Origin of the sequence: Acidovorax sp. FHTAMBA, assembly GCF_038958875.1 — a bacterium.
Taxonomy (GTDB): Bacteria; Pseudomonadota; Gammaproteobacteria; order Burkholderiales; family Burkholderiaceae_C; genus Acidovorax.
Genome location: NZ_CP152407.1, coordinates 4,455,878 through 4,680,807 on the forward strand (window position 1 = coordinate 4,455,878; position 224,930 = coordinate 4,680,807).

A 224,930-nucleotide genomic window follows, 5' to 3' on the forward strand; every position below is an offset into this window, starting at 1 on the left:
GCGCTCGGTGCGGGGGCTGCCGCAGTGCGGGCACTCCAGGGCCGGTGCAGCGGCAGCGCGGGGCATGAAGCGCAGGGGCACCTCGGTGCCCGGCGCCACGGCACCCGGCGGCACGATGCCGTAAGCGCGCAGGCGCTCGCGGCCCTGGGGGGTGATCCAGTCGGTGGTCCACGCCGGGGCTCGCTGCAGGGTGACCCGTGCCGGGCCGAGCCCCGCGGCGTGGATGGCGGCCAGCACGTCGGCCTCGATGACTTCGGTAGCGGGGCAGCCCGAGTAGGTGGGTGTAAGCACCACGTCGAGCAGGTCGCCGTGCAGGCGCACGTCGCGCACGATGCCCAGGTCCCGCACCGACACGGCGGGCACTTCGGGGTCGAGCACACCGTCCAGCACACGCCAGGCCTCCTGCACGCGCGCGGACTGCGCCCCCACATCCGCAGCTAAGGATGCAGGGGATGCGGGTGCGGCAGGGCGCGGTGCTGCTTCCACCATCACCACACACCTCCGGGGTAGCTGCGCTGCAGGTGCTGCATCTCGGCCAGGATGTAGCCCATGTGTTCGCTGTGCACGCCCTGTCGCCCGGTGCTGCGGAAGGCGGACTCCTGCGGCACCGCCAGGTCGGCCGCGGCCAGGATCTGCGCCATCTCGGCCATCCAGGCCTCGCGCAGGTCGGCCCAGCGCGGGCCCAGGCCTGCCGCGTGCGCCGCCTCGTCCACCGCGTCGGGCACGAACAGCTCGGGCATGTAGCGCCACAGGGTGGCCAGCGCGGCCTGCGTGCGGCGGCGCGATTCCTCAGTGCCGTCACCCAGGCGGGCCACCCAGTCGGCGGCGTGCTGCTGGTGGTAGCGCGCTTCCTTCACGGCCTTGCCGGCAATGGCGGCCAGCTCCGCGTCGCTGGAGGTGGCCAGGCGCTCCCACACCAGCTTGAGCAGGGTGGCCACCATGGCGCTCCTCACCATGGTGAAGGCGAAGTCGCCACGGGGCAGCTCCACCAGGGTGGGGTTGAAGTAGTCCCGCTCCTCGCGCAGGAAGGCCAGCTGGTCTTCGTCGTGGCCCTGGCCGTCGGCCTGGCCTGCGCGCGTGAGCAGCGCGCGGGCCTGTCCCACCAGGTCGAGCGCCATGTTGGTGAGCGCAATGTCCTCCTCCAGAACGGGCCCGTGCCCACACCATTCGGCCAGGCGCTGGCCCTGGATCAGGCAGGTGTCGCCCAGGCGCAGCAGGTACTGCACGGCGGGGTCGCGGCTAATCGCGATGCTGGCTTGTTGTGGCATGGCCGGCCCCTCACATGTGGTCCACGGCTGCGGGCAGCACGTAGAAGGTGGGGTGGCGGTAGACCTTGTCCTCGGCGGGGTCGAAATACATGTCCTTTTCGCCGGGGTCGCTGGCCACGATCTGGTCGGAGCGCACCACCCACACGCTGGTGCCCTCCTGCCGGCGGGTGTACACGTCGCGTGCCATCTGGATGGCCATCTTCGGGTCGGCGGCGTGCAGGCTGCCGCAGTGCTTGTGGTCCAGGCCAGCCTTGCTGCGCACGAAGACTTCCCACAGGGGCCATTCGTGGGCGGTGGCAGCCGCGTTGGGGGTAGGGGCGGAGGTGTTCATGGAATGTCCAGACAATCAGGCAGGAGACAGTTGCTTCAATATTGATAGCTGTTGGCGCAATAGGGATAAGCGCTGAAGGCCAGTTTCATTCAAATTAGTTCAGCGTCATCACCCGATCAGGCTGCGGCGCGCTGCGCACCGGGAGCGTGCTTGGCGGCATGGGCCAGGGCGGCTTCACGCACCCAGGCGCCGTCTTCCCAGGCCTTGACGCGGGCGTTCAGGCGCTCTTCGTTGCAGGGGCCGTCGCCCGCAATCACGCGCCAGAACTCGCTCCAGTCGATGGCGCCAAAGTCGTAGTGCTGGCGCTCCTCGTTCCACTTCAGGTCGGGGTCGGGCAGGGTCACGCCCAGCACCTTGGCCTGCTCCACCGTGGCGTCGATGAACTTCTGGCGCAGGGTGTCGTTGGAGACCCGCTTGATGCCCCAGCGCATCGACTGCGCGGAGTTGGGCGACTGGTCGTCCGGCGGGCCGAACATCATGATCGACGGCCACCACCAGCGGTTGACGGCGTCCTGCACCATGGCGCGCTGCGCGTCGGTGCCCTGCTGCATCATCACCAGCAGGCTGTCATAGCCCTGGCGCTGGTGAAAGCTCTCCTCGCGGCAGATGCGCACCATGGCCCGCGCGTACGGCGCGTACGAGCAGCGGCAGATCGGCACCTGGTTCATGATGGCCGCGCCATCCACCAGCCAGCCGATGGTGCCCATGTCGGCCCAGGTGAGCGTGGGATAGTTGAAGATGGAGCTGTACTTGGCCTTGCCCGTGTGCAGCGCGTGCAGCATCTCGTCGCGCGAGGAGCCCAGCGTTTCCGCCGCCGCATACAGGTACAGGCCGTGGCCCCCCTCGTCCTGCACCTTGGCCAGCAGGATGGACTTGCGCTTGAGCGTGGGCGCGCGCGTGATCCAGTTGCCCTCGGGCAGCATGCCGACGATCTCCGAGTGCGCGTGCTGGCTGATCTGGCGCAGCAGCGTCTTGCGGTAGTGCTCGGGCATCCAGTCCTTGGCCTCGATGAACTCTCCGGCGTCAATGCGCGCGTCAAACTGCGCCTGCCGCTGCAGTTCGTCCGAGCTTTGCAGCGCGGGCCGGGTGTCGGCGCCATCCTTGCCCAACACGTCCATGGCTTGTGTATACATGACGGAGTCCTTTCGTACGGGGTGTTGCAACGCGCCTGCGGGTTCTCAGGGGCGCGGGCGCTGGTCGATCACGCGGCGGGCCTTGCCCACCAGCGTGCGTTCGATGGAATCGGGGTTCAGCACATCGATGTCGCAGGAAATGCCCACCAGGGTCTTGATGCGGTGGCGCACCCAGCCGGTGATGTCGGTGCGTTCGGCGGTGGACACACCGGGCTGCAGTTCGCACCGCACTGTCACCTTGTCCAGGCTGCCTTCGCGCGCCACCAGAATCTGGTACTGGCCCGAGAGCTTTCCGTGCGCCAGCACGATCTCCTCGATCTGTGTGGGGAACACGTTCACGCCGCGGATGATGAGCATGTCGTCCGAGCGGCCGACGATCTTGCCCATGCGCCGGAACGCGCGCGAGGTGGGCGGCAGCAGCCGCGTGAGGTCGCGCGTGCGGTAGCGGATCATCGGCAGCGCCTCCTTGGACAGCGAGGTGAAGACGAGTTCGCCCTCTTCGCCGTCGGGCAGCACCTCACCGGTGTCCGGGTCGATGATCTCGGGGTAGAAATGGTCTTCCCAGATCACCGGGCCGTCCTTGCTCTCCACGCACTCGCTGGCCACGCCCGGGCCCATGACCTCCGAAAGACCATAGATGTCCACAGCGTCGATGCCGGACTTCGTTTCGATCTCGCGGCGCATGGCTTCGGTCCAGGGCTCGGCGCCGAAGATGCCCACCTTGAGCGAACTCTCGCGCGGGTCCACGCCCTGGCGGATGAACTCCTCGTTGATGACCTGCATGTACGAGGGCGTGACCATGATGATGCTGGGCTGAAAGTCGCGGATCAGCTGCACCTGCTTTTCAGTCTGCCCGCCCGACATGGGGATGACTGTGCAGCCCAGCCGCTCGGCGCCGTAGTGCGCGCCCAGGCCGCCGGTGAACAGGCCATAGCCGTAGGCGATGTGCACCATGTCCCCGGCGCGCCCCCCCGCGGCGCGGATGGAGCGCGCCACCAGGTCGGCCCAGTTGTCGATGTCCTTGCGGGTGTAGCCCACCACCGTGGGCTTGCCGGTGGTGCCGGACGATGCGTGTACACGCAACACCTGTTCCCGTGGCACGGCAAACATGCCGAAGGGATAGTTGTCGCGCAGGTCCTTCTTCACCGTGAACGGAAACTTCGACAGGTCGGACAGCTGCTTGAGGTCGTTGGGGTGCACGCCCTTGGCATCGAAGGCCCGCTGGTAGTGCGGCACGTTGTCGTAAGCGTGCTGCAGCGTCCAGCGCAGGCGCTGCAGCTGCAGGGCCTGCACCTCGTCGCGGCTGGCGGTTTCAATGGCTTCCAGATCGCCGGGGGCGGGTTGGCGCACTGGCATGGGCTTGTCTCCTGAGGGGTCTGTTGTTGTGGGGGCAGGTGGTGGCGCTCAGTGCGCCTCAGGCGCCGTGGCGCCGCAGGCCGCCGGCAGCGCCACGGTGGGGCGGCCCTTGATCGCATACGAGCGCCCGCGGAACACTGCCACGGACTCACCGCGCTGGTTGGTCACCACCACGTCGTACACGCCCGTGCGGCCCGCCAGCGACACCTCGACCGCGCGCGCCGTCAGCACGTCACCCTCGCGCCCCGGCGCCAGAAAGTCCACCGACAGGCCGGAGGCCACCGTCATGGTGTTGCGCGAGTTGCAGGCGAACGCAAAGGCCGAATCGGCCAGCGTGGTGATGTAGCCGCCGTGGCAGGTGTCAAAACCGTTGAGCATGTCGGCGCGCACGGCCATGGTGATGGTGGCGTGGCCCGGCTCCATGCTGGTGATCTCCATGCCGAGCGCACGGGTGGCGCGGTCGTGGGCCAGCATGCCGAGGCGCACATGGTCGGCCAGGGCCTGGGGGGTCATCGGGGTGGTTGCGGAATCCATGGGTCGGTGGCCTCAGCGGTCGGTGAAACGGGGCGCGCGCTTGGCCGTGAAGGCCTCCACCCCTTCGCGGTAGTCGGCCGCAGCCCCCAGGGTGCGCTGCACCGCGGCTTCGTGCGCCAGCGCCTGGCCGTAGTCCATGAGCGCCGCAGCATCGAGCGCCTGGCGCGTGGCGACCAGCGCCTTGGTGGGCATGCCAGCCAGACGCTGGGCGAGGGCCTGGACCTCGTCCTGCAGTGCGTCGTCTTCCACACAGCGCCAGATCAGGCCCAGGCGCTCGGCCTCGGGCGCGGGCAACTTGTCGCCCAGCAGCGCCAGGCCCAGGGCCTGCGCACGGCCCACCAGGCGCGGCAGCAGCCAGGTGCCGCCGGTGTCGGGCACCAGGCCAATCTTGGTGAAGGCCTGGATGAAGCTGGCCGACCGCGCGGCCAGCACCAGATCGCAGCCAAGCGCCAGATTGGCGCCCGCGCCGGCCGCAACGCCATTGACCGCCGCCACCACCGGCACGGGCATGCTGCGGATGCGCTGGCACAGCGGGCCATACAAGGTGTCGATCACCGTGCCCAGATCCTTGGGTGCGGCGCCGGGCGTGAGGTCCGGCGCCACCGCGGGATCGGCCAGGTCCTGCCCCGCACAGAAAGCCCGCCCCGTGCCGGTCAGCACCACGCAGCGCACTGCGGGGTTGGCCGCAGCCGCCTCCAGCGCCGCCAGCAGCTCGGCATGCAGGGGCCCCGTGAAGCTGTTGAGCGCACCGGGCCGATTCAGCGCAAGCGTTTGCACGTCGCCCGATTGGGTGACTACAACCAGCGGTTCAGACATGGGCAACTCCTGCCTAGCAAAGTGAGGGAAAAGGGGTTTTGACCGGCGACAAACATTGTTGACCGACCGTTCGGTAGAGAATAAACTTTCCCTCTCCCTGATGCAAGTCAAACCCATCAGGGCAAACCCTTGATGGAGACAAATTCATGCCCTTGTTCGATACCCACCGCGCCCTGCTGGACGGTGCACTGGATGCCCTGACCACCCGTGGCCACTGGACGCCCTTCCCCGAATCGCCCTCGCCCAAGGTCTATGGCGAAACCGGTCAGGCCGACGGCCAGGCGGCGGTGACGGCCCTGCTGGGCAAGGACTTCCCGCTGCAGCAGCCCGGCGAGCGGGGCCGCGTGGCCACCGAGCGGTCGCCCTACGGCGTGGCGCTGGATGTGCGCTACCCCGATTGCGACGTGCAGGCGCTGGTGGCAGCGGCACAGGCCGCCGAACCCGCCTGGCAGGCACTGGGCGCGCGGGGCCGCGTGGGCGTGCTGCTGGAGGCACTGGTGCGCATCCACCGCCGCAGCCACGAGATCGCGCACGCAGTGATGCTCACCACCGGCCAGGGCCCGATGATGGCCTTCCAGGCCGGCGGCCCGCATGCGCAGGACCGCGCGCTCGAAGCCATTGCCTACGCCTGGAAAGCCATGGCCGACGTGCCCGGCCAGGCGCTGTGGGACAAGCCCCAGGGCAAGAACCCGCCGCTGGTGATGCAAAAGCACTACGAGATCGTGGGCCGGGGCGTGGCGCTGGTGATTGGCTGCGCCACCTTCCCCACGTGGAACACCTACCCCGGCCTGTTTGCCGCGCTGGCCACGGGCAACCCGGTGATCGTCAAGCCCCACCCCAACGCCGTGCTGCCCGCCGCGATCTCGGTGGGCATCCTGCGCGATGTGCTCGCCGAACAGGGGCTGGACCCCGACACCGTGACGCTGGCCCTGACCCCGCGCGCCGAGGACACCCAGGCCCTGGCCACGCACAGCGCGGTGGCCAGCATCGACTTCACCGGCAGCAACCAGTTCGGCCGCTGGCTCATCGACAACGCGCGCCAGGCGCGTGTGTATGCCGAGATGGCGGGCGTGAACACCGTCATCATCGAATCCACCGACCAGTACGCCGCCCTGCTGCGCAACCTGGCGTTCACGCTGTCGCTCTACAGCGGCCAGATGTGCACCACCACGCAGAACATCCTGATCCCGCGCGGCGGCATCGCCACCGACCAAGGGCACAAGAGCTTCGAGCAGGTGGGCGCCGACCTGGCCGCCGCCGTGGATGAACTGGCCTCCAACCCGCGCGTGGCCACGGCGGTGCTGGGCGCCGTGTGCTCGCCCGACACCGTGGATCGCATCCGCAAGGCGGCAGGTCAGGGGCGGGTGGTGCTCGCATCACGCACGCTGCCGCACCCCGAGTACGCCACCGCGCAGGTGCACACGCCGCAGATCATTGCGCTCGACCAGGCGGACAGCGCGATCTATGGGCTGGAATGCTTCGGCCCGGTGTCGTACCTGGTGGCCACCGACTCCGGCGCGGCCAGTCTGCAGGTGGCCGAGGCCACGCTGCGCGCGCACGGCGCGCTCACGCTGGGCGTTTATTCGACCGACCGCGCCTACATCGACCAGGCCGTGGCCCTGGGCCGGCGCACGCGCGTGGCGCTGTCCATCAACCTCACGCAGGGGGTGTTCGTGAACCAGTCTGCGGCGTTTTCGGACTACCACGCCACCGGCGGCAACCCCGCAGCCAACGCCAGCTACACCAGCCTCGCCTTTGTGGCAGACCGGTTTGTCGTGGTGCAGCGCCGCGAGCATGTGGCGCCACCGGCACCGGCGCAAGCCACCCCCGCTGCCCGGTAGCCTGCCCGGCGCCACGGCCTGCTTTTTACTACTGTTTTGATAGCTGTTAGCGCAATACCATTAAGCGCTGCAGCCCAAAAACACTCAAAATTCATCGCCACACCGGCCGCCCGGCGGGCGGGCGGGCGGGGAGGTGAACGCTCAGCCCTTGGGCGGTGCGGCGTGTGCGCTCTCGCCCGAGGCGCGCAGCGACAGCACGATGGAGCCCGCAATCAGCGTGGCCGTCACGAGCAGCGCGTAGCCGATCGGGATCTTCACCAGGTCGATCAGCAGCATCTTGCTGCCAATGAACACCAGCACCAGCGCCAGGCCATAGGCCAGCAGGTGGAAGCGGTTGGCCAGATCGGCCAGCAGGAAGTACAGCGCACGCAGGCCCAGGATGGCGAATATGTTGGCCGTGAGCACGATGAACGGATCGTTCGTGATGGCGAAGATCGCGGGAATGCTGTCCACCGCAAAGATCACGTCCGTGGTGCCGATCAGCACCAGCACCGCAAACAGCGGGGTGTAGTGCTTCACGCCGTCCACCATGGTGCTGAGCTTTTCACCATCAAAGTGGTGGGTGATGCGGATGCGCTTTTTCAGCAGCTTGAGCACCGGGTTGGTGGCGATGTCAGGCTCCTGGCCCGCCGCAACCCACATCTTCACGCCCGTGAACACCAGGAAGGCGCCGAACACATACAGCAGCCAGTGGAAGGTGGCCAGCAGCCAGGCGCCCGCCAGGATGAGCACCGTGCGCAGCACGATGGCGCCGATGATGCCGATGATGAGCGCGCGCTTCTGGTACTGCGGCGGCACGGCAAAGTAGCTGAACAGCATCAGGAAGACAAAGATGTTGTCCACCGACAGGCTCTTTTCCACCAGATAACCGGTGATGAACTGCATCGAGACGGTATTGGCCACCTCGCGGCCCTCGGTGCCATTGAGGTACCACCACAGGATGGCCACAAACACAAAGGCCAGCGAGAACCACAGCAGGCTCCAGCGCACGGCCTCCTTCATCGTCACCTTGTGCGCCCCCTGGCGCTCCATGACCAACAGGTCGATGGCAATGGCCACCACCACAAAGACGGCAAAGCCCGTCCACATCCACCACGTGCCTATCGTTTCCATGCTGTTTTCTCCGAAGGGATTTCGTCCTGCCAGGCGAGGACCTCGGCAGCAGGCCCGGACTGTAGGCGCCCACAGAGCACTAAAAAACCTGTGATATTGGTACCATAGGTTCGGTTTTTACGAACCCAACCCTGCGCCACCGAAAGACCCCCATGAGCCAGAGCTTCAACTACCGCCATCTTTTCTACTTCTGGGTGGTGGCCAAGGAAGGCGGCATTGCGCGCGCCGCGGAGCGCCTGGACATGGCGGTGCAGACCATCAGCGCCCAGGTGCGCGAGCTGGAAAAATCCCTGGGCGTGACCCTGCTGCGCACCGAAGGCCGCAACCTGGTGCTGACCGATGCGGGCGTGGCCGCGCTGCACGAGGCCGACCACATCTTTGCGCTGGGCGAGCAACTGCCGGTGCGGGTGCGCGAGGCCGCCAGCGGCCCGACCCTGCGGCTGAACCTGGGCATCTCCGACGGCATCGCCAAGCTCGCCGTGCACCGGCTGCTGACACCCGTGCTGGACGAGCCCCACCTGCGCCTGCTGTGCCACGAGGGCGAGTTCCAGCCCCTGCTGGGCGAGCTGGCCTTGCACAAGCTCGACGCCGTGCTGGCCGACCGCGCCGCCCCGCCCAACCCCACGCTGCGCACCACCAGCCAGCTGCTGGGCACGAGCGCCATTGCCTGGTATGCGCCGCCGCTGTGGGCCGAGGCGGCGGCCCACAACTTTCCGCACAGCCTGGCCGTGGTGCCCGTGCTGCTGCCCACCGACCACGCCGCCATGCGCGCGCGCATTGACCACTGGCTGGAGCGTGAACGCATCCGCCCGCGCATCGCCGGGGAGTTTGAGGACAGCGCCCTGCTCAGCACCTTTGCCGCCACCGGCATGGGCGTGATGCCCGCGCCCGTGTCGCTGGGCGAACATCTGGCGCACACCCACGGCCTCGTGCAGGTAGGCACCACGCCGGATGTGCAGGAACAGTTCCACCTGATCTACAGCGCCCGCAAGGTGATGCACCCGCTGCTCACGCGGCTGCTGGAAGCGGGCCGGGGCGGAATGCTGCTCAGCGCCTGAGCGGAGGTTCAGGACGGGGACTGCGCAGCGGGCCGGAGCGATTCACGCCAGCCGCGGACCAGCACATCCCGCACGAATGCCCGGTCCAGCCACAACCACACCACAATGGGCACCAGGGTGGGCACCACCAGCGCCCCCAGCTGATAGGCATACACGATAGCCTCCATCTGCCACTGCGATATGCGCAGGTAACGGATGTTGGTCTCAGCCGCAAGCACCAGCTGCATCAGCAAGGCAAACACCAGGCTGAAGGCCTGAAAGGGCAGCAACATCACATAGCCCACGGCAGCACGCCACCACCGCCCCTCGCCACGGGCCGCCAGCAGCAGCCCCAGAAAGATGGTCAACCCGTAGGCATAGCGCGACGGGTTGACCTCCACCGTCAGCTCCGCCCACCGCCCTCCCGCTTGCGCGATGGGGATCGCGACCGCGCTGTCCAGCTCCACGCTGTCCGGTTTCACATGGACCTGGCGCACCCACATCGGCGCACCCTCTTCCAGCGCGAGATGTGCCAGGGCCGCCACTGGGCGGGACGTCCAGGCCGAGACCTGGGACCAGAGCACGGTGAGCGCAATGATCCAGCCAAAGGCAGAGAGCACAAAGCGCGTCAGGGGCGAGACACGGCGCATGGCGGCTCCTGCGCTACGCACTGGCGGCTGCGGCCTGGGCGGGGGCCGCTTGCCGGCTCTGCGCCCTGGCGTCTGCACGCACCCACAGCAGCCACACCACCAGCACATCCAGCATGATGAGCGCCTGCCACAGGTACTCATGGGCGAAGTTGAAGACCTGCGTGTTCCACTGCCCCAGGTAGAACAGGCTGATCACCCGCACCACGTTGAGCCCCTGCACCGCCACAAAGCCCACCGCCAGGCCCAGCAGCTTGTGGCGCCATGGGGCGGGAAAAGCGACCACAGCGGCAAACAGCACGATGCAGGCTTCCACGCCGTTGCAGCCGGGCTCAATGGAAACCCCGAAGCCCGACACCGTGTTCCACAGCACCTTGCCAGCGGCAGCGGCCGTGGAATCAAACAGCGTCACGAGCGCCACGCACATGCGCGCGAGCAGGGCCGTCCAGGGCAGGATGACGTGCTGCTGCACCACGCCCAGCATGTTGATCCCGAACAGGGTCAGCTGCAGCGCCACAAACGTGAGAAAGAACCGCAGCATGAAAACTCCTGGTGGCGACGCAGCACGCGACCGGCAAAACGGGCAAAGCGCGCATTATGAACGTGGCGCATTGCGTAGCACCGTGCCCGGCGCTGACGGCTGAAGGCGGTGCGCGGCACCGTGCAGGGGCATCCCGCGGCTGCCCACGTCGATCGCAGCCCAGACGGTATCCTGCACACCAGCCACTGCCGATTTTTTTGCCCCACAGACATCCCGACCATCGCATGTCAGCCACCTCAACCTCCTTGTGGAGCCCCTTGCGCCAGCCCGCTTTCCGGGGCTTGTGGATTTGCGGAGGGGTTTTTTTTGTTGGCAGCGGCATGCAGACCATGGCAGCCGCCTGGCTCATGGTGGAGCTGACCGGCTCGTCGTTTCTGGCAGCGCTGGTGCAGACGGCCGTGTTCATGCCGATGTTCCTGCTGGCACTGCCGGCCGGCGTGCTGGCGGACACCACTGACCGGCGCCGCCTGATCTCGGGCGCGCTGATGGCGCAGGTGGCTGCCTGTACGTTGCTCACCCTGCTGGTGCTGGGGGGCTGGGGCGGGCCTGCGTCGGTGCTGTTTCTGGTGTTCGTCTGTGGCTGCTGCACGGCGGTGCTCACGCCGGCCTGGAATTCTTCGGTGATCGACCCCGTGCCGCGCGACGAATGGCCACAGGCCATCACCGCCGTCAGCATTGCCTACAACGCAGCGCGCGCCATCGGGCCGACGCTGGCGGGGCTGGTGTTTGCCCAGCTCGGCGCGGGCTGGGTGTTTGCCGTCACGGTGTCCACCACCCTGGTGATGTGGGAGTCCATCCGCCGCTGGCCCCCCAAAGCCCACCCGCCGTCCAAGCTGCCCGCCGAACGCCTGTGGGGCGGCACGCTGAGCGGTCTGCGTTTTGCATGGCACTCGCGCATCATCCTGGCGCAGCTGGTGCGCGTGATGGCATTCAGCGCGGCGGGCTCGGCGCTGTGGGCCCTGCTGCCGGTGATTGCGCAGCGCCTGGGCACCGGGGCGCCGGGCTTCGGGCTGCTGATGGGTTGCCTGGGAACAGGCGCGGTGGGCGTGGGCCTGGTGCTGGGGCGGCTGCGCGCGCGCTTTGGCATGGAGGTCATCGTGGGCGCTGGCGGCGGCGTGTTTGCCGTGGCCATGCTGGTGGCGGCCTTCACCCAGGTGGCGTGGGTCGTGTACCTGTCCATGCTGTTTGCGGGCGCGGCCTGGATGTCGGCCATGTCCACCTTCAACACCGCCACGCAGGCCAGCGCACCGCAGTGGGTGCGGTCACGCGCCGTGGCCATGCACATGGTGGCGGCGTTGGGTGCGTTTGCCATGGGTTCGGCGTTTTGGGGCGCGGCCTCCGACATCGTGGGGCTGGCGCCCACCCTGTACGTGGCAGCCGCGCTGATGGGCCTGGGCCTGCTGCTGGCGCGCCCCATGCCGCTGCGCATGGGCGGTCTGCACGAGGTCACGCAGGCCACGCCCTGGGATGAACTCTTCATCGAGGCCGAGCCCCTGCCCGAGGCGGGCCCCGTGGCGGTGGAAGTGGGCTACCGCATCGCGCCCGGCACCGATGCCGCATTCCTTGACACCATCAGCCGCATGAAGGCGCCGCGCCGCCGCGACGGCGCCACCTTCTGGCGGGTGTACAAGGACCTGGGCGAGCCTTCGCGCTACGTGGAGCGCTTCATCGTCGAATCCTGGGCCGACTACCTGCACCAGCGCGCCCGCGCCACGATGGCCGACCAGGCGCTGGAGACCGAGGTGCGCACATTTTTAGCGCCGGGCGAGGCGGCAAAAATGTCCCACTACATCGCGGAACGGTGAAGCCCCCCTGAGCGGCTGCGCCGCTCCCCCCGCCGGGGGACGCACCCGGCGGCCCGGCACAGCCGGTTCCGCGGGTGCACAGGCCTGGAACGCGCCTGTATCGGCCGCAGCGCACTGTGCCGGGCCTTGCCATCCAGCCTGCGACAATCGCGGGATGACTTTCGCGCCCCTCACCAACGACACCTTCCTGCGCGCCTGCCGTCGCCAGGCCACCGACTACACCCCTCTGTGGCTGATGCGCCAGGCGGGCCGCTACCTGCCCGAATACAAGGCCACGCGCGCCCAGGCCGGCAGCTTCATGGGTCTGGCCACCAACGTGGACTTCGCCACAGAAGTGACCCTGCAGCCGCTCGAGCGCTTCCCGCTCGATGCCGCCATCCTGTTCAGCGACATCCTCACCGTGCCCGACGCCATGGGCCTGGGTTTGACCTTTGCCGAGGGCGAGGGCCCACGCTTTGCCAAGTCGGTGCGCAATGAAGCCGACGTGGCCGCACTCAGCGTGCCCGACATGGACAAGCTGCGCTACGTGTTCGACGCCGTCACCAGCATCCGCAAGGCCTTGAACGGCCGCGTGCCGCTGATTGGCTTCTCGGGCAGCCCCTGGACGCTGGCCTGCTACATGGTCGAGGGCAAAGGCAGTGACGACTACCGCCTCGTCAAGACGTTGATGTACAGCCGTCCCGACCTGATGCACCGCATCCTGGCCATCAACGCCGACGCCGTGGCGCAATACCTCAACGCCCAGATTGACGCGGGCGCCCAGGCCGTGATGGTGTTCGACAGCTGGGGCGGCGTGCTCGCCGACGGCGCATTCCAGGAATTCAGCCTGGCCTACGCCCGCCGCGTGCTCGCGCAACTCAAGCGCACGGGCGTGGACGGGCAGGACGTGCCGCGCATCGTCTTCACCAAGGGCGGCGGCATGTGGCTCGAAGACATGAAGGACATCGACTGCGAGGTGCTGGGCCTGGACTGGACGGCCAACCTGGGCAAGGCGCGCGCCATCGTCGGCGGTCAGGCCGGCGGCCCCGGCAAGGCGCTGCAGGGCAACATCGACCCCAACGTGCTGTTCGCCCCGCCAGCGCAGATCGTGACGCAGGTACATGCCGTGCTCGATAGCTTTGGCAGGCCCCACACCGACAAGGCGACGACTGGCCCCACACACATCTTCAACCTGGGCCACGGCATCAGCCAGTTCACGCCGCCAGAGCATGTGGCCGCGCTGGTGGAAGCCGTGCACAGCCATTCGCGCGGACAACGGAAGGCTTAGCAGCCCAAGCAGCGCACTTATGCACAAATCCTGAGCGGCGCCTCAGTGGAAGAACGGTTGCGGAATGATTTGTAAAAAAACCATCCCTTGACGCTAAGTCTTTGATTCATAAAGCATTTAGTTCCCTGCTTTTTTGACAGGCAATCCAGCGAAAGCACGATTTTTCAAGGGTTTGCGCCGCAAACCCAGTGGATATCAACAAAGTTATCCACAGAAAATCTGGACTACTCAAAAATCTCCTGTGGAATCAAGCACTTGCAGGTTGTTTCGCAGAATTCACTCCACACAAGATCGCGCCCCTAGCACAGATTGGTGCCGTCGCCCCCTCTTGACGGACAGCCTGAGTCCGACTTATGCACACAAACCGTGATGCGGTGCAACATGACACCTCAACCAAGCTTTAACACAAAATTTCCAGCCAAAAATCTTCAGATGATTGATTCATAAGGATTTTTTGTGTGTGCCGCATTTGCAGGCAATCTGTCCGCAGCCAGCATTCATGCGGCCTGGGAGGTTGCCAGAACAGGATGTCAACAAAGTTATCCACAGAAACACGGGATGACTCTCCGTTCGATTGGCCAATCAAGCACTTAGCGTACAAACCTCTGCCCGGCTTTCACAACGTTCTGCAACCGACATACCTTTTTTGCCCATGTCTTCCAGCATCGTCCAGGTCGCCCTGCACACGCCGTCGCACAGCGGCGTGGGCGACCTGCTGAGCTACGCCAGTGAGCGCCCGCTCGCGCCCGGCACCCTGGTGCGCGTGCCGCTGGGCAGCCGCGAGGTGCTGGGCGTGGTGTGGGATGCCGATGACGCCACCGGCGAGCTGCCCGACGGCGCCACGCTGCGGCCGATTGCCGGTGTGCTCGACGGTGTGGCGCCGCTGGACCGGCCTTGGCGCCGCCTGGTGGCGTTTGCCGCGCGCTACTACCAGCGTGCCCTGGGCGAGGTCGCCACGGCCGCCTTGCCGCCTCAGCTGCGCGACCTGCGCCCCGAGCAGCTGGCCCGGCGCCTCAAGCGCCCCGCCAAGGCCGCAGGCGACACCACAGAAACTATCGAAAACATAGCACTCAGCCCAGAGCAGGAGAGCGCCAGGACCCGAATTTCCTTGGAAACTGGCCCCTTCCTGCTGTTTGGCAGCACCGGCAGCGGCAAGACCGAGGTGTACCTGCGCTGCGCGCAGGAAATGCTGGAGGCCGACCCCACGGCCCAGGCGCTGGTGATGGTGCCCGAGATCAACCTCACCCCCCAGCTCGAAGATCGCTTTGTGAGCCGCTTCGCCCCCCGCTTTGGCGCGGGCGCGGTGGTGTCGCTGCACAGCGGCATGACGAACCCGCAGCGCCTGAAAAGCTGGCTGGCCGCGCACAGCGGCACCGCGCGCATCGTGCTGGGCACGCGCATGGCGGTGTTTGCCAGCATGCCGGGCCTCCAGCTCATCGTCGTGGACGAGGAGCATGACCCCAGCTACAAGCAGCAGGAGGGCGCGCGCTACTCGGCCCGCGACCTGGCCATCTGGCGCGGGCGCGAGCAGGGCGCCAAGGTGCTGCTGGGCTCGGCCACTCCGTCGCTGGAAAGCTGGCACGCCAGCCGCCCGCCCACGCCCGAAGACCCCGAGGGCGGGCGCTACGTGCGCCTGCACATGCCCAGCCGCATCGGCGCGGGGGCGCTGGCGCGCGTCAAGCGGGTGGACATGAACCAGCAGCCGCGGCGCACCGTGTTCAGCGCGCCCTTGCTCCAAGCCATGATCGACCGTGTAGGCCGCGGCGAGCAAAGCATGGTGCTGCTCAACCGCCGCGGCTACGCCCCCGTGCTGCACTGCGTGGACTGCGGCTGGAAAAGCGACTGCCCCCACTGCAGCGCGCACCAGGTCTTCCACAAGACCGACCGCACCCTGCGCTGCCACCACTGCGGCTACACCGTGCGCGTGCCCGCGCACTGCCCCACCTGCGGCAGCCCCGACATCCACCCCATGGGCCGTGGCACCGAGCAGCTCGAAGAACAGCTGGCCGCCCTGCTGCGCAACGTGCAGCGGCCCGACGGCAACCCGGCCCGCATTGCACGCATCGATGCCGACACCACCAAGGCCAAGGGTGCGCTCGAAGAGCAGCTGGCCCAGGTGCACGCGGGCGAGGTGGATGTGCTGGTGGGCACGCAGATGATCGCCAAGGGCCACGACTTCCGGCGCATCACGCTGGTGGCTGCGGTGCAGCCCGATGGCGCGCTGTTTTCCAGCGACTTTCGCGCGTCGGAGCGGCTGTTTGCCCTGTTGATGCAGGCCGCCGGCCGGGCTGGGCGCGACGCCGCCTACGTAGCCGCGCAGGCCACCCAGGCCGAGATGTGGGTGCAGACCTTTCACCCCCAGCATGCCGTGTACGAGGCCCTGCGCAAGCACGACTACGAGGCCTTTGCCGCCCAGCAACTGAAGGAGCGCGAGGAAGCCGCCATGCCGCCCTTTGCCTACCAGGCGCTGGTGCGTGCCGACGCGCGCACGCAGGAGGTCGCCCAGGGGTTCCTGCAGGCGGCCAGCGCGGCAGCGCATGCCGCCGCGCTGCCGGGGCTGGATGGCGCCGTGGTCCTGTTCCCGCCCGTGCCGCTTACCATCCAGCGCGTGGCCAATGTGGAGCGCGCGCAGATGCTCATGGAAAGCAGCAGCCGCGCGGCGCTGCAGCGCTTTCTGGCCGCGTGGCAGCCGGTGCTGCAGGCCACGCGCAGCCAGCCCGCGCACAAGGGCCTGATCCGCTGGCTGGTGGACGTGGACCCGCTGGCGATCTGATCTCAGGCAGCCCCGGGCTGCAGCGCATCGTCAAACAGGTGCGTCTGCAGGATCTCCCGAAAGCTCGCCATGGCCGGCGCCGTGGTGCGGCCGGCCAGGGTGATGACGGCGTAGCGTGCCCGGGCGCGCATGTCGGGGTAGAGGGGCAGCAGCACCAGCCGGCCCGATTCCATGCCTGCCCGCGCGGCGGCGTGCACGCCCAGGAACACCGCGTCTGACTGCTCCACCGCCGCCAGCAAGGCGGCCACGTCGTCGCACTCCAGCCGCACCATTTCCGAGGGGTGGGCCTGCAGGCCAAACTGGTCCACCATCAGCCTGATCACCTCGTCCGACAGCGGCGTGCAGGCCACCGGGTAGGTCAGCACCTGCGCCAGCGACACGCGGGTGGCACCGGCCAGCGGGTGGCCCGCCCGCACGATGAAGCCCGCGCGCTGCTCGGCCAGCGCCTCGATCTGCAAATCGGGCGCAGGCACCACGCGGCGCAGGTCCACCACCAGCGCATCGCACTGGCGGTTGCGCAGCTGCATCACCAGCAGCTCGGCCGGCCCGTGGGTGACCGATACGCGCAGGCTGGGGTAGTCGCGCGCCACGGTGGTCAGCAGCGGAATGGTGAGCAGCGCCGCCGGGCCCGAGCCCAGACCCACGCTGATGCGCCCCAGGTCGCCCTGCTGCAGCAGGCGAGCGCTGTCGCGCAGGGCCTCCAGGTCCCGCAGGATGGGGCGCGCGCGCTCCACCACCTCCAGCCCCAGCGGAGTGAGCGTGTTGCGCTTGCCCAGCCGGTCCAGCAACGGGCCGCCCAGCTCCTCCTCCAGCCCCTGGATGCTGCGGCTCAGCGCCGACTGGGTGATGAACAGTCGCCCCGCCGCGCGGCTGAACGAGCCCGTGTCGGCAACGGCCAGCAGATGCTCCAGGTGACGCAGGTTCATGGCGGGTATGAGTAAAGCGAATGATGATCAGGAAAATAATACATTGGACGCATAGGCTTGGGCTACCTAGCATTCACTGCACAACCCATCCACAAGGAGACAAACCATGCCCAAGTACTTCCCCCGCCTGGCCAGCCGCACGGCCGCATTGATCGGTGGCCTGCTTTTCAGCGCCACCGTGTTCGCCCAGAACGCCTTCCCGGCCAAGCCCGTCACGCTGATGGTGCCGTACCCGGCCGGCGGCGTGTCGGACGTGATCGCGCGCATGGTCAACACCACGCTGGGCAAGCAGCTCGGCCAGCCCGTGATCGTGGAGAACCTGGGTGGCGCCAGCGGCTCCATCGCGGCCACCAAGGTGCTGAGCCAGCCGTCGGACGGCCACGTGGTGTTCCAGGGCTCGCCCAACGAACTCATCCTGGCCCCGCTGGCGCTGTCGGCCGTCAAGTTCAAGAGCGAAGACTTTCGCCTGGTCAACATGATCGCCACCGCGCAGATCGGCTTTCTGACCCGCGGCAACCTGCCGGTGAACAACATCGACGAGTTTGTGGAATACGCCCGCAAGCAGGCCCAGCAGGGCCGCCCCATCACGTACGCCAGCGTGGGCCCCGGCTCGTTCTACCACCTGCTTGGCGAGCACCTGTCCAAGGTGACCGGCATCCCCATGGTGCATGTGCCCTACAAGGGCGGCGCCCCGGCCGAGCAGGACCTGATCTCCGGCCAGGTCGACATCTTCATGTCGCCGCTTGGCACCAAGCACGTCGAGCTGCACAAGGCCGGCCGCATCAAGGTGCTGGCACTGCTGAACCCCACGCGCATCGACACCGCCAAGGACTTCCCCGCCATCAGCGAGAGCGAGGCCCTCAAGGACTTCACCTTCAACATCTGGACCGGCTACTTCGTCAAGCGCGACACGCCTGAGGCAGTGGTGGCCACGCTGCACAAGGCCATTGCCGGCACGCTGACCGACCCCACCGTGCGCGCCAACCTGGAAGCCGCCAGCCTGACGGCCCCGCCCAGCCTGTCGATTGCCGACGCCGCCAAGGCCTACACCGACGGCATCGCGCAGTTCCGCGCCATTGCCAAGTCCATCAACCTGCAGGCGCAATAAGCCATGGGCAGCGGCATTGACCAGGCGCTGCTTGCGCAGGCCGACACCTTTGTGGCGCTGCGGCGCGACCTGCACCGCCACCCCGAGCTGGGCTTTCAGGAAGTGCGCACCAGCGCCCTGGTGGCCGAAAAGCTGGCCGAGTGGGGCTACGAAGTCACGCGCGGCCTGGGCGGCACGGGCGTGGTGGGCCAGCTGCGTCGTGGTACGGGCGAACGCCGCCTGGGCCTGCGGGCCGACATGGACGCGCTGCCCATCACCGAGGCCACGGGCCTGCCCCACGCCAGCTGCCACCACGGCCTGATGCACGCCTGCGGCCACGATGGCCACACCGCTATGCTGCTGGCGGCCGCGCACCACCTGGCCAGGCATGGGCAGTTCAGCGGCACACTCAACCTGATCTTCCAGCCCGCCGAAGAAGGCCTGGGCGGCGCCCGCAAGATGATGGACGACGGCCTGTTCACGCGCTTTCCGTGCGACGCGGTCTTTGCCATGCACAACATGCCAGGCCACCCGCCGGGGCATCTGCTGTTTCGCACCGGGGCCTTCATGGCGTCGAGCGAGAACATCACCATCACGCTGCACGGCGTGGGCGGCCATGGCGCCATGCCACACCATGCAGCCGACCCGGTGGTGGCGGGCTCGGCCATCGTGCTCGGGCTGCAAAGCATCGTCGCACGCAACGTGCCGCCGCTGCAGATGGCGGTGATCACCGTGGGCGCCTTCCAGGCCGGCGATGCCAACAACGTGATCCCGCAGACCGCCACCCTGAAGCTGAGCGTGCGCTCGCTGGACCGCAGCGTGCGCGAGCTGCTCAACCGCCGCATCCGCGAGCTGGTGGAGGCGCAGGCGCAGAGCTACGGCGTGCGTGCCGAGGTCGACTTCCGCGGCGGCTACCCGGTTCTGGTCAACACCCCGCTGGAGACCGAGTTTGCGCGCCAGGTCGGCCGCGAACTGGTGGGCGATGCCAAGGTGACGGAGCAGGCCGAGCCCCTGACCGGCAGCGAGGACTTTGCCTTCATGCTCGAAGACGTGCCCGGCAGCTACCTGCTGATCGGCAACGGCGACGACGCCACGGGCGGCCACGGCGCGTGCATGGTGCACAACCCCAACTACGACTTTGAAGACCGCAACATCGCGGTGGGCAGCGCCTACTGGGTCAAGCTGGCCGAGCGGTTTCTGGCCGACGCGGCCTGACGAGCGCAAAGCGCGGGTTCTGGCAGCGACGGCCGTGCGCAGAGTGACCCCGGGGCAGCGCACAGGCAAAAATATGGTCAAAATGGCTTGTAGTCCAGGGCGGCCTCAATTCTGAAGTGCAACACCGAGAATTGAGGCCAAGATGTCAAAGAAGAATTACCAGCAGTTGAGCCAGAGCGAACGCCATGCGATCGCCCTTGGACTGCAGCAAAAGCAAAGTCTCAGCGCCATAGCCCGAGCCTTGGGGCGAAGCAAAAGCACCATCAGCCGAGAGTGCCAACGCAATGCGGGCGGCAAGGGCTACAACTCCAAGTTCGCCCAGCAACGCAGTGACAAGCGCAGATGCTTTGCCCGTCCCCAGCCCAAACTTCACCGTGATGGACCTTTGTTCAAGATCGTTGGCGACTACTTGCGCCAGCACTGGTCTCCCCAGCAAATCGCTGGACAGTTAAAGAAACTGCACCCCGACAACAAGCGCAATCAAGTGTCACACGAGAGCATCTACACCTGCATCTATGCCCAGCCTCGGGGAGAGCTCAAAAAGGAGTTGGTGTCCTGTCTGCGCATGGCCCGCGCCAAGCGCTGGCCCCGCTCCAAAGGCGAGGACCGGCGTGGACAAATCACCGATCTGCTGAGCATCCATGTGCGCCCGCCTGAGATTGAAGATCGCCAGTTGCCCGGGCACTGGGAGGGAGACCTCATCAAGGGTAAAGGCAATGCGAGTGCCATTGGCACGCTGGTCGAGCGCACCACACGCCTTGTGGTACTGGTCAAGCTGCCGCACCCCAACCCGGCTACCGCAGCGCATGTACTGCAGGCCTTCAGTGACAAGCTCAACTCCATTGCCCAGCCCATGCGTCAGAGCCTGACGTACGACAGGGGCCGGGAGATGGCAGAGCACCAGCAGCTCACGCGCAACACCGGCATGAAGGTGTACTTCTGCGATCCCTACAGCCCCTGGCAGAGAGGCTCCAACGAGAACACCAATGGATTGCTGCGTCAGTACTTCCCCAAAGGCACGGATCTCAGTGGCTACACCCAGGAGCAGCTTGATGCGGTGGCCGATGAACTCAATGGCCGCCCCAGGATGACTTTGGGCTGGAGCAAGCCTATTGAGGTGTATGCCGAGCATTTGGCTCGCTTGGCACAACAGCCCGATTCAGTCCATTAACTTTTAATGTTGCACTTGGACTTGAAACCGCCCTTGCTGCACATGCGCAAGCAGCTATCAAATCAGGTGCGTCACTTGCCTCGGATTCGCACGCTGTCGGACGTGCGGGGTGGTTCATATAAAACTTCAAAGAATATAAATTTCAATTTAAATTCTTTTTGAGATATAATATTGGGCAGTTGCGGTCACCGCAGCGCCTGCTCAGGGTGGTCATTCGCTCTCTGCGGGTCGCCTTTTGCGACCTTTGTCGCCCAGTGGGTCTGTAGAGCTGCAGCCCACCGCGTCCCTTGATGCTCGCGCAGGCCGCCTCTTGCAGGGCCTGCGATCCCGATTGATCCAGATTTCACAGACCGCCATCTCCATGGGCTCTTTCGTCGTTTCGCCCACGACACACCCGACCGACTGCGGCCGCTTTCGCGCCTCCTTTTCGGTCCATCGCTCGCAGGGCAACGGCAGCTACTGCCGCGTGTTCCGCTTTGACCAGGCCTTTGCCTCGCGCGAAGCCGCCCGGCTCTTTGCCATCACCCAGGGCTGGCTGCAAACCTGCATGCAGCACCCGCCCCGATGCTGACGCACTGACCGGTGCGAGCGCAGCCCTCCCTTTTTCCCGCTGCGGGTTTCGCACCCGCAGCAACTTACCCCAACGGTGCGCCATTCGTTGCGCGCCATTTTTCAGAAAGGCTCTTTCCATGAGCAGCAAAATCTATGTGGGCAACCTGCCCTACTCCGTCACCGACGCCAGCCTTCAGAGCAACTTTTCGGAGTTTGGCGGCGTGTCCTCTGCCAAGGTCATGATGGACCGCGAAACCGGCCGCTCCAAGGGCTTCGGCTTTGTGGAAATGGCCAACGCCGAAGTGGCCCAGGCCGCCATCAGCGGTCTGCACGGCATGTCCGTGGACGGCCGCACGATCGTGGTGAACCTGGCCCGCCCGCGTGAAGAGCGCAGTGACGCTGGCGGCTACACCGCCAGCAAGCGCTCGGATGTGGGTTACGGCACCGGCGGCTACGGCGGCGGTCGCTACTGAAAACCGCGCCCCGCGTAGAAACCGGCTCTCTGGAGCCGGTTTTTTTTGCCCCGGCCGTAACTTTTGCCTGCCCGCGCAGAGCAGCCGACGGCATGGGGCACGCAGTACGCCATCTGCACGCCCCACGCTACCTCAGGTGGCCCAGGGCCGACTGAGCGCGGAAACCTGCCGCGTTGGGTGACAGCGATCCCCACACTGCCCGGCACCGCCGCCGTGCATACTCTGGGCGCTTTCCAACCCGCCTAATGAACCGCTACAAAGACTTTCTACCTCCGCTGTGGACAATCACTGCCGTCGCCGTGTCCACGTTGGCAACCAATTGGATCTGGGCCTCGTGGTTTGCCAAAGCGAAGGGCACCGGTCTCGCCGCGCTGCTGATTTACAGCATCTTCGGGTGGCCGCTGATGTTGGCAATGATCTATCTGATCCTCGGTTTTTCCCTCAAATGCTGCCAGGGCCTGTCCATGTTGCGCTGGGTGATCGTACTGGGCGTGATCGGAGCGGGCTTCGCCGTATTCGGCACGCCGGGTCTGTGGAATCTGCTCCTGTGCGCCGGCCTCACCATCGCCGTGGCGCTGCAGTCCTGGCGCACCGCGCAGGACGATGCTGACCTGGAGGACCTGTAGATGGCCGTCAAGGAGAAACCTCCGCACGGTCTGCTGGAGAGCTTTTCCGCGCCGCTGTGGGAAAGGCTGGGCTTGACGGCCGTGCAGCCGCAGTGGGTCGTGAAGAGCCAGCACCGCGGTTTTGACTGGATGGCGATCGAGCTTGACCACAGCGGCACGGGCTTTAGGCAAACGCGTGCCACCACCACAGTCTTTGCGGTGAAGCTACCGCGCAAGTCCCCGGACTGGTACCTGCCCAGCGATCGCATTCGCAGCGATCGCCAGGTGTGCGTGGACGACGCCTGGGTGTACGCGGGGGCGCTGGGCGAACAACCCCGAGTCCGCACCTGGACCCATTGGCTGGATCTTGCCGTGGACACGGCCGAGGAAGTGATCAGCACCGAAGGCATGCGCCGCGATGAAAGCCCGCAGCAAAAGGCGCAGCGGGCCGACGCCCCCAGCTGGAACGTGCACCACGGCAACCTGGTCTTGCTCTGGCTGGTGTCAATGGTGGTGTTCAGTTTTTTCAACGTGATGATGCTGTGGGAGGCCTATGGCGACTGGCAACACCACGGGGCCATCCTCCAATGTCACCCGAAGACCCGCATGGGCACCCATCTGCAGGGCTGGAAGGCCTGGGCCTACGCCGCTTCTCTGGCGGCCCCGCTGCTGATCGTGGTCAAGGCCCTGTACACCATGGCTACGCGCGTTTACAGGCCGGGCTTCGCTTTGCAGATCTGCGTTGAAGGGGCGCTGTGGGTGGGCGCGATGTACGCGCTGCACCACGCCCGGGAGGCCCTGGTTCAATCAGTGCGCCATGCCTGCTGAATGCAGTTCCAGGCATTTAGGCCTCCAGCGCTTATCTGGCAAGCGCCTTCAGCTATAAAAACAAAAGCATCAGGTCAACAGCGTCACCGCCGCCGAAAAACTCAGGAACGCCAGCGCGGTGGACACCAGAATGATCCGCGCCACACGCCCGTTGTTGGCACCGAACTTCTCGGCCAGCAGCGAGACATTGCTGGCGCTGGGCAGGGCCGCCAGCAGCACCAGCACCGTAAGGGCAAACGGCGTGAGCGGCACCCCCATGGCGATGGCGGCGGTGCCCGCGCACCACACCAGCAGCGGGTGCACCAGCAGCTTGGCCAGCGCCACGGGCACGTAGTCGCGCGCCGGTACGCGCTCGTGCTGGTTCATCTGCGAGCGCGCCAGCACCGCGCCAATGGTGAACAGCGCCACCGGCGAGGCTGCGTCGGCCAGCATGGCCACGGTTTTGTCCACCGGGCCGGGCAGCTGGAACTGCAGGGCCGAGGCCAGCGCACCCAGCGCAATCGACCACGGCATGGGGTTGGTGGCCATGCCCCTGAAGGCGTTGCGCAATGCCACGCCCACGCCGTGGGTGCCCGCCCCATCCAGGCGCGACAGCGCAATGCACAGCGAACTGGTGATGACCATGTCCACCACGATGGTCACGATGGCCGGGCCCGCGGCCTGCGCGCCCAAAAGGGCCACCAGCAGCGGCACGCCCATGAAGCCGGTGTTGGGGAAGGCGGCCACAAGGGCGCCAAAGGCAGCGTCGTTCCAGCCGATGCGCGCGTTGCGCGTGAGCGCCACCGTGGCGCCCACCATGACCAGGGCACACACCACATAGACGCCCGCCACAGCCGGGTCCAGCAGCTGCCCGATGGGCGTGCTGGCGCCAAAGCGGTACAGCATGCAGGGCAGCGCAAAGTACAGCACGAAGGCGTTGAGCCCGGGGATGGCCGGTTGCGGCAGCACGCCGCGCCGCGCAGCGAGATAGCCGCAGAGCACGAGCGCGAAGAAGGGGAAGGTGATGAGAAGGACGGATAGCACGGACCCATTTTCCTTGCTGCGCCTGCGGCCGGGGTTCGCGGCGCCCGGTGTGGTCAGCGCAAAGTCAGACGGGGGTCATCGCACACAACGCATGCAGGAGAAGCAAAACGCACCTCGGCATCTCCACGGATTTGCATTCAACCGGATAACCAGGCGGGGAGCCGCAGACAGTGCTGTAGCACGGCAAGGCTCCCTCCACACCCAAGAAGGACGTTAGCCGGTTGAAGGCAAATCCGCGTCACTGCTTGCGCTGGATGATGAGGTTGCGCTTGGCATCCTCGGGGTAGGCAAAGGTGATGGCGCCGTTCTTGACCATGCCGATGATCAGCATGTTGCGCGTGATGGCGTCCTTGTCCTGCACGCTGAAGGGTTTGTCGTAGGTGGAGACCACGCCGTAGTAGGTTTTCATCTTGCCTTCCAGCGATTCCTTGATGGCCTTGCCCGTGAGGTTGCCATCGCGGATGCCGAGGAACGAATACATCAGCAGGTAGGTAGCGTCATAAGCGTTGGCCGCGGCCATGGGCACGGCCATACGGCCCTGGAATTTGCGCGAATAACTGGACAGGAAGGCGGCGCGCCGCTCGTTGCTGGGCTCGGCAATGAAGGTCTGCACGGCCAGCGCGCCTTCGGCCGCGTCCTTGGCGCCGTCGATGAAAAACGGGAAGGACAGCGTCCAGCCGCCCACCTGGGGCACCTTCCAGCCGAGCGCCTTCTTGCCGTTGGCGATGGCGGCGTTCTCGGGCCCCACGGTGTAGCTGAAGATCACGTTGGCACCGGCATTGCGGGCGGCCGTGAGCTCGGCCGTGAGGTCCTTCACGCCCAGCGCGAAGCGGGCCACGTAGGCGGGCTTGAGCTTCTTGTCCTCCAGTGCCGCCACCACATCCTTGTAGCCACCCTCGCCGTAGCCCGTGGTGTCGGCAAAGATGGCCACCTTGTCCCAGCCGCGTTTGACGATGTCGTCCACCATGAAAGGCGCCTGCAGCGCGTCGCGTGCCTGCACGCGAAACACGTAGCTGTCGGCCGGGGGGTACTTGGCCGTCACCTCCGTACCGGCGGAGCAGGGCACGATCAGCGGCGTCTTCGAATCCTGGAACAGGTCGATGGACTTCATCGCCACACCCGTGTTGCAAAAGCCGATGGCGGCGACCACCTTTTCCTGCACCAGCTCCTGCGACACCTTGCGCCCCTGGTCCGGGGTGGCGGCGTCGTCCTTGATGACCAGCTCCAGCGGCCGGCCCAGGTAGCCGCCCACGGCATTGATCTCGTCCACCGCGAGCTTGATGCCGTTGAGCATGGGCACGCCAAAGTCCGCCGAAGGCCCGGTGAACGGCCCCACGACCCCGATGCGCACCGGGTTGGCGCCGCCGCCCTGCTGGGCCAGCACTGGCCCGGGCAAGAGCGTGCCCGCAGCCAGCATGCAGCCCGCCGTTGCGGTGACCACCGCCCGGAGCCGCGTGCGGGCGGTGTGCGCAAAGGCCTTCGAAGAGAACGTGACAAACGCGATCATGGTGATGGGCCTGTAAAACGCCGCCCGCAGGGTCCGGGCGCCGGGATGAACGGAAGCTGCCAGTATCAAAGTGTGACAACCCACTCCGCCAGCGGGGTTTCCCGAACCGGGGCGCAGTCCTGCGGTGCCTGCGCCCGCAACCGCCTGGCCCGGCGCTTGTTGCGTCAGCACGGTGTCAGGTGCGAGGCGGGCCACGGCAGCACGCCGGTATCATTGCGCGCTTCGCTGGCGCACACGGTGCCAGATGCGCCACCCCTCCCCTCTCCCTGGTTCCCTTCGCCCCCCTTTCGCATGTCCGCCGGTCTCAATCTCGCCCAGCTCCAGGCTGTCCATTACACCGACGGTGCCTGCCTGGTGCTGGCCGGCGCGGGCTCGGGCAAGACGCGCGTGATCACGCAGAAGATTGCGCACATGATCGAAAAGGGCATGGACCCCCGGCGGATCGCGGCCATCACCTTCACCAACAAGGCGGCAGCCGAAATGCGCGAGCGCGCCAAGGGCCTCATCGGTCGCCGCGCCAAGGACGTGCTGGTGTGCACCTTCCACGCCCTGGGCGTGCGCATGGTGCGCGAGGACGGCGCGGTGCTGGGCCTCAAGCCCCAGTTCAGCATCATGGATGCCGACGATGTGACGGGCATCCTGAAAGACGCTGCCGGCGGCACCACCGACCTGGCCACCGCACGCCAGTGGCAGTGGACGATCAGCAAGTGGAAGAACATGGGCCTGAACGCCGAGCAGGCGCTGACACAGGCGGCCGACGACAGCGAACGCAGCATTGCGGTGCTGATGGCACGGTACGAGGAACGCCTGGCGGCCTACCAGAGCGTGGACTTTGACGACCTGATCGGCATGCCGCTCAAGCTCCTGCGCGACTTCCCCGAGGTGCGCGCCAAGTGGCAGGCGCAGCTGGGCCATGTGCTGGTGGATGAGTACCAGGACACCAATGCCACGCAGTACGAACTTTTGAAGCTGCTGGTGGGCGAACGCGGCCACTTCACCGCCGTCGGCGACGATGACCAGAGCATCTATGGCTGGCGCGGCGCCACGCTGGACAACCTCAAGAAGCTGCCCATCGACTTTCCAGAGCTCAAGGTCATCAAGCTGGAGCAGAACTACCGCTCCACCAGTGCCATCCTGCGCGCGGCCAACAACGTGATCGGGCCCAACCCCAAGCTGTTCCCCAAGACGCTGTTCAGCGAACTGGGCGAAGGCGAGCCCGTGCGCGTGGTCGATGCCGACACCGAAGAGCACGAGGCCGAGCGCGCCGTGGCCCGCATCCAGAGCCTGCGCGCTGCAGCCAACCCGCCGCCGGACTGGAAGAGCTTTGCCATTCTGTACCGCGCCAACCACCAGGCCAAGCCGTTCGAAAAAGCGCTGCGCAAGGCCAACATCCCGTACAAGGTGTCGGGCGGCACGAGCTTTTTTGACCGGGCGGAAATCAAGGACCTGTGCGCCTGGTTTCGCCTGTGGATCAACAACGACGACGACCCGGCGTTTTTGCGCGCCATTGGCAGCCCCAAACGCGGCATCGGCCACACCACGCTGGCCGCTTTGGGCGCGTTTGCCACGCAGCACAAGCAAAGCATGTTTGGCGCGCTGTTCAACGGCATGCTGCCGGCGGCCGTGCCCAAGCGCGCGCTGGATGGCCTGCACGAGTTCGGCCGCTACATCAACGACCTGGAGCACCGCGCCCGCCACACGCACGGCGCCGAAGATGCGCGCGCCTTCCTGGCCGACTGGCTCAAGGAAATAGGCTACGAGCAGCACCTGTACGACGGCGAAGACAGCGAAAAGGTGGCCGCCGCCCGCTGGAGCAATGTGCTGGAGTTCTGCGACTGGATGGCCCAGCGCGCGGGCGGGCAGATTGACGACACGGCGGGCGCCGTGGTGGCCAGGGAGACCAAAAGCCTGCTGGAGGTGTCGCAGACCATCGCGCTGCTCTCGACCATCAGCGAGCGCGAGCAGGAGCAGGACATGGTCACGCTTTCGACCCTGCACGCCAGCAAGGGGCTGGAGTGGCCGCACGTCATTCTGGTGGGCGTGACCGAGGGCATGCTGCCCTTCAAGCTCGACGACGACGAAGGCCGCCAGCACAAGGTGAGCGACGACACCCTGCAGCGCCTGCAGGAAGAGCGCCGCCTGATGTACGTGGGCATCACCCGCGCCCAGCGCACCCTGGCCGTGAGCTGGACAAAAAAGCGCAAGAAGGGCCGCGAGATGGTGGCCGCGCAGCCCAGCCGCTTCATCGCCGAAATGGGCCTGGACAAGACCACCGCCCGCGAAGACCCGCGCGAAAAGCTCAAGGCCCTGCGCGCCGAATTTGCCGCCAGGGCGCAGGCCACCAGTGCCGTCCACGCGGCTGCCGCAGCGCACCCGGCGCCCACGAACTGACGCCCCGAAGCACACTCCACCGCAGCCCATGGCGCACCGCTCCTTCTTGCCACCCCACCCCGCCCTGGGCGCCATCGCTTTGGTTTTGATAGCTATCAGCGCTTATCCTACAAGCGCCAGCGGCCAAAATGCCCCAAAATCCACCACCGCCGCCTGCCCGGCTGCGGCAGACCTGGACCACCGGCACCTGCAGGGCCGCTGGCTGGCGCAGCTGCAAGGCACCGCGCCGGACACCCCTGGCGCCAGCGCCACACTGCAGCTGGACCCGCACCCCGAACTGGCACAGAGCGTGCGTGGGACGGTGCAGCGCAACGGCACCACCGCGCAGGTCAGCGGTGATGTCGATGGGGGCGAGCTGACCCTGGAAGAATCGATCAACGGCACGAACATCAGCGCCACCTGGACAGGCCAGGTGGTCGATGGAAGTTGCGGCAAGGAAATACGCGGAACATGGAACAACGCAGCACCCACCCCTTCGGCGCCCCCGGCACCGCCCATCCCGTTCGTACTGCGCAAGCAGGCGGGGTGGCAATGAACCGCGCCCAGGCCCCGCGCCCGCGCCCCGGCCGCCTGCAGCACGCCATGGCCCTGGTGATTGCAGCACTGGCACCCACCGGAGCCGTGCTGGCGCAGGCGGCCCCGGACGGCAACGCCGGCACCGCAGACAGCGCGCTGCGCCGCTGCACCGCGCTGAGCAACGACAACCAGGCGCGCCTGGCCTGCTTTGACCAGTGGGCCGCCCAGCAGGCCTGGCAGGCGCCGGCAGCCTCGGCCGAAGCTGCCGCAGCCGTTCCGCCGCCTGTGGACGCCACACTGCCTGCAACCCGCGTCATTGATGTGGCCCGCACTGACGGCTGCCGCGACCCGCAGTACAGCGACCTCTCGCGCTTCTGGGAACTGGAGTCGGGCAGCGACTGCGGCACCTTCAGCTTTCGCGGCTACCGGCCCATCACGGTGTCTGTGGTGGGCGCCAGCAACGTGAACCGCCAGCCCACCTCGGATGCCGACGGCAACTCGGCCGCCGAATCCACCCCCTACCGCCGCGCGGAAAACCGCATCCAGCTGTCGGTGCGCACCAAGATCGCGCAAGGCCTGCTCACGCAGGGGCATCCCACACTCAAGGATTCGGTGTGGTTTGGCTACACGCAGCAGTCGTACTGGCAGCTGTTCACGCCCGAAATCTCGCGCCCGTTCCGCGCCACCGACCACGAGCCCGAGGTGATGTATGTCTACCCCACCACGGCGCAGCTGCCTTTTGGCTGGAAGTGGCGCTACAGCGGCATCGGGCTGGTGCACCAGTCCAATGGCCAGAGCAAGCCACTGTCGCGCAGCTGGAACCGCATGTACCTGATGACCGGCATGGAACTGGGCAACCGCGTCAGTGTGAACGCCCGTATCTGGAAGCGCATCCCCGAAAGCTCGGGCAGCGACGACAACCCGGGCATCAGCGACTATGTGGGCCGCGGCGAGCTGTCGGCCTTCTGGAACTACGACAAGGACAACACTTTCGGCGCCACGCTGCGCCATTCTCTGGCCAGCAGTGACCGGGGCTCGTTGCGCCTGGAGTGGCTGCAGACGCTGGGCACCGGCCTGTTCGGCGGCAAGAGCAACCTGCGCCTGCACACGGCGCTGTTCAGTGGCTATGGCGACAGCATGATCGACTACAACCGCAAGCGCACCGTGTTCAGCGTGGGGTTGAGTCTGGTGGATTTTTAAGCAGGTACGTCCCCCTGAGGCGCTGCGCGCCTTCCCCCTTCTCTCGAATCGCTGTGCGATTCGGGAAGGGGGACGCAGCCCTTGCTGCGGGGCGGCCCTTGCTTGGCTGCCCTCGCCTGGTGCGCGCCAGTCTCGACGGCCACGTGCCTTGCCAGGCAATACCAATAGTGGGCACCCGACATTGCTCACAACTCGTTACGACATCGTCCTCAAGTTTCTTTGGATGGCGCCGACGTGCCGCCACAATGACACGCGCACAGAAACCGGCATGGCCCTTTGTGAAGGGCTCCCAAAAAGAGCCCCTTTCCCACCGTTTTACCTGCCATTGCCTGCAGCGTGCCCCTCGACAATGCCGACAAAGAGGAACACACCCATGGACATGCAATACCAGCTCAAGGCAGGCAGCTACTACCTGTATGACATGCGCGAGGCGCCCAGCGCGGTGACGGGTGAGCGCCGCTTCAAGCTCAAGACCGACACGGTGGCCATTGCGTTCGACAAGCACACGGGCGAGGTGCACCAGCATGGCAGCCCCACGCGCATCCAGTCGTGGGCCAACAACACCCGCCGCCGCCTGCGCGCTGCCGGGGCGCAGGACGTGGCCAATGACATCGTGGTGGTGTCGGGCCCGCTGCCGGTGGACGAACTCAACAAGTGCCTGTGGGTGCGCGGCTATGTGCGCCGCATGTTCTCGCGCCTGGCCACGCTGCCGCACGGCAAGCTGCAACGGCCTACGGCCGAGCCGTTTCGCAAGGCGGCCTGATCACGCCGCCGCCTCCCGCTCCCGATACCCACAAGGGCCGCACTCAGCGGCCCTTGTCGTTTCTGCATCCACCGGCCGGGCCGGGGCGCTCAGGCCGCTGCGTCTTCGGGCGTATCGGCTTCGTCGGCCTCCAGCACCTCGGCATGTTTGACGATGGTCACCGGCACCGGACTGCTGTGCGCCACCTCCTGCGAGACAGAGCCCAGCAGCGCGCTGGTGATCGCCCCCTGCCCCTTGGCGCCGATGATGACCATGTCGCACCCGGAGCGCTCGATCATGTCCACCAGCGTGTGCGCCACATCGCCCACACCCACATCGGTTTCATAAGCCACCCCGGCCGCGTCGAGCAGTGCGCGCGCCGACGCCATGAGATGGTCACCCGCCTGCAGGCTGGCAGCGGCGATCAGGTCGGGGTCGCGGGTGGTCACCAGCTCGTACAGCGTGGCGGGCTCCTGTACGTTGGCCAGCACGATCGACGCCTTGAGCCCCTGGCGCACCAGCGCCAGCGCATGGTGCACACCATCCAGCGAGAGTTCGGAGCCGTCTACGGCGATGAGGATTTTGAGCATGGTGTTCTCCTTGTAGTACCTTGGTCCAGTGTAGCCACGGCGTCGCCCAAACCCCATCCATAACCTTGAGCGGGATCAGGCAAGCCTGTCTGGGACAATGCGCCCCATCATGCTGCAGTTCGACCTCCTCAAAACCGACCCCTCCAGCCACGCACGCCGTGGCCAGCTCACGCTCAACCACGGCGTGGTGCAAACCCCCATCTTCATGCCCGTGGGCACCTATGGCACCGTCAAGGGCGTGATGCCCCGCAGCCTGCACGACATGGGCGCGCAGATCATCCTGGGCAACACCTTCCACCTGTGGATGCGCCCGGGCCTCGACGTGATGCAGAGCTTTGGCGGCCTGCATGGCTTTGAAAAGTGGGACAAGCCCATCCTCACCGACTCCGGCGGTTTCCAGGTCTGGAGCCTGGGCGCCATGCGCAAGATCACCGAAGAAGGCGTGACCTTTGCCAGCCCCGTCAACGGCGACAAGCTCTTCATGTCGCCCGAGGTGAGCATGCAGATCCAGACCACGCTCAACAGCGACATCGTGATGCAGCTCGACGAGTGCACGCCGTACGAGACCAAGGGCCACAAGACCACCGAGGCAGAGGCTCGCAAGAGCATGGAAATGAGCCTGCGCTGGGCCAAGCGTTCGCGCGATGAATTCCAGCGGCTGGAGAACCCCAACGCCCTCTTTGGCATCGTGCAGGGCGGCATGTTCAAGAACCTGCGCCAGGAGTCGCTGGAGCGCCTGGTCGAGATGGACTTCCCCGGCTACGCCGTGGGCGGCGTGAGCGTGGGCGAGCCCAAGGACGAGATGCTGGACATCATGGCCCACACGCCCCACCGCCTGCCCGCGCACAAGCCCCGCTACCTGATGGGCGTGGGCACGCCCGAAGACCTGGTGCAGGGGGTGGCCGATGGCGTGGACATGTTCGACTGCGTGATGCCCACGCGCAACGCACGCAACGGCACGATGTTCACGCGCTTTGGCGACCTGAAGATCCGCAACGCACGCCACAAGGCCGACCACAAGCCCATGGACACCAGCTGCACCTGCTACGCCTGCGCGGGCAGTTCGGGCGTGTCGTGGGACGACGGCGGGCGCGAGGGCTTCAGCCGCGCCTACCTGCACCACCTGGACCGCTGCGGCGAAATGCTGGGCCCCATGCTGACCACCGTGCACAACCTGCACTACTACCTGAGCCTGATGCGCGAGGTGCGCGAGTCGCTGGACGCAGGCACCTTTGCCCAGTTCCGTGCGCAGTTCAAGGCAGACCGGGCACGGGGCGTTTGACAGCGCCGCCCGGCACATCGGGCAAGACGCAGGATTTGCTATTTATTTAATAGCTTAAAGCGCTTTTCAGACAAGCGGCGCAGCCCAAAAATCGACTGATTTCAGCTCCCCCGGCATGACGCCTGGGCAAAAAAAACACCTGCCGCTCCGATGGCAGGTGCTTTCCCGGCGCACGCGAGGAGGCGCCGTTCAGTCGCGCAGATCGGGCGGCAGCGAGCCGCCGTTGGCGGCGATGCTGCGCATCACCTGCTTGTGCAGCCAGATATTCCACGCGGCCGAGCCGGGCTCGTCATTTCCGTTGTAGAAAAGCTCGACCGCCAGCTCCTTGCGCGCGGCCAGGCTGCTGTCCAGGCCCAGGAGCTTGAGCAGGTCCACGATGGAGGTACGCCAGTTGAGTGCCTTGGCGCCGGGCATCGCGTCCAGAATCGGCGCCACATCCCCCAGGGGGATCGGGGCCGGCCCGGCAGGGGCGGCCGGGGCAGCGGGGGCGCTGGCGGCGGCTGGCGCTGCAGGGGGTGCTACCACCACTTCAGCGGCATTGGCGGAGGGAAAAATCTTGGAAAAAATCTTGGAAAAAAAGCCCATGGTTGCTCCCGGTTGTGGTGTTGAAAATAAAGGCAAGCCAGACGGCGGCACGCCGGAGCAAGCCCCGGGTGCGCAGCCTTTGTATCACGCCCCTGTGGCAGGTGGTGTTGCAGAAGGTGTTGAGGCGGGCGTCCCGGGTGTCGGCTGCGCTGGCTGGCTGGCCGTTCCGCAGGCGTGGCAAAAGCGTGCAAACGCGCTCTTGCGGGTAGTGCAGGCGCCGCAGTGGTCGAACAGGCCAATGCCGCAGTGGGGGCAGAAGTCGATCTTCTCGTTTTTCAGGTCCACCGGGCGCTCGCAGCCCGGGCATACGCTCTTGGCCAGGCGGGCCAGCGCCACGTCGTAGCCCAGCTCCTTGCGGCGCTCCTGGTCGGGCAGGGTTTCGGCCAGCTTCTGGCGCTCCAGATAGCGGTTGAGTGCCTGGATGGCATAGCGCCCCACCACGGCCGTGATCGCAATGCCCACCACGTAGCGCACGTAGCCGCCATAGCTGGGCAGGTAGGGCACCAGCTCCACAAAGAACGCAAACAGCGCGAAGAAGATGAAGCCCCACACAAACGGCCAGTAGGTGCCCTTGCGCTTTCTGACGAATAGCCAGCCCGCGATGGCCAGCAGCGGCAGCGTGAGGGCCAGGCGGTACAGGAACACCCTGAGCTCGACCTTGCGGCGCTCGGCCTCCAGCTTCACGTAGCCGTCGGCTTCCATCTGGTGGAGCTCCTCTTGCCGCGCCGCGGCGGCCTGGCGGGCATCGAGCGCTGCCTGCTGCTGCGCCTCCACAGCCTGCTGCGTCTTGCGCTCGGCCAGCTTGAGCACATCCAGCGCGTGCGTGCGCGCCAGCACTTCGGGGTCCTGGTCGGCGCGCTGCGTAGCGCTGCGGGTGGACAGCCAGTTGTTGAAGCTCTCCCGCTCGGCCTGCACCTCGCTGCGCACCTTGCTGCGCTGCAGCTGGGCCTGCTCCAGCGCGGTCTGCGCGTCCTGCTCGGCCTGGCGCGCTTCCTTGACCTGGGCACGCAGCTTCTCGGCCGCCGGCTGGTCGAGGAAGTCGTCCACGCGCAACGGGGTTTCGACCTTGGGCAGGTCTCCCACGATGGTGCCCCCCAGGCCGATCAGGAAACTGGCAAACACCAGCGCCACCAGCCAGAGGCCCCGACGAAACCATTTTTCGGAAAGCCGCAGTGATTTGCTCATGAACATTTCCCTCGTTGAATACTATTTATTTGATAGCTGCTCGCGCTTATCCAATAAGCGCTGGAGGCCATTTTTATCAGTTTTTAGCGGTAACGACCACCGGCGCCGCCGCCATCTGTGCGCGCTGCAGCCAGGCCATCACCGAATCCACGGTGACGGTTTCGATGCGATCGGAAAAGCGCTTGTCGTTGGGGTGGTCGTCAAATGCAATGTTGGCCGACCCTACGCGCCCGCCCATCCGCGTGAGCGCGCCGAGCTTGAGCGTGGTGGGCTCGTAGCCCTTGAACTGCAGCCACGCCTGCGCCTGGTCCCGCGTGCGCACGGTGGCGGGCTCCATGGCCAGGGCCAGGGTCTCTACCGCCCATTGGTTGGACTGCTGGTATTTGCGGCCCCACACGTAGCTGACCATGCTGTAGGGCTGGTGCTGCAGCGAGCGGGTAAGGCCTTTGTCCTGCAGCACGGCCAGCAGGCGCTGCTGCACCTCGGGCGTGGGCAACGCGTACACCGCCTCGAAGCGCCACAGGTCGTCCAGGAAGAACTCGCCCAGGCCCTGGCGGTACAGGTGGCCCACGGCCGTGCCACATTCGTTGAGCTTGTGCGCCACGCGCCACGGGCCTTCGGCCGTCTTGTACGCCCAGCCCATGTGCGAGTAGCGCAGGCCGTATTTCGTCAGGTCCTGCCCCGCGCGGCCCAGCGCCACCACCCTGGCCCCGGACCTGGCGTGTTCGGCATCCAGTGCGGCCGAGGTCTGCGCGGCCAGTTGCATGCCGCGCTCGATCACCTGGGGAGGCACGGGCTTGCGCGATTCGCAGGAGCGGCCGGCGTGGGCTGATTCGGTGGCAAAAAGACCGGCACCTGCCAGGAAAACCATGCCCAAGACGGCAGGGATGCGCTGCGCAGGGGTGCAGGCAGAAAGTAGTGCACAGTTCATGCCCACGCTCCTTACAGGCGCTCGTTGTGCAGCAACGCACGGCCGATGGCGTTGGGCACAAACGCAATCGCCTCGCCCGCGGCCGACAGGATCACGCCCGTGCCAATCACGCTGCAGGTGACCACCGTACCCACCGCATAGGCCGAGGCCGCCACACCCCGGCCGGCCACCTCCACACTCACCTGTGCGCCGTCAGAAGCCCGTTCAAGCAGGTAGACGGTGCCCACGGCCGAGGCCTCCACAGCCTTCACGGACAGCACCGCGCCGCCCACCGACAAGACCGCAGGCACCGCCACCACCGCGCCTGCGGCGGTAGAGGCCACCGAAGCTGTACCCACGACGGAAGCGACAGGCAGCAGCGAGAGCGCCGCCGACGCCTCGCTCTGGGCGCGGGCCGGAAGCACGGCCACCGCACACAGCAGGCCCGCAGCCAGCAACCCGCGGGCCAGCGCGGCGCGCGCGCTGCGGTGATGAAAAAGGGACAGGGACATGGTTTCACTCCTCCTAGATTTTGAATGCCCTGGCGCACAGCAACGGCGACAGGGCTGGGTCTCGTTTCACTCCCGCCCGGGAGCATCGCCCAGGCCGGGTGCTGCGGCGCGAAGATGTCAGTTGGCGTTGTTACCAGACGTAGCCGCCCCGGCAGCGTTGGCAGCGGTCGCGGCAGTGGCCTCACGGCGGCCCTGCAGGCGGGCTTCGGCCAGGTCGGCCTCGTGGCGGTCGCGCAGCATCTTGGCCAGAGTGAACGCGGTGGTGATCAGGTACAGCCAGCTCACGCCCAGAAAAGCCTTGTACGTCACGTTGATCTCCATGCCGAGCAGGCCCCAGCCCGTCAGGCCCATGGCCACCGCAAAGCCGCCCCACACCACCAGCTTCCACAGGGGCGTGTCCCCTGCGCCGCGGCGTGTGGCGCTCTCGTTATCGCGCACAAACTTGGCCAGCACGAAGGCGGCCGAGAGGCAGAACACATAGCCCATCACCATGAACGCCTGCTCCAGCTGCGAGCCCGGCAACCAGGCCAAGCCCACCGCACACAGAAACACCGCAATACCGAACGAAACCCACACCTGAAGCTGCCAGGCACGGGTGTCACGCTGCACGATGAGGGAAGAGGTGTAAGACATACAAGGGTGAGGGCCACACGGGCCTGGGTTGAACACGGAGCGAATGGTGACGGCACTGTTTGCGGGTGTCCGCGTCCGGGTACCGCAGTGGCCCCGCACCGGCTGATTGGTATCGAATTGCGATACTTTTTGCCACCCAACCCCGTTCAACAGCCGCATCAGGCGCCAGAACATGGGCGACAGACGGCGCTGCGCTTGTCTCCCACAATCGCGGCCACGCCACCGCTGGCACCACTTCACGGAGACCCACCGACCATGACCACCACCAAGCCCTTTGACCTCGTCGTCCACGGCGCCACCGGCTTCACCGGTCGCCTGGTGGTCGAATACCTGCTGCAGCGCTACCCCGCCGGCAGCGGCCTGCGCTGGGCCATGGGCGGGCGCAACGCCGACAAGCTGGCCGCCGTGCGCGACGAGCTGGGCGCCCCGGCCGATACCCCGCTGGTCGTCACCGACACCAGCAATCCCGTCAGCCTGCAGGCACTGATGGACGCTACGCGCCTGGTGCTGACCACAGTGGGCCCCTACCAGCTGTATGGCAATGACCTGGTGGCTGCCTGCGCCAAGGCCGGTGTGGACTATGTGGACCTGTGCGGTGAACCGGCGTGGATGCGCCAGATGATCGACGCGCATGAAGCCGCCGCCAAAGCCAGCGGCGCGCGCATCGTGTTCTCGTGCGGGTTCGACTCGATCCCGTTCGACATGGGCGTGTTCCTGCTGCAAAAGGAATTCCGCCACCGCTTCGGCCACCCCGCCCCGCGCGTGCGCGGCCGGGTGCGCAAGATGAAGGGCACGTTCTCGGGCGGCACCGCCGCCAGCCTCAAAGCCACCATGGCGGCCGCTGCCACCCAGCCCGGGGTGCTGGACCTGCTGAAAAACCCCTTCTCGCTCACCCCCGGGTTTGAAGGCCCGCGCCAACCCTCGGGCCACAAGCCCATGGTGGATGAGGCATTAGGCGAAGGCATCTGGGTGGCTCCCTTCGTGATGGCCGCCATCAACACGCGCAACGTGCACCGCTCCAACTTCCTGCTGCAGCACGCCTACGGCGCTGACTTTGTGTACGACGAAATGCTGATCACCGGCCCCGGCGAAAAGGGTGAGGCGGTTGCCAACGCGGTGGCAGGCGACAAATCGCTGGGCTCAGACAAAGGCCCCAAGCCCGGCGAAGGCCCTTCACGCGAGGAGCGCGAGAACGGGTGTTACGACGTGCTGTTTTTGGGCAGCGACGCCACAGGCAACACCTTGCGCGTGGGCGTGGCGGGCGACCGGGACCCGGGCTATGGCTCCACTTCCAAGATGATCACCGAGGCGGCGGTGTGCCTGTTGCAGGAGGCTACCGAAACCCCCGGCGGCATCTGGACCACGTCACCCGCCATGGGTGACAGGCTGATCGCACGGCTGCAGGCCAATGCGGGATTGACGTTCGCCGTGGAGTGACAGCGTTTGAACGCCGTGCGCTGCATCGCAGGCACAAGCCCGGTATTGCGCTGGAACGCCCGTGCCCATCATCCGCTGGGCCGGGCGCAATGCCTTTGCTTACCGGCTGTCGCGTTTGCCCAGGGCGCGGCGCACGCTGGCGCCCTGGTGCGCATGGATGGCAATATGCCGGGCGCCTGCTTGAGCGGATTGCCGCGCAGCGCGGAGGGAACGAGGTCGGTGGGCGCAGGGGCCACTGGCGCCTGCGCCTTGCCATTGGGGGTGGGGGCCTTGTCCGAGGGTGCCTTGGCGCTGCGCGGCGTAGGGGCACCGGCAGTGCGTTTTGCGGCGCGGCTCGGCACAGCCGCCTTGGTGTCAGCTTGCGGCCTGGCGGGTTTTCCGGCCTCTGCGGCGGCGCCGCGGCTTTGAGGGGCCTTCCGGGCGCTTGCAGCGGCGACCGCTTCGCGCGCCTGCTTGGCCTCCAGCTGGGAAACTCGGGCCTCAAAGCGGTCCAGTAGCTCTTGGAGGATGTCTGCCTTGCGCTGCGTGCGCGCGTTGTCGGCGCCGACCGGTGACCGGCCCTGGGTGGTGGAGGCGGAACGCACCGACACCGTCTGGCGGCGGTAGAGATCGCGGTATTTGTCGCGCAGCGTCCGCGTGCGGGTGACCTTGCCGCGCAGGCGGGCCAGCGTCAGCGCCTTGATGGGCTCGGCGCGGCTTTGGTCAAACAGTTCCAGCTCGGCGGCGGTGAGAAGGGGGCGGGCCTGGGTAATGGTGGTTGCCATGGTCGGTCTCCTTTGCATTGCGTGGGCAAAGAACTGACCGTAACCGCAGGGGGCCGTGCGGGTGTGGGACAGGGGGCCATCCTGCGGTCGGCCCCCTGTGCCGGCGGCATCACACCGTCATACCGTCAGCAAGGTCTGCACACGCTCGCGCAGCAGCGTGGGCTGCACCTCGCGCGGGGCCACGGGGTGCCCTACATTCAGGCCCACCCTGCTGAACATGCCGCGGCGGAAGGGCCGCACCATGGCACCGCCCTGCTCGATGCGGCTGAAGTATGAGCCCCACAAATTGGTGAGCGCCATGGGGATCACCGGGGCCTCGACGCCCTCTTCCCGCGCACGCTCGATGATCTTCATGATGCCGCCCTTGAACTCCTGCAACTGCCCGTCCTTGGTGATGCCGCCTTCGGGGAAGATGGCAAGCAGGTCCCCCTCGCGCAGCACCTGGGCCGCGCGGTCGAAAGCGGCTTCGTAGGTCTTGGGATCTTCCTTGTAGGGTGCAATCGGGATCGCCTTGGCCAGGCGGAACAGCCAGCCCAGCACCGGCACGCGGAAGATGCGGTGGTCCATCACGAAGTAGATGGGGCGCGGGCTGGCGGCCATGAGCAGCACGGCATCCACAAAACTCACGTGGTTGCAGGCCAGGATGGCCGCGCCCTGTGCGGGCAGGTTTTCGTCGCCCTGCACCTTGAAGCGGTACACAAACCGCGACGACATCCAGGCCACAAAGCGCAGCAGGTACTCGGGCACCAGCATGAAGATGTAGAACGCCACCACCGCGTTGGCGATGCCGGTGAACAGAAATATCTGCGGCACCGTGAAACCCGCGCCCAGCAGGGCCCCGGCGATCAGCGAGCTGGCGATCATGAACAGCGCATTCAGAATGTTGTTGGCCGCGATGATGCGAGCGCGATGCGTGGGCTGGCTGCGCATCTGGATCAGCGCGTACATGGGCACGCTGTACAGGCCCGCAAAGAGGCTGAGCAGCAGCAGGTCCAGCATCACGCGCCAGTGCGTGCCCTGCGAAATGAAGGCAGCCAGGCCCATGATGTCGGACGCTGGAAGGCTGCGCGACGCGAAGTACAGGTCGATGGAGAACACGCTCATGCCGATGGCGCCCAGCGGCACCAGGCCGATCTCGACATGGCGGCGCGACAGCACCTCGCACAGCAGCGAGCCAATGCCAATACCCACCGAGAACACCACCAGCAGCAGCGATGCCACCTGCTCGTTGCCATGCAATACCTCCTTGGCCAGGCTGGGAAACTGGCTCAGGAACACCGCGCCAAAGAACCACATCCAGCTGATGCCCAGCAGCGAGCGGAACACCACTATGTTTTCATGCGCCAGCTTCAGGTTGCGCCAGGTCTCGGTGAAGGGGTTCCAGTTGATGGTGAGGCCGGGGTCGGTGGCGGGCACTGACGGGATGAACTGCGCCACCGCGCGCCCGGCCAGCGCCGCCAGCACACAGGCCACCGCCACCGTGGTGTGGCCAATACCCGGAATGGCCACCAGCAGCCCCCCCGCCACATTGCCCAGCAGGATGGCCACGAAGGTCCCCATCTCGACCATGCCGTTGCCGCCCGTGAGCTCGCGCTCGGTGAGCACCTGGGGCATGTAGGCGAACTTGACGGGGCCGAACAGCGTGGAATGCACGCCCATCAGGAAGGTGCACAGCAGCAGGATGGGCACGTTGTCCGTCATGAAGCCAAAGGCCGCCACCAGCATGATGGCGATCTCCATGTTCTTCACGAAGCGGATCATCTTCGTCTTGTCGTACTTGTCAGTCAGCTGGCCGGAGGTGGCCGAGAACAGCAAAAACGGCAGGATGAACAGCGCACCAATCACCAGCCCCGCCATGGCGGGCGGCAGCCAGTCCACGCTGAGCTGGTAGGTCACCATCACGGTGAAGGCGAACTTGAACAGGTTGTCGTTGGCCGCGCCGGAAAACTGTGTCCAGAAGAAGGGCGCAAAGCGCCGCTGGCGCAGCAGGGCAAACTGGTTCGGGTCCTCATGCGCGGGTGCAGCGCTGTGTGAGGATGTCTCGGGGTGCATGCTTTTCTCCTCGTTTCCGATGGGTTGGCGTGTTGGACTTTTCCGTGCCCGCACTTCAGGCGTTGGGTGCGCACGATTCGCAGATGTCACCCACGGCGTGGGCGCCATTCTGCCCGCGCAGTGTGTTCAGCAGCTCTTTGCCACGCCTCAGAAAGTCGCTCGCAGGGCCACCCAAGCCACCCTTGGTATTGATAATTGATACCAAGGAGTGAAAACCCGTGAGCACAACCGCAGACCTCGTGAACGCCCTGAAGAAAGAACTCAAGACCGCGCAGATGACCTACGCCGACCTGGCGCAGGCGCTGGGCATGGCCGAGTCCAGCGTCAAGCGCATGCTGGCCCGGGGCGACATGCCACTGTCGCGCATCGACGCCATCTGCCGCGCGCTGGCGCTGGACTTTGCCGACCTGGCGCGGCGCGTGGCCGACGAGCAGCCTTTGCTCAAAGAGCTGACGCAGGAGCAGGAAAAGGCTGTGGTGGGCGACAAGAAACTGCTGCTGATGGCGATCTGCGTGCTCAGCCAGTGGACGCTGGAGCAGGTGACCGCCGCCTACCGCCTGACCGAGGCCGAGGGCATCAAGTACCTCGCGCAGCTCGACCGCATCGGCATCATTGAGCTGCGGCCGCTCAACCGCTACCGCCTCAAGCTGGCCAAGACCTTCCGCTGGCGCCCGCACGGCCCGGTGATGAACTACTTTCGCGAGCATGCCCTGCTCGACTACTTTGCAGGCGGCTTTGACGGCTCGGGCGAAGGCGTGTTGCTGGTGCACGGCAACATCAGCCGCAGCCTGGCCCCCGCCTTCATGGAGCGCATGCAGCGCGTGGCCCAGGACTTTGCCCAGCAGCATCTGGCCGACCAGAAGCTGCCCGACCGCGAGCGCGAGGGCTACACCTTGCTTCTGGCGATGCGCAGCTGGGAGTTCGAGGCGTTTGCGACGATGAGAAGGTGACCCTCCTTCTTTCTGAACGCCTTCGTGGCGGGTGCAGCCCGGCACTCGCCAGACGAAAGACGCCGCCATCACTACATTTTTAATAGCTGGTAGCGCTTTACCAATAAGCGCTAGATGCCAAAAACACCAAAAAATCCGCACTCACAACTGACTCCAAAACGGTTTCTGGTTTCACGCACGCTTGACGCTACAAACAGAAAACACTATTCTTTAAATACAAATTTTTGTTTATTTAAAGACAGTCAAATGAAAACCACCCGCCAGCAACAAGACGCCACGCGCCGCCAGATCGTGGCCAGCGCGGTGGACCTCATGACCCGCCAGGGCTTTGACGGCACGACGATGAAAGACATCGCCCGTGCAGCAGGCATTGGCGACGCCACGATCTACAAATACTTCCCCACCAAGGACCGCATCGTGCTGGGCTACCTGGACGATGTGGCGCACCAGGCGCTGGCCGAAACCCTGCAGACGCCCGGCTTTGCGGGCTACCTGCTGCAAGAGAAGCTGCAGCGCCTGACCGACGCCGTGCTGGAGCGCCTGCTGGCCGACCGCGAATTTGTGGCCCAGGTGCGCAGTCTGGCGCGGCGCTCGCCGCTGTCGATGTTGGCCGAGCCCCTGGCAGCGCGCCAAAGCCTGCGCGAGGCGGTGGCCAGCTTTCTGGAGGCCGCAGAGGCCAGCGGCGAAATCGAGCCCTGCGACTTCAAGGGCATGGCGGGCGGGCTGTACACGGATTACCTGGCCGGTGTGGTGGCGTACTGGCTGGCCGACACCTCCGACGAATTTGCCGACACCACCCAGCTGGTGGACCTGTCGCTGGGGGTGCTGGTGCAGGCGCTGCGCGGCGGGCTGGTCAACCGCGTGCTGGAGCTGGGCGGCTTTGTGCTGCGCAGCCAGATGGCGCGCATGGTGCAGCACGGCAGCGGCGTGATGGGCATGCTGCAACTGGCAAAGCAGGCCATGGCCAGCGCCCCGCCCGGGCCCGCCCACCCCCCCGCCGCGGCCGGCGCAGCGGCCCCGCCGCCCTCGCCCTCCCGCTCCCCCCGTAGGCCGCGCAAGCCCCGTGCCACCACCGCGGCGCCCACCCCGGCCCCCACTCAAACACCCGCCCCACCCACCGCCCCCCGCAGGAGGAAAGCCGCATGACCACCACCCACCCCGTACGCGTGGTGCAAGTGCCGGCGGGCACCGCCATCCACGCCACCTTGCCCGGTGCGCATTTTTTTGATGCCTATGCGGTGGCCGATCCGCACCCCGCCACCAGCGCGCTGCACACCTGGCTGGACGTGCTGGCCCGCACACCACGTTGGACGGAGCACCTGCTGGCGGTGCGCAACAGGCTGGTGCGGCTGGTAGGGCTCAAGGGCGTGGGGCAGCTGCAGGACATGCATCGCCCGGCCAGCGGAGGCGCGCCATCCGATGCGCGCAGCTACCGCGTGGGTGACCGGGTGGGTATCTTCGTGATCCGCCACCTGAGCGATGCCGAAGTGGTCATGGGGCAGGACGACCGGCATCTTGATGTGCAGGTGTCCCTGACCAAGCACCCGGCCCCGCCCGGCGGCACTGCGAGCGTGGTCCTCAGCACGGTGGTGCACATCCACAACACACTGGGCCACGCGTACATGGCAGTCATCACGCCATTTCATCGGCTGATCGTTCGCAGCATGCTGCAGCGCCTGGCCGCCGCGCCCCGCCATGGCCAGCGCTGAGCCGCCGCGCACCAGCCGCATCGCCCGCGGTGCCATCACGGGCCTGGCCGCCGCCCGCATCGGCGTGGCCCAGCTGGGGCACCGCGCCCGCACACCATCGGCCCAGGCGCAGGCCGACCACGAAGCTGCCCTCGGTCGCATCCTCTTTGGCGCACTAGGCCAGCTGCGGGGTTCGGCGCTCAAAGTGTCGCAGCTGCTCAGCATGCACCCGGGCCTGCTGCCCGGCGGCGTTCGGCAAGAACTCGCACGTGCCCACCACCAGGCCCCGCCGCTCAACCGCGCGCTGGTGGGCCGCGTGTTCCGCCAGGCGTTCGGGCAGGAGCCTGAGGCGCTGTTTGACCACTTCGAGCCCACCGCCTTTGCCGCTGCCAGCCTGGGGCAGGTGCACCGCGCGCAGCTTGCGGGGCATGGCACCGTCGCCGTGAAAGTGCAATACCCCGGCATCGCCGCCACCATCACGAGCGACATGCAGCTCATGCGCACCGCCCTGCGCGCACTGGCGCACACCGGCATGCCCATGCCCGCAGACGCCGTGGTGGCCAGCGTCATGGACGAGATCGAGGCCACGCTGCTGCGCGAGGTGGACTACCTGCAGGAGGCCGAACAACTGCAGTGGTTTGCCCGGCACGCCGCGCGGCCGGGCGTGGTGCTGGCCGAGCCCATCCTTTCGCACACCCGGGCGCAGGTGCTCACGCAGCAGTTTTTGCCGGGCCAACCCCTGGTCGCCTGGCTGGCGACGCAGCCCGCGCAGGCCGAGCGCGACCGGGCCGGGCAGCACCTGTGGGACTGGTTCATGCACTGCATTTTTGTGCTGGGCCGGGTGCATGCCGACCCGCACCCCGGCAACTTCCTGTTCGCACCAGACGGCACGGTGGGCGTGCTGGACTTTGGCTGCACGCGCGAACTGTCGGCACACTTTCGCACCCAGGTGGCCAAAGCGTGGTCAGCGCTGCTGCGCGCCCCCACCGACCCGCAACGCGATGCGCTGGTGCTGCAGGCCTACCAGGCGCTGGGCCTCGTGAAAGCCGACCTCGCCCTGCAAACCTACACCGCCGAACTTGCCCCCGCACTGGCCGACATGCAGGCCTGGCAGATCGAGCCCTTCACCCGGCCCGTTTTCGACTTCGGCGCCAAGACGCCGCCCCCCATCACGCCCGCACGGCACCAGCGCGCACTGGGGCAGCACCTGTTGCAGGTGCCGGGCGAGATGCCCTCGTTCGAGCGCATGTGGATGGGCCTCATGCACCTGCTCACCGGCCTGGGCGCCCGGGTGCACACCCGCCGCGCAGGCTTTCTGGCAGTGGATGGCGACGAAGCCGCTACCAGACCGGTCGTCTGAATCCTTCACAAAAAGGAACCCCTGCATGAACATGCTGTTGATGATGGCGGCCGGGGGCCTGGCCCTGGTGGGCGTGGTGCACTCGGTGCTGGGCGAGGTCATGGTGTTTCGCACGCTGCGCACACGGAGCATGGTGCCCACGGCCGGGCACCCCGTGCTGCGGGAATGGCAGGTGCGCATTCTCTGGGCCACATGGCATCTGGCCTCCATCCTGGGCTGGGCCCTGAGTGCCCTGCTGTGGCGCCTGGCCAACGCACCTGCCGATGCAGATCTGCGCACGTGGCTGGCCCAGGTTGCCGTGGTCGCGCTGCTGGCCAGCGCGTTGCTGGTGCTCGGCGCCACGCGCGGCCGGCACCCGGCCTGGGCCGCGCTGCTCGCCATTGCCGCGCTGGTGGCGTGGCATTGAGGGGCCAGGGCAACCGGCTCGCGCAGAGAAACACAACTTCACAAGACTTCGCAATCTGCCTACAGCGGCTTGACGATGGGCCTGCACGATGAAGTCTCCGGTTCCGCAGGGAGCCTTTCTCAAGGAGATCATCATGGCCCGCAACGCAATCGCCGCCCTTTCCATCGCACTGCTCTCGCTGGGTGCCGCAGGGGTGGCGCAGGCACAGACCAGCGCCACCGTTGTCATCCAGTCGGGACAAGCCCGCCACTACCAGAGCCCGGCGCCTGTGGTGGTGCAGCATGCGCCTCCGCCCGCACGCTACGAAGTCATGCCGCGCCCCCGCCGCAATATGGTGTGGGTGCCTGGCCACTGGGAATGGCGCGGCCACCGCCATGTCTGGAACCAGGGCCACTGGATCAAGGCGCGGCCCGGCTACCACTACCGTGAGGCCCGCTGGGTCGAGCACGGTGGCCGCTGGGAGCTGCGCCCCAGCCGCTGGGATCGCGATGGTGATGGCGTCCCGAACCGCTATGACCGCGACCACCGCGACCGGGACCGTGATGGCATGGCCCACCGCGGCGATCGCGACCGTGACGGCGTGCCCAACCGCCACGACCGCCGCCCGGACAACCCCTACCGCCAGTGAGCACGCTTGAACCACCACCGCGCCAACGCACCACCCGGCCCCCGGGTGCGTGGGGGCGGGTCGTCGCCTGCATCAGCAACGATTGCGGTGCATTAGCGCGGCAAGGCGGGTTGAAGCAATGGCTTCACCCCTAGAATCGGCCTCGCAGGAGAGCAGGACGGGCTGGAGGCCCGCCACTGCACCGAAGGCGCAAACTCCCATACACGCTCAGGTTCCGTACTGCAACCATTCATCAAAGCCGTCTGGAGAGCCGCCCCACCCCACCTGGCGTGGTGGCGCACCGAAGGAGCAAACCGCGCGCCATGTGGGCTGCGCGGTGAATCTCTCAGGTACCAAGGACAGGGGGAGCGGCAGCTTGGCAGACGCGCGCCAGCTGTTGCTATTTAAATAATAGCTGCCAACGCATGTCCATCAAGCGCTGAACCCTTAAAAGGCTTCAAAAATGCGCGTGATCGTTTTGGGCGCCGGCTTGCTCGGCGTGACATCGGCTTACTACCTGCAGCAGCTCGGCCATGAGGTCACGGTCATCGACCGCCAGGGCACGCCCGGCGCCGAGACCAGCTTTGCCAACGGTGGCCAGATCTCGGTGAGCCATGCCGAGCCCTGGGCCAACCCCAGTGCCCCGCTGAAGGTGCTGCAGTGGCTCGGCCAGGAAGATGCGCCTCTGCTGTTCCGCATCCGCGCCGACATGCGCCAGTGGCTGTGGGGCCTGTCGTTCCTGCGCAATTGCACTCCGGCACGCACCCGCCACAACATCGAGCAGATCGTGCGCCTGGGCACCTACAGCCGCGACACGCTGCAGCAGCTGCGCGCCGCCACCGGCATCCAGTACGACCAGCGCACGCAGGGCATCCTGCACTTTTATACCAACCAGAAGGAATTCGACGGCGCGCTGGCACCGGCCGAGCAGATGCGCCAGCTCGGCTGCGAGCGCCAGGTGATCAGCGCCGACGAAGCCGTGCGCCTCGAACCCGCGCTGGCCCACATCCGCCCGCAGCTGGCGGGCGCCACCTACACGGCCGAGGACGAATCGGGCGACGCCAACCTGTTCACCCGCGAACTGGCCAAGCTGTGCGAGGCAGCGGGCGTGCAGTTCCGCATGGGCCACCACATCACTGCACTGCGCGAGGCAGGCGGCCGCATTGACCATGTGGAAGTGACCAACGCCGAGGGCCGCTTCGAGCGCGTGCGCGGCGATGCGTTTGTGATGGCCATGGGTTCGTTCAGCCCGCTGCTGGCGCAGCCACTGGGCATTCGCCTGCCCATTTACCCGGCCAAGGGCTATTCGGTGACCATGCCGGTCAAGGACGCATCGATGGCGCACCAGGTGAGCCTGACGGACGACGAGTTCAAGCTCGTGTTCTCGCGCTACACCAGCGAACGCGGCGGTGACCGCCTGCGCATTGCAGGCACGGCCGAACTCAACGGCTACGACCGCAATCTGAACCAGGTGCGCTGCGAGGCCATCGTGCGGCGTGTGGAGCAACTCTTTCCCGGCGCGGGCGACGCGAGCCAGGCCCAGTTCTGGACCGGCCTGCGCCCGGCCACGCCGAGCAATGTGCCACTGATTGGCAAGACCAAAGTGGGCAACCTGTTCCTCAACACCGGCCACGGCACACTGGGCTGGACACATGCCTGTGGCTCGGGCAAGGCGCTGGCCGACATCGTCAGTGGCCGGGTGCCCGAGGTGGACTTTGCGTTCCAGGGGTTGCAAGGGCGCGCAGCCGGGGCGGCGCTGGTGCCGTCGCGCACCGCGGCCTGAATTTGCGCCGGGTTGCAGCGAAGGTAACGCTGCAACCGCCATGAAACGCGGCGCTTACTTGGCCGCGCCCGTGGCATGGGCCACAAACTGCGCCACCGCCTGCATGTCCTTCTCGCTCATGCGCTCGGCATAGGAGGGCATCACGCCGATGCCTGCCTTCAGCGCGCGCAGCACGCGCCCGGCATCAGGCTTCAGCTCGTCCAGCACCGGGCCCACCTGGCCCTCGGCACCGGCCGCCTGCAGCGTGTGGCACACGGCGCAGGCGGGCTGGATCTTGGTGAAAAGCTCCTTGCCGCGCGCCAGTTCGGCCGGGTCGGCAGCCCAGCCCGCCGCGCAGGCGCTGGCCAACCCCAGGGCAAGCCCGGCGCTGCGGGCCCGGAAGAACCACACCATTTCAGGCAACCGTGACCGTCACGGCGTGGTCACGCCAGCTGGCATTGTTGTAACCGCCCAGGTTTTCCTCGCGCTGCTCGGGCTGCACATTGCCCGCCGTGTCGGTGGCGCGGCTGGTGAGCACATGGGTGCCCGCATCGAGGCGCACAGGCAATGCAAACTGCCGCCATGCGAAGGGGCCCAGGTCCGGCCCGATGAGCCGGGCAGCCTGCCAGGTCTTGCCGCCATCGACCGAGACTTCCACACTTTTGATGCTGCGCGTGCCACCAAAGGCCACACCGTGCACCTGCACCTGACCGGGCTTGATCGCCCCCTTGTCGGGCAGCGGGCCGTTGATCCAGGACTTCACACCCATCTCCCACACCGAGGGCTGGTCGGGGCTGGCCTTGGAGCCCGGTGGCGACATGCGGTAACCGTGCGACATGATGCGCGCCTGCGACTGTGCGCTGGTGAAGGCCACGCGCTTGACGTACTTGATGTTGTTCACACCCTGGTAGCCGGGCACCACCAGCCGCAGCGGGCCGCCGTGTGCAAGTGACAGCGGCTCGCCATTCATCTCCCAGGCCAGGAGCGCGTCATCCAGCGCCTTGACGGGCACCGAGCGCTCGACCAGCACGGAGAGCGGATCCACACCCTCGGGCAGCTTCTCACCGCCCGTGCCGGTCAGGTAGGCAGCTCCGTCTGCCAGCCCGCCAAGAGCTGCCACCACGTTGCGCAACGGCACGCCGCTCCACACCACGCAACCAGCGGCGCCCACTTGCCAGGGCGTGCCGCTGGGCTTGCTGGGGAAGAAGCCACGCCCGTTGCCAGAACACTGCAGCACGGTGGCCACCGTTTCCACGCCCAGGGTCTTGAGCTCGGCCACGGTGAGGCTGCGGGCGTTCTTCACGCCCTCGATCGACACCGACCAGGCGTCGCGGTCGTTCAGGACAGCGACATCGGGCGCTGGCAGGTTATTGCGCACATAAAGCTGGTTCGAAGGGGTGATGACACTGGTACCGAATGCGGAGCGGCGCGTCTCCAGGGTGTTGCTGCTGTGCACGATCAGCGCGTCGGGGGTCTTCCAGTTGGCGTAGGCCGGCAAGGGCTTGGCGGCGGCAGCCGCCTGCTGGGCCCGCGCGCCCCCGGCCCATCCCGCCAGGCCCAGGGCACTCAAAGCAGCGGCACTGCCGGCAAGCATGTGTCGGCGCGGCAGGTTGGTGAAATCGTTCATGGAAAGGTCTCCAAAGATGAAAAGGGGGACGGCAGGAACGGCGCAGCCACCAGGGCGCGTCGCGACCAAACGGCATTTTGTAGACCACCTGGGCACCAGGGGTGAAACATTGCGTTAGCGAACGTAAAACATGCAAAAACATGGAAACATTCGTAGACACGTCGTGCTGAGTGCGCATATTTGACGGTTCGTTTGCACATTACAAGGAATGACGCCATGACCGCCGTGAAGAAGCCCATACGCCCCCGTGCCGCTGCGCTGATGAGCTTGCTCCTGATCTGTGGCCCTGCACTGGCCCAGCTCTCCACGATGGTGGCAGTGGAACCCACCGAGCGCAAGGCGGCGCACTCCATCTTGCGGACGGCGGCGGAATCGGGCCTGTCCAAGGCCGCCGGGCAGTCGGTGACGCTGGTGACCAGCGATGACCTGGCCGATGTGATGCGCGCCACGCGCAGCGCGGGCTACGACATCTTCATTGGTCCCGCGCAGGTGGCGGCGTCGGCACTCGACCGTGGCTACGAGCTGGTGGGGACCACGCAAAAATCCGAAAAATACCTGCTCGTGGCTTTGCAGCAGGTGGATGCCGTTGCCGCCATGAAGGGCCGCAGGCTCTATCTGCCCCAGCAGGACTCGCTGTACACCTACATGGCGCGCGGCATGCTCAACGAGGCCGGGATTTCGTTTCAGGATCTGCGCGCCGTGCAGTACGAGAAGTTTCCGCAGGCGGGCCTGTCGGCCCTCATGCTGGGCACGGCCGACGCCACCGTGGTGCGCGAGGACGACTGGGCGCAGTGGGCTTCCACGCAGTCCGGCAATCTGCGGGTGCTGGCCACTTCGCAGCTCGTGCCCGGCGGCTTCTCGGTGGTCGTGAAAAAGGACATCCCCGCAGAAACGCGGGGCCGCCTGGCACAGTGGTTTGCCACGTCGTCCACCGCCAGTGGTCTGCCCCTGGTCACCGTGCGCCCCGAATCCATCGAATACCGCCGCGTTGCCGAGCTGGGCCTTTTCACGCCCACCAGCCTGCCCGGAGTAAGCCGCATTACCGCCAAGGAAGCCCAGGGTCTGCTGGCGCAGGGCGCTGCCTTGGTGGACACGCGCACCGAAAAGGAATTCAAGGCCAAGCGCATCCGGGGCGCCCTGTTTGCGGCGTATGTGGAAAAGAGCCTGAAGGATGTGGCCTTCAACGCTGCGCAGGATGACTTCCAGGCCCTCGACAAGTTGCCCAATCTCGACAAGGGCAAGCCCGTGATCTTTGCGTGCAATGGCGCCGAATGCTGGAAATCCTACAAGGCCGCCAAGGTGGCAGCAGCCAAGGGCTTCAAGTCGGTGTACTGGTTGCGCGGCGGCCTGCCCGAGTGGGATGCGGCAGGACTGCCCACCGAAGGCGGCTGACGACGGCTGACGACAGCCCGCATTGCGGCCTCTTTCGGCGGGTGGTGACCCTGACACCGGTGTTCACCATGGACGAAAGTCCCCTTCCGTACAATCCGTAGCATCTCAACACCCAAGGGCGCGCAAGGCGCCCTTTGTATGGAAATAGCAATACTGTTCGCCCTCATCTTCCTCAACGGCCTGTTTGCCATGTCAGAGATCGCTCTGGTCACGGCCCGCAAGGCCCGGTTGCAGAAGCTGATCGATGAGGGCGATAGCGGCGCCGCTGCCGCTGTGAAGCTGGGCGAAGACCCGACACGCTTTCTCTCCACGATCCAGATCGGCATCACGTCGATTGGCGTGCTGAACGGTATCGTGGGTGAAGCAGCCCTGGCGGGGCCCCTGGCGCTTTGGCTGGAGTCGCTGGGTGTTCCCATGCCCTTTGGCAGCTATGCAGCTACCGGCCTGGTGGTGGTACTGATCACCTACTTTTCGATCGTCGTGGGTGAACTGGTGCCCAAGCGCATCGGCCAGTCATACCCCGAGACCTTTGCCCGCCTGGTGGCGCGGCCCATCAATTTTCTGGCGCTGGCCACCAAGCCGTTTGTGCTGCTGCTGTCCACCTCCACGCGCACCCTGCTGCGCCTGATGGGTGTGAAGGAAACCAGCGGCAGTCCGGTGACCGAAGAAGAAATCCACGCCATGCTGGTCGAGGGCACCACCGCAGGCGTGATCGAGTCACACGAGCACACCATGGTGCGCAACGTATTCCGGCTGGACGACCGCCAGATCGGCTCGCTGATGGTGCCGCGCGGCGATGTGGTGTGCCTGGATGTGGACGCCTCGTTTGAAGACAACCTCAAATGCATCGAAGAATCCGACCACGCGCGATTCCCGGTGGTGCGTGGCGGCATGGACAACATCCTGGGTGTGATCAACGCCCGCCAGTGGCTGTCGCGCACCCTGCGCGACAAGGCGCGCGGTGGCCTCGCCGAACAGGCCTTGCAGACGGCGCTGTATGTGCCCGAAACCATCACGGGCATGGAGCTGCTGGACAACTTTCGGCTGTCCGACGTGCACATGGCCTTTGTCATCGACGAATACGGCGAGGTGCAGGGCATCGTCACGCTGCAGGACCTGATCGAAGCCATCACCGGCGAGTTCCAGCCCCGCGACCCCGAGACCTCATGGGCGCTGCAACGCGAAGACGGCAGCTGGCTCCTGGACGGCCACATCCCCGTACCCGAGCTGAAAGACCGCCTGAACCTGGACACCGTGCCCGAAGAAGAGCGCGGCCGCTACCACACGCTCAGCGGCATGATCATGCTGCTGACGGGCCGCCTGCCCAAGGTGACCGACACCGTACAGTGGGAAGACTGGAAGCTGGAGGTGGTGGACATGGACGGAAAGACCATCGACAAGATTCTGGCTACGCGCCTGACGCCCGAGGAAAAGGCGGCGGCTGAAGAACAGCCGTCCGACTGACACTTGCAGGTGGATTGCCTCCCGGGCCCCCGTGGCTGAACCAGCAGCGCCTCAAGGATCTGCCATGCGATTTTTTTTACTCCGCCGAAGAAACTGGTGTGCAGCCCTGTGCCTTGGCATGGCACTGGCACCGGCACTGCATGCCCAGGCCCCGGTGACCGTCGCTGCGGCGTCCGACCTCAAGTTCGCCCTCGAAGAACTGGCCCCGCAGTTTGAAAATGCGACGGGCCACAAGCTGCGGCTGGTGTTCGGGTCCTCTGGCAACTTCAAGACCCAGATCCTGCAGGGCGCACCGTTTCACCTTTTCATGTCAGCTGACGAAGGGTTCGTATACGAGCTCGCCGATGCCGGCAAGACCGTGGACCGGGGCCGCGCCTATGCACGCGGGCGCATCGGCATCATCGTGCCTGCGGGCTCCCCCCTGAGGGCCGACGGCCAGCTTCAGGACCTGGCTGCGGCACTGAAAGACGGGCGCCTGCGCAAATTCGCCATTGCCAACCCTGCCCACGCACCCTACGGAGCACGTGCCAGGGAGGCTTTGCAGCATGCAGGACTGTGGGAGTCACTGCAACCCAAGCTGGTGCTGGGCGAGAACATCTCGCAGACCGCGCAGTTCGCCACCTCGGGCTCCACACAGGGCGGCATCATTGCGCAGTCGCTCGCACTGGCGCCCGCCGTGGCCAGGCTGGGTACCTTCCAGCTCATTCCCTCCGACTGGCACCAGCCGTTGCAGCAGCGCATGGTGCTGACCAAGGGCGCGCCCCCGGCGGCCCGCGCGTTTTACGACTACATCGGCACCCCCGCCGCCCAAGCGGTCATGGCACGCTATGGGTTCGTGATGCCACAGGACTGACTCCTACACCATCGCACCACCCATGGACTGGCAAGCGCTGACCCTCTCGCTGAAACTGGCCACCTTCACGCTGCTGGTGCTGTTGCCCGGCGGGCTGCTGCTGGCGCGCTGGCTGGCCTACACGCGTTTCAGGGGCAAGTCGTGGGTGGAGGCGCTGGTGGTGCTGCCGCTGGTGTTGCCACCCACAGTACTGGGCTACTACCTGCTGGTGTCGCTGGGTGGCGCATCGCCCCTCGGCCAGTGGATGTCGGAGGCACTGGGCGTGCAACTCACCTTCAACTTTGGCGGGCTGCTCATCGCGTCGGTGATTTTCAACATCCCGTTCCTGGTGCAGCCGGTGCAACGGGCTTTTGAATCCATTCCGCGCGACCTGGGCGAAGCCGCCGCCGTCTGCGGCCTGAGCGCCTGGCAGACTTTCTGGCGTGTGGAATTGCCGCTGGCCTGGCCGGGCGTGTTGTCGGCCATGGTGCTGACCTTTGTGCACACCCTGGGCGAGTTTGGCGTGGTGCTGATGGTGGGCGGCAGCATTCCGGGCGAGACGCAGACCATCGCCATCGCCATCTACGACCGGGTGCAGGCGTTCGACCTCGCGGGCGCCAACCAGATGGCACTGCTGCTGGTGGTGTTCTCGCTGCTGGCCGTGGCGGCCTCGTTCTTCGCATCGGCCCGCATGGCGGTGCGACGATGAGTGATATGTCCATGCAGGGTACGGCGATGGCCCTGGAACTGGAGGTGTCGCAGATGCTGCCCATGGCGCTGAGCGGCAGCCTGCGCTGCGGCCCCGGCGAGCTGCTGGCGCTGGTGGGGCCATCGGGGGCGGGCAAGACCTCACTGCTGCGCATTCTGGCGGGCCTGATGCGGCCCGAGAGGGGCCGCGTGGTGGTGGGCCAGGAGGTGTGGTGCGACACGGAACAGGGCATTTTCGTGCCACCGCAACGCCGCCATGTGGGGCTGGTGTTTCAGAACTACGCACTCATGCCGCACCTGAGCGCTTTGGGCAATGTGGCGCTGTCGCTGCTGCACCTGCCGGCCGAGCAGCGCGCGCGGCAGGCCCGGCATTGGCTGGACCATGTGGGCCTGAGCGCGGGGCAGCAGGCACGGCGGCCCGCAGCGCTCTCGGGCGGGCAGCAGCAGCGGGTGGCGGTGGCCCGGGCGCTGGCACGCGAGCCCCGGCTGATGCTGCTGGACGAGCCGTTTTCTGCCGTGGACCAGATGAACCGCGAGGGCCTGTACCGCCTTCTGGCCGATCTGCGGCGAGAGCTGGCGGTGCCCATCGTGCTGGTCACGCACGATCTGAACGAGGCCCGCATGCTGGCCGACCACCTGGTGGTGATGGACGCAGGGCACGTGCTGCAGCAGGGTACGCCGGCCGCCATCCACAATGCCCCGCGCAACGCCCGCGTGGCCGACCTTGTGGGCATCCACAACCGGTTCGAGGGCCTGTGGCTGGGCGCTGCCGAAGGCACGCCGGGCACGGGCCACCTGCGATGGGACGGGCACGGCAACGCGGCGGACGCCCCCGTGCTGACCGTGCGCGACAAAGGCCGCATCGCCCCCGGCCAGGCCGTGAGCTGGGTCCTCCCCAGCGACGCCATCACCCTGCTGGACGGCGGCGCTGCACCCCATGCCAGTGACTGGCAGGCCGAGGTGCTGGAAGCGCGCCACCTGGGCGAGATATCGCTGGTCACCCTGATACTTCCGGCGGTGCCGGGTGCGCGGCTGATGCTCACATTGTCAGGGGCCCTGCGCCAGGGGCTGGCCGTGGGAGAGACGGTGGGCGTACGGCTGGACCTGGCGCGGGTGCATGTGATGCCCACGCGCGCCTGAAAGTCCCAGAGCCTGCTCTCAGGGCTTACCGCTGTCCACGAACACCGTGAGCACACCCGTGTAGCCGTACAGGTGGTGGTGCGCAATCTCCCCGCCCGCGAAGAACCCTGTCAGCGGCACGTCCCCCAGTGCATGGCGCACGATCTGCAGTTCTGCACTGGGCCCGCCAAAGTGCGGGCCACCCCGGCCGGAGCAGCTCACGTAGATGGCGCCACAGATCCGCCGCCCGGTCTGCGGCGCCGCGTTGACAGCCGGTGCGCGGTGAGCCGCCGCCGCACCATCTGCGCGATCTTCACCAGAGGACGACATCAGCGACGCGGGCTCCAGCTCTTCGGGCGAAAGCTCCTCGCGGATCTCGGCGCAGATGCGCATGAGGTCGGCGCGCGCCGCCGCCACATTGCGCTGGCAGAACGCCAGGTGCATGCCCGGCTCCACATGGTCGGCCAGGGCCACGCCGCGGCGGCTGCCGTCCAGCCCCACGATGTGACGCACGCGCGTGTCGGTGCCGAAGTGGCCGGTGCGACGCTGGCCCTGCGGCTGCGTGCCCGCACTGACCAGCCCGGCCAGCGTGGCGCGCACCTTGCGCAAGGCGGGCTGCGGGTCGCCGTCGAGCGAGACCTCCAGCGTATCAAGCAGCACATCCAGGGCCGGTTCGCCATCCAGCTGCAAGACCACGTTTTCCTGGGCTTCGGTGATGGTGTGCAGGGTACCCACAGGCTGGCAACCCTGCGTGACGCGGGACACCAGCGCCACCCCGGCGCCAAACGCCACGCCCGACAGGCCGCCATCAAACACGCCACTGGCGCCGCCCTGCCCGGCCATGTTGCCATCGCCGCCCACCGCAAACTGCACACTGCTGGTGCGGCTGGCAGACAGGCCACCAAACAGGTAGCCCGTGTCGGTGCGTGCCGCCATCTCGGTCAGCAGCTCGGCCAGTTCGGGGGTGCGGCCATCGGCATGCACCAGGGCGGTATGGGCCACAAAACCGCTGCCCGGGTGCGGCGCATGGGTAGGCAGCGGCGCCACACCCGAGAACACGCGGTACTGGTCCGCGGGCACATCCAGCAGCATCACCGACAGGGCGGGCTCGTCAAAGTACTCTGCGTTGTTGGCCGACACGCCCACGCCCACGGTGCCGCTCCAGTCGGTCACCTCGGGCAGCTCGGCGCTCAGGTAGTCGAGCAGGGCCTGCGCCTCGTTGGCATAGTGGTCGGTGATGTACAGCAGGCCCAGCGTGGGTGCCGCAGCATAGTCGGGCAGCGCCATCTGGGCGCGCAGCTGCGCCAGCACCAGCGCAGCGGCCATGCGCCACTGGGGGTGGGTGGCGTGGCCGGTGGGAAAGAGTTTCATGGTGGGAGTCTCCGTGCCGGGCGCGGCGCGCCCTTGCGTGCGCGGCGGTCAGCCCGCTCGCTTGCGAGCCGCCGTGGTGCGGCTGCTGCTGGCTTTCCGGGGTGCGGGTTTGGCGGCGGGTTTGGTGGTGGCCGTCTTGCGCGCTGCGGGTTTCTTCGCTGCGGTGGTCTTCCTGGCGGCGCCCGACGTTGCGCCGCGCTTGGTGCCGCCCTGCATGGTCTGCATGCCCTTGGCGGCAAACTGGCTGGCCATGCCGGTGGCCGTCTTGAGGGCTTCCTTGGCAAGGCCCGTGGCCATGTTCTTGGTGGTGTCGATGGCCGTCTGCTTGGCGGCGTCCTTCATGGCGTTGGCAGCGATCTGCTGGAACTGGCTGGTGAGCGCGCCCCACCACTGCATCGGGTCCACCACGGCAGGCTCGGCAGCGGCCGAGGTCTTGCCTTTGGCTTTGGGCCTGGATTTGGCGGCGGGCTCGGCGTCGGTCTCGGCCTCGTCCGGGGTTTCCTCTTCGTCAGCGGCCGAACGGCCGGTGACGCGGGCGGCGGCGCTGGTCACGGCCTCGGCCGCGCCGGTAACGGTGTCGGCAGCTTTCTGCACGCCACTCATCACCGTGTCGGCGGTTTTGAGCTTGAAGGCATTGGCCACATCGCCCATGCTGAAGTTCATGCCCTTGAGCGTGGCCAGGGTCATCTTCTGCACCTCCAGCGCCTGGATGGTGGCTGCCAGCGCGCGCGAGTTCTGCTCCAGCCAGAACTGCACGGCCTTGAGTTCGTCGATGCGCTTTTCCAGCTCTTCCACGCTGATGGTGGGGGCCACCCAGTTGGACAGGTTGGGCAACTGCGGGATGCTGCTGGACGCCCCTTTGGCCAGGCTCTGCAAAAAGTCAAAACCGGGGACGAGTTTGCCGAAACCGAAATTCGATGTATCGCTCATGGCCGCTCCGCAAGAGGTGGGTCTGTGATGGGGTCACAGCTTACTCCAATGCGTCGCGGCCGGAAGGGGCAGATTCCCGCCCCACATCTCATTGTTTGTGGCCGTGGCCGTGCCCATGGCCCGCCGCTGCGCCGCCGCCCGGGGGCATGGTGGCCACGGGAACGCTGAGGTTGAGCGTGCTCTCGGCGCCCTTGGCGTCCTGGAACACCAGGGTGATGGGCACCGCGCTGTCCTTGGCCAGCGGCGCCTTCAGGTCCAGCAGCATGACGTGGTAGCCGCCGGGCTTGAGTTCCACCGTCTTACCTGCGGGCAGCTCCAGCGCGGGCACAGCGCGCATCTTCATCACATCGCCTTCCATCTTCATTTCGTGCACTTCCGTCACGCCTGCAGCGGGCGATTCGGCGCGCACCAGGCGGGCGCCATCTTGGGCCGTGAGGCGCATGAAGGCGCCCGTGCCTGTCTGGCCCTGCACGCTGGCGCGGGCCCAGGCGCCCTCCACCTTGACGGTGGCAGTCTGGGCCCCTGCGGGGGCCGTGGCCAAGGCAGCCAGAACGGTGGAAACGATGGCGGCGGTGTGAAGCAGTTTTTTCATGATGAACATCTCTCGGTTTGCAGTGAAAAGGGAAAGTGAGGACAGGCCCGTGGGCTCGACTGTCAGTGATTGTGGGCAGCGCCGCCGCCCGTGGGCAGAATCTCCAGCGCTGCTGCGGGGGACTTCAGGTCCGAGAGCTTCTGGCCCGCCGCGGGCACATCCACCCAGTCGTTTCGGCCCTCGGCACAGGCCTGGCGCACGGACCAGTACAGCGTGCCCGCCTGCGCGGGCGTGGTGGCCACCAGCACGAACTCATCGTAGTGCGCGTTCGGCAGCATGTCCTCTGCGGTCTTGGCCGTCCAGGTCACGCGCACCACGTCGTCGGTGATGCTGCGGCCGTGGCTGGTGGTGGGCTGTGCGAGCTTTTCGCGCTGCACGTCCAGCGTCCAGCCGGGCTTGGGCATGGGCCGCGCGCCGCGCATGCCCGCCGGAATATCCACCGCAATCTGCCGCGTCGGCGACCCGCCGCAGCCATGGCCGACTTTGAACGTGGCCTTGTAGCTTGCGCCCGCCGGGGCGACCTGGTATTCGAGCACGACGTGGGCGGATGCAGAGCCAAATATGCCCCCAGCGCTTATCAGTAAAGCGCAAGCAGCTATGTTTTTCATAGTAGTCCGTGGCATGGGATGTTTACCTTTCAAAGACTTACCTTCAGCTCTGCCATGTAGGTGCGCTGCGGGTAGGGGTGGAAGTTCCAGAACTTGTAGTTGTTCAGGTTGTCGATGCCGACGGCCGCGCTGACCTGCTTGGTGATCTGGTAGCGCACGCGCACATCGGTGGTGAAGTAGCGGCTGGCGCCCTGGTAGGCAAAGCCATTGAGATCGGTGTTGTCGAGCGTGCTGTATTGCTTGCCGCTGTAGCGCGCGCCCAGGGTGTACGACCACTTGTCATCGGGCCGGTACGTGGCCACGGCGCTGGCGCGCCACTTTGGGATGCGCGACTGCCATTTGCCGGCACTGGCGGGGAACTTGTCGTTCTTCGTGATCCTGGAGTCGGTCCAGGTCAGGCTGCTGCCCAGCTCCAGCCCGCGCAGCAGGACGTTGGTGGCCTGGTACGACAGCTCGATGCCCTTGGTACGGATGGCATCCACGTTCTGCACGTTGGTCACATTGGGTGTGACCAGCACATTGGTCTGGGAGTACAACGCGTCTTTCGTGCGCTCAAAGAACGCTGTGAGGCGCAGCAAACCGTTGCCCATGTCGCGCTCGGCGGTCAGCTCGGTGGTCCAGCTTTTTTCAGGCTTCAGGTTCGGGTCGTTGCTGATGAGCGCGCCGCTGCCGCTGATGCCGCCCTGGTACAGCTCGGCCACGGTGGGCATGCGCACGGCGCGGCCGGTGGAGGCCTTGAGCACCCACAGGTCGCTGGCCTGCCAGGCCACGGCAGCCTTGGGCGAGACATAGGTCTCGTTGCGCTCGGGGTGGCCCACGGTGGTGGTGGCGTTGCCGGTCTGGCCGTTGCTGGCGCTCCAGCGCTCGGCGCGGACGCCCAGCACGGCCTTCCACCGTGGCGCGATTTTCCACGTGTCTTGCGCCCACAGGCCGATCAGCTGCGTGTCGCCGTTGAAGGCCTGGTTGCGGGCGCCTGCATCACCGCTGATCCAGTTCGTCGTGGCGTTCTCGATGGTGCGCAGTTGGTAGCTGTCGCGCTGCAGGCCGAAGTCCACGATGTGTGCGCCTTGCACACCCTCGGGCCGCCAGGTGCCTTTGGCGGCCAGCGTGTTCCAGCCCGTGCCCTTGCTGTTGACGATGCGCCCTGCCCCGCCGTTCAGCGCCGCGGGCAGCGCCACGGTGGCTGCGCGCAGGCTGTCGGCCTGGTAGTCGTACAGACTGGCGGCCACCTCCCAGTCAAACACGCCCTGCGTTCGGCTTTTGACCGACAGACCGTGCATGAAATGCGTGAGGTCTTCGTTGGAGACATTGAAGTCCGTAGGCGTGAGCGCAAACGAGCGGCCATTGATGTTGACCGTGCCGCTGTAGACCGCATTGCCATGGGCGTCGCGCAGGTAGCTGGCGGGGCGCCCCTCGGATGCGTTGTGCCACCAGCCAAAGGTGTAGGCGGCGCGCACGGTGGGCGAAAAGTCGTAGGCGATCTTGGCCTTGATGTGGTCTTGCTGCGTGTGGTACTGCGTGGCCGTGCCCAGCAGGTACCAAGGCTGGTTGCTGCGGTTGTTGCCCGGCACCGCGCCGGTCACGGGCGTGCCTGCGCTGCCCACGGTGCCTGCGGACACGAGGCGGGTGGGGAAGGTTAGCGGCTGACCTTCGCTGTCCGTCTTGTTGAAGCTCAGGAACCAAGACCAGTCGCCGTTCTTGTTGCCCACCGAGGCACTGACCTGCTTGCCTGCGTAGGTGGCGCTGGTGCCGTAGAGATCGAACGGCTGGTGCTGATAACTGACCTTGCCGTGCGCCTCGAACTTCGTCGGCATGCGGGTCACATAGTCCACCACCGCGCCCACGGAGTTGCCCGCGTACGCAGCCGAAAACGGGCCGTAGAGCACCTCCACGCGCTCGATCTCCTCGGGCGTGACCAGCATCCAGCGCGGCGCGTTGGTGGGGCCGTTGCCCAGGTAGTTGCTCAGCAAGATGCCGTCGGCAAACACCATCGACCGCGCCGGGTTGCCCGTGCCGGAGGCGCGGGTGGACAGCACGGCGTGGTTGTAGTCGCCGATATAACGCTTGCGCACCAGCAGACTGGGCAGGTACTTGAGGGCGTCTTCGCTGTCGGTGGCGTTGATCGAGTGCTCGATCTGCTCGCGCGTCACGCCCTCGATGGTGGTCGGGATCTGCGTGGGCAGCGAGGTGGGCTGGCCGCCGGTGACGGTGACCACGCCCAGTTCCTTGACCGACGCGTTGGTGCTGTCGGGGGCCTGCGCGAACGCGGGCGCGGCCCCAAAGAAAGCAAAGGGAAAGGCACTGGCCACGGCCAGCGCCATGCGACTTTTGCGCATGCAATCTCCTGAATTTCAAGCCAAATAGGCCGCTAGCGCTTGATGGACAAGCGCCAACAGCTATCGAATAAATAGCGAATCAGGAGAAGGCAGGAGGCCCGCGCGGCGGCAGTGGCGCGGCGGTGCGCGCAGCAATGTGCGCGGCGGGGATGGGACGCAGGGCATGCGCCAGAGGATGGACCACAGGCACCTGCGCCTGAGAGACAGGAGGCGGTGCGCCCACATGCGCGCACAGCGGACAGTCGAGCGTGTGGCTCGGCAGCTCCTTGGCGCCGTCGTCGGTCTTGATCAGGAGCTTGATGGCGCCCGAGCCCGAGCAGATCAGCTCCATGGCCTGTGGGTTGACCAGTGGCGACGCCACCGCCACGCCCATCGACAACACAAACCACGCCAGCACGGAGCGGGCGAGCCAGCGAAGGCTGCGAATGGTTTGCAGGGAGGGCATGGGTGCGGATTGTAGGCTGCGGGGATACGCAGACCTTGACCGGCGTCATCTGCGCGACGCACTGCCTTTTCGCCCACGCCTACGATGCGCTCTCGATTCCCCATCACCTCCAACGGAGACAACACCATGCTCACACTGTGCGGCTTTTCGGCCAGCAACTACTACAACAAGGTCAAGCTGGCCCTGCTTGAAAAGGGCCTGCCTTTCACCGAGGAACTGGCTTGGGTGGGCGAAACCGACCGCAGCGCCAGCCCGCTGGGCAAGGTGCCCTACCTGCGCACGCCCCAGGGCCCGCTGTGCGAATCGTCCGTGATGGCCGACTACATCGAGGCCGCCCATCCCGAGCACCCGCTGATCCCCGCCGACCCCTACCAGGCCGCCAAGGTGCGCGAGCTGATCACCTTTCTGGAGCTGCATCTGGAGCTGGTGGCACGCAACCTGTATCCGCAGGCCTTTTTTGGCGGCACCGTGAGCGACACCGCCAAGGAAAAGGTGGGAGCCCAGCTGGAGAAAAACATTGCCGCCTTCGGTCAGCTGGCCAAGTTCAGCCCCTACGTGGGCGGCGACACGTTCACGATGGCTGACTGCGCCGCCATCGTGCACCTGCCGCTGGTCAGCTCGGCCACCAAGATCATCTATGGCCGCGACTACCTGGCCGACCTGCCCGTGCGCGAGTACCTGGCCCGCATGGCCGAGCGCCCCCATGTGGCGCGTGTCAACGCCGACCGCAAAACCAGCACCGCCGAAATGCTGGCGCGCCCGCCCAAGCGTTAAGGATGTTCTGCATAACCCTCGCGAGGCGGTGGTAGTGCGGATCGGGATGGGGTGCAAGGCGTCTTTTGGCAGCCAATAGCCGGGCTATTGGCAAGAAAAGCAACGCAGCGAACCGCCCGAGGCCGCGCTATCACAGACCGCAGGGAGTTATGCAGGTCATCCTTCAGCCTCCTTGCGCCCTTCGGTTCAGGGACAGGGGGTGGCCTTGACCTCCATCAAACCGGGTGGGCCAATGCAGGCGCACCATGCGCGTATTCGCCACGATGAGGAGCCATTGCATGGACAAGACCCAAGCCGCCCCCTTCCGCCAGCAACTGCTGGCCCAGCAATCAGCGCTGCTGGCCCAGCTGGCCGCACAACGCGGTGGCGTCATCGGGCGGGCAGAAGCCGCCGCCGAGCACTTCGGCCGTCCCGAAGACCCGCGTGCACAGGTGGCCTCAGAGCGGGCACTGGAATTCGCCCTGGATGAACGCGAAACCGCCCACCTCGCGGCGATTGACGCGGCCCTGGCTCGCATCGAAGCTGGTACCTACGGCGAGTGCACGGACTGCGGCACACACATCACTGCAGCGCGCCTGCACGCGACGCCTGAGGCGGCACGCTGCGTGCATTGCCAGGAAAAGGCCGAGCAACATCACCGGCCGGCCTGAGCGACACGGCGGCTCGCAGGCGCTGACCGCTGCCACGCCGGGCCCGTTACGGGCCAAGGCATGGCGCATGGCGCACGGCTGCTATCCTGTGCGGCATGCGCAGTCTCTTTCACCTTGCCTTTCACGTGACCGACCTCGATGCGGCGCGTCGCTTTTATGGCGACGTGCTTGGATGCCAGGAAGGTCGAAGTACGGACACCTGGGTCGACTTCGATTTTTTCGGACACCAGATTTCTCTGCACCTGGGCGCCCCCTTTGCGAGCGCCCGCACGGGCCACGTAGGTGATCATCTGGTGCCCATGCCGCATTTCGGCGCCATTCTGGAGCTGCCCGATTGGCATCGGCTGGCGGACCGCTTGAAAGCAGCGGGTACCGACTTTGTATTGGCACCCCAGGTGCGCTTTGAAGGTCAGCCCGGAGAGCAGTGGACGATGTTCTTCCACGACCCGAGTGGCAACCCCATAGAAATCAAGGGTTTTCGTTCGCTGGATGCTGTGTACGCATCCTGAGCCGGCGGTTCGATGGCGTCGGGGTATCGACCCCTGAGCCATAGAAACACGCAGTTCTTGCACACCATCCCGTGGCACGCGCGACCGCACGGGTAGCTGCTCGGTAAGGCCGGGCGGCGGCACCCCGTTTCAGGCGCGCGCCACTCGGCAGGCCTCAACGTCGCTGGAGGACCGGGATCGAACCCAGTGCGAACACCGAGTTGGGCACCCCCACCCGTGCCATCAGCGGCCGGGGCTTGGCACTCAGCTTTGCACGGGGAGCCGCCGGCGCCAGATCTTCGGCCACCACGCCTTTGGCATGCTGTTGGGCGACGAGGTCCTTCAGCGTTACCGACTGCAGGTAGTCCATCACTCGGGCATTGAACGTGGACCAGAGCTCGCCTGTCATGGATTTGACCTGGGCGGCCTGCCCGGTCAGACTCTGCATGTCATCGGACTTGAGGTTCTCAACCGCCAGGATGATCTCGGCCACCGAGATCTGGTCGGTGTTGCGGGCCAGCGTATAGCCGCCGCCAGGGCCACGGGTGCTATCGACAAGCCCTGCACGGCGCAAGGCGCTGAACAGCTGTTCCAGATACGACAGCGACGTTCCCTGCCGCGCACTGATGGTCGACAGCGCCACCGGGCGCATCTTCTGGCGCAACGCCAGGTCAGTCATGGCCGATACCGCAAGTTGTCCTCGGGTGGTGATCCGCATCGTTGCTACTCCTTGTGAAGATTGACATTGCCAGCCCGCCGCAAGAACAACGACGGATTGGGGCCGAGCGTTCAATGTACGGGGTTTGACACTTCGCGTATATTCGTTTTATCCGCTCAGATCATTCCGTTTTTTCGAAGTAAAACACCATGAACTTCAAACATCTCCGGTATTTTTGGACGGTTGCGAAGGCGGGCGGAGTCATGCGTGCTGGAGAGCAACTGCATACGACCCCCCAAACCCTGTCCGGGCAAATCAAGCAACTGGAGGAATGGCTCGGACATGACCTCTTTCGCAAGCGCGGACGAGGCCTGGAGCTCACCACCGAAGGCCGCGTCGCCCTTGGCTATGCCGAACAGATATTTGCGCTGGGTGACGAGCTGGAGAAATCCATTCGACTCTCCCGCGGCCAGACCAAGCCGCTCGAATTTCGCGTGGGAGTTGCCGACTCGATCGCCAAATCGGTGGCCTACCACCTGCTCGAACCGGCGTTAGGAATGCCCGAGCAGGTCCACATGACCTGCCAGGAAGGCAAGTTTCCCGAACTGATCGCTCAACTGAGCCTGCACAAGCTCGACCTGGTGCTAGCGGACGAACCCGTGTCCAAAAAAATCGGTGTCAAAGCCTTCAACCACCCGCTCGGCACCAGCGGAATGAGCTTTTTATGCGCCCCCGGACTGAAATCGCAGCTTGTGGGACAGTTCCCCAAGTGCCTACAGGGGGCCCCCATGCTCATCCAGGGTCCGATGTCCTCCGTCCGACAGCAGCTCGATCATTGGCTCAACAGACACCACCTGCAACCAAGGGTCGTGGGCGAGTTTGACGACAGCGCCTTGATGAATGCGTTTGGGCGCGAGGGCCGGGGGGTCTTCACATCTCCCACCGTCCTGGATGAAGAAACCACCGCACAGTTTGGTGTCGAGGTGATAGGACGCACCACCGAGCTGGTCGAGGAGTTTTTTGCCATTTCAGTGGAGCGGCGTATCACGCATCCCTGTGTAGCGGCCATTACCAAAGCGGCCAAAGCCGACCTCTTTCGGAAGTGACATCGACCCGGTGTGACGGCACCCTCCTCGAAATCGATCGTGATCAACTAAATCTGCCTGGACACAAGTCGGGTACAGGATGGGCACAACTTGGGCACAAACAAAAACGCCCACTAGATAGTGGGCGTTTGCTTTCAGCGGAAACCGCCTACATGTTGGTTGCGCGAGAAAGTTATGAAACCAACAAACTGGCTAGTCTTTTTTAGTTTTTATTTGTTTTAAATCATCGTAATATGTTGATTTATAACATTTTTTCATGTTCATCATGATGATCAACTCTCAACCATTGAGGTCTATTGCGCACATTTCCTCCGGATTTCCCAGACTTCTGTGCACCTGTAGGTTCGGCTAAAGTGACCATTAGGTGCCGCGCTGCAGACGCGACGCTCGACTATCAACTGCGGGCGCCATGGCCCAATCTTGAACTGGATTTTGTACGCCATTTGTACTAACATTGCGGCAATTGATCTAACGAACGAGGTGCCGTAATGGCTGCTATTGCAACGTCTCCCTCTACCCGGTCAGCACGCTTAGGCCTTCGCGCCACTCATGAACAAGAAGTCGTGTTGCGCCGCGCCGCCGAGGTTGCACACAAATCACTGACTGACTTCATCCTAGACAGCGCCTGCTTGGCTGCGGAACAAACTCTGCTGGACCAACGACTGTTCATGGTCTCAGGTAGCCAGTACCAAGCCTTGATGGACATGCTGGAGAAGCCTGAGCAACCCAACGAAGGTCTGCGTGATCTGTTGTCACGCAAAGCGCCCTGGGATGCGAAGTGAGCCTACACGGACCCGAGCCCCTGGGCCCCCAACACCGGTTGGAGGGATTCGATTGCGGCAAGCCGTCCCTGAACGACTGGCTGCTACGCCACGCTCGACAAGCCCAAGGAAGCGGCTCAGCCAAGACTTTCGTCGTTGTCGATGATGACCGCGTAGCCGGCTATTTCAGTTTGACAGTCGGACAAATCGATACGCTGGATGCACCCGAACGGATCCGGAAAGGGATGGGCCAGTACCCGTTGCCAGTTGTAATCCTGGCGAGGCTGGCAGTTTCCACAACGGATCAGGGGCGAGGAATTGGCGTCGGCCTGTTACAGGAGGCGATTCGTCGCACAATGCTGATAGCCGAACATGCAGGCATCCGGGCAATGCTGACCCACCCCATTGATGAGGACGCAATGAGGTTCTACACCCGCTTCGGCTTCATCGCCTCACCATTGCGCGAACAGCAATTACTCTTGTTGCTAAAGGACGCACGTCGTTGGGTATGCTGACGTATGGGTATTGAGCCACCGACAGACATCAAGAAAACAGCTCACCGACGCCGGACATCGACCCCTGCTGACATTCGTCAACGAATGATGGTCGATGTCTCATGCACACACACCATCACGAAAGTCACGATCAACTCGTTCGGTGCTTTCCAGGGAGAGCGCCTTGCTGTGGGCGAGCACGCCAGATGCATCGGTGACGTGACTAGATGATCGAGGACTGACCAGTCCGGACATTCATCGCTGCCAACCCATTTTTGCGCAACCCCATTGATCGGGGACCGGCCTTCCATGAAACCATCCGAGACGCAACAGCTGTGCCCCAAACCGACACTTTCGCAGGTGAGGACCGCGCTTAAAGTCGCCGGAGTTCACGGAAATGGTGATGACGCTCGCGCTACCTTGATCCTTCTAGCTAGCCTCAAGGACCGGATTGAAGCTTTGCGAGCGCTACTGCCCAATTTAGCGAGAACCATCGATTTCCTGATGATGGCCGGCTCAGTAGCAGTTCGTCGGCCCAAGGACTCAGACATTTCATTGTCCAGAGAAGCCCCCCTAAGCAAATCTGGGGTGGCGAATCTTGCGGAATGGCTGTTGCTCAACCCCTCACCACTCGCCCCAACCTCTACCGAGCATGTCGTTTGGTCGGACATACTGGCGGTCCGCTGGCTGCACGCATCTGCATTGCGTAGTTTTGGAGATCAGATACCGTATACACGCGACGCTTGGAAATCACCTGGCGAAGAGCTGCGTCAGTTGACGACAAAAAAAGTTTTGCCCAAACTGTCTGGCGGAGCTCTACAAATGGGATACGAAAAATGGCTCATCCTAGTTGGCGAGCAATCACCAAAGAGCCATCTTTCTCAGCTCGTTGACTCCCTGCTCTCCATTTCGGAGGGTTGCTTTCAGAGTCCTGGACCACGTCCATCCAAACCGTCTCCTAGATTGGATGAACGCAGACTTCTGAAAAGTCATTGGTGCTTCCCTCGACCCCAAGAGCATCAAGCCCTGCTTTCTCTACTGAAGCGCGAACTCTGCCCCCTCGACGGAGATCTGTATATAGCGACAGCGCAGAAGGAATTTGAGAAGCACGGCGACTACCCATCCGATGAGACCGTTCGAAGACTCAACCCAACGTGGCATCGTTTTGAGGCGGCGTTAGCCGCACTTTCCATCCAAACCTGTCGCCCCATTCAATCAATCCTGACTTGGCGCGTTCGGCTCAAAGACACCGGCCAACATGAGAGCGATTGCTTTGAAATTTCCCACGACACGTCGGCAAGGAGGGAGGGAAAGTACGCAAAAGTCAATTGGGTGAAAGTGCAAAGCGGAATGAAGGCCGTTGTTGCACTCCCCTACGAGGTGCAGGAATGGCTCAAATCCATTAACCCGGGCATTGGATCACCAACACTGAATGAAATTCTCCCGTTTTCGCTGCAAGCGTGGGACGTGCGCGTATACAAGTACTTGTCAGGAGAACTTGGGTGCCCTCCTCGGAGAGCAGAAATCATCTGTCGCGACCTAGTGCCACGCCTTCTCTATCATGAGACCGCAAACTCGGCACAGGTTAACTTTTGGCGCTCTGGCGCAACCAATAGACTTGATCGACACGATCGGATCGCCCTTATCCACTATCTGCAACCGCATGGCACTCGAGAAAGCGAATCTTTCGAGGCAGCCTTGGGTAAAGCTTTAGGTCCGGCCATCTTTGCTGGCAGTAAAACGAAGCATGCAGTCACGTTCACAGGCGAGAGCTACGCTCTAACAACTGACCAAGTCAGAAGGATCTACGAGTCATTGAAAAAACACCATGACTTGGCAAAAGGGTCCATTTCCAGGCACAACGCACTTGCTCACCTGACGCTTTTTTTATGCCTTCTCGCGACAGGCCATCGCCGCAGCACCACACCGTTTCCTTTCCCATGGGATTTTTCACCTTTCGAGCAACTGGTCTTCATATGTGACAAGCTGATCACCGGAAGCGAAGCACGTTTCGCACCACTACCTAACACGCCGCTTTCATACGTCAAGGCATTTGCCATGAACCTGCAGCGGATCTCTCATCTGCCCGAGATATCTCCTGCTGCAAGGTCGTACGCAGAAACAACGGCAGCGCTGCTGTCTTTCGAAGAAGTGCCACCAACTGCTGCTATGCGCCGGGATTTTCAGCCAACGGCAGGAGTGTTTTTCCTCCTTGATGACAACGGCGATATTTCCAGAAATAAGCTGACCACCAAGGCGCTCGATTTGCAGATCGAGTCGCTCACAGAAATTCCGTATCCGACAAGAAGGCTGAGAGCCACAATGGCTCAGTACCTCTGGGAAAACGGAAGCAGTGGTCGCTTGGTGCAAGCGTTTCTGGGTCACCAGCCAGAGTTGCACGTTCATGGTGCTGCTTCCATTTGGTCCGTGCATGACGTTGCTGAGCAACTGGCACCCCTCATTGATCGCTTTTTTACCGAACAATTGAGATGCCCAAGCCCGCCAACGGAGAAATACTTCCCGTCAAGATTCTTTCCGAACGTATTCACGGCGCCACAAGTTTCGGAAACTGGAAAAGTAGCTCCCGGATACGAAGGAAGAGAGCGTCAAAAGGCGTGGTCGCAGCACCGTGCGCGCGCTGTAATACGGCAAGTGATTGCCGCGAGTTTGCTCGGAAACCCGGACGAAGACATCCCCCCTGCGGAGCAACTTGGGCCCAAGGACAGACAACTGCTGGAAGAACGCATCCGCGAAGAACTTTGGAACGATCTACCAGCACAAAGGCAAGTCTCATCCTTGCTGGACGAACAGTTGAAGCGGATGCGGCGCACTGCGGGAGACGCATCCCACAAACGGCACTATTCAGATGGTGACGTCCCCGGCCCTATCGAGGTGGGTTTCTCCAGAATGCTGCGATGTGCACATGTTTTCCGCAGCACTTGGGGCCATTCTGTGGGGGTACCGATCGGCCACAAGGATTTCGACAGACTTGAGGCACTTGCGCACCTGGCGGTTTCGTTGATTGCCTTCGATGGTGTGATGTCCAGAGACAACGTCAAACATCTTGTGGAGGCAGCAGCATGCTCTGATTTCGATGTTCACCACGGCATGGTGACCTTGCGATGCAACGTCGTCACAACGACACACGAATTTCGATTCTGTGTCAGACCTGGAACGATTTCCACGGCACTGATCCTGGGAATCGACAGTCGTCGTGACCACAGCATTTTCGAATGGCGCGACGTGGAACAACGAGCCTGCGAGATTCTGCGCAAGCTGATGAGCCTGGGCGACAAGCAGCGATGGACTCTTGCGCGACTCGGACTGATGTTTCGACCATATTGGTTGCTGCGCTTGCCCGGAGCGATGTATTCCGTTGCGACTGGTGATCACAAAGGCCCCGCGGCCGATGCGCAGTCAGAGGCGCTCCTGTTCGGCAAACGGCCGAATCAGCTTGACACTTGCGTAGAAGCCTTACGGCGTCCTTCTACAACGCTTGAACAGGAAAAAAAGGCCGCCCTACAAGCACTCAAGAATCTCTTCCGCCAAGCACGAGGTGTAAGGGAGCAAGGTGAGCAGAGACGAAGGGTTCAACGCGCGAAACTGCGGGTCGCCCTTCGCTCCGAATTGAGTTCTGAAATAGCGGTCTGGGGCTCTTCGTCGCAAGTTGTCTTTCTGCTCCTGACGTTTATCGAGCGATTGCTGGAAACCGGAGGCAGACGGGTCAAGTCCCTCGCCTTCACAAGCATCGAAAAGTACTTCACCTCCATTGCGGAGGAACTCATTCTCCAAGCGTGGGATCTGGACTTCGAATCCTGCGATGCGGATACCTTGAAGACTCTATTTGACAGTGTTGCAATGAAGGTCGACCCTGATCATGGCCGCACCGTTCTGCAGGACTTCGCTGCCCACCTTCGCGACTCCATGCCGGTGCCGCACTTTGGCGCCCAATGGGCCAATGCCAGGACTCCTGTCCGCACACGATCTAGCTTGGTGCTTCCTCTACAGGTAAAGCGTGCGTTGGCACTCCTCCGCGAGAGAAACGACGTCCATTCCTGCCACGCAGCAGTACTGATCGCAGCGTGCGCAGGCTATGGTCTTCGCCGACTTGAAGCTTTTGGATTGTCAAGCCAGCTATTCGACGCTAAGCAGCCCCTTCATCTTTCCTTGACACGCTCTGGGATTTCCGATCTAAAGACGCACTGGAGCCGACGAGTCATCGCGACTGCCCTCGCGGATGACGCGGTGCAAGATGCGCTGAAAACTGCACTGAATCTCGCAAACTCTTCGCCTCGCCAGCCCCAATATTTGTTCGAATCAGATTCAAGAGATTCACACATCACCTCGGTGTCTAAGGTCGCATCTGCAGCGACCTTGGCGCTGCGGGCTGCGACCGGGAATCCCACAATAGTTCTGCATCATCTACGCCATTCATTTGCAACTTTGCTGGGCCTTGCCGTCATGGCTCCTCCAAAGAATATCGATCGCGACCTGCACCAAGTAGTACGTCGCCTTTTAGGCTCTAAGTATTTAGAAGCCACAAATGAGATTCTGCAGATTCCAGCTGAATGGCCGTTCGGAATAGAAGCACTTGCGATCGCACTGGGCCACGCGAACGTAAGCACCTTTTTAGACACCTACTTTCACGCGTCACATTTAGTGATCGCTGACCGGTGCGAAGCATGGCAACCGGCGGAGATTCAGCAAGAACGGCTGGCAAGATTGCTCGACGTAGATCGAACCAAACTGTCTAAGCTCAAAAAGAAACTGGCGTCGCCGCGGGATGGTACCAAGGCAAAGATCGACATTCTGGTTCGAGAAATTGCCAAACGCTATGAAGGTACCACCGATGCCGATGATGCAAAACCGACGGATTCGCGGTCACCACACATTGCACAGTGGGCACTCATTTTTCGTGCGCTTCAGTACCGTGTGAACAACGATGTCACCTTGGACGAGATGTGGAGATACGCAGGGTGTTCATTGGGATACTCGCCTGAACAAATTCGCACCCACTCCCGCCGCTATGAGTCCTTGGTACTGGAGACTGGCTTCGATGATTTCGAGCCGGACTCCTCCGAGCTTATCTGGCCCGTGGCCAGTCATCGCGTTGGCCTGAACAGGGGAAGCATAGAGCGCGAAGATTTTGTGTCTAGAGCTCAGTGCTGGGCCGAAGCGACTCCCGAAAATCGAGCAGTCTTGTCCTCACTCCTGGAGCGTTGGTGCTCTCGCGTTGACCCCGTTTCGCCCAAACTCGTATGTAGGAATGAAGAGGAAGTTCGCGTCACGATGAAATTTCTATCTCAATTGGGCGCGGCAAGCTCACAACTAGTATTGCAGTTGCATGGCGATCGTGCAAGACAATGGCAAGAAGAGGTACAGAGTGAACACCCGGCAGCTACCTGGTCGTCAGTTCGAGCAAGCCGGGGAAGTGCACGGATCAAGATTTATGAGGTATCTATCGCGGTTCACCAAACTCAAGGAAGCAAGATTCCGGATGGACGGGATCTTCATCGCGCGCTCGTCGGTCTGTACTTGCTCTGTGGTCCTAGTGTCCTGAGTTAGAAATTCGCAGACAAAATCTCTCGATACTCGCCAGGATGTCATCGGCAGACTTGACCCAGACGAACGGTGTGGGATTTGAGTTGTTCAGTTCCAGGTATTGGCGAATCGCCTGCTCAAGCTGTCTTGTCGATCGGTGTGTGCCGCGACGGATGTACTTCTCGGTCAGGGTTGCAAACCAACGTTCCACCTGATTGAGCCAAGACGCGGAGGTTGGCGTGAAGTGCACGTGGAACCTGGGGTGTCTTGCAAACCATGCCTTGACCGCAGGGGTCTTGTGCGTGCCGTAGTTGTCCATCACCAAATGCACATCCAGCTGGGCTGGCACATTCGCTTCAATGGTACGCAGGAACTGCAAAAACTCCGTGCTGCGATGGCGCCTGTGTAACTGTCCAATCACCTCCCCCGTGGCAATGTCCAGTGCCGCAAACAGCGTCGTCGTTCCATGGCGCATGTAGTCGGTAAGCGTCCGGCAATCCCATCTTGAGATAGACCCAGCGCCGAGGCATCGTGTGCACGATGAAGATCATGCACATCATGGCGAACGAAGCGATCGCCCAACGTCCCAAGCGTCGCTATTACTCCCCAGAACTCAAAGCCCAGATCGTGGCCGAATGCCAGGTCTCCGGCGCGTCCGTGGCCGGCGTGGCACTCGCACACCGGGTCAACGCCAACATCGTTCATCGCTGGATGCGCGAGCAAGCGGACTCCCTATTGCCAGTGCCCCGGAATGAGTTCGTTGCATTGAATCTTCCACTACCAGTTGAACCTAGCCCTGCTGCTGACACCAGATCGCCGCCCGTGGCGCGCTCGATCCACGTTGAGGTTCGACGCAGTGCCGGGGTGGTCACCGTGAACTGGCCACTGGAAGATGCGGCGTCGTGTGCAGCGTGGCTGCGCGAATGGCTGAGATGATCCGGGTCGATGCCCTATGGCTGGCCACCGAACCGCTGGACATGCGAGCGGGCACCGAAACGGCGCTGGCGCGTGTGGTGTCGGTCTTCGGCGCAGCGCGCCCGCACCACGCCTACCTGTTCGCCAACAGAAGAGCCAACCGCATGAAGGTGCTGGTGCACGACGGCATCGGTGTTTGGCTGGCAGCGCGGCGCCTGAACAGCGGCAAGTTCGTCTGGCCGCGTGATGCGGCAAGCACCGCCTCACTCACCCGCGCCCAGTTCGATGCGCTGGTGCTGGGCCTGCCCTGGCAGCGCCTAGCCGACGGCGGTGTCATCACCGTGGTCTGACTCTGAAGCGCAAACCGGTGCGTGCCAATTGGGGCATGCGCCAATGGCGCGCATGTGCCAGTGCTGGCACAGTGAATGGCCATGGTGGTCGAGCCTCAATCCCTGCAGAACCTGAGCGCAGAAGAGCTGCGTGAGCTGACCACACGCCTCATGACGCAGCTGCGCCACCAGAGCGCGTTGCTGGACAAACTCACGCATGAGAACGCGCTTCTGAAGCGCATGAAGTTCGCCGCACAGTCCGAACGCTTCAACCCCGAGCAGAAGAGCCTGCTCGAAGACGAGATCGAGGCCGACCTGGCCGCCGTGGCCACGGAGATCGATGCGCTGCAGGAAGCGCAGGCGCCCGCCAAGGTTGAAGAGAAGAAGGTACCCAAACGCGCACCGCTGCCAGCCAACCTGCCCAGGCGCGAGATCCGCCACGAGCCCGACTCGACCACCTGCGCTTGCGGCTGCCAGATGAAGCGCGTCGGCGAGGACGTGGCCGAGAAGCTGGACTATGTGCCTGGCGTGTTCACGGTGGAGCGCCACATCCGGGGCAAGTGGGCCTGCGCGAAGTGCGAGACGCTCACCCAAGTGCCGGTCGATCCTCACGTCATCGACAAGGGAATCCCCACCACCGGACTGCTGGCGCAGGTGCTGGTGGCCAAGTACGCCGACCACCTGCCGCTGTACCGCCAGGAAGCGATCTTTGGTCGCGCAGGTCTCGCCATCCCACGCTCCACGTTGGCGCAATGGGTGGGCTCCTGTGGCGTGCAGTTGCAGCCGCTGGTGGAAGCGATGAAGGCCGAGCTGCTGCAGCACCGCGTGCTGCATGCAGACGAAACGCCGGTATCCATGCTTAAACCCGGCAACGGCAAGACGCACCGGGCCTACCTTTGGGCCTATGCCACAGGCGTCTTCGAGGCCAGCAAGGTGGTCGTCTACGACTTCTGCGAATCGCGCTCAGGCGAACATGCCCGGCGCTTCCTGGGTGACTGGAGGGGCAGTCTGACTTGTGACGACTTCAGCGGCTACAAGGCCTTGATCGCCAGCGGCGTGACTGAGGTCGGCTGCCTGGCGCACGCACGGCGCAAGTTCTTTGACCTGCACGCAGCGAACCAGAGCCAGATCGCCGAATTCGCGCTGCAGCAGTTCGCGCAGGTCTACGAGATCGAGCGTGAGGTCAAAGTGCTCGGCGCCGAACAGCGCCAAGCCATCCGGCAACAGCAAACGAAGCCGCTGCTTGACGCCTTGCACCAGTGGATGACGCTGCAACGCCAGAAGGTGCCCAAGGGTTCGGCAAGCGCCAAGGCGCTGGACTACAGCCTGCGGCGTTGGGAGGCGTTGACCCGGTTCGTGGGGGATGGGCAACTGCCCGTGGACAACAACTGGATCGAGAACCAGATTCGGCCGATTGCCATTGGCCGCAACAACTGGCTGTTTGCCGGAAGCCTGCGTGCGGGCCAGAGGGCGGCGGCCGTCATGGGCCTGATCCAGTCAGCGCGCATGAACGGGCATGACCCCTACGCCTACCTGCGCGATGTTATGGCACGCCTGCCCATGCAGCGCGCAAGCCAGATCGGTGAGTTGCTGCCGCACCGCTGGCGCTCCATGACCTGAATCGCGACTTGTGGCCTGTTGGTCGGTTGCCGATGCGTTGCTACTTAAACAGAAGTCTGGGGATCACCCAGACGTAAGCCACCATGCCAAAGAGCTCCACCAGCGACTGCACGACGATGACCACGGCGGCCACCTCCCAGCCTGCAGGAAGCAACAAGGCCAAGGGCAGCACCACGAATGAATTGCGGGTGCCCATGCTGAATGCCAGCGTTCGCCCCTGCTCGACGGGTAGGCGCAGTTGCAATGCAATGCCTTTGGCCAACAAGGCCGCGGCAATCAGGAACAGCACAAACACGGGCACCATCTTCTGCAACTGATCGATTGCCTCCATAACGGTGCCCACTTGCGCTCCAGCGATCAGGAGCACCACCAGCGAGAGCAGTGGCACCGGCCACCAGCCCATCGTGTCTCTGAACCTCTCGGCCTTCGGATGCGTTTGGATCCAGCGTTCTGCCAGTACCGCTGCGGCCAGTGGCACCAGCACGATCAACACGGCGGGCGCCAGCGTGGCCCAGTTCCATGATCCCAGGCTCTGTGCGTCTGCCATCAGCCAGAGATAGAGCGGCAGCAGGATCAACTGCAGCACCAGATTCAGCGGCGTGATCGCAATCGCCCTGGGCACATCTCCTTTGCCCAATTGGCTGAAGGTGATGAACCAGTCGGTGCATGGCACCAGCAGAACCAGCAGCACGCCAAGGCGCACGACAAGATCAAATTCGAACACTTCGACCAGCGCCCACGCCAGCAAGGGAAGCAACACGAAGTTCCCCAGCATCACGGCTCCTGCGAAGCGCCGGTCGCGCAGGGCATCCCGCACATGCAGCACTGGGACCTGGAAGAAAGTAGCGAACAGCAGCGCCGCCAGGGTGGGCCACAACAAGGTTTCCATGGCCGGGCCGATACCGGGCCACGCTGTGCCCACCGCCAGGCCCAACCCGATGGCGATCAGATAGGCCCAGACCTGGTAGCGCTCCAGTGTCAATCGGCTCATGAGCAGCAGCCCGAAGAATCGGTCGCAGCAGGCACGCTCTGGCGAAGGTCGGTGAGGATGTTGCAGTTGGGCGCAGGTCCACCCGCACAGCCTGCGCTGCAAGCGCGCACATAGCTCGACAGGCTCCGATCCAGACGACGCAACTCAGCCATCTTGGCTCGCACTGCGGTCAGGTGCGTCTGAGCGATGGCGCGGGCCTCCACACAGTCTCGCTCGCCGTTGGTGGAAAGCGCGACCAACTCACGGGTCTCATCGATTGAGAAGCCCAGGTCACGGCAGTGCCGGATGAGGACCAGCACGTCCAGGACCGATTCCGGATAGACACGGTGACCGCTCTCGCGGCGCAGGGCTGGAGGTATCAAGCCCACTTCTTCGTAGTACCGGAGGGCAGATACGGCAAACCCGACGCGCTTGGCCAGCGCACCGATGGTGAGCAACTCGGCCGGTGGTTCTGTTGCGGTTGAAAGTTTCTTCATGGGAGCCCTTGCATCTCAAGTAACTTGAGATCCTACAGTGGGTTCACGGGAATCAACCCGCATGAATCAACTGGAGAAGACGCGTGAAGAAACCTCTACTGGCAACGCTGGGTTTGGCGGGTGCCTGCGTGGCCTGCTGCACCATTCCATTGGCGATCCCGTTGTTCGGGGGCGCGGCAGCGCTTGGGCTGACCTCATGGCTGGGCGTGAACTCAAAGGTCGGAATGGAGTTGCTGGTCCTGATGGCGATCGTGTCCATCGCAGGACTGGCGTGGGGCGTGGTGGTCTGGTCGCGCCGTAGACGTGCGAACGCCTGTGGCACAGAACCATCAAGCGGGAGTTCATGTGCCGTGGGACCAGATGCCAAGGGGTGCGGCTGCGCTCCTCGCTAGGAGACTATGACCGCGAGATGGCCGCATGGACCTGGGATCACCAGACGCGTACGGCGCACGAAAACCTTTGAAGACGGATTTCGGTGCGATCGGTTGTGGCGGCTTGGTGACTTCGCCGAGCAAAATGCCGTGGGCTTCAGACTTTCCTTCGAAGTAGCTCAACAGTTCCTTGCGCGCTAAGGCAATGCTGATCAAGTAGCGTCAACTCCATTGCACAGCCATTTGAATGCCAAATGGCCCGCAAAGATGCCGGACTTTGCCCCACAGGGCCTGTTTCGGGAGCCTTTGAGCCCCCTTCAGACCCTTACGGGCGCACCTGTCCCTGCAGGCGCCCTCGGGCAAGGTAGATGTTGGCCAGCGCCAAGGCCGTGAACGCGCGCGTGGCGTTCTTTTGCAGCCCGCGATAGCGCACCTTGCCAAAGCCCCACAGCCGCTTGACCACCCCGAATAGATGCTCTACGCGAGCGCGGATGCGGGACTTGTTGCGGTTCTTGGACCGCTGCGTCTGGTCGACCACCCCGCACCTGCGTGTGCGCTGGTTGGTGAAGTCTTTGGCTTGGGGCGCCTTGCCCCGGATCAGAGCCTTCTGGCTGGCGTAGGCCGAGTCGCCGTACACGCGCTGCTCGTTGCCATGCAGCAGATCGGGCAGCGGGTGTTTGTCATGCACGTTGGCCGCCGTCACCACGGCGCTGTGCGCCAGCCCGCTTTGGCTGTCCACGCCAATGTGCAGCTTCATGCCGAAATACCATTGCTGGCCTTTGCGGGTCTGGTGCATGTCGGGGTCGCGCGCCTTGTCGGCGTTCTTGGTAGAACTGGGCGCGGCGATGATGGTGGCATCCACGATGGTGCCGGTGTTGACCTTGAAGCCGCGCTCTTGCAGTTGCTGGCCTACCTGGGCAAACAGGGCTTCACCCAGTTTGTGCTCATTGAGCAGCTTGCGAAACTTCAGCAGCGTGGTGGCATCGGGCACGCGCTCGCGGCCCAGGTCAATGCCCACAAAGCGGCGCAGGCTGGCACTGTCGTACAGGGCCTCTTCGCACGCCAGATCGGCCAGGTTGAACCAGTGCTGCAGGAAGTGGATGCGCAGCATGCGCTCAAGGCCAATGGGCGGGCGGCCGTTGCCTGCTTTGGGGTAGTGCGGCTCTACCACCTGGCGCAGAGCGGCCCATGGCACTATTGTCTCCATGGTCCGCAAGAACTCTTCGCGTCGGGTGGGTTTGCGCGAATGCTCGAATCCGTTGTCTTGATCTGCGGCCATTGCCAAGGTCTGCTGCTTCATCTGCGGATAACGTTTGACCCCTCTCAATGGTGGACCTTAATCAGCGTTGCCCTAAGCCTGGCCCTCGGCTGGCGCACGCGGCCCAAACTTTTGCCGGAGAACCTATGACCGTGCCATCGACGTCGACAAGGCCGACGAGTCGCTGTATCGGTGAGCTTGAATAGATCAACAATAGTCCAACGGGCTGCTTGGCCCAGGACCGGCGGAACTCCACGCGCTTGGTGCCTGCCATGATCTGGTCGGCGAATCGGGACTTAACCGACAACAAGACCGCCTTAGCGCCCTGCGGCTCTAAGCACTGTAAAAAACGCGACATCGGAAATTTTGGTTATTGATTGAATGTTGCCAGTGACTACGCCGTCATCCTGGAGACGTTGAAAGGACACAGGGTTCGGCAGATGCTCGACGAGCCGGAAGAGAACGACCTTGGTGGGCTCCACGGCCATCTCTTCGATTTGCTTGATGCTGTACACAGTCCGCCGACGCACAAGGCTCGCAATTTTCGCTGCATCGTCGAGGACCTCGAATCGTTCGACCACGCCGAGAGATGTCACGCACTGTTCGTCACCGGATCTATAGAAAAGCAGCAGGTCCCCGGCGCGAATTTCCTTGGTCGCCGCGTGGCACAGGTAGGCCAGCTTGATCGCGTTGCCTATGTGGGACTTCGAGACTTCGACAATGGGCTTCTTCCTTGCGTGGATATCAACCATCGGCCTCTTCGCGGTGCTGTCGCACTACAGCTTCAAGGCGCTGCTTCGCCTGAAACGGCCCCGCGGGCGGCCTGGTCCATCCAGGACATAGAAGTGAAGGGTCCCTGGCGCTGGGTTGAGGCTGCGGAACACTATCGGGTGAGGGGTATGCGCCGCAGCCAGCCGGTCACACGGTCAAGCGTTCGTCGCTCCTGATCAGCCTCCATCGACAACCCAGCGTCGTACAACCGAGCCCGAGGCGCATGCGCGGCGAGTACCTCAAGGCTGCTGCCCAGGCCATAGCCTCCATGGGTGATAAAGGGAATCAGTGTCTTGCCCGCCAGGTCATGGTTGGAAAGAAAGGACCGGATGACGGGCGGGGCGGTTTGGCCCCAGATCGGAAACCCCAGGAACACGGTCGCATAGTCGGCCATGTCCATCACCCTGGCCTGCAGCACCGGCTCGAAGGCGCTGTCGCGCTCGCGCCTTGCCTGCGCGACAGTTTCTTCGTAGTCTTCAGGATAGGGCACGGCCGGCTGGATCTCGAACAGGGTGGCGCCTCGCGCACGCAAGATCTGGCGGGCCAGCACGCGCGTGTTGCCGGTGCGCGAGAAGTAGGCCACAAGCGTCTTGCCCGTGCCGCTTGGCGAGGCCAGAGTGCTGGCGCTCAGTGGCAGCAACAGGGAAGCCAGCAGGACATCCCTGCGAGAAGGTGATTTCAGCGTCGCCATGGTGTGCTCCTGTCTTCCGGTGTTCAGCGGGTATTTCTTTGACACCTTCCCAATGTAGCGACGAGAAACTACATTGATAAGCTCAAACAATCGACATACGAACTTGAGCTGGATTCAAAAATGCCCAGAGACGGCTACACCGACTTGCTCGCTTTCATTCGCGTGGCGCGCGAGGGCAGCTTCACTCGCGCCGCCGCGCAGATGGGCGTTTCTCCGTCCGCACTGAGCCATTCGGTGCGGGCGCTGGAGGCGCGCATGGATGTGCGATTGCTCACCCGCACCACGCGCAGCGTCTCGGTGACCGAGGCAGGTGCGCGTTTGTATGAGAGCACGGCACAACGCTTTGAGGAGATCGACGCGGAGTTGCTGGCCACGGCCGAGCAGCGCAAGAAACCGTCGGGCACGGTGCGCATCACGACCGCAGAGCACGCGGCCAACACCATCCTCTGGCCCAAGCTCTCAAGAATCCTGCCCGATCACCCGGACATCACGGTGGAAGTCACCGTGGACTACACCCGATCGGACATCGTGTCGGATCGCTATGACGCTGGTGTGCGTCTGGGCGACGAACTGGCCAAGGACATGATCGCCGTGCGCATCGGTCCGGACATGCGCATCGCGGTCGTCGGTTCACCGGCCTACTTCGCGCACAGGTCAAAGCCCAAGTCTCCCCATGACCTGGCCGAGCACAACTGCATCAACCTGCGCCTGCCAACGCACGGCGGGTTGTTGGTCTGGGACTTCCGCAAGGGCAAGCGCGAACTCAAGGTGCGCGTGACCGGGCAGTGGATCTACAACAGTATCTCGCCCATCGTACGCGCCGCGCTTGCTGGGCAGGGCCTGGGCTTCCTGCCGGACGATGCGGTGGACGAACACATTGCCGAAGGTCGACTGGTGCGTGTGCTCGACGACTGGTGCCAACCCTACACCGGCTATCACCTGTACTACCCGAGCCGCCGGCAATCGTCCGGTGCGCTGGCGGTCATCGTGGACGCTTTGCGGCACAGGGAGCCCTTGCGAAAAACAGGCAAGGCCGCCTCGTTGCAGCGCCGACCTGCTGGTTAGATCAAGGCCTTGCTGCGATTGGTGCATTGCTGAATTACGCTCACAACCGCATGCGGATTCAGATACTTACTCAAAGCAGTCTCCTTCTCTACGATTGCCTTCATCGAGATTGAGGGCGCTGACCCACCGCAGATTCTTGCGGCACATGCGCCCGTCTCGTGAAATGGAAGGAATCCCATGAGACAGAACCTCATCGCGGCGGGCGCGTCGATCCTGATGATGGGCGCATCGTCCGCACACGCCCAGGGCATTCAGATCACCCCTGCGGGCAGCACGCCCACCAGACTGGGTGCGGCACAGAATTTCAACGGCCATGTCGCTGTGGATATGAAAGCCGCGGGCGAGAGTGGAAAGCACGGCAGCGTGGGCATGGTCGATTTTGCGCCAGGCGCTCGCACGGCATGGCACACGCATCCGGTCGGTCAGTTGCTCATCGTCACTGAGGGCGTGGGCTGGGTGCAGGAAGAAGGCCAGCCCCGACGCGAGATCAAGGCGGGCGACGTGGTCTGGATCGAGGCCGGCGTCAAACACTGGCACGGCGCGGCACAAGGCAACGGCATGCGCCACCTGGCCATCGCCTATGTGAAAGACGGCAAGAGCGCAGACTGGAAGGAGCTGGTCAGTGATGAGCAATACAACGCCCGCTAAGCGACGAGCCGCACCCGCGCTTGCAATTCCATTTGCGCTCGCGCTCGCGCTGGGCATGACCGCGATGTCCGGACCGGCCACCGCACAGACCTCAACGGCTCAGGAGCCGCAAGCCATGACAAACAGCCAGCCCAACTCGGACACCCTGTCCGCCAGGCAGCAGGCCATCCCCCTGATCGCCGCCTTCATGGCCGCGAGCGACATGCCCCGGCTCAACGCGGCCTTGCACCAGGGCCTGGACGCTGGCCTCACCATCAGCGAAGCCAGGGAGGTGCTGGTGCAGCTCTACGCCTACGCCGGCTTCCCCAAGAGCCTGAACGCGCTGAGTGAGCTGCTGAAGGTGGTGGAGGCGCGCAAGCAGCGCGGCATCCAGGACGCACCAGGTCGCGAACCCAGGCGCGCCATACCCACAGGGGACGCTTTGCTCGAAGCCGGTACGGCCAACCAGACCAAGATTTCTGGCGCGCCCGTCAAAGGCCCGGTGTTCGACTTTGCCCCGGTCATCAACCAGTTCCTGCAAGCCCACCTGTTCGGCGACATCTTCGAGCGCGACAACCTGGACTGGCAGAGCAGAGAGCTGGCCACGGTGGGCGCGCTGGCTGCGATGCCGGGCGTGGAAGCCCAGTTGCGCTCACACATGCGCGCCAGCATGCGGGTGGGCCTCACCGCCGCGCAGTTGCGCCAGTTGGCCCAGGTGCTGGCCGAGCGAGGCGATGCACAGGCCGCCAAGCGGGCCGAAGAAGCGTTGAAGCAAGCACTGGCTGCCGCATCAGGAGGCTGAACATGAAATCCATCAAAACGTTTCTGACCGCCATGACCCTGACCTCGCTCGCCGCCTGCTCGGCCCTGCCCGGTGGCGGCCGTGGCACCGGCTCCACCGGCGCTCTGGTGATTCAGGAGCAGGGTAGCTTTGCTGTCGGTGGCAAGGTCGTGACCACGCCCGGCACCTACAGCAACAACAATCCGACCGCTGCCGGCCAGTCCTTACACGGCGATCACCTCTATGCGTTCTATCAAGTCCCGCCTCATGCCCGGCCTCTGCCCATCGTCATGTTGCATGGGGCGTTTCAGTCGGGCCGCAGTTGGGAATCCACGCCAGATGGTCGCGAAGGCTTTCAGAACCTCTTTCTTCGCCGGGGCTATCCGGTCTATCTGGTCGACCAGCCGCGCCGAGGCCGGGCGGGCAACAGCACTGTTGGCACGACGATCGAGCCCACGCCGCTCGATCAGCTCTTCTTCGATCAATTCCGGCTGGGCAAGTGGCCGAACTACTTCGACAACGCCCAGTTCGACCGCAAGGCCGAGACGCTGAATCAGTTCCTTCGTTCGGTCACGCCCAACACCGGGCCTTACGACGCCGGTGTGATCTCGGACGCCATGGCGGCGCTGTTCGACAAGACAGGACCGGCCATCCTGTTCTCTCACTCGCAAGCCGGCGGACCCGGCTGGCTGACGGCGATCAAGAGTGCCAACGTCAAGGGCATCGTCGCGCTGGAACCCGGCAGCGGGTTCATCTTCCCCGAGGGAGAGGTACCCGAAGCAATGCCCAGCGCGGCGGGCACCTTGACGCCTGAAGTGGTGCCGCTGGCGGACTTCAAGAAGCTCGCGCGCGTCCCTATCGTCATCTACTACGGCGACAACTTCCCCGTAGAGCCCACCACCGAGCGCGGACAGGACAACTGGCGCGTGCGCCTGGCCATGGCCAAGCTCTGGGTGGCGGCCGTCAACCGGCACGGCGGCGATGCGCAACTGGTGCATCTGCCCGCCATCGGCATCCGGGGCAACACGCACTTTCTGATGTCCGACCTCAACAACGTCCAGATCGCCGATCTGGTGTCGAACTTCCTGACCAGCAAAAAACTGGACTGACCCATCAACGATGAAAGACATTGCCATGAACACCGATTCCGCCAATCCGAGCCGGCGCCACCTGCTGAGTGCTGCCGCCGCGCTGGGCGTCGCTCCCTGGGTGCTCTCCGCCTGCGCCCAGACGGCCAGCGCACCGCCATCCGCTGCAGCCCGACTCGCTTCTGCTGTCCGCAGTCTTGGCCCCCTGAAGGTGTTTCCCATCGGACTGGGCGTGCAATGGCACCCCGGCAGTGCGCCGCAGGGAGTGGTTGATTTGTATTCCAGCAGCACCACCCGCCAAGGCGGCATTGCGCTCATCCGCCACGCAGCGGATATCGGCGTCAACTTCTTTGATACCGCCGACGTCTACGGTCCCTTCATGTCGGAGGAACTGCTGGGCGAAGCCCTGCAAGGCAGCCGGCGCGATCGCGTCGTCATATCCACCAAGTTCGGCTTCCCCGTGGACCAGGCAACGGGACGACGGCTGGGCGGCGTGAACAGCCGCCCCGAGTACATCCGCCAGGCGGTGGAGGGCCAGTTGCGGCGACTGCGCACCGACCGCATCGACCTGCTGTACCAGCACCGTGTGGATCCCCAGGTGCCCATCGAAGACGTGGTGGGCACGATCAAGAATTTGATGCAGCAAGGCAAGGTGCTGCACTACGGCTTGTCCGAGCCTGGGCTGCAGACGGTGCGCCGCGCGCACCGGGAACACCCGGTAGCCGTCATCCAGAACGAATACTCGATGCTCTACCGTGGCGCCGAAGCCGGGGTGCTGCCCCTCTGTGAGGAACTGGGCATTGGCTTCGTGCCCTGGAGCCCACTGGGCATGGGCTTCCTGGCCGGCACCATCAGCGCCAACAGCCGCTTCGAGCAGCCGGACTTCCGCGCCAGCGTCCCGCGCTTCGCCCCTGATGTGCTGCCGGCCAACATGGCGCTGGCGAATCTGGTCAAGACCTGGGCTGCAAGAAAGAACGTAACGCCTGCGCAGCTTTCACTGGCCTGGCTGACCGCCCAGAAGCCCTGGATCGTGGCGATCCCGGGCACCACGAACAGAGCGCATCTGGAAGAGAACGTCGCCGCTGCATCGGTGTCGTTCGGTGCGGCCGAACTCAATGAGCTGAACACTGCCGTGGCGGCGATTCCCATCCGGGGCGCACGCCTGTCGCCACCCGTTCTCGCGGCCACAGGAGTCGAGGCACCGCCGAAGCGGTGAAAAGTCAGACCTGCCGAAAAGTTCGCGCCCGCCACGGCGGTCTGGAGTGTGCTCCAGGCAGATTGCCTGAAGGTCGGGAGGTGGCATTGACAGCTTCCGTCGCTTGCGGCGGTTCACTTGCCGAGTTGGTCTGACAACAACCAGCCTTCAACAGCGGCTCGGGGGAGCTTCCCAATCGCTGTCCGCCGACGGCCTGTGATCGCAACAACCTATCCGAATGTCCGTAACGACGTCGATTCAGGGCACTTAAAGACAAAGTTACAGACAAAATAGTAGAAAAACAGGGAAGCTTCCCAGGGAAAGCAACGATCACACAGTCGATCAGTTCACTCGCAGGTGGTTTTACTGGCCAACCACATTGCCAAGACGGCCGAGCGCAAACCAGGAAGCTATCCGGCCGAGTTGGCCCAGGTGTGCAACCTGACCGTCCTTCCCGCCCAGGACTTGGACGAAGTTCTAGCCGCCACGCTGGTGGAAGAAGTCTGGGGCGTAGGCCGCAAGATCGGCGCGCAGCTGCATCAGTGCGGGGTGCATACAGTCCTGGACCTGGCCCGGCTGGATCCGGCCATGGTGCGCAGGCGCTGGAGTGTGGTGCTGGAACGCACGGTACGTGAGCTGCAGGGCATGCAGTGCATCGAGCTCGATGACGCGCCCGAGCCCAAGAGAGAGATTGCCTGCACCCGGTCATTCGGCCATGCAGTGACCGAGCTGCCACCGCTGTTGGAGGCAGTGAGCGAGTTCGCCAGCCGTGCGGCCGAGAAGCTGCGCAAGCAAGGCAGCTTGGCCAGCCAGCTGCTGGTGTTCTGCCACACCTCGCCGTTCCGGCCCGGCCCGCGATTCAACAAGTCAGTGGTGGTAAGCGTGAGGGAGCTCCCACGCTCGAGGTCGGCTCTGCAGCGTTATGCACAGCACGCAGTTATGCACAGTTGGTCCGGCAGCGCGGCGTCGCCGCCCTCGCAAGAGGGCTGCGGTCGCGTCTTTGAACTTCACGTAATCACAAGGTCTTGAGGAACTTCAACAGATCGTCTTCTGCCCGGAACCGCTGTGGGACCACATTGGGATCCTGAAGCCTGGCCAGTGCCTTTTCCTTCATGGCGAGATCGGCCTCTATGTACTGATGCGTTGTCGCCGGACTCTCGTGTCCGAGCCACAGAGCGATCACGCTGATGTCCACGCCCGACTGCAGAAGGTGCATAGCGGTCGAGTGACGCAGGCAGTGTGGAGAGATCGTTCTCCCGGCCAGGCTCGGCGTCGTGAGCGCGGCTTTCTTGACGGCCAATGCCAGGCGCTGCGTCACGTTGGACCGCGTCATCGCCTGTCCGCCACGGTTGGGCAGCAGCGCCGACGTGGGAGTCAGGTCCGGGTTGAACTTCAGCCAGGCGCGGATCACCTTGACCGTCGATCGCCAGAGCGGCACCGACCGCTGCTTGCGTCCCTTGCCATGCAGATGCACGCAGGCGGCGGGTGCCAGCACGACGTCGCCCACTTTTACGCCGATTGCCTCCGACACGCGGGCACCGGTGTTGTACAGCAGGGCCAGCAGCAGCTTGTCTCGCTGGCCCATCCAATCCGCTCCTGGCGCGCCGATCACGGCCAGCATCTCCTCGCGTGTCAGGAACTCGAACATCGGCCGCTCGAAGCGCTTCATCGGCACGCCGAGCGCCTGCTCGACGACCTGAAGTGCCGTCACGTCTCGCCGGGCCGCGAACTTCAGGAACGAGCGCAGCGCGGCCAGTCGCGCATTGCGGCTGCGAACGGTGTTGTGCCGATCGCGTTCGAGATGATCGAGGAAGTCCAGGATCAGCGCGGGCGTCAGGTCGGCGAGCGACAGCGTCGTGGGCGTCTTGTGCAGTTGCGCCTGGGCGAAGTCCAGGAACAGCACGAACGCGTCCCGATAGGCCGCAACGGTCTGCGGGCTCAACGCGCGCTGCTGCGTCAGGTGCTCGGCGAAGAAGGACTGGACCAGCGTCGCGAAGCTCGGCGGAGCGGGCTTGCGGTGTTCAGAACTACTCATCGTCGTTCTCCGCGACGTCGGCGAAGCGTTCGAATCGAGCGCCGGCCAACGCCATCAACTCCGGCACGCCGCTCAGGTACCAGTACGTGCTGGAGATATTGATGTGGCCCATGTACGTGGACAGGGCCAGCATTCGTTGGTCAAGGTTCGCTCCCTGCTGGTGCCACAGGATCATCCGTCTCACGGCGAAGCTATGGCGCAGGTCATGCACCCGCGGTCGGCCATGGCCGCCGCGATCGATCCAACCCAATTGCTCGCGCAGCTGACAGAACACTCGATGCACCTGCCGATCTCCCAGCGGTTCACCCCGGTGCACGCCACGCGAGCCCACGAAGAATGTCATCTGCGGCTTCGCAGGCACGTACTGGCGGCGCAAGGCCCGGTAGGCTGCCATCGGACCGATCACGCTGGGGTGCAGCGGCACCATGCGGGACTTGCCAAACTTGGTCTGCTGTATGGTCAGGATGCCGCCGTCCAGATCTGCATCCGAGTCGGCCAGGTTGATCGCTTCAGAGACCCGAAGCCCGGCCGATGCGATCAGACCGAACAGCGTTGCATAGGTGGTGGCACGAAGGCCATCCGAGGGGCCGAGTCGGCGGGCAGCGACGATCAATGCCGCGATCTCGGCTTCGCTGTAGATGTGAGGCGCCACGCGGCGCGGGATCGGACCGAAGCTGGAATCGTCAGGAACTTCGACAGTCGGATCGAACTGCTGGAGCCAGCGCATAAAGGGGCGCAGCGTTGCCAGTCGGCGCGCTGCCGTGTCGACATTGGCCCGGCCGCCCACGAGATACCGAGGCTGTACCTGGTGCGCCCACTGGACCATCACGTCTACCGTCAACGCGATGTCGCGTCCCTCTCCGACCATGAAGCGAGTGAAGCTGCGCACAGCGAGATCAGAGGAGCACGGCTTGAACCCGAGGCGCAGGCGTTCAGCCAGGTATTGCTCCACCTTGGCGGTGAGGTCGATGTTCGCCGATGCTGCGGCGCTCATGATGCACTCCCAGGCCAAGGCAGAGCGACCTCGGCAAGCAGTTGCAAGTCGAGCTTGGCGTAGATCAACGAGGTGTCCAGCGATCGATGCCGAAGCACATCGGCGACCTCCTTGATCGAACTGCCGCTGTTGACCAGGCGACAGGCCAGCGTGTGACGCAACGAATGGCAACCGCGTGAGATGCCGGCACCTCGCAGGGCACGCCCGATTGCCTGGCTCACTGCATCGACGCCGATGGGCTTGTCGTGTGGCGCCAACCGACGGACGAACAGCGATGGCAGCGTGGTTGCGGGCCGCTCGTGTCTCATGTACTCCGCCAGAGCCTGCCCGGTGAGCACCGGCAGCGGTAGGACATCCTGGCGCTGGGACTTTGTTCGCTTCAAGGTCACCGTTCCGGCACGCCAATCGAAGTCGCCGATCTCCAGCTTGGCGATCTCGCCCACGCGCAGTCCGAGATCCAAGGCCAGGCGCACCATGGCCAGCAGGCGCAGCGGAGCCCGCTTGGCCTCGGCGCAATGCGCTTCGAGGCGCTGGACCTCCTCGGTCGTCAGCGCGCGCGGCAACGATGCTTGGCTCCATCGCACCGGCGACGAGATAGCGCCGAGCAGGCTGTTCACTGCGTCACCGCAGGTCCCGCGGTATCGGAAGTAGGCCCGCAGCGCAGCAGTGACCGCGCTGGAATGCGACCCGCTGCTGACCCGCGTGAGCTCGGTTGCGATGAAGCCGCGAACGTCTTCCGGCTGCAACTCGCCGATGGCGATGGCCTTGCCCGCGAACTTGCATTGCAGCAGACGACCTACGAGTACCAGCCGATCCTCGCGCGTGCCTATCGCCAGGCCGCGGGCGTCGCGCATGTGGACGTTGTAACGGTTCAGTTCTTCTGCAATGGGACCGCTGGGGCCTGGCAGTTCCACGATGACATGCTGTTCCCGCAACAAGGCGAGCAGGTGTCCGAGACTGGCGCTCAAGCCGCTGCGTGTACGCAGAGCCGCGGGATGGCAGTCGCAGCGCGGCAGATGCGAATCCAGAAACTGCTCGACGAGGGCTTCGTCGATCTGTTCGGCAGATACCTGGCACTTCGCCATCCAGTGGGCAAAGTGCGACCAGGCACGAAGGGCAGTCTCCGAGCTGCCTTCGGCGTACCGGCCGCGCTCCAGCAATGCCTGGAACGCCCCGACGTATGAAGACAGCGGGCCATCGAGCAGCCATGCCCTGGCCATCGGGTGCATCGAAAGAATCAAGTCCATGGTGATCTCCAGTTGTGAGATCACCATTCATGCGCCGACTGCGAACTTATGTCCAGTTCAACGGCACCGCCTCCTTGCGATCTACCAGGGCGATCACAGCCTCTGGCGCGTTCAGACTGGCCAACTGTCCATAACTGCGTGCTGTGCATAACAGCCTTTATGGAGAGCTCTCCATAAGCAGCGAAGGACTAAACCGCTCGCGCGGTAGCCCGCCGCGAAGGCCCTGACACAGAGTAAACATCGCGCCCCTGTCTATGTTGGCGAGTGAGGCAATCGGCCTCGTTCTTCGACAGGAGCGCGATCATGATCCCTTCGACCCCCTCCATCTCGCCGCTGCGCCAACGCATGCTTGAGGACATGCGAATGCGCAAGCTGGAGCCTCGCACGCAAGAAGCCTACATCCGTGCCGTGCGCAAGCTGGCCGCTTACCTCAAGCGCTCGCCCGACGTGGCCACGGTGGAGGATCTGCGCAATTTCCAGCTCCATCTGGTGGACACGGGCTCATCGCCCATGACGCTCAACGCCACGCTCACGGGCCTGAAGTTCTTCTTCGACATCACGCTGGGACGCATCGAGCTGATGGCCAAGATGCAGCCCGTGAAGCTACCTCGCACCTTGCCTGTGGTCCTGAGCTGCGAAGAAGTCTCACGCCTTCTGGCTGCGGCCCACAACATCAAGCACCAGGTGGCTCTATCGGTTGCCTATGGCGCAGGTCTTCGCGCCAGCGAGGTCGTCAGCCTGAGGGTCACCGATGTCGACAGCCAGCGCATGACGCTGCGCGTGGAGCAAGGCAAGGGTGCCAAGGACCGCTACGCCATGCTCAGCCCTGTCCTGCTGCGGCGCCTGCGCACCTGGTGGCACCTGGCCCATGCCCAGGGCAAGATGCTGCCTGGCGGCTGGCTGTTCCCAGGCATGACGCCCTTGGAGCCTCTCTCGATTCGCCAGCTCAACCGCGCCGTTCATGCGGCAGCCGATGCCGCTGGTATCAACAAGCGGGTCACTACCCACACCCTGCGCCACAGCTTTGCCACGCATCTGCTGGAGCGCAAGGTCGATATCCGCGTGATCCAGGTGCTGCTGGGGCACAAGAAACTGGAGACCACATCGATCTACGCCCACGTGGCGACTGACCTGCTGCGCGAGGTGATCGGCCCCTTGGAGCCCATGCCTGCCGCCTGAAGGTGCGCGCGTGCAGCGGCCCACTCTGGAGGTCGCCGACATCTTCCACAAGCATGGTGCCGCCTGGCGTGACAGCCAGCGCGGTCACTTGAGCCTGTCTCAGCTCAAGGTCATGTCGGCGATTGAGCAGTGCCGCACAGCGGCACTGGGGGGACATGTGTTGCGCTGCGATAGCTGCGCCACCGAGCTGGTCTCCTACAACTCCTGCCGCAACCGACACTGCCCCAAGTGCCAAAGCGCTGCAGCCAAGCGCTGGCTCGATGCCCGCCAGGCTGATCTGCTGCCCGTGGAGTATTACCACGTGGTCTTCACGCTTCCCGCGCCCATTGCAGATCTGGCGTACCAGAACAAGGTAGGACTCTATGGGTTGTTGTTTGATGTCGCCGCCGAGGTGCTACAGACCATCGCTGCTGACCGCAAGCATTTGGGTGCACGCATCGGTGCCACGCTGGTGCTGCATACCTGGGGTTCTGCACTGACGCATCACCCGCATGTACATGGCATCGTGCCAGGCGGTGGACTGGCTCCTGACGGCAAGTCCTGGGTGGCTTGCCGATCGGGCTTCTTTCTGCCGGTGCGCGTGCTGTCCAGGTTGATGCGACGGCGCTTCATCGAAGAGCTGTTGCGCCTGCACCAGGCGGGGCGGCTGAGGTTCTTCGGCGAACTGGCGGCGCTGGCTGATGGTGCCTGCTTCAGCCAGTGGCTGGCTCCGATGCGCCAATGCGAGTGGGTGGTCTATGCCAAGAGGCCGTTTGCCGGCCCCCAGGCGGTGCTGGCCTACCTGTCTCGCTACACGCACCGGGTGGCTATCACGAGCAGCCGGCTTGTTGCGATGGATGAGCGCGGGGTAATTTTTAAATGGAAGGACTACCGTGCCAAGGGGAGCACGCGCCACAAGACCATGACGCTGGCGCCCCAGGAGTTCATGCGCAGATTCCTGCTGCATGTGCTGCCCAGCGGTTTCCATCGCATCCGCCACTATGGCTTGCTGGCCAATGGCAACCGCAGGGAATGCCTTGCGCTGGCGCGCCAGTTGTTGGGCGCCGCTCCCGGGCAAGCCGCAGTCCCATCGGGCAACGACGGGCAAGACGATGGGTCGTCCAGCGCAGCGCCACCAGTCTTTGTCTGCAGGCACTGCGGCCACGCGATGGTCATCGTGCAAAGTTGGATGAACGGGCAGGCCATTCGGGCGCCACCTCCATCATGAACAGTCCCCTGAACCACCACTTGTCTTGGATGTCGATGCGATTGGGTCCGTCGGCGGGGTTGGTGCATGCCCGGCGCTGGAAATGGCGGTCCAGAACGCATGCCGCCCCCTGTGAAGGGTGCAACACCGCAGTTGCGCCAGGCCCCACCCACACACAATGGCACACTGGCGCCGCTTGCCTGCAGGTCTTGGTCGTCAAGCCGCTGCCCAAATCCCCATAGCGTTTGCGCCCTGAACACCTGCGTTGGCGTTCTCCGCGGTTTCCTCCCCCGAGGCTTGTGCGACACCTGCCCTCAGGTCGGGGGCGCTTGTCGCTCGGGGGGTGTTCCGGGCAGGTATCCCACAACCCTAAACAGTTGCTGCCGCTCGCTTGGTAGGCAATGAAAGACTGCTACCTGCGTGGAAACAGGCATTGGCTCAATCCGATCTGCGTTCTCCCCAGACTGAAATCTGCCTAACGGAGGTTTCCCGCGCTTCGTCTTCTGGAATTGAGTTGATTGTCCGAATCACCACTGCCTGAACACCGCCGCCGCCACGATACCAGCTGCGATCGCGGGCAATGGCTTCTTGAACACCAGCATCACCAGCGCCGTGGTAGCCAGCGCCATACGGGCGCCGCCGTCGCCATTCACCGCGAGTGGCGCGAGCAGGGCTACCAGCACCGAGCCCGACATGGCGGCGATGAAGCGCCGCACACGCGGGCCGATAGGTACGAAGGCCATGACGTAGACGCCGCCCCAGCGCGTGGCCAAGGTCACCAGCGTCATCACGGCCACGATCAGCAGCGTGCCCCCGCCCAGGGTTTCAACGCTCATCGCCACGCTCCATCCACAACAGGCCCAGCAGACCGCCGGCCAACGCGCCGGTCACCACGTGGCTGTTCTCGGGCAGCCAGCGGTGCGCGGCCAGCGACGCGCAGGCCGCCACCGCCCAGATGGCGAGCAGGCGCGGGTTCTTCTGACCGCCCACTGCCATGGCCAGAAGAAAACAGCCCATCACCATGTCCAGGCCCCAGCGCCGCGCGTCGACGATCAGGTCGCCCACCTGCGTGCCCAGCCAGGTACCCAGCACCCAGAACACCCAAAGCGCCAGGCCACCGCCCAGCAACAGACCCAAGCCGGGCTGGCCGCGGCCAAACGCCTGCATGCTCAGCGCCCAGTTGGCATCGGACGCCAGCACCATTACGCCGTAGCGCCGTGTGGTTGGCAGCTGGCGCAGCCAGGGGTAAAGCGTGGCGCCCATCAGAAGGTGGCGCGCGTTGATGGCGAACACCGTCAGCACCAACGCCAGCATCGGCACCTGTTGCCCCCACAGATCCAGCACCGCAAACTGCGCCGCGCCGGCAAACACCAGGGTGCTCATACCCACCGCCGAGGCGGCGCTCAGCCCGTGTTGCAGGGCCGCTAGACCAAAGGCGGCGCCGAACACTGCCACGAAGGCGCCGATGGGCACCATCTGCCGGAAACCCGTCCACACCAACTGGCGGGTGAGGGCGCTTTGCCCGAGAAAGTTGTCGTGCGTGGTCATGTACGTGACTGTGCGGTGTTTTTGGCTCTCCGAAAAGCGCAAAATTCACATCGTTTCCATTCGATAAACGCATAGATGGAGCATTGACATGACCCCGCAGGACTTTCAACTCGACTGGCTCAAGTGTTTTGTGGCCGTGGTGGACACGGGCTCGCTCTCCAGCGCCGCGGGCGATGTGCACCGCTCACAGTCAGCCGTTAGCATGCAGCTCAAGAAGCTGGAAGACGCGGTGGGCCGACGCCTGCTGGAGCGCGGGCCGCGCAAGCTGGCGCTCACGCCCGACGGCCAGACCCTACTGGGCTACGCGCGGCGCATGTTGGATCTGCAGGCTGAGGCCCAGGCCGCGCTGCACGGCGAGGAACTGACTGGGCGGGTGCGCCTGGGTGTGCCAGACGACTACGCGGCGAAGTACCTCACACCGGTGCTCAAGCGCTTTGCGCCCAAGCACAGCGGCGTCGAGATCGAACTGCACTGCGAGCAGTCGCCCGCGCTGATTCCGCGTGTGGCACGTGGCGAACTGGACTTGGCCCTGGTCTCGCGCGATCACGCGCGCCGTGGGACCCTTCTGTTCCACGAGCCGATGGTGTGGGTGGGTTCGCCGCAGTTCGAGCTGTGGCGGCGCGACCCGCTGCCGATCGCGGTGTACGAAGAGGCCAGCCTCGCGCGGCGCGGCGCCATCCAGTCGCTGGCGCAGCAGGGGCGGCGCTACAAGGTGGTCTACAACAGCTCCAGCTTGGCCGGCCAGATCGCGGCGGTTGACAGCGGCCTGGCCGTGGCCGTGCTAACGCAGTGCAGCGCACCGCCGCACCTGATGGTGCTGGGCGCGGACCAGGGCCTGGGGCCGCTGATCCCAATGGAGGTGGCCGTCTACCGCAGCCGCGAGTCACGCGGCAACAAGGCGGTGGATGGGCTGTATGCGCTGTTGGTGAAGACCTTGCGTTTGGCTGGATGAAGAAATGGAGCGCACTTTGTAAGTCGGCTTTCTATCGACTGCGTAGCATGGCAGAGTCGACATGGCGGTCTGCTCCCAGCCTATACGAGCCTCTCGCCTGTGCTCCATGCTCCGATGCACGAGCTCTAGGATTGCAACGTTGCCGCTCAAACGCTCCGAGCAATTTTTGGGGGTATAGAATAAAAGCTGTTGGTGCTCGCGATGCTGTTCAGGCATCGCAGTTCAACGGGAAGCAGGAGGGCGAGTCCCACACGGACGAACCTAACCTGCGCTGCCCCCGCAACGGTAAGCAGACGGGTGGTCCAAGGCATTGCCAAGGCCCCCATTTCTCAAAGTTTCGCCACTGGGTCACACCGGGAAGGCTTTGAGAAACGTTCTGTCAGCCCGGATACCGGCCAACAAGGAGGCTGCGCCCCAAGCGCAGCCGCATTACCCAAACACCGTCGGGGAAGGCGGTGAGGGGTCTTCGCCGGTGTTCTCATGTCGTCCCTTCGCATTGCTTTGCGAGTCTGTGCCAGCGCCTGCGCGTGCGCTCGCCGGGGGCTGTCCGTTCGCCGACGGAACCTGTCCTCACCTCTCCCTTGGGTCTTTGCCGACTTTTTAACCGCGTTGTGTCCAACGCATCCAACCCAAGGAGTCACTTCATGCACATCGAACCAGGTCTGGTGGACGGGGCCAAGCTCGCCCTGAGCTACACCACGGCGGCCGCCTGCATCGGCTACACGGCCAAGCTGTCCGCGGACGCGATCAGAAAGGACGGCGCAGCGGCCCTGCTGTTACGGGCCGCGCTGGCCACGGCGCTGGTGTTCTGCTTTTTCGAGGTGCTGCCGCACCACCCGGTGGGCGTGTCCGAGGTGCACCTGATCCTGGGCACCACGCTGATGCTGCTGTTCGGCGCGGCACCCGCGGCCATCGGGCTGGCGGGTGGGTTGCTGATCCAGGGCCTGTTCTTTGCACCCTTCGACCTGCCGCAGTACGGTATGAACGTGACCACGCTGCTGGTGCCGCTGTTCGCCACCGCGGCGCTGGCTCGCCGCGTGATTCCCGACCAGATGGCCTATGTGGATCTGCGCTACGGCCAGGCCCTGAAGCTGTCGCTGGCCTACCAGGGCGGCATCGTGCTGTGGGTGGGTTTCTGGGCGCTCTACGGGCGTGGCCTGGGCGCCGAGAACCTGGTGAGCATCGGCAGCTTCGGCGCCGCCTACATGAGCGTGGTGCTGGCCGAGCCGCTGATCGATCTGGCCGTGCTCGCACTGGCCAAGACGCTGCGTGGCCTGCAGGGCAGCGCGGTGGTGGATCGCCGTCTGCACCAGGCCGCCTGACCGGGGGCACACCATGGGCCTCGGAACGGTCTGGTTTGTGGGGGCGGGTCCGGGCGACCCGGACCTGGTCACGGTCAAGGGGCGCGACCTGATCGCGCGCGCCGGGGCCATCCTGTTCGCCGGTTCGCTGGTGAACGAGGCGGCCACCCGCTGGGCACCGCCGGGTTGCCTGATCGCGGACAGCAAGGACATGACGCTGGAGCAGATGTCGGCCTGGCTGATCGCAAACGCGGCGCGCTGCGACACCGTGGTGCGCCTGCAAACCGGCGACCCGGCCCTCTACGGCACGCTCATCGAACTGGTGCAGCCGCTGGACGCCGCGGGCGTGCCGGTGGCGGTGGTGCCGGGCGTGTCTTCGGCCATGGCCTCGGCGGCGGCGGCGGTCGAGAGTTTCACCTTGCCCGAGGTCACGCAGACCACCATCTTCACGCGGGTGGAAGGCCGCACGCCCATGCCCGACGGCGAGGACCTCGCCGCGCTGGCGGCGCACCGCACGACCTTGTGCATCTTTCTGTCCATCACGCTGCTGCACAAGGTGGAAGCCGGCCTGCGCGCCGCCGGCTGGTCCGACGACGCGCCGGTGCTCGTGGTGCACAAGGCCAGCTGGCCCGGCGAAGAGCGCATCGTGCGCGGCACGCTGGCCACCATCAAACAACAGTGCCGCGACGCTGGCATCGTCAGCCAGGCCATGGTGATCGCCAGCCCCACGCTGGGCGCGCGCCACTGGCCCGAGCTGACCCGGTCCCGGCTCTACGACCCGGGCTTCACACACCGCTTCAGGAAAGCCACGACATGAATCACACCACGATCCTGCTGGTGGGCCACGGCTCGCGCGAGGACACCGGCAACCAGGAAATCCGCGTCTTCGTCGACCAGTGGCGCGCGCGCCAGCCGGCCTGGCGCATCGAGGTCTGCTTCATCGAATTTGCCGCGCCCTCGCTGCACGATGGCCTGCTGGCCGCGGCGCGGTCGTCGCGCCGCGTGCTGGTGCTGCCACTGATCCTGAATGCCGCCGGTCACGCCAAGATGGAGATTCCCGAGGCCATCGAGCACGCCCGCGAGCACGCACCCGGCGTCGAGTTCCTCTACGGCCCGCACCTGAGCGCCTGCGACCCCATCCTCGCCATCCTCAAGCGCCGCCTGCGCCAGGCCATGGCCACGCTGGACATGCCCGACCCCACCACCACCGGCGTGGTGCTGCTGGGCCGGGGCTCGTCCGACCGTGGCGCCAACGGCGACATGGCCAAGATGGCGCGCTGGCTTCAGGAAGAAAGCGACCACGAGCTGGTGGACCTGGCCTTCACCGGCATCACCTTTCCGCGGCTGGAGCGCGTGGTGCAGCGGCAGGTGCTGATCGGCCTGCGCCAAGTGGTGGTGCTGCCCTACTACCTCTACACCGGCACGCTGATGCAGCGCATCCACCGCCAGGTGGACCACCTGCGGGCGCAGTACCCGCAGATCCGCTTTGCCTGCGGCACGCACTTCGGGTTCGAGAAAGAAATCTTCGAACTGGTGGAGCAGCGCGTGCACGACCTGCTGGCCGGTGTGCCCGACAGCAAGCTGCCCTGCGACGGCTGCAGCTACCGCGAGCTCGCACACGACATGGGCCATGGGCACTCCCACGAGCACACGCACGCCCCGGTGCACGTGCACAGCCATGCGCACGAGGGTGCTGCCGCATGAGCACGGTCAACACCGTCACCGAGCAGCTCACCGCCGCCGGCCAGGCCATCGAGCACGACAGCTTCGCCATCATCGACGCCGAGGCCGGGCGGCACGCCTACTCGGCCGAGCAGTGGCCGATCGTGCGCCGCATGATCCACGCCAACGCCGACTTCGAGTTCAACGGCCTGACCGACTTCCACCCCGGCGCGGTGCGTGCGGGCGTGGCCGCGATGCTGCGCGGAGGCACCCCCGTGGTGGCCGATGTGGAGATGATCTGTTCGGGCCTGTCGCGGCCGCGCCTGGCGCACTTCGGCATGTCCACGCACCAGTTCATCAGCGACGCCGACGTGATTGCGCAGGCGCAGGCGCAGAACACCACCCGCGCCGTGCAGGCCATGCGCAAGGCACACCGCCTGGGCCTGCTGCAGGGCGCCGTCGTCGGCATCGGCAACGCGCCCACCGCGCTGATCGAACTCGTGCGGCTGATCATGGAGGACGGCGTGCGCCCGGCCCTGGTGGTGGGCATGCCGGTGGGTTTCGTGTCGGCCGCAGAGTCGAAAGACCTGATGGCGCAGATCGCCGACGTGCCCTGGATCGTCATCCGCGGCCGCAAGGGCGGCTCCACCCTGGTGGTCGCCGCCCTGCACGCGCTGCTGGCGCTGGCCGAGGCACAGCAACGCGCCGAGGGCGCCTGAATGGAAAGCACCACCCCGCGCGGTACACGAACCGGCTTCACCACCGGCGCCTGCGCGGCCGCGGCCGCCCGGGCCGCGGCGCAGGGGCTGGAAACCGGGCAGGTGCCCGACGCCATGGAGAGCCTGCTGCCCAACGGCCAGCGGGTGCGTTTTGACGTGCACGACAGGCGCTGCGATGCGCACAGCGCCCACGCCATGGTGGTGAAGTTCGCGGGCGACGACCCGGACTGCACCGACGGCGCGCACCTCACGGTGGACCTGCGCCTGCTGCCCGGCAAGGCAGGTGAGATCGCGTTCGTGGCCGGCGACGGCGTGGGCACGGTGACGCTGCCTGGCCTCGGGCTGGCGGTGGGCGGTCCGGCCATCAATCCGGTGCCGCGCCAGAACATCGCCGACAACCTGCGCGAGGCCGCGCCGAGGCTACTCACACAGCACGGGCTGGAGGTCACCGTGAGCGTGCCCGGCGGCCAGGAGATGGCGAAGAAGACCACCAACGCGCGGCTGGGCATCCTGGGCGGCATCAGCATCCTGGGCACCACCGGCATCGTCAAACCCTATTCCACCGCCGCCTGGCGGGCCAGCGTGGTGCAGGGCATCCAGGTGGCGGCCACGCTGGACCACGGTGTGGTGGCGCTGACCACCGGCGGCCGCACCGAGACATTTGCCATGCAGACGCTGCGTGCGGAACGCCCTGGCCTGCCCGCCGCCTGCTTCGTGCAGATGGGCGACTTCCTGCGCTACGCGTTGGATGAGGTGGTGGCCCAGGGCCTGCCCGAGGTGGTGCTGGGCGTGATGGTGGGCAAGCTGACCAAGATCGCCCAGGGCGAGACCATCACCCACGCCAACCGCAACGTGGTGGACACCGACCTGGTCGCCGAGATCGCCCGGCAGATCGGCGCCACGGACGAAGACTGCGCCGCCATCGCCGCCGCCGAGACCGCGCGCTTCGGCGCCGAGCTGATGGTCGAACGCGGCCTGGGCCCGGCCTTTCACCAGGCGCTCGCACAGCGCGCCATCGACACACTCACCGCGCCCGAGCGCTACGGCCACGCGTTTGCGCTGCGCGTGCTGGTGTGCGACTTCAGCGGCAAGCTGGTGGCCGACGTGCGCTCGGCCCCCGTCGAGGCGCGCCCCCGCCCCGCCACCGCCGGCCGCACCGGCATCGGCCACACCCACCACTTCGACTTCGACACCGAATGAACGACCTGCCCTCCCACGATCCCAACCGCTGCCGCGTCATCGGCGTGCTCGACGACGGCGTGGCCAGCCTCGGCGCCACCGCGCTGGCCCACCTGCGCACGGCCGACGTGGTGATTGGCGGCGCGCGCACGCTGGCGCTGTTCCGCCACGCACTCAAGCCCGGCACCCTCACCCACGACCTGACAGGACAATTGAAGGCCGTGCCCGGCTGGGTGCGCGCCGCACGCGAGGCCCACCAGTCCTGCGTGGTGCTGGCCACCGGCGACCCGCTGTGCCACGGCATCGCACCCTACCTTGCCCAGCACCTGTGCCTGGACGCGCTGGAGATCCTGCCCAACCTCTCGACCCTGCAACTGGCCTGTGCCCGCGTGGGCCTGGCCTGGCAGGACGCACGCATCGTCTCCGTGCACGCCGCCGACGCAGGCGAGTGGCAGCGCGGTGCCCCACCCTCGCACGGCCTGTACGCGCTGGCCCAGGCCCTGCGCGCCGAGCAGCGCCTGCTGCTGCTGACCAGCCCGGCCAACTGCCCCGACCGCATCGCCCGCCTGCTGCTGGCCGAAGGTCTGGGCAGCGACTTCCACATGGCCGTGGCTGAAGACCTGCTGCAGCCCGACGAACAGGTGCATGCGCAGCTCAGTCCCACCGAGGCGGCCAGCATGCGCTTTGCCGAGCTGAACGTGGTGCTGCTGTGGCGCACCCGGCCGCGACCGCAACCGGTGCGCTTCGGCCTGGCCGACAGCGCCTTCGAGCAGCGCCAGCCCGAGAAAGGCCTGATCACCAAGCAGGAGGTGCGCGCCGTCAGCCTGGCGCGGCTGCAGCTGCACGCCGACAGCGTGGTCTGGGACATCGGCGCCGGCAGCGGTTCGGTGGGCCTGGAGGCCGCCCGCCTGTGCCCGCAGGGCCATGTGTTCGCCATCGAGAAGAACGAGGCCGACCACGCCATCGCCCGGCGCAACCATGCAGCTTTCGGCGTCAGCAACTACACGCTGCAGCACGGCAAGGCGCCCGAGGGCCTGGAGGACTGGCCCGACCCCGACGCAGTGTTCATCGGTGGCTCGGGCGGCGAGCTGGCCGGACTGATCGAGCAGGTGTTGCGGCGCCTGCGGCCCGGCGGCCGGCTGGTGATGAACTTCGTGACACTGGAGAACCTGGCCACCGCCACCCAGGCCCTGCAGCAGCTGAACGCCGACTGGGACGTGCTGCAGCTGCAGGCGGCGCGCAGCCGCCCCATCCTGCACATGCACCGCATGGCGGCCGAGAACCCGGTGTGGCTGGTGTGCGCCGGCGTGGGCCCCATGGGCCACGGCGAACACGGGCCGGTGGTGGCGGCCGAGGAGACGGCGCATGGCTGACGTCACGCCTTCAACCACCCCGCGCATGGGCACCCTGCACGGCATCTCGCTGGGCCCGGGCGACCCCGGCCTGATCACCCGCGCGGCCTGGGCCGCGCTGGAGTGCCGCGACGCCATCTGGGTCTACCCGGTGCGCAGTGGCAAGACGCCCAGCTATGCGCTGGACATCGTGATGCGCGCCGGGCTGCCGTTGCCCGAAACGCACACGCCGCTGCTGTTTCCCATGACCCACGACGGCGAGAAGCTGGCGCGCGCCTGGCTGAAGGCCGCGCAGACCGTGCTGCCCTGGCTGCAGGCCGGGCGCGAGGTGCTGTTCCTGGTCGAGGGCGATGCCTCCACCTACGCCACCTTCGGCCACCTCGCGCGCACCCTGCGCGGGCTGGACGAGCGGGTGCCGGTGCGCATCATCGCAGGAGTCAATTCGTTCACCGCGGCCTGTGCGGATGTGGGCGAACCGTTCGCCGAGCAGGACGACACAGTGGCCATCGTGCCGGCGGCCTACGGCGTTGGCGCGGTCGACCGGCTGCTGCCCGACTTCGACACCCTGGTGCTGATGAAGATCAAGCCGCTGATCGAGGACCTGCTGGACTGGCTGGAGGCGCGCGACCTGCTGGCCGGCGCGCATTTCGTGGAGCGTGTGGGCGCGCTGGACGAGCGCCGGCTGTCCGGCCCCGAACTGCTCACGCTGCGCGGCAGCAAGGTCAGCTACCTCTCGCTGCTGATCGTGAAGAACCCTCATCGCGTGCGCGGCGAGCGCATCAAGGGCTGCCTGAAAAAGAGCGGCCCACCGCCACTGGAGACCACCCCATGAACCCGGACATCACCGCCCCTCCCCGCGTCTGCCTGGTCGCCATCACGAAACACGGCTCTGCCCAGGCGGCCACGCTGGCGCGGCAGCTGCCTCAGGCGTCGCTCTGTGTCGCGGCCAAGTTTGCAGAAGCCACAAGGGGCCTGTCCAACCCGGTGCAGGCGTACGAAGGCGCGTTCAAGGACCAGATCGGGTCGCTCTTCCAGGCCTTCGACCAGATCGTGTTCTTCGTCTCACTGGGTGCGGTGGTGCGGCTGATCGCACCCCACCTGAAGAGCAAGGACGAGGACCCCGGCGTGCTGGTGGTGGATGACGCCGGCCAGTTCGTCATTCCCGTGCTCTCGGGCCACGTGGGCGGCGCCAACGCCATGGCCGAGACCGTGGCCGCGCTGCTGGGCGCCACGGCGGTGCTCACCACCGCGTCGGACGTGGGCAAGACCATCCCGGTCGACATCCTGGGCCGTGAGCTGGGCTGGCAGGTTGAGGCGCCCAAACTCAACATCACCCGCGTCTCGGCCGCGGTGGTCAACGAGGAACCGGTGGCCGTGGTGCAGGAGGCCGGCAGCCCGCACTGGTGGACCCGCCCCACCCCGCTGCCGCCGAACATCCACCGCCACACGCGCCTGGAGGATGTGGATCTGGCCCGCTACCGCGCGGTGCTGTGGATCACCCACCGCCCGGTGGACGACACGCTCTGGCAGACGCTGCACGAGCGGCTGGTGGTGTACCGCCCGCCGCTGCCGGCCGGCAACGACGCCACCACCGAGGCCGCGGCATGAAGGTGGCCCTGGGCATCGGCTGCGACCGCGGCACGCCCCTGGCTACGCTGGCGCGAGCGGTCGACGAAGCCCTGGCCGTGGCCGGCCTTCAGCGCGGACAGGTGACCGGCGTGGGCAGCATCACGCTCAAGGCCGACGAACCCGCGCTGCTGGCGCTGGCCGCGCAGGCCGGCTGGCCGCTGCACTTCTACCCCGCCACCCAGCTGGCCGAGGTGGTGGTGCCCCACCCGTCCGAAACCGTGCGCCGCCACACCGGCACCCCTTCGGTCTCCGAAGCCGCGGCGCTGCTGGCCGCGGGCACCACCGAGGCCTCCGCCCTGTGCGTCGAGAAGCACCGGCTGCGCGGCGGCGACGGGCGCAACGCCACGGTGTCGGTGGCGCGGGTGATGCCGCGCACAGCCATCCCGCCCTGTGTCGCCAACCCCGATCCGGCGCGCCGTTTCACAGCCAGCGAACGCGAAGCCGTGCAGGCGCTGATGCAGGTGCGGCGCGACATGCGCCACTTCACTGCCGGTGCGCAGGTCGCCGAAGACGTGCGGGCCCGCCTGCAATCGGCGCTGCTCGCCGCGCCGTCCGTGGGCCTGATGCAGCCGCTGCGGGTGTTGCGCATCACCGACCCTGTATTGCGCGACCGGCTGGCCGCTGCCGTGGACCAGGAGCGCATGCGCACCGCGCAGGCCCTGGGCCCCCGTGCGGCTGAGTTCCTGGCACTGAGGGTGGAAGGGGTGCGCGAGTGCGCCGAACTGTGGGCGCTGGTGCTGGCGCCAGACGACGGCACGCTGTTCGGTCGCCGCACGCTGGCGAGCGAAATGGCGTGGTGCTCGGCGGGCGCCGCCGTGCAAAACCTCTGGCTGGCCGCGCGCGCCGAACACCTGGGTCTCGGATGGGTGTCGCTGTTCGAACCCGGCGACCTGCACACGCTGCTGGCGCTGCCCGCGGGCGCCGTGCCGCTGGGCCTGTTGTGCATCGGTCCGGTGGATCGCTTCTACGAAACACCCCTGCTCATCCAGCAACAGTGGCGCCAGGCGCGTCCGGTGCCGGCCCTGTTCACCGAGAACAACTGGGCCCCGTCCTGGAACACCGACACCAGCGCCACCACCGAACAACCGCTGCACAGCTGACCGCGGCCTTGCCATTGAACCCCCGCCCGTCCCAAGGAACGACATGACCACAGACACCCCCGTCACTGCCCCGCGCAACGCGGGCACCACCGGCCGCATCAGCCTGGTGGGCATCGGCCCCGGCCATACCGACCACATGACCGCCCGCGCGCGCGCCGCCATCGCCGAGGCCGACGTGGTGGTTGGCTACGTCACCTACATCAAGCTGGTGGCCGACCTGCTGGACGGCAAGGAAGTCGTGCGCAAGGGCATGACCGAAGAGCTGGACCGCGCCGTGCACGCGCTGGCCGCGGCCCGCGCCGGCAAGAAGGTGGCGCTGATCTCGTCGGGCGACGCCGGCGTCTATGGCATGGCCGGCCCGACCTACGAGGTGCTGTTCCAGGCCGGCTGGACGCCGGAGGACCATGTGGCGGTGGAGATCGTGCCCGGCGCGTCGGCCATCAACGCCTGCGCGGCCCTGGTCGGCGCGCCGCTGACGCACGACTTCTGCTCCATCTCGCTGTCCGACCTGCTGACGCCCTGGCCGGTGATCGCCCGGCGCCTGGACGCCGCCGCCGCGGCCGACTTCGTGGTGGCGCTTTACAACCCAAAGAGCGGGCGCCGCACGCGCCAGATCGTCGAGGCGCAGCGCCTGTTCCTGCGCCACCGCCGGGCGGACACGCCGGTGGCGATCGTCAAGAGCGCTTACCGGCGCCGCCAGCACATCGTGCACACCACCCTGGACCAGATGGCCGAACAGGAGATTGGCATGCTCAGCACCGTGCTGATCGGCAACAGCAGCACCTTCCTGCGCGAGGGGCTGATGGTCACCCCGCGCGGTTACGCCAACAAATACGACGTGGACCAGGGCTTCGAGACCCGCGAAGGCGAGAAGGCCGGCCGCTCGCTCTCCAGTGGCCTGCTGGGCTGGATCGAGGGGCTGCGGGCCGAGCACGCAGCCGGCGCGGGACTGGTCGAACTCGCCAGCCGACACCGCCTGCCCGCCGACTACATCGCACAGGTGCTGGCGGCGCCCGATGCACACGCACCGGCCGAGGCCGGCACAGAGGAGACCGAGGCATGAGCAGCACAGAAAAACCCCGCATCGGCGACTACCGCCGGCACCTGCTGGTCTGCACCGGCACGCGCTGCACGCAGGACGGCGCGGCGCAGGTGCTGTTCGACAGCCTGGGCGAGAAGTTCAAGGCCGCCGGGCTGAACGAAGGCGCGCTTCGCGTCAAGCGCAGCCGCGTGAGCTGTTTTGCTGCCTGCAAGGGCGGCCCCATCCTGTGCGTGCAGCCCGACGGCACCTGGTACCACGGCGTGACCCCCGACAACATGGACCGCATCATCGGGCAGCACCTGGTGGGCGGACAGGTAGTCGCCGATCTGGTGTTCCACCAGGGACCGGGGGTCATCGATGGTGAGTGAGACGCCGGCTGCGGGCTCGGTCTGCATCGTTGGCGCCGGGCCGGGACCGGCCGACCTGATGACGCTGCGCGCGCTGAACCGGCTGAAACAGGCCCAAGTGGTGGTGCACGATCGGCTGATCGCCGAGGATGTGCTGGCGCTGATCCCGGCCGCCGCCCGGCGTGTGTACGTGGGCAAGGCGCTGGGACACCACGCGGTCCCGCAGGAAGAGATTCATGACCTGCTGGTGGGGCATGCGCGCCAGGGCCTGCGCGTCGTTCGCCTCAAAGGTGGTGACCCCTATGTGTTCGGACGTGGTGGCGAGGAAGTGCTGGCGCTGCAGGCGGCCGGCATTGCATTCGAGGTGGTGCCCGGTGTGACAGCCGCCAGCGGCTGCTCCGCCGCGGCTGGCATTCCGCTGACTCACCGCCACCTTGCAGCCAGCTGCGTGTTTCTGCCCGGCCATCTGGCGGACGACCAGGCCAGTCACGACTGGCAAGCCCTGGCGGGTGCGGGGCAGACCCGGGTGTTCTACATGGGCGTTCAGCGTCTGGCGCAGATTGCCCAGGCCTTGATCGCCCACGGGCTGCCGCCCGACACACCCGCGGCCATCGTCCAGGACGGTGCCCGACCCACACAGTCCGTTCTGGCCCACCCATTGCGCCGCTTGGTCGAGATCGCTCCCCCCTACGGTCCTCGACCGGGCTTGCTGATCATTGGCGAAACGGTGCGACTGAGCCCGTCATTTGAAGAATGATGCGAGTGTCTGAGTCGACGGCAAGGGCGCTGACTCTCCTTGGAGCTGATCGCTGCTGCCTGGCGCAGCAGACAATTTGGGGATTCGGACACATTTCCGGCAGCCAACGCTAGTGTTGCACTGCTTCTCGAAGTTAGCGGTGTCCCGTGCGTCCCCTACTCAGTGCTTGTCCTGCAGGAGGACCCGGCGTTCGATCCGCAATCGGTTCAGCGTCAGCTGTGTGTGTATCAGCGATCATTGAGTCGTACACCGAAGGTGACGGCAGTCAGCCTTTATGGAGAGCTCTCCATAAGCAGCGTTATGCACAGCACGCAGTTATGCACAGTTGGTCCGGCAGCGCGGCGTCGCCGCCCTCGCAAGAGGGCTGCGGTCGCGTCTTTGAACTTCACGTAATCACAAGGTCTTGAGGAACTTCAACAGATCGTCTTCTGCCCGGAACCGCTGTGGGACCACATTGGGATCCTGAAGCCTGGCCAGTGCCTTTTCCTTCATGGCGAGATCGGCCTCTATGTACTGATGCGTTGTCGCCGGACTCTCGTGTCCGAGCCACAGAGCGATCACGCTGATGTCCACGCCCGACTGCAGAAGGTGCATAGCGGTCGAGTGACGCAGGCAGTGTGGAGAGATCGTTCTCCCGGCCAGGCTCGGCGTCGTGAGCGCGGCTTTCTTGACGGCCAATGCCAGGCGCTGCGTCACGTTGGACCGCGTCATCGCCTGTCCGCCACGGTTGGGCAGCAGCGCCGACGTGGGAGTCAGGTCCGGGTTGAACTTCAGCCAGGCGCGGATCACCTTGACCGTCGATCGCCAGAGCGGCACCGACCGCTGCTTGCGTCCCTTGCCATGCAGATGCACGCAGGCGGCGGGTGCCAGCACGACGTCGCCCACTTTTACGCCGATTGCCTCCGACACGCGGGCACCGGTGTTGTACAGCAGGGCCAGCAGCAGCTTGTCTCGCTGGCCCATCCAATCCGCTCCTGGCGCGCCGATCACGGCCAGCATCTCCTCGCGTGTCAGGAACTCGAACATCGGCCGCTCGAAGCGCTTCATCGGCACGCCGAGCGCCTGCTCGACGACCTGAAGTGCCGTCACGTCTCGCCGGGCCGCGAACTTCAGGAACGAGCGCAGCGCGGCCAGTCGCGCATTGCGGCTGCGAACGGTGTTGTGCCGATCGCGTTCGAGATGATCGAGGAAGTCCAGGATCAGCGCGGGCGTCAGGTCGGCGAGCGACAGCGTCGTGGGCGTCTTGTGCAGTTGCGCCTGGGCGAAGTCCAGGAACAGCACGAACGCGTCCCGATAGGCCGCAACGGTCTGCGGGCTCAACGCGCGCTGCTGCGTCAGGTGCTCGGCGAAGAAGGACTGGACCAGCGTCGCGAAGCTCGGCGGAGCGGGCTTGCGGTGTTCAGAACTACTCATCGTCGTTCTCCGCGACGTCGGCGAAGCGTTCGAATCGAGCGCCGGCCAACGCCATCAACTCCGGCACGCCGCTCAGGTACCAGTACGTGCTGGAGATATTGATGTGGCCCATGTACGTGGACAGGGCCAGCATTCGTTGGTCAAGGTTCGCTCCCTGCTGGTGCCACAGGATCATCCGTCTCACGGCGAAGCTATGGCGCAGGTCATGCACCCGCGGTCGGCCATGGCCGCCGCGATCGATCCAACCCAATTGCTCGCGCAGCTGACAGAACACTCGATGCACCTGCCGATCTCCCAGCGGTTCACCCCGGTGCACGCCACGCGAGCCCACGAAGAATGTCATCTGCGGCTTCGCAGGCACGTACTGGCGGCGCAAGGCCCGGTAGGCTGCCATCGGACCGATCACGCTGGGGTGCAGCGGCACCATGCGGGACTTGCCAAACTTGGTCTGCTGTATGGTCAGGATGCCGCCGTCCAGATCTGCATCCGAGTCGGCCAGGTTGATCGCTTCAGAGACCCGAAGCCCGGCCGATGCGATCAGACCGAACAGCGTTGCATAGGTGGTGGCACGAAGGCCATCCGAGGGGCCGAGTCGGCGGGCAGCGACGATCAATGCCGCGATCTCGGCTTCGCTGTAGATGTGAGGCGCCACGCGGCGCGGGATCGGACCGAAGCTGGAATCGTCAGGAACTTCGACAGTCGGATCGAACTGCTGGAGCCAGCGCATGAAGGGGCGCAGCGTTGCCAGTCGGCGCGCTGCCGTGTCGACATTGGCCCGGCCGCCCACGAGATACCGAGGCTGTACCTGGTGCGCCCACTGGACCATCACGTCTACCGTCAACGCGATGTCGCGTCCCTCTCCGACCATGAAGCGAGTGAAGCTGCGCACAGCGAGATCAGAGGAGCACGGCTTGAACCCGAGGCGCAGGCGTTCAGCCAGGTATTGCTCCACCTTGGCGGTGAGGTCGATGTTCGCCGATGCTGCGGCGCTCATGATGCACTCCCAGGCCAAGGCAGAGCGACCTCGGCAAGCAGTTGCAAGTCGAGCTTGGCGTAGATCAACGAGGTGTCCAGCGATCGATGCCGAAGCACATCGGCGACCTCCTTGATCGAACTGCCGCTGTTGACCAGGCGACAGGCCAGCGTGTGACGCAACGAATGGCAACCGCGTGAGATGCCGGCACCTCGCAGGGCACGCCCGATTGCCTGGCTCACTGCATCGACGCCGATGGGCTTGTCGTGTGGCGCCAACCGACGGACGAACAGCGATGGCAGCGTGGTTGCGGGCCGCTCGTGTCTCATGTACTCCGCCAGAGCCTGCCCGGTGAGCACCGGCAGCGGTAGGACATCCTGGCGCTGGGACTTTGTTCGCTTCAAGGTCACCGTTCCGGCACGCCAATCGAAGTCGCCGATCTCCAGCTTGGCGATCTCGCCCACGCGCAGTCCGAGATCCAAGGCCAGGCGCACCATGGCCAGCAGGCGCAGCGGAGCCCGCTTGGCCTCGGCGCAATGCGCTTCGAGGCGCTGGACCTCCTCGGTCGTCAGCGCGCGCGGCAACGATGCTTGGCTCCATCGCACCGGCGACGAGATAGCGCCGAGCAGGCTGTTCACTGCGTCACCGCAGGTCCCGCGGTATCGGAAGTAGGCCCGCAGCGCAGCAGTGACCGCGCTGGAATGCGACCCGCTGCTGACCCGCGTGAGCTCGGTTGCGATGAAGCCGCGAACGTCTTCCGGCTGCAACTCGCCGATGGCGATGGCCTTGCCCGCGAACTTGCATTGCAGCAGACGACCTACGAGTACCAGCCGATCCTCGCGCGTGCCTATCGCCAGGCCGCGGGCGTCGCGCATGTGGACGTTGTAACGGTTCAGTTCTTCTGCAATGGGACCGCTGGGGCCTGGCAGTTCCACGATGACATGCTGTTCCCGCAACAAGGCGAGCAGGTGTCCGAGACTGGCGCTCAAGCCGCTGCGTGTACGCAGAGCCGCGGGATGGCAGTCGCAGCGCGGCAGATGCGAATCCAGAAACTGCTCGACGAGGGCTTCGTCGATCTGTTCGGCAGATACCTGGCACTTCGCCATCCAGTGGGCAAAGTGCGACCAGGCACGAAGGGCAGTCTCCGAGCTGCCTTCGGCGTACCGGCCGCGCTCCAGCAATGCCTGGAACGCCCCGACGTATGAAGACAGCGGGCCATCGAGCAGCCATGCCCTGGCCATCGGGTGCATCGAAAGAATCAAGTCCATGGTGATCTCCAGTTGTGAGATCACCATTCATGCGCCGACTGCGAACTTATGTCCAGTTCAACGGCACCGCCTCCTTGCGATCTACCAGGGCGATCACAGCCTCTGGCGCGTTCAGACTGGCCAACTGTCCATAACTGCGTGCTGTGCATAACAGCCTTTATGGAGAGCTCTCCATAAGCAGCGATTGCTGCCGGTGAGCGCAGCCCGACGTACTTACGCTGACTGCCAGGAAGGGGCCGTTGGATTCAACGACCCGAGGCGACCTGAATGGCGGATTTACGAGGTACTGCGGTCATAGGGTGTTGACGCCGACCGAAAACTGAGCCACTTTTTGGTGTGATGCCGACCTAAAACTGAGCCAGGTGTTTTACCTACCCTGCTGTTTTGTGCAGCAAGGGAATGAAGAGGGTGATCACCATGGACACCTGATGCCGATGCCGGTGGCCTTTGATGGCTATGTTGAGAACCCGGCCAAGGTGAGCAGCACCTGCCTGGTGACGGTGGCGCGCAACCGCTACTCGGTGCCCTGCGAATGGGCGGGGCAAATGGTCAGCACACACCTGTACCCGGCGCAGATCGTGGTGGTGGCCGGCGATGCTATGGTGGCCACGCACGAGCGCCTGAGCGATCGCAACCAGACCCGCTACGACTGGCAGCATTACGTGCCGCTGATCGAGCGCAAGCCGGGCGCGCTGCGCAACGGCGCGCCCTTTGCAGACCTGCCCGAGCCATTGCAGCGCATGCGCAAAGGCTTGCTGCACCAGGAGGGCGGCGACAGGGTGATGGCGCAGGTACTGGCCGAGGTGCCCAAGCAAGGGCTGGACGCCGTGCTGGTGGCGGTGGAGTTGGCCCTGGAGAGTGCGCCGCCATCGGGGCGGGTGAGCACCGAGCACGTCATCAACGTGCTCGGCCGCCTGCAAGCGCAGCCCCTGCCCGAGACGGTTGCGACCAACCTGCAAGTGAGCCAGACACCCCTGGCCGACACGGCGCGCTATGACAGCCTGCGCGCTGGCAGCGACATGCAGGAGGCCGATCATGCGTGAGCTGGACAAGGAGTTCAAAGAGCTGCGCCTGTACGGCATGGCCGGGGCCTGGGAGGACCTGGTCAAGCAAGGCGGCCACGCCACGCTGGAGAGCTCGCGCTGGCTGCTGGAGCACCTGCTGCAAGCGGAAGTCACGGACAGGGCCATGCGCTCAGTGAGCTACCAGATGCACACGGCGAAGTTCCCCGTGCACCGCGACCTGGCGGGCTTCGACTTCGAATGCTCGCCCGTGGACAAAAAGCTCATCGAGCAGTTGGCCAGCATGGCGTTCACCGAGCAGGCGCACAACGTGGTGCTAGTGGGTGGCCCCGGCACGGGCAAGACGCATCTGGCCACGGCCATCGGCGTGGCGGGCATCACGCGCCATGGCTCACGCGTGCGGTTTTACTCCACGGTGGATCTGGTCAACGCACTGGAGCAGGAGAAGGCCCAAGGCAAGGCAGGCCGCATCGCAGCGAGCTTGCAGCGCATGGACCTGGTCATCCTTGATGAGCTGGGCTACCTGCCCTTCAGCCAGGCAGGCGGCGCCTTGCTGTTCCACCTGCTGAGCAAGCTCTACGAGCAGACCAGCGTGATGATCACCACCAACCTGGACTTCAAGGAATGGTCCAGCGTGTTCGGCGACGCCAAGATGACCACGGCACTGCTGGATCGACTCACGCACCACTGCCACATCGTCGAGACGGGCAACGAGTCCCACAGGTTCATGCACAGCACAGCCGTGGCCAAGAAACGCATCAAGGCACGCGAACAGGCCAAGAAGGCTGAGCCGTTCTGAGCGGTTCAAGGGCAAGCCGCTACGGGCTTCGCCCTGCGCGGCTTGCCCTCAACGGACGACCACCGAGCTCGATCACCAAGGAGACCAAAACCGACCCAAGGCACTACACTTATCCACAGCCGAACTTCACAGGTTGGCCATTAGCCCTGGCTCAAAATTCAATCGGCACGGTGGGGGTGCGGATAAAAACTTGGACTGGTTTTATGCCGCAAGTCCAAGGCTCACCCGGTATTCGATCGGGCTGAGGGCCCCCAGGGAGATCTTGATCCGCTTCTCGTTGTACCAACGGATGTAGTCGTCGAGCACTTCAATGAACTGCTCAACTGTGACGCTCTTCCAGTCCCGAGGATAGAACAGTTCATTCTTCAACCGACCGAAGAAGCCCTCGCACGCTGCGTTGTCAGGCGAGCAGGCCTTGCGGGACATCGAGCGGGTGAGCTTGGCCTCGCTCATTCTGGATAGCCAGCCAGGCCAGCGGTAGTGACCTCCGCGGTCTGAGTGGACCACTGGTCGATCGCTTGTCTCTGTGACGGTCTCGATGGCTGCATCCAGCATGGTGTTGACCAGCTCTGCATCCGGACTCGTGCCGATGGTCCAGCTCACCACCATCCCGTCGAAGCAATCGATGATCGGCGACAGGTAGACCTTGCCTGCAGGGATCTGGAACTCCGTGATGTCGGTCAGCCATTTCTTGTTGGGGGCTGCTGCCTGGAAGTCACGGTTGATGATGTTCTCTGGTGCCGGGCTGATCTCGCCCAGGTAAGACGCATACCGACGCCTCTTGGGTTTTGCAACGACCAGGCTCTCTTGCTTCATCAGCCGCTGTATCACCTTCTCGGAGATCGGGCCTTGCTCTCTGGCCAGTGAGGCTTGCAGCCTGCGGTAGCCGTAGCAGCGGTGGTTGGACTCGAAGATCTCGGTGAGGGATTGGCGCACCCCAAGGTACTTGTCGCCGACCGCTGTGCGGGCCCGATGGTAGAAGTACGAGCTACGTGCAAGACCCAACTGTCCAAGGAGCTCAGGCAAGTCATAGTGCTCCTTGAGGGCGTCAATCAGCAGTGTCTTCTCCCGGTTGGACAGGAGCTGTAGATCGACGCCCAGGCCTTTTTTTAACAGTTCATTGGCCTTGTTCAAGAGGTCCTGCTCAAGGCGCAGTTGCCTGACTTCGAGGCGCAGTATCTCAACCTGGCGCTCGAGCTCTTCACGCTCTCGCGCCTGCGGAGATTGATTGGTGTGTTTCATTGATGCGGGTGTCTCACGCCCCAGAAGCTGGTTCTTCCAGTTGTACAACGTTGGCCGGCACACGCCGAGCCTGTCGGCAACAGCCTGTGCACTTTCCTGCCGGGTGCAAAGCTCCATCACTCCCGCGTGCTTCAAGCTCTCGGGATATCTTCGCTGGCCCACACTGCCGACAAGGGCCATCCTGGCTTCAGGGAATGCCTCGCGGACCCACTTGGTTAGCGTTCCACGCCCTGGATAGCCCAGCGCCCTCATGGTGGCAGCGATGCATCGATCATGTGTGAGGTAGTGCTCGATGGCCGCTGCCTTCTGGCCCTGCGAGAACTTCGGCTCCCGACGGGCATATCCCAGCGGCAGGTCGAGCCGCTGCTGATACTCGCGGTACCACCCCTTCAATGCATTCTTGGTTGGGTAACCCAGCTGACGGATGGTCGGGCTGGTGCGTTTGCCGAGCTTGATGTAGAGCTCAACGGCTCGGATTCGGTCTTCGTAGGAATACATGAACTACCTTCTAGTAGTCCAAGTTTTCGTCCGCACCCCCGGTGGCTCAATTTTGAATCGGCGCCAACAGTCCATTCTTGCTTGCGTCCTCGTGGTGGATGGCATTGGTTCGGCACTTCGCAAACGTCTTAAGTAAAGAGAGAGGATGGCAATGATGCCGAGAATTGTGGTGACGCAGCCCATTCATGAAGAGGTACTGGCGCGTCTTATGCAGGTTGGTGAAGTGGTGATGAATCCCGGTCCTGAGCCGTGGAGCGAGGCCGAGCTCCACCGTCATCTGAAGGATGCCGACGCAATGATGGCTTTCATGCCTGACCGGGTAGATCAGCGAACCCTGTTGCACGCTCCCAGGCTCAAGACCATCGCTTGCGCCCTGAAGGGGTATGACAACTTTGACCTCAAGGCATGTGCGCAAGCCGGTGTCAGCGTGAGCTTCGTTCCTGACCTGCTCACAGAACCCACGGCAGAACTCGCCATTGGGCTGGCCATCGCCGCCGCGCGCCATGTGCTGGCAGGTGACGTCAGTGTTCGCAAGAGCTACGCAGGATGGCGTCCCCAGCTGTACGGAATGGGGTTGCACGGCTCGATAGTGGCGGTCGTCGGACTTGGCGCCGTTGGGCGGGCCATTGTGGACCGTCTCTGTGGCTTCGGGTGCGCCAAGTTGCTCGGTGTCGACCCGCATGGCGATGATGAGCGGCTGGCCATGGTGAGCTTGGGCGAAGCCCTGTCTCAATCCGACTACGTCATGCTGGCCGTTCCACTGCTGGGAATGACGCGTCACCTCATTAATGACTCCATGCTGGAAGGTGTTCGATGGGGGCAGGTGCTGGTTAATATTGGGCGAGGCTCCGTGGTGGACGAGGCGGCCGTGGCACGGGCACTCCAGGACGGGCGCCTGGGTGCATACGCCGCCGATGTCTATGAGATGGAGGACTGGCTGCTTGCAGATCGCCCTCGCCAGATTCATCCGGAACTCTTGCAACACCCCTCCACCGTCTTCACTCCCCACATCGGATCGGCTGTGAAGAAGGTCCGTCTCGCTATCGAGTTGCGCGCTGCTGAAAATTTGCTACTCGCGCTGAGTGGGAGCGAGCCGCTGGATCTCTGTGAGGCATTCCATCGAGCGGATCCTATGCCGGCGTTGCCCTGCTCTGGATGACCTGCAGGACGTGCATGCCACCGATGTGGGGGAGCTCAACGTTTTTCGTTAGCGTGACCGATCGCGTAGAACCCCTGCTGAGAAGTAAGGGTGCCAGATTCGACGACGCGCTTGGCTGAAGCGATCAACCGATCGCAATATCTGGTTTCCTAGCGAGGTACTCACCGTGCAACGGGAAATGGCATGCGACCAAGTCACCGTGTGTCATCGGTCGCAGCTCTGGCTGCTCCCTCGCGCACAGTTCAGTTGCAATCGGGCAGCGTGGATGAAATCTACACCCGGATGGAGGATTGATGGGACTGGGAACCTCGCCACGCAGAATCTGTCGGTTTTTGGTCGCAGCTTTGGAGGGGTCCGGCGCGGGAAACGAGTCCAGCAATGCTCTAGTGTAGGGATGTGACGGAGCAGAAAATATCTTCCTTGGTGAGCCAACCTCAACCAAGCGGCCAAGGTACATCACAGCCACTCGGTCAGCGATGTGGCGAATGATCGAAAGATCGTGAGATATGAACAAATAGGATAGCGAAAACTCCTTGCGCAGATCCGCCAGCAGGTTCATCACTTGCGCTCGCACAGAAACATCAAGCGCAGAGACCGGTTCGTCGCAGATGATGAATTCTGGATTCAATGCAATGGCCCGCGCAATCCCAATGCGCTGACGTTGCCCCCCCGGAGAACTCATGCGGAAGGCGGTCAGCCATTTCAGGACGCAGCCCCACCTTCTTCATCAGCCAGTTAAGGCTTGGCCAGCACCATGGATGTGTCAAGGATGTTCTTGGCAAACCTGCAAGGGGCTAGCTGTCCGTTCTTGAGTCTACGTGCGACCGTGTTCCTTCATCCGTCAAGCTTGACCGACGTCGGGAGTTATGCCCTTTTTCTGAAGCGACAGTGAATGACGGGTTGTGGCCGAAAACTCCTGTTCCAGCGCGTCGCTCAAAGCAATCTCTGGCCGACTGCCGATCAAATCGAACGGCCGCGATCGGGGTTCATTTCGGCCTCACACTTCCGGCCAAGAGCAGCCGGTAAACTCTGTTGATTTCCATCCAAACCTGACCCACGTACCAACCCTAACCTGCTGCTTTTTTGAGCAGCAGGAGACCAGGAGTGATAGACGTGGCAACACTGAGTGTCATCAGGAGCTGGGCCCTGCGAGAGCAGCAGTCCATCAGGGAGATCGCCCGTAGCACTGGCTTCTCGCGCAACACCATCCGCAAGTACCTGTGCGAAGTCGATCCAAGCGCGCACCCTTGGCTGACGCGTCAGTGATCGTTTGAACGACCAAACTGATCGGGGGAAGTACAGCCCTATTCACTCTGATAAGACAGTTTGAAGCCGGCCCTCTGAGAGAGCCGTCCGAATCGACAGGTCATTGGCAGGGGCGAGTTGGCTGCCAGCGCTACACCGGATCAGCGCCCGGTTTTGAATTCAACCTCGCGAGCAATAAATACCCCTTGGGCATTTTGCGCACCTTTAATTTCAACGTACACGCCGTTAGCCAAATTGGCGGCAGTGCCGTGTTCAAAGCGTGCATTCAATGCATCAACCCGCACGCCATTGACTTTGAAGTTGGTCACTGACACAAAGTCCGTCACCTGGCCAAATTGCTCGTATTCGAAATCGCCAGGGGATGAATTGGAGCCAGACTTGAATTCGACTTTGGATGCAATGAATACACTGCCCTGGACAGAGCCCTTCACTTCCACTGGCACCCCTACGGCAAGTTGCGCCAAGCTACCGTTCTTGAAATACGCTTGGGTCACATCGACCGTCACTCCGTTGATCACAACCAGTGTTTTGCCGTTGCTGGTTGTGATACTGCTTACCGATCCATAAAGCTCATTGCGATCAATATAGCCATCGTTGTCCCGGTCGTTGCGTTCCAATTCAACTTTGCTGGCCTGCAACACGGTGCCATCCCAAGTGCCCTTGATTTCCAGTAAGGCACCAGCCGCGATGGTAGTACCACCCTCATAGGTTGCCTGGGCAACGTTCACTCGTGTGCCTGAGACAGTCAATAGCCCGTTGATGGGGACAGCCTCAGCCACACCTTTGATCTTCAGGAAGGTGCCCGATGCGACGCTCGAGCCGTAGGCAGCGCCATCGGTGACTTTGATCGAGTTGGCAATCAACACGTTGTTGACAGAACCTTGCGTTGCCGTGACCTTGATTTGTCGGCCTTCAGCGAGCGCGCCAATCACCGTGGCTGTGCCGTAATTGACAACCAAGGAGCCTATCTTGAACGTCTTCGCGTTAGTGTCCAGATTGCTCACGCGGCCTACCGCCCTGTTGGTGTAGGTGCCTGTCTCCTTTTCGATCAGGGTCGCCAGCACGGTGTTGTCTGATTGAAGTGTGCCGTAGACCTCAACTGCATCTCCAACCGCCAGTGCACTGAATGACGCTACGTTTTTATAGGCGGTGGCAGTATTGGTTTTGACGGTCAACCCCATCACCGTGATGGTTTGGCTGGAGCGGTCGATTGAGGTGATAGCGCCGGTGTTGCCATGTACCAGCGAAAGTGATTTGGCCCTGCCACGCCCGGTGTTGTCATCGACCATGCCATCGATGTTCACACTCATGCCAAGCGCCAAGTCTTGCAACCGAACCGGGCTGCCATCGTCGTCCGACAGGCTGGCCCCCACCGTTTCAAACCGCATGCCGTTCACGATCACAGATCCAAAGCCGCTAATCGGACCGGAGTAAACGGTGGACATTGGCGATGGTTGCACTGGAGGAGTGTTCACCTGGTCACCGCCTCCACCACCGCACGCGGCGAGTGCCAGCGTAGCACCAAAGACTATCAGGGTGTTGAGGGTGAAGGCTGCTTGACGTGTCATGTGAGGGCTACTTATTTCGGGCGATCAATTGGAATCTATGGAGCACAACGTGCTTTACAGAGGCTTTAGACTATGTGTCGAATATTAAGTTGGGCTTAACAGGCTGCTGAAATACTCCCGTGCGTCCGAACCTGCTCAGCGGCGGCAAGCGCATTTTTCGCAGCAGCTTTCCGTATGCTGGAAGTCAGCCCGAAAACCTGCGTGTTTTCAGCCGTACAGCACGGTTTTTTGCCCCTTTTGCCTTCACATCTGCCCCAGCAGACGGATTTGCCCCAGGCTGCGCAGTCGCGTGAGATTGTAGCACGCCATCGTCAGCACAAACATCTGGTCCACCTTCTTGATCCCGCGCACCAGCACCTGACGCATGTGCCCCACCGTCTTGGCCCAGCCAAAGCCTTGTTCGATCAGCTTTCTCTTTTGCTGGGAGATGGCGTAGCCTTCGCTGCCCGCGATCCTGTCAGGCACCGCCGATTGACGCCCTGATTTGTTCTGCGCCACATGGGGCAGCACGTTCATCTCCTGCAGGGCTTCGATGAATTCCTTGGCGTCGTAGCCTTTGTCTGCCCCCAGGGTGATGGTGATGGGTTCATCGCCTGGCAGCGCCTGGCGGGCATCGTTGATCATGGCCTTGGCCGCTTCACGTTCTGCATGCCCGTCAGCCTGGGTGACCACAGCACTGACCACCAACCCATGGCGGTTGTCGGTGAGTGTGTGCCCCATGAAGTGCAACTCGCTGGCTGTCTTGCCCTTGCGGTACAGCCTTGCATCCGCGTCCGTTGTGGACTCGTGGGTGTCGTTGCTGCGCTTTTGGTCTTTGAAGTTCCCCGCGTCGGTATCGTCGTCGCCCTGGCGGTCTTTGCGCACAAAACTCTTGTGGCCCGCCCAGGCCTGGATCAGGGTGCCATCCACGCTGAAGTGCTCGCCCGAGAGCAGTTCCTGCTCCTGGGCTTGTTGCACGATCTGATTGAAGAACTCGATGACCGCATCGTGCTCGATCAGACGTTCGCGGTTCTTGCTGAAGACGGTGGGCACCCACACGGCATCGTCCATTGCCAGGCCGATGAACCAACGAAACAGAAGGTTGTACTGGGTCTGCTCCATGAGCTGGCGCTCTGAGCGCACGCTGTAGAGCACCTGGATGAGCATGGCGCGCAGCAGCTTCTCGGGGGCAATGCTGGGGCGCCCGCCCTTGATGTCGGCCGCATACATCTGGGCAAACAGCCCATCCATGTTTGCCAGGGCCTTGTTGACCATGATGTGGATCACCCGCAGGGGATGGTCGGCGGGCACGAAGTCATCGAGATGGCGCATCGTGAACAGGCTCTCGGTGAAGGTGTCGGCTCCGCGCATGGATGGCTCGTCTGTCTGGTCGGTAGGGTGCCTTGATTGTCCTGGCAAGACGTCAACTGGGAAGTGACGGCGGGGAGTATTTCAGCAGCCTGTTAGAGCAATTCGGCATACAGACGGGCCCAAATGCGCCTCATACGGGTTGCTCACTTGTGTCAATCAAGCGCTGACTTACTGCGTCCGCCATACCCAGGAAAGTTGATATCAATGGAGCATGGCGCCGCTCCTGTCGACAGATGAAGTGCACCCGTGTTGCCATGCTGGTGTCCGAGATATTCAACCTGGTCAACCGGGGATCCGGTACGTAGGCCGTCTCAGCCACAACCCCTAAGCCAAGTCCCTGTGCCACGGCCTCTCGAACAGCCTCGCGGCTACCCATCTCAAGCGCAACCTGAACCTCAATGCCTCGTTCCTTGAGTTCATTTTCGAATACGCGCCTGGTGGTCGACCCTTCCTCTCGGATGACGAACCTCTGGCCCTGCAGATCACAAAGTCTGAGAGTCGCCCGTTGCGCGAATGGGTGTTGGATGCTGACAAACACCACCAGCCTCTGGGTTCGAAAGGGCGTTCCGAAAAGATCCGGGTGATCTGCGTGATTGAGCACCACGCCGACGTCCCCCTGATAGTCAAAAATCTTCTCGGTGATAGTTCGTGAGTCACCCACGCCCACTGCCACTTTGACCAGTGGGAACTGTTCCGTGAACAGCTTCAACACGGGAACGACGTTGTGCGGCCCGATCGCATGGACGACTAGTCGGCCGACATAGTGATTCTTTGCTGCTGCAAGCAGTGCGTGCGCATCCTCCTCGCCGCTGAAGGTGCGCCGGGTGTAGTCCAGCAGGGTGCGGCCGAATGAGGTGAGTTCAAGTCGCCGGCCGCGCCGATGAAACAACTCTACGCCGAAGTCGACCTCCAGGCGCTGTATGTGTGAAGAAACAGTCGGTTGTTGAATAGCGAGCACTCTCGCGGCAGCGGTCATGCTGCCGGCTCGGGCCGTTGCGTCAAAGGCCTTCAAGGCTGCGAGGAGGCTGAGTCCAGACATTGATGTGATCTATGGGTGCCCTCATTTTTAGGGATGAAAGTTTCATATTCATGACACCTTGGTCACCCAGACTTGAGCTGTGCTTCCACTGAAGCTGTTTCTTCCAGAACCTCCTCTTTCCCGAGAGATACCTCTGACCACTTGAGTCCTGGTGTGCGTCTAGCGCACCACAACAAATGAAACCGAGCTATGAAAACTGCAATTCGCGAGAGCCATCTGAGCTTGCGGGGTATCACGGTGACCTATGCCGATGGTCACACAGCGCTTGCGCCCACCTCGCTGGAGGTACAGCATGGCGGGTTCCTTGTGCTGCTGGGCGCGTCGGGCGCGGGAAAGTCAACGCTGCTGCGCAGCATCAATGGCTTGGTTAGCCCCACAGACGGAGAGGTGTCGGTGGCCGATCTGCCGGGCGGCACCGTCTCAAAACGCAACCTTCTTGAGCATCGGCGCCACTGCGGCATGGTGTTCCAGCAGCACCACCTGATCGGGCGGCAAAGCGTGCTGGCCAATGTGTTGATGGGCAAGCTCGCCACCCGCGGATCTCTGGCGTCGTTGTGGCCTTGGAGCAAGGCTGACAAGCTGGAGGCGCTGGCGGCCATTGACCGCGTAGGCCTGCTTGAGAAAGCCCTAGCACGGGCAGACACCTTGTCTGGTGGGCAACAACAACGCATTGGCATTGCGCGTGCCTTGGTGCAAAAGCCCCGCCTGCTGCTGGCCGATGAGCCGGTGGCCAGCCTCGACCCGGCGACCGCGCAGAGTGTGTTGACCCTGCTTCACGACATCTGCAAGAAAGACCGACTCACGGCCATCGTGAGTCTGCATCAAGTCAACCTCGCGCGCATGTTCGCCGACCGCATTGTGGGCCTTCGCCAGGGCCAGGTGGTGTTCGACGGGACAGCAGCGCAGTTGACGGAAGAAGCCCAGTCTGCCCTGTACGCGAAGTCGTCACCTGTCGAACCGTCCCGTTCTTCCTCACCTGCCAACATGGGCAGTCAATTTGATTCCCCCTCTCAATCCAAGGAGTTTTTACCGTGCTGAATCGCCGCCGTTTCCAATTTATCGCTGCCGCCACTTTGGCCGCCCTGTTGCCACTTGGCGCCCATGCCGAGGGCAAAAATCCTTCCAAGCTTCGCGTTGCACTGTTGCCGGACGAAAACGCCGCCACCATCATTCAGAACGCACAGCCTCTGAAGCGGTACCTGGAACAGACCCTGAAGAAGGAAATAGAGATTACGGTGACTACGGACTACTCGTCGATGATTGAAGCCATGCGCTTTGGCCGCATCGAGGTCGCCTACTTTGGACCGTTCTCTTACGTGCTTGCCAAGTCCAAGGCGCCCAACATTGAGCCATTTGCCGTTGGCGTGGAGCGCGGCTCGCCGACCTACCAGTCGGTTCTCATCGCCACGGCAGGCGGCCCGGTCAAGACCCTGGCTGACGTTCGTGGAAAGCCTTTTGGCTTTGGCGATCAGGCTTCGACGTCCAGTCACCTTGCACCGCGCGCGCACTTGCTTAAAAACCACCAACTGAACGGCGAGACTGACTACCGCCCCGTTCACCTGGGCACGCACGATGCCGTGGCCCGAGCTGTTCAGGCAGGGCAGGTTCCCGCCGGCGCTCTGTCAAAAACCATTCTGGACAACCTCATCGCAAAGGGCATGGTGGATGCCAACAAGATTGTGCAACTTGAACTGTCGGCACCCATTCCGAACTATCCCATTGCGATGCAAGGTAATCTCACGCCGGAGCTCAAGGAAGCCATCCGAGCCGCCTTTCTTCAGATGAAGGACGCCGAGATTCTCAAATCATTCCGTATCGAGGCCTTTGCCGCTACCGATGACAAGGCCTACGACATTCTTCGCGACACAGCACAGATTCTCAAGCTTGATCTGGGACGCATGAAATGACATCGGTAGCCTTGGAATCCATAGTTGCCATCGACGGACAGCAGCGACTCAAACGGCTGGGCGCCGCCTGTGTCGTTCTGTTCGTCTGTGTGGTGGCTTTGTATGTCACCGGCTTCTTTGACGCGCAGCGTTTCATCGAAGGCGGCCCAGCGATTCAGCAGTTGGCCTCAGAGATGGTGCCGCCGAATTTCGAGCGCTGGGAGCACTGGGTCATTCCATTGCGTGACACCTTAGCCATGTCGATCGCAGGCACGGCGCTGACCGTTCTGGCGTCGTTGCCGCTGGCCCTGGTGGCGGCGCCCAACACCGCGCCGAATGCGGTGGTTGGGCGAATCGTCAGAACCATCTTGGCTGCATTTCGGTCTGTGCCTGAAATCATCCTGGGCATTCTGTTCGTCGCGGCCGTGGGCTTTGGGGCATTGCCTGGTGTGCTGGCGTTGGCCCTGCATTCCACGGGCATGGTGGCCAAGTTCTACGCCGAAGCCATAGAGCACGTGGACCCGAAACCTCTGGAGGCCGCTAAGGCCGCGGGCGCAAGCCGGTTTCAGGTCATCACCCATGCTGTGTTACCGCAGGTTTTGCCCCAGTTGGCGGACATCACCATCTACCGATGGGAATATCACTTTCGCGCATCGGCAGTGATGGGCATCGTGGGTGCGGGCGGCATTGGCTTCGAACTCATGGCAGCTCTGCGCCTGATCAAGTACGACGAGGTCTCCGCCATTTTGCTGTCCATCCTCATATGCGTGCTCGTGGTCGACGGCATTGGGTCGGCGCTTCGCAAACATCTGAAATAGAAAGAGAGAGGAAGGTAATGATGCCGAAAATTGTGGTGACGCAGCCCATCCATGAAGCAGTTCTGGCGCGTCTTCGATCCGCCGGTGATGTAGTGATGAATCAAGGGCCTGAGCCCTGGAGCGAGGAAGAGCTTTACCTCCACCTGAAGGACGCCGACGCCATGATGGCGTTCATGCCTGACCGGGTAAACAGGCGAACTTTGTTGAACGCTCCACGGCTCAAGACCATCGCTTGCGCATTGAAAGGGTATGACAATTTTGACCTGATGGCCTGTGCACAAGCGGGGGTCAGCGTGAGCTTTGTGCCAGACCTTCTGACAGAGCCCACGGCAGAGCTGGCCATCGGTCTGGCCATTGCCGCTGCGCGTCACGTGCTCGCTGGTGACACCCGTATTCGCAGGGGCTACGCCGGCTGGCGTCCTCAGCTGTATGGAATAGGTCTGCACGGCTCGGTCGTGTCGGTCGTTGGCCTGGGCGCCGTGGGACGGGCCATCGTTGACCGCCTCTGCGGATTTGGGTGCGCTCAACTGCTGGGCGTGGACCCGCATGGTGATGACGAACGCCTGACCATGGTGAGCCTGGGTGAGGCCCTGTCGCAATCCGACTATGTCATTCTGGCCGTTCCGCTGCTGGACGTAACGCGTCACCTCGTCAATGACACCATGCTTGAAGGTGTTCGGCGGGGGCAGATCCTGGTCAACATTGGGCGAGGCTCGGTTGTGGACGAGGCTGCCGTGGCACGGGCGCTCAAGGACGGGCGCCTGGGTGCCTACGCCGCCGATGTGTACGAGATGGAAGACTGGCTGCTGGCAGACCGTCCACGCCAGATTCATCCGGAACTCTTGCAACACCCCTCCACGGTTTTCACACCCCACATCGGATCGGCTGTGAAGAAGGTCCGTCTCGCTATCGAGTTGCGCGCTGCTGAAAATTTGCTACTCGCGCTGAGTGGGAGCGAGCCGCTGGATCTCTGTGAGGCATTCCATCGAGCGGATCCTATGCCGGCGTTGCCCTGCTCTGGATGACCTGCAGGACGTGCATGCCACCGATGTGGGGGAGCTCAACGTTTTTCGTTAGCGTGACCGATCGCGTAGAACCCCTGCTGAGAAGTAAGGGTGCCAGATTCGACGACGCGCTTGGCTGAAGCGATCAACCGATCGCAATATCTGGTTTCCTAGCGAGGTACTCACCGTGCAACGGGAAATGGCATGCGACCAAGTCACCGTGTGTCATCGGTCGCAGCTCTGGCTGCTCCCTCGCGCACAGTTCAGTTGCAATCGGGCAGCGTGGATGAAATCTACACCCGGATGGAGGATTGATGGGACTGGGAACCTCGCCACGCAGAATCTGTCGGTTTTTGGTCGCAGCTTTGGAGGGGTCCGGCGCGGGAAACGAGTCCAGCAATGCTCTAGTGTAGGGATGTGACGGAGCAGAAAATATCTTCCTGAGCCTGTCAGAAATTTTGTGTGTGAGGCATAGCATGTCAACAAGGAGCATGAATGCCACGCAAGACGAAGACCACCGCATCAGCGGACAAGGCGGCGCAGCCGCAATTCTCAGCCGAGTTGCTCGAGCAACTCATCCCCGGGCCGGTGACACCGGCCGAGCTGGAGGGTATCTTTCAGCAGTTCAAGAAATCGGTGCTTGAGCGGGCGCTGGGCGCCGAGATGAGCCATCACCTGGGCTACGCGCCCGGTCAGGCCAAGCCCGAAGGGGCGGCGGCCAATCACCGCAACGGCAAGAGCGCCAAGACCGTGCTGACCGACGTGGGGGCCTTACGCATCGACGTTCCCCGCGACCGCGAGGGCACGTTCGAGCCGCAGCTCATCGGCAAGCACGAGCGGCGCTTCACGGGCTTTGATGACAAGATCATCGCCATGTACGCGCGCGGCATGACGGTGCGCGAGATCCAGGGCTTTCTGGCCGAGATGTACTCGTTGAAGCGATTCAGTCTGCTTCTGCCGTCGTCCCGACAGCTAGCGAGGCAGGGACTTGCGGTATTGGGCGTTGATCTCGTCATGGCGCTGCTGTACCTCCAGCGGCCATTGCGCTTTGATCCAGGACAGCACGGCCACGATCTCGTCATCGCTCAACACGCCGTCGTAGACCGGCATGGCGGTGCGATAGTCAGGCTGGTCGATGAGCTTGGCAAGGCCATGCTTGGTGATGGCAAAAAGTTGCGCATCAGGATGGTGCCAGGTGTGGCCGCTGGGATCGTGCGGCGGCGCAGGAAGCAAGCCATCCGATCCGCGATCACGCCAGTTGGGCTGGCCTTCGCCCTTGGTGCCGTGGCAGGCGACACAGTTCTGAGCGTATATGCGAGCGCCTACTTGCAAGACCTGAGGATCATCAGGACGCAAGGTATGCGTCAACGCTGCCTCCCGCCTGCCACCGGCACTCAAGAAGAAATAGAGGATTCCAGCCACCACGAGCAAGACCAATCCCCCTCCCACGCCAAGGACAAGTGGTCTCAATTTCATTTCAAATTCTCCGACGCCACGCCTGCGGTCATCGACCGATAGAATGGCGCACGCGCTATCGTAAAAAAAGATTCGTCGCGCGCATTCGGGCTCCGCGCAGGCGAATCGCTGAGTGCCCGCAGATCCCCTATCTGCCCACTTTTTGCATCATGGTCAAACTCGGTCTCCTCTAGGGCGAACCCCACTTCGATGTGGGAAAGACGATCAAAAAGCGCCATGTTTTGGTGATTTTCCACACGTTCAAACAAGAGTACTTCGATCGGGCGCCACATCGCCACCCAGCCAACAATCAACAGCCCTTCGCTGATGGCCGTAAGCACCTGGCTGTTGCCAGGATTACCCAATAAGGCCCGTACAAGCAGCGTCGTACCCAGAACGGCGAGTCCCGTTAACAGGAAGTGCCCTGTCGCATCCTTCGTCGATACCGGCGCCTGCACTGCGCATATTGCGCTTGAAAGTGCGCATGGATCGCTCCTGCAATTTCCACCTCGTACTCTCTGATCGACGTCGGGACATGAACAATGAGACGAAGCGATTCATCTAAACCATACTCGCCCGCACAGTCAACGATATAGTTTTCCACAGCACGGCTCAGTGTTTTCTCATGGAGCGGCGAAGGGTCCAATGAATCGTAAAGCTGCGTGATTCGTTGAATGCGAATATCGATGACCGTCATTTCTGTAAACGCCCAGGTTGTCTTGTTTTACTTTTTTTGCACCTTGCCGGACAGCTGCAAGCGACGGACAAACCGTCAAGGCGTAATGCTGATGCCGTTGGGAGTCTTGCCTACCGGAACGGTCTTCACAACCTTGCGATCCTTCACATCAAGCACGGAAACCGAATTGGCGTACATGTTGGTAACGTAGGCGTACCGGCCTTCACGGTCGACAACCACGCCATGAGCACCGGCGCCGGTCACGACGGTCTTGGCAACCTTGAAACTCTCCAGCTCAATCAGGCTGACGGTTTTGCCAGGCTTCTTGGGCGTGCCCTGATTGGCCACCAGCAGCGTGCGCGAATCCGGCGTGACATACAGCTGGATGGGGACTGTTCCGACGGCAACCTTGCGAATCACCTTGCGCGTAGCCGGGTCGATCACGGCGACCGCGTTTTCCTCCGACAGCGACACCAAGACAAGACTCCCGTCCGGCGTGAAGCCCACTTGAGCCGGCCCCTTGCCTGCAGGAACTTGCGCGATCTCCTTCTGGCTGGCGGTATCGATGACCGACACCGTTCCGCCCTTGAGGTTGGCGACGTAGGCCTGCTTGCCGTCCGGACTGATGCGAAGACCGTGGGGAAACTTGCCGACCGGAATCGTCGCCACGAGGCTCCGCGCCGCTGTGTCGATCACACTGACCGTGTTGTCGCCGCCGTTGGTGATGTAGGCGAAGCGGCCGTCGGGCGACACCACCACATGGGCCGGGTGCATGCCAACCGGCACCTTGGCGACGACTGCGTTAGTCGCGGTATCGATGGCCCAAACCGCGCCGGGCTTTCCCATCGCATCGTGGCTGCCTTGGGCCATCTCCTTGTGCTCCGACGCGTCGGCCGTTTGAGCAGGCTCCCCGTTATTGGTCACCCATACGACCGTGCCGTCGGGCGATACCTGCACGTTGTGCGGTGCCTTGCCGACGCGCACGCTTGCCAGTGTCTTGAACGACGCAGCATCGAGCACGCTCACCGTGTCAGCCCCCTCGTTGGCCACATACACCTTGTCGGCGGCCAAGGTGGCGCCGGACCAGGCCAATAGGCCCATCTGCACCGCTGTCAAAAGCCAGTTGTTTTTTCTTGTCATCATGATCTCTCTTGGTTGGAAAATAAAACTTCTATCAGGGCTCAGTCGGCGTTGGGGCGCACTGAATTACCGTTGCCACCCTCTTTACCCACCATCCCCAGGACGCCTGCGAACAAGACAGGGTTTTGAAACATCAGGCGAAACGCCTGCTCGCTCGCAGCGTCTCGGCCTTCGCGCAGCCTTCCCAGCGCATGGGTCACTTCCCCTGCAGCTTCACGCTCACGCTCGATCAACGGGTGATGCGGCGCAAGCGGCTGGCGGTTCTTGCCAAGCGGCTCGGCCAGCAAGGCAACGCCGCGCATCCACGGACTGAACGTTTCCGAGAGCAAATACCGACTGGTGCGCATCGGATGGAGCCACTTGAGCATTTGGGCTGTCCAGGGTGTGGACAGCGCTTGCGCCCAAGGACTGACGAATGCCCGGTAAAGCGCCTCGTTGAATGTCGAGACCTGTTTCACCCGCTCAAAAGCTTCCTGCGGGTAATCCGTTTTCAGGTCTTCAACCTGACGGGGTTCAAAGCGGATGCTGTAGGTGGGCTTATGGCAGTCCGGGTCACCCGACGGGTTGTCGATCTTCATTTCATAGAGGCCCGGGGCCAGCGCCTCAATCTCAGCCAGGCTCTCCAGGATCGCCCGGTGCTCCAGACGCGCCACCCCGGCGGAGACAAAAATGCCGAGATGGCCGACGTGCGGGTTCGTGAGGTAGACGATGCGCTGTCCGGCCTGCTTGAGATCCTCGGTGTCCTTGTAGACTGCCGGAATCCATCCGAGCGCCTGGTGTGGTGGCGTAATGTTGTCGCCGTAGGACGCAAAGATGACGATTGGATTCCTGATCCGCCTGAGGTCAGCAGTGCAACCCTGGCAAATCTGGAAAAGACCCTGTTCAAGCTGGTTGCCGATGAACAGGTTTTCAACAATCGCAAGGATCTCTTCCCGACTCAGGAAATAAAAACCGTTCCACCAACGCTCGAACTCCAGAAAACGCGCCTGCTCACTGTCGACGTTGGTGAAGAGTTGGGCGTACTTCTCCCAAACAGCCTTTTCGGGCTTGAGGTTCTCGAAATTCTGCGCCAGCCAGGCTCCATCGAAGCGGCCATTGCCCAGGTCGGCCGTCAGATGCGCCAACCAGCTGCCGCCAAGGAGCCCTCCGGAAAGACGCATCGGATTGACACCGGACTCGCCAGCCCAATATGACAAGGGTGAGCCATTGAGCACCACCGGTCCGACCAGACCGGCGCAGTCTGCGGACAGCAGCGTCAGCGCCCACCCGGCCTGGCAGTTGCCATAAAGCACAGGAGGATTGCCAGGATGGCGTTGCGCAACTTCTTCGGCGAAACGCCGCAGCACATGCAACACGTCTGCCAGGGTCTGCCCCAGAGTCGGCTCGGGAAAGAAGATCACGAAATAAACCGGATGGCCCTCGCGCATCGCCATTCCGACTTCAGAGTCGCGCTTGAAGCCGCCGATCCCAGGGCCATGGCCGGCGCGTGGATCGACAACAATGACCGGAGGTTTGTCAGGATCGACGCAGTCGTCCCAGCAATGCCCGTCGATTTCCGTGATGCGCAGCAGTGCATAGTTGACGGACCGTTCGAAGCTGCGCGCGTCCAACAGCGTTTCATACTTGAAGTCCAGAAGCGGCGGCAATCCGGCTCGCTCGTGCTCCAGCATGTTGTTCGCGCGCTGGCGAAGCGTGTCCCAGAACAGAATGGTGCGTTCGAAGAAGTCGCGCTGGTAATCGAAATAGTCCTGCGCCGAAGGTGCTTCAGCTGCTCTTTTCATGCCACTAGACGCATCCTGTGGCGCAGGCTTCAACAACTCCTCGGAATGATCCAAGACGGTCGGTGGTAGATCCTTTGTCTGGCGGTGCGTCCATTGCACCGCTGCTTCCTTACCCACCGCCGTGGTGCGTTGAGAGGTCCGAGGCTTTTGTGGTGACGTGGGGATTTTCATCATTCCTCCGAACTACGGGGTCATTTTTTTCCGCGCCGTAAACGCAGAGCATTGAAAATCACCGAGGCCGAGCTCAGACTCATGGCCAGCGCCGCGATCAGCGGGGACAACAACCACCCAGTGAATGGGTACAGCACGCCTGCCGCAATCGGCACCCCAATGCCGTTGTAAACGAATGCGAACAGGAGGTTCTGGCGCATGTTTCGGACGGTGTCGATAGAGATGTCGCGTGCGGCGGTGATGCCGCGCAAATCGCCTTTGACCAGCGTGATCTGGCCGCTGTTCATGGCCACATCGGTCCCCGTGCCCATGGCCACGCCGACATCGGCCTTTGCCAACGCAGGCGCATCGTTGATGCCATCGCCGGCCATGGCGACAATGTGGCCCTCTTTCTGGAGCCGTTCCACGAGCGCCAGCTTGTCTGCGGGCTTGACTTCGCCATGCACCTCGTCGATGCCCAGTTTTGCACTCACGGCCTTGGCGGTGGTCAGACCATCGCCAGTTGCCATCACGATGCGCAAACCGCTGGCGTGCAAAGTCTTAATGGCTTCCAAGGTGGTGGCCTTGATGGGATCGGTCACGGCCAGGATGCCAGCCAGTTGTCTGTCCACGGCCAGATGCATCACGCTGGCGCCTTCACTGCGCAGACGCTCGCCATCTACCTTGAGCGCATCAGTGGCCACGCCCTCCTGCTGCATCAATGCGGTGTTGCCCAGCACCAGATGCTTCCCATCGACGATGCCGCGCACGCCAATGCCGCTGCCGGATTCGAAATCTAGCGGCTTGATCAGTTCCAGGCCCTTGGCGCGTGCTGCGCTGACGATGGCCTCTGCCAAAGGATGCTCGCTGCCTTGGTCCAAACTGGCCGCAAGGCGCAGTACTTCGTCCGCTGTATAGCCGGGTGCGGCAACTGCGGTGTCGAAAGCGGGCTTACCTTCGGTCAAAGTTCCTGTCTTGTCCACTATCAGCGTGTCCACCTCGCGCATTTTCTCGATGGCGCCAGCATCGCGGAACAGCACCCCCTGTGTCGCGGCACGCCCTGTGGCCACCATCACCGACATCGGCGTGGCCAGCCCCAGCGCACAGGGGCAAGCGATGATCAGCACGGCCACTGCGTTGATCAAGCCAAACACCCAGCTAGGTTCCGGACCGAACCAACCCCAGACAAAGAAGGTGGCAATGGCGATGAGCACCACCACGACCACAAATTTGCCTGCCACCACATCCGCCATGCGCTGCATGGGCGCCTTCGAGCGCTGGGCATTGGCCACCATCTGAACAATCTGCGACAGCATGGTGGCCGCACCGACTTTTTCGGAGCGCATCACCAAGGCGCCACTGGTGTTCATCGTGGCGCCAATCACATTGTCACCAAGCCGTTTGGTCACCGGCACAGGCTCGCCAGTAAGCATGGATTCATCGACCGCACTGCTGCCTTCGGTCACAACGCCGTCGACCGGCACTTTCTCGCCGGGACGAATGCGCAGCAGATCCCCGACGTGAACATGGTTCAGCGGCACGTCCTCTTCGCTGCCATCCGCATTGATGCGGCGAGCGGTCTTGGGTGCCAAACCGAGCAGCGCCTTGATCGCCGCAGAAGTTTGCGAACGGGCCTTCAACTCGATGATCTGGCCCAGCATGGTCAGCGAGATGATGACCACTGCCGCCTCATAGTAAACAGCCACGCGACCCATGGAAATGAATGAATCTGGGAACACGCCCGGCGCCACGGTAGCCACGAGGCTGTAGAGAAAGGCCGCGCCAGTACCCAGGCCAATCAATGTCCACATGTTGGGGCTGCGATGGACAAGAGACTGCCAACCGCGTACGAAGAAGGGCCAACCCGTCCACAACACGACGGGTAAGGACAGCGCCAGTTCGACCCAGGTTTGAACGTTCATGTCAAACCACCCGAGACGATGGCCGAACATTGCAAGAACAGTAACGATGACTGTGAATGGCAGTGTCCACCAGAAGCGATGCTGAAAATCCTTTAACTCATGGTTGTCTTCCTCGTCCAGAGGAATGATTGGCTCCAATGTCATGCCGCACTTGGGACAGATTCCAGGATGATCCTGCCGCACCTCGGGGTGCATAGGGCAGGTGTAGATGGTGCCGGCCGGCTCTGGCGCGGTGTCCTCGGGTGCAGTAGATACAAGGTATTGCAGTGGGTTCGCTGCGAACTTGCCTTGGCACTTGGCGCTACAGAAATAGTAGGGCCGCCCTTCGTGCGTCAATTTGTGTTCAGACTGCTCCGTAACGGTCATGCCGCACACCGGATCCTTTAGATCCTTTGGCGAGGCTGGCTCGGCAGGGGGGTGACTGCCGTGATGGTGGTGTGCATGCATGTCCATTGCTTATTCCTTGTTGTTGTTGGTGCGCCGTGGCGGCTGCGCATGGTTGCCGTGCCCACCATGGCCGCCGTGGCCGTGCATCAGGTGCATTAGCGGACAGGCGAGCAGCAGCAGGTAGGGCCAATAACCCAGAACATGGCCCCAGTGCTCTCGCAGCAGATAAAAACCAGCGATCACGGCAGCCGTTGCCAGCGCCATGCCGGCTGGGCGGCGCCAGAACGATGGCGCATGGGAGTCGTTGTCAGGCTGATCCATGGCGTTGCTCCTTCAAAGTTGCCAGCAAAAGGTGCGGGCGCGGACGCGCCCAGCCGGTCGACCCTGAATCAAATACCGTGGCCGTCATCGGCAACCACAGCCCCCCGCACCGCCGCTGTGGCAGCCCGAGGCTTTAGGCTGCGAGGTCGCAGCGGGAATGGGCGCGTCTGTGGCCAGCTTTGCGGGGTAACCCGCATCCGTCAATGCCATCAACAATGGGGCGCTGCCCTGCGCCAGTTCCCCGCTCACCCGGACATGCCCAGACTGGAGATCGACCTCCACCCCACTGACACCCGGCAGCGGTTGCAATGCGTGCGTGACGTGCTTGACGCATGAGCCGCAGCTCATGCCCTCGACTTGCAGATCAATCGTTTTCATATATCAAACTCCTAAAAATTGAAACGTATACCGCCGGGGAAATATTCCAGATCATCTTTTTGACACCGAGTCAGTCGTCGACTGGGCCTTGCCCATGCGAGGGATAAACCGGGGTGTGCGCTGGGCGTATGTGTCGTAAGTTGCACCGAACTGTTTGTGCATTTCGTTCTCTTCGGTGATTGCCAGACGTCCGTACATCAGGAGCAAGACAGGGAACATGGCCAAGGTCAGCAAGGTGGGCCACTGCAGCAGGAAGCCCAGCAGAATCATCACAAAAGCCACGTACTGCGGATGGCGAATGCGCGCGTAGGGGCCTGTTGTTGCAAGCGATTGGCCACGCTGAGCGTGGTAGAGCACATTCCACGCTGTGGACAACAGGTAGAAACCAAAGCCCAGAAAAACGTAGCTGGCGATGTGCAGTACGCCGAAATGCGGGTCGCCCTTTTCGCCCAACAGGGTGGACCACAAGTGACCCGAGGTGTGGGAGAGCAGATCCAGATTAGGGAACTTGGTTTGAAGCCAGCCCGATATCAGATAAATCGTCAGCGGGAAGCCATACATCTCTACGAACAAGGCAACTATGAAGGCTGCGAATGCGCCAAACGTCCTCCAGTCACGGGCCGTTGCAGGCTTGAAAAAGCTGAACGCAAACATGATGAAGATCGCTGAATTGATGATGACCAACGACCACAGGCCATAAGCAGATTCGGTGTGGTTCACTGGGGATCTCCTTCTTTGCGCGATTCGGCAGTCTTCGACACATCAGGCTTGCTCTGGCCATGGTGACCATGCCCACCGTGGCTGCCGTGCATGAAAACATGCATCAGCGGGCAGGCGAGGAGCAGGAGAAAAGGTAGCGCCCCGACGACATGCGCGAGGTGTTCTGTCAACAAAAAATACGCCGCCACGGCACCAATCGCCACGTAGCCGATGGCGTATCGAGAACTCCAGAAACTGGGGGGCGACTCGTGTCCGTCGTGTTGATGGCTCATGGTGACTCGCAATCAGGTGGGTGCGTTACTTGGTCGGCGTGGCAGGCAGGCGGTCCATCATCATTTGCATCATGGACTGCATCATTTCCATGCGCTTTTCCATCATCTGATGACGCTCGGCCATGTTGGAGGACATGCCCTTTCCACCTTGCATGCCACCCAAGCCCTGCATGCCTGCGCCCATCTGCTGCATCATCCCCATGCCGTCCTGCATGAGCTTCATGTGCTCGTCCATGAGTGCCTGCCGCTCCTCCGGCGTTTTGGCCGCCATCATCTTTTCGTGCATCGCTTGCATGGACTTCATATGCTCGTCCATCTTGGCCATTCCAGCCATCGGCCCCGTACCCATTGGCTTTGCGGAAGTCTTCATTTGGGTGGACGCGGGCTGCGTGCTACCTGCAGGGTGATGGGCCTTGTGCTCATCGGCGGCTTGCGCCATCACGCTCAGTGAGGCCGCAGCGACACAGACCCCGATCAGGGTATGGTGAATTTTTGACATAGTGCTCTCCTTCTCCAGATTACAAAACCGTCGCAGTCAGCAATCAATAAATCCATCCGCGACGACACAGCACGCTAAAGCAGCGTGTTCTCACTGAGCGGGCTGAATGTCTGTGACAACCATCTTCCCGCCCTCGTTGACGACCATGAACTTGACCTTGTCGCCAGGCTTCACGTTGGACAACAGGCTCTTGTCCTTCGCGGTGAATACCATGGTCATACCGGGCATGTCCATGTGCTTGATTTCACCGTGCTTGATGGTGACCTTGCCGTTGTCCAGATCAACTTTCTTGATCTCGCCATCGGTCAGGGACGCCGACTGTGCCGCTTCTGTCTTGCCAGGCTCCATGCTTGCCTGGGCAAAGCTGCTCATGGGCAGCGCTATACCCACGGCCACGGCGGAAATGGCAAGAATTTGTTTGATGGTGTTCATGATGACCTTACGAATACATGTTGAAAATTTCTGCTAATCCATCTTTCTGAATCAGCAGCGCTTGAAGGGGGTGCGCCGACCGCTGTAAGCCGGCCCATTCGTGCCCGGTAAGCCCATCGGCATGGCGGGCACTGCCAGTCCCAGCGCTCGGGGCTTTTTCTTGAACATGACGCGGACTTCTTGTTCCAGGCTCTACGGTGGCGTATTACTTCTTGCCAACCTGGACAGTGCCCTTCATGCCGGCCTCGTAGTGGCCAGGCATCAGACAGGCAAAGTTCACGCCTCCGGCCTTGGTGAACTGCCAGACGATTTCGCCTTGCTTGCCAGGCTGCAGCGTCACCTTGCCGGGTTCGTCGTGCTCCATGTCCGGGAACTTCTTCATCTGTTCCAGGTGCTCCAGTAGCTCCTTCTCGGTGCCCAGGCTGAGTTCGTGCTTGACCTGTCCGACGTTCTTGACAACGAAGCGCACGGTTTCGCCCTGTTTGACCTGAATGTTCGACGGCGTGTAGCGCATGTTGTCGCTCATTTCGATGGTGATGGTGCGACGGGCCTTGGCGGCGACGCCGGGTTTGCCAATGGCTGTCTCACCCTCGTCACCGTGGCCACCTGCATGGTTGCCGGCAGCGAAGGCTGCCCCCGATGCGGCCAGTGCAGCCATGGCGAAGAGTTGAGAAATAGTGGAGCGCGTGAATTTCATGGATGGTCTCAGGTTGAAAATTGAAGGAAAAAATCAATGCGCGCCATGCGATGTAGGCTTGCGCACCTTGACTTCGGTCGGCGTTGCAGGCTTGCGAACGCGCGGCATGGACTGGCCGCCCTCTGCGCTGAATCGCGCGGGCTCGGCCATCGGGCCGGTGTACTCATGCGCGACCGTGCCTGCCGGATGCTTGAACCAGCCGGGGTCTTTGTAGTCGCCGGGCTTTTGCTCCCTGCGCACTTTGAGCACGCTGAACATCCCGCCCATCTCCACCGATCCGAACGGCCCCTGGCCGGTCATCATGGGCACGGTGTTGTCAGGGATTGGCATTTCCATCTCGACCATGTCGGACATACCGCGTTCGCCCATGACCATGTAGTCCGGGATGAGCTTGTTGAATTTCTTGGCAAGGCCGCTGTGATCCACGCCGATGAGTGTGGGAACGTCGTGACCCATGGGGTTCATGGTGTGGTGGCTCTTGTGGCAGTGGAAGGCCCAATCGCCTTCCTCGTCGGCCACGAACTCGATCTGACGCATCTGACCAACCGCCACGTCGGTGGTTACTTCATGCCACCGCGTGCTCTTGGGCGTGGGGCCACCATCAGTGCCTGTGACCAAGAACTCGTGACCATGCAAGTGCATCGGGTGGTTGGTCATGGTGAGGTTGCCGATGCGAATACGCACCTTGTCGTTGAGCCGGACGTTCAAGGAGTCGATGCCAGGAAAGACACGGCTGTTCCATGTCCACAGATTGAAGTTCGTCATCTCTGCAACCCTGGGGGTCGCAGCGCCAGGCTCGATGTCGTAGGCGCTCAGCAGGAAGCAGAAGTCTCTCTGCACCACGTCGATCAAGGGATGCTTGTCCTTCGGGTGCGTGACCCAGAAGCCCATCATGCCCATGGCCATCTGCACCATCTCGTCCGCATGCGGGTGGTACATGAACGTGCCTGGCCGGCGTGCGACGAACTCGTAGACGAAGGTCTTGCCCGACTGGATTGCGGGCTGGTTCAATCCCGCCACACCGTCCATGCCATTGGGCAAACGCTGTCCATGCCAGTGGATGCTGGTGTGCTCGGGCAATTTGTTGGTGACGAATATGCGCACGCGGTCGCCTTCGACCACTTCGATCGTGGGGCCGGGGCTCTGACCGTTGTAGCCCCACAGATGGGCCTTCATGCCGGGCGCCATCTCGCGCACCACAGGCTCGGCGACCAGGTGGAACTCTTTGACGCCCTGATTCATCCGCCACGGCAGTGTCCAGCCGTTAAGTGTGACCACCGGGTTGTAGGGCCGCCCCGAGTTGGGCACCAGCGGCGCCATGGTGTTCGGGCTGGTCTGGATCACCGGCTCGGGCAATGCCGCCATGGCCACACGGCTGACCGAGCTCGCCGCAACAGCGCCACCTGCGATGCCGGCAAACTTAAAAAAATCTCGTCTGGATGTCATGATGATGTTCTTTGCTTCAATGGCCGGCGTCGCCGCCGCCGGGTGCACTGGATGCGACGGACAGGCTGGTGCTCGTGGGGCGTCCGATCACGGACGCCTGCATGGCGGCGTCGGCCAGCCAGAACTGCTGCTGTGCGTCGATGGCAGCGGAGACGGCGCTGACCTGATCGCGCGCATCGGCCAGCAGCTCGAAAACGCTGATCAGCATGCCGTTGTAGCGAAGCTGGTTTTCCTCCGAGATCACCTTGCGCAGCGGCACGACTTCATCGCGGTGGTGACGGGCCACGTCGTAGGCCGTGCGGTAGGCCGAGTAGCTTTCCCGCAGGCTGGAGCCTGCTGCGCGCACGGTGGCTTCGAGCTGGTTGGCTGCGGCCAAGGTCCGTGCGTTCATCGCATCACGCTGTATCCCGCCCCAATCGAAGATCGGAAGGCGTACGGCGATTTCCCAGCCGCGCGCAGTAGAACGAGTGCCCTCAGCGTTGTCAAAGGTCGTGTTGCGACGCCCGGTGAGTTCGATATCGGTGAAGCTGGTCACCATGTTCAGACCCTGGGCCTTGACGGCCCCATTGAGCGCGGATTGGGCCAAGCGGATATCCAGACGCGCCTGGGTTGCTTGCAAGGCGACCGTCTGCGGCTCCATTGGCTGTTTAGGTAGCTCCGGCAATCGCTCCGGCAGCTTAAGCGTTTGTTCCTGCGCCTCATCTAGCCCCAGCAGTCGCACCAGTTCTTCGCGGCTGGCCGTAGCCTGGTGCTGCGCTGCGCTCAGCCGGGTGGCGGCATCGGCGTAGAAAGCTTGCTCCCGTGCACGGGTAATCCGGTTGAAGTTGCCCGCCGCCTGCATGCGCTTGGCCAGTTCCGCTCCTGCTTCCGCGCTGTCATAGACCTGCTTGGCATATTTGAGCGTTTGTTGCGCGGCCACGGCCCGCACCCAGGACTGGCGCACACGGGTGATCTGATCCACCACATCACTGGTCAGACGCAATTGCGCTTGCTCAATGCGCCGGGTAGCGCCGCCGTGCCGTGCGGGAAGCGTCAAAAGATCCAGCAAGCCGAAGGACAAAGCGCGCCCAAACTCCAGCTCATCGCCTGCGACCATGCGCTCAAAACTGAAAATGGGGTTGGCAATCCGCCCGGCCTGCGCGGCATCCGCCGACTCTGCCCAACCCTGCGCCAGAAGGGTCTGCAGGGATGGGCTGTTCACCAAGGCCAACTGGACAGCATCTTTCTGCTCCAAAGGCTGCGCCAGCAAGGCTTGAGCGGCCTGCGCACGCTGGTCGCGTTCATCCAGGGTACGAGCCAACGCGAGCTTGCCCCCGGTAAAACTGCCAGCTTCGTCGTTGACGCGATTGATGTTCTGATCCAGGCTGACGCTGGCACATCCCGTCAGCACTGCCAATCCGAGTGCGGACAGAGCCAATTTGGCATGAGTGGCACGCAAAGGCATCATGGTTTTCCTCCCCCGTGATGGCCCGTGTGGGGATCGCTAGCAGGAGCAGCATCCTTGGCGGACGCGGGCTCGCCCGACTTGATTTCCTTAGCATAGGCGCGCCAGCCGCCAATCTGGCCCACACGATCATTGGCTTCGCGCCAGGATTGCACCGGTTGATCCGCATAGCCCTGATAAGCCCCGATAGGGGACGCGTATTGCAACGTTGCCAGCGGTGCAGGCTTGGGAGCCTCGGTATCTGCTGGAGCTTGTGCGAAAGCTGCCCCCGCAAACAACACCAGTGTCGAAGGCAACAGAGCCCTGTTATGCACAGCACGCAGTTATGGACAGTTGGCCAGTCTGAACGCGCCAGAGGCTGTGATCGCCCTGGTAGATCGCAAGGAGGCGGTGCCGTTGAACTGGACATAAGTTCGCAGTCGGCGCATGAATGGTGATCTCACAACTGGAGATCACCATGGACTTGATTCTTTCGATGCACCCGATGGCCAGGGCATGGCTGCTCGATGGCCCGCTGTCTTCATACGTCGGGGCGTTCCAGGCATTGCTGGAGCGCGGCCGGTACGCCGAAGGCAGCTCGGAGACTGCCCTTCGTGCCTGGTCGCACTTTGCCCACTGGATGGCGAAGTGCCAGGTATCTGCCGAACAGATCGACGAAGCCCTCGTCGAGCAGTTTCTGGATTCGCATCTGCCGCGCTGCGACTGCCATCCCGCGGCTCTGCGTACACGCAGCGGCTTGAGCGCCAGTCTCGGACACCTGCTCGCCTTGTTGCGGGAACAGCATGTCATCGTGGAACTGCCAGGCCCCAGCGGTCCCATTGCAGAAGAACTGAACCGTTACAACGTCCACATGCGCGACGCCCGCGGCCTGGCGATAGGCACGCGCGAGGATCGGCTGGTACTCGTAGGTCGTCTGCTGCAATGCAAGTTCGCGGGCAAGGCCATCGCCATCGGCGAGTTGCAGCCGGAAGACGTTCGCGGCTTCATCGCAACCGAGCTCACGCGGGTCAGCAGCGGGTCGCATTCCAGCGCGGTCACTGCTGCGCTGCGGGCCTACTTCCGATACCGCGGGACCTGCGGTGACGCAGTGAACAGCCTGCTCGGCGCTATCTCGTCGCCGGTGCGATGGAGCCAAGCATCGTTGCCGCGCGCGCTGACGACCGAGGAGGTCCAGCGCCTCGAAGCGCATTGCGCCGAGGCCAAGCGGGCTCCGCTGCGCCTGCTGGCCATGGTGCGCCTGGCCTTGGATCTCGGACTGCGCGTGGGCGAGATCGCCAAGCTGGAGATCGGCGACTTCGATTGGCGTGCCGGAACGGTGACCTTGAAGCGAACAAAGTCCCAGCGCCAGGATGTCCTACCGCTGCCGGTGCTCACCGGGCAGGCTCTGGCGGAGTACATGAGACACGAGCGGCCCGCAACCACGCTGCCATCGCTGTTCGTCCGTCGGTTGGCGCCACACGACAAGCCCATCGGCGTCGATGCAGTGAGCCAGGCAATCGGGCGTGCCCTGCGAGGTGCCGGCATCTCACGCGGTTGCCATTCGTTGCGTCACACGCTGGCCTGTCGCCTGGTCAACAGCGGCAGTTCGATCAAGGAGGTCGCCGATGTGCTTCGGCATCGATCGCTGGACACCTCGTTGATCTACGCCAAGCTCGACTTGCAACTGCTTGCCGAGGTCGCTCTGCCTTGGCCTGGGAGTGCATCATGAGCGCCGCAGCATCGGCGAACATCGACCTCACCGCCAAGGTGGAGCAATACCTGGCTGAACGCCTGCGCCTCGGGTTCAAGCCGTGCTCCTCTGATCTCGCTGTGCGCAGCTTCACTCGCTTCATGGTCGGAGAGGGACGCGACATCGCGTTGACGGTAGACGTGATGGTCCAGTGGGCGCACCAGGTACAGCCTCGGTATCTCGTGGGCGGCCGGGCCAATGTCGACACGGCAGCGCGCCGACTGGCAACGCTGCGCCCCTTCATGCGCTGGCTCCAGCAGTTCGATCCGACTGTCGAAGTTCCTGACGATTCCAGCTTCGGTCCGATCCCGCGCCGCGTGGCGCCTCACATCTACAGCGAAGCCGAGATCGCGGCATTGATCGTCGCTGCCCGCCGACTCGGCCCCTCGGATGGCCTTCGTGCCACCACCTATGCAACGCTGTTCGGTCTGATCGCATCGGCCGGGCTTCGGGTCTCTGAAGCGATCAACCTGGCCGACTCGGATGCAGATCTGGACGGCGGCATCCTGACCATACAGCAGACCAAGTTTGGCAAGTCCCGCATGGTGCCGCTGCACCCCAGCGTGATCGGTCCGATGGCAGCCTACCGGGCCTTGCGCCGCCAGTACGTGCCTGCGAAGCCGCAGATGACATTCTTCGTGGGCTCGCGTGGCGTGCACCGGGGTGAACCGCTGGGAGATCGGCAGGTGCATCGAGTGTTCTGTCAGCTGCGCGAGCAATTGGGTTGGATCGATCGCGGCGGCCATGGCCGACCGCGGGTGCATGACCTGCGCCATAGCTTCGCCGTGAGACGGATGATCCTGTGGCACCAGCAGGGAGCGAACCTTGACCAACGAATGCTGGCCCTGTCCACGTACATGGGCCACATCAATATCTCCAGCACGTACTGGTACCTGAGCGGCGTGCCGGAGTTGATGGCGTTGGCCGGCGCTCGATTCGAACGCTTCGCCGACGTCGCGGAGAACGACGATGAGTAGTTCTGAACACCGCAAGCCCGCTCCGCCGAGCTTCGCGACGCTGGTCCAGTCCTTCTTCGCCGAGCACCTGACGCAGCAGCGCGCGTTGAGCCCGCAGACCGTTGCGGCCTATCGGGACGCGTTCGTGCTGTTCCTGGACTTCGCCCAGGCGCAACTGCACAAGACGCCCACGACGCTGTCGCTCGCCGACCTGACGCCCGCGCTGATCCTGGACTTCCTCGATCATCTCGAACGCGATCGGCACAACACCGTTCGCAGCCGCAATGCGCGACTGGCCGCGCTGCGCTCGTTCCTGAAGTTCGCGGCCCGGCGAGACGTGACGGCACTTCAGGTCGTCGAGCAGGCGCTCGGCGTGCCGATGAAGCGCTTCGAGCGGCCGATGTTCGAGTTCCTGACACGCGAGGAGATGCTGGCCGTGATCGGCGCGCCAGGAGCGGATTGGATGGGCCAGCGAGACAAGCTGCTGCTGGCCCTGCTGTACAACACCGGTGCCCGCGTGTCGGAGGCAATCGGCGTAAAAGTGGGCGACGTCGTGCTGGCACCCGCCGCCTGCGTGCATCTGCATGGCAAGGGACGCAAGCAGCGGTCGGTGCCGCTCTGGCGATCGACGGTCAAGGTGATCCGCGCCTGGCTGAAGTTCAACCCGGACCTGACTCCCACGTCGGCGCTGCTGCCCAACCGTGGCGGACAGGCGATGACGCGGTCCAACGTGACGCAGCGCCTGGCATTGGCCGTCAAGAAAGCCGCGCTCACGACGCCGAGCCTGGCCGGGAGAACGATCTCTCCACACTGCCTGCGTCACTCGACCGCTATGCACCTTCTGCAGTCGGGCGTGGACATCAGCGTGATCGCTCTGTGGCTCGGACACGAGAGTCCGGCGACAACGCATCAGTACATAGAGGCCGATCTCGCCATGAAGGAAAAGGCACTGGCCAGGCTTCAGGATCCCAATGTGGTCCCACAGCGGTTCCGGGCAGAAGACGATCTGTTGAAGTTCCTCAAGACCTTGTGATTACGTGAAGTTCAAAGACGCGACCGCAGCCCTCTTGCGAGGGCGGCGACGCCGCGCTGCCGGACCAACTGTGCATAACTGCGTGCTGTGCATAACGCTGCTTATGGAGAGCTCTCCATAAGCAGCGGTTGCTGCCGTTCGAGTTTTCAACGTGCATGCCCTTGGCGTGCCGGATTGCGATCACTCCTATTCATGCATCGTGGTAAGGCGCAGAGACAGGTTTCAGGCGCGTAGTTGACATTGCTAGAGAGTTGACAACAGCGTGCAGAGATCTGCAAGCTCGACGAGCAAGACTGCAGCAGCATCAAGCATGGTGCGATCAATCACCTGGGCGTGTCGCCAGCGTTGATGGCTTACCGCGAGCACAAGGCCATGCTGGGCAAGACTTAGGCCGGCGAGAAGTTCCCGGCGGTTGTGATGATGGGGGCTGGCTGGATGGTGGTCCCCGACATCAAACCAGGCAAGTGATGGTGAGTGGCTGACCCGCCCTGGGTCAGCCACTCAGTCGGGATCGCTGTTTGCAGGTGATCCCGTCCTTTTTGTCAGTTGGCGCAGCAGCGCTGTGGCCAACCAGCCATCACTTTGATCCACCCGAAGCCTTGGCCACGTAGGCCGCCAGGGCGGCAATTTGCGCATCACTGAGTTTGCCGTTGTAGGACGGCATCTGCCCAATCCCGTTGCGCAGCGCGGTGGCCACGCGCTTGGCATCGGGCTTGAGCTCGTCCAGGCTGGGGCCCACGGCGCCTTCGGCTCCCGCGTCCTTGAGCGCATGGCACAGGGCGCAGGCAGGCACCGCGCCTTGGCCGAACAACACCTTGCCTTGTTGAAGTTGCGCGGCATCGTCGGCGGCGTGCACGGGCAGCACTGTGAATGCCAACGACCACAGGGCAGCGACCAACGCGTGTTTTTGGATTGTGCGCTTCATGCCACGCTCACTTTCACGGCGTGGTCGGCCCAGCTGGTGTTGTTGTAGCCGCCCGCGTTTTCCATGCGTTGTTCGGGCTGCACGTTGCCTGCGGTGTCGGTGGCTCGGCTCGCCAGGGTGAACTGGCCCGCCGGCAGGCGTGCCGCAAAAACAAACTGCCGCCACGCAAAGCGGCCGAGGTCGGGCCCCACCATGCGCGCGAGCTGCCAGGTTTTTCCGCCGTCCAGAGAAACCTCGACCTTGGCCACCGCGTTCATGCCGCCAAACGCCACGCCATGGATCTGTGTGTCACCCGCTTTAAGCGGGGCGCCGTCCGTGCCGGGACCGTTGATCCACGACTTCACCGTCATTTCCTGCACCGATGGCTGCGACGGGTCGCCCTTCGCGCCGGGCGGTGAAATGCGGTAGCCGTGCGACATGATGCGTGCGTCGGTCTCCTGAGCGGTGAAGGCCAGGCGTTTGACGTACTTGATGTTGTTCACGCCCGTGTAACCCGGCACGATCAAGCGCAGTGGGCCGCCGTGGGCCAGCGAAATCGGCACACCGTTCATTTCCCAGGCCAGCAGGGCATCGGCGAGTGCGGCAGCAGGCACCGAGCGTTCCACGATCACGCTCTTGGGGTCCAGTCCATCGGGGAGTTTTTCGCCGCCTGTGCCGGTGAGGTAGGCCATGCCGGCCTCCACGCCGCCCAGGGCATCCACCACCCAGCGCACCGGCACACCGCTCCACACCACACAGCCTGCTGCGCCCACTTGCCAAGGCGTTCCACTGGGCTTGTTGGGGAAGTAGCCGCGTCCGTTGCCAGAGCATTGCAACACCATCGCCGTGGTCTCGATGCCTATGCGCTTGAGGTCGCCCAGCGTGAGTTTGCGCGGGTTCTTCACCCCCTCGATGTTGATCTCCCAGGCATCGCGGTTGCCCAGGATCGAGGCGTCGGGCGCGGGCAGGTTGTTGCGGATGTAGAGCTGCTCGGACGGCGTGATTACGCTGGTGCCGAACACACTGCGCTTGGTCTCAATGGTGGTGCTGCTGTGCACGATCAGGCTGGCCGGGTCCTTCCAGCCCACGTACGCTGGCAGAGGCTTGGCAGCACCGGCCAAGGCGACGGGCGCGGTCTCACCAGCAGCGGCTGCGGTGCGGCCAAAGCTGGCCAGACCAACGGCAGCCAAAGCAGCGCCGCTGCCGGCCAGCAGGTGGCGCCGGGGGAGCGAGGTGGGTTGTTGGTTCATTTCTGGGGTCTCCGGTGGTTGGGCGTCGTGCGCCGGTTGGGGTGAAAGGGGTGAGCGGTTGATTCGTTGACAGGGACGCGGTGCCTCAGCCTGGCCCGGACACGGGAGGTGCCTGCAGTGCCGTCTGCGCGACCGCCAGTGCCTTCTTTTTCTGGGCCACCAGCAACAAGGGCTTGCCCTCGCGCGAGCGGATCACCTTCCAGTGCACGTTGCTCCACCAGCCGCTGGCCTCGCGCAGGTCCACAGACTGGTCAAAGGCATACACCGTCACCATGCCGCCCTTCTCGAAGAACGTGGTGAGGTGGTAAGCGAGGTGACCTTCGATATCGCATGGCCGCATGAGTTGGGGAAACCCGGGCACCACGTTGGCGTCCCGCATGCCCAGGTGCATGAGCAACTGGCGCTGCTCCATGAAACTGCCCCGCAAGCTGCGCTCGTGGTATTCGTGGTCGATCGCGTCGCGCACCATCGCTGGCGGTCGCACGGCGAGCACCCCGCCGCTGGTGCCACCGGCCAGCAAAAGCGCAGCCAGAAAACGCTGCAAGCCGCGTCGCGCCAGCAGCGGCTGCGGCTTTCGGTACAGGTGTGCCGGTGCGTCGCTGGCCTCGAAGGCGATCGCCAACTCGGCGCGCGCGCGCAAATCGAATTCGCTGTCGGGCAGGAAAGGCGCGTCGGTATCGGGGCTCATGTCTTGGTCCTGCGAAACGGGGTAACGTTGACATCGGCCTTGGGTGTCGCAGGTACCCCCATGGCCAGCTTCAAAGCGTCGCGCGCACGGGCTAGGCGCGACAACACCGTGCCGGGCGCGATCTCCAGCGCCTCGGCCATCTGGGCGGTGGGCATGTCGTCGAAATAAAACAGCACCAGCACCTCGCGGTGGATGGGCGCCAGGCGCGCGAGCGCCTTGACGACATCGAGTTTGTCGTCCAGCCCCGCGTCGGGCGCCGCTTGCTCGGGCTGCTCTTCATCGTCCAGCGACTGCATGCTGGGTGCGGCCTGGCGAAAGGCGGCGCGGCGCATGATCTGAAAGAGCCAAGCCCGTGCCAGCGCAGCGTCGCGCAGTTGCTCCCGGTGCTTCCAGGCGTTGGCAAAACAGTCTTGCACCACGTCTTCGGCAATGGCGCGCGAACCAGTGAGCGCCCACGCACTGCGCAGCAAAAAACGGTAGTGCTCACGCACCCATTGGTTATAGCGGGACTCGGCAGACTGGAACAGCATGGTGATCAAGAGCGCTGCATGGCTTGGTTCATTCCGTGGCGCTCATTGGTACTTTCCCTAGGGCTGTCGATCAAGGCCCCCGCGTCCCACCCAGCGACGGAAATTCCGCTTCCGCACCTTTGGCTGTGCGCTGCTGCAGGGTGTGCAGTCGGCGTTGCATGCTCTGGATCTCCACCGTCTGCCCGGCAATGATTTCCTCGGCCAACTGCCGGGTGACAGGATCGCGCCCATGCTGCAACACCAGCCGCGCCATGTCCACAGCGCCGGCGTGGTGCGGAATCATCATCGCCAGAAAGTCCTGGTCGGCCTGGCCTGCGTAGCCCGGGCTGTGCATGGCCTGCATCATGCGGGCCATCGATTCGTCCATATCCCGCTGGAATGCGCTGGTGTGCGCGGCGCTGGCGCCGTGGCTGGTGTGCGCGCCGCTCATGCCGTCTGGCCCTTCTCGCCCACACGCACGTAGACGAGGTTGATGCTCTTTTTGTTGCGCAGCGCGCCAGAGGGCAGCGTCAGATTGCCCAGGGGGATCTGCGCAATGAAGGTCGGGCGCAGCGGGTCGCTCACATCAAATGCACTGCACACGGTCTGGCCCGCGTTGGGCGTGCCGGGCAGCTCGTCCTGTTCGTGGGCCACATACAGCAGCGTGTTCTCGGGGTTGGTCCACAACCCGTGCGACTCGCGGCCACGGCTGGAGAAGGTGCCCACCACCTTGCGCTGTCCGCCCGGAGCGCTGCGGTCGATGATGGCGATCGGGCTCGACGCCACGCCGCCGGGGCCACCATCGTCGATGCGCGCCAGGCTGGCATAGACCACGCTGCCGCGCGCATTGCGCACGAACTCAACGTGGTTGGGCCGAGCGCCCATGCCGAGTGGCACGGTGTCGATCAGGTCGAAGCCACCCTGCGTCGAGCGGCAAGACACCGCATCAGCCAGCTTGTGCGAGAACCACACCTCGGCACCGTCGGGTGTGGTCTTCATGAAGGGCGTGAAGCCGGGTTTGTCCTGTGCGCTGATGTCCAGCGTGGTCAGCCGCTGCGGTTGGCTGTGGCCATCCGCGCCGGGGTTGACGCGGAACACGTCGATCTTCGACACCTTCTGGCTGGCCACAAAGGCCAACGTACCCTCACGGTTGAACCACACCTGCGCCGGGCCGCTCAGTGTGGGCAGGTATTGGCGAACCGCGCTGGAGCCCGGGCTGTCGGCCCCCTTGAGCTGGCGAACGGCACGATCGACGCCGACGATGGCAATACGGTCTTCACCGCGCAGCGTGACCCACAGCTCGCGGCCGTTGCGCGTGAAAGTGGGCTCGTGCGGTTCGCGGCCCAGCAGCAGGCCACTACTCAGGCGCTCGGGGTTGGTGGTGGGCCCAGACGCAGGGTTGGGTGTGTTGCCGATCACGCGGCGCTGCTCGGCGTCGATCAGATAAATGTTGCTGGAGCCGCGCCCGCTGGTGGCCAGCAGCCGGCCGTCGGGCGACGGCACCGCGCCGTGGGCGTCGATGCAGCCGTGGTACAGCGGCTTGTGGATCATCGCCGCGTGTGTCGGCGCCACGCCGGCGGTGACGTAGCGAAATGGAGGCCGCGGGTCTTCGTCGAAGCTGGTCAGGTTGATCGTGCTCTCGACGGTGTTCGTCTTCGGATCGATGACGACCAGCGTGTTGGAGTCTTCATTGGTGATGAAGACGCGGTCGCGCGGGTCGATGCCGGTGGCTGCGGCTCCCGCTGAAGCGCCGGACGGGGCCTGGGCATGTGCTGCGGGCAGCGCGCTGGCTGCCGCGGCGGCCAGGGTGTACTTGAGAATGTCGCGGCGTTGGGTGGTCATGTGTGCTTTCTGAGTTGGTGTGGAGAGTGATCGCTTGGGTCGTGGGCCGGGAGCCGCCGATGAACCACTGCCCAGCGCTTGCTTCAGGTCAAGAGCGCGGCTCGGGCCGTTTCATTCCCTGGGCATGCCGACAGCGCGTCGCGCCGACGCCGCCCTGGCCTTCAGCGCGGGGTGCCAAGATGCCGATAGACCTCGGCCGACACCTGCGCCAGCACGCTGCGGTCGGCGTCGGACGACAGGGCGTAGCCGAAGGGACCGTCGACCCAGTAGAAGACATTGACCACACCTTCGCGTGCGAAGCGGAAGGCCGTGTCTGTGTTCTTCACGCTGGCCTGCAGTGCCTTGTCCGGCCCCGCGGCACTGCCCACGTCGGCGACATCGTTGGATACGTACAGCGTCAGTTTGCTGCCGAGCTCGTTGCGGTACATGAACTGCGCCACCGGCCCCTGGCCGCCCGGCAACAGGCGCCCGCCTTCCAGCGTATAGCCCTGGGCCTGCAGGTACGGCGGCTTCATCGGCGCGCCCATGCGCTTGGACAGCCAGGCCACGAGCTGGTCTTCGTGCGCCGCGTCCACCTCGACCGGGCGGCGCGGGTCGGGACTGTATACCGCGTGAGCCACCGCCGCGCGCTGCGCGAAGCCGCCCGCTGACGCCAGCGTCAGGCCGCGCTCGGCGGGTGCCGCGGCGGCCATGCGGCCGGCATCGTCGCCCCCCGCGGGCAGGCCGCCCCGCAAGCCCCAGCCTGTGGCGCCGCTGATGACGGCGATGGCGATCCCAGCGGCCAGGCGCTGGAGGTACCAAGGCGTCTGCGGCACGGCGCGCGGGCGCGCCGATTTCAGCAGGCGCTGCGGCGGCTGTTCATACAGCACGGGATCGAACAAGACGTGCAGTTCGCGCTTATGCGCCCGGTAGGCCTCCAGGCGCTGCGCGTCTTCAGGGCGTGCGGCCAGATAAGCGGCGATCTCGACCTGGCGCTCAGCGGGCAGGCGGCCATCAACGAACGCATGCAGGTCGGCCTCGGTGACCGGGGGAATGGACGGTGGCGGACGGTCGGTATTCATGGGTTGCTTCGCAATACATTCATTTGACGACTTTCAGCCGCACCGGTTCTGCGCGGCCTTCCATCAGGCCGCGCAGGCGCTCACGGCCTCGCGACAGGCGCGACATCACGGTGCCGATGGGGATACCCAGGGCCTGCGCCACATCGGCATAGGCCATGTCTTCCAGCGTCACCAGAAGAAGCACTTCCTTCTGCTCGACGGGCAGCAAGTCCAGTGCAGCCTGCAGATCCAGTACAGCCAGCCTGTCGGTTTGTGTCGGCGCCACCGGCACTTCGGGCGTGTCGTCGTCCATGGTCACGGTGTGCAGCCTGGGACGGCGCACGCCATCGACGTGCAGGTTGTGCATGATGCTGAAGAGCCAGGCGCGCATGTCGGCCACGCCGCCCCACAGGTTCGACTTGGCCCAGGCCCGCTCCAGCGTGTCCTGCACCAAATCGTCGGCGTCGTCACGGTTGTTCACCAGTGCGCGCGAATAGCGGCGCAGGCGCGGCACCCAGCTCAGCAGGCTTGCGTCGTCTTGCATCGGGGGGTCGTGGCCTGAGGGTCTGGACGGAAGTCGACAGCAAATGTCATTCCTTGATGATGTGCCAGACGTCTTTGAAGTTGTCGCCGGCGCGGTCGCCGGGCTTCTGGTCGGCCTGGTAGGTGTACACCGGCTTGCCCTTGTAGGCCCACTGGCGCGCACCGTCGTCGCGCATGACGATCGTGTATGCACCGGCGGGTTGGTCGCTGGCGGCGGCCATCGCGGGCGGCCACAGCGCGGCGCAGCCGCCGTTGCAGGTGCTCTTGCCGCTGCCTGCCACGTCCTTGTCGAAGGTGTAGAGCGTCATGCCCTTGGCGTCGACCAGCGCGCCGTTGGCGAGCTTGGCCGGCGCGTCGGCAGCCATAGCGCCGGTGAGTGGTGCCGCGAAGGAAGCCGCTGTGATCAGCAGCGCGGCCAGAGTCGAAAGGTGCTTCATGGGGTTGTCCTTTAGGGTCTGGTGGAGAGTAGCCACGCTGCGTGCCGTTCAGTAAGCCGCAGCCACCGCCAGCTTGGGGTCGATCTGCCAGGTTTCACTGACGATCTTGCCTTCACGGAACGTCAGCACGTAGCGCACCTTGATGGGCATCTTGCCTTCGAAGACGACGTTGGCCGAGACGGTGGCGCCCTTGGGGTTGGCCGATTCTTCAATCTGGCCGACTGTGAGCTTCAGTGGGCCGACGGCCTTGCCGAACTTCTCCCAGGTGCCGCGAATGGCATCGGTGGTGGCATAGGTGCCGTCGAGTGGGCCGCCTACCCAGTTCAGCTGGGCCTGGTCGGCATAGGCACGCATGACGATCTGGGTGTCGCCCGAGGCGATGGCCTGGAAGTGCGTGCGGGCGTCGTCGCTGGGGGCGGCGAAGGCGCTGCCGGAGGCGAGCGTCAGGGCGGTGGCGGCGAAAGCGAAAGTCTTGAACATTGTGGGCTCCGATGAAGGGTTGGTGTGAAGTGAAGGGGGGTGAGTGCGGGACGAAGGGTCAGATAGGTCCCGACAAAAGAGCAGACGGCGTCGGCATGCGGTCTATTCCAGAGCGTGCAAAGAAATTTAGGGTCAGGGCCCTGGGCCGTGAATTCGAGGCTTCAGCCCAGCAGGGCCGGCACCCAGCGGTTGATGAGCGCGCCTCCGACGATGAGCCAGCCGAACAAGATCAACGCCAGCAGCAGCGGCTTGGCCCCGGCCTTGCGAATGGCGCCGATGTGCGTGGCCAGGCCGAGCGCAGCCATCGCCATCGCCAGCAGCGCGGTGTCAATCTCGGTCGTCACTGCCACCACCGACGCCGGCAGCCATTGCAGCGAATTGAGCAACACGACCGCGACGAAGCCGAAGGCGAACCAGGGCACAGCGAGTTGACCCTTGGCGTGAGCATGCTCTGCCTCCACCAGGGCTTGCAGGGTGCTGTCGCGCGCCAGCCAAGCCGACAGCATCACCAGGAACGGCGCCAGCATCATTACTCGAACCATCTTCGCGATGACGGCCGAGTTGGCTGCGTCCGGGCCCACCGAACGTGCTGCGGCCACCACCTGGGCCACCTCGTGGATGGTCGATCCGACGTAGATGCCGAACCCGTTGGCGCCGCCGGGGATCAGCGCCCAGTGCCGGTTCAGCTCGAACAGCGCCGGGTACAGGAAGATCGCCAGCGTGCCGAACACCACCACCGTGGCCACCGCCACCGTGACCTGCTCGGCGCGCGCCTTGACCACCGGCTCGGCGGCCATCACCGCAGCAGCGCCGCAGATGGCACTGCCAGCGCCGATCAGCATCGCCGTCTTGCGCTCCAGGCCCAGCCAGCGCGTGCCGATGAGGCAGGCCAGTGCGAAGGTCGAACCCAATATCATCGCGTCGATGGCGACACCAGCGATGCCGACATGGTCAATGTCCTGCACGGTGAGCCGCAGGCCGTACAGCACCACGCCCAGGCGAAGCAGGTTCTGCTTGGAGAAGTTGACGCCGGCGCCGCTGGCTACCGCCAAGCGCGGGGCCCACGGGTAAACCGTGTTGCCCACGATCATGCCCAGCACGATGGCCAGCGTCAGCGCACTGAAGCCATGGTCCTGCAGCCAGGCGATGCGGCCCAGCGCGATACCGGTGGCAGCCAAGGCGCCGCTCAGGGCCAGGCCGGGGAGCATGCGTGCGAAAGCCGATGCAGAGGCCAATGTGCGTGGCTCAGGAAGTACGTTGATGGTCATGCTGCTTGCCTCCGGTTGAAGTTCGTGAGGACAAAGCTTCCGGCTTCATGGATGACCCGTCAAACGGGTTGTATCGCTAAGATGTACCCATCTAATCGCTTTGCAAACGAATCCGCCATGAATACCCTTCGCCTCACGCTGCGACAGCTGCAGATCTTCGTGGCGGTTGCGCGCAGCGGCACTACCACGGCAGCCAGCGCCGAGATTGCGCTGTCGCAGTCGGCCACCAGCTCGGCCGTGAATGAACTTGAGCGGCTGCTGTCGCTGCGCCTGTTCGACCGCGCGGGCAAGCGCCTGCTGCTCAACGACAACGGCCGTGCGTTACTGCCGCGGGCCCTGGCGCTGCTGGACGGTGCCGCCGGCATCGAGCTGATGTCCCGCGATGGCAGCGCCCAGGCGCAGTCGCTGCGCATCGGCGCCAGCACCACCATCGGCAACTATGTGCTGCCCAGGCTGCTGGCCCGTTTTGTCGCAGCGCAACCGGGCCATGCCAGTGCCTGGCGCTCAAAGGTCGTGATCGGAAACACGGCGGCCATCTGTGACGCGGTCGCTGCGTTTGAACTGGACGTGGGCCTGATCGAAGGGCCTTGCCACCAAGCGGCGCTGGCCGTCACGCCATGGCACCAGGACGAGATGGTGGTCGTTACATCGCCTGACAGCGCGTGGGCACGAATGAGCCTGGCCGGCGAGCGGGTGCCAATGCGGACACTGCGTGAAGGGGTCTGGCTGTTGCGTGAGTCGGGCTCGGGAACGCGCGAGGCCACCGACCAAAGTCTGCTGCCCCACTTGCGCTCCTACCGTCGAAGCATCGAGCTGGGAAGTTCGGAGGCGATCAAACATGCGGCCGAGGCGGGTATGGGGGTGGCCTGCCTTTCGTCGTGGGTCGTGAGCGACGCTTTGGAGGCCGGCCGCCTGTGCCGCATCTCCACGACCTTGCCGCGGCAGCTCCGACAATCTCACCTGGTCGTGCATCGCGACAAACAGCCCACCGCTTCGCTGCTGGCATTTGTCGACCAGGTATTTGGCGCCGAGAACACGGCGCCATGAAATGTGACTCCATCGAGGTCAGGCCTGAGCAGCTCGCCAGTCGGCGCTCAAAGTTTATCCACGCACCTTCAACGAGATTCACGGCAGGCTCACCTGCACAAATGCCGGATGCGGATGGCGACGTCAAGACTGCCGCATATCCACATACCGCGCGCGATGTCTTGGGCATTGCGATCCAACGGCCACCCCTTGTTTCCTTCTTTATTTGCGGCGAGAGCAATGATCAGAATGTTGCAACAGCATCAGGTCAAAGTGAACTATTGCCCGTCTATCACGCACTTTGAGGAGCACAGGGAACCCGGGTGGCGGGTATTGCGCTACGGACACTGAAGGACCAAAAGAAGTGATTCGCCCTCCCTGCTGGCGCTTGAAGAAGGCCTGCCCATGGTCCAGAACACCGTTTCGTCCGTGACGCAAAGGGCCATTCCAGAACTTTGCACTTCGCTACAGTGCCGAACGACCGGTACAGGTAATCGATCGGTCGCTTGAGATCCTGACCGGTAAGCGACCGCTTGCGTTGGCGCCCATGGACTCTGCCGTCGAACCTAAGTGGCAGCAATCAGTCTGAACTTGTCATCCGCATGCGAAGGGCGGGGGTGCAGCGTTATGCACAGCACGCAGTTATGGACAGTTGGCCAGTCTGAACGCGCCAGAGGCTGTGATCGCCCTGGTAGATCGCAAGGAGGCGGTGCCGTTGAACTGGACATAAGTTCGCAGTCGGCGCATGAATGGTGATCTCACAACTGGAGATCACCATGGACTTGATTCTTTCGATGCACCCGATGGCCAGGGCATGGCTGCTCGATGGCCCGCTGTCTTCATACGTCGGGGCGTTCCAGGCATTGCTGGAGCGCGGCCGGTACGCCGAAGGCAGCTCGGAGACTGCCCTTCGTGCCTGGTCGCACTTTGCCCACTGGATGGCGAAGTGCCAGGTATCTGCCGAACAGATCGACGAAGCCCTCGTCGAGCAGTTTCTGGATTCGCATCTGCCGCGCTGCGACTGCCATCCCGCGGCTCTGCGTACACGCAGCGGCTTGAGCGCCAGTCTCGGACACCTGCTCGCCTTGTTGCGGGAACAGCATGTCATCGTGGAACTGCCAGGCCCCAGCGGTCCCATTGCAGAAGAACTGAACCGTTACAACGTCCACATGCGCGACGCCCGCGGCCTGGCGATAGGCACGCGCGAGGATCGGCTGGTACTCGTAGGTCGTCTGCTGCAATGCAAGTTCGCGGGCAAGGCCATCGCCATCGGCGAGTTGCAGCCGGAAGACGTTCGCGGCTTCATCGCAACCGAGCTCACGCGGGTCAGCAGCGGGTCGCATTCCAGCGCGGTCACTGCTGCGCTGCGGGCCTACTTCCGATACCGCGGGACCTGCGGTGACGCAGTGAACAGCCTGCTCGGCGCTATCTCGTCGCCGGTGCGATGGAGCCAAGCATCGTTGCCGCGCGCGCTGACGACCGAGGAGGTCCAGCGCCTCGAAGCGCATTGCGCCGAGGCCAAGCGGGCTCCGCTGCGCCTGCTGGCCATGGTGCGCCTGGCCTTGGATCTCGGACTGCGCGTGGGCGAGATCGCCAAGCTGGAGATCGGCGACTTCGATTGGCGTGCCGGAACGGTGACCTTGAAGCGAACAAAGTCCCAGCGCCAGGATGTCCTACCGCTGCCGGTGCTCACCGGGCAGGCTCTGGCGGAGTACATGAGACACGAGCGGCCCGCAACCACGCTGCCATCGCTGTTCGTCCGTCGGTTGGCGCCACACGACAAGCCCATCGGCGTCGATGCAGTGAGCCAGGCAATCGGGCGTGCCCTGCGAGGTGCCGGCATCTCACGCGGTTGCCATTCGTTGCGTCACACGCTGGCCTGTCGCCTGGTCAACAGCGGCAGTTCGATCAAGGAGGTCGCCGATGTGCTTCGGCATCGATCGCTGGACACCTCGTTGATCTACGCCAAGCTCGACTTGCAACTGCTTGCCGAGGTCGCTCTGCCTTGGCCTGGGAGTGCATCATGAGCGCCGCAGCATCGGCGAACATCGACCTCACCGCCAAGGTGGAGCAATACCTGACTGAACGCCTGCGCCTCGGGTTCAAGCCGTGCTCCTCTGATCTCGCTGTGCGCAGCTTCACTCGCTTCATGGTCGGAGAGGGACGCGACATCGCGTTGACGGTAGACGTGATGGTCCAGTGGGCGCACCAGGTACAGCCTCGGTATCTCGTGGGCGGCCGGGCCAATGTCGACACGGCAGCGCGCCGACTGGCAACGCTGCGCCCCTTCATGCGCTGGCTCCAGCAGTTCGATCCGACTGTCGAAGTTCCTGACGATTCCAGCTTCGGTCCGATCCCGCGCCGCGTGGCGCCTCACATCTACAGCGAAGCCGAGATCGCGGCATTGATCGTCGCTGCCCGCCGACTCGGCCCCTCGGATGGCCTTCGTGCCACCACCTATGCAACGCTGTTCGGTCTGATCGCATCGGCCGGGCTTCGGGTCTCTGAAGCGATCAACCTGGCCGACTCGGATGCAGATCTGGACGGCGGCATCCTGACCATACAGCAGACCAAGTTTGGCAAGTCCCGCATGGTGCCGCTGCACCCCAGCGTGATCGGTCCGATGGCAGCCTACCGGGCCTTGCGCCGCCAGTACGTGCCTGCGAAGCCGCAGATGACATTCTTCGTGGGCTCGCGTGGCGTGCACCGGGGTGAACCGCTGGGAGATCGGCAGGTGCATCGAGTGTTCTGTCAGCTGCGCGAGCAATTGGGTTGGATCGATCGCGGCGGCCATGGCCGACCGCGGGTGCATGACCTGCGCCATAGCTTCGCCGTGAGACGGATGATCCTGTGGCACCAGCAGGGAGCGAACCTTGACCAACGAATGCTGGCCCTGTCCACGTACATGGGCCACATCAATATCTCCAGCACGTACTGGTACCTGAGCGGCGTGCCGGAGTTGATGGCGTTGGCCGGCGCTCGATTCGAACGCTTCGCCGACGTCGCGGAGAACGACGATGAGTAGTTCTGAACACCGCAAGCCCGCTCCGCCGAGCTTCGCGACGCTGGTCCAGTCCTTCTTCGCCGAGCACCTGACGCAGCAGCGCGCGTTGAGCCCGCAGACCGTTGCGGCCTATCGGGACGCGTTCGTGCTGTTCCTGGACTTCGCCCAGGCGCAACTGCACAAGACGCCCACGACGCTGTCGCTCGCCGACCTGACGCCCGCGCTGATCCTGGACTTCCTCGATCATCTCGAACGCGATCGGCACAACACCGTTCGCAGCCGCAATGCGCGACTGGCCGCGCTGCGCTCGTTCCTGAAGTTCGCGGCCCGGCGAGACGTGACGGCACTTCAGGTCGTCGAGCAGGCGCTCGGCGTGCCGATGAAGCGCTTCGAGCGGCCGATGTTCGAGTTCCTGACACGCGAGGAGATGCTGGCCGTGATCGGCGCGCCAGGAGCGGATTGGATGGGCCAGCGAGACAAGCTGCTGCTGGCCCTGCTGTACAACACCGGTGCCCGCGTGTCGGAGGCAATCGGCGTAAAAGTGGGCGACGTCGTGCTGGCACCCGCCGCCTGCGTGCATCTGCATGGCAAGGGACGCAAGCAGCGGTCGGTGCCGCTCTGGCGATCGACGGTCAAGGTGATCCGCGCCTGGCTGAAGTTCAACCCGGACCTGACTCCCACGTCGGCGCTGCTGCCCAACCGTGGCGGACAGGCGATGACGCGGTCCAACGTGACGCAGCGCCTGGCATTGGCCGTCAAGAAAGCCGCGCTCACGACGCCGAGCCTGGCCGGGAGAACGATCTCTCCACACTGCCTGCGTCACTCGACCGCTATGCACCTTCTGCAGTCGGGCGTGGACATCAGCGTGATCGCTCTGTGGCTCGGACACGAGAGTCCGGCGACAACGCATCAGTACATAGAGGCCGATCTCGCCATGAAGGAAAAGGCACTGGCCAGGCTTCAGGATCCCAATGTGGTCCCACAGCGGTTCCGGGCAGAAGACGATCTGTTGAAGTTCCTCAAGACCTTGTGATTACGTGAAGTTCAAAGACGCGACCGCAGCCCTCTTGCGAGGGCGGCGACGCCGCGCTGCCGGACCAACTGTGCATAACTGCGTGCTGTGCATAACGCTGCTTATGGAGAGCTCTCCATAAAGGCTGGTTGCTGTCACTCAGTTTTGGCCAGCCAATGTCGGTCGCGGCCGATACCCGACCTTCGTTCACCATCCGTGACTAGCGCCAGAAAACACAGGGTAGCGCGCCTCTGCAGTCCTTTTCGACGGGGGATCGCGGCTCAGGGGGCCCCGAGCAGCGTGTTACCTCGCCCCCAGAGTTCTGCCCAGCGCAAAAACCGAATTCGGAACATCTCCCACTGGGAGCTGTCGTTCTGGATGGAGTGGGCGTCTTTTGGGGGCGGGAGCAGATGGGCGCAGTCCTTCCTCGGTGTCCCCCTTTGCAAGATGCTCTCTCACCACATCGGCCAGAGAGACGGACTGCAGATAGTCATCCACTGTTTGATGGAATGCTCGCCACAGTTCGTGGGTCATTGCCCCTTGCCGCTCGTTCATCGAGTCACGCTCGCACGACACACCTCTTAGTTCCCCTTGCTCGGAGGCTCGCACGATGTCGGCAATGGTGATGTCGGACACGTTCCGCGCAAGTTTGTATCCACCCCCAGGCCCTCGCGTGCTCGCGACCAGCCCCGCTTGACGCAGCGCGCTGAACAGCGTTTCAAGGTAAGACAGTGAAATACCATGCCGCTTTGCAATGGTAGACAGCGCAACGGGCCCATGGACGTCACGTACAGCGACATCCGCAATGGCGATGAGCGCAAACCTGCTACGCGTCGTCAGGCGCATGCATGGCTCCCTTCATGGTGCTGGTTCAAGGTATCAGTCCGGTCGTTGTCTAGTACCGATTCACGCATCAGTACACCCCTTCTCTACCATTCGCAGAATCACCGCCATCCCGATGGCTTGTGCCCATTCTTGGGCTGCCAGGACCGTGGTCTCGCCCTGGATGGCTGGGCGGGCGGGTTTGACTTCAACATCGAACGTCTCGTCTGTCTTGTTCGTTGCCACCTTGACGCTTGCACCAAGAAGCGGAATGTCGATGGCAGGACGCGGGCCCGCAGCACCATCGGCATCGATGCGCAAAACACAACCAGGCAGGAGGTCGTAGCTCCACTGCCGATCGGGGTGGGCGTCTTCGCCAATCGCGTTCATGGAGGCAAGGCGCTGGTCTTGGGTCATGTCCAGCGGGTCCATGGCAGGTATGTCGTGCTTCGGGTAGCCATCCATACACGCAGCGCTCAAGAACACGGCCAACATTGCAAACACGAAGCGCCAGCGCTGCCGCGACGTGTTGCGGCAAGAGCCAGCCAGCATGGTGCCGCCGGACAGTTGCAGTCTCACGATGGCATCTCCTGCTGGGCCTCAGCCGTTGCTGCCTGTGGCACGCGTGTCGCCAGGATCTTGTCGATGGTCTTTCCATCCATATCCACCACTTCCAGCTTCCAGCCTTCCCATTCCACGGTGTCGGTCACCTTGGGCAATGTCCCGGTGAGCAGCATGATCATGCCGCTCAGGGTGTGGTAACGGCCGCGTTCTTCCTCGGGCACGGCGTCCAGGTTCAGGCGGTCTTTCAGCTCTGGCACGGGGATGTGGCCATCCAGCAGCCAGCTGCCGTCCTCGCGCTGCAGCGCCCAGGAGGTCTCCGGGTCGCGCGGCTGAAACTCGCCGGTGATGGCCTCGATCAGGTCCTGCAGCGTGACGATGCCCTGCACCTCGCCGTATTCGTCGATGACAAACGCCATGTGGACGTCCGACAGGCGGAAGTTGTCCAGCAGCTCCATGCCCGTGATGGTCTCTGGCACATACAGAACCGTCTGCAGGGGTTGATCGGCAAGGCCGTTCGCCTTGTCTCGCAACGCGCGCGACAACCACTGGCGTGCATTGATAACGCCCAGAATGTTCTCCATGCTTCCCTTGACGACGGGGAACCGTGCATGGTCTGAGGTTTCGATCCGGCGCAGGTTTTCTTCCAAAGACTCTTCCAGGTCCAGGCACACCACGTCGCCGCGCGGCACCATCAGCGACCCGATCTGACGGTCGTCCAGCCGGAACACATTGCGCACCATCGTGTGCTCGTGCGATTCGATCACGCCGGCGGTGGTGCCTTCGACCAGCATGGCGTGGATCTCTTCTTCGGTCACCGGACTGCCGCTGGTTTCCTTCACACCCATCAGGCGCAGCAGCGTGCGCGTGGAGGTGGACAGCAGCAGCACAAACGGCTTGGTGGCCATCGCCAGAAAGTTGATGGGCCGCGCCACCAGGCGGGCAAAGGTCTCGGGGTACGACTGGCCGATGCGTTTGGGCACCAGCTCGCCCACCACGATGGAGAAGTAGGTGATCAGCACCACCACCAGGCCGGTGGCCGCATAGCCCCCGTAAGGCAGCGGCACACCCAGGCGCTCCAGCCAGGCCGCCAGTGGCGCGGCCAACGCGGCTTCACCCACGATACCGTTCAGAACACCAATCGACGTGATGCCGATCTGGATGGTGGAGAGAAAACGCGTGGGGTCTTCGCCCAGCTTCACGGCAGCGGCGGCGCCGCTATCGCCCTCATCAATCAGCTTTTGCAACCGGGCTTTGCGGGCCGTGACCAGAGCGATCTCGGACATGGCAAACAGGCCGTTGAGAAGGATGAGGGCGAAGAGTATGGCAATTTCCATGATGGAGTTTTTATGGGTTTGGCATGCGCATCCACAGATTCGATGTGGGTAGCGCCTTGGCAGAGAGGGATAGACGAAGCAGCAGACGTGTCTTGTGCTGATGCTCAGGAACAGCAGAAGACCATCAAAAAAGGGTGGCAGCGGGTGACACTGGCCCTGCGCGCAAACTGCGCGGTGCAAAGAATCAGGCGAAGGAGCCTGCTAGCCTGGGCGGCCTATGGGGTGGATCGACGACAGCAGACAGGACTGGGGCGACACCTGTCGAAGCCACATCTTTCGTGTTGGTGCCGCCTGAACTGGTTCGCCGTTGCGGCTCCAGCTGATCCGGGAGATCGCCCTTGTCGTCCATCAAGGCGTGGTCGTCCGCGTCAGAAAAGGCGAGGAGTGTTCCTGGACTACTGGGTGTACTGCGCTCCACTATCTCGGGCCCCTGCGGAACAGAGACGGGCGGATTCAAACCGGCGGCAGAAAACCCCACACACAAAAGAAAGTGGAGAATCAAAACCGCGATGAAGCGCCGTAGCATGGTGCGGAAATTATAGAGACCACTCGGCTGACCGCTGGCAGACCTATTTCGGCTAATCGCTAATGTGTGAACCCTTGAGCAAGCCTTGGCTCCTTCGCATTTCCTCGCTTTCGTGTGTAGCTGTTCGAGTCCGATTCATTCGCTAATCGGTAGCGGTGCCTATGCTTCATGCGGGCTGTGCCCCATGTGAGCGAGGCGTTGAAACCGGGCGCGAGATGTGGTTTTGACTGAGTGCCCTCGCGGTGTCGCTATGATTGCGACAAATTCTCAATTGCCTGCACCCCATTTCATGCGCCGACTGCTCGCAGTCATCCTGTTGCTCTCTTTCTTCTGCCAGGCCTTCGCAGCGGCCCGTCAGACGGTCGTACTCGACCACGCAGGCGCGTTTGAGGCGGTTCATGCGGAGATGCACATGGACGGTGTCTCTCACCACCATGATGAACACGGTGTGGCGCACCAAGACGATTCCCAGGAGTCGATCCAGCACATGCTGGCGGACGCAGGCCCTGGGACTGCAGCACTTCTCAACTTCCCGGAGCTGTCGCTTCCTCTCGACCGCTCGCCCGCACCGGCCGTGACCGCCGAATCCGTCAGCCCATCTCCTCATCTGGACGGTTTACGACGACCTCCCCGACTGATTTCCTGATCCACCCTTAGCGCCGCGCTTTCCACACGAAAGCGGGGTTGTTCATCGGTGCGGTACTACTTTGATCAGGCGCTGATGCGTCAACGATCCTGGTTTTCCGCCTTTGATCGGTCAGGAATCACGTGCGTTTTGTTATTTCCGGGCTTGCGGTGCGTTGTGCCGCAGGCTGTGCTTTGAGCTGCGTCCTCGTTGGCGCTGCGGTTGCACAGTCCAATACCGCCCCATCGCTTTCAGCCACGGCATCGCCCGTGGCTCCAACACTGGCACAAGCTGTCGAGGCTGCATGGCAGCGCGCCACACAGGCGAGAGAAGCCGAAGGTCAGACACAGCGGGCTACTGCCGAAAGGGTGGCGATCTCCAGCCTGTGGGCGGCCCCCCCCGCAGTGGAGTTTTCCTACCGGGACGACCGCTGGCAAACGTCGGCTGGACGTCGGGAAGCCGAGGCCGGCCTGGCGTGGCCGCTGTGGTTGCCTGGGCAGCGCAATGCACGCGGCGCTGCTGTGGATGCCGACGTAGAGCTGTCCCATGCTGCCGTTCAAGCGGGGCGCCTGCATTTTGCTGGGCTGGTACGTGAAGCCGCCTGGGGCATTGCCGCGCAAAAGGCCGAGTCCGACCTGGCGGACGCCCAGTGGAGGTCCTTGCAGGAGATCTCCGATGACGTGCGTCGCCGCGTCAAAGCGGGTGATCTGGCCCAGGCGGATGCGCTTGCCGCTCAATCCGAAGCGCTCGCTGCGCAATCTGCACAGTTGGCTGCACGCCAGCGCTTGAGCGCCAGCCAGTCGCAATGGATGACCCTGACGGGCAAAGCCCTGGCGCCTGATCTCACGTCTGCCCCGGTTGTTGATGGGGCCGGAGTTTCATCGGGCGGGGCGCACTTCACCGTTGAAACCCACCCCGATGCGCGTGTCGCTGCGCTGACGGTTGAGCGCGCTCGCAAGCGGCTGGACGTGGTGGCCGCCACGCGGCGCGACCCTCCAGAGCTCTTGTTGCGTATCCGACAAGACACCCCCGGGCGGGGTGAGTCGGCTCAAAACAGCATCGGCGTCGGCGTGCGCATTCCCCTGGGCACAGCGAGCCGCAACCAACCTCTGCAAGCTGCCGCACTGAGTGAGCTGGATGTAGCGCTGACCGCGAAACAGCGAACCGAGGAGCGGCTGGCTGCTGACGCCGCGATGGCGCAGTCTGCGGTGCACACGGCAGAGCAGCAACTGGAAGCGGAGCGCCAGCGCTCGGCACTCCTGCGGGAGCGTGCCACGCTCATTGATCGGTCTTTCAAAGCTGGAGAAACACCGCTGCCGGAGTTGTTGCGCGCGCTCGCTGCAGCTACCCAGGCCGACACCAGCTTCGCACGCCAGCAAGTGGCCCTGGGCCTGGCCCGCGCCCGCTTCCAGCAATCTCTCGGAATCCTTCCATGAATCTCTTGAATCTATTCCCCTCTCGTTACCGCCTCTCATTGCTGGGAGCAGGCTTGGCCTTGCTGGTGCTTGCCGGAACACCCAGCTATGCCGCGCCAGGAGCGCACGGTCCTAATGGCGAGCACTTGGATGCCCCCGCTCAAGCTGGTGCCAACAGCGGCCCCGTGCCTAGTTTTGAAGCGCGCTCGGAAGCCTTCGAGTTGGTGGGCCGACTGCAGGGCGGAGAGTTGTCCATCCTGATCAACCGTTTTGCCACCAATGAACCTGTGCTCAATGCCACAGTGGAAGTGGAGACTGGCGACCTCAAGGCGCCTGCCAAGTTCCATGCAGATATGGGCGACTACGCCATCGACGATGCCAACATGCTCAAGGCTCTGGCGGCACCCGGTGACCATCCCATGGTGGTCACCGTACTGGCGGGCAATGACTCCGACCTGCTGGACGGCACCCTCACGGTCGCGGGCGCCGTGCTCGACGACCATGGCCACTCCCACGACGACGGGCACGCCCATGGGCCCTCCCGAACGGTCTGGCTGGCTCTGGCCCTGGTCGTCCTGGCGGCGGTCGGTTGGTTCTTTGGCCGCACGCCCAAGGCTGCAGGTACCTCCTCCAGAGGAGGTGCGCTGTGAACCCATCGATGAAAAAAACCAAGGCAACCAGCATGTTTCATGTTTTCGGCTTGAGTGTCATCACGTGCATCGCGGCGATGTTCCCACCTGTTGCCGTCGCAGCGCCAGGTGCCCATGGGCCGAACGGTGAGCATCTAGATGCCCCCACGGCGGTCAGCGCATCCGGTTTGATGCGGTTGCCAGACGGCAGTGTCAACGTTCCGATGCTCGCCCAACGGCGCCTGGGCATCCTCACGCAGCTGACCCTGGAAACCCAGGCTGCAGCCACCATCGAATTGTCAGCGCGGGTGGTGATGGACCCTAATGCGAGCGGCCGCGTTCAGGCAATCCATGGGGGCCGGATCGAAGCGGGCCCTCGCGGCCTACCGATCGCCGGCCAGACCGTGCGCCAGGGGGAGGTACTGGCCTATGTGGCCCACCATGCAGAGCCCTATGCGCTGGCAAATCAACAGGCCCAACTGGCGGAGTTGCGCAGCGGCCGGGAGCTGGCTGCACAGCGGGTGCAGCGGCTGCAGTCCCTCGAAGGCACGGTGCCGCGCAAGGAGATCGAGGCCGCACGTGCTGAGCTACAGAGCCTCACCGCGCGCGAGAAAAGCATTGGAGCGAGCCTGGCTGCCCGAGAGGCCTTGCTGGCTCCCGTCTCCGGCGTGATTGCCAGAGCCGACGCAACCAAAGGCCAGGTGGTTGAGGCCCGCGAAGTGTTGTTCGAGGTGATTGACCCTGCACGAGTGTTGGTGGAGGCCACTACGGCAGATCCTGGCTTGCCCGCACGCACGGGTACAGCCCACTTGCAGGGGGTGCTTGGCGTCAAGCTGCAGCTGATCGGCGCTGCGCGCAGCCTGCGTGATGGCGTCCTCCCGATGACTTTCAGGGCCGTCCCGGAGCAATCGGGCACAGCCTTGCCGCTGGCGGTCGGACAGCCCGTCACCGTCGTGGCCTCGCTGAACGAGCAGGTGAAGGGCTTCGTCCTGCCTGCGCAGGCCGTTGTGCGCAACAGTGCCAACGAACCGGTGGTCTGGATCAAGTCCGGTGCAGAGCGCTACATTCCCCAGCCGGTGCAGTACCGGTCCCTGGACGCCGCCACGGTGGTCGTCACGCAGGGCCTGGGCGCTGACAACCGCGTCGTGGTGCAAGGTGCACCGCTCATCGCACAGATCCGCTGAACGGAGCCCACGCAATGTTCAATTGGATCGTAAGGAACAGCCTTCACAACCGCCTGTTCGTCCTGGCGGTCGCGGCGCTGCTGATGGTCTACGGGGCCATCACCGCATGGCGCACGCCAGTCGATGTGTTTCCCGACCTCAACAAACCCCTGGTCACCGTCTTGACGGAAGCAGGAGGTATGGCGCCCGAAGAAGTCGAGCAGCTGGTGACCTTCCCTCTGGAGACCGCGCTCAACGGCATGCCGGGGGTCACGCGGGTTCGCTCTACATCTGGGGTTGGCCTGTCCATTCTCTATGCCGAGTTCGATTGGGGGACCGATATCTACCGCAACCGCCAGCTCGTGGCGGAGCGCCTGGCACTGGTGCGGGAGCAACTCCCCGGGGGCATCACGCCCGTCATGGGGCCAGTGTCTTCCATCATGGGCGAAGTCATGCTCATCGCACTGCCGTTGGCAGCAGGCGATGGTAAGGCCGCCGCAGCGACACCCATGCAGGCCCGTGAGTACGCGGACTTCGTGCTGCGCCCAAGACTGCTGTCGATTCCAGGGGTTTCACAGGTCATCCCCATCGGCGGCGAAGTGCGCCAGTTGCGGGTGGAGCCGGACACGGCACGCATGGCACAGTTCGGGGTGACATTGACGCAGATCGAGCAGGCCCTTCGAGGCTTTGCGGGGAATGCGGGAGGTGGCTTCATCGACCTCAACAGCCGTGAATTCCTCATCCGCCACATCGGCCGTACCAGCCGTGTCGAGGACCTGCAGGGCGTGGCGGTGGCCTGGAAGGATGGCCGAGCCATCTTGCTGGAACAGGTGGCCAATGTCCGGTTCGCTGCCGCCATGAAGCGCGGTGACGCCGGATACAGCGGCGTGCCTGCCGTCATCGTCAGTGTGCAAAAGCAGCCTGCGGCCGATACCGTCAAGCTCACCCACGCCATCGAAGCGGCATTGGGGGATCTCAAACAGGGGCTGCCCGTGGGCTTGGCTGCTCCGAAGGTGTTGTTTCGTCAGGCGGACTTCATCGAGGCGTCCATCGGCAACGTGACCGAGGCTTTGCGGGACGGTGCCATCATGGTGGCCATCGTGTTGTTCGCCTTCCTGTTGTCCGCGCGAACCACTTTGATCTCGCTCGTGGCGATACCCCTGTCGCTGGCCGTGACAGCCATGGTGTTCCGGCTGCTGGATCAGTCCATCAACGTCATGACCCTGGGCGGCCTGGCGATTGCCATTGGCGAGCTGGTAGACGATGCGGTGGTGGATGTGGAGAACATCCTGCGCAGGCTGAAGCAGAACCGTGCCCAGGGCAATCCACTGTCCATGCTGGAGGTCGTGCGCCGGGCGAGCGTGGAAGTCCGCTCGGGCATCGTCTACGCCACCGCCATCGTGGTGCTGGTGTTTGTGCCGCTGTTCGCGCTGCCGGGCATTGAAGGACGCCTGTTCACGCCCCTGGGCATCGCCTACATTGTGTCGGTGCTGGCATCGATGCTGGTCTCGATGACGGTGACGCCGGTGTTGTGTCTTTACCTGTTGCCGGGGATGAAACGGCTGGACCACGGTGACAGTACGCTGGTCGCCTGGCTCAAGCGGCGGGATGCGCAAGTGCTCAGCTGGTCGTTTTCTCGCGCCAAGGTGCTGATGGCTGTCGCTGCACTGGCGGTAGCTGCAGCAGCTGCAAGCGTCCCGTTTTTTCCACGCGCCTTTCTGCCTGCCTTCAATGAGGGTTCGCTGGTGTTGGGCATGGTGTTCAACCCAGGCACTGCGCTGGCGGAAGCCAATCGCATGGGGGCGTTGGCCGAGATGCTGATCGCAGAGGTCCCTGAGGTCACCCAAGTCGGGCGCCGGACGGGGCGGGCCGAGCTGGATGAACATGCCGAAGGCGTGCATTCGGCCGAGATTGATGTGGACCTGAAGCGGTCCGCCCGGGGCCGCGAGGCCGTGATGGCAGACATCCGTGCCCGTTTGGCCGTCCTTCCAGCCCAGGTGGCCATTGGCCAGCCTATCTCCCACCGCCTGGATCACCTCTTGTCAGGGGTGCGGGCGCAGATCGCGCTCAAGATCTTCGGCGACGATACGGACACCTTGCGGGGCCTGGCCGAACAGATGCGCCAGGGACTCTCGGGCGTTCCAGGGCTCGTGGATCTGACGGTGGAAAAGCAGGTGCTGATCCCCCAGATCACGGTACGGCTGGACCACCGCAAGGCCGCGCAGGTTGGGCTGTCTCCGGGCGAGGCGGTGCGGGTGCTGCAGGCCCTGACGGATGGTGCCCATGGTGCGCAGATTGTGGACGGCCTGCGCCGCTATGAACTGGTGCTGCGCCTGCCCGATGACAAACGCAGTCCTCAGGATCTGGCTCGCACGCTGATCGACACGCCTGCGGGGCAGATACCGGTGTCTGCCATCGCCACGGTCCAGGAAACCGATGGACCCAACCAGATTGGCCGAGAAAACGGTCGTCGGCGCATCGTCGTTTATGCCAACACGGACGGCTCCGACATGGGCCGCGTCATTGCCGACATTCGTGCGGTGATGGCAAAGACGCCAATGCCCCCTGGGACCTTCCTGAGCCTGGAAGGCCAGTTCCAGGCCCAGGAGCAAGCGATGCAACTGATCGTCGGCTTGTCGCTGGTGTCTTTGGCAATGATCTTTCTCGTTCTGTATGTACGCTACAAGTCGGCGGTGTTGGCCGGGATCATCATGGCCAACATTCCGCTTGCGCTGATCGGCAGCGTAGCAGCGATGTGGCTGGCGGGGGTGAGCCTGTCTGTTGCATCCATGGTGGGCTTCATCACGCTGGCGGGCATTGCCACGCGCAACGGGATTTTGAAAGTCAGCCACTACATCAACCTGTGCAAGTTCGAGGGAGAGGTCTTCGGCCAACCCATGATCGTGCGCGGCTCGCTGGAGCGGTTGACCCCGGTGTTGATGACGGCGCTGGTGGCAGCCTTTGCGCTGACCCCGCTGCTGTTGGCGGCCGATGCACCTGGTAAGGAAATCCTGCATCCGGTGGCGGTCGTGATTTTTGGTGGACTCGTCAGCTCAACCTTGCTGGACACGCTGCTGACGCCCGTGATGTTCTGGCTTTTCGGCGAAAGTGCGACCCGGCGCTTGATTGAGGGCGGCAGCGCACAAGCTGAAAGCGAACCGACAAGCCAGGAGGCCTTCTGACCCCAGGCTCCAGCTGAATTTTCCGCAAATTTCTGATAGGCCTGGGCGCGCTGCCTTTTGAAGCGCGCCAGTGAATCAATCTCAACAGAAGGAAATCCAAATGACCATGAAAAAGAACTTCTCCCAACTGATGGCAGCCACCGCAATCGTGATGGCATCCCTGGCGAGTGCGCCTGCGGCAATGGCCCACGGTGCAGCCGAGCCTGCGCACGGCGGCGTGGTGCAAACTGCCTCTGATCTGTCGTTCGAGCTGGTCGCCACCGCTGACGGCGCGGCAATCTACATCGTGGACCACGACGAGGATGCGGACGCATCCAAGTTCGGCGGCAAGGTCACCGTGCTCAACGGCGCCGAAAAGGCAGAGGCGCCCCTGAAATCAGCAGGCGGCAACAAGCTGGAGGCCAAGGGCGTGAGGTTGGTCAAGGGCACAAAGGTGGTTGCGCTGATCACGACCAACAGCAAAAAGACCGTCACTGTTCGATTCACGGTGAAGTAAGGCCCATGGCGCGCGGCTCTCTGTCCTTGCCTGCACTGCAAGGCGGTCTGCTGGCCTTGCTGGCCGCAGCCTTGTTTGGCATCAGCACCCCGCTGGTTCAACGGCTGGGTGCTGGGCTGGGGGCGTTCACGACGGCTGCGCTGCTGTATGCGGGGGCGGCTGTCGTTGGTGCCTTGTCCCTGCGGACCGCTGCTCACGAGGCAAGGTTGCAGAGATCCGACGCCTGGCGCCTCATCGGCATGGCAGGGTTTGGCGCTGCCCTAGGTCCTGTCGCCCTGTCCTGGGGTCTGCAACACACAAGCGGTGCCAGCGCGTCGCTCATGCTCACGCTGGAAGCGCTGTTCACAGCCACTCTGGCGTGGTGGTTGTATAGCGAGACCATGGACCGCCGTGTGTGGGCAGCCATGCTTCTTTTGCTGGCCGGTGGCATGGCTTTGGTCGTGGACCAGGGCCTGGAGGGCGGCACGCAGCTGCTCGGTCTGCTTGCGGTGCTACTGGCGACGGTGGCCTGGGGCGTGGACAACACCCTGTCCCGGGGACTGGCCGAGCGCGATCCCAGCCAGGTCGTAATGGCAAAGGCCTCGCTGGGAGCCGCTGCGACAGCATGTCTTGCCACGGCGTGGGGCGAGCCTTTGCCCTCCCTGACGGCAGCTCTAGGGCTCTTTGCCGTGGGGGCCACGGGGTATGGCTTGAGTCTTCGGTTCTACCTTCTAGCGCAGCGGGCTTTTGGGGCGGCGCGGACTGGCTCCGTGTTCGCCTTTGCACCTTTCATCGGTGCGGCTGTAGCGTTCGGCTTCGGTGAACGGTCTGCGGGGTGGCTGATGCTGCTCGGTGGTCTTCTGATGCTTGCGGGGGTGCTGCTGCATTTGGCCGAGAGCCACGGGCATGAACATACGCACGAGCCGATGGAGCATGAGCACGCCCACCGTCATGACGATGGACACCATTCGCACGTTCATGACGTGATGCCCACGGGGAGCCACAGCCATGTGCACTTCCATGAGCCGGTCACCCACGCCCATCCCCATGCGCCGGATGTTCACCACCAGCACAGGCATTGACCAGAACAGATGTCCCAAGACTGTGGCAAAGGAACTTTAACGATGAAAAACTCGATGCTGTCGATTGCTACTGCGCTGGCTTTGCTGGTGCTTTCAGGCTGTAGCACCCCAGTCTATGAAAACCAATACGCTGTGTCCGAAGGCTGGAGAATCGGCAAGGTCACCAAACTGGTCACCGCAGAAGAATTCTTGAAGACAGGTAGCCCTCGCTGCCAGGGAATGGAGATTCGCCCCAATGACCGCTTTGCATTCATCCAAAGGCAAGTGACCCGAGCGCGCGGGCACTTCGCCAAAGTGGACCCGGGCACTGGTATAGCAGTGGGCGACAAGGTTTACTTCAACGCGTGGAAGTGTGACCAACCTCCAATAGTGCCGAAGGTCCCGCGTGGGGCCAAGGCGGGGCAAACGCCGTAGAGACTGACGAGGGGCCTCAACGAGACGGACTCTTTCTGACCGTGCCTGCGTACACCACACTGCCCGCATCGCGGTACTGCAATTCCTCCCCCACGCGCACCACGTCAAAACAGACGGGCGAGACCTTGCTGACCTGGGCAGCAGCAGGCAGAGTTGGTTGTTCTGCGTGCTCCAGCGTCCGGCGCGTGTGCGGCCGTTTTCTGAACGCTCTAGGCGGCCATCCAGGAAGTAGTCATGCCCCCAATGACGCCCGTCGGTGTCATGGAGTCGAGGCGCGAATTGGGTTGCCACATTTGCCGACCCTGTTAGCCTGAACTCCAGTATGGAAGGGCTTGGACGTCCGGTATGTGGGTCAGACCAGAAATCTGTGCTCTGGCACCAGAAGACTGCAATTGTTTAGGGCAACGCTGATTAAGGTCCACCATTGAGAGGGGTCAAACGTTATCCGCAGATGAAGCAGCAGACCTTGGCAATGGCCGCAGATCAAGACAACGGATTCGAGCATTCGCGCAAACCCACCCGACGCGAAGAGTTCTTGCGGACCATGGAGACAATAGTGCCATGGGCCGCTCTGTGCCAGGTGATAGAGCCGCACTACCCCAAAGCAGGCAACGGCCGCCCGCCCATTGGCCTTGAGCGCATGCTGCGCATCCACTTCCTGCAGCACTGGTTCAACCTGGCCGATCTGGCGTGCGAAGAGGCCCTGTACGACAGTGCCAGCCTGCGCCGCTTTGTGGGCATTGACCTGGGCCGCGAGCGCGTGCCCGATGCCACCACGCTGCTGAAGTTTCGCAAGCTGCTCAATGAGCACAAACTGGGTGAAGCCCTGTTTGCCCAGGTAGGCCAGCAACTGCAAGAGCGCGGCTTCAAGGTCAACACCGGCACCATCGTGGATGCCACTATTCAATCGCAGCGCCCAGCTCCACCAAGAACGCCGACAAGGCGCGCGACCCCGACATGCACCAGACCCGCAAAGGCCAGCAATGGTATTTCGGCATGAAGCTGCACATTGGCGTGGACAGCCAAAGCGGGCTGGCGCACAGCGCCGTGGTGACGGCGGCCAACGTGCATGACAAACACCCGCTGCCCGATCTGCTGCATGGCAACGAGCAGCGCGTGTACGGCGACTCGGCCTACGCCAGCCAGAAGACTCTGATCCGGGGCAAGGCGCCCCAAGCCAAAGACTTCACCAACCAGCGCACACGCAGGTGCGGGGTGGTCGACCAGACGCAGCGGTCCAAGAACCGCAACAAGTCCCGCATCCGCGCTCGCGTAGAGCATCTATTCGGGGTGGTCAAGCGGCTGTGGGGCTTTGGCAAGGTGCGCTATCGCGGGCTGCAAAAGAACGCCACGCGCGCGTTCACGGCCTTGGCGCTGGCCAACATCTACCTTGCCCGAGGGCGCCTGCAGGGACAGGTGCGCCCGTAAGGGTCTGAAGGGGGCTCAAAGGCTCCCGAAACAGGCCCTGTGGGGCAAAGTCCGGCATCTTTGCGGGCCATTTGGCATTCAAATGGCTGTGCAATGGAGTTGACGCTACTTGATCAGCATTGCCTTAGGGTTGTGGGATACCTGCCCGGAACTGGCACCCAAACGACGATCACCCACGGCCTGAGGGCAGGTGTCGCACAAGCCTCGATGGAGGAAACCGCGAAGAACGCCAACGCAGGTGTTCAGGGCGCAAACGCTATGGGGTTTTGGGCAGCGGCTTGACGGCCAAGGTCCGCAGGCAAGTGGGGCTGGTGTCCCATCGTATGTGGTTGTGGCCCGGGGGCAGCAGCGGTGGCGTGCCTTTCGCCTGGCGCGGCATGCGTTCTGAAGCGCCGTTCGCAACACCGGGCGCGCGCCGATCCCGCCGACAGACCCAAGCGCATCGACATCCAAGACAAGTGGTGGTTCAGGGGCCTGTTCATGATGGAGGTGGCGCCCGAATGGCCTGCCCGCGCATGAGACATTGCAGGATGGTCATCGCCTGGCCGCAGTGTCGGCAGACGAAGATCGGCGGCACTGCGTTGGGCGGTAGGTCGGCTTGCTCCTCGCTGCTGGGTGAGGCGGCTTGCGCCGGGACGACCTCCAACAACTGGCGCGCCAGCGCAAGGCATTCCCTGCGGTTGCCATTGGCCAGCAAGCCATAGTGGCGGATGCGATGGAAACCGCCGGGCAGCACATGCAGCAGGAATCTGCGCATGAACTCCTGGGGCGCCAGCGTCATGGTCTTGTGGCGCGTGCTCCCCTTGGCCCGGTAGTCCTTCCACTTAAAAATTACCCCGCGCTCATCCATCGCAACAAGCCGGCTGCTCGTGATAGCCAAAGACCTCATCATCGCGGGCGACTACATCGCCCACGGCTTTCGGCACCGGGCCGCCGAGCTGGCGACCGAATGGCTAGGGCCGCGCACCGAACTGGAAATCCAGCAGACCTTGCAGCGGGAGGTGGAACAGGAGCGGTGGACGAGCCTGGATCACACGCTGCAACGTGAAGCTGGCGACGATGGTCGCGTGCAGGTCAGACGCTTCAACGAACCGAAGCTGCAACGCCAGCGTCTGCTGCTGATTGGCCGCTTGCAATGCTTGCAGCGCCTGGGCCTGGCCGACGAAGCGCAGCCTGGCACCTGGACCACCCATGCCGATGCCGAGAAGACCTTGCGCGCTCTGGGTGAGCGTGGCGACATCATCCGCACCATGCAGCGGGCCATGGGCGGCCAGCCGCGCGAGCTGGCGGTGTTCGAGCCGGGTGACGATGGAAGAACAATCATTGGCCGCGTGGCCGCCAAGGGGCTGGCCGACGAGCTGCGCGACCGGAGCTATCTGGTCATCGACGGCGTGGACGGCAAGGCGCACTACGTCGCGCTCAACGCCCGCGACGAACCCGCAAACTATCCGACCGGCGCGGTGGTGGAAGTACGTGGTTCCGCCGAGGTACGGGCGGCAGATCGCAATATCGCTGCGCTGGCCAGCAATGGGCTCTACAGAACCGATCATCACCTGGCAATTGCCCAAGGTCAGGCGCAGGCCGGCCGTGATCCGCACGAAGTCGTTGCCGCGCACGTTCGCAGGCTGGAAGCCCTGCGCCGGGCCGGCATCGTGGAACGTATTGCCGAGGGGCTGTGGAAGGTACCCGACGACCTGCCCGAGCGTGGCCGCCAGTACGATGCGCAACGCCTGGGCGGCGTAGCCGTGGAGCTTAAATCGCACCTGCCCATTGAGCGGCAGGCGCGCGTGATTGGAGCTACCTGGCTGGATCAGCAGTTGATCGGCGGCGGCTCGGGGCTGGGCAACCTGGGGTTTGGCGGCGAGGCGAAGCAGGCGATGCTGCAACGCGCCGATTTCCTGGCCGAACAGGGGCTGGCCGAGCGGCGCGGTCAGCGCGTGTTCCTGGCGCGCAATCTGCTGACGGTGATGCGCAATCGGGAAGTGGCGCAGGCCGGGAAGGACATTGCCGCCGAAACCGGGCTGGAGCATCGGCCTGCGGCAGATGGCCAGCGCGTGGCCGGTATCTACCGCCGCAGCGTGATGCTCGCCAGCGGGCGCTACGCGATGCTCGATGACGGGATGGGATTCAGCCTGGTGCCGTGGAAGCCGGTGATTGAGCAGCGGCTGGGACAGCAGATCGCCGCGACGGTGCGCGGCGGTGGGGTGTCATGGGAAATTGGACGGCGGCCTGGGCTGTCCCGAGGTTAGTCAGGCCGACGCCAGCGATCCCACAGAATGGATTCAACGTGCTCTGCTGGAGCACCAACTGGGGGCTATCAACCCCGGGAGTAGAGACGCAGACGCGCGGAGCGTTCGGCAGGTGACTCGCTCAGCAGTTCGTTGATTACTTGCTCACGCGTCTTGCCAGAACTTACATCAGGTGTGCGGATGGGGTAGTTGCTCTCACCATAAGAAAGGCGGCCTTGCCGCATCGCAGCCTCGGTCTCCGCCTTGACTTGGGCGCGGGTTTTCTCGCTCTTGAAGTGTTCCGGGTGAACGATTACGCCCTTTTCATTGTTGGCAGGATGCTCATATGCTGCCGAAGCCATCCCTGGAAGGCCCAGAGCAACTACTGCGGTTGCGGCTGCGATCATGGAAGAAAGGGAGAGGCGTTGTTGGGTCATGGTTGAAGCTCCTAAGGAAGAAGGTGGACGAAACTTGCATCTCTCATGCCTTGGTCGGCGTTGAGGAGATGTGTTCATCGTAGGGAGCGCACCCCAACAGAATCCGGACAGCCAGATGACATTGTTGTTAAGAATCTGCGTGAATTGGAGCGCGAGTTGGTGGACGTGCGCGGGGGACGAATGCGGAGGACGGAGGACCAACCACACGGGTAGACAGAAGTCACCGGTTGCAGAAAAATGTGCGCTCTTTATGGTGGCCCCAGACAATCGCCGAGCCAAGGTGGCGGAGCAACTCCAAAGACCGGCATTCTCCCGTGTTTCGGAACTCGGGATTCGTTATCTGCCTTACAGCCAACTGGAGCAGAACCACGCGTCCATGAGCCGCTTTGGCTCCAGCATCAAGCCATTGCTGGAGATTTCACAGCGGTTGTAAGTCTTCTGCCTTATGCCTTATTTCTCCTCCATGGGTTGGGCCGGCTGGCATGGGCAGGCGGATGAGTTTTGCAGGGCCGACTGAATAGGCGCTTCCTCGGCGTCATTCCTTGCAGGCCTTCATCTCCGCCTCGAAGCGCTGCTTGCGCAGTTGGTTCAGGTAGGGCGTAGTCAAGGCACGCGGACCATGGTCGAGCGGCAGGATCAAGGGCTGGGGCGGGCAGTCGCCACGGCCGGTTTTGGCGGCCTCGGCGGCATCTCGCGTGCGCGTGGCCTCGGCCTCCTGGCCGGCCTTGCGGCCTTGCTCGATAGCCTGAAAGTCAGGGCCGGCCAGGACCGGCAAGGTGGCGCCCAGCATCAGCGCGCCGGCGAGGGGGTAGATCAGCTTGTTCATGATGATTCCTTTGGTATGCGAAACAGGGGGCTTGAGCTGCATGAGGGGAACAAAGTGCCTTGACGGCGGCCTATTGATCCGGCACGGTTTATTGCAGAGTCCCGATGCCGTTCAACTTGAGCCCGTCGAGGGGCTTCGACACCTCAGCCCGAGCAAGGTTTACGAATAAAGCCTGCCGGATCAATAGTTGTGCGCCTGCATGCTCCAGCCCACCACCTGGCGGCTGAACAGGTCGATGACCGCTGCCAGGTACACCCAACCTTCGTCGGTGGCGATGTAGGTGGTGTTGCCACACCAGAGCTGGTCGGGTGTATCGGGATTGAAACGTCGCTGTACCAGGTCCGGGGCCACCGGCGGGGCTGTGGCGGCTGTCCGTGGTCACCACAAATTTGTGCTGGGTCTTGGCCCGGATGCCGTGCTGCTGCATCAAGCGGCGCACACGTTTCCTGCCCACCCGGATGCCACGGGCGAGCAGTTCCTTGTGCATGCGAGGCCAATCGCATCAAGCTCGCCTTCTTCGAAGTTCAAACTGCTTGACCAAGCCATAAATAGCGGGAATTACTGCCAGCGTCAGCACGGTCGAGGAAATCATCCCTCCAACCATCGGTGCAGCGATACGACTCATGACTTCCGAGCCTGTGCCAGTTCCCCACAGGATGGGAAGCAAGCCAGCCATGATGGCGACCACAGTCATCATCTTGGGACGCACCCGCTCAACCGCACCCTCCATGATGGCTTCATAAAGATCCGCAACGCCAGGCTCTTTGTTTTCAGCGCGGCGTTTTGCCTGAATTTCCTCCCAGGCATGGTCTAAATAGATCAACATGATCACCCCGGTCTCAGCGGCCACCCCCGCCAAGGCGATGAAGCCCACCGCGACGGCCACAGACATGTTGTAGCCCATCAACCACATGAGCCAGACCCCTCCGACCAAGGCAAACGGCACCGACAGCATGACGATCAGGGTTTCCGTCAGGCGCTTGAAGTTCAGGTACAGCAGTAGAAAGATGATGAGCAAGGTGACGGGAATGACCACCTTCATCTTTTGCACCGCACGTTCCATCGACTCAAACTGGCCACTCCAGGTCGCGTAGTAGCCCGGCGGAAACTTTACCTGTTCGTTCACGGCTTTGCGCGCGTCTGCCACATAGCTGCCGATGTCACGCTCACGGATGTCCACGAAGATGTAAGCAGACAGAAGCGCATTTTCAGTGCGGATCCCGGGCGCGCCCTTTGCCACTTCGACCCGGGCCACCTGCCCCAGCGGCACCATCGCTCCGTCCATGGTGGGCACCAGCACTTCGCGGGCGATCTGCTGGGGGTCGGTGCGCAGCTCGCGCGGGTAGCGCACCGTGACGCCGAAGCGCTCGCGGCCTTCGACCGTCGTGGTGACCATTTCTCCGCCCAGCGCCGTACCTACGACGTCCAGCAAATCTCCGACCGCCAGACCGTAGCGCGCAAGTTGCTCTCGGTCGGGCTCGATGTTGAGGTAGAAGCCCCCCGTGATGCGCTCAGCGAAAGCGGAGGTCGTTCCCGGCACCTGCTTGACCACGGTTTCAATCTCGCGCGCCAAGCGTTCCATTTCGGTCAAGTCATTGCCGTAGACCTTGATGCCAATGGGCGTGCGAATGCCGGTGGACAGCATATCGATGCGCGCCTTGATGGGCATGGTCCAGGCGTTGGACACGCCGGGGAACTGAAGTGCCTTGTCCAGTTCGGCGATGAGCTTGTCGGTCGTCATGCCGGGGCGCCATTCGGACTCGGGCTTGAGGTTGATGACGGTCTCGAACATCTCGGTCGGCGCCGGGTCGGTGGCGGTGTTGGCGCGCCCAGCCTTGCCATAGACCGATACCACCTCCGGGAAGCTCTTGATGATTTTGTTCTGCGTCTGCATCAGCTCGGCCGCCTTCGTAATCGACATGCCTGGCAGCGAGGCGGGCATATACAGCAACGAGCCTTCGTTGAGCGTGGGCATGAATTCAGAGCCGAGCTGGCTGGCGGGATAGAACGAAATGCCCAGCACCAGGAGCGCAGCAGCGATGGTCAGCTTCTTCCAGCGCATCACGGTGGCGATGATGGGGCGGTAGACCCAGATCAGGAACCGGTTCACCGGGTTCCTGGATTCGGGCATGATTTTTCCCCGGATGAACAGCATCATCAGCACGGGCACCAGCGTCACGGACAGCAGCGCGGCCCCGGCCATCGCAAAGGTCTTGGTATAGGCCAGCGGCGAGAACATGCGCCCTTCCTGTGATTCCAGTGTGAATACCGGCAGAAAGGACACGGTAATGATGAGCAGCGAGAAGAACAACGCCGGCCCCACCTCCTTGCAGGCGGTGATCATCGCCTCCACGCGATCGGCCTTGCTGTGCTCGGGCGGGAGGCGTTCCAGGTGCTTGTGCGCGTTCTCGATCATGACGATGGCCGCATCCACCATGGCCCCAATGGCGATGGCGATGCCGCCAAGGCTCATCAGGTTGGAATTCATGCCCAGCAGGCGCATGGCGATGAACGAGATCAGCACACCCACGGGCAACATCAAGATAGCCACGAGGGCCGAGCGAACGTGCATCAGAAAGACCATGCAGACCAGGGCAACGATCAGGCTCTCTTCCAGCAAGGTGCGCTTGAGCGTATCGATGGCCCGGTGAATCAGGTCGGATCGGTCGTACACCGCCTCGATGCTGACGCCCGGCGGGAGGCCCGCCGAGACCTCGGCGATCTTTTCCTTGAGGTTGTGAATCACCTCCAGCGCGTTCTGGCCGTAGCGGGCCACGGCGATGCCGGAGACCACCTCGCCCTCGCCATTGAGCTCGGTCACGCCACGGCGCTCGTCCGGTACCAGTTCAACACGGGCGATGTCACGGATCAGCACCGGTGTGCCTTTTTCCGCCTTGACGACCAGGCTCTCGATGTCGGCCACCCCGCGCAGATAGCCCTTGCCACGCACCATGTACTCGGTCTCGGCCATCTCCACCACGCGCCCGCCGACGTCCCGGTTCGAGTCGCGCACCACCTGGGAGACCTTGGCCAAGGGAATGCCGTAAGCCCGCAGTTTCACCGGATCGACGGTGATCTGGTAGGTCTGCACAAACCCGCCAATCGACGCCACTTCGGCCACGCCATGGGCCTTGGTCAACTGGTAGCGCAGGTACCAATCCTGCAAGCTACGCAATTCGGCCAGGGTCATATCTTTGGCCAGGAGCGCATATTGGTACACCCAGCCCACGCCGGTCGCATCCGGGCCGATCTGCGGTGTCACGCCCTTGGGCATTCGCCCCGCTGCGAAGTTGAGGTATTCGAGCACGCGTGAGCGTGCCCAGTAGATGTCAGTGCCATCCTCGAAGATGATGTAGACGAACGAGGCGCCAAAGAAGGAGAAGCCCCGCACCACCTTGGACTTGGGAACCGACAGCATGGAGGTGGTCAACGGATACGTGACCTGATCCTCGACCACCTGCGGGGCCTGGCCCGGATACTCGGTGTAGACGATGACCTGAACGTCTGACAGGTCCGGCAGCGCATCCAGCGGTGTTTTGAGCACGGCATAGACACCGCCAACAATGACGAACAGGGTCGCCAGCAGCACCAGGAAACGGTTTCTCCCCGACCAGTCGATGATCTTCGCAAGCATATTTTTTCCCGAAAATCAGTTGTGACCGGCGTGAGGATTGGCCGTGGCTTTGCCCAGGGGTCGGGCGGCGGTGATCACCCATTCGCCTTGATCGCGTTCGACGAACTCAAAGGCAACCAGGGCACCCGGCTTGAGCTCCTTGAGCAAGCCGCTGTGGGCGACCTTGAACTCCATCGACATGGCGGGCCATTTGAGACTGGGCACCGGGCCATGTGCCAGCGTCACCGTGGAGGACTTCGTATCGATGTCCTCTACTGTGCCTTCGGCTTGGTGACCCACGCCTGTGACGGCCTTGGTGCTTGCTGATCCATCAGGAGTGGCTTGAGTCCCGTGTCCTGTATGCCCCAGGCCTCCGATGGCGGCTTTGAGGTTGCTTTCCGCATCGATGAGGAAATTGGCGGCCACTACGACCATCTCACCGTCCTGCACGCCCTCGATAATTTCGATGCGGTCCTCGCTGCGCGCGCCGACCTTGACTTCGCGGGGCTCGAAACGCCCCTCCTTGAGTTGCACCAGAACGATCTGCCGTGTTCCGCTGTCGATAACCGCCGACGTCGGTACCGTCAGCACGGTGCCCTTGGAGGCGGCGGGCAGTTCCACCTGTGCAAACATGCCCGGCTTTAGCAACCCACCTGCATTGGTCAATTCGACCCGCACGGGCACGGTGCGAGTTTCAGCCGTGAGCGTTGGATAGACGTAGGTGATGGAACCGGTGAATACCTTGTCCGGGTAGGCGTTGATGCGAACCGTGGCCTTTGCCCCTGTTTTGACCATGCCGATGTCCTGCTCGAATACATCGGCTATCACCCACACTGAAGACAGGTTAGTGACCTGGTAGAGCGCGTCGCCTGGCATGAAACGCATGCCCTGTACCGCCTTTTTCTCGGTCACGATGCCTGCCACCGGCGAGCGAAATGTGAGGGTGCGGCGCGCCGTGCCCGACTGAGTCAGCGCCTTCACCTGCTCGTCCGAAATATCCCAGTTGCGCAGGCGCGTCAGGCCCGATTCGGCGAGTTCTCGCATTCCTTTCTGTGTTTCCTCGCTGGCGCCCTTCAAGGCGTCGACCCCTTGGGCGGCAATCGCATATTCGCGTTGCGCCGACACCAGCTCTGGGCTGTAGACCTCGAACAACGGCTGGCCCTTGCCCACGGCCTGGCCGGTGGCGTTGACATGCAAGCGTTCGACGTAGCCCTCGAACTTGGGGGTGATGGCGTAGGTCAGGCGCTCGTCGGGTTCGATGCGGCCTGCCGCGCGCACCATCTTGTCCAGGTTGCGCAGGCTGACAGCCTCAACGCGCACCCCGAGCTTCTGAACCTTGTCGGTGCTGATCTTGATCTGGTTGGCGCTTCCGGCTTCCGGTTCCTGATCGCCCTCGTAGACGGGGATGTAATCCATCCCCATCGGGTCCTTCTTGGGCGTGGGGGACGTATCGGGCAAGCCCATCGGATTGCGGTAATAGAGAACCTTGCGCTCCTTCTTATCGTTTGCCGAAGCAACAGTCGATGTCGCCTGCACTGATCCATGTGCAGCGGACTGGCGTTGCCCGTACCAATAGCCGCCTCCCGCAGCCAGTGCCGTGGCGGCCAGCACGAGCGCGCCCACCTTGATAGTTGTTGTCATAGATCTTCTCCCACGATGCGCTCGATGTCCGCCAGACGCATCTGGGCTGCAACTCCTGCTTTGACTTGATTGAGTTTGGCTTGTCGTATCTGTCTCTGTGCATCCAGCAGGGTGGCGAAATCCACCTTGCCCGATTCGTAGCCTGCCAAAGCCGACCGGAACGTCAGCTCCGACTGGGGTAGCAGGCTGTCCGTGGTCAACGCCAGCGTACGGCGAGCCGCATCCAGGCCCGCCAAGTTTTCATACAGATCCGCCAGTACCTGGTTGGTGGCCGCTTCGCGGCGCGAGCGGGCGGCATCCAGCATGGCCTGTGCTTCCTGCTCCTGTGCGCGCCGGGTGTCCTGCTGCAAGGGAATGGTGACCTCGACCATCAACTCCCATTCCCGGATCGACTTACCGTACTGGATGGGTGACACCCCCACCGCAAAGTCCGGATAGCGGTTCTTGTAGGTGAGTTCACGGTTCTTTTCTGCAGCCTGGATTTGTGACTCCTCGGTTCTCAGCAGCGGATTGCTGGACCGTGCACGCTGCTCCAGGACATCAAATCGCATGGTCTCAGGCGCCGGAAGTGTGCGAATGCTCTCTGGCGTAGCCAGCATCTCGCTGGCAGGGCGCCCCACGAGCGCTTTCAGCTTGGCCTGCAACTGACTTCGCTCTGCTTCGAGTGCAATCAATTCGTTGCGCATGGTGGTTTGCTCCAGCTGCGCACGAATCACGTCCTGCTGCGCGGCCAGGCCACCGGCGTAGCGCACCTGGGCGACTTTTTCCAGGCGATTAATCAGGTCCAGGATCTCCCTGGTCAGCCGCTCGTTCTGGTCCAGATAGTAGAGTTGGGCGTATGTCGTCTTGATCTTGGTCGCTAGTTCACTCCAAGTGCCAGCCACTCGCCCTCGAGCCGCCTCGGCCTGCAATTGGGCCGATTCACGCTTGAGGCCCCGTTTCCCAAACCACGGCAATTCCTGTGTGAGCAGGTATCGCGTGCTGCCCACACGCCCTGGCAGCAGCGTCGGGTTGCGCTCGCCCATCCGGGTAAGGTCACGAAGTTCCATGCTGAACTTTGGATCCGGCAAGGCACCCGCGGGTACGACACGCTCGGCAGCGGCATCGGCATCAAAACGCATGCTTGCGATTTCGGGGTTTCGCTCCCTGGCCGCTTGCAGCAACCCTTCAACACTCGACCCAAGCTTGACCTCCTGCGCGTAAACCATCGAGCTCAGCGCGAGAGACACCATTACCACACCCAACGACAGGCGATTCCTCATAGGCATCATGACCTCCCCCTTGGCGCACGCAAAGCGGAATTCAACCGGTCATTTACTTCGGCCCAGTCCGCGTCTTCCAGAAGTTCTTCGCGCAACAGAGTCGCCTGAGATGGTGTCCAGAATGGCGCATCGGCCAGCAGCACATCGGCCGGCAGTGGAGCGTGGGCCTCCAAGAACTCCCCGATGCCTGCCGCGTCCATGCGCAGACCAAGCTGGGAAAACAGTTCAGAGAAGCGATGAAATGACTTTTCCATAGCGGTGGTCCCTATTGTTCAAACACAAAAATAGGACTTACGCAAAATTGTTCCAGTAAGGCGCTCTGACGCAGACAGTGCAAGCGCACGGCAAGGAAGAGCAACGCCGCTGGGGCGATTTTGCGTAAGTCCTGAAAAATTCTGAAGACGTGGTCGGTGGAGGCTCACGAAAGCGTCAGGCTCAGCGCCAAAATGACCGCTCTGCAAGCCATCCCACCCTCTTTCACTGAAATCCAGGGTGTTGCACTTCGTATTTGAGTCCGCCCACCGTGTGCGAATGCACGTTGTGATTCTGCAAGCCCGAGACTGAAGGGAAGATGTTTCAAAAATTACATTTCTGTCAGGTAATTTTTGGGGCGTGACCTATCAGGCTGCTGAAATCCCGAGGTTAGCCAGGCCGACGCGCGATCCCACAGAATGGATTCAACGTGCTCTGCTGGAGCCCCAATTGGGGGCTATCAACCCCGGGAGTAGAGACGCAGACGCTCGGAGCGTTCGGCAGGTGACTCGTTCAGCATTTCGTTGATCACTTGCTGACGAGTTTTCCCTGGGCCCACATTAGGCACAGGCATTGGGTAGTTGCTCTCGCCATAAGAAAGAAGTCCTTGCTGCATGGCAGCCTTGGCTTCCGCGATGACCTGCTCTCGCGTCTTCTCGCTCTTGAAGTGTTCCGGGTGAACGATTACGCCCTTTTCATTGTTGGCAGGATGCTCATATGCTGCCGAAGCCATCCCTGGAAGGCCCAGAGCAACTACTGCGGTTGCGGCTGCGATCATGGAAGAAAGGGAGAGGCGTTGTTGGATCATGGTTGAAGCTCCTAAGGAAGAAGGTGGACGAAACTTGCATCTCTCATGCCTTGGTCGGGCGTTGAGGAGATGTGTTCATCGTAGGGAGCGCACCCCAACAGAATCCGGACAGCCAGATGAGATTGTTGTCAGCTTGATGGCTGTGAGCCACGGTGAGGAAACATCAAGGTGAAGCAGGTTCGCCCGTCGCCCGACGTCGCCGTGACGCTACCGCCGTGGGCCTCAGCGATGGCACGTGTGATGGCCAGGCCCAGCCCGGAGCCATCGGAGTCCGGATGGGCCCTGGAAGCATCGGCTCGGTAGAAGCGGTCGAACAGCCGGGGCAGGATCTTGGCATCGATGTCGGTTCCAGTGTTCTCCACGGCCACTGTCGTGGTTTGTGCCGTGCTGGTGATACGGATGGTGATGTCGCCGGCCTCGGGCGTGTAACGCAGGGCATTGGACAGCAGGTTGCTCACCGCACGGCGGAACATCAGGCGATCGCCTTCGACCTCGCCGTCTCCTTTCAACTGGAGCCGGATGCGTTTTTCCTCGGCCACGGCCTCGTAGAACTCCAGCAGCGCCAGCGCGTCCTGGCGGGCGGAAAACCGCTCCTTGTGCGGCAGATCCACGCCGCGCTCGGTCTTGGCTAGGAACAGCATGTCGGACACCATGCGTGCCAAACGCTGAAATTCCTCGGCATTGGAGGCCAGGATGTCGCGGTACGTCGCGGCATCGCGCTTGGTCGTCAGCGCCACCTGCGTCTGCGTCAGCAGGTTGCTGATGGGGGTGCGCAGCTCGTGCGCGAGGTCCGACGCGAAATCGGTAAGGCGCTGGAAGTCCTCCTGCAGGCGGTCCAGCATGCGGTTCAGCTCTTGCGCCAGATCGGCCATTTCCACCGGCACGGCCTCAACTGGCATGCGCTCGGACAATTTCTGACCTGTGACCACGGCTGCGCGTGACTTCATTTCACGCAGAGGCGCCAGTCCTTGACGCGCCGCGAGCCACGACAGTAGCCCACACACGATGATGGCCGCGATCACGTAGAACGCCAGACTGCTGCGCAGCTCAGTGAGGAATTGGGTGTGGTGTTTTGTATCCGCTGCGATCAACACCTGCAACGCTGATGCGGAGTAAGCCGGGGCAGTTCCAAAGCTCAATGTGTGGAACTCGGTATCGTGGTGACGCCAAACCCCGAAAACACTCGTCTCCTCGGTACTCAGGGCATCGCCGCTTTGCACATTGAGGTTGGATGTTGACGATTGAAAAATGCGCTCTCCCTGGGGGTTCTGCACCAGGACATAGAGATCATGGTGATAGTTCAAAGCTTCGCTCAAGCGCAAGCTTGCGTCGTCCACTGAGTTGGCATTGCCAAGAATTTCCTCGATCAAATGCCGCTTTTCCTGCAGAGCCATCCGGTCCAGTTCGACGAAATGCTGCTCAATTTCCACCAGAAAAAGACCTCCCAACCCAAGCACCACAGCAGCTGCCACCACGGTGAAGAACAGGGTGAGGCGACGGGTCAGCGAAAGCTTGCCCAAACGCAGTTTCGACTCCACCTATTCTTCCTCTGGCACGTCCAGCACATAGCCCATGCCGCGCACGGTCTGGATGAGCTTGAGGGGTTGGCCTTCATCGATCTTCATGCGCAGGCGGCGCATCGCCACTTCGATGACGTTGGTGTCGCTGTCAAAGTTCATGTCCCACACCTGCGAGGCGATCAGGGACCGTGGCAGCACTTCACCGTGTCGGCGCATCAGTAGCTCCAGCAGGCCGAATTCCTTGGCCGTCAGATCGATACGCTTGCCGTTGCGGGATACCCTGCGGCGCAGCAAATCCAGTTCCAGGTCGGCCACTCGCAGCGTGGTGCTCTCGTTGCCTGCATGGCCGCGCCGCAGGATGATGCGTACCCGGGCCAGTAACTCGGCAAACGAGAACGGCTTGACAAGGTAGTCGTCGGCCCCGAGTTCCAGTCCTTTGACACGATCTTCCACTTGATCGCGGGCAGTCAGGAACAGGACGGGCATTCCGATCCCCCGGTCACGCAGGGCTTGCAGCACTTGCCAGCCATTCAGGCCAGGCAGCATGACATCCAGGATCAGCAGGTCATATTCGCCCTGCAGGGCCATATGCAGGCCATCCGCGCCGTTGGGCAGGAGGTCGGAAATGTATCCAGCTTCTGTCAAACCCTGACGCAGGTACTCACCCGTTTTGGGCTCGTCTTCGACGATCAATATTTTCACGTGTGCGCTTCCGTTCAATGCTTTGGCGAGAGTTTGCCAAGTTTGAGGCGTTCTGACAGGTAGATAACAACAATGTAATTTTCAGAACATCTGAATGAAAGGGTGGTCTCTCCAGAATCTCCACATCATGAGATCAAAGATTCTTTTAGAGGAGACCATGCTCACTTCCAGTTACCTGCCGCCCTTCAGCCTTTATGGAGAGCTCTCCATAAGCAGCGTTATGCACAGCACGCAGTTATGCACAGTTGGTCCGGCAGCGCGGCGTCGCCGCCCTCGCAAGAGGGCTGCGGTCGCGTCTTTGAACTTCACGTAATCACAAGGTCTTGAGGAACTTCAACAGATCGTCTTCTGCCCGGAACCGCTGTGGGACCACATTGGGATCCTGAAGCCTGGCCAGTGCCTTTTCCTTCATGGCGAGATCGGCCTCTATGTACTGATGCGTTGTCGCCGGACTCTCGTGTCCGAGCCACAGAGCGATCACGCTGATGTCCACGCCCGACTGCAGAAGGTGCATAGCGGTCGAGTGACGCAGGCAGTGTGGAGAGATCGTTCTCCCGGCCAGGCTCGGCGTCGTGAGCGCGGCTTTCTTGACGGCCAATGCCAGGCGCTGCGTCACGTTGGACCGCGTCATCGCCTGTCCGCCACGGTTGGGCAGCAGCGCCGACGTGGGAGTCAGGTCCGGGTTGAACTTCAGCCAGGCGCGGATCACCTTGACCGTCGATCGCCAGAGCGGCACCGACCGCTGCTTGCGTCCCTTGCCATGCAGATGCACGCAGGCGGCGGGTGCCAGCACGACGTCGCCCACTTTTACGCCGATTGCCTCCGACACGCGGGCACCGGTGTTGTACAGCAGGGCCAGCAGCAGCTTGTCTCGCTGGCCCATCCAATCCGCTCCTGGCGCGCCGATCACGGCCAGCATCTCCTCGCGTGTCAGGAACTCGAACATCGGCCGCTCGAAGCGCTTCATCGGCACGCCGAGCGCCTGCTCGACGACCTGAAGTGCCGTCACGTCTCGCCGGGCCGCGAACTTCAGGAACGAGCGCAGCGCGGCCAGTCGCGCATTGCGGCTGCGAACGGTGTTGTGCCGATCGCGTTCGAGATGATCGAGGAAGTCCAGGATCAGCGCGGGCGTCAGGTCGGCGAGCGACAGCGTCGTGGGCGTCTTGTGCAGTTGCGCCTGGGCGAAGTCCAGGAACAGCACGAACGCGTCCCGATAGGCCGCAACGGTCTGCGGGCTCAACGCGCGCTGCTGCGTCAGGTGCTCGGCGAAGAAGGACTGGACCAGCGTCGCGAAGCTCGGCGGAGCGGGCTTGCGGTGTTCAGAACTACTCATCGTCGTTCTCCGCGACGTCGGCGAAGCGTTCGAATCGAGCGCCGGCCAACGCCATCAACTCCGGCACGCCGCTCAGGTACCAGTACGTGCTGGAGATATTGATGTGGCCCATGTACGTGGACAGGGCCAGCATTCGTTGGTCAAGGTTCGCTCCCTGCTGGTGCCACAGGATCATCCGTCTCACGGCGAAGCTATGGCGCAGGTCATGCACCCGCGGTCGGCCATGGCCGCCGCGATCGATCCAACCCAATTGCTCGCGCAGCTGACAGAACACTCGATGCACCTGCCGATCTCCCAGCGGTTCACCCCGGTGCACGCCACGCGAGCCCACGAAGAATGTCATCTGCGGCTTCGCAGGCACGTACTGGCGGCGCAAGGCCCGGTAGGCTGCCATCGGACCGATCACGCTGGGGTGCAGCGGCACCATGCGGGACTTGCCAAACTTGGTCTGCTGTATGGTCAGGATGCCGCCGTCCAGATCTGCATCCGAGTCGGCCAGGTTGATCGCTTCAGAGACCCGAAGCCCGGCCGATGCGATCAGACCGAACAGCGTTGCATAGGTGGTGGCACGAAGGCCATCCGAGGGGCCGAGTCGGCGGGCAGCGACGATCAATGCCGCGATCTCGGCTTCGCTGTAGATGTGAGGCGCCACGCGGCGCGGGATCGGACCGAAGCTGGAATCGTCAGGAACTTCGACAGTCGGATCGAACTGCTGGAGCCAGCGCATGAAGGGGCGCAGCGTTGCCAGTCGGCGCGCTGCCGTGTCGACATTGGCCCGGCCGCCCACGAGATACCGAGGCTGTACCTGGTGCGCCCACTGGACCATCACGTCTACCGTCAACGCGATGTCGCGTCCCTCTCCGACCATGAAGCGAGTGAAGCTGCGCACAGCGAGATCAGAGGAGCACGGCTTGAACCCGAGGCGCAGGCGTTCAGCCAGGTATTGCTCCACCTTGGCGGTGAGGTCGATGTTCGCCGATGCTGCGGCGCTCATGATGCACTCCCAGGCCAAGGCAGAGCGACCTCGGCAAGCAGTTGCAAGTCGAGCTTGGCGTAGATCAACGAGGTGTCCAGCGATCGATGCCGAAGCACATCGGCGACCTCCTTGATCGAACTGCCGCTGTTGACCAGGCGACAGGCCAGCGTGTGACGCAACGAATGGCAACCGCGTGAGATGCCGGCACCTCGCAGGGCACGCCCGATTGCCTGGCTCACTGCATCGACGCCGATGGGCTTGTCGTGTGGCGCCAACCGACGGACGAACAGCGATGGCAGCGTGGTTGCGGGCCGCTCGTGTCTCATGTACTCCGCCAGAGCCTGCCCGGTGAGCACCGGCAGCGGTAGGACATCCTGGCGCTGGGACTTTGTTCGCTTCAAGGTCACCGTTCCGGCACGCCAATCGAAGTCGCCGATCTCCAGCTTGGCGATCTCGCCCACGCGCAGTCCGAGATCCAAGGCCAGGCGCACCATGGCCAGCAGGCGCAGCGGAGCCCGCTTGGCCTCGGCGCAATGCGCTTCGAGGCGCTGGACCTCCTCGGTCGTCAGCGCGCGCGGCAACGATGCTTGGCTCCATCGCACCGGCGACGAGATAGCGCCGAGCAGGCTGTTCACTGCGTCACCGCAGGTCCCGCGGTATCGGAAGTAGGCCCGCAGCGCAGCAGTGACCGCGCTGGAATGCGACCCGCTGCTGACCCGCGTGAGCTCGGTTGCGATGAAGCCGCGAACGTCTTCCGGCTGCAACTCGCCGATGGCGATGGCCTTGCCCGCGAACTTGCATTGCAGCAGACGACCTACGAGTACCAGCCGATCCTCGCGCGTGCCTATCGCCAGGCCGCGGGCGTCGCGCATGTGGACGTTGTAACGGTTCAGTTCTTCTGCAATGGGACCGCTGGGGCCTGGCAGTTCCACGATGACATGCTGTTCCCGCAACAAGGCGAGCAGGTGTCCGAGACTGGCGCTCAAGCCGCTGCGTGTACGCAGAGCCGCGGGATGGCAGTCGCAGCGCGGCAGATGCGAATCCAGAAACTGCTCGACGAGGGCTTCGTCGATCTGTTCGGCAGATACCTGGCACTTCGCCATCCAGTGGGCAAAGTGCGACCAGGCACGAAGGGCAGTCTCCGAGCTGCCTTCGGCGTACCGGCCGCGCTCCAGCAATGCCTGGAACGCCCCGACGTATGAAGACAGCGGGCCATCGAGCAGCCATGCCCTGGCCATCGGGTGCATCGAAAGAATCAAGTCCATGGTGATCTCCAGTTGTGAGATCACCATTCATGCGCCGACTGCGAACTTATGTCCAGTTCAACGGCACCGCCTCCTTGCGATCTACCAGGGCGATCACAGCCTCTGGCGCGTTCAGACTGGCCAACTGTCCATAACTGCGTGCTGTGCATAACGCTGCAATGCCGAAGTAGATGCTCCGGTCCTACTTTGAGGCCAACGGAGCTGGAGCTATGTTTACTAGCATGCGAAGCTCCGCCACTCTGGAGACTCGACGCATACCCAATGGTCACTAGCACTGAGCCCCGCAATTGTGACGACACAGACCTCGTCACAAACCTCGACACAAAACAAAAAGGCCCACCGAAGTGAGCCTTGAAGACAAGCTAAGTGCTTGATTTTATTGGTTGCGCGAGAAGGATTTGAACCTCCGACCTTTGGGTTATGAGCCCAACGAGCTACCAGACTGCTCCATCGCGCGGCAAGAGATAAATTATACCCTATTATTCAGCTGCTGCCGAATTATTTTCGGTCTCAGCAGCACGGTCGACCAATTCAACCAGCGCCATGGGGGCGTTGTCGCCCACACGGAAGCCCATCTTCAGAATACGGGTGTAGCCACCGGGACGCACCTTGAAACGAGGACCCAGGTCGTTGAACAGCTTGGTTACGCTGTCACGGTCGCGCAGGCGGTTGAATGCGAGGCGGCGGTTAGCAACAGAGTCTTCCTTGGCCAGGGTGATCATGGGCTCGATCACACGGCGCAGTTCCTTGGCCTTGGGAACGGTGGTCTTGATGACTTCGTGCTCGATGAGCGAATTCATCATGTTCTGCAGCATCGCGAGGCGGTGCGAGCTGGTACGGTTGAGTTTGCGGAGGCCGTGTCCGTGGCGCATGGTGCTTTCCTTTGAGTAATTAAATCAGGCAGCCGTATCAGGTACTGCCCGAGGCACTGTTCCCCGCGGGGAACCAAAAATTATAACTTAACGCTTGTCCAAACCAGCTGGTGGCCAGTTTTCCAGTTTCATGCCCAGCGTGAGGCCACGCGATGCGAGCACTTCCTTGATCTCGTTGAGTGACTTACGGCCCAGGTTAGGCGTCTTGAGCAGCTCGTTCTCGGTGCGCTGGATCAGGTCACCGATGTAGTAGATGTTCTCGGCCTTCAGGCAGTTGGCGGAACGCACGGTCAGCTCCAACTCGTCCACGGGACGCAGCAGGATCGGATCGAACGTCGCATTGCCACGTGGCCCTGCAGGTGCGTCGAACGCAGCCAGTTCGCCGCCTTCGAGCTGTGCGAATACCGCCAGCTGTTCCACCAGGATCTTGGCCGATGCACGCACTGCGTCTTCGGCAGTGATGGCACCATTGGTTTCGATCTCGACCACCAGCTTGTCCAGGTCGGTACGCTGCTCGACGCGAGCGCTTTCCACGGTGTAGCTCACGCGCTTAACGGGCGAGAACGAAGCATCCAGCACGATGCGGCCGATCGATTTGGTCGATTCGTCAGCATAACGGCGCAGGCTGCCAGGCACGTAACCACGGCCCTTTTCCACCTTGATCTGCATGTCCAGCTTGCCGCCTGCCGACAGGTTGGCGATCACATGATCAGGGTTGACGATTTCCACGTCGTGAGGGGTCTGGATGTCACGCGCAGTGACAACACCTTCACCATCCTTGCGCAGGCTCAACGTCACTTCGTCACGGTTGTGGAGCTTGAACACCACCCCCTTGAGGTTCAGGAGGATGTTGACCACATCTTCTTGAACACCGTCGATGGACGAGTACTCGTGCAGCACCCCTGCAATCGTGACTTCCGTCGCTGCGTAACCCACCATGGACGAGAGCAGGACGCGCCGAATGGCGTTGCCCAGCGTGTGGCCGTACCCACGCTCGAACGGCTCCAGTGCCACCTTGGCGCGGTTGTGGCCAAGCTGCTCGACATTGATCGCCTTGGGTTTCAGCAAATTGGTTTGCATTCAGACTTCCTCTCAATACCCCCAGCTCGTTACACCGGTAAGGCTGGTGAAGCGCCTAAACCGCGATGCCTCGCGGTTCAGGGACGGTTTTCTTGAATTACTTACTCGACGGATTAACGCGAGTACAACTCAACGATCAGCGATTCGTTGATGTCGGCGCCAAACTCGTCACGGTCCGGCACCTTCTTGAAGATGCCTTCTGCCTTCTCGGCATTCACTTCCACCCATGCGGGCATGCCCACTTGGGCTGCCAGTTGCAGGGCTTCCACCACGCGATTTTGCTTCTTGGACTTTTCACGCACGGCCACCACATCACCCGTCTTCACGAGGTACGAAGCGATGTTCACGGACTTGCCGTTCACGGTGATAGCCTTGTGCGACACCAGCTGGCGCGCTTCAGCGCGAGTGGAACCGAAACCCATGCGGTACACGACGTTGTCGAGACGGGATTCCAACAGGAACAGCAGATTGGCACCAGTGTTGCCCTTCTTGCCTTCGGCGGCTTCGAAGTAACGGCGGAACTGCTTTTCCAGCACGCCGTACATGCGCTTGACCTTCTGCTTTTCACGCAGTTGCAGACCGTAGTCAGAGGTGCGGGCACCCGAGGTGCGGCCGTGCTGACCAGGCTTGGAGTCGAACTTGGACTTGTCAGCGATCGAGCGGCGGGCGCTCTTCAGGAACAGGTCAGTGCCTTCACGGCGGGAGAGTTTGGCCTTGGGGCCGAGGTAACGTGCCACTTGAGCTTCCTTTGTGTCATCTACCGCAAACAATTGCGGGAGCCGCCTGAGGCGCTTGCGCGTTCACAGGCGGCGGTGGGCTTAGAGAGATTAGATACGACGGCGCTTTTGAGGGCGGCAGCCGTTGTGTGGCACCGGGGTCACATCGGAGATCGATGTGATACGGATGCCCAGTGCACCCAATGCGCGCACCGAAGACTCACGACCAGGACCTGGGCCCTTGATTTCAACGTCAAGGTTCTTGATACCTTGATCGATAGCAGCGCGACCGGCCACTTCCGAAGCCACCTGGGCTGCGAATGGGGTGGACTTGCGCGAACCCTTGAAACCTTGGCCACCGGACGAAGCCCACGACAGAGCGTTGCCCTGACGGTCGGTGATCGTGATGATGGTGTTGTTGAACGAGGCGTGCACGTGTGCAATGCCGTCCGAAACATTCTTCCGGACCTTCTTGCGGACGCGCTGAGCTGCGTTATTGGCAGGAGACTTAGCCATGATGATCTTTCAATCTTTATTTCTTCAGTGCAGCTGCACCCTTGCGCGGACCCTTGCGAGTACGGGCATTGGTACGGGTGCGCTGACCACGCATTGGCAGACCGCGGCGATGGCGGAAGCCACGATAGCAGCCGATGTCCATCAAACGCTTGATGTTCATCGTGGTTTCGCGGCGCAGGTCACCTTCAATGGTGAACTGCTCGATTTGCTCGCGAATTTTTTCCAGATCGCCGTCCGTCAGATCCTTGATCTTCTTGGAGTAAGCGATACCAGTTGCTTCGCAGATCTTGCGAGCGCGGGTGCGACCAATGCCAAAAATGGCGGTCAAACCGATTTCCGCGTGCTTGTGCGGCGGAATGTTAATGCCAGCGATACGTGCCATATGCGTCCTCTAATACTTTCCAATCAACCTTGGCGCTGCTTGTGACGCAGATCCGTGCAGATCACGCGCACCACACCCTTGCGGCGGATGATCTTGCAGTTGCGGCAGATTTTTTTGACCGAAGCCGAAACTCTCATTGCATTCTCCTAAAACTTTTCCATCCGTCCCGGCTGCTCGCACGGAACACACATTTGTGCCCGCGAGACATCGTGGGGCGCCAACTCAACCAAAAACCAATTCTTGTCGGCAGCATCGCCATCGCGAATACCGCCTCCCTCATCATCACCCGCCGGCATTGCCCTTGAAATTGGCCTTCTTGAGCAGCGATTCGTACTGTTGCGACATCATGTAGTTCTGAACCTGGGCCATGAAGTCCATCGTCACCACGACGATGATCAGCAGAGACGTTCCACCGAAGTAGAACGGGACGTTGTACTTCAAGATAAGGAACTCCGGCAGCAGACACACGAAAGTGATATACACCGCACCTGCCAGTGTTAACCGAACAAGTATCTTGTCGATATAACGGGCCGTCTGGTCACCCGGGCGAATGCCAGGGATGAACGCACCACTCTTCTTCAGATTGTCTGCAGTTTCACGGCTATTGAAGACCAACGCTGTGTAAAAGAAACAGAAGAAAATGATCGCGGCAGCATAGAACATCACGTAGATGGGCTGACCAGGTGTCAGTGCGCCCGAGATGTCCTTCAACCAACGCATCGATTCGCCTGCACTAAACCAGTTCACGACTGTTGCAGGCAACAGGATGATGGACGAGGCGAAGATCGGCGGAATCACCCCAGCCATGTTCAGCTTCAACGGCAAGTGCGACGACTGACCACCGTAGACCTTGTTCCCTACTTGCCGACGCGCATAGTTCACGAGAATCTTGCGCTGACCGCGTTCCACAAACACCACGAAGTAGGTCACCGCAGCAACCACCAACACGATGAAGATCGCAGCCAAGATGCTCATCGCACCCGTACGCACCAGTTCAAGCAGACCGCCAATGGAGCTGGGCAACCCCGCTGCGATACCAGCGAAAATCAGGATCGAGATACCATTCCCAAGGCCGCGCTCGGTAATTTGCTCGCCCAGCCACATCAGGAACATCGTGCCAGCCGTCAAGCTGACCACCGCTGTCATGCGGAACCCGAAACCTGGGCTCAACACCAAACCAGCGGAGCTTTCCAGCGCCACGGCGATTCCCAGCGACTGGAACAGCGCCAAACCCAACGTGCCATAACGAGTGTACTGCGTGATCTTCCTGCGCCCGGCTTCGCCTTCCTTCTTCAACTGCTCAAACGTGGGGACGACATAGGTCATCAACTGCATGATGATCGACGCCGAGATGTACGGCATGATCCCCAGAGCGAAAACCGTGAAGCGCGAAAGCGCACCACCAGAGAACATGTTGAACAGGTTCAGGATGCCGCCTTGCTGGCCACTGAAGAGCTGCTGAAGTTGGGCTGGATCGATGCCAGGCACGGGGATATGAGCCCCGATACGGTATACGACCAGCGCAAGCAACAGAAAAACCAGACGACGACGGAGGTCGCCGAACTTCCCGGTCTTTGCAATTTGAGCCGCGCTAGTAGCCACAGATGTCTTCCTTCAGAGCCACACTCAGGCGACGCTGCCGCCAGCAGCTTCAATCGCTGCCTTGGCACCAGCCGTAGCGCCCACGCCATTGAGCTTGACAGCCTTGGTCAGCGAGCCGCTCTTGATGACCTTGACCACCTTGGCCAGCTCACCCACCAGGCCAGCTTGCTTGAGTGCAAGAACATCCACTTCAGCCAGACCCAGTTGCTCCAAGGCGGTCAGCGTCACTTCTGCATTGAATTTCAGCAGATGCGACTTGAAACCGCGCTTGGGCAAACGGCGTTGCAAAGGCATTTGACCACCTTCAAAACCAACCTTGTGGTAACCACCCGAACGCGACTTCTGACCCTTGTGACCACGGCCAGCGGTCTTGCCCAGACCAGAGCCGATACCACGGCCTACACGGCGCTTGGCATGCTTGGCACCGTCTGCGGGCTTGATGCTATTGAGTTCCATGATCTATCTCTCAGAGGACTTTGACCAGATAGCTGATCTTGTTAATCATGCCTCGCACTTCGGGCGAGTCCTGCAGTTCGCTCACACTGTTGAGCTTGCGCAGACCCAGGCCACGGACGGTGGCGCGGTGCGATTCCTTGGTGCCAATCGGGCTGCGCACCAGTTGAATCTTGACGGTTTGTTGCGTTGTCATTCTCAAGCTCCGGTTCAGGCGAAGATGTCTTCGACTGTCTTGCCGCGCTTGGCTGCCACATTCGACGGTGTGGTCGAATTGACAAGCGCGTCAAACGTGGCACGCACCATGTTGTAGGGGTTGGACGAGCCATGGCTCTTGGCCACGATGTCCGTCACACCCAACACTTCAAAAACTGCGCGCATGGGGCCGCCAGCAATGATGCCGGTACCCTTTGGAGCCGGCGCCATCATCACGACAGCTGCACCGTGGTGACCCGTCACGTTGTGGTGGATGGTGCCGTTCTTCAACGAAACCTTCACCATGTTGCGACGGGCTTCTTCCATAGCCTTTTGCACGGCAGCTGGCACTTCTTTCGACTTGCCCTTGCCCATGCCTACGCGGCCGTCACCGTCACCAACCACCGTCAGTGCGGCAAAACCGAGAATACGGCCACCCTTCACGACTTTGGTCACGCGGTTGACCGCGATCATTTTTTCGCGCAGGCCGTCGTCTTGACCTTCGTTCTGCACTTTGGGTTGAAATTTAGCCATTTTGTATTCCGCTCCGCTTAGAACTGCAGGCCAGCTTCACGGGCTGCGTCGGCCAGGGCCTTGACGCGACCGTGGTAGGCGAAGCCTGCGCGATCGAATGCAACCTTCTCGACACCAGCTGCCTTGGCCTTTTCAGCGATCCGCTTGCCGATGATCTGGGCTGCTGCGGCATTGCCACCCTTGCCCGAACCGCCAAGCGTCTTGCGCACGTCGGCTTCTGCTGTCGATGCGCTTGCCAGCACCTTGCTGCCGTCGCCGGAAATCACACTGGCGTAGATATGGAGGTTCGTACGATTCACGGTGAGACGGGCCACGCCTTGCTGTGCAATGCGGATGCGGGTCTGACGCGAACGACGAAGACGCTGCTCTTTCTTGGTCAACATGTTGCAGCTCCTTATTTCTTCTTGGTCTCTTTGATCGTGATCTTTTCGTCCGAATAACGGATGCCCTTGCCCTTGTAAGGCTCGGGAGGACGAACAGCACGGATCTCAGCAGCGATCTGACCGACACGTTGACGATCGGCACCCTTGATCACCACTTCTGTGGGGGTAGGGGTAGCCACCGTGATGCCAGCGGGCATATCGATGTTGACCGGGTGCGAGTAACCGACAGCCAGGTTCAGCTTGGAACCGGCTGCAGCAGCCTTGTAACCCACGCCGACCAGGCTCAGCTTCTTTTCAAAGCCCTTGCTGACGCCGACCACCATGTTGTTGACCAACTGGCGAATCGTGCCGCTCATGGCATTGGCTTCGCGGGAATCATTGGCAGGCTCAAAGCTGAGCTTGCCGTCGTTGCTGGACACCTTCACCAGCGCGTTCTGCGACAGCGACAGCGTGCCACCAGAGCCCTTGACAGAGATCTGGTCACTTTTCACGGACACATCCACACCTGCGGGGATGGTCACGGGCATTTTTCCTACTCGGGACATTTCAGTTTCTCCTCAATGCCGCGGGTTAGGCCACGTAGCAGAGCACTTCGCCACCGACACCGGTAGCGCGCGCCTTGCGATCAGTCATCACGCCCTTGGGCGTCGTGACAATTGCCACACCCAGACCGTTCATGACTTGTGGAATGGAATCACGGCCTTTGTAAACACGCAGTCCGGGGCGGCTGACACGCTCGATGCGCTCAATCACGGGACGACCTGCGTAGTACTTCAGGGCAATTTCGAGTTCCGACTTGCCGGCTTCGGTTTTCACCTGGAAGCCGTCGATGTAACCTTCGTCCTTCAGCACCTGGGCGATGGCGATCTTCACTTTGGAAGAAGGCACCAGAACCGTGGCCTTGGCGACCATCTGTGCGTTACGGATGCGGGTCAGCAAGTCAGCGATGGGATCACTCATGCTCATGTTGTATCTCTCCTGCCTGCTTACCAGCTGGCCTTGGTGACACCGGGGATGTCGCCTGCAAAAGCCAGTTCGCGGATCTTGGCGCGAGCCAGACCGAATTGACGGAAGGTGCCGCGAGGACGACCGGTGATTTCGCAACGGTTGCGCTGACGCGTAGGGTTGGCGTTGCGGGGGAGCTTTTGCAGACCCAGACGGGCTGCGTCACGCTCTTCGTCGCTACGCTTGGCATCGCCAGCGATTGCCTTCAGTTCCGCATACTTGGTTGCGTACTTGGCTGCCAGTTTTTCGCGCTTCAGTTCGCGCTGGATCAAAGCTACTTTAGCCATGCTTCGCCTCAGTTCTTGAACGGGAAACGGAAACCAGCGAGGAGAGCCTTGGCTTCTTCGTCCGACTTGGCCGTCGTGGTGATGCTGATATTGAGACCGCGCAGGGCGTCGACCTTGTCGTACTCAATTTCAGGGAAGATGATCTGCTCTTTAACGCCGATGTTGTAGTTGCCACGGCCGTCAAAGGCGCGACCAGAGATACCACGGAAGTCACGGACGCGGGGCAGAGCCACGGTCACGAAACGATCCAGGAACTCATACATCTGCACGCCACGCAACGTGACCATGCAACCAATGGCCTGGCCTTCGCGGATCTTGAAACCAGCGATGGCTTTCTTGGCCTTGGTCACCACAGGCTTTTGACCAGCAATCTTGGTCAGGTCAGCCACAGCGTTGTCCATCACCTTCTTGTCCGAGACTGCCTCGCTCACGCCCATGTTCAGCGTGATCTTGGTCAGACGGGGAACCTGCATCGGCGAGGTATAGCCGAACTGCTTGGTCAGTTCGGGTGCGATCTTGTCGCGGTAGATTTCTTGGAGTCGTGCCATGTTTACCCCTTAGGCCGCCTTGATTTCAGCGCCGCTGGACTTGAACACGCGAACGCGTGTGCCGTCAGCCTGCACCTTGATGCCCACGCGATCAGCCTTGCCGGTAGCGGCATTGAAGATGGCCACGTTGGACTGATGAATCGGCATGGCCTTTTCAATAATGCCGCCGGTCGTACCCTTCATGGGGTTTGGCTTGGCGTGCTTCTTGACGAGGTTGATACCGTCGATGACGAGGTGGGAGTCATCCTTGCGCAGCGACACCGTGCCGCGCTTACCCTTGTCACGGCCGGTCAGCACGATGACTTCGTCGCCCTTGCGAATCTTGTTCATGGCGCGTCCTTAGAGAACTTCAGGAGCCAGGGACACGATCTTCATGAACTTTTCGGTACGCAGTTCGCGCGTCACGGGTCCAAAGATGCGGGTGCCGATGGGCTCCAACTTTGCATTCAGCAACACTGCGGCGTTGCCATCGAATTTGACGAGCGAACCGTCGCCGCGGCGAATACCCTTCGCCGTGCGAACCACCACTGCGCTGTAAACCTCGCCTTTTTTGACGCGGCCACGTGGAGCGGCTTCTTTGATGCTCACCTTGATGATGTCGCCAACGCTTGCATAGCGACGCTTCGAGCCACCCAGCACCTTGATGCAAAGGACGGACTTGGCGCCGGTATTGTCGGCAACCTCTAACCGAGATTCTGTCTGGATCATTTCAATATTCCCAACTTGCACCAGAAGACAACAGCCCCAGAGAACTTCTCAAGGGCTGCAGATCAGCCAGTCAGTCTTGGGCCCGTCGTCCGCACCGCAAACCATTTGCAGCACTTCCCGCTGGGCAGAAACTTCACGTAGGAAACGCGAAGCCCTCGATTATTGCCAAAGTGTTCTGGAAAGTCAAGCGCCCCGCGTGCCACATTCACGCAGGCACGTGCAAATACTGTTGTGCCAACGTCAAAAACGCATCGAGGCGGGGATCGGCGCCCAGTTCTTCCCGCAGAACATCCGCCACGGCGGGCGCCAAGGCGATGGCCTTGCGGGCATCCAGGAACAACATACGCGAACGGCGCGCCAGGACGTCCTCCACCGTGCAGGCGTACTCGTAGCGGGCTGCAAACCGCACCATGGCAACCGTCAGCCCCCCGCCCAGATCGGTCTGCGCCCCGGGAATGCCCAACACGGCGGCGGCTTCGCTTCCGTAAGAATGCAGACCCTGCGCGTCGCTGATGCGGTGCTTTACCGGCTCTTTCGGGGTGCCTATCAAGGGCAGATGGTTGGTCACACCGGCCGGTTTCTCAGGAAGAAGCCCGGTGCTGAAGCATTTTTGCAACACATCCTCGGCCATCGCGCGGTACGTGGTCCATTTGCCACCGGTCACCGTGACCAGGCCACTGCGGCTGGCCAGCACGGTGTGCTCGCGGCTGAGGCTCTTGGTGTTGTCACCGTCGTCGTCCTGGGGCTTCACCAGAGGACGCAGGCCCACCCAGATGCTTCGGATGTCTTCAACCCTGGGGGCCCGTGTGAGGTAGCGCGCCGATTCTTCCAGAATGAATTTGACTTCCTCGTTGAAGGGCTGAGGCTCCCTCACAATGTCCTGGCGGGGGCTGTCCGTGGTGCCCAGAATGAGCTTGCCCAACCAAGGGACGGCAAACAGAACGCGCCCGTCCGCCGTTTTGGGCACCATCAAAGCGTGGTCAGACGGCAGAAATTCGCGGTCCACCACGATATGAACACCCTGACTCGGCGCCACGATGGGCTTGACGGGCCGGCCGATGGCCTCGCCGTCCATCTGGCGCAGGGTGTCTACCCAAACGCCTGTGGCATTGACCACTGTGCGGGCGCGCACGGTGAATTGCTGGCCGCTGTCGGTGTCCTCACACACAAAACCGGCGACTTTCCCGCCCTCATGCACCAGCGCCGTGGCGGCGCAGTAATTGACGACCAGGGCCCCCAGGCTGGCGGCCGTGCGTGCCAGGGCCAGCGCCAGGCGGGCATCGTCAAACTGCCCGTCCCAGTATTTGACGCCCCCCTTGAGGCCTTCAGCACGTGCCGTTGGCAGGCACTCCAGCGTGCGCGCGCGCCCCAGGAACTCCGTAGCACCCAGCCCGGCCTTGCCCGCCAGCGCGTCGTACATCTTGAGCCCGATACCGTAAAACGGCGTCTCCCAGAAGTGGTACGACGGCATCACAAACGGCAGGGGCTGGGCCAGGTGGGGCGCGTTGTTCAGCAGCGTGGTGCGCTCGTGCAACGCTTCGCGCACCAGCGCGATGTTGCCCTGGGCGAGGTAGCGAACACCACCGTGCACCAGCTTGGTCGCGCGGGACGAGGTGCCCTTGGCAAAGTCGTGCGAATCCACCAGAACCACACTGAATCCCCGCGCAGCCGCGTCCAGCGCCACCCCCAGACCGGTCGCCCCTCCGCCGATCACTGCCAGGTCATATTGGTGGGGCTGGGCAAGCCGTGCGAGAAGGTCGGCGCGCCGGGTGGGCAGGGGAGCAGAAGGAGTGGTCATGGGAGGGATTGTCCATGGACGGGACCAAAATTTAAGGGTTTACCCTTAAATTGTTGACGTTTCCGGGGTGAAATCCGCCCGCGGCCGACAGAGCCGCGCACGAACTGGAGCGAAAAAGGCAGCCAGAGACCTTGTGGGTCCGGGCTGCCATCAAGCACTGTCACAACGCAACAGTCAGAGCGTTATCAGCGGGCCTTGCCGTCCTTCCATGCCTGCAGCAGCTTGTCGTAGGCAATGGTTTCGCCCTTGGGCTTTTCGTTGGCCAGCTTGGCCCAGGGGGCCTGTTTGTCCGACAGCCACTTCTTGGGATCTTCCTTCTTGTTGAGCTTGGGCGCGCAGTGGCTCATGCCAGCGCGTTCCAGGCGGGCCATCACCTGGTCCATCTCGTCGGCCAGCGTGTCCATGGCACCTTGCGGGGTCTTTTCGCCCGTCACAGCCTGGGCCACGTTCTTCCACCACAGCTGGGCCAGCTTGGGGTAGTCGGGCACGTTGGTGCCCGTGGGCGACCATGCCACGCGGGCGGGGCTGCGGTAGAACTCGACCAGACCGCCCAGCTTGGGTGCGGCATCGGTCATGGCCTTGGACTGGATATCGCTCTCGCGGATGGGGGTCAGGCCCACCAGCGTCTTCTTGAGCGACGTGGTCTTGGCCGTCACGAACTGCGCATACAGCCAGGCGGCAGCCGTCTTGTTGGCGTCATGGCCCTTGAAGAACGACCACGAACCCACGTCCTGGTAGCCGTTTTGCATGCCCTGCTTCCAGTAGGGGCCGTTCGGGCCAGGCGCCATGCGCCACTTGGGCGTGCCGTCAGCATTCACCACGGGCAGGCCGGGCTTGACCATGTCGGCGGTGAAGGCCGTGTACCAGAAGATCTGCTGCGCGATCTGGCCCTGGGCAGGCACGGGGCCGGCTTCGCCGAAGGTCATGCCCGTGGCTTCCTTGGGCGCGTATTTCTTCATCCAGTCCACGTACTTGGTCAGTGCATAGACGGCAGCCGGGGAATTGGTGGCGCCACCGCGGGCCACCGACGCGCCCACGGGGGTGCATTTGTCGTCCGCCACGCGGATGCCCCATTCATCGATCGGCAGCCCATTGGGCGCGCCGATGTCGGCCGTGCCGGCCATAGACAGCCAGGCATCGGTGAAGCGCCAGCCCAGCGACGGATCCTTCTTGCCGTAGTCCATGTGGCCATAGATGGGCTTGCCGTCGATCTGCTTGACATCGTTGGTGAAGAACTCGGCGATGTCTTCATACGCGCTCCAGTTGAGCGGCACACCCAGGTCGTAGCCGTATTTGGCCTTGAACTTGTCCTTGAGGTCCTTGCGGTCAAACAGGTCGGCGCGGAACCAGTACAGGTTGGCGAACTGCTGGTCGGGCAACTGGTAGAGCTTGCCGTCCGGCCCGGTGGTGAACTTGGTACCGATGAAATCCTTGATGTCCAGGCCGGGATTGGTCCACTCCTTGCCGTCGCCTGCCATGTAGTCGGTCAGGTTCATCATCTTGCCGTAGCGGTAATGCGTGCCGATCAGGTCCGAGTCCGAGATCCAGCCGTCATAGATCGACTTGCCCGATTGCATGGACGTCTGCAGCTTCTCGACGACGTCGCCTTCCTGGATCAGGTCGTGCTTGACCTTGATGCCGGTGATTTCCTCGAACGCCTTGGCCAGCGTCTTGGATTCGTATTCGTGGGTGGTGATGGTCTCCGACACCACCGAGATTTCCTTCACACCCTTGGCCTGCAGCTTTTTCGCCGCGTCGATGAACCACTTCATCTCGGCCATTTGCTGGTCTTTGCTCAGCGTGGAGGGCTGGAACTCGCTATCGATCCACTTCTTGGCCTCGGCCTCGCCGGCCCAGGCAGCCTGGCCCAAAGCCAGGGTTGCGGCGGCGAAAGCGATCGCCGTGAACTGCATCTTCATTGCTGTCTCCTCAGATGGAACCCCCTTGGTGGATGAACACCGGCCCCGGGGGAAATCGGGCCGACGCTTGTCATCATCAAAAACAATAGCTGTCAGCGCTTGCTGTCGCTTTGCTTCAGATCGATTTCATTTCTAACTCTTTGTCTGTCAAGCGATGCCAGCTATCTTCTTGATAGTTCAAAGGCTTCAACCCTTGCGCAGGATGAACGCCAGCAGCGCCATCGACAGCACAAAACTGATCCAGATTGACGGATCGTTTTCCAGGCTCAGCCACTGGGCCAGCTTGCCGCTGATGCCCACAAAAATCAGGTTCACATAGGCCGCCGACAGCAGGCCGATGAACAGGCGGTCACCGCGGGTCGTCGCCAGCGGCAGGAAGCCCTTGCGCATCACCGTGGGTGACTTGATTTCCCACACGGTCATGCCGATCAGCATCAGCACGATGCAGATGAAAAAGACCGCTACGGGCAACGTCCAGGCCATCCAGTCAAACATCGTTTCCCCCCTGAGCGCCTGCGGCGCTTCCCCCCAGGGGGACGCAGCTGGTGGCCGGGCGAAGCCCGTTCCACGGCTGCCGCTGGCCTGGGAGGAGTCCCGCGCCCTGCTGAGAAGGTGTGTGATTCATACTTTTGCTCCCCTTGCGCGTCAAACCCGCCCCATCGCAAAGCCTTTTGCGATGTAGTGGCGAACAAACCAGATCACGATGGCGCCCGGCACGATGGTCAGCACCCCAGCTGCAGCCAGGGTCGCCCAGTCCATGCCGGATGCGCTGACGGTGCGCGTCATCGTCGCGACGATGGGCTTGGCGTTCACGCTCGTCAGGGTGCGCGCCAGCAGCAATTCGACCCAGCTGAACATGAAGCAAAAGAACGCCGCCACACCAACGCCCGCCTTGATGAGGGGCAGAAAAATCTTGATGAAGAATCGCGGAAAGCTGTAGCCATCGATGTAGGCGGTCTCGTCGATCTCGCGCGGAATGCCGCTCATGAAACCTTCCAGAATCCACACCGCCAGCGGCACGTTGAACAAGAGGTGCGCCAGTGCCACGGCAATGTGCGTATCCATCAGCCCCACCGTGGTGTAAAGCTGGAAGAACGGCAGCAGGAACACGGCCGGCGGCGTCATGCGGTTGGTCAGCAGCCAGAAGAACACATGCTTGTCGCCGAGGAACTGGTAGCGGCTGAATGCATAGGCCGCGGGCAGCGCCACGGTGAGCGAAATCACCGTGTTGATGGCCACATAGATCAGGCTGTTGATGTACCCCGAATACCAGGACTCATCGGTAAAGATGGTCTTGTAGTTGTCCCACGTGAAGTGCTGGGGGAAGAACGTGAAGGTCGAGAGGATTTCTTCGTTGGTCTTGAAGCTCATGTTGACCATCCAGTAGATGGGCAACACGGCAAAGATCAGATAGGCGACGAGGAAGATCGACCGCTTGTGGAAGCGTTTTTCATTCATGGCCGGCCCCTTCGTTGCTGGCGGTGCCCACGCGCTGCATCCAGTTGTAGAGGATGAAGCACAGCAGCAGGATGATGAAGAAATAGATCAGCGAGAACGCCGCCGCAGGGCCCAGGTCGAACTGGCCCACCGCCTTGGTGGTGAGATACTGGCTGAGGAAGGTGGTGGCATTGCCCGGCCCGCCGCCCGTGAGCACAAAGGGCTCGGTGTAGATCATGAAGCTGTCCATGAAGCGCAGCAGCACCGCAATCATCAGCACGCCGCGCATCTTGGGCAGCTGGATGTAGCGGAACACCGCGAACTTGCTCGCACCGTCGATGCGGGCCGCCTGGTAGTACGCATCGGGGATGGAGCGCAGCCCGGCGAAGGCAAGCAAGGCGACCAGCGGCGTCCAGTGCCACACATCCATCAGCAGCACCGTGAGCCAGGCTTGCGTGGCGTTGCCGGTGTAGCTGTACTCGATGCCCGCCTGTTGCAGCATGCGGCCCATCAGGCCAATATCGGCACGGCCATAGATCTGCCAGATGGTGCCCACCACATTCCAGGGAATCAGCAGCGACAGCGCCACCACCACCAGCACGGCGGACGACTTCCAGCCCTGCGCGGGCATGGACAGCGCCAGCAGGATGCCCAGCGGAATCTCCACCGCCAGCACGGCCAGCGAGAAGGTGAGCTGGCGCCACAGCGCAGCATGCAGTTCCTCGTCGCGCATCACCGCCGCAAACCACTCGGTGCCGACAAACACCCGGCGATCGGGCGAAATGATGTCCTGCACTGAATAGTTGACCACCGTCATCAGCGGCACGATGGCCGAGAAGGCCACGCAGATGATGACCGGCAGGATCAGGAACCACGCCTTCTGGTTCACCGGTTTCGTTGTCGAACTCATGTTCGTTCTCCACAAAGTGGCGATTCACCGACGGCATCTGCACCAAGCATGGTGGCATCGCGGAGACGCCCAGCAAGGGCCGCCCCGCAGCAAAGGGCGTCGTCCCCCTTCCGGGGGGAAGCCGCGGAGCGGCTCAGGGGGTAGTCCATCACGCCAGGAGCTCCTCGTTTTGATAGAAGCAGGTGTGCTCACCGAGCACCTGCAGCCACACCGCATCCCCCGCCGACGGGAGCCGCGTTTCAGGGCTGAACCGCGCCTTGAGCGTGTGCTCACCCACCTTGGCGGTCAGCATGAGGTAGGTGCCGATGTCCTGCACCTGCGCCACCGTGCAAGGCAGTGCACCTGCCTGTTCGGGCTGCGCCAGCGCCAGGTATTCGGGCCGTATGCCCACCTGGAGCGCTCCGCCAGGCAAGCTCCGCCCAGCCGGTTGCGCCAGCCGCTGCCCCGCCACCGACAGGGTGGCTCCCTCAGACTGTGCCGGCAGGAAGTTCATACCCGGGGATCCGATGAAGTGGCCCACAAACACGTGCGCAGGCCGCTCGAACAGCGCATCGGCCGAACCTACCTGCACAGCGCGACCGCGCGTCATCACCACCACCTGGTCGGCAAAGGTCAGGGCCTCCACCTGGTCGTGCGTCACATAAATCAGCGTGAGCTTGAGCTCGTGGTGGATCTGCTTGAGCTTGCGCCGCAGTTGCCACTTGAGGTGCGGGTCGATCACCGTGAGCGGCTCGTCGAACAGCACGGCCGCCACGTCGGAACGCACTAGGCCCCGGCCCAGCGATATCTTCTGCTTCTGGTCGGCCGACAGGCCCGCCGCACGCAGATTGAGCTGGTGGCTCATCTCCAGCATCTCGGCAATCACGCCCACGCGTTCCTTGATCTGCGCTTCGGGCACCTTGCGGTTCTTCAGCGGGAACGCCAGGTTCTCGGCCACCGTCATGGTGTCGTAGATCACGGGGAACTGAAACACCTGCGCAATGTTGCGCTCCTGCGGGCTGGCACGCGTCACGTCGCGGCCATCGAACAGCACCTTGCCGTGCGACGGCACCAGCAGGCCCGACATGATGTTGAGCATGGTCGTCTTGCCGCAGCCCGAGGGCCCGAGCAGCGCATAGGCGCCGCCATCCTCGAACTCCATCTTCAGGGGCAGCAGCGCGTAGTCGCTGTCCTGCTGCGGGTTGGGCTTGTACGAATGCGCCAGGTCCAGACTGATGCGGGCCATGTCAGCGCCCTCCTTGTGCAGTGACGGGCCGCGCGGGCGCCCAGGCCAGTCGGCCATCCGCGCCAAACACATAGGCCTGCGCCGGGTCCAGGTGCAGCGTGATGGGCGTGCCCAGTTCAAAGTAGTGCACGCCGGTCAGCTGCGCCACCAGGTCGCCCCAGGGCGTGGCCGCGTGCACAAAGGTGTCGGAGCCCGAAATTTCGGCCAGCTCTACCACTCCAGCCACGCTGATGTCGCCCGGGCGGGCCGCCACGCGCAACGCACTGGCGCGCACACCCACCGTGAGCCCGGCCGCAGTGGCCACACCTTGCGGCAGATGCAGGGCCAGCTCCGCACCACCCTCCAGGCGCACGCCGCCCGGGGCGGCAGACGCGGCGATGAGGTTCATCGGCGGGTCGCTGAAAGCCCGCGCCACGCGCAGTGAATTGGGCGCATGGAACACCTCGGCCGTGGGGCCGTATTGCAGCAACTGGCCTTCGTCGAGCACAGCGGTGTAGCCGCCCAGCAGCAGGGCCTCGCCCGGCTCGGTGGTGGCATACACCACGGTGGAGTGGCCCGCAGCAAACAGCTGGGTCAGCTCTTCGCGCAGTTCTTCGCGCAGCTTGTAGTCCAGATTCACCAGGGGTTCGTCCAGCAGCATCAGCGGCGCACCCTTGGCCAGGGCGCGGGCCAGCGCCACGCGCTGCTGCTGCCCGCCAGAGAGTTCCGCCGGATAGCGGTCCAGAAACATGTCGATGTGCAAACGGCTGGCAATCTCGCGCACCCGGGCGTCGATGTTCTTTTCGCCGCGCAGCTTCAGGGGCGACGCGATGTTGGCAGCCACCTTCATCGATGGGTAGTTGATGAACTGCTGGTACACCATGGCCACATTGCGCTCGCGCACAGGCATGCCGGTCACATCCACGCCATCGACCTTGACGGTGCCCGACGTGGGCGCATCCAGCCCGGCCATGATGCGCATCAGGCTGGTCTTGCCCGCCTGCGTGGCCCCCAGCAGCACCGTGACGGCGCCGCCCTGGAGCGCCAGGCTCATGTCATACAGCCAGGTCTGCGCCCCCACCCTCTTGCTGATGCTGTCCAATGCCAGCTGCATCACGCTTGCCTTTCTTTGTCGCCCGAAGGCCTTATGAACGGAGTTCCGCCCCCGGCAAACACGGTTGCCACTCTCTTTTCGATTTCGTTCATTTTTGTTCTTTTTTGATCGTATTGAATCAAGGTTTACCCTTAACAAGTTCTTTTTTGTTCGATTTAAAGTCGCTGTACCCCCTAGCCAATTAATACGCGTGAATACGAATCCCCGACAACTGCTGCTTCTTGAAGAAGTCCGCGCGCGCAAATCCGCCACGGTGGAGCAACTGGCAGACACCCTGGGCGTGACGCTGCAGACCGTGCGCCGTGACGTGCAGCGCCTGGCAGAGTCGGGCCTGCTCACGCGCTTTCATGGCGGCGTGCGCGTGCACAGCTCCACGGTGGAAAACCTGGCGCACACCCAGCGCGAAACCCTGCACGCCGAAGGCAAGGCGCGCATTGCACGCGCCGTGGCGCAGCAGGTGCCCAATGGCTGCTCGCTGATCCTCAACATCGGCACCACCACCGAGGCCATTGCCAAGGCCCTGCTGCACCACCGGGGCCTGCGCGTGATCACCAACAACCTGAACGTGGCCGCCATCTTGTGCGGCAACCCCGACTGCGAGGTGATCGTGGCCGGCGGCGTGGTACGCGCCCGCGACCGCGGCATCGTGGGCGAGGCGGCGGTGGACTTCATCCGCCAGTTCAGGGTGGACATCGCGCTCATCGGCATCTCGGGCATCGAACCCGATGGCTCGCTGCGCGACTTCGACTACCGCGAAGTGAAGGTGGCGCAAACCATCATCGAGCACGCGCGCGAGGTGTGGCTTGCGGCTGACCACAGCAAGTTCAACAGGCCGGCCATGGTGCAGCTGGCCACACTGGCGCAGATCGATCGCCTCTTCACCGACGCGCCGCCGCCAGAGCCGTTTCCAGCGCTGCTGCAGGATGCCGAGGTGATCTGCACTGTCGCCGCATGACCGAGGACAACCCCCTGAGGCGCTTTGCGCCTTCCCCCTTCTCTCGAATTGCGATGCAATTCGGGAAGGGGGACGCCGCCAGCGCGGCGGGGCGGCCCTTGCGCGGCGGCCGCTGGCCTCGGCTGCGCGCTTTCATTGGCCGGCCGTCCGAATCAGGGCCCAACCGCATCGCCTGACATACCCTTTCTTCTATGACCTACCTGCTCGCACTCGACCAAGGCACCTCCAGCTCCCGCAGCATCGTTTTTGACGAAGGCGGCCACATCGTGGCGCAGGCCCAGCTGGAGCTGCCACAGATCTACCCCCAGCCCGGCTGGGTGGAGCACGACCCGCTGGAGATCTGGCGCACCCAGCTGGCCACCGCACGCGATGCGCTGGCCAAGGCAGGCATTGCGGCCAGCGCGGTACGCGCCGTGGGCATCACCAACCAGCGCGAGACCACCGTGCTGTGGAACCGCCACACCGGCCAGCCCGTGCACCACGCCATCGTGTGGCAAGACCGGCGCGCCGAGCCTGCCTGCGCCCAGCTGCGCGAACAAGGCCATGCCGCCGCCATCCAGGCCAAGACCGGCCTGCTGGTGGATGCCTACTTCTCGGGCACCAAGCTGCAGTGGATGCTGGACCACGTTCCCGGCGCGCGCGATGCCGCCGAGCGCGGCGAGCTCGCCTTTGGCACGGTGGACAGCTGGCTGATGTGGAAGCTCACCCACGGCAAAGTGCACGTGACGGACGTGAGCAACGCCTCGCGCACCATGCTGTTCAATGTGCACACCAACCAGTGGGACGACGAGCTGCTGGCGCTGCTGCGCATTCCCAAGGCGCTGATGCCCGAGGTGCTGCCGTCCAGCGCCCACTTTGGCGACATCGCGGCCGATCTGCTCGGCCACGGCATCCGCATCGGCGGGGTGGCGGGCGACCAGCAGAGCGCGCTGTTCGGCCAGGCCTGCTTCACGGCGGGCATGGCCAAGAACACCTACGGCACGGGCTGCTTCATGCTGATGCACACGGGCGGCACGTTCCAGACTTCGCAAAACGGCCTGCTCACCACCAGCGCGGCGCAGGCCACGGCGCAGCCGGAGTTCGCCATGGAAGGCAGCGTCTTTGTGGGCGGCGCCGTGGTGCAGTGGCTGCGCGACGGCCTGCGCGCCATCTCCACCAGCAGCGAGGTCGAGTCGCTCGCGCAAAGCGTGCCCGACTCGGGCGGCGTGATGATGGTGCCCGCCTTCACCGGCCTGGGCGCCCCGTACTGGAAACCCGACTCGCGCGGCACCATCACCGGCCTCACACGCGGCACTACGCTGGGCCACATCGCCCGTGCGGCGCTGGAGAGCATTGCCTACCAGAGCGCCGCCCTGCTGCTGGCCATGAGCCGCGATGCCGTGGCCGCCGGTGGGGCGCCGGTGAGCGAACTGCGCGTGGACGGCGGTGCCTGCATCAACGATTTGCTGATGCAGTTCCAGGCCGACCTGCTGGGCATCCCGGTGGTGCGGCCTGCGGTCATCGAGACCACGGCGCTGGGCGCCGCTTATCTTGCGGGGCTGTCGAGCGGCGTGTACCGCAGCACGGATGAACTCTCGAACCTGTGGCGCGCCGACCGCCGCTTTGTGCCCACGCTCAGCAGCGCGCGTGCGCAGGAGCTGATGGCGAACTGGGAACACGCCGTCCGGCAGACAGTAGCTGAATAGAGTGCATCCCCCTGAGGCGCTGCGCGCCTTCCCCCCGCTCTCGCATCGCTGCGCGTTGCGGGCGGGGGGACGCTCCCAGCGCCCCTACTTGGGAATGCTGGCGGCCCTTGCGCGGGAGCCCTGGCTTTTAGCGCGCCAGTTGCATAGGCCATGGAGAAAATCGCCGGGGTAGCGGCGCTACCATCGGCTTTCCCTTTCTCGCCTGACGCAGCATGACCCCCCCCTCCCCCGCTTCCTCCGCAGCACACACCACACTCCCCACCATCGCCTTCATCGGCGGCGGCAACATGGCCAGCGCCATCATCGGCGGGCTGATCCGCCAGGGCCATCCGGCCAGCCAGATCGAGGTGGTCGAGCCCTACGCCCCCACGCGCGAGGCACTGCTCAAGAACTTTGGAATCACGGCGCAGCCCGAGGCGGGCCCCGCACTGCAGCGCGCCAGCATCGTGGTGTGGGCGGTCAAGCCCCAAACCTTCAAGGACGCCGCCGCGCAGGCCAAGGCACACACCCAGCAGGCGCTGCACCTGAGCGTGGCCGCCGGCATCCGTTCGGACAGCATCGCGCAATGGCTCGGGAGCGAGCGCATTGTGCGCACCATGCCCAACACGCCCGCGCTGGTGGGCAAGGGCATGAGCGCGATCTATGCCCGCCCGGCGGTGAGCGCGCAGGAACGCACGCAGGTCGAGGCCATCCTGGCCAGCACGGGCGAGTTCCTGTGGGTGGAGACGGAAAAGCAGCTCGATGCCGTGACGGCGCTGTCGGGCTCCGGCCCGGCCTATGTCTTTTACTTTCTGGAAGCCATGACCCGCGCGGGCGCGGCCATGGGGCTGACCGGGCAACAGGCGCACCAGCTGGCCGTTGGCACCTTTGTGGGCGCGTCGGAACTGGCGCGCCGCTCTGACGAGTCGCCCGCCGTGCTGCGCGAGCGCGTCACCTCCAAGGGCGGCACCACCTACGCGGCCCTGCAGTCGATGGAGGCCAGCGGCGTGGCTGCGGCATTTGAGGCCGCGATGCGCGCAGCAGAAAAACGCGCCAACGAACTGGGCAATGAGTTCGGCAATTGAAGCCTTTTTGGCCTCCAGCGCTTACCCATCAAGCGCAGGCAGCTATCAATTCGAGAGTATTGCCCTCAGCAGGTAGCTGCCCGCAATGCCCGCAAACACCGTGGCGCCCAGCCAGTGGTTGATGCGGAACGCCTTGAAGCAGCCCTCGCGGGTGCGGGTGCGGATGAGCGTGAAGTGCCAAACGGCCTGGGCCAGCGCGGCGGCCATCGCTACATAAAATATAGCGCCTAGCGCATATGGGGCAAGCGCTACAGCCCAGATTCCTATGAAAAGCAGGTAGAAAATCACGATGCCGGCCACATCGAACCGCCCCAGCGTGATGGCCGAGGTCTTGATGCCGATCTTGAGGTCATCGTCGCGGTCCACCATGGCGTATTCGGTGTCGTAGGCCAGCACCCAGAACAGGTTACCGAGCCACATCCACCACGCCACGGCGGGCACGCTGCCCTGCACTGCGGCAAACGCAATCACGATGCCGAAGTTGAACGCAATGCCCAGCACCGCCTGCGGCATGGCAATGATGCGTTTGGTAAAGGGGTAGGCAATGGCCACCAGCACGGCGGGTACCGACCAGGCGATGGCGGCGGTGTTGGTGGTGAGCACCAGGCCAAACGACACCAGCGCCAGCACCGCCCCCAGGCCCAGCGCCTCCTTCACCGACACCGCACCGGTGGTGACCGGGCGCTGCGCAGTGCGCTTGACGTGCCTGTCAAAGTCGCGGTCGGCCACGTCGTTCACACAGCACCCGGCGCTGCGCATGAGGATGGTGCCCAGCACGAACACCACCAGCAGGTGCCAGCCGGGAAAGCCATCGGCCGCAATCCAGAGCGCGCTGAGCGTGGGCCACAGGCAGACCAGCCAACCGGCGGGGCGGTCCCAGCGGATGAGATCCAGGTACAGGGCGAAGCGGTGGCGCAGGGAGACGGACGACATGCAGGTAGATAAAAATGCGGGCAGACAACGACCCGCTTCTGCGGGAGCGCACCGAATGTAGCAGCCAGCGCGCCTGCGCCTGCACGGTCTGGCGGGGCGTCGCGCCCAGGCCGCCGCAAACCCGGTAAAGTCCCCGTTCCCCCAAAACCACGGACTGCAACGCATGCCCCGATCCTCGAGCCCCCAGGCCGCCACGCGCTTTGCCATTCCCCGCACGCTGGTGGTCGGATTTGTGGTGGCGGCCCTCGCCACCCTCGTCATCGCCATCGTCAATTTCCGCTCCGCTGAAACGCGCAGCGACGCCGTGCGCGCCATGGACCGCACCTCCCTGGCCATGCGGCAGCTCAATTTCTTCAACGTGGCCATCCGCGATGCCGAAAGCGGCCAGCGCGGCTACATGCTGACGGGCGACCTGGCCTACCTGCAGCCGTACGAGCAGGCGGTCATCGCGCTCAACAAGCACCTCGGGGAGCTCAAGGCAAGCGTGGAGGACGAGCCCACCCACAAGCAGATGGTGGAGCAGCTGGACGAGCTCACGCAAATCAAGCTGCGCGAGATGAGCGACACCATCGCGCTGCGCAAGAACGGCGACGCGGTGGGCGCCATGGGGCTGGTGCATACCGGTTCTGGAAAAAGCACCATGACGCGCCTGGCCGAGCTGGCCGAAAACCTGCGCCTGCAGCAGAACCAGCAACTGGACACGCGGCGCCAGCAGTGGGCCAACGCGGCCAGCAACTCGAACCTGTATTCCACCGGCGGCTCGGGCGTGCTGCTGGTGCTGATCTGCCTGTCTGCCGCCGTCACGGCGCGCGAATACCGCAGCAAGTCCCAGCAGACGTGGATTTCGGCGGGGCTCAGCGGCCTGGGCCAGCGCATCCAGGGCGACCACCGCCTGGAAGACATCGGCCAGCTGGCGCTGGAATACCTGGCCAGCTACCTCAAGGCGCCCGTGGGGGCCGGGTATGTGGCGCACAGCGAGGGCGGCTTCTCGCTGTTCGGCGGCTACGCGCTGCCGCGCGAGCGGCTGGCCGAGAAGCTGCTGGCCGACGAAGGCCTGGTGGGGCAGGCCGCCCGCTCGCGCCAGCTGCTGCATGTGCGCAATGTGCCGCCGGGCTATCTGCCGGTGTCTTCCAGCACCGGGCAGGCCAGCCCCACCGAGCTGCTGCTGGCGCCGGCCGTGGAAAGGGGCGAGGTGTATGCCGTCATCGAGCTGGGCTTTTACCGGCCCGTGGGCGACGCCGAGCGCGCCCTGCTGGAGCGCGCCTCGGAGATGCTGGCCGTGGCCATCCGCTCGGGCATCGACCGCAACCGCCTGCAAGACCTTCTGGAAGAAACGCAGCGCCAGTCCGAAGAGTTGCAGACCCAGCAGGAGGAGCTGCGCGTCAACAACGAAGAGCTGGAGCAGCAAAGCCGCATACTGCAGGAATCGCAGGCGCAGATGGAGATCCAGCAGACCCAGCTGGAGCAGACCAACGCCAACCTGGAAACCCAGACCCAGCAGCTGGAGCACCAGCGCGAGCAGCTGCTGCGCGCCCAGAGCGCCATGACCGACAAGGCCCGCGAACTGGAACTGGCCAGCCAGTACAAGAGCGAGTTCCTGGCCAACATGAGCCACGAGCTGCGCACCCCGCTGAACTCGACCCTCATCCTGGCCAAGCTGCTGGCCGACAACAAACCCGGCAACCTCAGCGCCGACCAGGTGAAGTACGCCCAGACCATCTACGCGGCGGGCAACGACCTGCTGGCGCTGATCAACGACATCCTGGACCTGTCCAAGATCGAATCCGGGCAGGCCACGGTGGAGGTGGAACCCGTCAACATCGCCCGTGCGCTGCAATCACTGATCGACCCCCTGCGCCCGCTGGCCCAGGAAAAGGGCCTGGAGCTGACCGCCACCGTGGCGCCCGACGTTCCGGCCTCCCTGGAGACCGACCCCTTGCGGCTGGGCCAGGTGCTCAAGAACCTGCTGTCCAACGCCCTGAAGTTCACCGAGACAGGCACCGTGACGATGCATGTGTCGCGCAACCCCGGCGACACGCTGTCGTTCGCGGTCAAGGACACCGGCATCGGCATCCCGGCCCACCAGCAGGAGCTGATTTTTGAGGCCTTCCGCCAGGCCGACGGCAGCACCCACCGCAAATACGGCGGCACGGGGCTGGGCCTGTCGATCTCGCGCGATCTGGCGCACCTGCTGGGCGGAACCCTGTCGGTGCACAGCGAGCCGGGTGCAGGCAGTGTGTTCACGCTGGTGGTGCCGCTGCGGCTGGTGCCCCGGCAGCCCGCGCAGCCCGCCGAAGCACCGGCAAGGGGGCAGACAGGTGCAAGCCCGCTGGAACGGCCCGCCACCACAGCCTTGAGTGCAGCGGCACCCATGCCGCCCGCGCCCGCCCAGGCGGCGGGCAGCGCAGGGGCGGCCATGGCCGCCATCGCTGCGTCCTCGTCGGGCCGCGCCGGGCCACGCAGCATTCTGGTGATCGAAGATGACAAGCGCTTTGCCCAGATCCTGTGCGACCTGGCCCAGGAGATGGACTTTGAATGCCATCTGGCGCACAACGCGGCCGACGGGCTGGCGTTTGCCGCCCGGAGCCTGCCCAGCGCCATCGTGCTGGACGTCAACCTGCCCGACTTCTCGGGCCTGGGCGTGCTTGACCAGCTCAAGCGCAACCCGGCCACGCGCCACATCCCGGTGCATGTGGTGTCGGTGGCCGACTACTCGCAGGAGGCCATGGGGCGCGGCGCCATCGGCTACGCCCTCAAGCCCGTGCAACGCGACGAGCTGGTGCAGGCCCTGAAACGGCTGGAAGCCAAGTTCACCCAGCGCCTGCACCGCGTGCTGGTGGTGGAAGACGATGAGCGCCAGCGCGAAAGCGTGCGCCACCTGCTGAGCAGCGAGGAAGTGGAGATCGTGGGCGCCGGCACGGCCGCGGCAGCGCTGGAGCAGCTGCGCAGCGCCACGTTCGACTGCATGGTGATGGACCTGAACCTGCCGGACCTCAGTGGCTACGAACTGCTGCAGCAGATGACCGAGCAGGACGGCGTCTCGTTTCCGCCCGTTATCGTGTACACCGGCCGCGCCCTGTCACGCGACGAAGAGCAGCAGCTGCGCAAGTTCTCCAAGTCCATCATCATCAAGGACGCCCGCTCGCCCGAGCGGCTGCTCGACGAGGTCACGCTCTTCCTGCACCAGGTGGAGTCCGAGCTGTCGGACGAACACCGCCAGATGCTGCAGACCGCGCGCAGCCGCGAATCGGCGCTGGAGGGCCGCACGGTGCTGGTGGTGGAAGACGATGTGCGCAACGTGTTTGCGCTTTCCAGCATCCTGGAGCCCACGGGCATCCGGGTGGAGATTGCGCGCAACGGGCGCGAGGCGCTGGACAAGCTGGCCCGGGCCGGCAACGCGGCCAGCCCCATGATCGACCTGGTGCTGATGGACATCATGATGCCGGAGATGGACGGCTACACCGCCATGCGCGAGATCCGCAACCGCCCCGAATGGCGGCGCCTGCCCATCATCGCGCTGACCGCCAAAGCCATGAAGGACGACCAGGAAAAATGCCTGGCCGCGGGCGCCAACGACTACATCCCCAAACCGCTCGACGTGGAAAAGCTCCTGTCGCTGGTGCGGGTGTGGATGCCCAAGTAACAAGCCCGCCCCGCCATGCCGCACCGCAAAGCGCGTACCGCCGACATCGAGCAGCGCCTGCTGATCGACGCGATCTTTCACCGCTACCACTACGATTTCCGGGGCTATGCCCAGGCGTCGCTCAAGCGGCGGCTGGCGTCTGCGCTGCTGCATTTCGGCTGCAAGACGCTGTCGCAACTGCAGGACCGCGTGCTACACGAGCCCACGGTATTTCCGGCGCTGCTGGAGTACCTCACCGTGCAGGTGAGTGACATGTTTCGCGACCCAAGCTACTTCAGGGCACTGCGCACCGAAGTGGTGCCGCTGCTGCGCACCTACCCGTCGCTGCGGGTGTGGGTGGCGGGCTGCAGTGCGGGCGAAGAGGTGTATTCGCTGGCCATCCTGTTGCACGAAGAGGGCCTGCTGGAGCGCACACTGATCTACGCCACCGACATCAATCCGCACGCACTGCGCGCGGCAGAGTCCGGTGTGTTTGACATGGCGCGGGTGGCGGCTTTCACCGAGAACCACACCCGCTCGGGCGGGCGCGGTTCGCTGTCCGACTACTACACCGCGCGCTACGGGCGGGTGGTGTTTGACAAGTCTCTGCGCGAGCACATGGTGTTCTCGGACCACAGCCTGGCCACCGACAGCGTGTTTGCAGAAATGCACCTGGTGTCGTGCCGCAACGTGCTGATCTACTTCGACCGCGACCTGCAGAACCGCGCCCTGGGGCTGTTTCGGGAGGCCCTGTGCCACCGGGGGTTTCTGGGGCTCGGCTCCAAGGAGTCGCTGCGGTTTTCCACCCACGCCGATGCGTTTGACGACTTCGTGCTGGAAGACCGCATCTACCGCAAGAAGGCGGGCCTGTGATGCAGGGCTTCACACAGCCGCAAGCCGCTGCGCTGCGCCCCCAGGGCTACGACGCCATCGTGGTGGGTGGATCGTCGGGCGGCATTGATGCGCTGGTGCGCATCCTGCCCGCGCTGCCAGGCACCCTGAAGACCCCGGTGCTGGTGGTGATGCACCTGCCCCGCGACCGGCGCAGCCTGCTGCCCGAGATCTTCCGCCACCGGTGCGCGCTGCAGCTGCAGGAGGCGCATGACAAGGACGACATCGCGCCGGGCACCGTGTACTTTGCGCCGCCGGACTACCACCTGCTCGTCGATGCCGGCCCGCAACTGGCGCTGTCGCTGGACGCGCCGCTGCATTACTCGCGCCCCTCCATCGACGTCCTGTTCGAATCGGCGGCTGACCAGTACGGCGAGCGCCTGGTCGGCATCTTGCTTTCAGGCGCCAATGAAGATGGTGCACGGGGCCTGGAGGCCATCGGCGCGGCCGGTGGCCTCACTGTGGTGCAGGACCCTGCCAGCGCGTCGATCCCCACCATGCCCCAGGCGGCCCTCGCGCGCCACACCGCCCACCACGTTCTGCCACCCGCGGGCATTGCCGACCTGCTGGCCCGCCTGCACGCAACGGGACTGCTGTGATGCGCGCCCCACCCCACCCCCACTCCCCACCGCCCGTTCAGCCCATGCCACACACCGACCGCATCAAATGCCTGCTCGTCGATGACATTCCGGAAAACCTGATCGCACTGGAGGCTCTGCTGCAGGGCGACGGCATCGAGATCCTCAAGGCGCAATCCGGGCCCGAGGCGCTGGAGCTGTTGCTCACGCACACGGATATTGCGCTCGCCCTGCTGGACGTTCAGATGCCCGAGATGAACGGGTTCGAGCTGGCCGAGCTCATTCGCGGCAGCGAGCGCACGCGCCATATCCCGCTGATCTTCATCACAGCCGGTTCTCGCGCGCAGAACTGGCAGTTCCGGGGCTACGAAAGCGGCGCTGTGGATTTTCTGTACAAGCCCATCGACCCGCACATGCTCACGAACAAGGCCAATGTGTTCTTCGAGCTGCAGCGGCGCAAGCAGGCGCAGGCGCAGGAGCTGGAGGAGCGCACGGCGGCGCTGCGTGTCAATGAAATGTTCATGGCCGTGCTGAGCCACGACCTGCGCACGCCGCTGATGTCCATCACGGCTGCAGCCACCGTGATCAAGCGCCAGCCCGACCCCGAAAAGGCCAGCGCCATGGCCGACCGGGTCCTGAGCAGCAGCCAGCGCATGGCCCGGATGATCGAAGACCTGCTGGACGTGACGCGCATCCGCCAGGCGGGCGGCCTGGCACTGCAGCTGGGCGCGGCAGACATGCAGGCCATCGTGCAGCGCACGCTGGACGAGGTGCAGACGGGCTTCCCCGACCGGGCCATCGAATCCACGCTGCAGGGGAACCTGGCGGGCGTGTGGGACAGCGAGCGCCTGTGCCAGGTGGTCACCAACATCGTGGGCAACGCCATGCACCATGGCAGTGCAGACCGCCCGGTGCGGGTGACCGCCGATGGCACCCGGCCCCAGGTGGTGACCGTGTCCGTGTCCAACGGTGGCACCATTGCCCCCGAACTGCTGCCGCATCTGTTCAACCCGTTTCGCGGCGGTGAACGCGCGCCCGGGCGCAATCAGGGGCTGGGGCTGGGATTGTTCATTGCCCACCAGATCGTGCGGGCGCACCGGGGAAGCATCCAGGTGCAGTCGCAGGACGGCACCACCTGCTTTTCGGTGGAATTGCCCCGCGAGTCACCACCGACCGAGAAGTGGTCGCAAACCTGACGGGCCGGGTCAGGCTCCGGCGGCGGGTGGTGCCACCGCATCGTTGATGGAGCCCAGGAGCTGCTCCAGCTCCTCCAGATCAAAAGGCTTGAGCAGGGTGCGCACGTTGGGCCCCCAGGCGGCGGGATACATCCCGAGGTCGTAGCCGGAGCACAGCACCACCCAGCGCAGGGGGTCGCCTTCCAGCAGCCTGCGGGCGAGGTCGGTGCCGGACAGGCCAGGCAGGCTCACGTCAGACACCAGCAGGTCGAAAGCTTGTTGCGCATCCAGTTCCAGGGCTTCCTCGGCGCTGGCGCACGAAACGACTTCATGGCCTTCGCCCTCCAGGAGCATGCCAATGGTTTCGCGCAGCTCCGGGTTGTCTTCCACGTACAGGATTCGCATACATCAGAAATTTCGTTGTGTCCTCCGTGCCGCCAGCCCTTCGGCTGAAAAGGGGCTGTAGCGGGCATTGCGGTGCAACTGAACCCGCATCCTGCCCGAACCCCCTAGCTGCCGCATGAAAAACGGCAGCGGGCAGCACGCCCAAACGCGAATGATGCTCACAAGCACCCGTGCGCCTTGTAGGACAACATGCCCTTCGCCCGGGCAACGCCGTACCACTGCCCCTGGTGGCGCGCACCGCAGCAAGAGCCGGCTCAGCGCTGCCCTGCAGCCCCCGCCTTGCGGCGGGTCACTCCTCCAGCAGCGAGCGCAGCATCCACGCGGTCTGTTCGTGCACTGTGAGGCGCTGGGTCAGCAGATCGGCGGTGGGCTCGTCGCTGGCCTTGTCGGCCAGCGGGAACAGGCTGCGCGCGGTGCGGGCCACGGCTTCATGGCCTTCCACCAGCACGCGCACCATGTCGAGCGCCTTGGGCGGCCTGGATGGCGCGTCGGGCACGGTGGCCAGCTTTCCAAACTCCGCATACGAGCCCGGTGCCACGTGGCCCAGCGAGCGGATGCGCTCGGCAATCGGGTCCACGGCGTTCCACAGCTCGGTGTACTGCGCCATGAACATGGTGTGCAGCGTGTTGAACATCGGGCCCGTCACGTTCCAGTGGAAGTTGTGCGTGGTGAGGTACAGCGTGTAGGTGTCGGCCAGCAGGCGCGACAGCCCCTGGGCAATGGCAGCGCGGTCCTTGTCGCTGATGCCGATGTTGATGGAAGGAACTGCGGGGTTTTTGGAGGCCTTGGCCATGGTCGTGCTCCTGAAAAGAAAAGACGAAGGATGAATGTAAACCGGCCACCGCGCACTGCGTCAGGACAATCGCTCGACGCCCGGCAGTTCGCAGGCATAGATGGCGTTGCGCAGCGCGGCGATGGCTTCATAGCGGGTAAAGCTGCGCCGCCAGGCCAGCACCACCCGGCGCATGGGCGGGGGGCCACCATCTTCCTCGCGGATGGGCAGGTAGCGGATGTAGGTCTCGTCGCTCTTGCGGCGGCGCGACACGGTGAGCAGCGCATCGCGCGGCACCGACAGGCGCGGCACCAGCGTCACGCCCATGCCTGCGGCCACCATGTGCTTGATGGTTTCGAGCGAAGAGCCTTCAAACGACTTGCGGATGCCCTCGGCATTGCTGGCAAAGCGCGCGAACTCGGGGCACACCTCCAGCACATGGTCGCGAAAACAGTGGCCGGCACCCAGCAGCAGCATGGTTTCACTCTTGAGCTCGGCAGCCGTCACGGATTTTTTGGCCGCCAGCGGGTGCGAGCTGGGCACCGCCGCCATGAACGGCTCGTCATACAGGGGCGCCATGGCCAGACCCGTGTCGGGAAAAGGTTCGGCCAGGATGGCGCAGTCAATCTCGCCGGTGCGCAGCATCTCCAGCAGCTTGACCGTGAAGTTCTCCTGCAGCATCAGCGGCATCTGGGGCGAGCGGCCAATCGCCTGGCGCACCAGCTCGGGCAGCAGGTACGGGCCAATGGTGTAGATCACGCCCAGCGTGAGCGGGCCGGCCAGCGGGTCCTTGCCGCGCTTGGCGATCTCCTTGATGGCCGCTGCCTGCTCCAGCACGCTCTGCGCCTGGCGCACGATCTCTTCGCCCAGCGGCGTGACCGTGACCTCGCCCGCGCTGCGCTCGAACAGCTTCACATCCAGCTCTTCTTCCAGCTTCTTGATGGCCACCGAGAGCGTGGGTTGCGACACGTAGCAGGCGTCGGCCGCATGGCCGAAGTGCTTCTCGCGGGCCACCGCAACGATGTACTTGAGTTCGGTGAGGGTCATGGTGTTATGCCTTGAGATAGTCGGATTTTCCACCCAACCAGCGCGCCACGTGCTTCGCAGCCAAATCGGGGTGGCGGTCCAGCATCTGCGGGGCCAGTTCGCGCGCCCATTCGAGCAGGTGCGTGTCGGTCGCCAGGTCGGCAAACCGCAGCAGCGCGTCGCCCGACTGGCGGGCGCCCAGAAACTCGCCGGGGCCGCGGATCTCCAGGTCGCGCCGGGCGATCTCGAAGCCGTCGTTGGTTTCGGCCATGGCCTTGAGGCGCTCCTTGGCGGTTTCGCCCACGCGGCCGCTGTCGTTGGTGGCGTACAGCAGCACGCAGGCCGATGCTGCCGCGCCCCGCCCCACCCGGCCGCGCAGCTGGTGCAGCTGCGAGAGGCCAAAACGCTCGGCATGCTCGATGACCATGAGGGATGCATTGGGCACGTCCACCCCCACTTCGATCACGGTGGTGCTGACCAGCACGCCCATCTGGCCACTGGTGAACAGCGCCATCACCGCCTTTTTTTCGGCCGTGGGCATGCGCGAGTGCAGCAGGCCGACCATCACGCCCGGCAAGGCCTCGCTCAGGTCGGCGTGGGTAGCCGTGGCGTTACTCAGGTCCAGCGCCTCGCTCTCTTCGATCAGCGGGCACACCCAGTACACCTGCCGCCCGGCCTCCACCTGTGCGCCGATGCGTTCGATCACCTCGTCCTTGCGGCTGTCGGCAATGAGCTTGGTGACGATGGGGGTACGGCCGGGGGGCAGCTCGTCGATGACCGACACATCGAGGTCGGCGTAGTAGCTCATGGCCAGCGTGCGCGGGATGGGTGTGGCGCTCATCATCAGCATGTGCGGCTCTTGCCCATGGTCGGCCAGCTTCTTGCGCAAGGCCAGCCGCTGCGCCACACCAAAGCGGTGCTGCTCGTCGATGATGGCCAGCGCCAGGTTCTTGAACTGCACCTGCTCCTGGATCACGGCGTGGGTGCCCACCACCAGGGCGGCCTCGCCGCTGGCCACCAGCGCCAGCATGGCGGTGCGGTCTTTCTTCTTTTGCCCGCCCACCAGCCAGGCCACCCTGCGGCCGCGCGCGGCCAGCAGAGGTTCGAGCCAGCCGATCATCTTGGCGAAGTGCTGCTCGGCCAGGATTTCGGTGGGGGCCATCAGCGCGCACTGCCAGCCCGCGTCCATGGCCAGGCAGGCGGCCAGGGCAGACACCACGGTTTTGCCCGAGCCCACATCGCCCTGCAGCAGCCGGTGCATGGGCACCTGGCGGGCCAGGTCGGCGGCAATTTCTTCGCCCACGCGGCGCTGGGCGCTGGTGAGGCTGAAGGGCAGCACGGCCAGCAGTTGCTCATGCAGCGGCAAGGCACCGTCGGCGGCTTTTTGGGCGCGCAATACGGGCGCACGCAGCATGTCGCGTGCGCGGCGCGACTGCTGCTGCGACAGCTGCTGGGCCAGCAGCTCCTCGGCTTTCAGGCGCTGCCAGGCGGGGTGGCTGTGGTCCTCCAGCGTGGACAGCGCCACATCCGGCGTGGGATGGTGCAAAAATGTGAGCGCTTCGCGCAGACTGAACAAGCGCTGGAGGCCATTTTGGCCATAAATCCGGGTCACCGGCGGCTCGGCACCGGGTGGCAAGGTGTCTGACAAGTCCACCCGCGTCAGCGCGCCGACCACGGCACGGCGCAGATAGGGCTGGGGCAGGCCGGCGGTGGTGGGGTACACCGGCGTGAGCGCCGCAGGCAGCTCGCCGCCCGCCACGCGAAACGCCGGGTGCATCATCTGCCGCCCCCAGAAGCCGCCCTTGATCTCACCCCGGATGCGCAGGCGCGCGCCCACGGCCAGGGTCTTCTGGTGTGAGGGGTAGAAGCTGAAAAAGCGCAGCTCACAGCTGCCGGTGTCGTCCTCCACCTGCACCAGCAGCTGGCGGCGCGGGCGCAGCTGAATCTCGCTCGCCGTCACTGTGGCTTCGATCTGCACCATCTGCCCGTCGCGCGCGTTGGCCAGCGGGGTGATGCGGGTTTCATCCTCGTAGCGCAGGGGCAGGTGCAGGGCAAGGTCGATGTCACGTTGGAGCCCCAGCTTTTGCAGCGCCTTGTGCGCCACCGAGGCACCACCTTTGGCTGTGGGGGCGGGTGCACCGCCCGGCGATGCCGTGGCCTTGGGGGATTTGCGGGGTGCGGCAGTGGGCATGGGCAGGTGGAGGGAATGTCAAAAAGGCTACCATGGTTACCATTGCTTACGCCCCATCACGGCGCACTTTTCTGGCCACGTTCATGCTCAAGCGCATCCACATCGAACACCTCACACTGGGCATGTACCTCCACGAGTTCTGCGGCTCGTGGATGGACCATCCCTTCTGGCGCGCCCAGTTTCTCCTGAAGGACCCGAAGGACCTGGCCCGCATCCGGGCCACCTCCATCCACGAGTGCTGGATCGATACCGACAAGGGGCTGGACGTGGCGGAAGGCACCGCGTCGTTGTCGCGTGAAGAGGTGGATGCGCAGATCGAGACCGACTTCAGCCGCCTGGAGGAGCTCCCCCCCATCAAGGTCAAGCTGCCCTCGCCGCCCCCGCCGCCCAAGCGGGACCGCAAACCGGCCGACATGCACAGCGAACTCCAGAAGGCCGCTGCCATCTGCGTGAAGTCCAAGGAGGCCATGGTCTCGATGTTCAGCGAGGCCCGCATGGGCCGCGCGGTGGACTCTGCAACGGCACAGAACCTGGTGGAGGAAATCTCCGACTCCGTCACCCGCAACCCCGGTGCGCTCATCAGCCTGGCGCGGCTGAAGACGGCCGACGACTACACCTACATGCACTCGGTGGCGGTGTGCGCGCTCATGGTGGCCCTGGCCAAGCAGCTCAAGCTCAAGGAAGACCAGCAGCGACTGGCCGGCATGGCGGGCCTGCTGCACGACCTGGGCAAGGCGGCCATCCCGCTGGCAGTGCTCAACAAGCCCGGCAAGCTCACCGACCAGGAATTCACCGTGGTGCGCAGCCACCCGGTGGAGGGCTACCACATGCTCAAGGAAGGCGGCAACGTGCCTGACGCGGTGCTGGACGCCTGCCTGCACCACCACGAAAAGGTGGACGGCTCGGGCTACCCCGACAAGCTCAAGGGCGACGGCATCAGCGTGATCGCCCGCATGACGGCGATTTGCGACGTGTACGACGCCGTGACCTCCGACCGGCCCTACAAGCGCGGCTGGGACCCGGCCGAGTCGCTGCGCCGCATGGCCGAGTGGACCCAGGACCATTTCGACGCGCGCATCTTCCAGGCATTTGTCAAAAGCATCGGCATCTACCCTGTGGGCTCGCTGGTGCGGCTGACGTCGGGGCGCATCGGGGTGGTGACCGAGCAATCGCCCACCGCCCTTACGGCCCCCATGGTCAAGGTGTTTTTCTCGACCAAGTCCGACCTGCGCATCCCGCCCGAAATGGTGAACCTGGCCGCGCCGGGTTGCGCCGAGAAGATCGTCGCGCGCGAAGACCCGGACAAGTGGCGCTTTCCGGACCTGAACGAGCTATGGTCGGGCTTTACCGACAAAGTCTGGTAGTCACCGCCCATGCCCACCCTGCTCACACTGACACCCAACCCCGCGCTCGACCTGGCCACCACCACCGAGCGCGTGGCCCCCACCCACAAGCTGCGCTGCGGCCCGGTGCAGCGCTTTGCGGGCGGCGGCGGCATCAACGTGGCGCGGTTGCTGCACCGGCTGGGCGCGGACGTGCAGGCCTGGGCGCTGGCCGGTGGTGCGGCCGGGGCACAGGTGCAGCAGCTGCTGGCCGAGGAGGGCGTGGCCACGGCACTACAGCCGATTGCCGGCGACACGCGCGAGAACTTTTCGGTGGTGGAAACCGGCACGGGCGAAGAATTCCGCTTTGTGCTCCCGGGCCCCACGCTGCAAGCGGCGGAATGGCAGGCCTGCCTGGATGCGCTGATGGCGCTGCAGGCTCCGCCCCGCTGGCTCATTGCCAGCGGCAGCCTGCCGCCCGGCGTGCCCGATGACTTTTACGCCCGGCTGGCACGGGCCCTCACGGCCCGGGGCGTGCGCGTGGTCGTCGACACCTCGGGCCCGGCGCTGGCCGCCGCACTGCGGGCGGGTGTGGCGCTGGTCAAACCCAGTCTGCGCGAACTGCGGGAGGCGATGCAGCAGCCGCTGGCCCAGGCGGCCGACTGGTGCCAGGCCGCCCAGTCGCTGGTGCACAGCGGCGCCGCAGGGATTGTGGCTTTGTCCGTGGGCGAGCAAGGCGCCGTGCTGGCCACGCGCGAGGGCGTGTGGCAGGCGCCCGCCCTGAACGTGCCCGCCACCACCGGCACCACGGGCGCGGGGGACTGCTTTCTGGCAGCGCTGGTGTGGGCGCTGGACCGGGGCGATGCACCTGCCGAGGCGCTGCGCTGGGGCGTGGCCGCAGGTGCCGCGGCGTTGCTGCACCCGGGCACCACCCTGGCCCAGGCCGATGATGTGCAGCGGCTGGTGCACAGCGTGCCCGCGCCCGTGGCCTTCACAACCCAGCCATAGCCGCCCGGGGGGCGCACAGCCCCGTGGGACAATCGTGCCTTCCGCAATTTTTACCTTGGCACGGGCCCGTTCGGCCCTCAAGCACGATGACTGATTTTTCCCCCGGCGCAGCCAGCGCGCCCCACGCTCCCCGCGTGTTCACCCTCAGCGACTTCGACTTCTCGCTGCCCCCCGAACTCATTGCCCAGCACCCCGCGCCCGAGCGCAGTGCCTCGCGCCTGCTGGACGGCAGAGCGATGCAACCGGTAGACCGAATCTTCCGCGAGCTGCCCGGCCTGCTGCGCGAGGGCGATCTGCTCATCTTCAACGACACGCGCGTGGTCAAGGCGCGCATCTTTGGCGAGAAGGCCAGCGGCGGCAAGCTGGAGCTGCTGATCGAGCGCGTGCTGCCCGCCGAGTCGGGTAACCCGGGCAACGAAGTCGTGGCCCACATGAAGGTCAGCAAGAAGCCCCTGCCCGGCAGCGTGGTGCACATGGCCGGTGGCCGCCAGGCGGGTGGCTTTGACGCGCAGCTGCTGGGCCGCTGGCCCACCGAGGACGGCCCGCTGTTCCGCTTTGCGCTGCACGGCCCGGCGGGCGAGTCGCCCTGGGAGCTGATGGACCGCCACGGCCACCTGCCGCTGCCGCCCTACATCGAGCGCCAGCAAAACACCGACCATGACCCTGACGAGGCGGAAGACAGCCAGCGCTACCAGACCGTGTTCGCCCGCAACCCCGGCGCCGTGGCCGCGCCCACGGCCGCGCTGCACTTTGACGAAGGCGTGCTGGACGACCTGGCGGCGCGCGGCATCGAGCGCGCCAGCGTCACGCTGCATGTGGGCGCAGGCACCTTCCAGCCCTGCAAGACCGAAAACCTGGCCGAGCACCAGATGCACAGCGAGTGGTATGAGATTCCGCTGGCCACGCTGGCCGCGCTGGAGCGTTGCCGCCAGCGCGGCGGCCGCGTGGTGGCCGTGGGCACGACCACCGTGCGCACGCTCGAATCCTGGGCCCGCTCCGGCCTCACCTCGGGCGACACCAACATCTTCATCACGCCGGGCTTTGCGTTCCAGGTGGTGGATGTGCTGATCACCAACTTCCACCTGCCCAAGAGCACGCTGATGATGCTGGTGAGCGCGTTTGCGGGGTATGCCCACATCATGGGCCTGTACCGGCATGCGATTGCGCAGCAGTACCGCTTCTTCAGCTACGGCGACGCGATGCTGCTGGAGCGTGCGCCGCCGGTGCCTGCCGCCTGAAAATATGAGTCAAATCAGGCTCTGGCGCTTACTGGATAAGCGCCAGCAGCTATTGTTTTGATACCAAACGGGTGCGATCAGTGCGCCACCGCGTGCCCGTCCTTGCGCGGGTCGGAACCGGCGATGTAGGTGTTGCCGTTCCTGAGCACCAGCTGCGCGCCACCAAAGGCGAACACGCCAGTGCCCTCTTCCACCGTCACCTCGTGCCCGCGCGCGCGCAGCGCGGCCACCACGGCGGGGTCGAACCCCAGCTCTACCGACACACCCTTGCCGCCGGTGATGCGCCAGCGCGGGGCATCGACAGCGGCCTGCGGGTTCTGGCCGTAGCGCAGCACGCGCAGCGCCATCTGCGTGTGGCCCTGGCTTTGCATGGGGCCGCCCATCACACCGAAGGCCATCTGGGGCGTGCCGTCGGCATGCATGGCAAACGCCGGAATGATGGTGTGCGAGGGGCGCTTGCCCGGCGCCACCTGGTTGGCGTGGCCCGGCACCAGGTTGAAGTTGTGGCCGCGGTTCTGCAGGCTGATGCCAGTGCCCGGCACCACCACGCCCGAACCAAAGCCCATGTAGTTGGACTGGATGAACGAAATCATCATGCCCTGGCTGTCTGCCGCCGCCAGGTACACGGTGCCGCCGGGGCGTGGGGCGCCGTGCCCGGGATCGCCCGCGCGCTCGGGGTCGATCAGGGCGGCGCGGCTTTTCAGGTAGTCGGGGTGCAGCAGCTCGGCGGGCGTGACGTGCATGGCGTCGATGTCGGCGTTGTACTGGTGCAGGTCGGCAAAGGCGAGCTTCATGGCCTCGATGCTGGCGTGCACGGTCTCGATATCGTCCACGGGGTGCTGGCCCACGCCATGGGCATCGAGCATGCCCAGCGCCATCAGTGCGGCGATGCCCTGGCCGTTGGGCGGAATTTCATGGATCACGGAATCGCCAAAGCGCTGGCTGATCGTGCCCACCCAGTCGGCCTGGTGCGCGGCCAGGTCGGCCACCGTCATGGCGCCGCCGTGGGCCTGCGAATGGGCGGCCATGCGCTCGGCAATCACGCCGCGGTAAAAGGCCTCGCCCTCGGTTTCGGCAATCAGCTCCAGCGTGCGCGCGTGGGCTTCGCTGCGAAAGATTTCGCCCGCCACCGGTGTGCGCCCGCCGGGCATGAAGCACTCGGCAAAGCCCGGTTGCGCCCCCAACTTGGCCGCACCCAGCGCCCACAGTCTGGCAATGGTGGGCGACACCGGAAAGCCGTTGCGTGCGTAATCAATGGCGGGCTGCGCCAGCTGCGCAAACGGCAGCTTGCCCAGTCGCCTGGAAAGCGCCACCCAGGCGGACACGGCGCCCGGTACTGTGACGGCGTTCCAGCCCGTCTCAGGGATGCCGCCCAGCTTCTCGAAATACTCCGGCGTCCACGCCGCAGGCGAGCGGCCCGAGGCATTGAGGCCGTGCAGCTCCTTGCCGTCCCACACGATGGCAAACCCGTCGCTGCCCAGGCCACAGCCCGTGGGCTCCACCACCGTGAGCGCCATGGCGGCGGCAATCGCGGCGTCCACCGCATTGCCCCCGGCGAGCAGCATGCGCAGCCCCGCCTGCGCGGCCAACGGCTGCGAGGTGGAAACCACATTGCGCCCCATGACCGCGCTGCGGTGGGAGGCATAGGGAAGGGACCAGTCGAGAGATGGGGTGTTCATAGCGTTCTGACTCTGTTGCCCGCACGCGGCGAGCTGCTTGAAACTGGCGCGACCCAAGGCGAGGGACGCCGAGGAAGGGCCGCCCCGAACCGAGGGCGTCGTCCCCCTTCCCGAATGGCAACGCCATTCGAGAGAAGGGGGAAGCGGCAAAGCCGCTCAGGGGGATGTCACTCCACCACTATTTTGTGTTGCCGAATCACAGCCGCCCAGCGGCTGCTGTCGGACTGCACCATGGCGCCAAACTGTGCCGGGGTGCTGGGCGCTGCGGGTTCCACACCCAGCTTGGCCAGGCTCTCGGCCACCTCGGGCGCCTGCACGGCCTTGGCAAAGGCCTTGTGCACCTTGTCGACCAGCGCCGCCGGCGCGCCTGCAGGCAGGTACACACCAAACCAGGTCACCGACGAATAGCCGGGCAGGCCGGATTCGGCCAGCGTGGGCAACTCGGGCGCGAGGGCGCTGCGCTTTTCGCTGGTGACGGCGATGGCGCGCAGGCGGCCCGCCTTGGCGTGGGGCATGCCGGTGGGCAGCGAATCAAACAGCACATGCGTCTGCCCGGCAATCAGGTCCGGAATGGCCAGGGCCGTGCCCTTGTAGGGGATGTGCGTCATCTCCACACCCGCCTGGGCGCTGAAGGCCGCCGTGTTCAGGTGCACGATGGTGCCGTTGCCGCTGGTGGCGTAGTTGAGCTTGCCGGGGTTGGCCTTGCCGTAGGCGATCAGCTCGGCCACGGTCTTGACGGGCAACGAGTTGGTGACCAGCACCACGCTGGGCGCGTCGGCCACATGGGCCACCGGCACAAAGTCCTTGCGCGGGTCGTACGCCAGCTTGGGCATGAGGTGGGGCGAAATCGCGTGCGTGCTGCTGGTGGTCAGCAGCAGGGTGTAGCCGTCAGGCGCTGCCTTGGCGGCTTCGGCCGTGCCGATGGTGCCGCCCGCGCCGGGCTTGTTGTCCACCACCATCTGCTGGCCCAGGTCAGTGGCCACACGCTGGGTGACCACGCGGGCCACCAGGTCGGTGGCGCCACTGGCCGGAAACGGCACGATCACGCGCACGGGCCGGTCAGGCCACGCCGCAGCCTGTGCATGCGCGGTGGAAACAGATGCCAGCAGGCCGGCCAGGCCCAGCACGCCAAGACTCCAGGAAACAAGACGCATACAAAGCACTCCAGAACAGGACGACGACCGTCGGAAAAAAGGAAGCGCAGGCCCGGACCCCAGGTTGCAGGCACCGCCCGCGCGCTGCGGAACGGGCCCATCTTAGGAAGCTCTGCCTTGCTTTACCACCAGCAAATGAGCAACCAGCTTTGCTGTTACGGCAAACCGATGGATACTGGAGCAGGACTGCCATGACTCCCACACCCACGCCCCCACCGCCACGCGCGCACCTGCTGCAAGACACCACCCTGCGTTACTTTCTGGAAGTGGCGCAGAGCGGATCGCTCACCGAGGCATCCGCCCGCCTGCACGTGGCCGCGTCTGCGCTGAGCCGCCAGATCGCCGGGCTGGAGGCCCAGCTGGGCACGCCGCTGTTCGAGCGCCACCCGCGCGGCATGGTGCTGACAGCGGCGGGCGAGATTCTGGCCGTGCACGCCCGCCGCACAGTGCTGGACGCCGAGCGCGCCCTGGGCGAGATCGGCGCGCTGCAGGGCCTGCGTGCCGGGCAGGTGCGCCTGGCCACGTCTGACGCCTTTGCCAACGAGCTGGTGCCGCGCCTGTGCGTGGAGTTTCAGCGCACGCACGTGGGCATCGAGTTCAGCGTCATCGCGCTGCCCACGGCCCAGGTGCCCGACGCCGTGCGCAGCGGCGCGGCCGACATTGGCCTGTGCTTCAGCCGCGCGCCGCACAAGGACATCGCGGTGGCCTACCGCCAGAGCGCCCCCGTGCTGGCGCTGGTGCTGCCCGGCCACCCGCTCGCAACCCAAGGCAGCGTCACCATCGCCGAGCTGACGCGCTACCCGCTGGCGCTGCCACCGGCAGAAACCACGGTGCGGCAGATGATCGACATCGTGTGCAGCCGCCTGGGGCTGCAACTGGCGCCGGTGCTGATCAGCAACCACGCCAAGACGGTGATCCACTTTGTGCTGCACGGCGGCGGCGTGTCGGTGGCCAGCGAGATCGCCGTGCGCCACCTGGTGGCCGAGGGCGCCATCGTGGCCCTGCCCATCAGCGACCAGGGCATGGATTTTCGCGATGTGGAGGTGCAGACGCTGGCCGGGCGCAGCCTGCCGGTGGCCGTGCAGGCGTTTCTGGAGCTGCTCAGGGAGCGGCTGCCAGGCAGCGTCGGGCCCCATTGAGTCGGGATCAATCCACGTCAAACCGTTCACGCTCGCTTGTCGAAGCGCCGCGAAAGGCTTCGACTAGCTCAGCCCGAACGGGAGTGGTTCAAGTTCAAAGATGCCGGCCCCATGCGGCACTGAGCCCCCTTCCTGCTGTTGGCGAAAATCCCGCGCCTTGCCAAAGTGCCCGTTGCCAATGAAAGGCACCGGCGGGCGCAGCGCCGACAGCGGCGAGGGGTGGTTGGACATGAGCACGAGGTGCCCCTTGTCCTGCGGGATCAGCGCACGCTTGCCCTGCGCGTGCGCCCCCCACAGCATGAACACCACCGGGCGCGGGCCCTCGGCCACATGGCGGATGACGGCGTCGGTGAGCTGCTCCCAGCCCTTGCCCGCGTGGCTGGCGGGCTGGCCCTCTTCCACCGTGAGGCCGGTGTTGAGCAGCAGCACGCCGTTGCAGGCCCACGTCACCAGGCTGCCGCCGGGCTCGGGAAAGGCCGGAAACGGGGTACCCAGGTCGCGCTGCATCTCCTTGAAAATGTTGCGCAGCGAGGGAGGCAGCTGCACGCCGGGCGCCACCGAAAAAGCCAGCCCCTCGGCCTGCCCGCGGCCGTGGTATGGGTCTTGCCCCAGGATGACCACGCGCACCGCGTCGGGCGGTGTGAGACTCAGCGCGCGCAGGGGCTGGGGCGGAAAGATCACCGCCCCCGCCTGCAACCGCGCCTGCAGGAACGCGAGCAGCGCCTGGCCGCGGCCACCGGCAAAGAACCCATCCACCAGCGGCTGCCAGCCCGGCGCCACGGGCCAGTCGGCCGGGTTGGCACTCTGGAGCTGGGTGGCAGTCTGCGGATGCGAATTCATGGTCAAAACAGGCTCCAGCGCTTTACCATCAAGCGCTAGCAGCTATCAAAACAGGAGTTTTCAATCGGCTCAACCGAAGAGCTTGGCCAGCGCCAGGCCGGGGTCGTCGGCGCGCATGAAGGCCTCGCCCACCAGGAAGGCGTGCACGCCCGCGTCGCGCATGGTCTTCACGTCGGCGGGCTTCAGGATGCCGGATTCGGTAACCAGCAGGCGGTCGGCCGGCACGTCTTTCAACATGCCGAGCGTCGTGTCCAGCGTGACCTCGAACGTGCGCAGGTTGCGGTTGTTGATGCCGACCAGCGGGGTCTTGAGCCTGAGCGCGCGCTCCAGCTCGGGGCGGTCGTGCACCTCCACCAGCACGGCCATGTCCAGGCTGCGCGCGATGGCCTCGAAGTCGGCCATCTGCGCGTCGTCCAAGCAGGCCGCAATCAGCAGGATGGCGTCGGCGCCCATGGCGCGCGATTCGTAGATCTGGTACGCGTCCACCATGAAGTCCTTGCGCAGCACGGGGAGCAAGGTGCTGGCGCGGGCCTGCTTGAGGTAGTCGGGCTGGCCTTGGAAGAACTGGCGGTCGGTCAGCACCGACAGGCAGGCCGCG

The 224,930-nt window shown here is 63.9% G+C and carries 216 protein-coding genes, 1 tRNA gene, 10 pseudogenes and 2 riboswitches (2 of these 229 running past the window's edge); of the genes and pseudogenes, 100 read left to right on the forward strand and 127 right to left on the reverse strand.

Annotated elements, in window-relative coordinates; genetic code table 11:
* The 7 genes from paaD to AAFF19_RS20795 form a co-directional block, all read right to left on the reverse strand.
* On the reverse strand, positions 1-489 hold the 5' portion of the coding sequence (gene paaD / locus AAFF19_RS20765; protein ID WP_008903972.1) for a 1,2-phenylacetyl-CoA epoxidase subunit PaaD. The gene continues 87 nt to the left of window position 1, outside the view; the window shows 489 of its 576 coding nt (coding positions 1-489); the start codon lies at positions 487-489; the stop codon falls past the left edge of the window.
* Positions 489-1,268 carry a 1,2-phenylacetyl-CoA epoxidase subunit PaaC gene (paaC, locus tag AAFF19_RS20770; protein WP_342720921.1) on the reverse strand — a complete coding sequence of 260 codons (780 nt, stop codon included), beginning with the start codon at positions 1,266-1,268 and terminating at the stop codon, positions 489-491. Before paaC ends, paaD begins: the two co-directional genes overlap by 1 nt.
* Before the next feature lie 10 nt (positions 1,269-1,278).
* Positions 1,279-1,599 (reverse strand): 1,2-phenylacetyl-CoA epoxidase subunit PaaB, encoded by a 321-nt coding sequence (gene paaB, locus AAFF19_RS20775; RefSeq protein ID WP_008903974.1) that lies wholly within the window; start codon positions 1,597-1,599, stop codon positions 1,279-1,281.
* A 116-nt stretch (positions 1,600-1,715) separates the two neighbouring features.
* Positions 1,716-2,732: a 1,2-phenylacetyl-CoA epoxidase subunit PaaA gene (paaA, locus tag AAFF19_RS20780; RefSeq protein WP_342720922.1), complete on the reverse strand. Its 1,017-nt coding sequence runs from the start codon at positions 2,730-2,732 to the stop codon at positions 1,716-1,718.
* 45 nt (positions 2,733-2,777) lie between these two features.
* Positions 2,778-4,088: a phenylacetate--CoA ligase PaaK gene (gene paaK, locus AAFF19_RS20785; RefSeq protein WP_342720923.1), complete on the reverse strand. Its 1,311-nt coding sequence runs from the start codon at positions 4,086-4,088 to the stop codon at positions 2,778-2,780.
* A gap of 48 nt (positions 4,089-4,136) precedes the next feature.
* Positions 4,137-4,622 (reverse strand): hydroxyphenylacetyl-CoA thioesterase PaaI, encoded by a 486-nt coding sequence (paaI, locus tag AAFF19_RS20790; RefSeq protein WP_342720924.1) that lies wholly within the window; start codon positions 4,620-4,622, stop codon positions 4,137-4,139.
* Between the two features lie 12 nt (positions 4,623-4,634).
* Entirely contained in the window at positions 4,635-5,438 is an 804-nt protein-coding gene (locus tag AAFF19_RS20795; protein WP_342720925.1) for an enoyl-CoA hydratase-related protein, read from the reverse strand.
* Positions 5,439-5,584: 146 nt separating this feature from the next.
* Here AAFF19_RS20795 and paaN point away from each other — a divergent pair, with 146 nt between their 5' ends.
* A complete protein-coding gene (paaN, locus tag AAFF19_RS20800; RefSeq protein WP_342720926.1) occupies positions 5,585-7,279 on the forward strand; it encodes a phenylacetic acid degradation protein PaaN in 1,695 nt (564 codons plus the stop codon).
* A gap of 141 nt (positions 7,280-7,420) precedes the next feature.
* On the opposite strand, the gene AAFF19_RS20805 is transcribed toward paaN, so the two are convergent.
* The gene (locus AAFF19_RS20805; protein ID WP_182120138.1) at positions 7,421-8,392 is read right to left on the reverse strand and encodes a TerC family protein; all 972 of its coding nucleotides are present in this window, start codon (positions 8,390-8,392) and stop codon (positions 7,421-7,423) included.
* Positions 8,393-8,544: 152 nt separating this feature from the next.
* On the opposite strand from AAFF19_RS20805, the gene AAFF19_RS20810 reads away from it, so the two are divergent.
* Positions 8,545-9,450: a LysR family transcriptional regulator gene (locus tag AAFF19_RS20810; protein WP_342720927.1), complete on the forward strand. Its 906-nt coding sequence runs from the start codon at positions 8,545-8,547 to the stop codon at positions 9,448-9,450.
* An 8-nt stretch (positions 9,451-9,458) separates the two neighbouring features.
* Here the strand turns inward: AAFF19_RS20810 and AAFF19_RS20815 are convergent, their stop codons facing one another.
* On the reverse strand, positions 9,459-10,079 hold the full coding sequence (locus tag AAFF19_RS20815; protein ID WP_342720928.1) for an exosortase H-associated membrane protein: 621 nt from the start codon (positions 10,077-10,079) through the stop codon (positions 9,459-9,461).
* A 13-nt stretch (positions 10,080-10,092) separates the two neighbouring features.
* Positions 10,093-10,617 carry an exosortase H gene (gene xrtH, locus AAFF19_RS20820; protein WP_182120136.1) on the reverse strand — a complete coding sequence of 175 codons (525 nt, stop codon included), beginning with the start codon at positions 10,615-10,617 and terminating at the stop codon, positions 10,093-10,095.
* A 224-nt stretch (positions 10,618-10,841) separates the two neighbouring features.
* Here xrtH and AAFF19_RS20825 point away from each other — a divergent pair, with 224 nt between their 5' ends.
* From AAFF19_RS20825 to priA, 3 genes are all read left to right on the forward strand, one after another.
* Positions 10,842-12,422: an MFS transporter gene (locus tag AAFF19_RS20825; protein WP_182120135.1), complete on the forward strand. Its 1,581-nt coding sequence runs from the start codon at positions 10,842-10,844 to the stop codon at positions 12,420-12,422.
* A 154-nt stretch (positions 12,423-12,576) separates the two neighbouring features.
* Positions 12,577-13,689, forward strand: coding sequence for a uroporphyrinogen decarboxylase (gene hemE, locus AAFF19_RS20830; protein ID WP_342720929.1), 1,113 nt, complete (start codon positions 12,577-12,579; stop codon positions 13,687-13,689).
* A 652-nt stretch (positions 13,690-14,341) separates the two neighbouring features.
* Complete coding sequence (gene priA, locus AAFF19_RS20835; RefSeq protein WP_342720930.1) at positions 14,342-16,462, forward strand: primosomal protein N'; 2,121 nt, start codon at positions 14,342-14,344, stop codon at positions 16,460-16,462.
* Between the two features lie 2 nt (positions 16,463-16,464).
* On the opposite strand, the gene AAFF19_RS20840 is transcribed toward priA, so the two are convergent.
* Positions 16,465-17,388 (reverse strand): LysR family transcriptional regulator, encoded by a 924-nt coding sequence (locus AAFF19_RS20840; RefSeq protein ID WP_342720931.1) that lies wholly within the window; start codon positions 17,386-17,388, stop codon positions 16,465-16,467.
* Between the two features lie 106 nt (positions 17,389-17,494).
* Here AAFF19_RS20840 and AAFF19_RS20845 point away from each other — a divergent pair, with 106 nt between their 5' ends.
* The 7 genes from AAFF19_RS20845 to AAFF19_RS20875 all read left to right on the forward strand — a co-directional run bounded on the left by AAFF19_RS20845 (position 17,495) and on the right by AAFF19_RS20875 (position 23,319).
* A complete protein-coding gene (locus tag AAFF19_RS20845) occupies positions 17,495-18,496 on the forward strand; it encodes a tripartite tricarboxylate transporter substrate binding protein (protein WP_182120131.1) in 1,002 nt (333 codons plus the stop codon).
* 3 nt (positions 18,497-18,499) lie between these two features.
* On the forward strand, positions 18,500-19,690 hold the full coding sequence (locus AAFF19_RS20850; protein WP_342720932.1) for a M20 aminoacylase family protein: 1,191 nt from the start codon (positions 18,500-18,502) through the stop codon (positions 19,688-19,690).
* Positions 19,691-19,832: 142 nt separating this feature from the next.
* Complete coding sequence (locus AAFF19_RS20855; protein ID WP_182121165.1) at positions 19,833-20,861, forward strand: IS30 family transposase; 1,029 nt, start codon at positions 19,833-19,835, stop codon at positions 20,859-20,861.
* Between the two features lie 361 nt (positions 20,862-21,222).
* Positions 21,223-21,432 carry a hypothetical protein gene (locus AAFF19_RS20860; RefSeq protein WP_034693023.1) on the forward strand — a complete coding sequence of 70 codons (210 nt, stop codon included), beginning with the start codon at positions 21,223-21,225 and terminating at the stop codon, positions 21,430-21,432.
* A 118-nt stretch (positions 21,433-21,550) separates the two neighbouring features.
* Complete coding sequence (locus tag AAFF19_RS20865) at positions 21,551-21,886, forward strand: RNA-binding protein (RefSeq protein ID WP_008903507.1); 336 nt, start codon at positions 21,551-21,553, stop codon at positions 21,884-21,886.
* Between the two features lie 245 nt (positions 21,887-22,131).
* Positions 22,132-22,512 (forward strand): hypothetical protein, encoded by a 381-nt coding sequence (locus AAFF19_RS20870; protein WP_342720933.1) that lies wholly within the window; start codon positions 22,132-22,134, stop codon positions 22,510-22,512.
* Positions 22,513-23,319 (forward strand): hypothetical protein, encoded by an 807-nt coding sequence (locus AAFF19_RS20875; protein WP_008903509.1) that lies wholly within the window; start codon positions 22,513-22,515, stop codon positions 23,317-23,319.
* Between the two features lie 69 nt (positions 23,320-23,388).
* Here AAFF19_RS20875 and AAFF19_RS20880 read toward each other — a convergent pair whose 3' ends face one another.
* Both AAFF19_RS20880 and AAFF19_RS20885 read right to left on the reverse strand, forming a co-directional pair.
* On the reverse strand, positions 23,389-24,342 hold the full coding sequence (locus tag AAFF19_RS20880) for an AEC family transporter (protein ID WP_342720934.1): 954 nt from the start codon (positions 24,340-24,342) through the stop codon (positions 23,389-23,391).
* 238 nt (positions 24,343-24,580) lie between these two features.
* Positions 24,581-25,849 (reverse strand): ABC transporter substrate-binding protein, encoded by a 1,269-nt coding sequence (locus tag AAFF19_RS20885; RefSeq protein ID WP_342720935.1) that lies wholly within the window; start codon positions 25,847-25,849, stop codon positions 24,581-24,583.
* Positions 25,850-26,140: 291 nt separating this feature from the next.
* Here AAFF19_RS20885 and AAFF19_RS20890 point away from each other — a divergent pair, with 291 nt between their 5' ends.
* From AAFF19_RS20890 to AAFF19_RS20905, 4 genes are all read left to right on the forward strand, one after another.
* Positions 26,141-28,240 carry a UvrD-helicase domain-containing protein gene (locus AAFF19_RS20890; protein ID WP_342720936.1) on the forward strand — a complete coding sequence of 700 codons (2,100 nt, stop codon included), beginning with the start codon at positions 26,141-26,143 and terminating at the stop codon, positions 28,238-28,240.
* Between the two features lie 28 nt (positions 28,241-28,268).
* The gene (locus AAFF19_RS20895) at positions 28,269-28,775 is read left to right on the forward strand and encodes a hypothetical protein (protein ID WP_342720937.1); all 507 of its coding nucleotides are present in this window, start codon (positions 28,269-28,271) and stop codon (positions 28,773-28,775) included.
* On the forward strand, positions 28,772-29,956 hold the full coding sequence (locus tag AAFF19_RS20900) for a phospholipase A (protein ID WP_182120801.1): 1,185 nt from the start codon (positions 28,772-28,774) through the stop codon (positions 29,954-29,956). Before AAFF19_RS20895 ends, AAFF19_RS20900 begins: the two co-directional genes overlap by 4 nt.
* A gap of 373 nt (positions 29,957-30,329) precedes the next feature.
* Positions 30,330-30,719 carry a hypothetical protein gene (locus tag AAFF19_RS20905; protein WP_342720938.1) on the forward strand — a complete coding sequence of 130 codons (390 nt, stop codon included), beginning with the start codon at positions 30,330-30,332 and terminating at the stop codon, positions 30,717-30,719.
* A gap of 89 nt (positions 30,720-30,808) precedes the next feature.
* Here the strand turns inward: AAFF19_RS20905 and AAFF19_RS20910 are convergent, their stop codons facing one another.
* On the reverse strand, positions 30,809-31,288 hold the full coding sequence (locus AAFF19_RS20910; RefSeq protein ID WP_008903516.1) for a universal stress protein: 480 nt from the start codon (positions 31,286-31,288) through the stop codon (positions 30,809-30,811).
* A 109-nt stretch (positions 31,289-31,397) separates the two neighbouring features.
* On the opposite strand from AAFF19_RS20910, the gene tgt reads away from it, so the two are divergent.
* Complete coding sequence (gene tgt, locus AAFF19_RS20915) at positions 31,398-32,570, forward strand: tRNA guanosine(34) transglycosylase Tgt (protein ID WP_342720939.1); 1,173 nt, start codon at positions 31,398-31,400, stop codon at positions 32,568-32,570.
* A gap of 189 nt (positions 32,571-32,759) precedes the next feature.
* Here tgt and AAFF19_RS20920 read toward each other — a convergent pair whose 3' ends face one another.
* The 5 genes from AAFF19_RS20920 to AAFF19_RS20940 form a co-directional block, all read right to left on the reverse strand.
* Positions 32,760-33,155: a DUF3597 domain-containing protein gene (locus AAFF19_RS20920; protein WP_342720940.1), complete on the reverse strand. Its 396-nt coding sequence runs from the start codon at positions 33,153-33,155 to the stop codon at positions 32,760-32,762.
* A gap of 84 nt (positions 33,156-33,239) precedes the next feature.
* Positions 33,240-34,340: a serine endopeptidase gene (locus tag AAFF19_RS20925; RefSeq protein ID WP_342720941.1), complete on the reverse strand. Its 1,101-nt coding sequence runs from the start codon at positions 34,338-34,340 to the stop codon at positions 33,240-33,242.
* A 76-nt stretch (positions 34,341-34,416) separates the two neighbouring features.
* Positions 34,417-35,211 carry a DUF2145 domain-containing protein gene (locus tag AAFF19_RS20930; protein WP_342721876.1) on the reverse strand — a complete coding sequence of 265 codons (795 nt, stop codon included), beginning with the start codon at positions 35,209-35,211 and terminating at the stop codon, positions 34,417-34,419.
* A 71-nt stretch (positions 35,212-35,282) separates the two neighbouring features.
* Positions 35,283-35,762, reverse strand: coding sequence for a hypothetical protein (locus tag AAFF19_RS20935; RefSeq protein ID WP_342720942.1), 480 nt, complete (start codon positions 35,760-35,762; stop codon positions 35,283-35,285).
* A gap of 117 nt (positions 35,763-35,879) precedes the next feature.
* Complete coding sequence (locus tag AAFF19_RS20940; protein WP_342720943.1) at positions 35,880-36,395, reverse strand: YiaA/YiaB family inner membrane protein; 516 nt, start codon at positions 36,393-36,395, stop codon at positions 35,880-35,882.
* 255 nt (positions 36,396-36,650) lie between these two features.
* On the opposite strand from AAFF19_RS20940, the gene AAFF19_RS20945 reads away from it, so the two are divergent.
* A complete protein-coding gene (locus AAFF19_RS20945) occupies positions 36,651-37,832 on the forward strand; it encodes a saccharopine dehydrogenase NADP-binding domain-containing protein (protein ID WP_342720944.1) in 1,182 nt (393 codons plus the stop codon).
* Positions 37,833-37,900: 68 nt separating this feature from the next.
* Here the strand turns inward: AAFF19_RS20945 and AAFF19_RS20950 are convergent, their stop codons facing one another.
* Together AAFF19_RS20950 and AAFF19_RS20955 are read right to left on the reverse strand one after the other, a co-directional pair.
* Positions 37,901-38,596 (reverse strand): hypothetical protein, encoded by a 696-nt coding sequence (locus tag AAFF19_RS20950; RefSeq protein WP_342720945.1) that lies wholly within the window; start codon positions 38,594-38,596, stop codon positions 37,901-37,903.
* A 117-nt stretch (positions 38,597-38,713) separates the two neighbouring features.
* Positions 38,714-40,648, reverse strand: coding sequence for an MFS transporter (locus AAFF19_RS20955; protein ID WP_342720946.1), 1,935 nt, complete (start codon positions 40,646-40,648; stop codon positions 38,714-38,716).
* 218 nt (positions 40,649-40,866) lie between these two features.
* On the opposite strand from AAFF19_RS20955, the gene AAFF19_RS20960 reads away from it, so the two are divergent.
* The 7 genes from AAFF19_RS20960 to AAFF19_RS20990 all read left to right on the forward strand — a co-directional run bounded on the left by AAFF19_RS20960 (position 40,867) and on the right by AAFF19_RS20990 (position 47,442).
* Positions 40,867-41,598 carry a helix-turn-helix transcriptional regulator gene (locus tag AAFF19_RS20960; RefSeq protein ID WP_342720947.1) on the forward strand — a complete coding sequence of 244 codons (732 nt, stop codon included), beginning with the start codon at positions 40,867-40,869 and terminating at the stop codon, positions 41,596-41,598.
* 246 nt (positions 41,599-41,844) lie between these two features.
* On the forward strand, positions 41,845-42,744 hold the full coding sequence (locus AAFF19_RS20965) for a TetR family transcriptional regulator (protein WP_342720948.1): 900 nt from the start codon (positions 41,845-41,847) through the stop codon (positions 42,742-42,744).
* Positions 42,741-43,307, forward strand: coding sequence for a DUF2867 domain-containing protein (locus tag AAFF19_RS20970; protein ID WP_342720949.1), 567 nt, complete (start codon positions 42,741-42,743; stop codon positions 43,305-43,307). The genes AAFF19_RS20965 and AAFF19_RS20970 overlap by 4 nt, the downstream gene beginning before the upstream one ends.
* Entirely contained in the window at positions 43,294-44,646 is a 1,353-nt protein-coding gene (locus AAFF19_RS20975; RefSeq protein WP_342720950.1) for an AarF/ABC1/UbiB kinase family protein, read from the forward strand. Before AAFF19_RS20970 ends, AAFF19_RS20975 begins: the two co-directional genes overlap by 14 nt.
* Before the next feature lie 25 nt (positions 44,647-44,671).
* Positions 44,672-45,052, forward strand: coding sequence for a hypothetical protein (locus AAFF19_RS20980; RefSeq protein ID WP_342720951.1), 381 nt, complete (start codon positions 44,672-44,674; stop codon positions 45,050-45,052).
* Positions 45,053-45,185: 133 nt separating this feature from the next.
* The gene (locus AAFF19_RS20985; protein ID WP_342720952.1) at positions 45,186-45,680 is read left to right on the forward strand and encodes a YXWGXW repeat-containing protein; all 495 of its coding nucleotides are present in this window, start codon (positions 45,186-45,188) and stop codon (positions 45,678-45,680) included.
* Positions 45,681-45,912: 232 nt separating this feature from the next.
* A riboswitch (glycine riboswitch) is annotated at positions 45,913-46,032 on the forward strand.
* Between the two features lie 90 nt (positions 46,033-46,122).
* Complete coding sequence (locus AAFF19_RS20990; protein ID WP_008905781.1) at positions 46,123-47,442, forward strand: D-amino acid dehydrogenase; 1,320 nt, start codon at positions 46,123-46,125, stop codon at positions 47,440-47,442.
* Between the two features lie 54 nt (positions 47,443-47,496).
* Here AAFF19_RS20990 and AAFF19_RS20995 read toward each other — a convergent pair whose 3' ends face one another.
* Complete coding sequence (locus tag AAFF19_RS20995; RefSeq protein WP_008905782.1) at positions 47,497-47,835, reverse strand: cytochrome c; 339 nt, start codon at positions 47,833-47,835, stop codon at positions 47,497-47,499.
* Between the two features lies 1 nt (position 47,836).
* Positions 47,837-49,048, reverse strand: coding sequence for a sulfite oxidase (locus AAFF19_RS21000; RefSeq protein ID WP_008905783.1), 1,212 nt, complete (start codon positions 49,046-49,048; stop codon positions 47,837-47,839).
* 216 nt (positions 49,049-49,264) lie between these two features.
* On the opposite strand from AAFF19_RS21000, the gene AAFF19_RS21005 reads away from it, so the two are divergent.
* The 5 genes from AAFF19_RS21005 (at position 49,265) to AAFF19_RS21025 (ending at position 54,584) form a co-directional block, all read left to right on the forward strand.
* Positions 49,265-50,440, forward strand: a complete 1,176-nt coding sequence (locus AAFF19_RS21005) for a PhnD/SsuA/transferrin family substrate-binding protein (protein WP_342720953.1) — start codon at positions 49,265-49,267, stop codon at positions 50,438-50,440.
* Positions 50,441-50,578: 138 nt separating this feature from the next.
* Complete coding sequence (locus tag AAFF19_RS21010) at positions 50,579-51,904, forward strand: hemolysin family protein (protein ID WP_008905785.1); 1,326 nt, start codon at positions 50,579-50,581, stop codon at positions 51,902-51,904.
* 118 nt (positions 51,905-52,022) lie between these two features.
* Positions 52,023-52,757 (forward strand): molybdate ABC transporter substrate-binding protein, encoded by a 735-nt coding sequence (gene modA, locus AAFF19_RS21015; protein ID WP_342720954.1) that lies wholly within the window; start codon positions 52,023-52,025, stop codon positions 52,755-52,757.
* A 22-nt stretch (positions 52,758-52,779) separates the two neighbouring features.
* Positions 52,780-53,445 carry a molybdate ABC transporter permease subunit gene (gene modB, locus AAFF19_RS21020; protein WP_342720955.1) on the forward strand — a complete coding sequence of 222 codons (666 nt, stop codon included), beginning with the start codon at positions 52,780-52,782 and terminating at the stop codon, positions 53,443-53,445.
* Entirely contained in the window at positions 53,442-54,584 is a 1,143-nt protein-coding gene (locus AAFF19_RS21025; protein WP_342720956.1) for an ABC transporter ATP-binding protein, read from the forward strand. The genes modB and AAFF19_RS21025 overlap by 4 nt, the downstream gene beginning before the upstream one ends.
* Before the next feature lie 18 nt (positions 54,585-54,602).
* Here AAFF19_RS21025 and AAFF19_RS21030 read toward each other — a convergent pair whose 3' ends face one another.
* The 6 genes from AAFF19_RS21030 to AAFF19_RS21055 form a co-directional block, all read right to left on the reverse strand.
* Entirely contained in the window at positions 54,603-55,934 is a 1,332-nt protein-coding gene (locus AAFF19_RS21030; RefSeq protein WP_008905789.1) for an FIST N-terminal domain-containing protein, read from the reverse strand.
* 48 nt (positions 55,935-55,982) lie between these two features.
* Complete coding sequence (locus tag AAFF19_RS21035) at positions 55,983-56,864, reverse strand: PhaM family polyhydroxyalkanoate granule multifunctional regulatory protein (RefSeq protein ID WP_342720957.1); 882 nt, start codon at positions 56,862-56,864, stop codon at positions 55,983-55,985.
* 88 nt (positions 56,865-56,952) lie between these two features.
* A complete protein-coding gene (locus tag AAFF19_RS21040) occupies positions 56,953-57,456 on the reverse strand; it encodes a copper chaperone PCu(A)C (RefSeq protein WP_050813868.1) in 504 nt (167 codons plus the stop codon).
* A gap of 62 nt (positions 57,457-57,518) precedes the next feature.
* Positions 57,519-57,992: a YcnI family protein gene (locus tag AAFF19_RS21045; protein WP_342720958.1), complete on the reverse strand. Its 474-nt coding sequence runs from the start codon at positions 57,990-57,992 to the stop codon at positions 57,519-57,521.
* A gap of 101 nt (positions 57,993-58,093) precedes the next feature.
* Positions 58,094-60,400, reverse strand: coding sequence for a TonB-dependent receptor (locus AAFF19_RS21050; RefSeq protein WP_342720959.1), 2,307 nt, complete (start codon positions 60,398-60,400; stop codon positions 58,094-58,096).
* 79 nt (positions 60,401-60,479) lie between these two features.
* Positions 60,480-60,845 carry a DUF2946 family protein gene (locus AAFF19_RS21055; protein ID WP_008905794.1) on the reverse strand — a complete coding sequence of 122 codons (366 nt, stop codon included), beginning with the start codon at positions 60,843-60,845 and terminating at the stop codon, positions 60,480-60,482.
* Positions 60,846-60,971: 126 nt separating this feature from the next.
* On the opposite strand from AAFF19_RS21055, the gene AAFF19_RS21060 reads away from it, so the two are divergent.
* From AAFF19_RS21060 to AAFF19_RS21070, 3 genes are all read left to right on the forward strand, one after another.
* Positions 60,972-61,619, forward strand: a complete 648-nt coding sequence (locus AAFF19_RS21060; protein ID WP_342720960.1) for a glutathione S-transferase — start codon at positions 60,972-60,974, stop codon at positions 61,617-61,619.
* Between the two features lie 278 nt (positions 61,620-61,897).
* Positions 61,898-62,269, forward strand: a complete 372-nt coding sequence (locus AAFF19_RS21065) for a TraR/DksA family transcriptional regulator (RefSeq protein WP_008906465.1) — start codon at positions 61,898-61,900, stop codon at positions 62,267-62,269.
* Positions 62,270-62,364: 95 nt separating this feature from the next.
* Positions 62,365-62,778 carry a VOC family protein gene (locus tag AAFF19_RS21070; protein ID WP_008906464.1) on the forward strand — a complete coding sequence of 138 codons (414 nt, stop codon included), beginning with the start codon at positions 62,365-62,367 and terminating at the stop codon, positions 62,776-62,778.
* 154 nt (positions 62,779-62,932) lie between these two features.
* On the opposite strand, the gene AAFF19_RS21075 is transcribed toward AAFF19_RS21070, so the two are convergent.
* Complete coding sequence (locus AAFF19_RS21075) at positions 62,933-63,475, reverse strand: Rrf2 family transcriptional regulator (protein WP_182120822.1); 543 nt, start codon at positions 63,473-63,475, stop codon at positions 62,933-62,935.
* Between the two features lie 149 nt (positions 63,476-63,624).
* Here AAFF19_RS21075 and nhaR point away from each other — a divergent pair, with 149 nt between their 5' ends.
* The 4 genes from nhaR to AAFF19_RS21095 all read left to right on the forward strand — a co-directional run bounded on the left by nhaR (position 63,625) and on the right by AAFF19_RS21095 (position 71,341).
* The gene (gene nhaR / locus AAFF19_RS21080; protein WP_008906462.1) at positions 63,625-64,521 is read left to right on the forward strand and encodes a transcriptional activator NhaR; all 897 of its coding nucleotides are present in this window, start codon (positions 63,625-63,627) and stop codon (positions 64,519-64,521) included.
* Between the two features lie 488 nt (positions 64,522-65,009).
* Complete coding sequence (locus AAFF19_RS21085) at positions 65,010-65,303, forward strand: DUF1778 domain-containing protein (RefSeq protein ID WP_182120823.1); 294 nt, start codon at positions 65,010-65,012, stop codon at positions 65,301-65,303.
* A gap of 38 nt (positions 65,304-65,341) precedes the next feature.
* Entirely contained in the window at positions 65,342-65,797 is a 456-nt protein-coding gene (locus tag AAFF19_RS21090; RefSeq protein WP_246331097.1) for a GNAT family N-acetyltransferase, read from the forward strand.
* A 288-nt stretch (positions 65,798-66,085) separates the two neighbouring features.
* Positions 66,086-71,341 carry a site-specific integrase gene (locus AAFF19_RS21095; protein WP_182120825.1) on the forward strand — a complete coding sequence of 1,752 codons (5,256 nt, stop codon included), beginning with the start codon at positions 66,086-66,088 and terminating at the stop codon, positions 71,339-71,341.
* Here the strand turns inward: AAFF19_RS21095 and AAFF19_RS21100 are convergent.
* Positions 71,325-71,807, reverse strand: a pseudogene (locus AAFF19_RS21100) (IS630 family transposase); the annotation flags it as partial. The gene AAFF19_RS21095 and the pseudogene AAFF19_RS21100 overlap by 17 nt on opposite strands.
* A gap of 50 nt (positions 71,808-71,857) precedes the next feature.
* Here AAFF19_RS21100 and AAFF19_RS21105 point away from each other — a divergent pair.
* The 3 genes from AAFF19_RS21105 to AAFF19_RS21115 all read left to right on the forward strand — a co-directional run bounded on the left by AAFF19_RS21105 (position 71,858) and on the right by AAFF19_RS21115 (position 74,181).
* Positions 71,858-72,253: a transposase gene (locus tag AAFF19_RS21105; protein WP_246331164.1), complete on the forward strand. Its 396-nt coding sequence runs from the start codon at positions 71,858-71,860 to the stop codon at positions 72,251-72,253.
* The gene (tnpB, locus tag AAFF19_RS21110; RefSeq protein ID WP_182121134.1) at positions 72,241-72,582 is read left to right on the forward strand and encodes an IS66 family insertion sequence element accessory protein TnpB; all 342 of its coding nucleotides are present in this window, start codon (positions 72,241-72,243) and stop codon (positions 72,580-72,582) included. Before AAFF19_RS21105 ends, tnpB begins: the two co-directional genes overlap by 13 nt.
* An 81-nt stretch (positions 72,583-72,663) precedes the next feature.
* Positions 72,664-74,181, forward strand: coding sequence for an IS66 family transposase (locus AAFF19_RS21115; protein WP_182121139.1), 1,518 nt, complete (start codon positions 72,664-72,666; stop codon positions 74,179-74,181).
* Between the two features lie 40 nt (positions 74,182-74,221).
* Here AAFF19_RS21115 and AAFF19_RS21120 read toward each other — a convergent pair whose 3' ends face one another.
* From AAFF19_RS21120 to AAFF19_RS21145, 6 genes are all read right to left on the reverse strand, one after another.
* Positions 74,222-75,172, reverse strand: a complete 951-nt coding sequence (locus tag AAFF19_RS21120; RefSeq protein WP_182121135.1) for an arsenic resistance protein — start codon at positions 75,170-75,172, stop codon at positions 74,222-74,224.
* The gene (locus AAFF19_RS21125; protein ID WP_182121136.1) at positions 75,169-75,648 is read right to left on the reverse strand and encodes a helix-turn-helix domain-containing protein; all 480 of its coding nucleotides are present in this window, start codon (positions 75,646-75,648) and stop codon (positions 75,169-75,171) included. Before AAFF19_RS21125 ends, AAFF19_RS21120 begins: the two co-directional genes overlap by 4 nt.
* A gap of 52 nt (positions 75,649-75,700) precedes the next feature.
* A complete protein-coding gene (locus AAFF19_RS21130) occupies positions 75,701-75,907 on the reverse strand; it encodes a hypothetical protein (RefSeq protein WP_182121137.1) in 207 nt (68 codons plus the stop codon).
* Between the two features lie 437 nt (positions 75,908-76,344).
* Positions 76,345-77,319 carry an IS5 family transposase gene (locus AAFF19_RS21135; protein ID WP_342720961.1) on the reverse strand — a complete coding sequence of 325 codons (975 nt, stop codon included), beginning with the start codon at positions 77,317-77,319 and terminating at the stop codon, positions 76,345-76,347.
* A 275-nt stretch (positions 77,320-77,594) separates the two neighbouring features.
* Positions 77,595-78,029 carry an EVE domain-containing protein gene (locus AAFF19_RS21140; protein ID WP_182121112.1) on the reverse strand — a complete coding sequence of 145 codons (435 nt, stop codon included), beginning with the start codon at positions 78,027-78,029 and terminating at the stop codon, positions 77,595-77,597.
* A 131-nt stretch (positions 78,030-78,160) separates the two neighbouring features.
* A complete protein-coding gene (locus tag AAFF19_RS21145; protein ID WP_182121113.1) occupies positions 78,161-78,739 on the reverse strand; it encodes a flavodoxin in 579 nt (192 codons plus the stop codon).
* Positions 78,740-78,859: 120 nt separating this feature from the next.
* Here AAFF19_RS21145 and AAFF19_RS21150 point away from each other — a divergent pair, with 120 nt between their 5' ends.
* From AAFF19_RS21150 to AAFF19_RS21175, 6 genes and pseudogenes are all read left to right on the forward strand, one after another.
* The gene (locus tag AAFF19_RS21150) at positions 78,860-79,804 is read left to right on the forward strand and encodes a LysR family transcriptional regulator (RefSeq protein WP_182121114.1); all 945 of its coding nucleotides are present in this window, start codon (positions 78,860-78,862) and stop codon (positions 79,802-79,804) included.
* Between the two features lie 177 nt (positions 79,805-79,981).
* Positions 79,982-80,452, forward strand: a complete 471-nt coding sequence (locus tag AAFF19_RS21155) for a cupin domain-containing protein (RefSeq protein ID WP_182121115.1) — start codon at positions 79,982-79,984, stop codon at positions 80,450-80,452.
* A gap of 115 nt (positions 80,453-80,567) precedes the next feature.
* Positions 80,568-81,233 carry a carboxymuconolactone decarboxylase family protein gene (locus AAFF19_RS21160; RefSeq protein WP_246331158.1) on the forward strand — a complete coding sequence of 222 codons (666 nt, stop codon included), beginning with the start codon at positions 80,568-80,570 and terminating at the stop codon, positions 81,231-81,233.
* A gap of 2 nt (positions 81,234-81,235) precedes the next feature.
* Entirely contained in the window at positions 81,236-82,321 is a 1,086-nt protein-coding gene (locus AAFF19_RS21165; RefSeq protein ID WP_182121117.1) for an alpha/beta fold hydrolase, read from the forward strand.
* Positions 82,322-82,346: 25 nt separating this feature from the next.
* A complete protein-coding gene (locus AAFF19_RS21170; protein ID WP_246331160.1) occupies positions 82,347-83,516 on the forward strand; it encodes an aldo/keto reductase in 1,170 nt (389 codons plus the stop codon).
* 345 nt (positions 83,517-83,861) lie between these two features.
* Positions 83,862-84,383: pseudogene (locus tag AAFF19_RS21175) on the forward strand (DNA polymerase V subunit UmuC); the annotation flags it as partial.
* A gap of 127 nt (positions 84,384-84,510) precedes the next feature.
* On the opposite strand, the gene AAFF19_RS21180 reads toward AAFF19_RS21175, so the two are convergent.
* From AAFF19_RS21180 to AAFF19_RS21190, 3 genes are read right to left on the reverse strand one after another with little or no spacing between them, the layout of a single operon-like run.
* The gene (locus AAFF19_RS21180; RefSeq protein ID WP_008903159.1) at positions 84,511-85,530 is read right to left on the reverse strand and encodes a tyrosine-type recombinase/integrase; all 1,020 of its coding nucleotides are present in this window, start codon (positions 85,528-85,530) and stop codon (positions 84,511-84,513) included.
* A complete protein-coding gene (locus AAFF19_RS21185) occupies positions 85,523-86,524 on the reverse strand; it encodes a tyrosine-type recombinase/integrase (RefSeq protein WP_092699375.1) in 1,002 nt (333 codons plus the stop codon). The genes AAFF19_RS21180 and AAFF19_RS21185 overlap by 8 nt, the downstream gene beginning before the upstream one ends.
* A complete protein-coding gene (locus AAFF19_RS21190; RefSeq protein WP_235516236.1) occupies positions 86,521-87,771 on the reverse strand; it encodes a site-specific integrase in 1,251 nt (416 codons plus the stop codon). Before AAFF19_RS21190 ends, AAFF19_RS21185 begins: the two co-directional genes overlap by 4 nt.
* Before the next feature lie 303 nt (positions 87,772-88,074).
* Between AAFF19_RS21190 and AAFF19_RS21195 the strand changes: the two genes are divergently transcribed.
* Together AAFF19_RS21195 and AAFF19_RS21200 are read left to right on the forward strand one after the other, a co-directional pair.
* Positions 88,075-88,950, forward strand: a complete 876-nt coding sequence (locus AAFF19_RS21195) for a site-specific integrase (RefSeq protein ID WP_008903194.1) — start codon at positions 88,075-88,077, stop codon at positions 88,948-88,950.
* A 10-nt stretch (positions 88,951-88,960) separates the two neighbouring features.
* On the forward strand, positions 88,961-90,157 hold the full coding sequence (locus AAFF19_RS21200; protein WP_008903193.1) for an IS91 family transposase: 1,197 nt from the start codon (positions 88,961-88,963) through the stop codon (positions 90,155-90,157).
* 506 nt (positions 90,158-90,663) lie between these two features.
* Here the strand turns inward: AAFF19_RS21200 and AAFF19_RS21205 are convergent.
* Together AAFF19_RS21205 and AAFF19_RS21210 are read right to left on the reverse strand one after the other, a co-directional pair.
* On the reverse strand, positions 90,664-90,972 hold the full coding sequence (locus tag AAFF19_RS21205; RefSeq protein ID WP_182121078.1) for an AzlD domain-containing protein: 309 nt from the start codon (positions 90,970-90,972) through the stop codon (positions 90,664-90,666).
* Entirely contained in the window at positions 90,962-91,684 is a 723-nt protein-coding gene (locus AAFF19_RS21210; RefSeq protein WP_246331148.1) for an AzlC family ABC transporter permease, read from the reverse strand. The genes AAFF19_RS21205 and AAFF19_RS21210 overlap by 11 nt, the downstream gene beginning before the upstream one ends.
* 88 nt (positions 91,685-91,772) lie before the next feature.
* On the opposite strand from AAFF19_RS21210, the gene AAFF19_RS21215 reads away from it, so the two are divergent.
* The 13 genes from AAFF19_RS21215 to cobA all read left to right on the forward strand — a co-directional run bounded on the left by AAFF19_RS21215 (position 91,773) and on the right by cobA (position 103,724).
* Positions 91,773-92,636 (forward strand): LysR substrate-binding domain-containing protein, encoded by an 864-nt coding sequence (locus AAFF19_RS21215; protein ID WP_182121077.1) that lies wholly within the window; start codon positions 91,773-91,775, stop codon positions 92,634-92,636.
* A 173-nt stretch (positions 92,637-92,809) separates the two neighbouring features.
* A riboswitch (cobalamin riboswitch) is annotated at positions 92,810-93,051 on the forward strand.
* Positions 93,052-93,280: 229 nt separating this feature from the next.
* Positions 93,281-93,958: an energy-coupling factor ABC transporter permease gene (locus AAFF19_RS21220; protein WP_008906455.1), complete on the forward strand. Its 678-nt coding sequence runs from the start codon at positions 93,281-93,283 to the stop codon at positions 93,956-93,958.
* Positions 93,959-93,971: 13 nt separating this feature from the next.
* A complete protein-coding gene (gene cobM / locus AAFF19_RS21225; RefSeq protein ID WP_008906454.1) occupies positions 93,972-94,754 on the forward strand; it encodes a precorrin-4 C(11)-methyltransferase in 783 nt (260 codons plus the stop codon).
* Positions 94,751-95,641: a sirohydrochlorin chelatase gene (locus AAFF19_RS21230; protein WP_008906453.1), complete on the forward strand. Its 891-nt coding sequence runs from the start codon at positions 94,751-94,753 to the stop codon at positions 95,639-95,641. The genes cobM and AAFF19_RS21230 overlap by 4 nt, the downstream gene beginning before the upstream one ends.
* Entirely contained in the window at positions 95,638-96,318 is a 681-nt protein-coding gene (locus AAFF19_RS21235) for a precorrin-8X methylmutase (RefSeq protein WP_024814083.1), read from the forward strand. The genes AAFF19_RS21230 and AAFF19_RS21235 overlap by 4 nt, the downstream gene beginning before the upstream one ends.
* Positions 96,319-97,518 (forward strand): cobalt-precorrin-5B (C(1))-methyltransferase, encoded by a 1,200-nt coding sequence (locus AAFF19_RS21240; RefSeq protein WP_008906451.1) that lies wholly within the window; start codon positions 96,319-96,321, stop codon positions 97,516-97,518.
* The gene (locus AAFF19_RS21245; RefSeq protein ID WP_008906450.1) at positions 97,515-98,870 is read left to right on the forward strand and encodes a bifunctional cobalt-precorrin-7 (C(5))-methyltransferase/cobalt-precorrin-6B (C(15))-methyltransferase; all 1,356 of its coding nucleotides are present in this window, start codon (positions 97,515-97,517) and stop codon (positions 98,868-98,870) included. Before AAFF19_RS21240 ends, AAFF19_RS21245 begins: the two co-directional genes overlap by 4 nt.
* Entirely contained in the window at positions 98,863-99,681 is an 819-nt protein-coding gene (gene cobI / locus AAFF19_RS21250) for a precorrin-2 C(20)-methyltransferase (RefSeq protein ID WP_182121076.1), read from the forward strand. Before AAFF19_RS21245 ends, cobI begins: the two co-directional genes overlap by 8 nt.
* Positions 99,678-100,457, forward strand: a complete 780-nt coding sequence (locus tag AAFF19_RS21255; RefSeq protein WP_008906448.1) for a cobalamin biosynthesis central domain-containing protein — start codon at positions 99,678-99,680, stop codon at positions 100,455-100,457. The genes cobI and AAFF19_RS21255 overlap by 4 nt, the downstream gene beginning before the upstream one ends.
* Entirely contained in the window at positions 100,454-101,578 is a 1,125-nt protein-coding gene (gene bluB, locus AAFF19_RS21260; RefSeq protein WP_024814081.1) for a 5,6-dimethylbenzimidazole synthase, read from the forward strand. The genes AAFF19_RS21255 and bluB overlap by 4 nt, the downstream gene beginning before the upstream one ends.
* A gap of 43 nt (positions 101,579-101,621) precedes the next feature.
* A complete protein-coding gene (gene cobJ / locus AAFF19_RS21265) occupies positions 101,622-102,641 on the forward strand; it encodes a precorrin-3B C(17)-methyltransferase (protein ID WP_008906446.1) in 1,020 nt (339 codons plus the stop codon).
* Positions 102,638-102,988, forward strand: coding sequence for an NAD(P)H-dependent oxidoreductase subunit E (locus AAFF19_RS21270; RefSeq protein ID WP_008906445.1), 351 nt, complete (start codon positions 102,638-102,640; stop codon positions 102,986-102,988). Before cobJ ends, AAFF19_RS21270 begins: the two co-directional genes overlap by 4 nt.
* The gene (gene cobA / locus AAFF19_RS21275; protein ID WP_008906444.1) at positions 102,978-103,724 is read left to right on the forward strand and encodes a uroporphyrinogen-III C-methyltransferase; all 747 of its coding nucleotides are present in this window, start codon (positions 102,978-102,980) and stop codon (positions 103,722-103,724) included. The genes AAFF19_RS21270 and cobA overlap by 11 nt, the downstream gene beginning before the upstream one ends.
* Before the next feature lie 393 nt (positions 103,725-104,117).
* Here the strand turns inward: cobA and AAFF19_RS21280 are convergent, their stop codons facing one another.
* Genes AAFF19_RS21280 through AAFF19_RS21290 form a run of 3 tightly spaced genes read right to left on the reverse strand, consistent with a single transcriptional unit; the run spans position 104,118 to position 107,378 of the window.
* Positions 104,118-105,137 carry a tyrosine-type recombinase/integrase gene (locus AAFF19_RS21280; protein ID WP_008903159.1) on the reverse strand — a complete coding sequence of 340 codons (1,020 nt, stop codon included), beginning with the start codon at positions 105,135-105,137 and terminating at the stop codon, positions 104,118-104,120.
* Positions 105,130-106,131, reverse strand: a complete 1,002-nt coding sequence (locus AAFF19_RS21285) for a tyrosine-type recombinase/integrase (protein WP_092699375.1) — start codon at positions 106,129-106,131, stop codon at positions 105,130-105,132. The genes AAFF19_RS21280 and AAFF19_RS21285 overlap by 8 nt, the downstream gene beginning before the upstream one ends.
* Positions 106,128-107,378: a site-specific integrase gene (locus AAFF19_RS21290; RefSeq protein WP_235516236.1), complete on the reverse strand. Its 1,251-nt coding sequence runs from the start codon at positions 107,376-107,378 to the stop codon at positions 106,128-106,130. Before AAFF19_RS21290 ends, AAFF19_RS21285 begins: the two co-directional genes overlap by 4 nt.
* 422 nt (positions 107,379-107,800) lie before the next feature.
* On the opposite strand from AAFF19_RS21290, the pseudogene AAFF19_RS21295 reads away from it, so the two are divergent.
* Positions 107,801-108,421: pseudogene (locus tag AAFF19_RS21295) on the forward strand (IS21 family transposase); the annotation flags it as partial.
* Positions 108,414-109,199, forward strand: a complete 786-nt coding sequence (gene istB / locus AAFF19_RS21300) for an IS21-like element helper ATPase IstB (protein ID WP_024815605.1) — start codon at positions 108,414-108,416, stop codon at positions 109,197-109,199. The pseudogene AAFF19_RS21295 and the gene istB, both read left to right, overlap by 8 nt.
* A 201-nt stretch (positions 109,200-109,400) precedes the next feature.
* On the opposite strand, the gene AAFF19_RS21305 is transcribed toward istB, so the two are convergent.
* Complete coding sequence (locus tag AAFF19_RS21305; protein WP_342720962.1) at positions 109,401-110,939, reverse strand: IS3 family transposase; 1,539 nt, start codon at positions 110,937-110,939, stop codon at positions 109,401-109,403.
* A gap of 151 nt (positions 110,940-111,090) precedes the next feature.
* On the opposite strand from AAFF19_RS21305, the gene AAFF19_RS21310 reads away from it, so the two are divergent.
* A complete protein-coding gene (locus tag AAFF19_RS21310; protein WP_342721877.1) occupies positions 111,091-112,098 on the forward strand; it encodes a phosphonate dehydrogenase in 1,008 nt (335 codons plus the stop codon).
* Between the two features lie 124 nt (positions 112,099-112,222).
* Here the strand turns inward: AAFF19_RS21310 and AAFF19_RS21315 are convergent.
* Positions 112,223-112,829, reverse strand: a pseudogene (locus AAFF19_RS21315) (ABC transporter ATP-binding protein); the annotation flags it as partial.
* Positions 112,830-113,202: 373 nt separating this feature from the next.
* Between AAFF19_RS21315 and AAFF19_RS21320 the strand changes: the two are divergent.
* Positions 113,203-113,325, forward strand: a pseudogene (locus tag AAFF19_RS21320) (NUMOD1 domain-containing DNA-binding protein); the annotation flags it as partial.
* A 179-nt stretch (positions 113,326-113,504) separates the two neighbouring features.
* Here AAFF19_RS21320 and AAFF19_RS21325 read toward each other — a convergent pair.
* The 3 genes from AAFF19_RS21325 to AAFF19_RS21335 form a co-directional block, all read right to left on the reverse strand.
* A complete protein-coding gene (locus AAFF19_RS21325) occupies positions 113,505-114,932 on the reverse strand; it encodes a DUF5666 domain-containing protein (protein WP_182121097.1) in 1,428 nt (475 codons plus the stop codon).
* A 243-nt stretch (positions 114,933-115,175) separates the two neighbouring features.
* Complete coding sequence (locus AAFF19_RS21330) at positions 115,176-116,282, reverse strand: IS5 family transposase (protein WP_342720963.1); 1,107 nt, start codon at positions 116,280-116,282, stop codon at positions 115,176-115,178.
* 130 nt (positions 116,283-116,412) lie between these two features.
* Positions 116,413-117,321, reverse strand: a complete 909-nt coding sequence (locus tag AAFF19_RS21335) for a LysR substrate-binding domain-containing protein (RefSeq protein ID WP_182121099.1) — start codon at positions 117,319-117,321, stop codon at positions 116,413-116,415.
* 189 nt (positions 117,322-117,510) lie between these two features.
* On the opposite strand from AAFF19_RS21335, the gene phnC reads away from it, so the two are divergent.
* From phnC to AAFF19_RS21360, 5 genes and pseudogenes are all read left to right on the forward strand, one after another.
* Positions 117,511-118,359, forward strand: coding sequence for a phosphonate ABC transporter ATP-binding protein (phnC, locus tag AAFF19_RS21340; RefSeq protein WP_008903163.1), 849 nt, complete (start codon positions 117,511-117,513; stop codon positions 118,357-118,359).
* Positions 118,353-119,228, forward strand: a complete 876-nt coding sequence (phnD, locus tag AAFF19_RS21345; protein WP_182121100.1) for a phosphate/phosphite/phosphonate ABC transporter substrate-binding protein — start codon at positions 118,353-118,355, stop codon at positions 119,226-119,228. Before phnC ends, phnD begins: the two co-directional genes overlap by 7 nt.
* The gene (gene phnE, locus AAFF19_RS21350) at positions 119,225-120,025 is read left to right on the forward strand and encodes a phosphonate ABC transporter, permease protein PhnE (RefSeq protein ID WP_008903165.1); all 801 of its coding nucleotides are present in this window, start codon (positions 119,225-119,227) and stop codon (positions 120,023-120,025) included. Before phnD ends, phnE begins: the two co-directional genes overlap by 4 nt.
* Positions 120,026-120,042: 17 nt before the next feature.
* Positions 120,043-121,050, forward strand: coding sequence for a phosphonate dehydrogenase (locus AAFF19_RS21355; RefSeq protein WP_342720964.1), 1,008 nt, complete (start codon positions 120,043-120,045; stop codon positions 121,048-121,050).
* 474 nt (positions 121,051-121,524) lie between these two features.
* Positions 121,525-121,965 (forward strand): annotated as a pseudogene (locus AAFF19_RS21360) (transposase); the annotation flags it as partial.
* A 36-nt stretch (positions 121,966-122,001) separates the two neighbouring features.
* Here the strand turns inward: AAFF19_RS21360 and AAFF19_RS21365 are convergent.
* From AAFF19_RS21365 to AAFF19_RS21435, 15 genes are all read right to left on the reverse strand, one after another.
* A complete protein-coding gene (locus AAFF19_RS21365) occupies positions 122,002-122,505 on the reverse strand; it encodes a cytochrome c (RefSeq protein ID WP_066691679.1) in 504 nt (167 codons plus the stop codon).
* Complete coding sequence (locus AAFF19_RS21370; protein ID WP_182121087.1) at positions 122,502-122,942, reverse strand: hypothetical protein; 441 nt, start codon at positions 122,940-122,942, stop codon at positions 122,502-122,504. Before AAFF19_RS21370 ends, AAFF19_RS21365 begins: the two co-directional genes overlap by 4 nt.
* Before the next feature lie 314 nt (positions 122,943-123,256).
* Positions 123,257-124,303 carry a cytochrome D1 domain-containing protein gene (locus AAFF19_RS21375; protein WP_182121086.1) on the reverse strand — a complete coding sequence of 349 codons (1,047 nt, stop codon included), beginning with the start codon at positions 124,301-124,303 and terminating at the stop codon, positions 123,257-123,259.
* 38 nt (positions 124,304-124,341) lie between these two features.
* Positions 124,342-126,252, reverse strand: coding sequence for a DUF3141 domain-containing protein (locus AAFF19_RS21380; RefSeq protein WP_182121085.1), 1,911 nt, complete (start codon positions 126,250-126,252; stop codon positions 124,342-124,344).
* Between the two features lie 20 nt (positions 126,253-126,272).
* Complete coding sequence (locus AAFF19_RS21385) at positions 126,273-128,606, reverse strand: heavy metal translocating P-type ATPase (protein ID WP_305335783.1); 2,334 nt, start codon at positions 128,604-128,606, stop codon at positions 126,273-126,275.
* A gap of 3 nt (positions 128,607-128,609) precedes the next feature.
* Positions 128,610-128,861, reverse strand: coding sequence for a DUF2933 domain-containing protein (locus AAFF19_RS21390; protein ID WP_066691671.1), 252 nt, complete (start codon positions 128,859-128,861; stop codon positions 128,610-128,612).
* 84 nt (positions 128,862-128,945) lie between these two features.
* Entirely contained in the window at positions 128,946-129,239 is a 294-nt protein-coding gene (locus AAFF19_RS21395) for a heavy-metal-associated domain-containing protein (RefSeq protein WP_011804760.1), read from the reverse strand.
* Between the two features lie 51 nt (positions 129,240-129,290).
* On the reverse strand, positions 129,291-129,959 hold the full coding sequence (locus AAFF19_RS21400; protein ID WP_119558837.1) for an isoprenylcysteine carboxylmethyltransferase family protein: 669 nt from the start codon (positions 129,957-129,959) through the stop codon (positions 129,291-129,293).
* Positions 129,956-130,231, reverse strand: coding sequence for a DUF2933 domain-containing protein (locus tag AAFF19_RS21405; RefSeq protein WP_066691667.1), 276 nt, complete (start codon positions 130,229-130,231; stop codon positions 129,956-129,958). Before AAFF19_RS21405 ends, AAFF19_RS21400 begins: the two co-directional genes overlap by 4 nt.
* Before the next feature lie 25 nt (positions 130,232-130,256).
* Complete coding sequence (locus AAFF19_RS21410; protein WP_342720965.1) at positions 130,257-130,730, reverse strand: hypothetical protein; 474 nt, start codon at positions 130,728-130,730, stop codon at positions 130,257-130,259.
* A 90-nt stretch (positions 130,731-130,820) separates the two neighbouring features.
* Positions 130,821-131,162, reverse strand: a complete 342-nt coding sequence (locus AAFF19_RS21415; RefSeq protein ID WP_066691662.1) for a copper-binding protein — start codon at positions 131,160-131,162, stop codon at positions 130,821-130,823.
* Between the two features lie 51 nt (positions 131,163-131,213).
* Positions 131,214-131,351: a DUF411 domain-containing protein gene (locus AAFF19_RS21420; protein ID WP_255523784.1), complete on the reverse strand. Its 138-nt coding sequence runs from the start codon at positions 131,349-131,351 to the stop codon at positions 131,214-131,216.
* A 16-nt stretch (positions 131,352-131,367) separates the two neighbouring features.
* Positions 131,368-131,859 (reverse strand): cupredoxin family protein, encoded by a 492-nt coding sequence (locus AAFF19_RS21425; RefSeq protein WP_182121082.1) that lies wholly within the window; start codon positions 131,857-131,859, stop codon positions 131,368-131,370.
* A gap of 33 nt (positions 131,860-131,892) precedes the next feature.
* Positions 131,893-133,305 carry a copper oxidase gene (locus AAFF19_RS21430; RefSeq protein WP_342720966.1) on the reverse strand — a complete coding sequence of 471 codons (1,413 nt, stop codon included), beginning with the start codon at positions 133,303-133,305 and terminating at the stop codon, positions 131,893-131,895.
* A 16-nt stretch (positions 133,306-133,321) separates the two neighbouring features.
* Positions 133,322-134,752, reverse strand: a complete 1,431-nt coding sequence (locus AAFF19_RS21435; RefSeq protein ID WP_182121080.1) for a TolC family protein — start codon at positions 134,750-134,752, stop codon at positions 133,322-133,324.
* A gap of 454 nt (positions 134,753-135,206) precedes the next feature.
* On the opposite strand from AAFF19_RS21435, the gene AAFF19_RS21440 reads away from it, so the two are divergent.
* Genes AAFF19_RS21440 through AAFF19_RS21450 form a run of 3 tightly spaced genes read left to right on the forward strand, consistent with a single transcriptional unit; the run spans position 135,207 to position 138,467 of the window.
* A complete protein-coding gene (locus AAFF19_RS21440; protein WP_235516236.1) occupies positions 135,207-136,457 on the forward strand; it encodes a site-specific integrase in 1,251 nt (416 codons plus the stop codon).
* Positions 136,454-137,455 carry a tyrosine-type recombinase/integrase gene (locus tag AAFF19_RS21445; protein WP_092699375.1) on the forward strand — a complete coding sequence of 334 codons (1,002 nt, stop codon included), beginning with the start codon at positions 136,454-136,456 and terminating at the stop codon, positions 137,453-137,455. The genes AAFF19_RS21440 and AAFF19_RS21445 overlap by 4 nt, the downstream gene beginning before the upstream one ends.
* Positions 137,448-138,467 (forward strand): tyrosine-type recombinase/integrase, encoded by a 1,020-nt coding sequence (locus AAFF19_RS21450; RefSeq protein ID WP_008903159.1) that lies wholly within the window; start codon positions 137,448-137,450, stop codon positions 138,465-138,467. The genes AAFF19_RS21445 and AAFF19_RS21450 overlap by 8 nt, the downstream gene beginning before the upstream one ends.
* A gap of 577 nt (positions 138,468-139,044) precedes the next feature.
* Here the strand turns inward: AAFF19_RS21450 and AAFF19_RS21455 are convergent.
* The 11 genes from AAFF19_RS21455 to AAFF19_RS21505 all read right to left on the reverse strand — a co-directional run bounded on the left by AAFF19_RS21455 (position 139,045) and on the right by AAFF19_RS21505 (position 147,428).
* Positions 139,045-139,392, reverse strand: coding sequence for a cytochrome c (locus AAFF19_RS21455; RefSeq protein WP_008904214.1), 348 nt, complete (start codon positions 139,390-139,392; stop codon positions 139,045-139,047).
* A complete protein-coding gene (locus AAFF19_RS21460; protein ID WP_041484972.1) occupies positions 139,389-140,621 on the reverse strand; it encodes a sulfite oxidase in 1,233 nt (410 codons plus the stop codon). Before AAFF19_RS21460 ends, AAFF19_RS21455 begins: the two co-directional genes overlap by 4 nt.
* Positions 140,622-140,706: 85 nt before the next feature.
* Positions 140,707-141,309, reverse strand: a complete 603-nt coding sequence (locus AAFF19_RS21465) for a hypothetical protein (protein ID WP_066787015.1) — start codon at positions 141,307-141,309, stop codon at positions 140,707-140,709.
* A complete protein-coding gene (locus AAFF19_RS21470; RefSeq protein WP_050813810.1) occupies positions 141,306-141,839 on the reverse strand; it encodes a sigma-70 family RNA polymerase sigma factor in 534 nt (177 codons plus the stop codon). The genes AAFF19_RS21465 and AAFF19_RS21470 overlap by 4 nt, the downstream gene beginning before the upstream one ends.
* Before the next feature lie 70 nt (positions 141,840-141,909).
* A complete protein-coding gene (locus AAFF19_RS21475) occupies positions 141,910-142,269 on the reverse strand; it encodes a DUF305 domain-containing protein (protein ID WP_008904210.1) in 360 nt (119 codons plus the stop codon).
* Positions 142,266-143,660 carry a YncE family protein gene (locus AAFF19_RS21480; protein ID WP_062405660.1) on the reverse strand — a complete coding sequence of 465 codons (1,395 nt, stop codon included), beginning with the start codon at positions 143,658-143,660 and terminating at the stop codon, positions 142,266-142,268. Before AAFF19_RS21480 ends, AAFF19_RS21475 begins: the two co-directional genes overlap by 4 nt.
* A 161-nt stretch (positions 143,661-143,821) precedes the next feature.
* Positions 143,822-144,721, reverse strand: a complete 900-nt coding sequence (locus AAFF19_RS21485) for an anti-sigma factor (protein ID WP_342720967.1) — start codon at positions 144,719-144,721, stop codon at positions 143,822-143,824.
* A gap of 19 nt (positions 144,722-144,740) precedes the next feature.
* A complete protein-coding gene (locus AAFF19_RS21490) occupies positions 144,741-145,244 on the reverse strand; it encodes a sigma-70 family RNA polymerase sigma factor (RefSeq protein ID WP_008904230.1) in 504 nt (167 codons plus the stop codon).
* A gap of 46 nt (positions 145,245-145,290) precedes the next feature.
* Positions 145,291-145,608, reverse strand: a complete 318-nt coding sequence (locus AAFF19_RS21495) for a hypothetical protein (RefSeq protein ID WP_231624607.1) — start codon at positions 145,606-145,608, stop codon at positions 145,291-145,293.
* 120 nt (positions 145,609-145,728) lie between these two features.
* Entirely contained in the window at positions 145,729-146,160 is a 432-nt protein-coding gene (locus AAFF19_RS21500; RefSeq protein WP_008904227.1) for a nuclear transport factor 2 family protein, read from the reverse strand.
* Between the two features lie 161 nt (positions 146,161-146,321).
* Positions 146,322-147,428, reverse strand: coding sequence for a YeiH family protein (locus AAFF19_RS21505; protein WP_008904226.1), 1,107 nt, complete (start codon positions 147,426-147,428; stop codon positions 146,322-146,324).
* Between the two features lie 117 nt (positions 147,429-147,545).
* Here AAFF19_RS21505 and AAFF19_RS21510 point away from each other — a divergent pair, with 117 nt between their 5' ends.
* The 5 genes from AAFF19_RS21510 (at position 147,546) to AAFF19_RS21530 (ending at position 152,491) form a co-directional block, all read left to right on the forward strand.
* On the forward strand, positions 147,546-148,475 hold the full coding sequence (locus AAFF19_RS21510; RefSeq protein WP_008904225.1) for a LysR family transcriptional regulator: 930 nt from the start codon (positions 147,546-147,548) through the stop codon (positions 148,473-148,475).
* Entirely contained in the window at positions 148,472-148,759 is a 288-nt protein-coding gene (locus tag AAFF19_RS21515) for a hypothetical protein (RefSeq protein ID WP_133156668.1), read from the forward strand. Before AAFF19_RS21510 ends, AAFF19_RS21515 begins: the two co-directional genes overlap by 4 nt.
* Positions 148,760-149,230: 471 nt before the next feature.
* On the forward strand, positions 149,231-150,481 hold the full coding sequence (locus AAFF19_RS21520) for a site-specific integrase (protein WP_235516236.1): 1,251 nt from the start codon (positions 149,231-149,233) through the stop codon (positions 150,479-150,481).
* On the forward strand, positions 150,478-151,479 hold the full coding sequence (locus AAFF19_RS21525; protein ID WP_008903160.1) for a tyrosine-type recombinase/integrase: 1,002 nt from the start codon (positions 150,478-150,480) through the stop codon (positions 151,477-151,479). The genes AAFF19_RS21520 and AAFF19_RS21525 overlap by 4 nt, the downstream gene beginning before the upstream one ends.
* Entirely contained in the window at positions 151,472-152,491 is a 1,020-nt protein-coding gene (locus AAFF19_RS21530; protein WP_008903159.1) for a tyrosine-type recombinase/integrase, read from the forward strand. Before AAFF19_RS21525 ends, AAFF19_RS21530 begins: the two co-directional genes overlap by 8 nt.
* Before the next feature lie 282 nt (positions 152,492-152,773).
* Here AAFF19_RS21530 and AAFF19_RS21535 read toward each other — a convergent pair whose 3' ends face one another.
* Genes AAFF19_RS21535 through AAFF19_RS21545 form a run of 3 tightly spaced genes read right to left on the reverse strand, consistent with a single transcriptional unit; the run spans position 152,774 to position 155,190 of the window.
* Positions 152,774-153,316, reverse strand: a complete 543-nt coding sequence (locus AAFF19_RS21535; protein WP_342720968.1) for an Rrf2 family transcriptional regulator — start codon at positions 153,314-153,316, stop codon at positions 152,774-152,776.
* Between the two features lie 60 nt (positions 153,317-153,376).
* Positions 153,377-153,871 carry a hypothetical protein gene (locus tag AAFF19_RS21540; protein ID WP_342720969.1) on the reverse strand — a complete coding sequence of 165 codons (495 nt, stop codon included), beginning with the start codon at positions 153,869-153,871 and terminating at the stop codon, positions 153,377-153,379.
* A complete protein-coding gene (locus AAFF19_RS21545) occupies positions 153,868-155,190 on the reverse strand; it encodes a hemolysin family protein (RefSeq protein ID WP_342720970.1) in 1,323 nt (440 codons plus the stop codon). Before AAFF19_RS21545 ends, AAFF19_RS21540 begins: the two co-directional genes overlap by 4 nt.
* A gap of 815 nt (positions 155,191-156,005) precedes the next feature.
* Here AAFF19_RS21545 and AAFF19_RS21550 point away from each other — a divergent pair.
* From AAFF19_RS21550 to AAFF19_RS21590, 9 genes are all read left to right on the forward strand, one after another.
* A complete protein-coding gene (locus AAFF19_RS21550; RefSeq protein ID WP_342720971.1) occupies positions 156,006-156,362 on the forward strand; it encodes a hypothetical protein in 357 nt (118 codons plus the stop codon).
* 248 nt (positions 156,363-156,610) lie between these two features.
* Positions 156,611-157,777 (forward strand): TolC family protein, encoded by a 1,167-nt coding sequence (locus tag AAFF19_RS21555; RefSeq protein ID WP_342720972.1) that lies wholly within the window; start codon positions 156,611-156,613, stop codon positions 157,775-157,777.
* A complete protein-coding gene (locus AAFF19_RS21560) occupies positions 157,774-158,406 on the forward strand; it encodes a hypothetical protein (protein WP_050813825.1) in 633 nt (210 codons plus the stop codon). Before AAFF19_RS21555 ends, AAFF19_RS21560 begins: the two co-directional genes overlap by 4 nt.
* Positions 158,407-158,438: 32 nt before the next feature.
* The gene (locus tag AAFF19_RS21565) at positions 158,439-159,569 is read left to right on the forward strand and encodes an HlyD family efflux transporter periplasmic adaptor subunit (protein ID WP_050813826.1); all 1,131 of its coding nucleotides are present in this window, start codon (positions 158,439-158,441) and stop codon (positions 159,567-159,569) included.
* A 14-nt stretch (positions 159,570-159,583) separates the two neighbouring features.
* Positions 159,584-162,730, forward strand: coding sequence for an efflux RND transporter permease subunit (locus AAFF19_RS21570; RefSeq protein WP_342720973.1), 3,147 nt, complete (start codon positions 159,584-159,586; stop codon positions 162,728-162,730).
* A 106-nt stretch (positions 162,731-162,836) separates the two neighbouring features.
* A complete protein-coding gene (locus tag AAFF19_RS21575) occupies positions 162,837-163,226 on the forward strand; it encodes a hypothetical protein (protein WP_182121096.1) in 390 nt (129 codons plus the stop codon).
* A 5-nt stretch (positions 163,227-163,231) separates the two neighbouring features.
* The gene (locus tag AAFF19_RS21580; RefSeq protein WP_342720974.1) at positions 163,232-164,287 is read left to right on the forward strand and encodes an EamA family transporter; all 1,056 of its coding nucleotides are present in this window, start codon (positions 163,232-163,234) and stop codon (positions 164,285-164,287) included.
* Between the two features lie 42 nt (positions 164,288-164,329).
* A complete protein-coding gene (locus AAFF19_RS21585) occupies positions 164,330-164,701 on the forward strand; it encodes a hypothetical protein (protein ID WP_342720975.1) in 372 nt (123 codons plus the stop codon).
* A gap of 451 nt (positions 164,702-165,152) precedes the next feature.
* Positions 165,153-166,129 (forward strand): IS5 family transposase gene (locus AAFF19_RS21590; RefSeq protein WP_342720976.1). Its coding sequence is split into 2 segments (ribosomal slippage): positions 165,153-165,605 and positions 165,608-166,129, totalling 975 coding nucleotides; the frame shifts between segments, so codons are not numbered across the junction.
* Between the two features lie 478 nt (positions 166,130-166,607).
* On the opposite strand, the pseudogene AAFF19_RS21595 reads toward AAFF19_RS21590, so the two are convergent.
* Positions 166,608-167,009, reverse strand: a pseudogene (locus tag AAFF19_RS21595) (transposase); the annotation flags it as partial.
* Between AAFF19_RS21595 and AAFF19_RS21600 the strand changes: the two are divergent.
* Positions 167,008-168,378: pseudogene (locus tag AAFF19_RS21600) on the forward strand (DUF3363 domain-containing protein); the annotation flags it as partial. The pseudogenes AAFF19_RS21595 and AAFF19_RS21600 sit on opposite strands and share 2 nt — an antisense overlap.
* A gap of 68 nt (positions 168,379-168,446) precedes the next feature.
* On the opposite strand, the gene AAFF19_RS21605 reads toward AAFF19_RS21600, so the two are convergent.
* Positions 168,447-168,794 (reverse strand): DUF4148 domain-containing protein, encoded by a 348-nt coding sequence (locus tag AAFF19_RS21605; RefSeq protein WP_196995898.1) that lies wholly within the window; start codon positions 168,792-168,794, stop codon positions 168,447-168,449.
* 238 nt (positions 168,795-169,032) lie between these two features.
* Here AAFF19_RS21605 and AAFF19_RS21610 point away from each other — a divergent pair.
* A pseudogene (locus AAFF19_RS21610) lies at positions 169,033-169,227 on the forward strand (type II restriction endonuclease); the annotation flags it as partial.
* 102 nt (positions 169,228-169,329) lie between these two features.
* On the opposite strand, the gene AAFF19_RS21615 reads toward AAFF19_RS21610, so the two are convergent.
* The 37 genes and pseudogenes from AAFF19_RS21615 to AAFF19_RS21795 all read right to left on the reverse strand — a co-directional run bounded on the left by AAFF19_RS21615 (position 169,330) and on the right by AAFF19_RS21795 (position 200,655).
* Positions 169,330-169,620 carry a hypothetical protein gene (locus AAFF19_RS21615; RefSeq protein WP_067511907.1) on the reverse strand — a complete coding sequence of 97 codons (291 nt, stop codon included), beginning with the start codon at positions 169,618-169,620 and terminating at the stop codon, positions 169,330-169,332.
* A gap of 195 nt (positions 169,621-169,815) precedes the next feature.
* A pseudogene (locus AAFF19_RS21620) lies at positions 169,816-170,116 on the reverse strand (IS3 family transposase); the annotation flags it as partial.
* Between the two features lie 6 nt (positions 170,117-170,122).
* Positions 170,123-173,254 (reverse strand): efflux RND transporter permease subunit, encoded by a 3,132-nt coding sequence (locus AAFF19_RS21625; protein WP_182121109.1) that lies wholly within the window; start codon positions 173,252-173,254, stop codon positions 170,123-170,125.
* A gap of 15 nt (positions 173,255-173,269) precedes the next feature.
* On the reverse strand, positions 173,270-174,874 hold the full coding sequence (locus AAFF19_RS21630) for an efflux RND transporter periplasmic adaptor subunit (RefSeq protein WP_198847121.1): 1,605 nt from the start codon (positions 174,872-174,874) through the stop codon (positions 173,270-173,272).
* Positions 174,871-176,145 (reverse strand): TolC family protein, encoded by a 1,275-nt coding sequence (locus AAFF19_RS21635; protein WP_342720977.1) that lies wholly within the window; start codon positions 176,143-176,145, stop codon positions 174,871-174,873. The genes AAFF19_RS21630 and AAFF19_RS21635 overlap by 4 nt, the downstream gene beginning before the upstream one ends.
* Positions 176,142-176,390, reverse strand: a complete 249-nt coding sequence (locus AAFF19_RS21640; protein ID WP_182121141.1) for a DUF2789 domain-containing protein — start codon at positions 176,388-176,390, stop codon at positions 176,142-176,144. The genes AAFF19_RS21635 and AAFF19_RS21640 overlap by 4 nt, the downstream gene beginning before the upstream one ends.
* 458 nt (positions 176,391-176,848) lie before the next feature.
* Positions 176,849-177,196 carry a DUF4148 domain-containing protein gene (locus AAFF19_RS21645; protein ID WP_182121142.1) on the reverse strand — a complete coding sequence of 116 codons (348 nt, stop codon included), beginning with the start codon at positions 177,194-177,196 and terminating at the stop codon, positions 176,849-176,851.
* 128 nt (positions 177,197-177,324) lie between these two features.
* Entirely contained in the window at positions 177,325-178,734 is a 1,410-nt protein-coding gene (locus AAFF19_RS21650) for a heavy metal sensor histidine kinase (protein ID WP_182121143.1), read from the reverse strand.
* Positions 178,735-179,418, reverse strand: coding sequence for a heavy metal response regulator transcription factor (locus AAFF19_RS21655; RefSeq protein WP_182121144.1), 684 nt, complete (start codon positions 179,416-179,418; stop codon positions 178,735-178,737).
* Positions 179,419-179,731: 313 nt separating this feature from the next.
* Entirely contained in the window at positions 179,732-180,751 is a 1,020-nt protein-coding gene (locus AAFF19_RS21660) for a tyrosine-type recombinase/integrase (protein ID WP_008903159.1), read from the reverse strand.
* Positions 180,744-181,745 carry a tyrosine-type recombinase/integrase gene (locus tag AAFF19_RS21665; protein ID WP_092699375.1) on the reverse strand — a complete coding sequence of 334 codons (1,002 nt, stop codon included), beginning with the start codon at positions 181,743-181,745 and terminating at the stop codon, positions 180,744-180,746. Before AAFF19_RS21665 ends, AAFF19_RS21660 begins: the two co-directional genes overlap by 8 nt.
* A complete protein-coding gene (locus AAFF19_RS21670; RefSeq protein WP_235516236.1) occupies positions 181,742-182,992 on the reverse strand; it encodes a site-specific integrase in 1,251 nt (416 codons plus the stop codon). Before AAFF19_RS21670 ends, AAFF19_RS21665 begins: the two co-directional genes overlap by 4 nt.
* Before the next feature lie 380 nt (positions 182,993-183,372).
* Positions 183,373-183,449 (reverse strand) — tRNA-Met (locus AAFF19_RS21675).
* Between the two features lie 22 nt (positions 183,450-183,471).
* On the reverse strand, positions 183,472-183,864 hold the full coding sequence (gene rplQ, locus AAFF19_RS21680) for a 50S ribosomal protein L17 (RefSeq protein ID WP_008906513.1): 393 nt from the start codon (positions 183,862-183,864) through the stop codon (positions 183,472-183,474).
* An 87-nt stretch (positions 183,865-183,951) separates the two neighbouring features.
* Positions 183,952-184,944, reverse strand: a complete 993-nt coding sequence (rpoA, locus tag AAFF19_RS21685; RefSeq protein ID WP_008906514.1) for a DNA-directed RNA polymerase subunit alpha — start codon at positions 184,942-184,944, stop codon at positions 183,952-183,954.
* A gap of 113 nt (positions 184,945-185,057) precedes the next feature.
* The gene (gene rpsD, locus AAFF19_RS21690; RefSeq protein ID WP_008906515.1) at positions 185,058-185,681 is read right to left on the reverse strand and encodes a 30S ribosomal protein S4; all 624 of its coding nucleotides are present in this window, start codon (positions 185,679-185,681) and stop codon (positions 185,058-185,060) included.
* Between the two features lie 90 nt (positions 185,682-185,771).
* A complete protein-coding gene (gene rpsK, locus AAFF19_RS21695) occupies positions 185,772-186,176 on the reverse strand; it encodes a 30S ribosomal protein S11 (RefSeq protein ID WP_005793662.1) in 405 nt (134 codons plus the stop codon).
* Between the two features lie 16 nt (positions 186,177-186,192).
* Positions 186,193-186,558, reverse strand: a complete 366-nt coding sequence (gene rpsM, locus AAFF19_RS21700; RefSeq protein WP_008906516.1) for a 30S ribosomal protein S13 — start codon at positions 186,556-186,558, stop codon at positions 186,193-186,195.
* Between the two features lie 23 nt (positions 186,559-186,581).
* The gene (gene rpmJ / locus AAFF19_RS21705) at positions 186,582-186,695 is read right to left on the reverse strand and encodes a 50S ribosomal protein L36 (protein ID WP_005793651.1); all 114 of its coding nucleotides are present in this window, start codon (positions 186,693-186,695) and stop codon (positions 186,582-186,584) included.
* A gap of 145 nt (positions 186,696-186,840) precedes the next feature.
* Entirely contained in the window at positions 186,841-188,160 is a 1,320-nt protein-coding gene (gene secY / locus AAFF19_RS21710) for a preprotein translocase subunit SecY (RefSeq protein WP_008906518.1), read from the reverse strand.
* 24 nt (positions 188,161-188,184) lie between these two features.
* On the reverse strand, positions 188,185-188,616 hold the full coding sequence (gene rplO, locus AAFF19_RS21715) for a 50S ribosomal protein L15 (protein WP_182120373.1): 432 nt from the start codon (positions 188,614-188,616) through the stop codon (positions 188,185-188,187).
* Between the two features lie 10 nt (positions 188,617-188,626).
* Complete coding sequence (gene rpmD, locus AAFF19_RS21720) at positions 188,627-188,809, reverse strand: 50S ribosomal protein L30 (RefSeq protein ID WP_007861725.1); 183 nt, start codon at positions 188,807-188,809, stop codon at positions 188,627-188,629.
* A gap of 14 nt (positions 188,810-188,823) precedes the next feature.
* Positions 188,824-189,342 (reverse strand): 30S ribosomal protein S5, encoded by a 519-nt coding sequence (rpsE, locus tag AAFF19_RS21725; RefSeq protein ID WP_008906520.1) that lies wholly within the window; start codon positions 189,340-189,342, stop codon positions 188,824-188,826.
* A gap of 17 nt (positions 189,343-189,359) precedes the next feature.
* Positions 189,360-189,725, reverse strand: coding sequence for a 50S ribosomal protein L18 (gene rplR / locus AAFF19_RS21730; RefSeq protein WP_008906521.1), 366 nt, complete (start codon positions 189,723-189,725; stop codon positions 189,360-189,362).
* Positions 189,726-189,736: 11 nt separating this feature from the next.
* Positions 189,737-190,270, reverse strand: coding sequence for a 50S ribosomal protein L6 (gene rplF / locus AAFF19_RS21735; protein WP_034695394.1), 534 nt, complete (start codon positions 190,268-190,270; stop codon positions 189,737-189,739).
* Between the two features lie 25 nt (positions 190,271-190,295).
* Positions 190,296-190,691 (reverse strand): 30S ribosomal protein S8, encoded by a 396-nt coding sequence (rpsH, locus tag AAFF19_RS21740; RefSeq protein ID WP_008906523.1) that lies wholly within the window; start codon positions 190,689-190,691, stop codon positions 190,296-190,298.
* Between the two features lie 20 nt (positions 190,692-190,711).
* A complete protein-coding gene (gene rpsN / locus AAFF19_RS21745; protein WP_007861712.1) occupies positions 190,712-191,017 on the reverse strand; it encodes a 30S ribosomal protein S14 in 306 nt (101 codons plus the stop codon).
* A gap of 8 nt (positions 191,018-191,025) precedes the next feature.
* Positions 191,026-191,565, reverse strand: a complete 540-nt coding sequence (rplE, locus tag AAFF19_RS21750; protein ID WP_005793632.1) for a 50S ribosomal protein L5 — start codon at positions 191,563-191,565, stop codon at positions 191,026-191,028.
* A 9-nt stretch (positions 191,566-191,574) separates the two neighbouring features.
* Positions 191,575-191,895: a 50S ribosomal protein L24 gene (gene rplX / locus AAFF19_RS21755; protein WP_008906524.1), complete on the reverse strand. Its 321-nt coding sequence runs from the start codon at positions 191,893-191,895 to the stop codon at positions 191,575-191,577.
* 9 nt (positions 191,896-191,904) lie between these two features.
* Positions 191,905-192,273, reverse strand: a complete 369-nt coding sequence (gene rplN, locus AAFF19_RS21760; RefSeq protein ID WP_007861702.1) for a 50S ribosomal protein L14 — start codon at positions 192,271-192,273, stop codon at positions 191,905-191,907.
* Between the two features lie 205 nt (positions 192,274-192,478).
* A complete protein-coding gene (locus tag AAFF19_RS21765; protein ID WP_342720978.1) occupies positions 192,479-194,071 on the reverse strand; it encodes a glycerol-3-phosphate dehydrogenase/oxidase in 1,593 nt (530 codons plus the stop codon).
* Positions 194,072-194,256: 185 nt separating this feature from the next.
* Complete coding sequence (locus tag AAFF19_RS21770) at positions 194,257-195,990, reverse strand: ABC transporter substrate-binding protein (protein ID WP_008906526.1); 1,734 nt, start codon at positions 195,988-195,990, stop codon at positions 194,257-194,259.
* 186 nt (positions 195,991-196,176) lie between these two features.
* Positions 196,177-196,485 (reverse strand): DUF2160 domain-containing protein, encoded by a 309-nt coding sequence (locus AAFF19_RS21775; RefSeq protein WP_182120371.1) that lies wholly within the window; start codon positions 196,483-196,485, stop codon positions 196,177-196,179.
* 150 nt (positions 196,486-196,635) lie between these two features.
* Positions 196,636-197,448: a carbohydrate ABC transporter permease gene (locus AAFF19_RS21780; protein ID WP_008906528.1), complete on the reverse strand. Its 813-nt coding sequence runs from the start codon at positions 197,446-197,448 to the stop codon at positions 196,636-196,638.
* A complete protein-coding gene (locus AAFF19_RS21785) occupies positions 197,441-198,337 on the reverse strand; it encodes a sugar ABC transporter permease (protein ID WP_008906529.1) in 897 nt (298 codons plus the stop codon). The genes AAFF19_RS21780 and AAFF19_RS21785 overlap by 8 nt, the downstream gene beginning before the upstream one ends.
* Before the next feature lie 148 nt (positions 198,338-198,485).
* Positions 198,486-199,562 carry an ABC transporter ATP-binding protein gene (locus tag AAFF19_RS21790; RefSeq protein WP_008906530.1) on the reverse strand — a complete coding sequence of 359 codons (1,077 nt, stop codon included), beginning with the start codon at positions 199,560-199,562 and terminating at the stop codon, positions 198,486-198,488.
* Between the two features lies 1 nt (position 199,563).
* A complete protein-coding gene (locus AAFF19_RS21795) occupies positions 199,564-200,655 on the reverse strand; it encodes an ABC transporter ATP-binding protein (protein WP_342720979.1) in 1,092 nt (363 codons plus the stop codon).
* 190 nt (positions 200,656-200,845) lie between these two features.
* On the opposite strand from AAFF19_RS21795, the gene AAFF19_RS21800 reads away from it, so the two are divergent.
* From AAFF19_RS21800 to proC, 3 genes are all read left to right on the forward strand, one after another.
* Positions 200,846-201,610 (forward strand): DeoR/GlpR family DNA-binding transcription regulator, encoded by a 765-nt coding sequence (locus AAFF19_RS21800; RefSeq protein ID WP_342720980.1) that lies wholly within the window; start codon positions 200,846-200,848, stop codon positions 201,608-201,610.
* Between the two features lie 191 nt (positions 201,611-201,801).
* Complete coding sequence (glpK, locus tag AAFF19_RS21805) at positions 201,802-203,295, forward strand: glycerol kinase GlpK (RefSeq protein WP_342720981.1); 1,494 nt, start codon at positions 201,802-201,804, stop codon at positions 203,293-203,295.
* Between the two features lie 212 nt (positions 203,296-203,507).
* Positions 203,508-204,359 carry a pyrroline-5-carboxylate reductase gene (gene proC, locus AAFF19_RS21810; RefSeq protein WP_342720982.1) on the forward strand — a complete coding sequence of 284 codons (852 nt, stop codon included), beginning with the start codon at positions 203,508-203,510 and terminating at the stop codon, positions 204,357-204,359.
* A gap of 45 nt (positions 204,360-204,404) precedes the next feature.
* On the opposite strand, the gene ubiA is transcribed toward proC, so the two are convergent.
* Positions 204,405-205,292, reverse strand: a complete 888-nt coding sequence (ubiA, locus tag AAFF19_RS21815; RefSeq protein ID WP_342720983.1) for a 4-hydroxybenzoate octaprenyltransferase — start codon at positions 205,290-205,292, stop codon at positions 204,405-204,407.
* Between the two features lie 163 nt (positions 205,293-205,455).
* Between ubiA and AAFF19_RS21820 the strand changes: the two genes are divergently transcribed.
* Genes AAFF19_RS21820 through AAFF19_RS21835 form a run of 4 tightly spaced genes read left to right on the forward strand, consistent with a single transcriptional unit; the run spans position 205,456 to position 211,579 of the window.
* Positions 205,456-208,935 carry a response regulator gene (locus AAFF19_RS21820; protein ID WP_342720984.1) on the forward strand — a complete coding sequence of 1,160 codons (3,480 nt, stop codon included), beginning with the start codon at positions 205,456-205,458 and terminating at the stop codon, positions 208,933-208,935.
* Between the two features lie 15 nt (positions 208,936-208,950).
* Positions 208,951-209,787 carry a CheR family methyltransferase gene (locus tag AAFF19_RS21825; RefSeq protein ID WP_342720985.1) on the forward strand — a complete coding sequence of 279 codons (837 nt, stop codon included), beginning with the start codon at positions 208,951-208,953 and terminating at the stop codon, positions 209,785-209,787.
* On the forward strand, positions 209,787-210,404 hold the full coding sequence (locus AAFF19_RS21830; RefSeq protein WP_008906538.1) for a chemotaxis protein CheB: 618 nt from the start codon (positions 209,787-209,789) through the stop codon (positions 210,402-210,404). Before AAFF19_RS21825 ends, AAFF19_RS21830 begins: the two co-directional genes overlap by 1 nt.
* Before the next feature lie 44 nt (positions 210,405-210,448).
* A complete protein-coding gene (locus tag AAFF19_RS21835) occupies positions 210,449-211,579 on the forward strand; it encodes a hybrid sensor histidine kinase/response regulator (protein WP_342720986.1) in 1,131 nt (376 codons plus the stop codon).
* 9 nt (positions 211,580-211,588) lie between these two features.
* On the opposite strand, the gene AAFF19_RS21840 is transcribed toward AAFF19_RS21835, so the two are convergent.
* From AAFF19_RS21840 to recG, 4 genes are all read right to left on the reverse strand, one after another.
* A complete protein-coding gene (locus tag AAFF19_RS21840; protein WP_008906540.1) occupies positions 211,589-211,963 on the reverse strand; it encodes a response regulator in 375 nt (124 codons plus the stop codon).
* 289 nt (positions 211,964-212,252) lie between these two features.
* Positions 212,253-212,756: a Dps family protein gene (locus AAFF19_RS21845; protein WP_182120359.1), complete on the reverse strand. Its 504-nt coding sequence runs from the start codon at positions 212,754-212,756 to the stop codon at positions 212,253-212,255.
* A gap of 60 nt (positions 212,757-212,816) precedes the next feature.
* Entirely contained in the window at positions 212,817-213,782 is a 966-nt protein-coding gene (locus AAFF19_RS21850) for a LysR substrate-binding domain-containing protein (RefSeq protein ID WP_008906542.1), read from the reverse strand.
* Positions 213,783-213,786: 4 nt separating this feature from the next.
* Complete coding sequence (gene recG, locus AAFF19_RS21855) at positions 213,787-215,952, reverse strand: ATP-dependent DNA helicase RecG (RefSeq protein WP_182120358.1); 2,166 nt, start codon at positions 215,950-215,952, stop codon at positions 213,787-213,789.
* 83 nt (positions 215,953-216,035) lie between these two features.
* Between recG and AAFF19_RS21860 the strand changes: the two genes are divergently transcribed.
* The 3 genes from AAFF19_RS21860 to queA all read left to right on the forward strand — a co-directional run bounded on the left by AAFF19_RS21860 (position 216,036) and on the right by queA (position 219,520).
* A complete protein-coding gene (locus AAFF19_RS21860) occupies positions 216,036-217,316 on the forward strand; it encodes an HD-GYP domain-containing protein (protein WP_182120379.1) in 1,281 nt (426 codons plus the stop codon).
* A gap of 9 nt (positions 217,317-217,325) precedes the next feature.
* Positions 217,326-218,282: a 1-phosphofructokinase family hexose kinase gene (locus tag AAFF19_RS21865; protein WP_182120357.1), complete on the forward strand. Its 957-nt coding sequence runs from the start codon at positions 217,326-217,328 to the stop codon at positions 218,280-218,282.
* Positions 218,283-218,368: 86 nt separating this feature from the next.
* Complete coding sequence (gene queA / locus AAFF19_RS21870) at positions 218,369-219,520, forward strand: tRNA preQ1(34) S-adenosylmethionine ribosyltransferase-isomerase QueA (RefSeq protein ID WP_182120356.1); 1,152 nt, start codon at positions 218,369-218,371, stop codon at positions 219,518-219,520.
* A gap of 77 nt (positions 219,521-219,597) precedes the next feature.
* Here the strand turns inward: queA and AAFF19_RS21875 are convergent, their stop codons facing one another.
* Together AAFF19_RS21875 and AAFF19_RS21880 are read right to left on the reverse strand one after the other, a co-directional pair.
* Positions 219,598-221,199 carry a gamma-glutamyltransferase family protein gene (locus tag AAFF19_RS21875; RefSeq protein ID WP_182120355.1) on the reverse strand — a complete coding sequence of 534 codons (1,602 nt, stop codon included), beginning with the start codon at positions 221,197-221,199 and terminating at the stop codon, positions 219,598-219,600.
* Positions 221,200-221,366: 167 nt separating this feature from the next.
* Complete coding sequence (locus AAFF19_RS21880; RefSeq protein ID WP_342720987.1) at positions 221,367-222,353, reverse strand: tripartite tricarboxylate transporter substrate binding protein; 987 nt, start codon at positions 222,351-222,353, stop codon at positions 221,367-221,369.
* Between the two features lie 191 nt (positions 222,354-222,544).
* Here AAFF19_RS21880 and AAFF19_RS21885 point away from each other — a divergent pair, with 191 nt between their 5' ends.
* On the forward strand, positions 222,545-223,492 hold the full coding sequence (locus tag AAFF19_RS21885) for a LysR family transcriptional regulator (RefSeq protein ID WP_342720988.1): 948 nt from the start codon (positions 222,545-222,547) through the stop codon (positions 223,490-223,492).
* A gap of 63 nt (positions 223,493-223,555) precedes the next feature.
* Here AAFF19_RS21885 and AAFF19_RS21890 read toward each other — a convergent pair whose 3' ends face one another.
* Complete coding sequence (locus AAFF19_RS21890; RefSeq protein ID WP_342720990.1) at positions 223,556-224,332, reverse strand: uracil-DNA glycosylase; 777 nt, start codon at positions 224,330-224,332, stop codon at positions 223,556-223,558.
* A 69-nt stretch (positions 224,333-224,401) separates the two neighbouring features.
* On the reverse strand, positions 224,402-224,930 hold the 3' portion of the coding sequence (trpC, locus tag AAFF19_RS21895) for an indole-3-glycerol phosphate synthase TrpC (protein ID WP_342720991.1). It continues 272 nt past the right edge of the window; 529 of the gene's 801 nt are visible here — the last part of the coding sequence; the start codon falls outside the window, past its right edge; it ends in the stop codon at positions 224,402-224,404.

Coding starts and splice junctions, on each gene's coding strand:
- cobA (WP_008906444.1), top strand. CDS start 102,978: ATGGTGAGTGAGACGCCGGCTGCGGGCTCGGTCTGCATCGTTGGCGCC.
- recG (WP_182120358.1), bottom strand. CDS start 215,952: ATGCCCACTGCCGCACCCCGCAAATCCCCCAAGGCCACGGCATCGCCG.
- AAFF19_RS21165 (WP_182121117.1), top strand. CDS start 81,236: ATGAAATCCATCAAAACGTTTCTGACCGCCATGACCCTGACCTCGCTC.
- AAFF19_RS21505 (WP_008904226.1), bottom strand. CDS start 147,428: ATGACCATCAACGTACTTCCTGAGCCACGCACATTGGCCTCTGCATCG.
- AAFF19_RS21115 (WP_182121139.1), top strand. CDS start 72,664: ATGGTGGTCGAGCCTCAATCCCTGCAGAACCTGAGCGCAGAAGAGCTG.
- AAFF19_RS20905 (WP_342720938.1), top strand. CDS start 30,330: ATGGACATGCAATACCAGCTCAAGGCAGGCAGCTACTACCTGTATGAC.
- AAFF19_RS21140 (WP_182121112.1), bottom strand. CDS start 78,029: ATGGTTGATATCCACGCAAGGAAGAAGCCCATTGTCGAAGTCTCGAAG.
- AAFF19_RS20825 (WP_182120135.1), top strand. CDS start 10,842: ATGTCAGCCACCTCAACCTCCTTGTGGAGCCCCTTGCGCCAGCCCGCT.
- AAFF19_RS21580 (WP_342720974.1), top strand. CDS start 163,232: ATGGCGCGCGGCTCTCTGTCCTTGCCTGCACTGCAAGGCGGTCTGCTG.
- AAFF19_RS20895 (WP_342720937.1), top strand. CDS start 28,269: ATGGCGCACCGCTCCTTCTTGCCACCCCACCCCGCCCTGGGCGCCATC.
- istB (WP_024815605.1), top strand. CDS start 108,414: ATGCGTGAGCTGGACAAGGAGTTCAAAGAGCTGCGCCTGTACGGCATG.
- AAFF19_RS21025 (WP_342720956.1), top strand. CDS start 53,442: ATGAGTGATATGTCCATGCAGGGTACGGCGATGGCCCTGGAACTGGAG.
- AAFF19_RS20870 (WP_342720933.1), top strand. CDS start 22,132: ATGAACCGCTACAAAGACTTTCTACCTCCGCTGTGGACAATCACTGCC.
- AAFF19_RS21425 (WP_182121082.1), bottom strand. CDS start 131,859: ATGAAATTCACGCGCTCCACTATTTCTCAACTCTTCGCCATGGCTGCA.
- AAFF19_RS21065 (WP_008906465.1), top strand. CDS start 61,898: ATGGACAAGACCCAAGCCGCCCCCTTCCGCCAGCAACTGCTGGCCCAG.
- AAFF19_RS20865 (WP_008903507.1), top strand. CDS start 21,551: ATGAGCAGCAAAATCTATGTGGGCAACCTGCCCTACTCCGTCACCGAC.
- AAFF19_RS21500 (WP_008904227.1), bottom strand. CDS start 146,160: ATGTTCAAGACTTTCGCTTTCGCCGCCACCGCCCTGACGCTCGCCTCC.
- AAFF19_RS21005 (WP_342720953.1), top strand. CDS start 49,265: ATGACCGCCGTGAAGAAGCCCATACGCCCCCGTGCCGCTGCGCTGATG.
- AAFF19_RS21850 (WP_008906542.1), bottom strand. CDS start 213,782: ATGACCCTCACCGAACTCAAGTACATCGTTGCGGTGGCCCGCGAGAAG.
- AAFF19_RS21585 (WP_342720975.1), top strand. CDS start 164,330: ATGAAAAACTCGATGCTGTCGATTGCTACTGCGCTGGCTTTGCTGGTG.
- AAFF19_RS21630 (WP_198847121.1), bottom strand. CDS start 174,874: ATGACAACAACTATCAAGGTGGGCGCGCTCGTGCTGGCCGCCACGGCA.
- AAFF19_RS21130 (WP_182121137.1), bottom strand. CDS start 75,907: ATGGACACGATCGCCATCAGGACCAGCAACTCCATTCCGACCTTTGAG.
- tgt (WP_342720939.1), top strand. CDS start 31,398: ATGCTGCAGTTCGACCTCCTCAAAACCGACCCCTCCAGCCACGCACGC.
- AAFF19_RS21240 (WP_008906451.1), top strand. CDS start 96,319: ATGGAAAGCACCACCCCGCGCGGTACACGAACCGGCTTCACCACCGGC.
- AAFF19_RS21120 (WP_182121135.1), bottom strand. CDS start 75,172: ATGAGCCGATTGACACTGGAGCGCTACCAGGTCTGGGCCTATCTGATC.
- AAFF19_RS21560 (WP_050813825.1), top strand. CDS start 157,774: ATGAATCTCTTGAATCTATTCCCCTCTCGTTACCGCCTCTCATTGCTG.
- AAFF19_RS20970 (WP_342720949.1), top strand. CDS start 42,741: ATGACCACCACCCACCCCGTACGCGTGGTGCAAGTGCCGGCGGGCACC.
- AAFF19_RS21660 (WP_008903159.1), bottom strand. CDS start 180,751: ATGAGTAGTTCTGAACACCGCAAGCCCGCTCCGCCGAGCTTCGCGACG.
- AAFF19_RS21410 (WP_342720965.1), bottom strand. CDS start 130,730: ATGTCAAAAATTCACCATACCCTGATCGGGGTCTGTGTCGCTGCGGCC.
- AAFF19_RS20940 (WP_342720943.1), bottom strand. CDS start 36,395: ATGTCTTACACCTCTTCCCTCATCGTGCAGCGTGACACCCGTGCCTGG.
- AAFF19_RS21190 (WP_235516236.1), bottom strand. CDS start 87,771: ATGGACTTGATTCTTTCGATGCACCCGATGGCCAGGGCATGGCTGCTC.
- xrtH (WP_182120136.1), bottom strand. CDS start 10,617: ATGCTGCGGTTCTTTCTCACGTTTGTGGCGCTGCAGCTGACCCTGTTC.
- rplN (WP_007861702.1), bottom strand. CDS start 192,273: ATGATCCAGACAGAATCTCGGTTAGAGGTTGCCGACAATACCGGCGCC.
- AAFF19_RS21365 (WP_066691679.1), bottom strand. CDS start 122,505: ATGAAATTGAGACCACTTGTCCTTGGCGTGGGAGGGGGATTGGTCTTG.
- rplO (WP_182120373.1), bottom strand. CDS start 188,616: ATGGAACTCAATAGCATCAAGCCCGCAGACGGTGCCAAGCATGCCAAG.
- AAFF19_RS21290 (WP_235516236.1), bottom strand. CDS start 107,378: ATGGACTTGATTCTTTCGATGCACCCGATGGCCAGGGCATGGCTGCTC.
- AAFF19_RS21835 (WP_342720986.1), top strand. CDS start 210,449: ATGCCACACACCGACCGCATCAAATGCCTGCTCGTCGATGACATTCCG.
- AAFF19_RS20910 (WP_008903516.1), bottom strand. CDS start 31,288: ATGCTCAAAATCCTCATCGCCGTAGACGGCTCCGAACTCTCGCTGGAT.
- AAFF19_RS21325 (WP_182121097.1), bottom strand. CDS start 114,932: ATGACACGTCAAGCAGCCTTCACCCTCAACACCCTGATAGTCTTTGGT.
- AAFF19_RS21530 (WP_008903159.1), top strand. CDS start 151,472: ATGAGTAGTTCTGAACACCGCAAGCCCGCTCCGCCGAGCTTCGCGACG.
- AAFF19_RS21880 (WP_342720987.1), bottom strand. CDS start 222,353: ATGCGTCTTGTTTCCTGGAGTCTTGGCGTGCTGGGCCTGGCCGGCCTG.
- AAFF19_RS21075 (WP_182120822.1), bottom strand. CDS start 63,475: ATGCGGATCACCACCCGAGGACAACTTGCGGTATCGGCCATGACTGAC.
- cobM (WP_008906454.1), top strand. CDS start 93,972: ATGGGCCTCGGAACGGTCTGGTTTGTGGGGGCGGGTCCGGGCGACCCG.
- AAFF19_RS21475 (WP_008904210.1), bottom strand. CDS start 142,269: ATGAGCGGCGCGCACACCAGCCACGGCGCCAGCGCCGCGCACACCAGC.
- AAFF19_RS21820 (WP_342720984.1), top strand. CDS start 205,456: ATGCCCCGATCCTCGAGCCCCCAGGCCGCCACGCGCTTTGCCATTCCC.
- AAFF19_RS21040 (WP_050813868.1), bottom strand. CDS start 57,456: ATGAAAAAACTGCTTCACACCGCCGCCATCGTTTCCACCGTTCTGGCT.
- AAFF19_RS21405 (WP_066691667.1), bottom strand. CDS start 130,231: ATGAGCCATCAACACGACGGACACGAGTCGCCCCCCAGTTTCTGGAGT.
- AAFF19_RS21860 (WP_182120379.1), top strand. CDS start 216,036: ATGCTCAAGCGCATCCACATCGAACACCTCACACTGGGCATGTACCTC.
- AAFF19_RS21010 (WP_008905785.1), top strand. CDS start 50,579: ATGGAAATAGCAATACTGTTCGCCCTCATCTTCCTCAACGGCCTGTTT.
- rpsE (WP_008906520.1), bottom strand. CDS start 189,342: ATGGCTAAATTTCAACCCAAAGTGCAGAACGAAGGTCAAGACGACGGC.
- AAFF19_RS20950 (WP_342720945.1), bottom strand. CDS start 38,596: ATGGCAACCACCATTACCCAGGCCCGCCCCCTTCTCACCGCCGCCGAG.
- AAFF19_RS20810 (WP_342720927.1), top strand. CDS start 8,545: ATGAGCCAGAGCTTCAACTACCGCCATCTTTTCTACTTCTGGGTGGTG.
- AAFF19_RS21390 (WP_066691671.1), bottom strand. CDS start 128,861: ATGGATCAGCCTGACAACGACTCCCATGCGCCATCGTTCTGGCGCCGC.
- rplE (WP_005793632.1), bottom strand. CDS start 191,565: ATGGCACGACTCCAAGAAATCTACCGCGACAAGATCGCACCCGAACTG.
- AAFF19_RS20935 (WP_342720942.1), bottom strand. CDS start 35,762: ATGTCCCTGTCCCTTTTTCATCACCGCAGCGCGCGCGCCGCGCTGGCC.
- AAFF19_RS21785 (WP_008906529.1), bottom strand. CDS start 198,337: ATGAGTTCGACAACGAAACCGGTGAACCAGAAGGCGTGGTTCCTGATC.
- AAFF19_RS21545 (WP_342720970.1), bottom strand. CDS start 155,190: ATGGAAATTGCCATACTCTTCGCCCTCATCCTTCTCAACGGCCTGTTT.
- AAFF19_RS21160 (WP_246331158.1), top strand. CDS start 80,568: ATGACAAACAGCCAGCCCAACTCGGACACCCTGTCCGCCAGGCAGCAG.
- modB (WP_342720955.1), top strand. CDS start 52,780: ATGGACTGGCAAGCGCTGACCCTCTCGCTGAAACTGGCCACCTTCACG.
- AAFF19_RS21355 (WP_342720964.1), top strand. CDS start 120,043: ATGATGCCGAAAATTGTGGTGACGCAGCCCATCCATGAAGCAGTTCTG.
- AAFF19_RS21635 (WP_342720977.1), bottom strand. CDS start 176,145: ATGATGCCTATGAGGAATCGCCTGTCGTTGGGTGTGGTAATGGTGTCT.
- AAFF19_RS21335 (WP_182121099.1), bottom strand. CDS start 117,321: ATGTCTGGACTCAGCCTCCTCGCAGCCTTGAAGGCCTTTGACGCAACG.
- AAFF19_RS21205 (WP_182121078.1), bottom strand. CDS start 90,972: ATGAGCGTTGAAACCCTGGGCGGGGGCACGCTGCTGATCGTGGCCGTG.
- AAFF19_RS21145 (WP_182121113.1), bottom strand. CDS start 78,739: ATGGCGACGCTGAAATCACCTTCTCGCAGGGATGTCCTGCTGGCTTCC.
- rplQ (WP_008906513.1), bottom strand. CDS start 183,864: ATGCGCCACGGACACGGCCTCCGCAAACTCAACCGTACCAGCTCGCAC.
- AAFF19_RS21385 (WP_305335783.1), bottom strand. CDS start 128,606: ATGGACATGCATGCACACCACCATCACGGCAGTCACCCCCCTGCCGAG.
- AAFF19_RS21440 (WP_235516236.1), top strand. CDS start 135,207: ATGGACTTGATTCTTTCGATGCACCCGATGGCCAGGGCATGGCTGCTC.
- AAFF19_RS21470 (WP_050813810.1), bottom strand. CDS start 141,839: ATGCTGTTCCAGTCTGCCGAGTCCCGCTATAACCAATGGGTGCGTGAG.
- AAFF19_RS21055 (WP_008905794.1), bottom strand. CDS start 60,845: ATGCCCTCCCTGCAAACCATTCGCAGCCTTCGCTGGCTCGCCCGCTCC.
- AAFF19_RS21445 (WP_092699375.1), top strand. CDS start 136,454: ATGAGCGCCGCAGCATCGGCGAACATCGACCTCACCGCCAAGGTGGAG.
- AAFF19_RS21220 (WP_008906455.1), top strand. CDS start 93,281: ATGCACATCGAACCAGGTCTGGTGGACGGGGCCAAGCTCGCCCTGAGC.
- AAFF19_RS20985 (WP_342720952.1), top strand. CDS start 45,186: ATGGCCCGCAACGCAATCGCCGCCCTTTCCATCGCACTGCTCTCGCTG.
- AAFF19_RS21255 (WP_008906448.1), top strand. CDS start 99,678: ATGAACCCGGACATCACCGCCCCTCCCCGCGTCTGCCTGGTCGCCATC.
- rpmD (WP_007861725.1), bottom strand. CDS start 188,809: ATGACAACGCAACAAACCGTCAAGATTCAACTGGTGCGCAGCCCGATT.
- AAFF19_RS20815 (WP_342720928.1), bottom strand. CDS start 10,079: ATGCGCCGTGTCTCGCCCCTGACGCGCTTTGTGCTCTCTGCCTTTGGC.
- AAFF19_RS21415 (WP_066691662.1), bottom strand. CDS start 131,162: ATGAACACCATCAAACAAATTCTTGCCATTTCCGCCGTGGCCGTGGGT.
- AAFF19_RS20890 (WP_342720936.1), top strand. CDS start 26,141: ATGTCCGCCGGTCTCAATCTCGCCCAGCTCCAGGCTGTCCATTACACC.
- AAFF19_RS21780 (WP_008906528.1), bottom strand. CDS start 197,448: ATGAATGAAAAACGCTTCCACAAGCGGTCGATCTTCCTCGTCGCCTAT.
- AAFF19_RS21890 (WP_342720990.1), bottom strand. CDS start 224,332: ATGAATTCGCATCCGCAGACTGCCACCCAGCTCCAGAGTGCCAACCCG.
- AAFF19_RS21180 (WP_008903159.1), bottom strand. CDS start 85,530: ATGAGTAGTTCTGAACACCGCAAGCCCGCTCCGCCGAGCTTCGCGACG.
- AAFF19_RS20795 (WP_342720925.1), bottom strand. CDS start 5,438: ATGTCTGAACCGCTGGTTGTAGTCACCCAATCGGGCGACGTGCAAACG.
- AAFF19_RS21305 (WP_342720962.1), bottom strand. CDS start 110,939: ATGTATTCCTACGAAGACCGAATCCGAGCCGTTGAGCTCTACATCAAG.
- rpsN (WP_007861712.1), bottom strand. CDS start 191,017: ATGGCTAAAGTAGCTTTGATCCAGCGCGAACTGAAGCGCGAAAAACTG.
- AAFF19_RS21330 (WP_342720963.1), bottom strand. CDS start 116,282: ATGCGCGGAGCCGACACCTTCACCGAGAGCCTGTTCACGATGCGCCAT.
- AAFF19_RS21235 (WP_024814083.1), top strand. CDS start 95,638: ATGAGCACGGTCAACACCGTCACCGAGCAGCTCACCGCCGCCGGCCAG.
- AAFF19_RS21510 (WP_008904225.1), top strand. CDS start 147,546: ATGAATACCCTTCGCCTCACGCTGCGACAGCTGCAGATCTTCGTGGCG.
- AAFF19_RS21885 (WP_342720988.1), top strand. CDS start 222,545: ATGACTCCCACACCCACGCCCCCACCGCCACGCGCGCACCTGCTGCAA.
- AAFF19_RS21185 (WP_092699375.1), bottom strand. CDS start 86,524: ATGAGCGCCGCAGCATCGGCGAACATCGACCTCACCGCCAAGGTGGAG.
- rpsK (WP_005793662.1), bottom strand. CDS start 186,176: ATGGCTAAGTCTCCTGCCAATAACGCAGCTCAGCGCGTCCGCAAGAAG.
- AAFF19_RS21665 (WP_092699375.1), bottom strand. CDS start 181,745: ATGAGCGCCGCAGCATCGGCGAACATCGACCTCACCGCCAAGGTGGAG.
- rpmJ (WP_005793651.1), bottom strand. CDS start 186,695: ATGAGAGTTTCGGCTTCGGTCAAAAAAATCTGCCGCAACTGCAAGATC.
- AAFF19_RS20805 (WP_182120138.1), bottom strand. CDS start 8,392: ATGGAAACGATAGGCACGTGGTGGATGTGGACGGGCTTTGCCGTCTTT.
- AAFF19_RS21060 (WP_342720960.1), top strand. CDS start 60,972: ATGCTCACACTGTGCGGCTTTTCGGCCAGCAACTACTACAACAAGGTC.
- AAFF19_RS21125 (WP_182121136.1), bottom strand. CDS start 75,648: ATGAAGAAACTTTCAACCGCAACAGAACCACCGGCCGAGTTGCTCACC.
- AAFF19_RS21570 (WP_342720973.1), top strand. CDS start 159,584: ATGTTCAATTGGATCGTAAGGAACAGCCTTCACAACCGCCTGTTCGTC.
- phnC (WP_008903163.1), top strand. CDS start 117,511: ATGAAAACTGCAATTCGCGAGAGCCATCTGAGCTTGCGGGGTATCACG.
- AAFF19_RS21170 (WP_246331160.1), top strand. CDS start 82,347: ATGAACACCGATTCCGCCAATCCGAGCCGGCGCCACCTGCTGAGTGCT.
- AAFF19_RS21380 (WP_182121085.1), bottom strand. CDS start 126,252: ATGAAAATCCCCACGTCACCACAAAAGCCTCGGACCTCTCAACGCACC.
- AAFF19_RS20995 (WP_008905782.1), bottom strand. CDS start 47,835: ATGGTGTGGTTCTTCCGGGCCCGCAGCGCCGGGCTTGCCCTGGGGTTG.
- AAFF19_RS20990 (WP_008905781.1), top strand. CDS start 46,123: ATGCGCGTGATCGTTTTGGGCGCCGGCTTGCTCGGCGTGACATCGGCT.
- AAFF19_RS21035 (WP_342720957.1), bottom strand. CDS start 56,864: ATGAGCGATACATCGAATTTCGGTTTCGGCAAACTCGTCCCCGGTTTT.
- AAFF19_RS21490 (WP_008904230.1), bottom strand. CDS start 145,244: ATGCAAGACGACGCAAGCCTGCTGAGCTGGGTGCCGCGCCTGCGCCGC.
- AAFF19_RS20875 (WP_008903509.1), top strand. CDS start 22,513: ATGGCCGTCAAGGAGAAACCTCCGCACGGTCTGCTGGAGAGCTTTTCC.
- ubiA (WP_342720983.1), bottom strand. CDS start 205,292: ATGTCGTCCGTCTCCCTGCGCCACCGCTTCGCCCTGTACCTGGATCTC.
- proC (WP_342720982.1), top strand. CDS start 203,508: ATGACCCCCCCCTCCCCCGCTTCCTCCGCAGCACACACCACACTCCCC.
- AAFF19_RS20980 (WP_342720951.1), top strand. CDS start 44,672: ATGAACATGCTGTTGATGATGGCGGCCGGGGGCCTGGCCCTGGTGGGC.
- phnE (WP_008903165.1), top strand. CDS start 119,225: ATGACATCGGTAGCCTTGGAATCCATAGTTGCCATCGACGGACAGCAG.
- glpK (WP_342720981.1), top strand. CDS start 201,802: ATGACCTACCTGCTCGCACTCGACCAAGGCACCTCCAGCTCCCGCAGC.
- AAFF19_RS21825 (WP_342720985.1), top strand. CDS start 208,951: ATGCCGCACCGCAAAGCGCGTACCGCCGACATCGAGCAGCGCCTGCTG.
- AAFF19_RS21155 (WP_182121115.1), top strand. CDS start 79,982: ATGAGACAGAACCTCATCGCGGCGGGCGCGTCGATCCTGATGATGGGC.
- paaB (WP_008903974.1), bottom strand. CDS start 1,599: ATGAACACCTCCGCCCCTACCCCCAACGCGGCTGCCACCGCCCACGAA.
- AAFF19_RS21455 (WP_008904214.1), bottom strand. CDS start 139,392: ATGAAGCGCACAATCCAAAAACACGCGTTGGTCGCTGCCCTGTGGTCG.
- AAFF19_RS21515 (WP_133156668.1), top strand. CDS start 148,472: ATGAAATGTGACTCCATCGAGGTCAGGCCTGAGCAGCTCGCCAGTCGG.
- AAFF19_RS21280 (WP_008903159.1), bottom strand. CDS start 105,137: ATGAGTAGTTCTGAACACCGCAAGCCCGCTCCGCCGAGCTTCGCGACG.
- AAFF19_RS20965 (WP_342720948.1), top strand. CDS start 41,845: ATGAAAACCACCCGCCAGCAACAAGACGCCACGCGCCGCCAGATCGTG.
- AAFF19_RS21565 (WP_050813826.1), top strand. CDS start 158,439: ATGTTTCATGTTTTCGGCTTGAGTGTCATCACGTGCATCGCGGCGATG.
- AAFF19_RS20945 (WP_342720944.1), top strand. CDS start 36,651: ATGACCACCACCAAGCCCTTTGACCTCGTCGTCCACGGCGCCACCGGC.
- AAFF19_RS21605 (WP_196995898.1), bottom strand. CDS start 168,794: ATGACCCAACAACGCCTCTCCCTTTCTTCCATGATCGCAGCCGCAACC.
- AAFF19_RS21285 (WP_092699375.1), bottom strand. CDS start 106,131: ATGAGCGCCGCAGCATCGGCGAACATCGACCTCACCGCCAAGGTGGAG.
- AAFF19_RS21770 (WP_008906526.1), bottom strand. CDS start 195,990: ATGAAGATGCAGTTCACGGCGATCGCTTTCGCCGCCGCAACCCTGGCT.
- AAFF19_RS21480 (WP_062405660.1), bottom strand. CDS start 143,660: ATGACCACCCAACGCCGCGACATTCTCAAGTACACCCTGGCCGCCGCG.
- paaN (WP_342720926.1), top strand. CDS start 5,585: ATGCCCTTGTTCGATACCCACCGCGCCCTGCTGGACGGTGCACTGGAT.
- rplX (WP_008906524.1), bottom strand. CDS start 191,895: ATGAACAAGATTCGCAAGGGCGACGAAGTCATCGTGCTGACCGGCCGT.
- paaI (WP_342720924.1), bottom strand. CDS start 4,622: ATGGATTCCGCAACCACCCCGATGACCCCCCAGGCCCTGGCCGACCAT.
- AAFF19_RS21535 (WP_342720968.1), bottom strand. CDS start 153,316: ATGCGCCTGACGACGCGTAGCAGGTTTGCGCTCATCGCCATTGCGGAT.
- AAFF19_RS20840 (WP_342720931.1), bottom strand. CDS start 17,388: ATGAACCTGCGTCACCTGGAGCATCTGCTGGCCGTTGCCGACACGGGC.
- AAFF19_RS21085 (WP_182120823.1), top strand. CDS start 65,010: ATGGCTGCTATTGCAACGTCTCCCTCTACCCGGTCAGCACGCTTAGGC.
- AAFF19_RS20975 (WP_342720950.1), top strand. CDS start 43,294: ATGGCCAGCGCTGAGCCGCCGCGCACCAGCCGCATCGCCCGCGGTGCC.
- AAFF19_RS20845 (WP_182120131.1), top strand. CDS start 17,495: ATGCCCAAGTACTTCCCCCGCCTGGCCAGCCGCACGGCCGCATTGATC.
- hemE (WP_342720929.1), top strand. CDS start 12,577: ATGACTTTCGCGCCCCTCACCAACGACACCTTCCTGCGCGCCTGCCGT.
- tnpB (WP_182121134.1), top strand. CDS start 72,241: ATGGCTGAGATGATCCGGGTCGATGCCCTATGGCTGGCCACCGAACCG.
- AAFF19_RS21525 (WP_008903160.1), top strand. CDS start 150,478: ATGAGCGCCGCAGCATCGGCGAACATCGACCTCACCGCCAAGGTGGAG.
- AAFF19_RS21245 (WP_008906450.1), top strand. CDS start 97,515: ATGAACGACCTGCCCTCCCACGATCCCAACCGCTGCCGCGTCATCGGC.
- AAFF19_RS21310 (WP_342721877.1), top strand. CDS start 111,091: ATGATGCCGAGAATTGTGGTGACGCAGCCCATTCATGAAGAGGTACTG.
- AAFF19_RS21640 (WP_182121141.1), bottom strand. CDS start 176,390: ATGGAAAAGTCATTTCATCGCTTCTCTGAACTGTTTTCCCAGCTTGGT.
- AAFF19_RS21000 (WP_008905783.1), bottom strand. CDS start 49,048: ATGAACGATTTCACCAACCTGCCGCGCCGACACATGCTTGCCGGCAGT.
- AAFF19_RS21765 (WP_342720978.1), bottom strand. CDS start 194,071: ATGACCACTCCTTCTGCTCCCCTGCCCACCCGGCGCGCCGACCTTCTC.
- AAFF19_RS21095 (WP_182120825.1), top strand. CDS start 66,086: ATGAAACCATCCGAGACGCAACAGCTGTGCCCCAAACCGACACTTTCG.
- AAFF19_RS21875 (WP_182120355.1), bottom strand. CDS start 221,199: ATGAACACCCCATCTCTCGACTGGTCCCTTCCCTATGCCTCCCACCGC.
- AAFF19_RS20925 (WP_342720941.1), bottom strand. CDS start 34,340: ATGAGCAAATCACTGCGGCTTTCCGAAAAATGGTTTCGTCGGGGCCTC.
- AAFF19_RS21520 (WP_235516236.1), top strand. CDS start 149,231: ATGGACTTGATTCTTTCGATGCACCCGATGGCCAGGGCATGGCTGCTC.
- AAFF19_RS21495 (WP_231624607.1), bottom strand. CDS start 145,608: ATGGCTGCCGACGCGCCGGCCAAGCTCGCCAACGGCGCGCTGGTCGAC.
- paaA (WP_342720922.1), bottom strand. CDS start 2,732: ATGTATACACAAGCCATGGACGTGTTGGGCAAGGATGGCGCCGACACC.
- AAFF19_RS21450 (WP_008903159.1), top strand. CDS start 137,448: ATGAGTAGTTCTGAACACCGCAAGCCCGCTCCGCCGAGCTTCGCGACG.
- modA (WP_342720954.1), top strand. CDS start 52,023: ATGGCACTGGCACCGGCACTGCATGCCCAGGCCCCGGTGACCGTCGCT.
- AAFF19_RS21550 (WP_342720971.1), top strand. CDS start 156,006: ATGCGCCGACTGCTCGCAGTCATCCTGTTGCTCTCTTTCTTCTGCCAG.
- AAFF19_RS21485 (WP_342720967.1), bottom strand. CDS start 144,721: ATGAATACCGACCGTCCGCCACCGTCCATTCCCCCGGTCACCGAGGCC.
- AAFF19_RS21795 (WP_342720979.1), bottom strand. CDS start 200,655: ATGCAGCTGGCATTGGACAGCATCAGCAAGAGGGTGGGGGCGCAGACC.
- AAFF19_RS21050 (WP_342720959.1), bottom strand. CDS start 60,400: ATGCGCAAAAGTCGCATGGCGCTGGCCGTGGCCAGTGCCTTTCCCTTT.
- rplF (WP_034695394.1), bottom strand. CDS start 190,270: ATGTCCCGAGTAGGAAAAATGCCCGTGACCATCCCCGCAGGTGTGGAT.
- AAFF19_RS21865 (WP_182120357.1), top strand. CDS start 217,326: ATGCCCACCCTGCTCACACTGACACCCAACCCCGCGCTCGACCTGGCC.
- AAFF19_RS21435 (WP_182121080.1), bottom strand. CDS start 134,752: ATGATGCCTTTGCGTGCCACTCATGCCAAATTGGCTCTGTCCGCACTC.
- paaC (WP_342720921.1), bottom strand. CDS start 1,268: ATGCCACAACAAGCCAGCATCGCGATTAGCCGCGACCCCGCCGTGCAG.
- paaK (WP_342720923.1), bottom strand. CDS start 4,088: ATGCCAGTGCGCCAACCCGCCCCCGGCGATCTGGAAGCCATTGAAACC.
- AAFF19_RS20920 (WP_342720940.1), bottom strand. CDS start 33,155: ATGGGCTTTTTTTCCAAGATTTTTTCCAAGATTTTTCCCTCCGCCAAT.
- cobJ (WP_008906446.1), top strand. CDS start 101,622: ATGACCACAGACACCCCCGTCACTGCCCCGCGCAACGCGGGCACCACC.
- AAFF19_RS21030 (WP_008905789.1), bottom strand. CDS start 55,934: ATGAAACTCTTTCCCACCGGCCACGCCACCCACCCCCAGTGGCGCATG.
- AAFF19_RS21105 (WP_246331164.1), top strand. CDS start 71,858: ATGAAGATCATGCACATCATGGCGAACGAAGCGATCGCCCAACGTCCC.
- bluB (WP_024814081.1), top strand. CDS start 100,454: ATGAAGGTGGCCCTGGGCATCGGCTGCGACCGCGGCACGCCCCTGGCT.
- AAFF19_RS21830 (WP_008906538.1), top strand. CDS start 209,787: ATGCAGGGCTTCACACAGCCGCAAGCCGCTGCGCTGCGCCCCCAGGGC.
- AAFF19_RS20850 (WP_342720932.1), top strand. CDS start 18,500: ATGGGCAGCGGCATTGACCAGGCGCTGCTTGCGCAGGCCGACACCTTT.
- AAFF19_RS21270 (WP_008906445.1), top strand. CDS start 102,638: ATGAGCAGCACAGAAAAACCCCGCATCGGCGACTACCGCCGGCACCTG.
- AAFF19_RS20955 (WP_342720946.1), bottom strand. CDS start 40,648: ATGCACCCCGAGACATCCTCACACAGCGCTGCACCCGCGCATGAGGAC.
- AAFF19_RS21645 (WP_182121142.1), bottom strand. CDS start 177,196: ATGATCCAACAACGCCTCTCCCTTTCTTCCATGATCGCAGCCGCAACC.
- queA (WP_182120356.1), top strand. CDS start 218,369: ATGACTGATTTTTCCCCCGGCGCAGCCAGCGCGCCCCACGCTCCCCGC.
- AAFF19_RS21840 (WP_008906540.1), bottom strand. CDS start 211,963: ATGCGAATCCTGTACGTGGAAGACAACCCGGAGCTGCGCGAAACCATT.
- AAFF19_RS21790 (WP_008906530.1), bottom strand. CDS start 199,562: ATGGCCCGCATCAGTCTGGACCTGGCGCATTCGTACAAGCCCAACCCG.
- AAFF19_RS21615 (WP_067511907.1), bottom strand. CDS start 169,620: ATGAACAAGCTGATCTACCCCCTCGCCGGCGCGCTGATGCTGGGCGCC.
- AAFF19_RS21395 (WP_011804760.1), bottom strand. CDS start 129,239: ATGAAAACGATTGATCTGCAAGTCGAGGGCATGAGCTGCGGCTCATGC.
- AAFF19_RS21460 (WP_041484972.1), bottom strand. CDS start 140,621: ATGAACCAACAACCCACCTCGCTCCCCCGGCGCCACCTGCTGGCCGGC.
- AAFF19_RS20885 (WP_342720935.1), bottom strand. CDS start 25,849: ATGATCGCGTTTGTCACGTTCTCTTCGAAGGCCTTTGCGCACACCGCC.
- AAFF19_RS20900 (WP_182120801.1), top strand. CDS start 28,772: ATGAACCGCGCCCAGGCCCCGCGCCCGCGCCCCGGCCGCCTGCAGCAC.
- AAFF19_RS21210 (WP_246331148.1), bottom strand. CDS start 91,684: ATGACCACGCACGACAACTTTCTCGGGCAAAGCGCCCTCACCCGCCAG.
- AAFF19_RS21575 (WP_182121096.1), top strand. CDS start 162,837: ATGAAAAAGAACTTCTCCCAACTGATGGCAGCCACCGCAATCGTGATG.
- AAFF19_RS21375 (WP_182121086.1), bottom strand. CDS start 124,303: ATGATGACAAGAAAAAACAACTGGCTTTTGACAGCGGTGCAGATGGGC.
- AAFF19_RS20860 (WP_034693023.1), top strand. CDS start 21,223: ATGGGCTCTTTCGTCGTTTCGCCCACGACACACCCGACCGACTGCGGC.
- AAFF19_RS21430 (WP_342720966.1), bottom strand. CDS start 133,305: ATGACATCCAGACGAGATTTTTTTAAGTTTGCCGGCATCGCAGGTGGC.
- AAFF19_RS21195 (WP_008903194.1), top strand. CDS start 88,075: ATGATCCCTTCGACCCCCTCCATCTCGCCGCTGCGCCAACGCATGCTT.
- rpsH (WP_008906523.1), bottom strand. CDS start 190,691: ATGAGCATGAGTGATCCCATCGCTGACTTGCTGACCCGCATCCGTAAC.
- AAFF19_RS21775 (WP_182120371.1), bottom strand. CDS start 196,485: ATGTTTGACTGGATGGCCTGGACGTTGCCCGTAGCGGTCTTTTTCATC.
- AAFF19_RS21135 (WP_342720961.1), bottom strand. CDS start 77,319: ATGAAGCAGCAGACCTTGGCAATGGCCGCAGATCAAGACAACGGATTC.
- AAFF19_RS21625 (WP_182121109.1), bottom strand. CDS start 173,254: ATGCTTGCGAAGATCATCGACTGGTCGGGGAGAAACCGTTTCCTGGTG.
- priA (WP_342720930.1), top strand. CDS start 14,342: ATGTCTTCCAGCATCGTCCAGGTCGCCCTGCACACGCCGTCGCACAGC.
- AAFF19_RS21465 (WP_066787015.1), bottom strand. CDS start 141,309: ATGAGCCCCGATACCGACGCGCCTTTCCTGCCCGACAGCGAATTCGAT.
- rpsM (WP_008906516.1), bottom strand. CDS start 186,558: ATGGCACGTATCGCTGGCATTAACATTCCGCCGCACAAGCACGCGGAA.
- AAFF19_RS21215 (WP_182121077.1), top strand. CDS start 91,773: ATGACCCCGCAGGACTTTCAACTCGACTGGCTCAAGTGTTTTGTGGCC.
- AAFF19_RS20855 (WP_182121165.1), top strand. CDS start 19,833: ATGTCAAAGAAGAATTACCAGCAGTTGAGCCAGAGCGAACGCCATGCG.
- AAFF19_RS21070 (WP_008906464.1), top strand. CDS start 62,365: ATGCGCAGTCTCTTTCACCTTGCCTTTCACGTGACCGACCTCGATGCG.
- AAFF19_RS21670 (WP_235516236.1), bottom strand. CDS start 182,992: ATGGACTTGATTCTTTCGATGCACCCGATGGCCAGGGCATGGCTGCTC.
- cobI (WP_182121076.1), top strand. CDS start 98,863: ATGGCTGACGTCACGCCTTCAACCACCCCGCGCATGGGCACCCTGCAC.
- AAFF19_RS21150 (WP_182121114.1), top strand. CDS start 78,860: ATGCCCAGAGACGGCTACACCGACTTGCTCGCTTTCATTCGCGTGGCG.
- nhaR (WP_008906462.1), top strand. CDS start 63,625: ATGAACTTCAAACATCTCCGGTATTTTTGGACGGTTGCGAAGGCGGGC.
- AAFF19_RS21845 (WP_182120359.1), bottom strand. CDS start 212,756: ATGGCCAAGGCCTCCAAAAACCCCGCAGTTCCTTCCATCAACATCGGC.
- AAFF19_RS20930 (WP_342721876.1), bottom strand. CDS start 35,211: ATGGTTTTCCTGGCAGGTGCCGGTCTTTTTGCCACCGAATCAGCCCAC.
- rpoA (WP_008906514.1), bottom strand. CDS start 184,944: ATGCAAACCAATTTGCTGAAACCCAAGGCGATCAATGTCGAGCAGCTT.
- rplR (WP_008906521.1), bottom strand. CDS start 189,725: ATGTTGACCAAGAAAGAGCAGCGTCTTCGTCGTTCGCGTCAGACCCGC.
- AAFF19_RS21230 (WP_008906453.1), top strand. CDS start 94,751: ATGAATCACACCACGATCCTGCTGGTGGGCCACGGCTCGCGCGAGGAC.